General features: G+C 40.8%; 241 protein-coding genes and 4 riboswitches (2 of these 245 running past the window's edge). Of the genes, 61 read left to right on the top strand and 180 right to left on the bottom strand.

Features of this window, described 5'->3' with window-relative positions:
- A protein-coding gene (locus ACXAD1_RS14030) for a flavin monoamine oxidase family protein (protein ID WP_474911314.1) crosses the window boundary here: on the top strand, positions 1-1,117 show its 3' portion. 299 nt of this gene lie to the left of the window's left edge; the window shows 1,117 of its 1,416 coding nt (coding positions 300-1,416); its start codon lies beyond the left edge, outside the window; it ends in the stop codon at positions 1,115-1,117.
- Positions 1,118-1,493: 376 nt separating this feature from the next.
- Here ACXAD1_RS14030 and ACXAD1_RS14035 read toward each other — a convergent pair whose 3' ends face one another.
- The 5 genes from ACXAD1_RS14035 to ACXAD1_RS14055 form a co-directional block, all read right to left on the bottom strand.
- Positions 1,494-3,398 (bottom strand): endonuclease MutS2, encoded by a 1,905-nt coding sequence (locus ACXAD1_RS14035; protein ID WP_474910382.1) that lies wholly within the window; start codon positions 3,396-3,398, stop codon positions 1,494-1,496.
- A gap of 436 nt (positions 3,399-3,834) precedes the next feature.
- Positions 3,835-4,008, bottom strand: a complete 174-nt coding sequence (locus ACXAD1_RS14040) for a hypothetical protein (protein WP_370222963.1) — start codon at positions 4,006-4,008, stop codon at positions 3,835-3,837.
- Between the two features lie 223 nt (positions 4,009-4,231).
- Positions 4,232-4,498 carry a hypothetical protein gene (locus ACXAD1_RS14045; protein WP_206844724.1) on the bottom strand — a complete coding sequence of 89 codons (267 nt, stop codon included), beginning with the start codon at positions 4,496-4,498 and terminating at the stop codon, positions 4,232-4,234.
- A 50-nt stretch (positions 4,499-4,548) separates the two neighbouring features.
- Complete coding sequence (locus ACXAD1_RS14050) at positions 4,549-4,848, bottom strand: hypothetical protein (protein ID WP_370222964.1); 300 nt, start codon at positions 4,846-4,848, stop codon at positions 4,549-4,551.
- 146 nt (positions 4,849-4,994) lie between these two features.
- Positions 4,995-5,603, bottom strand: a complete 609-nt coding sequence (locus tag ACXAD1_RS14055; protein WP_370222965.1) for a GNAT family N-acetyltransferase — start codon at positions 5,601-5,603, stop codon at positions 4,995-4,997.
- Positions 5,604-5,735: 132 nt separating this feature from the next.
- On the opposite strand from ACXAD1_RS14055, the gene ACXAD1_RS14060 reads away from it, so the two are divergent.
- Positions 5,736-6,524: an HAD family hydrolase gene (locus tag ACXAD1_RS14060; RefSeq protein WP_197204514.1), complete on the top strand. Its 789-nt coding sequence runs from the start codon at positions 5,736-5,738 to the stop codon at positions 6,522-6,524.
- Between the two features lie 165 nt (positions 6,525-6,689).
- Here the strand turns inward: ACXAD1_RS14060 and ACXAD1_RS14065 are convergent, their stop codons facing one another.
- The 28 genes from ACXAD1_RS14065 to ACXAD1_RS14200 all read right to left on the bottom strand — a co-directional run bounded on the left by ACXAD1_RS14065 (position 6,690) and on the right by ACXAD1_RS14200 (position 34,269).
- The gene (locus ACXAD1_RS14065) at positions 6,690-7,376 is read right to left on the bottom strand and encodes a copper homeostasis protein CutC (RefSeq protein ID WP_370222967.1); all 687 of its coding nucleotides are present in this window, start codon (positions 7,374-7,376) and stop codon (positions 6,690-6,692) included.
- A gap of 33 nt (positions 7,377-7,409) precedes the next feature.
- Complete coding sequence (locus tag ACXAD1_RS14070; RefSeq protein ID WP_206844713.1) at positions 7,410-8,426, bottom strand: asparaginase; 1,017 nt, start codon at positions 8,424-8,426, stop codon at positions 7,410-7,412.
- A 28-nt stretch (positions 8,427-8,454) separates the two neighbouring features.
- Positions 8,455-9,609, bottom strand: coding sequence for an ROK family transcriptional regulator (locus tag ACXAD1_RS14075; protein WP_206844709.1), 1,155 nt, complete (start codon positions 9,607-9,609; stop codon positions 8,455-8,457).
- Positions 9,610-9,833: 224 nt separating this feature from the next.
- Positions 9,834-10,721: a sugar phosphate isomerase/epimerase family protein gene (locus ACXAD1_RS14080; RefSeq protein ID WP_474910383.1), complete on the bottom strand. Its 888-nt coding sequence runs from the start codon at positions 10,719-10,721 to the stop codon at positions 9,834-9,836.
- Position 10,722: 1 nt separating this feature from the next.
- Positions 10,723-11,784 (bottom strand): Gfo/Idh/MocA family protein, encoded by a 1,062-nt coding sequence (locus ACXAD1_RS14085; RefSeq protein ID WP_474910384.1) that lies wholly within the window; start codon positions 11,782-11,784, stop codon positions 10,723-10,725.
- A gap of 5 nt (positions 11,785-11,789) precedes the next feature.
- Complete coding sequence (locus ACXAD1_RS14090; protein WP_474910385.1) at positions 11,790-12,698, bottom strand: sugar phosphate isomerase/epimerase family protein; 909 nt, start codon at positions 12,696-12,698, stop codon at positions 11,790-11,792.
- A gap of 228 nt (positions 12,699-12,926) precedes the next feature.
- Positions 12,927-13,895: an ABC transporter ATP-binding protein gene (locus tag ACXAD1_RS14095; RefSeq protein WP_474911315.1), complete on the bottom strand. Its 969-nt coding sequence runs from the start codon at positions 13,893-13,895 to the stop codon at positions 12,927-12,929.
- Positions 13,888-14,877, bottom strand: coding sequence for an ABC transporter ATP-binding protein (locus ACXAD1_RS14100; RefSeq protein WP_474910386.1), 990 nt, complete (start codon positions 14,875-14,877; stop codon positions 13,888-13,890). The genes ACXAD1_RS14095 and ACXAD1_RS14100 overlap by 8 nt, the downstream gene beginning before the upstream one ends.
- Positions 14,878-14,892: 15 nt before the next feature.
- Positions 14,893-15,789 carry an ABC transporter permease gene (locus ACXAD1_RS14105; protein ID WP_048007855.1) on the bottom strand — a complete coding sequence of 299 codons (897 nt, stop codon included), beginning with the start codon at positions 15,787-15,789 and terminating at the stop codon, positions 14,893-14,895.
- A gap of 12 nt (positions 15,790-15,801) precedes the next feature.
- A complete protein-coding gene (gene gsiC, locus ACXAD1_RS14110) occupies positions 15,802-16,725 on the bottom strand; it encodes a glutathione ABC transporter permease GsiC (protein WP_048007856.1) in 924 nt (307 codons plus the stop codon).
- A gap of 74 nt (positions 16,726-16,799) precedes the next feature.
- A complete protein-coding gene (locus tag ACXAD1_RS14115) occupies positions 16,800-18,383 on the bottom strand; it encodes a glutathione ABC transporter substrate-binding protein (protein ID WP_206844698.1) in 1,584 nt (527 codons plus the stop codon).
- A gap of 372 nt (positions 18,384-18,755) precedes the next feature.
- Positions 18,756-19,613 (bottom strand): PhnE/PtxC family ABC transporter permease, encoded by an 858-nt coding sequence (locus ACXAD1_RS14120; protein WP_474910387.1) that lies wholly within the window; start codon positions 19,611-19,613, stop codon positions 18,756-18,758.
- Positions 19,613-20,398: a PhnE/PtxC family ABC transporter permease gene (locus ACXAD1_RS14125; protein WP_113881563.1), complete on the bottom strand. Its 786-nt coding sequence runs from the start codon at positions 20,396-20,398 to the stop codon at positions 19,613-19,615. The genes ACXAD1_RS14120 and ACXAD1_RS14125 overlap by 1 nt, the downstream gene beginning before the upstream one ends.
- A complete protein-coding gene (gene phnC, locus ACXAD1_RS14130; protein ID WP_474910388.1) occupies positions 20,388-21,176 on the bottom strand; it encodes a phosphonate ABC transporter ATP-binding protein in 789 nt (262 codons plus the stop codon). Before phnC ends, ACXAD1_RS14125 begins: the two co-directional genes overlap by 11 nt.
- Before the next feature lie 162 nt (positions 21,177-21,338).
- Complete coding sequence (phnD, locus tag ACXAD1_RS14135) at positions 21,339-22,373, bottom strand: phosphate/phosphite/phosphonate ABC transporter substrate-binding protein (RefSeq protein ID WP_370222976.1); 1,035 nt, start codon at positions 22,371-22,373, stop codon at positions 21,339-21,341.
- A gap of 117 nt (positions 22,374-22,490) precedes the next feature.
- Positions 22,491-23,195, bottom strand: coding sequence for a phosphonate C-P lyase system protein PhnL (locus ACXAD1_RS14140; protein WP_474910389.1), 705 nt, complete (start codon positions 23,193-23,195; stop codon positions 22,491-22,493).
- Positions 23,196-23,235: 40 nt separating this feature from the next.
- Positions 23,236-24,414, bottom strand: a complete 1,179-nt coding sequence (gene phnM, locus ACXAD1_RS14145) for a phosphonate metabolism protein PhnM (RefSeq protein WP_206844689.1) — start codon at positions 24,412-24,414, stop codon at positions 23,236-23,238.
- Between the two features lie 42 nt (positions 24,415-24,456).
- Entirely contained in the window at positions 24,457-25,302 is an 846-nt protein-coding gene (locus ACXAD1_RS14150; RefSeq protein ID WP_370222979.1) for an ATP-binding cassette domain-containing protein, read from the bottom strand.
- Positions 25,303-26,157, bottom strand: coding sequence for an alpha-D-ribose 1-methylphosphonate 5-phosphate C-P-lyase PhnJ (locus ACXAD1_RS14155; RefSeq protein WP_370222980.1), 855 nt, complete (start codon positions 26,155-26,157; stop codon positions 25,303-25,305). It abuts the gene before it with no gap.
- Complete coding sequence (locus ACXAD1_RS14160; protein ID WP_474910390.1) at positions 26,150-27,283, bottom strand: carbon-phosphorus lyase complex subunit PhnI; 1,134 nt, start codon at positions 27,281-27,283, stop codon at positions 26,150-26,152. Before ACXAD1_RS14160 ends, ACXAD1_RS14155 begins: the two co-directional genes overlap by 8 nt.
- The gene (gene phnH, locus ACXAD1_RS14165) at positions 27,271-27,891 is read right to left on the bottom strand and encodes a phosphonate C-P lyase system protein PhnH (protein WP_474910391.1); all 621 of its coding nucleotides are present in this window, start codon (positions 27,889-27,891) and stop codon (positions 27,271-27,273) included. The genes ACXAD1_RS14160 and phnH overlap by 13 nt, the downstream gene beginning before the upstream one ends.
- An 18-nt stretch (positions 27,892-27,909) precedes the next feature.
- Positions 27,910-28,332: a phosphonate C-P lyase system protein PhnG gene (gene phnG / locus ACXAD1_RS14170; protein WP_206844683.1), complete on the bottom strand. Its 423-nt coding sequence runs from the start codon at positions 28,330-28,332 to the stop codon at positions 27,910-27,912.
- Between the two features lie 123 nt (positions 28,333-28,455).
- Positions 28,456-29,157 carry a GntR family transcriptional regulator gene (locus ACXAD1_RS14175; RefSeq protein WP_206844682.1) on the bottom strand — a complete coding sequence of 234 codons (702 nt, stop codon included), beginning with the start codon at positions 29,155-29,157 and terminating at the stop codon, positions 28,456-28,458.
- Positions 29,158-29,298: 141 nt separating this feature from the next.
- Positions 29,299-29,934 (bottom strand): DapH/DapD/GlmU-related protein, encoded by a 636-nt coding sequence (locus ACXAD1_RS14180; RefSeq protein WP_474910392.1) that lies wholly within the window; start codon positions 29,932-29,934, stop codon positions 29,299-29,301.
- 32 nt (positions 29,935-29,966) lie between these two features.
- Positions 29,967-30,833 (bottom strand): PHP domain-containing protein, encoded by an 867-nt coding sequence (locus tag ACXAD1_RS14185; RefSeq protein ID WP_474910393.1) that lies wholly within the window; start codon positions 30,831-30,833, stop codon positions 29,967-29,969.
- 528 nt (positions 30,834-31,361) lie between these two features.
- Positions 31,362-31,541, bottom strand: coding sequence for a twin-arginine translocase TatA/TatE family subunit (locus tag ACXAD1_RS14190; protein WP_053435217.1), 180 nt, complete (start codon positions 31,539-31,541; stop codon positions 31,362-31,364).
- Positions 31,542-31,581: 40 nt separating this feature from the next.
- Positions 31,582-32,988 carry a metallophosphoesterase gene (locus tag ACXAD1_RS14195; protein ID WP_370222985.1) on the bottom strand — a complete coding sequence of 469 codons (1,407 nt, stop codon included), beginning with the start codon at positions 32,986-32,988 and terminating at the stop codon, positions 31,582-31,584.
- Positions 32,989-33,066: 78 nt separating this feature from the next.
- A complete protein-coding gene (locus ACXAD1_RS14200; RefSeq protein WP_474910394.1) occupies positions 33,067-34,269 on the bottom strand; it encodes a metallophosphoesterase in 1,203 nt (400 codons plus the stop codon).
- Between the two features lie 315 nt (positions 34,270-34,584).
- Here ACXAD1_RS14200 and ACXAD1_RS14205 point away from each other — a divergent pair, with 315 nt between their 5' ends.
- Entirely contained in the window at positions 34,585-35,376 is a 792-nt protein-coding gene (locus ACXAD1_RS14205; RefSeq protein ID WP_474910395.1) for a DeoR/GlpR family DNA-binding transcription regulator, read from the top strand.
- Between the two features lie 53 nt (positions 35,377-35,429).
- On the opposite strand, the gene ACXAD1_RS14210 is transcribed toward ACXAD1_RS14205, so the two are convergent.
- On the bottom strand, positions 35,430-35,654 hold the full coding sequence (locus ACXAD1_RS14210) for a hypothetical protein (RefSeq protein WP_370222989.1): 225 nt from the start codon (positions 35,652-35,654) through the stop codon (positions 35,430-35,432).
- 123 nt (positions 35,655-35,777) lie between these two features.
- On the opposite strand from ACXAD1_RS14210, the gene ACXAD1_RS14215 reads away from it, so the two are divergent.
- Entirely contained in the window at positions 35,778-35,936 is a 159-nt protein-coding gene (locus ACXAD1_RS14215) for a hypothetical protein (RefSeq protein ID WP_474910396.1), read from the top strand.
- A 49-nt stretch (positions 35,937-35,985) separates the two neighbouring features.
- Here the strand turns inward: ACXAD1_RS14215 and ACXAD1_RS14220 are convergent, their stop codons facing one another.
- Together ACXAD1_RS14220 and ACXAD1_RS14225 are read right to left on the bottom strand one after the other, a co-directional pair.
- Complete coding sequence (locus ACXAD1_RS14220; protein WP_474910397.1) at positions 35,986-36,957, bottom strand: HD domain-containing protein; 972 nt, start codon at positions 36,955-36,957, stop codon at positions 35,986-35,988.
- 83 nt (positions 36,958-37,040) lie between these two features.
- Positions 37,041-37,757: a YwaF family protein gene (locus ACXAD1_RS14225; RefSeq protein WP_370222993.1), complete on the bottom strand. Its 717-nt coding sequence runs from the start codon at positions 37,755-37,757 to the stop codon at positions 37,041-37,043.
- A gap of 373 nt (positions 37,758-38,130) precedes the next feature.
- On the opposite strand from ACXAD1_RS14225, the gene ACXAD1_RS14230 reads away from it, so the two are divergent.
- Complete coding sequence (locus ACXAD1_RS14230; RefSeq protein ID WP_370222994.1) at positions 38,131-38,415, top strand: hypothetical protein; 285 nt, start codon at positions 38,131-38,133, stop codon at positions 38,413-38,415.
- Between the two features lie 131 nt (positions 38,416-38,546).
- Here ACXAD1_RS14230 and ACXAD1_RS14235 read toward each other — a convergent pair whose 3' ends face one another.
- Complete coding sequence (locus tag ACXAD1_RS14235) at positions 38,547-39,389, bottom strand: STAS domain-containing protein (RefSeq protein WP_474910398.1); 843 nt, start codon at positions 39,387-39,389, stop codon at positions 38,547-38,549.
- Between the two features lie 438 nt (positions 39,390-39,827).
- Here ACXAD1_RS14235 and ACXAD1_RS14240 point away from each other — a divergent pair, with 438 nt between their 5' ends.
- Complete coding sequence (locus tag ACXAD1_RS14240) at positions 39,828-40,565, top strand: YqcI/YcgG family protein (RefSeq protein ID WP_474911316.1); 738 nt, start codon at positions 39,828-39,830, stop codon at positions 40,563-40,565.
- A gap of 22 nt (positions 40,566-40,587) precedes the next feature.
- On the opposite strand, the gene ACXAD1_RS14245 is transcribed toward ACXAD1_RS14240, so the two are convergent.
- From ACXAD1_RS14245 to ACXAD1_RS14255, 3 genes are all read right to left on the bottom strand, one after another.
- Positions 40,588-41,277, bottom strand: a complete 690-nt coding sequence (locus ACXAD1_RS14245; RefSeq protein WP_206844657.1) for a YetF domain-containing protein — start codon at positions 41,275-41,277, stop codon at positions 40,588-40,590.
- A gap of 74 nt (positions 41,278-41,351) precedes the next feature.
- On the bottom strand, positions 41,352-42,173 hold the full coding sequence (locus ACXAD1_RS14250) for a manganese catalase (protein WP_474910399.1): 822 nt from the start codon (positions 42,171-42,173) through the stop codon (positions 41,352-41,354).
- A gap of 132 nt (positions 42,174-42,305) precedes the next feature.
- Complete coding sequence (locus ACXAD1_RS14255; RefSeq protein ID WP_474910400.1) at positions 42,306-42,677, bottom strand: isochorismatase family protein; 372 nt, start codon at positions 42,675-42,677, stop codon at positions 42,306-42,308.
- A gap of 294 nt (positions 42,678-42,971) precedes the next feature.
- Between ACXAD1_RS14255 and ACXAD1_RS14260 the strand changes: the two genes are divergently transcribed.
- Genes ACXAD1_RS14260 through ACXAD1_RS14275 form a run of 4 tightly spaced genes read left to right on the top strand, consistent with a single transcriptional unit; the run spans position 42,972 to position 47,607 of the window.
- On the top strand, positions 42,972-45,098 hold the full coding sequence (locus ACXAD1_RS14260) for an MMPL family transporter (RefSeq protein ID WP_474910401.1): 2,127 nt from the start codon (positions 42,972-42,974) through the stop codon (positions 45,096-45,098).
- A gap of 41 nt (positions 45,099-45,139) precedes the next feature.
- Complete coding sequence (locus tag ACXAD1_RS14265) at positions 45,140-45,811, top strand: response regulator transcription factor (protein WP_474910402.1); 672 nt, start codon at positions 45,140-45,142, stop codon at positions 45,809-45,811.
- Positions 45,808-47,202, top strand: coding sequence for a sensor histidine kinase (locus ACXAD1_RS14270; RefSeq protein ID WP_474910403.1), 1,395 nt, complete (start codon positions 45,808-45,810; stop codon positions 47,200-47,202). The genes ACXAD1_RS14265 and ACXAD1_RS14270 overlap by 4 nt, the downstream gene beginning before the upstream one ends.
- A 6-nt stretch (positions 47,203-47,208) precedes the next feature.
- Complete coding sequence (locus ACXAD1_RS14275) at positions 47,209-47,607, top strand: hypothetical protein (RefSeq protein ID WP_071155637.1); 399 nt, start codon at positions 47,209-47,211, stop codon at positions 47,605-47,607.
- Positions 47,608-47,672: 65 nt separating this feature from the next.
- Here ACXAD1_RS14275 and ACXAD1_RS14280 read toward each other — a convergent pair whose 3' ends face one another.
- The 13 genes from ACXAD1_RS14280 to ACXAD1_RS14340 all read right to left on the bottom strand — a co-directional run bounded on the left by ACXAD1_RS14280 (position 47,673) and on the right by ACXAD1_RS14340 (position 56,858).
- Positions 47,673-48,035 carry a DUF5661 family protein gene (locus ACXAD1_RS14280; RefSeq protein WP_474910404.1) on the bottom strand — a complete coding sequence of 121 codons (363 nt, stop codon included), beginning with the start codon at positions 48,033-48,035 and terminating at the stop codon, positions 47,673-47,675.
- 409 nt (positions 48,036-48,444) lie between these two features.
- A complete protein-coding gene (gene arsC / locus ACXAD1_RS14285; protein ID WP_370223003.1) occupies positions 48,445-48,864 on the bottom strand; it encodes an arsenate reductase (thioredoxin) in 420 nt (139 codons plus the stop codon).
- A 16-nt stretch (positions 48,865-48,880) separates the two neighbouring features.
- Positions 48,881-50,176 carry an arsenic transporter gene (locus ACXAD1_RS14290; protein ID WP_370223004.1) on the bottom strand — a complete coding sequence of 432 codons (1,296 nt, stop codon included), beginning with the start codon at positions 50,174-50,176 and terminating at the stop codon, positions 48,881-48,883.
- A 14-nt stretch (positions 50,177-50,190) separates the two neighbouring features.
- Positions 50,191-50,535, bottom strand: a complete 345-nt coding sequence (locus tag ACXAD1_RS14295) for an ArsR/SmtB family transcription factor (protein WP_474910405.1) — start codon at positions 50,533-50,535, stop codon at positions 50,191-50,193.
- A 590-nt stretch (positions 50,536-51,125) separates the two neighbouring features.
- Positions 51,126-51,410 (bottom strand): hypothetical protein, encoded by a 285-nt coding sequence (locus ACXAD1_RS14300; protein WP_474910406.1) that lies wholly within the window; start codon positions 51,408-51,410, stop codon positions 51,126-51,128.
- A gap of 60 nt (positions 51,411-51,470) precedes the next feature.
- Positions 51,471-51,968, bottom strand: coding sequence for an arsinothricin resistance N-acetyltransferase ArsN1 family A (locus tag ACXAD1_RS14305; protein ID WP_206844627.1), 498 nt, complete (start codon positions 51,966-51,968; stop codon positions 51,471-51,473).
- Between the two features lie 13 nt (positions 51,969-51,981).
- The gene (locus ACXAD1_RS14310) at positions 51,982-53,229 is read right to left on the bottom strand and encodes an MFS transporter (protein ID WP_474910407.1); all 1,248 of its coding nucleotides are present in this window, start codon (positions 53,227-53,229) and stop codon (positions 51,982-51,984) included.
- Between the two features lie 26 nt (positions 53,230-53,255).
- A complete protein-coding gene (locus ACXAD1_RS14315) occupies positions 53,256-53,465 on the bottom strand; it encodes a hypothetical protein (RefSeq protein ID WP_206844621.1) in 210 nt (69 codons plus the stop codon).
- A 50-nt stretch (positions 53,466-53,515) separates the two neighbouring features.
- On the bottom strand, positions 53,516-54,895 hold the full coding sequence (locus ACXAD1_RS14320; RefSeq protein ID WP_474910408.1) for an FAD-dependent oxidoreductase: 1,380 nt from the start codon (positions 54,893-54,895) through the stop codon (positions 53,516-53,518).
- 73 nt (positions 54,896-54,968) lie between these two features.
- Positions 54,969-55,418, bottom strand: coding sequence for a MarR family winged helix-turn-helix transcriptional regulator (locus ACXAD1_RS14325; RefSeq protein ID WP_206844615.1), 450 nt, complete (start codon positions 55,416-55,418; stop codon positions 54,969-54,971).
- Between the two features lie 130 nt (positions 55,419-55,548).
- Positions 55,549-55,863: a DMT family transporter gene (locus ACXAD1_RS14330; protein WP_474910409.1), complete on the bottom strand. Its 315-nt coding sequence runs from the start codon at positions 55,861-55,863 to the stop codon at positions 55,549-55,551.
- A complete protein-coding gene (locus tag ACXAD1_RS14335) occupies positions 55,863-56,198 on the bottom strand; it encodes a DMT family transporter (protein WP_206844611.1) in 336 nt (111 codons plus the stop codon). The genes ACXAD1_RS14330 and ACXAD1_RS14335 overlap by 1 nt, the downstream gene beginning before the upstream one ends.
- A 75-nt stretch (positions 56,199-56,273) precedes the next feature.
- A complete protein-coding gene (locus tag ACXAD1_RS14340) occupies positions 56,274-56,858 on the bottom strand; it encodes a TetR/AcrR family transcriptional regulator (protein WP_206844607.1) in 585 nt (194 codons plus the stop codon).
- Between the two features lie 193 nt (positions 56,859-57,051).
- Between ACXAD1_RS14340 and ACXAD1_RS14345 the strand changes: the two genes are divergently transcribed.
- Positions 57,052-57,786, top strand: a complete 735-nt coding sequence (locus ACXAD1_RS14345) for an SDR family NAD(P)-dependent oxidoreductase (protein ID WP_206844604.1) — start codon at positions 57,052-57,054, stop codon at positions 57,784-57,786.
- Between the two features lie 131 nt (positions 57,787-57,917).
- On the opposite strand, the gene ACXAD1_RS14350 is transcribed toward ACXAD1_RS14345, so the two are convergent.
- Positions 57,918-58,262: an SDR family NAD(P)-dependent oxidoreductase gene (locus ACXAD1_RS14350; protein WP_244671297.1), complete on the bottom strand. Its 345-nt coding sequence runs from the start codon at positions 58,260-58,262 to the stop codon at positions 57,918-57,920.
- Positions 58,263-58,264: 2 nt separating this feature from the next.
- Here ACXAD1_RS14350 and ACXAD1_RS14355 point away from each other — a divergent pair, with 2 nt between their 5' ends.
- From ACXAD1_RS14355 to ACXAD1_RS14375, 5 genes are all read left to right on the top strand, one after another.
- Positions 58,265-58,771 (top strand): PadR family transcriptional regulator, encoded by a 507-nt coding sequence (locus ACXAD1_RS14355; RefSeq protein WP_206844600.1) that lies wholly within the window; start codon positions 58,265-58,267, stop codon positions 58,769-58,771.
- A 244-nt stretch (positions 58,772-59,015) separates the two neighbouring features.
- Positions 59,016-60,206 (top strand): CynX/NimT family MFS transporter, encoded by a 1,191-nt coding sequence (locus tag ACXAD1_RS14360; protein WP_474911317.1) that lies wholly within the window; start codon positions 59,016-59,018, stop codon positions 60,204-60,206.
- Positions 60,207-60,542: 336 nt separating this feature from the next.
- A complete protein-coding gene (locus ACXAD1_RS14365; protein ID WP_474910410.1) occupies positions 60,543-61,052 on the top strand; it encodes a COG4315 family predicted lipoprotein in 510 nt (169 codons plus the stop codon).
- 129 nt (positions 61,053-61,181) lie between these two features.
- Positions 61,182-61,766, top strand: coding sequence for an RNA polymerase sigma factor (locus ACXAD1_RS14370; RefSeq protein ID WP_206844593.1), 585 nt, complete (start codon positions 61,182-61,184; stop codon positions 61,764-61,766).
- Entirely contained in the window at positions 61,756-62,505 is a 750-nt protein-coding gene (locus ACXAD1_RS14375; protein ID WP_474910411.1) for an anti-sigma factor, read from the top strand. Before ACXAD1_RS14370 ends, ACXAD1_RS14375 begins: the two co-directional genes overlap by 11 nt.
- A 52-nt stretch (positions 62,506-62,557) precedes the next feature.
- Here ACXAD1_RS14375 and ACXAD1_RS14380 read toward each other — a convergent pair whose 3' ends face one another.
- The 3 genes from ACXAD1_RS14380 to pdxR all read right to left on the bottom strand — a co-directional run bounded on the left by ACXAD1_RS14380 (position 62,558) and on the right by pdxR (position 65,475).
- On the bottom strand, positions 62,558-62,989 hold the full coding sequence (locus tag ACXAD1_RS14380; RefSeq protein ID WP_474910412.1) for a hypothetical protein: 432 nt from the start codon (positions 62,987-62,989) through the stop codon (positions 62,558-62,560).
- Positions 62,990-63,104: 115 nt separating this feature from the next.
- Entirely contained in the window at positions 63,105-63,899 is a 795-nt protein-coding gene (locus ACXAD1_RS14385; RefSeq protein ID WP_206844588.1) for an extracellular solute-binding protein, read from the bottom strand.
- A gap of 184 nt (positions 63,900-64,083) precedes the next feature.
- The gene (gene pdxR / locus ACXAD1_RS14390) at positions 64,084-65,475 is read right to left on the bottom strand and encodes a MocR-like pyridoxine biosynthesis transcription factor PdxR (RefSeq protein WP_206844586.1); all 1,392 of its coding nucleotides are present in this window, start codon (positions 65,473-65,475) and stop codon (positions 64,084-64,086) included.
- Positions 65,476-65,576: 101 nt separating this feature from the next.
- Here pdxR and ACXAD1_RS14395 point away from each other — a divergent pair, with 101 nt between their 5' ends.
- From ACXAD1_RS14395 to ACXAD1_RS14405, 3 genes are all read left to right on the top strand, one after another.
- On the top strand, positions 65,577-66,506 hold the full coding sequence (locus tag ACXAD1_RS14395; RefSeq protein ID WP_474910413.1) for a DMT family transporter: 930 nt from the start codon (positions 65,577-65,579) through the stop codon (positions 66,504-66,506).
- 116 nt (positions 66,507-66,622) lie between these two features.
- Positions 66,623-67,666: a YeiH family protein gene (locus ACXAD1_RS14400; RefSeq protein WP_474910414.1), complete on the top strand. Its 1,044-nt coding sequence runs from the start codon at positions 66,623-66,625 to the stop codon at positions 67,664-67,666.
- Between the two features lie 59 nt (positions 67,667-67,725).
- Complete coding sequence (locus ACXAD1_RS14405; RefSeq protein WP_474910415.1) at positions 67,726-68,613, top strand: selenium metabolism-associated LysR family transcriptional regulator; 888 nt, start codon at positions 67,726-67,728, stop codon at positions 68,611-68,613.
- A 332-nt stretch (positions 68,614-68,945) separates the two neighbouring features.
- On the opposite strand, the gene ACXAD1_RS14410 is transcribed toward ACXAD1_RS14405, so the two are convergent.
- The 14 genes from ACXAD1_RS14410 to ACXAD1_RS14475 form a co-directional block, all read right to left on the bottom strand.
- A complete protein-coding gene (locus tag ACXAD1_RS14410) occupies positions 68,946-69,194 on the bottom strand; it encodes a hypothetical protein (RefSeq protein WP_474910416.1) in 249 nt (82 codons plus the stop codon).
- Between the two features lie 114 nt (positions 69,195-69,308).
- Positions 69,309-69,506 carry a hypothetical protein gene (locus ACXAD1_RS14415; protein WP_474910417.1) on the bottom strand — a complete coding sequence of 66 codons (198 nt, stop codon included), beginning with the start codon at positions 69,504-69,506 and terminating at the stop codon, positions 69,309-69,311.
- Positions 69,507-69,554: 48 nt separating this feature from the next.
- On the bottom strand, positions 69,555-69,698 hold the full coding sequence (locus ACXAD1_RS14420; protein WP_474910418.1) for a hypothetical protein: 144 nt from the start codon (positions 69,696-69,698) through the stop codon (positions 69,555-69,557).
- A 217-nt stretch (positions 69,699-69,915) separates the two neighbouring features.
- Positions 69,916-71,397, bottom strand: coding sequence for an APC family permease (locus ACXAD1_RS14425; protein ID WP_474910419.1), 1,482 nt, complete (start codon positions 71,395-71,397; stop codon positions 69,916-69,918).
- A 146-nt stretch (positions 71,398-71,543) separates the two neighbouring features.
- On the bottom strand, positions 71,544-73,208 hold the full coding sequence (locus tag ACXAD1_RS14430; protein ID WP_474910420.1) for an amidohydrolase: 1,665 nt from the start codon (positions 73,206-73,208) through the stop codon (positions 71,544-71,546).
- A 15-nt stretch (positions 73,209-73,223) separates the two neighbouring features.
- A complete protein-coding gene (locus ACXAD1_RS14435; protein ID WP_370223033.1) occupies positions 73,224-74,684 on the bottom strand; it encodes a sodium:solute symporter family protein in 1,461 nt (486 codons plus the stop codon).
- 325 nt (positions 74,685-75,009) lie between these two features.
- On the bottom strand, positions 75,010-76,779 hold the full coding sequence (xsc, locus tag ACXAD1_RS14440; protein ID WP_206843937.1) for a sulfoacetaldehyde acetyltransferase: 1,770 nt from the start codon (positions 76,777-76,779) through the stop codon (positions 75,010-75,012).
- Positions 76,780-76,844: 65 nt separating this feature from the next.
- Positions 76,845-78,206, bottom strand: coding sequence for an aspartate aminotransferase family protein (locus ACXAD1_RS14445; protein ID WP_370224476.1), 1,362 nt, complete (start codon positions 78,204-78,206; stop codon positions 76,845-76,847).
- 59 nt (positions 78,207-78,265) lie between these two features.
- Positions 78,266-79,399 (bottom strand): alanine dehydrogenase, encoded by a 1,134-nt coding sequence (gene ald / locus ACXAD1_RS14450; protein ID WP_370224475.1) that lies wholly within the window; start codon positions 79,397-79,399, stop codon positions 78,266-78,268.
- A gap of 192 nt (positions 79,400-79,591) precedes the next feature.
- Positions 79,592-80,317 carry a GntR family transcriptional regulator gene (locus ACXAD1_RS14455; RefSeq protein WP_206843930.1) on the bottom strand — a complete coding sequence of 242 codons (726 nt, stop codon included), beginning with the start codon at positions 80,315-80,317 and terminating at the stop codon, positions 79,592-79,594.
- Between the two features lie 239 nt (positions 80,318-80,556).
- Entirely contained in the window at positions 80,557-81,123 is a 567-nt protein-coding gene (locus tag ACXAD1_RS14460; protein WP_370224473.1) for a hypothetical protein, read from the bottom strand.
- Between the two features lie 38 nt (positions 81,124-81,161).
- A complete protein-coding gene (locus ACXAD1_RS14465) occupies positions 81,162-81,653 on the bottom strand; it encodes a MarR family winged helix-turn-helix transcriptional regulator (protein ID WP_370224472.1) in 492 nt (163 codons plus the stop codon).
- 98 nt (positions 81,654-81,751) lie between these two features.
- A complete protein-coding gene (locus ACXAD1_RS14470; RefSeq protein WP_206843921.1) occupies positions 81,752-81,988 on the bottom strand; it encodes a hypothetical protein in 237 nt (78 codons plus the stop codon).
- A 68-nt stretch (positions 81,989-82,056) separates the two neighbouring features.
- Positions 82,057-82,677 carry a YitT family protein gene (locus ACXAD1_RS14475; RefSeq protein ID WP_370224470.1) on the bottom strand — a complete coding sequence of 207 codons (621 nt, stop codon included), beginning with the start codon at positions 82,675-82,677 and terminating at the stop codon, positions 82,057-82,059.
- Positions 82,678-82,949: 272 nt separating this feature from the next.
- Between ACXAD1_RS14475 and ACXAD1_RS14480 the strand changes: the two genes are divergently transcribed.
- Positions 82,950-83,594 (top strand): 2OG-Fe(II) oxygenase, encoded by a 645-nt coding sequence (locus ACXAD1_RS14480; RefSeq protein WP_206843915.1) that lies wholly within the window; start codon positions 82,950-82,952, stop codon positions 83,592-83,594.
- 421 nt (positions 83,595-84,015) lie between these two features.
- Here ACXAD1_RS14480 and ACXAD1_RS14485 read toward each other — a convergent pair whose 3' ends face one another.
- Both ACXAD1_RS14485 and ACXAD1_RS14490 read right to left on the bottom strand, forming a co-directional pair.
- The gene (locus ACXAD1_RS14485; protein ID WP_474910421.1) at positions 84,016-85,494 is read right to left on the bottom strand and encodes a flavin monoamine oxidase family protein; all 1,479 of its coding nucleotides are present in this window, start codon (positions 85,492-85,494) and stop codon (positions 84,016-84,018) included.
- Positions 85,495-85,690: 196 nt separating this feature from the next.
- A complete protein-coding gene (locus ACXAD1_RS14490; RefSeq protein WP_206843912.1) occupies positions 85,691-86,452 on the bottom strand; it encodes an SDR family oxidoreductase in 762 nt (253 codons plus the stop codon).
- A gap of 182 nt (positions 86,453-86,634) precedes the next feature.
- Here ACXAD1_RS14490 and ACXAD1_RS14495 point away from each other — a divergent pair, with 182 nt between their 5' ends.
- Together ACXAD1_RS14495 and ACXAD1_RS14500 are read left to right on the top strand one after the other, a co-directional pair.
- The gene (locus ACXAD1_RS14495) at positions 86,635-87,237 is read left to right on the top strand and encodes a TetR/AcrR family transcriptional regulator (RefSeq protein ID WP_370224467.1); all 603 of its coding nucleotides are present in this window, start codon (positions 86,635-86,637) and stop codon (positions 87,235-87,237) included.
- A gap of 224 nt (positions 87,238-87,461) precedes the next feature.
- Entirely contained in the window at positions 87,462-91,151 is a 3,690-nt protein-coding gene (locus tag ACXAD1_RS14500; protein ID WP_474910422.1) for a polysaccharide deacetylase family protein, read from the top strand.
- A gap of 92 nt (positions 91,152-91,243) precedes the next feature.
- Here ACXAD1_RS14500 and ACXAD1_RS14505 read toward each other — a convergent pair whose 3' ends face one another.
- The 3 genes from ACXAD1_RS14505 to ACXAD1_RS14515 form a co-directional block, all read right to left on the bottom strand.
- Positions 91,244-91,861, bottom strand: coding sequence for a hypothetical protein (locus ACXAD1_RS14505; RefSeq protein ID WP_474910423.1), 618 nt, complete (start codon positions 91,859-91,861; stop codon positions 91,244-91,246).
- A 151-nt stretch (positions 91,862-92,012) separates the two neighbouring features.
- On the bottom strand, positions 92,013-92,540 hold the full coding sequence (locus ACXAD1_RS14510; RefSeq protein WP_474910424.1) for a DUF3189 family protein: 528 nt from the start codon (positions 92,538-92,540) through the stop codon (positions 92,013-92,015).
- A 183-nt stretch (positions 92,541-92,723) separates the two neighbouring features.
- Entirely contained in the window at positions 92,724-94,160 is a 1,437-nt protein-coding gene (locus ACXAD1_RS14515) for a glycoside hydrolase family 1 protein (protein ID WP_474910425.1), read from the bottom strand.
- A gap of 230 nt (positions 94,161-94,390) precedes the next feature.
- Here ACXAD1_RS14515 and ACXAD1_RS14520 point away from each other — a divergent pair, with 230 nt between their 5' ends.
- The 3 genes from ACXAD1_RS14520 (at position 94,391) to ACXAD1_RS14530 (ending at position 96,935) form a co-directional block, all read left to right on the top strand.
- The gene (locus tag ACXAD1_RS14520) at positions 94,391-95,116 is read left to right on the top strand and encodes a MurR/RpiR family transcriptional regulator (protein WP_474910426.1); all 726 of its coding nucleotides are present in this window, start codon (positions 94,391-94,393) and stop codon (positions 95,114-95,116) included.
- Positions 95,117-95,179: 63 nt separating this feature from the next.
- The gene (locus tag ACXAD1_RS14525) at positions 95,180-95,563 is read left to right on the top strand and encodes a VOC family protein (RefSeq protein WP_206843897.1); all 384 of its coding nucleotides are present in this window, start codon (positions 95,180-95,182) and stop codon (positions 95,561-95,563) included.
- A 136-nt stretch (positions 95,564-95,699) separates the two neighbouring features.
- Positions 95,700-96,935 (top strand): Bcr/CflA family efflux MFS transporter, encoded by a 1,236-nt coding sequence (locus tag ACXAD1_RS14530; RefSeq protein WP_206843896.1) that lies wholly within the window; start codon positions 95,700-95,702, stop codon positions 96,933-96,935.
- Between the two features lie 32 nt (positions 96,936-96,967).
- Here ACXAD1_RS14530 and ACXAD1_RS14535 read toward each other — a convergent pair whose 3' ends face one another.
- Complete coding sequence (locus tag ACXAD1_RS14535) at positions 96,968-97,309, bottom strand: avidin-fold protein (protein ID WP_370224458.1); 342 nt, start codon at positions 97,307-97,309, stop codon at positions 96,968-96,970.
- A gap of 68 nt (positions 97,310-97,377) precedes the next feature.
- On the bottom strand, positions 97,378-97,920 hold the full coding sequence (locus ACXAD1_RS14540; RefSeq protein ID WP_206843891.1) for a GNAT family N-acetyltransferase: 543 nt from the start codon (positions 97,918-97,920) through the stop codon (positions 97,378-97,380).
- 145 nt (positions 97,921-98,065) lie between these two features.
- On the opposite strand from ACXAD1_RS14540, the gene ACXAD1_RS14545 reads away from it, so the two are divergent.
- Both ACXAD1_RS14545 and ACXAD1_RS14550 read left to right on the top strand, forming a co-directional pair.
- A complete protein-coding gene (locus ACXAD1_RS14545) occupies positions 98,066-99,487 on the top strand; it encodes a vWA domain-containing protein (protein WP_474910427.1) in 1,422 nt (473 codons plus the stop codon).
- 147 nt (positions 99,488-99,634) lie between these two features.
- Positions 99,635-100,591: a 3-oxoacyl-ACP synthase III family protein gene (locus tag ACXAD1_RS14550; protein ID WP_206843886.1), complete on the top strand. Its 957-nt coding sequence runs from the start codon at positions 99,635-99,637 to the stop codon at positions 100,589-100,591.
- A gap of 48 nt (positions 100,592-100,639) precedes the next feature.
- Here ACXAD1_RS14550 and ACXAD1_RS14555 read toward each other — a convergent pair whose 3' ends face one another.
- From ACXAD1_RS14555 to ACXAD1_RS14570, 4 genes are all read right to left on the bottom strand, one after another.
- Positions 100,640-100,840: a hypothetical protein gene (locus tag ACXAD1_RS14555; RefSeq protein ID WP_474910428.1), complete on the bottom strand. Its 201-nt coding sequence runs from the start codon at positions 100,838-100,840 to the stop codon at positions 100,640-100,642.
- Between the two features lie 139 nt (positions 100,841-100,979).
- On the bottom strand, positions 100,980-101,489 hold the full coding sequence (locus ACXAD1_RS14560; RefSeq protein ID WP_206843882.1) for a hypothetical protein: 510 nt from the start codon (positions 101,487-101,489) through the stop codon (positions 100,980-100,982).
- Positions 101,486-101,959, bottom strand: coding sequence for a hypothetical protein (locus tag ACXAD1_RS14565; protein WP_474910429.1), 474 nt, complete (start codon positions 101,957-101,959; stop codon positions 101,486-101,488). Before ACXAD1_RS14565 ends, ACXAD1_RS14560 begins: the two co-directional genes overlap by 4 nt.
- Positions 101,960-102,234: 275 nt before the next feature.
- Positions 102,235-103,197: a LacI family DNA-binding transcriptional regulator gene (locus ACXAD1_RS14570; protein ID WP_474910430.1), complete on the bottom strand. Its 963-nt coding sequence runs from the start codon at positions 103,195-103,197 to the stop codon at positions 102,235-102,237.
- Positions 103,198-103,287: 90 nt separating this feature from the next.
- On the opposite strand from ACXAD1_RS14570, the gene ACXAD1_RS14575 reads away from it, so the two are divergent.
- Positions 103,288-103,464 (top strand): hypothetical protein, encoded by a 177-nt coding sequence (locus ACXAD1_RS14575; RefSeq protein WP_206843873.1) that lies wholly within the window; start codon positions 103,288-103,290, stop codon positions 103,462-103,464.
- Between the two features lie 117 nt (positions 103,465-103,581).
- The gene (locus ACXAD1_RS14580) at positions 103,582-103,824 is read left to right on the top strand and encodes a DUF2164 domain-containing protein (RefSeq protein ID WP_019382696.1); all 243 of its coding nucleotides are present in this window, start codon (positions 103,582-103,584) and stop codon (positions 103,822-103,824) included.
- 117 nt (positions 103,825-103,941) lie between these two features.
- Here ACXAD1_RS14580 and ACXAD1_RS14585 read toward each other — a convergent pair whose 3' ends face one another.
- Positions 103,942-104,070, bottom strand: coding sequence for a hypothetical protein (locus ACXAD1_RS14585; RefSeq protein WP_280516118.1), 129 nt, complete (start codon positions 104,068-104,070; stop codon positions 103,942-103,944).
- Between the two features lie 207 nt (positions 104,071-104,277).
- On the opposite strand from ACXAD1_RS14585, the gene ACXAD1_RS14590 reads away from it, so the two are divergent.
- Positions 104,278-104,766 (top strand): J domain-containing protein, encoded by a 489-nt coding sequence (locus ACXAD1_RS14590; protein WP_474910431.1) that lies wholly within the window; start codon positions 104,278-104,280, stop codon positions 104,764-104,766.
- A gap of 34 nt (positions 104,767-104,800) precedes the next feature.
- On the opposite strand, the gene ACXAD1_RS14595 is transcribed toward ACXAD1_RS14590, so the two are convergent.
- A complete protein-coding gene (locus ACXAD1_RS14595) occupies positions 104,801-104,929 on the bottom strand; it encodes a GNAT family N-acetyltransferase (protein WP_474910432.1) in 129 nt (42 codons plus the stop codon).
- A 66-nt stretch (positions 104,930-104,995) separates the two neighbouring features.
- Complete coding sequence (locus ACXAD1_RS14600; protein WP_474910433.1) at positions 104,996-106,273, bottom strand: hypothetical protein; 1,278 nt, start codon at positions 106,271-106,273, stop codon at positions 104,996-104,998.
- Between the two features lie 417 nt (positions 106,274-106,690).
- Between ACXAD1_RS14600 and ACXAD1_RS14605 the strand changes: the two genes are divergently transcribed.
- Positions 106,691-107,911, top strand: a complete 1,221-nt coding sequence (locus ACXAD1_RS14605) for an MFS transporter (RefSeq protein ID WP_206843865.1) — start codon at positions 106,691-106,693, stop codon at positions 107,909-107,911.
- A gap of 64 nt (positions 107,912-107,975) precedes the next feature.
- Here the strand turns inward: ACXAD1_RS14605 and ACXAD1_RS14610 are convergent, their stop codons facing one another.
- The 7 genes from ACXAD1_RS14610 to ACXAD1_RS14640 form a co-directional block, all read right to left on the bottom strand.
- Entirely contained in the window at positions 107,976-108,701 is a 726-nt protein-coding gene (locus ACXAD1_RS14610) for an MOSC domain-containing protein (protein ID WP_474910434.1), read from the bottom strand.
- 198 nt (positions 108,702-108,899) lie between these two features.
- Positions 108,900-109,109 carry a DUF2187 family protein gene (locus ACXAD1_RS14615; protein ID WP_206843860.1) on the bottom strand — a complete coding sequence of 70 codons (210 nt, stop codon included), beginning with the start codon at positions 109,107-109,109 and terminating at the stop codon, positions 108,900-108,902.
- 104 nt (positions 109,110-109,213) lie between these two features.
- Positions 109,214-109,498: a YrhK family protein gene (locus tag ACXAD1_RS14620; RefSeq protein ID WP_206843857.1), complete on the bottom strand. Its 285-nt coding sequence runs from the start codon at positions 109,496-109,498 to the stop codon at positions 109,214-109,216.
- Positions 109,499-109,574: 76 nt separating this feature from the next.
- The gene (locus ACXAD1_RS14625) at positions 109,575-110,303 is read right to left on the bottom strand and encodes a ZIP family metal transporter (protein ID WP_206843855.1); all 729 of its coding nucleotides are present in this window, start codon (positions 110,301-110,303) and stop codon (positions 109,575-109,577) included.
- Positions 110,304-110,420: 117 nt separating this feature from the next.
- On the bottom strand, positions 110,421-111,011 hold the full coding sequence (locus ACXAD1_RS14630) for an NADPH-dependent FMN reductase (protein ID WP_370224444.1): 591 nt from the start codon (positions 111,009-111,011) through the stop codon (positions 110,421-110,423).
- A gap of 23 nt (positions 111,012-111,034) precedes the next feature.
- Positions 111,035-111,883 (bottom strand): VOC family protein, encoded by an 849-nt coding sequence (locus ACXAD1_RS14635; protein ID WP_474910435.1) that lies wholly within the window; start codon positions 111,881-111,883, stop codon positions 111,035-111,037.
- A 17-nt stretch (positions 111,884-111,900) separates the two neighbouring features.
- A complete protein-coding gene (locus ACXAD1_RS14640) occupies positions 111,901-112,305 on the bottom strand; it encodes a DoxX family protein (protein WP_474910436.1) in 405 nt (134 codons plus the stop codon).
- Between the two features lie 146 nt (positions 112,306-112,451).
- On the opposite strand from ACXAD1_RS14640, the gene ACXAD1_RS14645 reads away from it, so the two are divergent.
- On the top strand, positions 112,452-112,757 hold the full coding sequence (locus tag ACXAD1_RS14645; protein ID WP_019382679.1) for a winged helix-turn-helix transcriptional regulator: 306 nt from the start codon (positions 112,452-112,454) through the stop codon (positions 112,755-112,757).
- A 320-nt stretch (positions 112,758-113,077) separates the two neighbouring features.
- Here ACXAD1_RS14645 and ACXAD1_RS14650 read toward each other — a convergent pair whose 3' ends face one another.
- Entirely contained in the window at positions 113,078-113,947 is an 870-nt protein-coding gene (locus ACXAD1_RS14650) for a 5'-methylthioadenosine/S-adenosylhomocysteine nucleosidase (protein WP_474910437.1), read from the bottom strand.
- A gap of 129 nt (positions 113,948-114,076) precedes the next feature.
- A riboswitch (purine riboswitch) is annotated at positions 114,077-114,180 on the bottom strand.
- Positions 114,181-114,319: 139 nt separating this feature from the next.
- Positions 114,320-115,672 carry a branched-chain amino acid transport system II carrier protein gene (brnQ, locus tag ACXAD1_RS14655; RefSeq protein ID WP_474910438.1) on the bottom strand — a complete coding sequence of 451 codons (1,353 nt, stop codon included), beginning with the start codon at positions 115,670-115,672 and terminating at the stop codon, positions 114,320-114,322.
- Positions 115,673-115,963: 291 nt separating this feature from the next.
- Here brnQ and ACXAD1_RS14660 point away from each other — a divergent pair, with 291 nt between their 5' ends.
- Complete coding sequence (locus ACXAD1_RS14660) at positions 115,964-116,623, top strand: GntR family transcriptional regulator (protein ID WP_009333678.1); 660 nt, start codon at positions 115,964-115,966, stop codon at positions 116,621-116,623.
- 44 nt (positions 116,624-116,667) lie between these two features.
- On the opposite strand, the gene clpP is transcribed toward ACXAD1_RS14660, so the two are convergent.
- The 9 genes from clpP to ACXAD1_RS14705 all read right to left on the bottom strand — a co-directional run bounded on the left by clpP (position 116,668) and on the right by ACXAD1_RS14705 (position 123,668).
- Positions 116,668-117,249, bottom strand: coding sequence for an ATP-dependent Clp endopeptidase proteolytic subunit ClpP (clpP, locus tag ACXAD1_RS14665; protein WP_035329466.1), 582 nt, complete (start codon positions 117,247-117,249; stop codon positions 116,668-116,670).
- A gap of 26 nt (positions 117,250-117,275) precedes the next feature.
- Entirely contained in the window at positions 117,276-117,950 is a 675-nt protein-coding gene (locus tag ACXAD1_RS14670; RefSeq protein ID WP_474910439.1) for a sigma-70 family RNA polymerase sigma factor, read from the bottom strand.
- Between the two features lie 185 nt (positions 117,951-118,135).
- Positions 118,136-119,335 carry a phosphoglycerate dehydrogenase gene (locus ACXAD1_RS14675; RefSeq protein ID WP_474910440.1) on the bottom strand — a complete coding sequence of 400 codons (1,200 nt, stop codon included), beginning with the start codon at positions 119,333-119,335 and terminating at the stop codon, positions 118,136-118,138.
- Between the two features lie 67 nt (positions 119,336-119,402).
- A riboswitch (ZMP/ZTP riboswitch) is annotated at positions 119,403-119,481 on the bottom strand.
- 275 nt (positions 119,482-119,756) lie between these two features.
- Positions 119,757-120,470, bottom strand: coding sequence for a polymer-forming cytoskeletal protein (locus tag ACXAD1_RS14680; RefSeq protein ID WP_206843988.1), 714 nt, complete (start codon positions 120,468-120,470; stop codon positions 119,757-119,759).
- Between the two features lie 20 nt (positions 120,471-120,490).
- A complete protein-coding gene (locus tag ACXAD1_RS14685; protein WP_474910441.1) occupies positions 120,491-121,114 on the bottom strand; it encodes a YhbD family protein in 624 nt (207 codons plus the stop codon).
- 198 nt (positions 121,115-121,312) lie between these two features.
- The gene (locus ACXAD1_RS14690; protein WP_474910442.1) at positions 121,313-122,071 is read right to left on the bottom strand and encodes a GNAT family N-acetyltransferase; all 759 of its coding nucleotides are present in this window, start codon (positions 122,069-122,071) and stop codon (positions 121,313-121,315) included.
- A gap of 26 nt (positions 122,072-122,097) precedes the next feature.
- Positions 122,098-122,655: an MEDS domain-containing protein gene (locus ACXAD1_RS14695; protein WP_474910443.1), complete on the bottom strand. Its 558-nt coding sequence runs from the start codon at positions 122,653-122,655 to the stop codon at positions 122,098-122,100.
- Positions 122,656-122,733: 78 nt separating this feature from the next.
- Positions 122,734-123,225, bottom strand: a complete 492-nt coding sequence (locus tag ACXAD1_RS14700) for a tetratricopeptide repeat protein (RefSeq protein ID WP_206843830.1) — start codon at positions 123,223-123,225, stop codon at positions 122,734-122,736.
- Between the two features lie 89 nt (positions 123,226-123,314).
- A complete protein-coding gene (locus ACXAD1_RS14705; RefSeq protein WP_474910444.1) occupies positions 123,315-123,668 on the bottom strand; it encodes a YolD-like family protein in 354 nt (117 codons plus the stop codon).
- A gap of 182 nt (positions 123,669-123,850) precedes the next feature.
- Here ACXAD1_RS14705 and ACXAD1_RS14710 point away from each other — a divergent pair, with 182 nt between their 5' ends.
- Positions 123,851-125,998, top strand: a complete 2,148-nt coding sequence (locus ACXAD1_RS14710) for an FUSC family protein (protein ID WP_474910445.1) — start codon at positions 123,851-123,853, stop codon at positions 125,996-125,998.
- A 194-nt stretch (positions 125,999-126,192) separates the two neighbouring features.
- Here ACXAD1_RS14710 and ACXAD1_RS14715 read toward each other — a convergent pair whose 3' ends face one another.
- From ACXAD1_RS14715 to ACXAD1_RS14750, 8 genes are all read right to left on the bottom strand, one after another.
- Positions 126,193-126,462, bottom strand: a complete 270-nt coding sequence (locus ACXAD1_RS14715) for a DUF1450 domain-containing protein (RefSeq protein ID WP_370224432.1) — start codon at positions 126,460-126,462, stop codon at positions 126,193-126,195.
- A 410-nt stretch (positions 126,463-126,872) separates the two neighbouring features.
- Positions 126,873-127,307 (bottom strand): MarR family winged helix-turn-helix transcriptional regulator, encoded by a 435-nt coding sequence (locus tag ACXAD1_RS14720; RefSeq protein WP_206843822.1) that lies wholly within the window; start codon positions 127,305-127,307, stop codon positions 126,873-126,875.
- A gap of 73 nt (positions 127,308-127,380) precedes the next feature.
- A complete protein-coding gene (locus ACXAD1_RS14725; protein WP_474910446.1) occupies positions 127,381-128,751 on the bottom strand; it encodes a TrkH family potassium uptake protein in 1,371 nt (456 codons plus the stop codon).
- Between the two features lie 46 nt (positions 128,752-128,797).
- Complete coding sequence (locus ACXAD1_RS14730; protein WP_206843818.1) at positions 128,798-129,454, bottom strand: potassium channel family protein; 657 nt, start codon at positions 129,452-129,454, stop codon at positions 128,798-128,800.
- A 78-nt stretch (positions 129,455-129,532) separates the two neighbouring features.
- Positions 129,533-129,683: riboswitch (cyclic di-AMP (ydaO/yuaA leader) on the bottom strand.
- 112 nt (positions 129,684-129,795) lie between these two features.
- On the bottom strand, positions 129,796-130,959 hold the full coding sequence (locus ACXAD1_RS14735) for an endonuclease (RefSeq protein WP_474910447.1): 1,164 nt from the start codon (positions 130,957-130,959) through the stop codon (positions 129,796-129,798).
- A gap of 151 nt (positions 130,960-131,110) precedes the next feature.
- The gene (locus ACXAD1_RS14740; RefSeq protein WP_474910448.1) at positions 131,111-131,644 is read right to left on the bottom strand and encodes a DinB family protein; all 534 of its coding nucleotides are present in this window, start codon (positions 131,642-131,644) and stop codon (positions 131,111-131,113) included.
- Positions 131,645-131,707: 63 nt separating this feature from the next.
- Entirely contained in the window at positions 131,708-132,727 is a 1,020-nt protein-coding gene (locus ACXAD1_RS14745) for a serine hydrolase domain-containing protein (RefSeq protein ID WP_474910449.1), read from the bottom strand.
- A gap of 115 nt (positions 132,728-132,842) precedes the next feature.
- On the bottom strand, positions 132,843-133,304 hold the full coding sequence (locus ACXAD1_RS14750; RefSeq protein ID WP_474910450.1) for a GNAT family N-acetyltransferase: 462 nt from the start codon (positions 133,302-133,304) through the stop codon (positions 132,843-132,845).
- A 119-nt stretch (positions 133,305-133,423) separates the two neighbouring features.
- Between ACXAD1_RS14750 and ACXAD1_RS14755 the strand changes: the two genes are divergently transcribed.
- The 6 genes from ACXAD1_RS14755 (at position 133,424) to ACXAD1_RS14780 (ending at position 139,062) form a co-directional block, all read left to right on the top strand.
- Positions 133,424-133,948, top strand: a complete 525-nt coding sequence (locus tag ACXAD1_RS14755) for a GNAT family N-acetyltransferase (protein WP_474910451.1) — start codon at positions 133,424-133,426, stop codon at positions 133,946-133,948.
- 249 nt (positions 133,949-134,197) lie between these two features.
- Entirely contained in the window at positions 134,198-134,383 is a 186-nt protein-coding gene (locus ACXAD1_RS14760) for a hypothetical protein (protein WP_009333656.1), read from the top strand.
- A 126-nt stretch (positions 134,384-134,509) separates the two neighbouring features.
- Positions 134,510-134,654, top strand: a riboswitch (cyclic di-AMP (ydaO/yuaA leader).
- A gap of 148 nt (positions 134,655-134,802) precedes the next feature.
- The gene (locus ACXAD1_RS14765; RefSeq protein ID WP_206843802.1) at positions 134,803-136,026 is read left to right on the top strand and encodes a dicarboxylate/amino acid:cation symporter; all 1,224 of its coding nucleotides are present in this window, start codon (positions 134,803-134,805) and stop codon (positions 136,024-136,026) included.
- Positions 136,027-136,203: 177 nt separating this feature from the next.
- Complete coding sequence (locus tag ACXAD1_RS14770; protein ID WP_206843800.1) at positions 136,204-136,575, top strand: MerR family transcriptional regulator; 372 nt, start codon at positions 136,204-136,206, stop codon at positions 136,573-136,575.
- A gap of 137 nt (positions 136,576-136,712) precedes the next feature.
- Positions 136,713-138,023 (top strand): hemolysin family protein, encoded by a 1,311-nt coding sequence (locus ACXAD1_RS14775; RefSeq protein ID WP_474910452.1) that lies wholly within the window; start codon positions 136,713-136,715, stop codon positions 138,021-138,023.
- Positions 138,024-138,456: 433 nt separating this feature from the next.
- Positions 138,457-139,062 (top strand): DedA family protein, encoded by a 606-nt coding sequence (locus ACXAD1_RS14780; protein WP_197249434.1) that lies wholly within the window; start codon positions 138,457-138,459, stop codon positions 139,060-139,062.
- Between the two features lie 52 nt (positions 139,063-139,114).
- On the opposite strand, the gene ACXAD1_RS14785 is transcribed toward ACXAD1_RS14780, so the two are convergent.
- The 15 genes from ACXAD1_RS14785 to ACXAD1_RS14855 all read right to left on the bottom strand — a co-directional run bounded on the left by ACXAD1_RS14785 (position 139,115) and on the right by ACXAD1_RS14855 (position 151,603).
- Positions 139,115-139,930, bottom strand: a complete 816-nt coding sequence (locus tag ACXAD1_RS14785) for a lipid II flippase Amj family protein (RefSeq protein WP_474910453.1) — start codon at positions 139,928-139,930, stop codon at positions 139,115-139,117.
- Positions 139,931-140,039: 109 nt separating this feature from the next.
- The gene (locus tag ACXAD1_RS14790) at positions 140,040-140,582 is read right to left on the bottom strand and encodes a DUF1572 family protein (protein ID WP_474910454.1); all 543 of its coding nucleotides are present in this window, start codon (positions 140,580-140,582) and stop codon (positions 140,040-140,042) included.
- A gap of 589 nt (positions 140,583-141,171) precedes the next feature.
- A complete protein-coding gene (locus ACXAD1_RS14795; RefSeq protein ID WP_474910455.1) occupies positions 141,172-141,405 on the bottom strand; it encodes a hypothetical protein in 234 nt (77 codons plus the stop codon).
- A gap of 211 nt (positions 141,406-141,616) precedes the next feature.
- A complete protein-coding gene (locus ACXAD1_RS14800) occupies positions 141,617-141,970 on the bottom strand; it encodes a VOC family protein (protein WP_206843788.1) in 354 nt (117 codons plus the stop codon).
- 33 nt (positions 141,971-142,003) lie between these two features.
- Positions 142,004-142,837 (bottom strand): aminoglycoside 6-adenylyltransferase, encoded by an 834-nt coding sequence (locus ACXAD1_RS14805; protein WP_474910456.1) that lies wholly within the window; start codon positions 142,835-142,837, stop codon positions 142,004-142,006.
- Between the two features lie 82 nt (positions 142,838-142,919).
- The gene (locus ACXAD1_RS14810) at positions 142,920-143,465 is read right to left on the bottom strand and encodes a general stress protein (RefSeq protein WP_474910457.1); all 546 of its coding nucleotides are present in this window, start codon (positions 143,463-143,465) and stop codon (positions 142,920-142,922) included.
- Between the two features lie 101 nt (positions 143,466-143,566).
- A complete protein-coding gene (locus ACXAD1_RS14815; protein ID WP_206843781.1) occupies positions 143,567-143,932 on the bottom strand; it encodes a DUF805 domain-containing protein in 366 nt (121 codons plus the stop codon).
- Positions 143,933-144,295: 363 nt separating this feature from the next.
- Positions 144,296-144,733: a hypothetical protein gene (locus ACXAD1_RS14820; protein ID WP_474910458.1), complete on the bottom strand. Its 438-nt coding sequence runs from the start codon at positions 144,731-144,733 to the stop codon at positions 144,296-144,298.
- 23 nt (positions 144,734-144,756) lie between these two features.
- Complete coding sequence (locus ACXAD1_RS14825) at positions 144,757-145,236, bottom strand: hypothetical protein (RefSeq protein ID WP_474910459.1); 480 nt, start codon at positions 145,234-145,236, stop codon at positions 144,757-144,759.
- A gap of 240 nt (positions 145,237-145,476) precedes the next feature.
- Positions 145,477-145,977 (bottom strand): RNA polymerase sigma factor, encoded by a 501-nt coding sequence (locus tag ACXAD1_RS14830; RefSeq protein WP_474910460.1) that lies wholly within the window; start codon positions 145,975-145,977, stop codon positions 145,477-145,479.
- A 16-nt stretch (positions 145,978-145,993) separates the two neighbouring features.
- Positions 145,994-148,213: a sensor histidine kinase gene (locus ACXAD1_RS14835; protein ID WP_474910461.1), complete on the bottom strand. Its 2,220-nt coding sequence runs from the start codon at positions 148,211-148,213 to the stop codon at positions 145,994-145,996.
- Positions 148,191-148,883 carry a response regulator transcription factor gene (locus ACXAD1_RS14840; protein ID WP_206843773.1) on the bottom strand — a complete coding sequence of 231 codons (693 nt, stop codon included), beginning with the start codon at positions 148,881-148,883 and terminating at the stop codon, positions 148,191-148,193. Before ACXAD1_RS14840 ends, ACXAD1_RS14835 begins: the two co-directional genes overlap by 23 nt.
- Before the next feature lie 240 nt (positions 148,884-149,123).
- Positions 149,124-150,245 carry a DNA polymerase III subunit beta gene (dnaN, locus tag ACXAD1_RS14845; protein WP_474910462.1) on the bottom strand — a complete coding sequence of 374 codons (1,122 nt, stop codon included), beginning with the start codon at positions 150,243-150,245 and terminating at the stop codon, positions 149,124-149,126.
- Between the two features lie 69 nt (positions 150,246-150,314).
- Complete coding sequence (locus ACXAD1_RS14850) at positions 150,315-150,770, bottom strand: NUDIX hydrolase (RefSeq protein WP_370224272.1); 456 nt, start codon at positions 150,768-150,770, stop codon at positions 150,315-150,317.
- Entirely contained in the window at positions 150,767-151,603 is an 837-nt protein-coding gene (locus ACXAD1_RS14855; RefSeq protein ID WP_474911318.1) for a pentapeptide repeat-containing protein, read from the bottom strand. Before ACXAD1_RS14855 ends, ACXAD1_RS14850 begins: the two co-directional genes overlap by 4 nt.
- 159 nt (positions 151,604-151,762) lie before the next feature.
- On the opposite strand from ACXAD1_RS14855, the gene ACXAD1_RS14860 reads away from it, so the two are divergent.
- On the top strand, positions 151,763-152,104 hold the full coding sequence (locus ACXAD1_RS14860) for a hypothetical protein (RefSeq protein WP_474910463.1): 342 nt from the start codon (positions 151,763-151,765) through the stop codon (positions 152,102-152,104).
- A 36-nt stretch (positions 152,105-152,140) separates the two neighbouring features.
- On the opposite strand, the gene ACXAD1_RS14865 is transcribed toward ACXAD1_RS14860, so the two are convergent.
- A complete protein-coding gene (locus tag ACXAD1_RS14865) occupies positions 152,141-152,929 on the bottom strand; it encodes an aminoglycoside adenylyltransferase domain-containing protein (protein ID WP_474910464.1) in 789 nt (262 codons plus the stop codon).
- Between the two features lie 225 nt (positions 152,930-153,154).
- Between ACXAD1_RS14865 and ACXAD1_RS14870 the strand changes: the two genes are divergently transcribed.
- Both ACXAD1_RS14870 and ACXAD1_RS14875 read left to right on the top strand, forming a co-directional pair.
- Positions 153,155-154,084, top strand: a complete 930-nt coding sequence (locus tag ACXAD1_RS14870; protein ID WP_474910465.1) for an ABC transporter ATP-binding protein — start codon at positions 153,155-153,157, stop codon at positions 154,082-154,084.
- Positions 154,044-155,207, top strand: a complete 1,164-nt coding sequence (locus ACXAD1_RS14875) for an ABC transporter permease (protein ID WP_370224269.1) — start codon at positions 154,044-154,046, stop codon at positions 155,205-155,207. Before ACXAD1_RS14870 ends, ACXAD1_RS14875 begins: the two co-directional genes overlap by 41 nt.
- A 119-nt stretch (positions 155,208-155,326) precedes the next feature.
- On the opposite strand, the gene ACXAD1_RS14880 is transcribed toward ACXAD1_RS14875, so the two are convergent.
- Positions 155,327-156,493 (bottom strand): TraB/GumN family protein, encoded by a 1,167-nt coding sequence (locus ACXAD1_RS14880; RefSeq protein WP_206843757.1) that lies wholly within the window; start codon positions 156,491-156,493, stop codon positions 155,327-155,329.
- Positions 156,494-156,713: 220 nt separating this feature from the next.
- Here ACXAD1_RS14880 and ACXAD1_RS14885 point away from each other — a divergent pair, with 220 nt between their 5' ends.
- On the top strand, positions 156,714-157,340 hold the full coding sequence (locus tag ACXAD1_RS14885) for a metal-dependent hydrolase (RefSeq protein ID WP_206843755.1): 627 nt from the start codon (positions 156,714-156,716) through the stop codon (positions 157,338-157,340).
- A gap of 28 nt (positions 157,341-157,368) precedes the next feature.
- On the opposite strand, the gene ACXAD1_RS14890 is transcribed toward ACXAD1_RS14885, so the two are convergent.
- From ACXAD1_RS14890 to ACXAD1_RS14925, 8 genes are all read right to left on the bottom strand, one after another.
- Positions 157,369-157,815, bottom strand: coding sequence for a GyrI-like domain-containing protein (locus ACXAD1_RS14890; protein ID WP_474910466.1), 447 nt, complete (start codon positions 157,813-157,815; stop codon positions 157,369-157,371).
- Positions 157,816-158,216: 401 nt separating this feature from the next.
- Positions 158,217-158,426, bottom strand: a complete 210-nt coding sequence (locus ACXAD1_RS14895; protein ID WP_206843749.1) for a helix-hairpin-helix domain-containing protein — start codon at positions 158,424-158,426, stop codon at positions 158,217-158,219.
- 13 nt (positions 158,427-158,439) lie between these two features.
- Positions 158,440-161,658 carry a DEAD/DEAH box helicase gene (locus tag ACXAD1_RS14900; RefSeq protein WP_474910467.1) on the bottom strand — a complete coding sequence of 1,073 codons (3,219 nt, stop codon included), beginning with the start codon at positions 161,656-161,658 and terminating at the stop codon, positions 158,440-158,442.
- A 122-nt stretch (positions 161,659-161,780) separates the two neighbouring features.
- A complete protein-coding gene (locus ACXAD1_RS14905; protein WP_206843743.1) occupies positions 161,781-162,245 on the bottom strand; it encodes a hypothetical protein in 465 nt (154 codons plus the stop codon).
- A gap of 234 nt (positions 162,246-162,479) precedes the next feature.
- The gene (locus ACXAD1_RS14910) at positions 162,480-163,100 is read right to left on the bottom strand and encodes a LysE family translocator (protein WP_206843740.1); all 621 of its coding nucleotides are present in this window, start codon (positions 163,098-163,100) and stop codon (positions 162,480-162,482) included.
- Positions 163,101-163,203: 103 nt separating this feature from the next.
- Positions 163,204-164,154, bottom strand: coding sequence for an oxygen-dependent tRNA uridine(34) hydroxylase TrhO (gene trhO, locus ACXAD1_RS14915; RefSeq protein ID WP_474910468.1), 951 nt, complete (start codon positions 164,152-164,154; stop codon positions 163,204-163,206).
- 134 nt (positions 164,155-164,288) lie between these two features.
- The gene (locus tag ACXAD1_RS14920) at positions 164,289-165,314 is read right to left on the bottom strand and encodes a DUF2332 domain-containing protein (RefSeq protein ID WP_474910469.1); all 1,026 of its coding nucleotides are present in this window, start codon (positions 165,312-165,314) and stop codon (positions 164,289-164,291) included.
- A 15-nt stretch (positions 165,315-165,329) separates the two neighbouring features.
- The gene (locus ACXAD1_RS14925; protein WP_206843732.1) at positions 165,330-165,893 is read right to left on the bottom strand and encodes a histidine phosphatase family protein; all 564 of its coding nucleotides are present in this window, start codon (positions 165,891-165,893) and stop codon (positions 165,330-165,332) included.
- Between the two features lie 68 nt (positions 165,894-165,961).
- On the opposite strand from ACXAD1_RS14925, the gene ACXAD1_RS14930 reads away from it, so the two are divergent.
- Positions 165,962-166,102 (top strand): hypothetical protein, encoded by a 141-nt coding sequence (locus tag ACXAD1_RS14930; RefSeq protein ID WP_169799759.1) that lies wholly within the window; start codon positions 165,962-165,964, stop codon positions 166,100-166,102.
- A gap of 47 nt (positions 166,103-166,149) precedes the next feature.
- On the opposite strand, the gene ACXAD1_RS14935 is transcribed toward ACXAD1_RS14930, so the two are convergent.
- The 12 genes from ACXAD1_RS14935 to ACXAD1_RS14990 all read right to left on the bottom strand — a co-directional run bounded on the left by ACXAD1_RS14935 (position 166,150) and on the right by ACXAD1_RS14990 (position 176,433).
- Entirely contained in the window at positions 166,150-166,707 is a 558-nt protein-coding gene (locus tag ACXAD1_RS14935; protein ID WP_370222194.1) for a GNAT family N-acetyltransferase, read from the bottom strand.
- The gene (locus tag ACXAD1_RS14940) at positions 166,704-167,192 is read right to left on the bottom strand and encodes an NUDIX domain-containing protein (RefSeq protein WP_206843726.1); all 489 of its coding nucleotides are present in this window, start codon (positions 167,190-167,192) and stop codon (positions 166,704-166,706) included. The genes ACXAD1_RS14935 and ACXAD1_RS14940 overlap by 4 nt, the downstream gene beginning before the upstream one ends.
- A gap of 22 nt (positions 167,193-167,214) precedes the next feature.
- Positions 167,215-167,961, bottom strand: a complete 747-nt coding sequence (locus tag ACXAD1_RS14945; RefSeq protein WP_474910470.1) for a class I SAM-dependent methyltransferase — start codon at positions 167,959-167,961, stop codon at positions 167,215-167,217.
- Between the two features lie 11 nt (positions 167,962-167,972).
- Positions 167,973-168,431, bottom strand: a complete 459-nt coding sequence (locus ACXAD1_RS14950) for a GNAT family N-acetyltransferase (RefSeq protein ID WP_474910471.1) — start codon at positions 168,429-168,431, stop codon at positions 167,973-167,975.
- Positions 168,432-168,445: 14 nt separating this feature from the next.
- Positions 168,446-169,105, bottom strand: coding sequence for a hypothetical protein (locus tag ACXAD1_RS14955; RefSeq protein WP_474910472.1), 660 nt, complete (start codon positions 169,103-169,105; stop codon positions 168,446-168,448).
- A 13-nt stretch (positions 169,106-169,118) separates the two neighbouring features.
- Positions 169,119-169,271, bottom strand: a complete 153-nt coding sequence (locus ACXAD1_RS14960; RefSeq protein WP_474910473.1) for a glycine zipper domain-containing protein — start codon at positions 169,269-169,271, stop codon at positions 169,119-169,121.
- 90 nt (positions 169,272-169,361) lie between these two features.
- On the bottom strand, positions 169,362-169,883 hold the full coding sequence (locus ACXAD1_RS14965; RefSeq protein ID WP_474910474.1) for a DinB family protein: 522 nt from the start codon (positions 169,881-169,883) through the stop codon (positions 169,362-169,364).
- Positions 169,884-169,945: 62 nt separating this feature from the next.
- Complete coding sequence (locus ACXAD1_RS14970; RefSeq protein ID WP_474910475.1) at positions 169,946-170,419, bottom strand: GyrI-like domain-containing protein; 474 nt, start codon at positions 170,417-170,419, stop codon at positions 169,946-169,948.
- A gap of 14 nt (positions 170,420-170,433) precedes the next feature.
- Positions 170,434-171,594 (bottom strand): pyridoxal-phosphate-dependent aminotransferase family protein, encoded by a 1,161-nt coding sequence (locus tag ACXAD1_RS14975; protein WP_370222184.1) that lies wholly within the window; start codon positions 171,592-171,594, stop codon positions 170,434-170,436.
- Positions 171,595-171,648: 54 nt separating this feature from the next.
- Entirely contained in the window at positions 171,649-172,644 is a 996-nt protein-coding gene (locus ACXAD1_RS14980) for a nuclease-related domain-containing protein (RefSeq protein ID WP_474910476.1), read from the bottom strand.
- Positions 172,645-172,874: 230 nt separating this feature from the next.
- Complete coding sequence (cysI, locus tag ACXAD1_RS14985; RefSeq protein WP_474910477.1) at positions 172,875-174,596, bottom strand: assimilatory sulfite reductase (NADPH) hemoprotein subunit; 1,722 nt, start codon at positions 174,594-174,596, stop codon at positions 172,875-172,877.
- 25 nt (positions 174,597-174,621) lie between these two features.
- Entirely contained in the window at positions 174,622-176,433 is a 1,812-nt protein-coding gene (locus ACXAD1_RS14990) for an assimilatory sulfite reductase (NADPH) flavoprotein subunit (RefSeq protein WP_474911319.1), read from the bottom strand.
- A 195-nt stretch (positions 176,434-176,628) separates the two neighbouring features.
- Between ACXAD1_RS14990 and ACXAD1_RS14995 the strand changes: the two genes are divergently transcribed.
- A complete protein-coding gene (locus tag ACXAD1_RS14995; RefSeq protein WP_474910478.1) occupies positions 176,629-177,528 on the top strand; it encodes a LysR family transcriptional regulator in 900 nt (299 codons plus the stop codon).
- 119 nt (positions 177,529-177,647) lie between these two features.
- Positions 177,648-177,857 (top strand): methionine aminopeptidase, encoded by a 210-nt coding sequence (locus tag ACXAD1_RS15000; RefSeq protein WP_113881403.1) that lies wholly within the window; start codon positions 177,648-177,650, stop codon positions 177,855-177,857.
- A gap of 53 nt (positions 177,858-177,910) precedes the next feature.
- On the opposite strand, the gene ACXAD1_RS15005 is transcribed toward ACXAD1_RS15000, so the two are convergent.
- Complete coding sequence (locus ACXAD1_RS15005) at positions 177,911-179,089, bottom strand: M20 family metallopeptidase (RefSeq protein WP_474910479.1); 1,179 nt, start codon at positions 179,087-179,089, stop codon at positions 177,911-177,913.
- A gap of 97 nt (positions 179,090-179,186) precedes the next feature.
- Positions 179,187-179,702: a YbaK/EbsC family protein gene (locus tag ACXAD1_RS15010; RefSeq protein ID WP_206843686.1), complete on the bottom strand. Its 516-nt coding sequence runs from the start codon at positions 179,700-179,702 to the stop codon at positions 179,187-179,189.
- Positions 179,703-179,903: 201 nt separating this feature from the next.
- Here ACXAD1_RS15010 and ACXAD1_RS15015 point away from each other — a divergent pair, with 201 nt between their 5' ends.
- Entirely contained in the window at positions 179,904-181,016 is a 1,113-nt protein-coding gene (locus ACXAD1_RS15015; protein WP_474910480.1) for an aromatic acid exporter family protein, read from the top strand.
- A 39-nt stretch (positions 181,017-181,055) separates the two neighbouring features.
- Here ACXAD1_RS15015 and ACXAD1_RS15020 read toward each other — a convergent pair whose 3' ends face one another.
- The 4 genes from ACXAD1_RS15020 to ACXAD1_RS15035 form a co-directional block, all read right to left on the bottom strand.
- Entirely contained in the window at positions 181,056-182,117 is a 1,062-nt protein-coding gene (locus tag ACXAD1_RS15020; RefSeq protein WP_474910481.1) for an SDR family NAD(P)-dependent oxidoreductase, read from the bottom strand.
- Positions 182,118-182,262: 145 nt separating this feature from the next.
- Positions 182,263-183,030, bottom strand: coding sequence for a hypothetical protein (locus tag ACXAD1_RS15025; RefSeq protein WP_474910482.1), 768 nt, complete (start codon positions 183,028-183,030; stop codon positions 182,263-182,265).
- 139 nt (positions 183,031-183,169) lie between these two features.
- Positions 183,170-184,684, bottom strand: coding sequence for a helix-turn-helix domain-containing protein (locus tag ACXAD1_RS15030; protein WP_474910483.1), 1,515 nt, complete (start codon positions 184,682-184,684; stop codon positions 183,170-183,172).
- A 138-nt stretch (positions 184,685-184,822) separates the two neighbouring features.
- A complete protein-coding gene (locus ACXAD1_RS15035; RefSeq protein ID WP_206843636.1) occupies positions 184,823-185,503 on the bottom strand; it encodes a response regulator in 681 nt (226 codons plus the stop codon).
- Between the two features lie 199 nt (positions 185,504-185,702).
- Between ACXAD1_RS15035 and ACXAD1_RS15040 the strand changes: the two genes are divergently transcribed.
- Entirely contained in the window at positions 185,703-187,751 is a 2,049-nt protein-coding gene (locus tag ACXAD1_RS15040) for a molybdopterin-dependent oxidoreductase (protein WP_474910484.1), read from the top strand.
- Positions 187,752-187,781: 30 nt separating this feature from the next.
- Here the strand turns inward: ACXAD1_RS15040 and ACXAD1_RS15045 are convergent, their stop codons facing one another.
- The gene (locus ACXAD1_RS15045; protein ID WP_474910485.1) at positions 187,782-188,315 is read right to left on the bottom strand and encodes a P-loop NTPase family protein; all 534 of its coding nucleotides are present in this window, start codon (positions 188,313-188,315) and stop codon (positions 187,782-187,784) included.
- A gap of 124 nt (positions 188,316-188,439) precedes the next feature.
- Here ACXAD1_RS15045 and ACXAD1_RS15050 point away from each other — a divergent pair, with 124 nt between their 5' ends.
- Positions 188,440-189,459: a DUF3231 family protein gene (locus ACXAD1_RS15050; protein ID WP_206843629.1), complete on the top strand. Its 1,020-nt coding sequence runs from the start codon at positions 188,440-188,442 to the stop codon at positions 189,457-189,459.
- 30 nt (positions 189,460-189,489) lie between these two features.
- On the opposite strand, the gene ACXAD1_RS15055 is transcribed toward ACXAD1_RS15050, so the two are convergent.
- Positions 189,490-189,993, bottom strand: coding sequence for an NUDIX domain-containing protein (locus ACXAD1_RS15055; protein WP_474910486.1), 504 nt, complete (start codon positions 189,991-189,993; stop codon positions 189,490-189,492).
- A 157-nt stretch (positions 189,994-190,150) separates the two neighbouring features.
- On the opposite strand from ACXAD1_RS15055, the gene ACXAD1_RS15060 reads away from it, so the two are divergent.
- The gene (locus ACXAD1_RS15060; RefSeq protein WP_206843974.1) at positions 190,151-191,011 is read left to right on the top strand and encodes a YitT family protein; all 861 of its coding nucleotides are present in this window, start codon (positions 190,151-190,153) and stop codon (positions 191,009-191,011) included.
- A 382-nt stretch (positions 191,012-191,393) separates the two neighbouring features.
- Here the strand turns inward: ACXAD1_RS15060 and ACXAD1_RS15065 are convergent, their stop codons facing one another.
- On the bottom strand, positions 191,394-192,284 hold the full coding sequence (locus tag ACXAD1_RS15065; protein WP_474910487.1) for a LysR family transcriptional regulator: 891 nt from the start codon (positions 192,282-192,284) through the stop codon (positions 191,394-191,396).
- 364 nt (positions 192,285-192,648) lie between these two features.
- Between ACXAD1_RS15065 and ACXAD1_RS15070 the strand changes: the two genes are divergently transcribed.
- A complete protein-coding gene (locus tag ACXAD1_RS15070) occupies positions 192,649-193,497 on the top strand; it encodes a sulfite exporter TauE/SafE family protein (protein ID WP_474910488.1) in 849 nt (282 codons plus the stop codon).
- A gap of 342 nt (positions 193,498-193,839) precedes the next feature.
- Here the strand turns inward: ACXAD1_RS15070 and ACXAD1_RS15075 are convergent, their stop codons facing one another.
- Positions 193,840-195,387 (bottom strand): fatty acid--CoA ligase family protein, encoded by a 1,548-nt coding sequence (locus tag ACXAD1_RS15075; RefSeq protein ID WP_474910489.1) that lies wholly within the window; start codon positions 195,385-195,387, stop codon positions 193,840-193,842.
- Between the two features lie 210 nt (positions 195,388-195,597).
- On the opposite strand from ACXAD1_RS15075, the gene ACXAD1_RS15080 reads away from it, so the two are divergent.
- The 4 genes from ACXAD1_RS15080 (at position 195,598) to ACXAD1_RS15095 (ending at position 203,420) form a co-directional block, all read left to right on the top strand.
- Positions 195,598-196,551 carry a formylglycine-generating enzyme family protein gene (locus tag ACXAD1_RS15080; protein WP_474910490.1) on the top strand — a complete coding sequence of 318 codons (954 nt, stop codon included), beginning with the start codon at positions 195,598-195,600 and terminating at the stop codon, positions 196,549-196,551.
- A 260-nt stretch (positions 196,552-196,811) separates the two neighbouring features.
- Positions 196,812-198,932: an arylsulfatase gene (locus ACXAD1_RS15085; protein ID WP_474910491.1), complete on the top strand. Its 2,121-nt coding sequence runs from the start codon at positions 196,812-196,814 to the stop codon at positions 198,930-198,932.
- A gap of 113 nt (positions 198,933-199,045) precedes the next feature.
- The gene (locus ACXAD1_RS15090; protein ID WP_474910492.1) at positions 199,046-200,314 is read left to right on the top strand and encodes an MFS transporter; all 1,269 of its coding nucleotides are present in this window, start codon (positions 199,046-199,048) and stop codon (positions 200,312-200,314) included.
- A gap of 250 nt (positions 200,315-200,564) precedes the next feature.
- Positions 200,565-203,420 carry a winged helix-turn-helix domain-containing protein gene (locus ACXAD1_RS15095; RefSeq protein WP_474910493.1) on the top strand — a complete coding sequence of 952 codons (2,856 nt, stop codon included), beginning with the start codon at positions 200,565-200,567 and terminating at the stop codon, positions 203,418-203,420.
- 201 nt (positions 203,421-203,621) lie between these two features.
- Here the strand turns inward: ACXAD1_RS15095 and ACXAD1_RS15100 are convergent, their stop codons facing one another.
- The 9 genes from ACXAD1_RS15100 to ACXAD1_RS15140 all read right to left on the bottom strand — a co-directional run bounded on the left by ACXAD1_RS15100 (position 203,622) and on the right by ACXAD1_RS15140 (position 213,324).
- Complete coding sequence (locus ACXAD1_RS15100) at positions 203,622-204,389, bottom strand: SDR family NAD(P)-dependent oxidoreductase (RefSeq protein WP_474910494.1); 768 nt, start codon at positions 204,387-204,389, stop codon at positions 203,622-203,624.
- 108 nt (positions 204,390-204,497) lie between these two features.
- Positions 204,498-204,926, bottom strand: coding sequence for an SCP2 sterol-binding domain-containing protein (locus tag ACXAD1_RS15105; protein ID WP_474910495.1), 429 nt, complete (start codon positions 204,924-204,926; stop codon positions 204,498-204,500).
- A 79-nt stretch (positions 204,927-205,005) separates the two neighbouring features.
- A complete protein-coding gene (locus ACXAD1_RS15110) occupies positions 205,006-205,473 on the bottom strand; it encodes a 2,4'-dihydroxyacetophenone dioxygenase family protein (protein ID WP_474910496.1) in 468 nt (155 codons plus the stop codon).
- 234 nt (positions 205,474-205,707) lie between these two features.
- Positions 205,708-205,941 (bottom strand): AMP-binding protein, encoded by a 234-nt coding sequence (locus ACXAD1_RS15115; protein WP_474910497.1) that lies wholly within the window; start codon positions 205,939-205,941, stop codon positions 205,708-205,710.
- Entirely contained in the window at positions 205,851-206,771 is a 921-nt protein-coding gene (locus ACXAD1_RS15120) for an AMP-binding protein (RefSeq protein ID WP_474910498.1), read from the bottom strand. Before ACXAD1_RS15120 ends, ACXAD1_RS15115 begins: the two co-directional genes overlap by 91 nt.
- A 578-nt stretch (positions 206,772-207,349) precedes the next feature.
- The gene (locus tag ACXAD1_RS15125) at positions 207,350-210,985 is read right to left on the bottom strand and encodes a S8 family serine peptidase (RefSeq protein ID WP_474910499.1); all 3,636 of its coding nucleotides are present in this window, start codon (positions 210,983-210,985) and stop codon (positions 207,350-207,352) included.
- Complete coding sequence (locus ACXAD1_RS15130; protein ID WP_474910500.1) at positions 210,978-211,583, bottom strand: protease inhibitor I9 family protein; 606 nt, start codon at positions 211,581-211,583, stop codon at positions 210,978-210,980. Before ACXAD1_RS15130 ends, ACXAD1_RS15125 begins: the two co-directional genes overlap by 8 nt.
- A 386-nt stretch (positions 211,584-211,969) precedes the next feature.
- Positions 211,970-212,827 carry an anti-sigma-V factor RsiV gene (gene rsiV / locus ACXAD1_RS15135; RefSeq protein ID WP_474910501.1) on the bottom strand — a complete coding sequence of 286 codons (858 nt, stop codon included), beginning with the start codon at positions 212,825-212,827 and terminating at the stop codon, positions 211,970-211,972.
- Positions 212,827-213,324 (bottom strand): RNA polymerase sigma factor, encoded by a 498-nt coding sequence (locus tag ACXAD1_RS15140; protein ID WP_474910502.1) that lies wholly within the window; start codon positions 213,322-213,324, stop codon positions 212,827-212,829. Before ACXAD1_RS15140 ends, rsiV begins: the two co-directional genes overlap by 1 nt.
- 364 nt (positions 213,325-213,688) lie before the next feature.
- Here ACXAD1_RS15140 and ACXAD1_RS15145 point away from each other — a divergent pair, with 364 nt between their 5' ends.
- The 4 genes from ACXAD1_RS15145 (at position 213,689) to ACXAD1_RS15160 (ending at position 219,441) form a co-directional block, all read left to right on the top strand.
- Positions 213,689-215,608 carry an acyltransferase family protein gene (locus ACXAD1_RS15145; RefSeq protein WP_474910503.1) on the top strand — a complete coding sequence of 640 codons (1,920 nt, stop codon included), beginning with the start codon at positions 213,689-213,691 and terminating at the stop codon, positions 215,606-215,608.
- Between the two features lie 156 nt (positions 215,609-215,764).
- Complete coding sequence (locus tag ACXAD1_RS15150) at positions 215,765-217,261, top strand: spore germination protein (protein WP_474910504.1); 1,497 nt, start codon at positions 215,765-215,767, stop codon at positions 217,259-217,261.
- 19 nt (positions 217,262-217,280) lie between these two features.
- Positions 217,281-218,366 carry a GerAB/ArcD/ProY family transporter gene (locus tag ACXAD1_RS15155; RefSeq protein ID WP_474910505.1) on the top strand — a complete coding sequence of 362 codons (1,086 nt, stop codon included), beginning with the start codon at positions 217,281-217,283 and terminating at the stop codon, positions 218,364-218,366.
- A 16-nt stretch (positions 218,367-218,382) separates the two neighbouring features.
- A complete protein-coding gene (locus ACXAD1_RS15160; RefSeq protein ID WP_474910506.1) occupies positions 218,383-219,441 on the top strand; it encodes a Ger(x)C family spore germination protein in 1,059 nt (352 codons plus the stop codon).
- A 212-nt stretch (positions 219,442-219,653) separates the two neighbouring features.
- Here ACXAD1_RS15160 and zupT read toward each other — a convergent pair whose 3' ends face one another.
- From zupT to ACXAD1_RS15195, 7 genes are all read right to left on the bottom strand, one after another.
- A complete protein-coding gene (gene zupT, locus ACXAD1_RS15165; RefSeq protein ID WP_009333594.1) occupies positions 219,654-220,463 on the bottom strand; it encodes a zinc transporter ZupT in 810 nt (269 codons plus the stop codon).
- A 258-nt stretch (positions 220,464-220,721) separates the two neighbouring features.
- Positions 220,722-222,074 carry a glycosyltransferase family 2 protein gene (locus ACXAD1_RS15170; protein WP_206843625.1) on the bottom strand — a complete coding sequence of 451 codons (1,353 nt, stop codon included), beginning with the start codon at positions 222,072-222,074 and terminating at the stop codon, positions 220,722-220,724.
- Between the two features lie 147 nt (positions 222,075-222,221).
- Positions 222,222-222,641, bottom strand: coding sequence for a DUF1801 domain-containing protein (locus ACXAD1_RS15175; protein ID WP_474910507.1), 420 nt, complete (start codon positions 222,639-222,641; stop codon positions 222,222-222,224).
- Between the two features lie 119 nt (positions 222,642-222,760).
- Positions 222,761-223,606: a pirin family protein gene (locus ACXAD1_RS15180; protein ID WP_474910508.1), complete on the bottom strand. Its 846-nt coding sequence runs from the start codon at positions 223,604-223,606 to the stop codon at positions 222,761-222,763.
- Positions 223,607-223,667: 61 nt separating this feature from the next.
- Positions 223,668-224,279 carry an NAD(P)H:quinone oxidoreductase gene (gene wrbA, locus ACXAD1_RS15185; protein ID WP_113881368.1) on the bottom strand — a complete coding sequence of 204 codons (612 nt, stop codon included), beginning with the start codon at positions 224,277-224,279 and terminating at the stop codon, positions 223,668-223,670.
- Between the two features lie 111 nt (positions 224,280-224,390).
- Positions 224,391-224,993 (bottom strand): alpha/beta hydrolase, encoded by a 603-nt coding sequence (locus ACXAD1_RS15190; RefSeq protein WP_474910509.1) that lies wholly within the window; start codon positions 224,991-224,993, stop codon positions 224,391-224,393.
- 159 nt (positions 224,994-225,152) lie between these two features.
- A complete protein-coding gene (locus ACXAD1_RS15195) occupies positions 225,153-225,581 on the bottom strand; it encodes a MarR family winged helix-turn-helix transcriptional regulator (protein WP_206843591.1) in 429 nt (142 codons plus the stop codon).
- Positions 225,582-225,854: 273 nt separating this feature from the next.
- On the opposite strand from ACXAD1_RS15195, the gene ACXAD1_RS15200 reads away from it, so the two are divergent.
- Complete coding sequence (locus ACXAD1_RS15200) at positions 225,855-227,054, top strand: iron-containing alcohol dehydrogenase (protein ID WP_206843590.1); 1,200 nt, start codon at positions 225,855-225,857, stop codon at positions 227,052-227,054.
- 263 nt (positions 227,055-227,317) lie between these two features.
- On the opposite strand, the gene modB is transcribed toward ACXAD1_RS15200, so the two are convergent.
- The 6 genes from modB to ACXAD1_RS15230 all read right to left on the bottom strand — a co-directional run.
- The gene (gene modB / locus ACXAD1_RS15205) at positions 227,318-227,986 is read right to left on the bottom strand and encodes a molybdate ABC transporter permease subunit (protein ID WP_206843588.1); all 669 of its coding nucleotides are present in this window, start codon (positions 227,984-227,986) and stop codon (positions 227,318-227,320) included.
- A complete protein-coding gene (locus ACXAD1_RS15210; RefSeq protein WP_370222432.1) occupies positions 227,983-228,129 on the bottom strand; it encodes a hypothetical protein in 147 nt (48 codons plus the stop codon). The genes modB and ACXAD1_RS15210 overlap by 4 nt, the downstream gene beginning before the upstream one ends.
- An 84-nt stretch (positions 228,130-228,213) precedes the next feature.
- Positions 228,214-228,741, bottom strand: a complete 528-nt coding sequence (locus ACXAD1_RS15215; RefSeq protein ID WP_206843575.1) for a GNAT family N-acetyltransferase — start codon at positions 228,739-228,741, stop codon at positions 228,214-228,216.
- 160 nt (positions 228,742-228,901) lie between these two features.
- On the bottom strand, positions 228,902-229,858 hold the full coding sequence (corA, locus tag ACXAD1_RS15220) for a magnesium/cobalt transporter CorA (RefSeq protein WP_206843572.1): 957 nt from the start codon (positions 229,856-229,858) through the stop codon (positions 228,902-228,904).
- Positions 229,859-230,038: 180 nt separating this feature from the next.
- Positions 230,039-230,482: a GNAT family N-acetyltransferase gene (locus ACXAD1_RS15225; RefSeq protein WP_370222428.1), complete on the bottom strand. Its 444-nt coding sequence runs from the start codon at positions 230,480-230,482 to the stop codon at positions 230,039-230,041.
- Between the two features lie 27 nt (positions 230,483-230,509).
- Positions 230,510-230,686 carry the end of a GNAT family N-acetyltransferase gene (locus tag ACXAD1_RS15230; protein WP_474910510.1) on the bottom strand. The gene runs 633 nt beyond the window's last position, so the window shows 177 of its 810 coding nt (coding positions 634-810); its start codon lies beyond the right edge, outside the window; the stop codon is at positions 230,510-230,512.

The raw sequence follows: 230,686 nt of genomic DNA on the forward strand, positions 1-230,686 counted from the left end.
TATGGATATACTATACGCAAATGGCATCAAAACTCGGCTTGAGGTGTATGAGCGCTATCCAGGCATATTAAATTTCCCCATTCATCCTAATGAGAGAGGAAAATCGGCTGAGGAACTTCTGCTGACAGCGTTACAGCCTTTTATTGACTTTATCAGCAAAGACCCTGCAAGAAATTGGGCCATTTTGGAAAGCCAATATAAGAAATACTCTTTTGGCTATATATTAAACCTTTATTTTTCCGCTGGCGCGATTGATATGATCGGTGTGCTGCTGGATTTGGAAGCCTTTATGGGAATGTCTTTCACTGAAGTTTTACGTGAGCTGGTCATTTTCACTGCTCCAGGAACTTACTATGAAATAACAGGCGGAATGGACAGATTGCCAAAGGCTTTCCTCCCTCAATTGAAAACTGATATTCATCTCCACCAAAAAATGACGGGAATCATTCAGGGCACAAACAGCGTGGCCATTCAATTATCCCATCAGCAAACCAAAGAGCAATCCACTATAACCGGAGACCTTGCCATTGTCACTATCCCCTTTTCAGCTATGCGGTTTGTAAATTTAGAACCCTTTCATTCATTTTCCTATTTCAAGCGGAGAGCTATCCGCGAACTTAATTATATGGCAGCAACTAAAATTGCCATTGAGTTTAAGTCCCGGTTTTGGGAAATAGCAGGCCAGCTTGGCGGCAAAACAATTACAGACCAGCCGATTCGATTTACCTATCTGCCAAGTCCTGGGATTGGCACAAGCGGCCCTGCCATCCTTATTGCCAGCTATACCTGGGCGGATGAGGCTCATACATGGGATAGTCAGCCGGAGGAAAAGCGTATTCAATATGCACTCAAAAACCTGGCGGAAATTTACGGTAATATCGTTTATAGCCAATTTGTTAGAGGAGCTTCATACAGCTGGGCACTGAATCCATATGCCTCTGGCGGATTTTCATTCTTTGAACCCGGACAGGAAACCGAATTGTTTCCCGGTATTGTTTCACCGGAGGGGCGTGTCCATTTTGCCGGAGAGCATACATCCAAAACCAGGACATGGATTCAAGGGGCAATCGAATCCGGAATACGAGCTGCCTATGAGGTGAATGATTTGCCTAAGTAAGGAATGTTCAATTACATGGTGTAATGGCGAGTGATCGCAGCTTTATCGGCGAAATTATAAAGTTTTGAGCGAATCGGCAGTTTTTACGGCGAATTTCCAAATTTATGAGCGAAATCGGCAGTTTTATCGGCGAAATTCCAAAGTTATGAGCGAAATCGGCAGTTTTATCGGCGAAATTCCAAAGTTATGAGCGAAATCGCAGTTTTATCTGCGTATTTCCAAAGTTATGAGCGAAATCGCAATTTTATCGGCGAACTTCCAAAGTTATGAGCGGAACCTCGGCATTTTAGGCGACAGATTGCCAAATTATTCTTGTCTGATAATTAGCCGGAAGAAAAGGCGATCTCTCCAAAATTGGAAGATCGCCTTCATAAAACTATTCCTGCTTTCTATTTCTAATCTCCTTCTGGACCTTTCGCAGCGCCTTTTTCGAACCTCTCTCCAAATCATGCTGCCGCTTCCGTTCATGGTAACTGGTAAATAAGGTATTCATATCATACCCTTCTGGATATAGCTCGCTTGCTTTAATGTCCAATTCAATCCGTTTACTGTTCACTTCCACTATTTCATCTTTATAGAACAGCTTGATGTTATTGAATTTATCTATTGGCTCATACACAATGGCGTAATCATCCTGGCTGATCATTTTCACACGGTCACCGATGTCATATTGATATACTTCTGCAGTCTGATTTACTTCTATCACTGGTTTCTTTACTTTGTTCTCTTTTACTGCTTCCAGATTATAATCCTTGTTTTCAATATACATTTGCGCTCGCTTCAGGACATGTTCGCGGATATTCATCTTTCTGGAAATCCAAAGCGCATTGCTCTCTCCTGATTCGCCTATTAAGAGCTTATACATCGGCTTCAATTCGGCACTGTCGAATAACATCGCAGCATTCATAAAATCATCATGCATTTCAGAATAACGTTTAATCTCACCGTAGTGAGTAGTGGCAATCGTAATGCATCCCATATGATAAAACTCTTCCAGAATGGCAATGGCTAAAGCAGCACCTTCATTCGGCTCTGTTCCGCTTCCAATCTCATCGAATAAAAGCAGCGTATTATTCGAGGAAGCACTCATGATCTCTGAAATGTTCTTCATATGGGAAGAAAACGTGCTAAGGGCATTCTCTATGCTTTGATTATCTCCAATATCAACAAACACATTGTCAAAGATGGCGATTTCACTTCCCGGTTTCGCCATAATATGAAACCCGGACATGACAGCAAGAGTGAGGATTCCGATTGTCTTTAATACGACGGTTTTCCCGCCTGCATTAGGACCTGTTATGATTAAACTTCTATAATTTTTCCCGATTTCAAAATCCAGCGGGACAATGTTTCCTTCTAATAAAGGGTGCTTGCTGCTTACTAATTTGATATACCCATAATTATTAATCTCCGGTTCAATCGCGTCCGTACTTTTGCTGTACTTCGCTTTGGCAAAAATCATGTCGTACTGGCTGATGCATTCAATATTGATGCGGATCTCATGAATGGATTCTAGAATCGCTCCGGAAAGCGTGGCTAATATTTGATATTCCTCTACCGACTCCTCCGATTTTAGCATCGCCAATTCAACATTAAGCTTTGAAACTGCATCAGGCTCAATGAAAACAGTCGAGCCTTTTGAAGATGTTTCGATAACGGTTCCGGCTACCTGATTTTTAAAAGATGCTTTAATCGGAATCGTAAAACGGTCATCCTTTTTGCTGATATATGATTCTTGAATGTATTCTTTATTTGCTCCACTGCGCAAAAACTTGTTCAATCGTTCTTCGATTTTCCCTTCTGTTTTCGCTATGTGATTTCTGATTCGTTTCAGCTCTTTGCTGGCACCGGAATCAACCATGTTTCCTTTAATCGCATATAAGATCTCTTCTTCAATATGTCTAAATTCAGTCATAGATAGCGCATACGTGTACAGGACTGGAGCAAAAAATTCTTTATCAGCCATAAACTTTTTGATTTTCCGGCAGCCTCTTAAAAAATCGGATACCGCATTTAACTCGGAGGGAGTTAATATGATGCCTTTTTCCAATTTTTCAATATGGCTTGTGATATTGGAAATGCCTGTTAATGGCAAATGCTTTTCGGCGTCCAGCAGCCTTCGGGCCTCGCTTGTTTCATTTAAGCGATTGCGGACGGCTTTCACATTTGGACTCGGCTGCAGCCGGTCGATTAACTCTTTCCCTAAACTGCTGACGCAATGCTGTTTCACTTTATTCTTCAATTCGTGGTATTGTAATTTTTCAAAAGTCATATTATTCATTTTCTCTGCCTCATTCCAAATAAAATAGCCCGCAAAAGCCTTCCCCACCGCCAATATTAATTGGGCAGAAAGCTTCCGCGGGCGTACTATTTCGAACAGGCATAAACAAACTAAACCCTGAAGCAGGCTTAGTGTCTTAAGCTAGACGAATATTTAGAAATGGAAGCAGTCTTATAGTAGGTATTCAAACAATTTATGTTTGAAAAAAAGGCATTCTTAATAAACTGGCTAAAACCAGAAAATAAACACCTTATTCAACTAATAACAATTAGTTGACACCTACTACCGACATACTTCACCACACCTTTTTGTATTATGAAATTAATGTAGCACGGAACTGCCAGTCTCGTCAAACTGCATATGGAAATATTTACGCAATCATTCAAAAAGAAAGTGCACCTTCCCCAAAAGGCGCACTTTCTTTGAATTTAATTCTTTACTCTGTTTCTTCTTCAGTTCCTTCTTCTGTTCCTTCTTCAGTGCCTTCTTCAGTTCCCGTATCTTCAGTTTCTTCTGTGTTAGTCTCTTCAGGATCCTCTTCATTGTTGCAGCCTGTAGCCACACCTGTAATCATTAAAACTGCCATCATAGCTAATAACCATTTTTTCATTTCAAATTCCTCCTTGGCTGCTATATTTGTTACAGTAGTAATCATAGAAGAATCCAAACGGAAATAGAAGGTCGTAATCCATTTTTTTACATACATTAACCTTCTTTTAAGAAAGTTAATAAAAATAAAACATAGGTTTTTCAAATAGCGGGACTAAAAGCCCTTCACAAATGGGTACCTTGAAACTCATGGTCTAAGTTATTTTCGGGTAAACTGCTGGCACTCATTCTCCCCCATCGTCGCCTCCATCATCGATGTCTCCTGTATTACTTTCATCGCCGTTCCCAGCATGATCGGCTTCATCAAAAAATCCTTTAATAGAATCCAATTTACTTTTATTTGTATCCGCACTTCCATTCGAGTGATGTGCATTTAAAAAACTCTCTAAAGTAAATACCTGAACCGCTAGTTTTTTATGTCTGGTAATAAAGTAAAGACAAGGGATTATAATCAGCAAGATAGTAAGTGTAAGAATCCAGCCATTAATCACTGCAGCAGCCTCTCCTTTTTTTCTATGACCCTATTAATTTTCAACTCCCACTAGCTCATTTTTTTGTAAGAGTCTTTTATTTTATGAAATGGAATTAACACAAATGGCTGATTTGTATGTGTGAATTGCTGGATTCCATTCTGGTTTTCATCAGGCAAAAAGGATGTTCGTCCCCATTTTTTGATTAACCACCCTTCACAGCCTGCCGGGATCATTCCCCAGTTTTCTTCTTTAATATCGTCTAAAAAAGGATAAAACCCGCCAAATACATTGTCGAGTATACCTATTACCCGGCATGGTTTACTTACCTGGATCCGATAAAGTTTCTCTTCTTTGAATACAGATGCCATAATAAATAATCTCCTTCTTAGATATATTTTGATATCTTTACTTCTATTAAGCCTCTTTTTCGCGGAAAATTACTCTAACCGTATTCCTTCTATTTTTATAAATGGTTTCCAATCGAATATACAGCATCGGTTTCTCAGCTCGTCCCTTAGCCCTGGGATTCAACTTCTTTCTCCTTCACATGCTTCATATAGACAAGATTATTGACACCACTTTTTTCACTATGCTTTTGAGGTATACGCATAAACTCTGCAAATCCCAGTTTTTCATAAAGCTTGATGGCATTTGTATTGGTATCTGCTACCTCTAGTACATATTCGCAGTATGAAGTTGAATCCATTATGGTCCTTAGCAGCTCTGCCGCCATACCCTGTCCTCTATAATTAACCGACGTTGCCACAAATTCGATAGCACCCATATTTTCAGAAATTTGAAACGGATATTGTTTTTTCTCAAATTCTTTTCTGAGAATGATATAAGCAATACTTCCCATGATTAAACCAAGATGCTTTCTAAATTCACTATATTTCAATTTCACTGAAGGTGTATTGTTTGTACAGGCGGCTATAGCCGAAATATGATTGTCAACTGCAGTTGTATAGAAGACCTCTGTATTAAACATATGGGCAAATGTCCTGTAAAGTTTAGCTTTATCCTTTGAAAAATAATTCAGCCATTGATAAAAGCCGTCTACAAAAATGACACTCATCTCATTTCTTATATTTCCTTTTGCTTCACAAGCACGAATAATATTCATAGTCGATCCCTCTATTCTTTGTGGATGTTTAAGCTTGATAAATAAAAAACACGTAATCTATACACTGAGTTTACCTGGATTTAATATTCAGAGGATATGATTGGTTTAACAACGAATGAGGAGGCAGTATAAATGAATATGCGTGCAGTATTTATTGATATGGATGGTACACTCCTGAAAGCCTCAAACTGCATTTCCCGCCGAAATATGGAAGCCATTTATCGGCTCATAGATCAGGGAGTCATGGTGTTTCTGGCCACTGGCCGTCACTATGAGGTAACTGCTCCCTACCATAAAGAAATTGGGTTACAAACTCCGATGATCTGTTTGAATGGTGCCGCTATTCACGATGCAGAGACAGGAAGAGCAACGCAAATAAAAACCGTAAGATTGAATGAAGAACGCTTTCACCATCTGACCGCAGAAAGTCCATGTAATGTTATGATCCACACAGCAGCTGGGCTATATTGTAAGGAAACAAATGAAGAAATCGATTATTGGACTCAAATTGGGCAAATTCCGCCGCAGTATATAGGAGATTTAAGACAGGCAACTTATCAGGATGTTCTTAAATATAGTGTTCGAACAGGTTCACCAAGTCCTGAAATATCCGCTTTGTTTAAAACGGAAGCAGGAGTCATCGAATGGAATGACGGGTTTGAGCTGGTTGCTCCTGATGTTTCCAAATGGGCTGCTATCAAAAGCTTACTTAACGAACTTGGGATCAGCCCAAATGAGGTCGCAGCCATTGGAGACGGACCCAATGATATAGAGATGCTTCGTAACGCCGGTACTGGTGTGGCAATGGGGAACGCTGGCGACAAGGTTAAAGCCGCAGCTGATTTTGTTACGGGACACCACGAAAATGATGGATTAGCTGAGTTTATAGAACGTTATCTTCTTAAATCTTATGCGATTTAATGTAATTTAATAGTGACTTTTCGTAATAAAAAAAGACAGGTGTAATTAGTACCTGTCATTTTTTTATTGCAATATTTTTATTTTAGTAAGGGTTACAAATACTAACCCATCACACGTAATACCACATTACTCAGCAGGCTGCATTCCGCTAAAGCCCTTTCCCCATTATGCACCGATAATTCTCTTTACCTTTAGCACCCTCTCAGGATCAATTGCATGCTCATAGCTGGATTTCACACGGACTCCTGTACCGAAATGAACTTCAGATACAGGCACCTCATCCAAAAATGCACGGATATTTTCAATTGAAAGCCCCGCGCCCGCCATGATCTTTAAATGACTATTTGCTGTAAGCTCATGCAGGCTCTTTAGTCTTTCTGCTGCATCTGCAGCACTTCTCCGGCCTCCGGATGTAAGAATTCTCGAAATTTGCGGATACTGCTTTAGACTTTCCAAAGCTGCAAATTGATCATCAGCCTCATCAAATGCCCTATGGAAAGTTATATCCAACCCACCTGCTGCATCGATTAGCCGCTTTAAATGATCGTTATGTACTTTATGGTCAGGTGTGAGAACGCCCAATACTACACCTGCTGCTCCTGATTTATTGCATATTTTAATATCCTGAATCATAATTTCAATGTCTTCTTCCGAATAGCAAAACCCGCGGCTGTGCGGACGTATCATCACATTCACGGGTATCCTTAATTCCCTGCACACTCTTTCAATGACACCATAGCCTGGTGTCAGCCCCCCCTCTGAGAGACCGGTTACCAGTTCAATTCTGCCTGCGCCGGCTTCCTGGGCAATTAGCGCATCACTTAGGGTATCTGCGATCACTTCTATTAACATGTATGTATCTCCTTTAATAGTGCTGGAATTTACTTAATTTAATGGCAATTTCTCTGACTGGAATATTTCCTTTATAGATCCCACTTCTATTCCAGCATCATTTCGAATAACGGAAGGTCTCAGGCTTCTCAGCTTTTTTATGGTGTCATGATTGCTGTAGTGTATTTGTTCAAGAATAGATGCTACAATGTTTGGCCAGACGTCCTCAGATCCATTTAATACTTTGAGCGCAAATCCAGCCCGTTCTTTTTTTAGTCCGAAGCAATACACACCCTGCGCTCCGCCTTTAGCTACAATATTCTTGTCTTCCAATAAAATCGAACAGATAAAATGCTGTGAGGCAACCATATTAAACTGGTTATTCATAATGCCTGTCATCTTAATAACTGCCTGCTGCAGCCGAGGATCTTGAATCAGATCGGGACAAGCCAGCTTCAGGTATACTTCAGACATCCTATTTAAAGGAATGGCAAAAACGGGCGCCCCGCAGCCATCAATACCAATATGAATAGCAGAGACGGGGATGCCCGATAAATGAGAAAGAATATCCATGATGTGCTTTTGCAATGGATGGTCTTCTTTCCAGTATCCCTCCACTGGAAATCCCCATTCACGGCATACTGTAATAAATCCCATGTGTTTGCCTGCGCAATTGTGATAAAGCTTCCTTTTCTGTTTCCCTTGTCTGATCATCTCTTCTCTTGGCTGTATATTTAAAGGATAAGATGGAGGGCAATAAAGTTCTTCTTCCTTTACAGGGAGTTTGGTTAACATGGATTCAAGAGCCTCAATATGATAGGGCTCTCCCCGATGGGAGGCTGTAAACAATGCAGCTTCCTGCTCTGTTAATCCGTACTTCTCAATTATATCAGTCAGAAAGACCGGCAGCGCCTGGATTGGCTTAGATGCAGAGCGAAAGTATGTGTAATGCTCTTCATCACCAACCTGATAAAAGGATTCCAATTGATCATCCACACCGCAAATAATCCCGGTATGTATATTCTCAACGATCCCTCCCCTGACTTCCTCTACTAATGCAGTAAATTTCAATTCAGTTCTCTCCTTAAAATTGGCTTTTCTACTCAAGCTCCAGCATAAGATTTTGGGCCTGTATGGCCGAACCTAGCACAACTCCATAATCACTTAATTCTGAATATACAATTCTTACTGTCTGCTTCAACGGCTCCCATATATATAACTCGCATTTTTGCTCAATGGCTTCCTTCATTTCAGGCAGTTTTTCAATCGTATTGCCGCTTAGAATAATGACTTCAGGATTATATAGACAGAGGAGATTGCTGATGGCCAAAGCAATATAAGTGGAGGCTCTATCCATAATATTTAGTGCCCAGGGCTCTCGGTCCCGATAGGATTGGAACACATCTTCTATAGAAGAAATATCCTTCACCTTCCTGCTGTCAGCAAGAATCGCTCCTTCAGAAATATAGGTTGCGAGACAGCCTATTTTGCCGCAATTGCAGACATTGCCTGTAGGGTCAATCACCGTATGCCCGATTTCTCCTGCATTATTGGTTTCCCCTCTGTAAATTTCTCCATTAAGCATGATAGAAGAACCAATTCCGGAACCAATTCCTACTAATATGGAATTCTGCGTATCCTTCGCTTTGCCTGTAAAGCTTTCAGCCACAATCTTCATTTTTAATTCATTATCAACAATGACATTAAAAGAGGTAAGCTTTTGCAGATCTTCAGCCAGGCTTGCATCTTTCCACTTTAACTGATCCGATACCTTCACAATACCGTTTTTATAATCTATATATCCTGGCAAACCGACTGCCAGGCCCATTATTTTAGCAGCAGGAATCTCGTTTTCATCCATGATCTTTCGAATGACCGCATTTATTTTTTGAAGCGTTTCCATATAACTCTCTGATTCATTTCTTTTACTCTTATGTAATGAAACCATTTCTCCAATATAATTGACAATACCAATCTTCAGCAGGGATTTGTCAATTTCAATGCCAACTGTATAAAACACATCACCGCGAACTTCCAGCAAGGTTGCTTTTCTCCCTACTCCGGATGCAACTGCTTCTGTTTCCCTCAGGTAACCCTGCAGCTGAAGCTCAGTGACAATTCGTGTTATGGAAGTCGGGCTCATCCCCGTCATTTTTGCAATATCAATTCTCGATATAGGAGATTTGGTCTTTAAAATATCCAGAACTAGATTTTTATTTTGTCTTTTCATTAAAAGCTGATCGTGCTTCTCCATTATCCTACCTTCTTTATGCCTGCAGATTTAGACTTCCAACTCTGAAGGTGCATTTAAAGAATCGTGTTGACTCTTGCCTTCATTGGAAAAACCAACATCATCCTTTAAAACTTAATCACTTTTCTGTGCAAGTCCGGTAAAGCTTCCAAGAGAGTAATCCCTTTTGGAAGCTTACATTGGAAATCCCTATCTCATTATACACTTTGTTCAAAGCATGAATCCATTTACCTAAAGTTTTTAATGAATCCTACCGCTTCTGAGATATCACTTATTGGATTTTGATTCACTTCTCTTTCAATCGTCAAGTACCCTTGATAATTAATTTCGTTCAAAGCATTGAAGTAAGCCCCGAAATCAACTTCTCCCTTACCGAGCGGCATCTCCCTAAAATACTCACCTGTGGCAACCATTTCGGCAATTTCCTCATGGTCTGTGCCGCCGCCATATCCAAGAAACCCGTATACATCACGGGGATCAGCAGGCTTTAGCCTCTTTCCATCCTTCACATGTGTGTGGACAATATAATCCTTTAAGAGCCTGACACCATCTGCCGGGTCATCTCCGGTTACCATCACCATATTCGCCGGATCGAAATTAACTGATACCCCATTCGTGCTCAGAGTATCCAAAAAGTTTTTAAGCCTGGCGGATGGTTCAGGACCTGTCTCAATGGCAAAGTAGGCATTCATGCTTTTTGCGTAAACAGCCAGTTCTTCACATGCTGTCTGCATGGCTTCATAGATGGGGCTGTCCTGCACTTCAGGAATAATGCCAATATGCGTCGTCACAATATTTGTTCCCAATTCTGCTGCAAGATCCAAAATGCGTTTGGATTTTTCGATCTTCATTGTATTTTGCTCAGCATCCTGAAACCCATGCCCCCCAAGGTCGCCGCAAAGGGCAGAAATTTCAAGACCAATGGATTCCAAATAGTTCTTAAGATGTTTCCGGGAGTTCTGATCCATATTTTCAGGAGCCATTTCTCCTTCCACCGCATATATTTGTACACCATCAGCCCCCATATCCCTGCAGACTTTAAGTCCTTCATACAAGGGCATCCGCAGGCTATCCACCATCACACCAATTTTATTTGAGAGTTTTACAGTCTCCATTTTAAGCAAATGTCACCTCGCTTTTCTTATCAGCCGCTTCATAAATGCCAGCGAGGATCTTCATCATTTCCACCCCATCTTCAACGGGCGCCAGTGGATTTGTTCCTGTTATGCAGCTTGATACAAAGGAATCGATCTGATTCTGGAAGGCATTGGCAAAATCAAAAGTTAAATGATCCATCTGCGGATGAATATTTAGGATTGTGTTATTTTCTTCACTTACAATGGCCAATTCAGGCTCAAGTTCTGCGCCTCCTTTTGTGCCATATAATTTGACTCCAATTTCATCATGCTTCGCATGAAGTGTATAGGATACATCAACAAATAAAGAGGCTCCGTTCTCAAACGTTATAAGGGCATTTGCTAAATCTTCTACTGTATTACGGTCTTTTTGATAATCTGCCGCTTTATAAAAGCGCAAATTCTCGACATTCCCTCTGTTCCCCAGCTTGCTGTACACATTCCCGGAAATCGACTTCACTTTAGGGCGGCCCATTAGGTACCAGCATACATCGATGACATGGACACCAAGGTCAATTAACGGACCTCCCCCAGACCGATCCTTGTCTGCAAACCAGCCCCCGGGATTTCCGAGACGGCGCAGGCATGATGCTTTTGCATAGTAAATGTCACCTAAAGTTCCGTTGGCAATAAATGATTTTAATACTTTTGTATTTGTAGCAAACCTCCGTACGAAACCTACCTGCAGGGTTTTCCCGCTTTTCCTTACAGCTGCTTCCACTTTTAGCGCTTCTTCCACATTCATGGCCAAAGGCTTTTCTACCAGAACGTGTTTTCCAGCGTTTAGTGCTCCAACAGAAATTTCCGCATGGCTATTATTCCAGGTGCAAATGCTTACTGCATCAACATTCGGGTCATTATACACTTCTCCTATATTCCCATATACACGGCTGATTCCATACTCCAGCGCCTTCGCTTCCGCTCTTTCCGAAGAATAATCAAAGACTCCGTGCAGTACAGCATCAGAATTGCCGGCAAAGGACTTGAAGTGCATATCAGATATCGATCCGGCTCCTATAATACAGACTCTTAAAGGCTCCACTTTCTTCACCCTTTCAAAACCGGCTTAGAATCATTCACTGCCTGCACTTCATTCCATAACCTTCTTACGTTATCCATGCCAATTTTGGAACCGGTCCTGCAATCCTCCATGCCTTCAAATTCCACTGTTAGATAACCGTCATAGCCGGATCCTTTTATCAATCTGATAATCTCACGTATATTTAGATCTCCGTGGCCAACGATGGCTCCGCGCAGATAGTTTTCATTTACAGTTCTGAACCAGACTCCATCACCCGGGTTCTCAAAATATGGGCGGACATAGAAATCTTTTAAATGGACCGTTGCTGCGTATTTTAGATTCTTTTTTACCCCAACGAGCGGATCCTCATCAATGCACAGGAAGTTGCCGACATCGAGAGTTGTTTTGAAGTTAGGACGGTTAACCGCATGAATAACACGCTGTACACGGTCGCTCGATTGGACATTGAAACCGTGGTTTTCAATGGTTGTCGTAATGCCGTATTGTGCTGCGTAATCTGCGATTTGACGGCTTCCTTCTACTAACTTATCAAAATGCTCTTCAAAGTAGTGAATCGTCATTTCTTCCGGCTTCAGCTGAAATGCTGTTACATCATGGCGCATAATCTTAATGCCCATGAGATTAACGATATCCACATGTTCCTTCAGCCTCTCCACTTCTTGTTCGAATGCTTCCTGTGTTGGCTGGACAAAATTTGCCGGCAGGGAATAGGCAGAAAGTTCAATCCCGGCTGCTTCTGCTCTCTTCTTAATTTGTTGTGCCAGCTCCGCATTATCTACAACTGAAAAACCATAAGGGACAATTTCCATATGCTCCCCGCCATTTTCGGCAATCCAGTCGATCACATCCAGAACCGTCATATTGCCATCTCTTAATTCTCTTACTAAACTGTACGTGCTAAGTCCAACCTTCATGAAAATCCTCTCCTATTTCTTATATTTTTATAGTGAATTCGCAGGAATGCTGATATACCGCCAAGTGACCGATATATTAAAAATGTGACCGATAAAATATAATTCTGACCGATATCTCCGAAAACTGACCGATATAATTAAAAGTTGACCGATAAACACGGCAAAGTGACCAATAAATTCCTGCAGAGCGAAAAACCAAGAAAAATCTCATTGAATCGGCTCGTTTGGCTAATCCATTAAATGACATGCAACAAAATGATCATCAGCCAGCCCTTTTTTCACCTCTGGTTCCACTGTTCTGCAAATATCCATACAGGCAGGACACCTCGTATGAAAGCGGCAGCCGGAAGGCGGGTTAACCGGGCTCGGCAAGTCTCCCTGCAGGACAATCCGCTCCCTTCTCAGCCTCGGATCCGGGACTGGCACAGACGATAACAGTGCTTTTGTATAAGGATGCTGCGGATTTGAGAAGATGACATCCTTTGGCCCTGATTCTACGATGGTGCCAAGATACATGACCCCGATGCTGTCGCTGATGTGTTCGACCACACTTAAATCATGAGAAATAAATAGATACGTAAGATTGAATTCAGTCTGCAAATCCTTTAGTAAGTTCAGGATTTGAGATTGAATGGAAACATCAAGAGCGGATACGGGTTCATCAGCTATTATGAGCTTAGGCTTCATAATCAGCGCCCTGGCTATGCCGATCCGCTGGCGCTGGCCGCCGCTGAATTCATGGGCATACCGGTCGGCATGATGTTCTGTCAGTCCTACGACTTCCAGCATTTCGCTGACTAATCTATGCCGTTCGGCTTTTGATAGTTTCGTATGGATCACAAGAGGTTCGGCAATAATCTCTCTTACTTTCATTCTTGGATTAAGAGATGCATAGGGATCCTGAAAGATCATCTGCACCTTTTTTCGTACCAATTTCAGCTGTGATTCTTTCTTTTGTGAAATTTCTTCGCCATCAATCCAGATTTCACCGTGGCTGGGAGTCAGCAGCCTTGAGATCAGCCGTCCTGTTGTAGACTTGCCGCACCCGCTTTCTCCAACGAGACTGTATGTCGTTCCTTGCTCGATGCCGAACGACACATCATGAACTGCCTTTAATGTTCTCTTTTTGGCAAACATGCCGCCCGGAAGCGTGAATGACTTTTTCAGCCCGTTTATTTTCAGCAGTGTCTCAGGCATATACATTCTTCCTCCCTTCTTCAATCATCCAGCAGCTGCACATTCTCCCATTCCCCAAATCAGTGGCATTCGGCTCTTCCTCCAAACAAATAGCCATGGCCTCATTGCATCTTGGCGCAAATTTGCAGCCCTTGGGCATATTACCGGGATCGGGCACATTTCCTTTAATGGATGTCAGTTTATCCTTTCTCTGTCCGATTTTTGGAACAGATCCTATCAGTCCTTTCGTATAAGGATGCTTAGGGCTTTCAAATAAATCGAAAACATTCGCTTCCTCTACTACCCGGCCTGCATACATGACTGCTACCCGGTCACACATTTCCGCCACTACACCCAGATCATGGGTAATTAATAGAACGGACATGCCTTCCTCACGCTCGAGCTGTTTCATCAATTCCAGTATCTGCGCCTGAATCGTTACATCCAGTGCAGTCGTCGGTTCATCTGCTATTAGAAGCTGAGGATTGCAGGACATGGCCATGGCAATCATAATCCTTTGCCGCATTCCTCCAGAAAGCTGATGGGGAAATTCATAAACGATTTCTTCCGCCCGGGGAATCCCCACTTTCTTTAAAATAAAAATCACATGCTCCTTCGCCTGTTTTTCGTTTAAATCAAGATGCAGCCGGATGGGCTCCAGCAGCTGTTCGCCTATTTTCATGACGGGATTTAAGGAAGTCATCGGCTCCTGAAAAATCATGGCCATTTGTTTTCCCCGGATTTTTCTCATTTCCCTCTCTGATTTATGAGTAAGATCCTCGCCTTTGAAGGAAATGTTTCCGCCCGATATTTCTCCGCTTGTGCCTTTAAATAATTTCATGATCGAAAGGGAGGTTAAGCTTTTGCCGCAGCCGGATTCCCCAACGAGCCCAAGTACCTCTCCTTTATTGATATGAAAACTGACACCCCGCAAAATTTTCAGCTTTTGCTTATCCTTTGTAAATTGCGTCTCCAGCTCGCTTATCTGCAATAGCTTCTCCATTTTCTTCAATCTCCCTTACTCATTCTTCGTTTTAGGGTCCAGGACATCCCGGAGCCCATCTCCGACAAGATTGAAAGCAAGCACGGTCAAAAAGATCGCTAATCCCGGCATCATGACAACATGGGAAGCTGTTCCTAAATAATCACGGCCAAGGCTGAGCATAGCACCCCAATCCGGTGTTTCAGGACTGGCACCGAGACCCAGAAAACTCAGGCTGGAGGCCGCTAAGATTGCCGTTCCTATTCTCATCGTAATAAACACAATTAAGCTTCCAAGTGTTTCAGGGAAAATGTGCTTGAACATAATCCTCCGGTGCGAGGCTCCCATTGATTTCGCCGCTTCGACAAAGACGGTCTCTTTCCCCTCTAATGTCGAACCCCTCACCAGTCTTGCAAAAGATGGGATGCTGAAAATGGACACGGCAATTACCACATTTGTTAATCCAGGTCCTAAAATGGCCACAATGGCGATTGCCAGCAGCAGATCCGGAAACGCAAACATGACATCACTGCCGCGCATAATAAGACGATCCAGCCAGCCGCCAAAATAACCGCTCATTAGTCCAAGAATGATTCCTCCAGCCGCTCCCAAAAAAACAGCCAGAAAACTCACACCAAGTGAAATTCTCGCACCGACGAGCAAGCGGCTGAAAATATCGCGTCCGTATTCATCCGTGCCTGCCCAATGTTCATTGCTCGGACCCTGCAGCGTCGTATTGTAATCGGGCTCATATGGATCATAGGGTGCAATATAGGGCCCAATGATGGCGATGATGATTAGCAGCAGGATAAAAATGCTTGCCCCAAATGCCATTTTTTGCTTTTTCCAATTCTTAAAGAATTCTTTAACAGGTGAGTATTTTTTCTTTGGAATCACTGGGGTATAGGCATTAACTTCTTTTATGATTTCCATGATTCCCCTCCTCTAGGAAACGTAGCGTATCTTCGGATTCAGCATACTGTACATGATATCTACTATTAAATTAACGAGAATAAATTCAATGGAAAAAAGCAATAGTTCGGCCTGGATGACTGGATAGTCCCTGAAGGCAATAGAATCAATCAGCAATCGTCCCATCCCCGGAAAACTAAAAACAGTCTCCACAACAACCGATCCGCCCAGCAGAAAGCCAAACTGCAGTCCGGCAATGGTTACGACGGGAATTAACGAGTTTCTCAATGCATGCTTTGGAATGACTACAGATTCCTTAAGACCTTTCGCTCTGCCCGTCCGGATAAAATCTGCCCTTAACGTTTCAAGCAATGATGACCGGGTAAACCTGGCAAGCATGGACATGATGCCTGCCCCTAAAGTGATAGAAGGCAATATATAGCTCTTCCAGCTCTCAGCCCCCCCTGTTGGAAACCACCCAAGCTGGACAGAAAAAATCTGAATAAGAATCAATCCAAGCCAGAATCCCGGCATGGAAATTCCCGAAACGGCTGTGACCATCCCAAGATAATCCGGCCATTTATTTTTGAATACCGCTGACAGTGTGCCTATTAACAAACCCAGCACCAATGCCCAGCCCATACTCATGAATGTTAAATAGATGGAGGGCATAAAGCGGTCTGCAAACATCTCTGATACCGGAAGGCCTGTTTTTAAGGACGTCCCCAAATCTCCTTGAAACAAATTGCTCATGTATGTAATGTATTGATCCCAAATCGGTTTATCCAGCCCCAGTTCCGCCCTGATGATATTGACCTCATCAAGAGTTGCATCCTTTCCGGCAACTAATCTGGCAGGATCTCCAGGAATTAAATGTGTGAAGAAAAAGATTAATATGGAAACAATAAATAGGATTGGGATCATTTCCAGGATTCTCTTCAAGATATATTGAAGCAAAATGAAAACCCCTTTCTTAAAAAGGAAGAGGCATCGGGTATAATAAGCCTTTGCCTCTTCTGCTTGCCTTGCTTTTACTTAAGGTTCGCGTCAGTCACATTAATTCCGCCTGTTGGAGAAATAAAGACGCCCTCGACATTGGACCTTGAACCAGCCAGGATCTCATCTACCCCCAGGAAGATCCAAGGTGCATCTTTGTAGATCGTTGATTGAATATTGCTGTAGATTTCTGCCTGCCTGTCAGGATCTGCAGTTTGATTTACCTCTGTAATCCACTTATCTACATCATCATTTTTGTAGTATGCAGTATTCGCTCCATCCGGAGGGAATGAGCTGCTGCTGAACAATGGCTTCGTAGCATTAGTGGTGTCGGAAGGATACGCAGACCAGCTGACATACCACATTTGCACCTTTGCATCTTCCGGTGTCTGAGCTCCATAAATTTCATCAGACAGCGTGCCTTCTTCCATTGACTTAATCTCAACGGTAATTCCAATTTCTTTTAATTGCTGCTGGATAAACTGCATTCCCTTCAATGTGTCGGAATTGGTGTTCCCCCAAATTTCAGCATTGAAGCCATCTTCAAATCCAGCCTCTTTCATTAATTCTTTGGCTTTCTCAATGTTGTGATCATAGGTTTCCTGTTTGGAGTAAAACTGGGTTTTGCTAGGAATAATCGAGTCCAGCGGCAAGCCGTAGCCGGAATTGACAACACTTATAAATGCCTCTTTATTCACAGCATAGTTAATGGCCTGGCGAATACGGACATCATCATACGGTTCTTTCATCGTATTGATGGATACATATCGGGCAATCGTGGAAGGAATTTTATGAATTTCAACGTCTGAATTGCTCTCCAATTCCTTTAGGTTTTGTACTGGCGCTGGATAGATCACATGTGCTTCGCCTGTTTTCAGCATAGCTACACGAGAGCCATTTTCCGGAACAGGCTTGTACGTAATCTTTTTCACACGATCAGCCTTATTCCAATAATCATCAAATCTTTCAACTGTTAAATGGTCCCCCTGAACCCATTCCACAAACTTGAATGGACCGGTGCCAACCGGTGTTTTGCCGATATCGCTGGAAGAGTCATTGATCAGCTTCGGGCTTAGGATTTTAGCGGAAACAAATCTTGTCAGCATACCTGCATATGGTTCTTTTAAAGTGACTTTAATCTGATACTCATCAATTACATCAATGCTGGTAATAAGATTAAATCCGCGGCTGTTTAAACGAAGGCTTTCATCCTTCATAATCCTTTCAAAGCTGGTTTTAACCGCCTCTGCATTAAACGGCTCCCCATCATGGAAGGTAACACCCTGACGAAGCTTGAAAGTATATTCCAGTGCATCATCACTGACACTGTATTCCTCAGCCAGCTGCGGAATGATTTGTCCCTCTTCATCCGATCCCAGTAACCCCTCCAGCATGGCAGTCTGGACTGAATTTGAATTCGTATCGCCCGTATTATGCGGGTCCATTGAAATGAAGTTTTCATTAACAGCAATGACTAACTCCTGATCCTTGCCGCTTGCTGATTTCCCTGAATTCTCCTTTTCAGAAGTTCCGCCGCTTTCTTCGCTGGAACAGCCAGCCAGTAAAATCGCAGATACAAAAGCAACAAACAGCATTTTCCACACGTTTACCCTTCTCAAATTGCTTTCCCCCTCGAACAATTTTGTCTTTTTTGCTTTTCTCAGATGTTTAATCTAAAAGAGCTTAAAATCGACAATTATTTTCACCATGTTAGTAAATATGTAAAATAATCTATGTATTTTCGCTATTTAAAGGTTATTTACATATTATTTTCTCCACTGATGAAAATAATTAAATTCATTATAGATTGATAATCTCGTAATTTCAATAGTGAATTCAGAAAATTTTATATTTTTAATTTTTAGACAGGATTTCATCTATACTTTTCAAAGATTCACAGAACATCAAATTTGTGAACAGTGAGAGTCGTCATATACAGCAAAATATAAAGACCAGGCTCATCAGGGCCTGGTCAAATAATGGCTTATTCACTATGCTGTTTTAAGCTTTCTCTTAATCTTAGCGGCAAAGATTTCAAGGATTACTGCAACGGCCAAAATAAAATAAGTAATAGCCCCGATTTCCCTCATATCCAGGTAAAAGCTGCTTGCCATGAACATGTCAAATCCAATTCCGCCGGCTCCTGCTGCTGCTCCCATGGCAACGGCTACTGCAAAGTTAATCTCAAAGCGGAGAAATGTCCAGGAGATCATATAAGTGATGGAAGATGGGATAACTGCTTGAAAGACAATTTGCCACCAATTGGCTCCGCTCGCCTGCAGCGCTTCTATCACTCCCCTATCCAATTCTTCAAAGGACTCTGAATAGGCTTTGATTAAATAGCCGATCGAATGAAAGGTCATACCAATAACTGCAGCTGTACTTCCAAGGCCGGCTGCAACCGCAAAGATCAGGACCCACAGGACGGTCGGCACGGCTCTTATAAATGCGACCATGCTTTTAATGAATATTGAAACCCTTTTCGAAGACAGATTCTCAGCCGCCAGCAATCCAAATAGGACTGCTATGATAGCGCCAAACAAGGTAGTCAGAAAGGCGAGGCCGAGTGTAACCATAACTTGATATAGGGCATGTCCAAAAGAGAAATGCTTCAAGTGCGGTTCAAGGAATATGGTTTTTAAATTGGCGAATGTGCCGAGAAGCGCATCCATAAAGTTCAGTTCCTTATAATCAAAGCTGTAAAATGCATAGACTGTTATAGCAGCGAGAATAAAGAGAGTTAATCTCGTCACAATAGCCGGTTTATTCAAAGGTTTAGCCGGCATTCTTTGACCAAGCAGATGGTCAGCTGATGCTGAGACATTACTGAGCTGTTCCTTCACCTCCATTACAAAATCACCTTCCTTACATAATTGGATGCATATTCGATCAAAAGGATAGCAGCTATGATGACAACAACGACCAAACTTGCTGTGTCATAAGCCAAACTTTTATAATATAAGTTGAATGTAAAACCGATTCCAGATCCTGTCAGCAGTCCAATCAGTGTGGCACTGCGGATATTTGTTTCAATCATGAACAAAATCCAGCTGATTAATTGCGGAATGCTTGATGGAATGACCGATTGAAAGATGATGGAAAAGTAGCCTGCGCCTGTCGCTTTTAACGCCTCCACAGAACCCCCGCTTACTTCATCAATTGTTTCGGTAAAAGCTCTGGTTAAGAATCCAAATGACCCAAAGAACAAAGCAAAATAGCCAGTTAACGCGCTTTGTCCAAATGAAAACAGCAAAATCAGTGCCCAGGCGGCAACATCAATGTTACGAAAGACAGTGGCAATTCCTCTTGTAATCGCTCCAAAAAAGGCATTTACCCTTGTAGTATTTGAACCGAAAATGGAAAATAACAGGGCGAATACAGCTGCTGCTGTCGTGGCCGCAATCGAAACCAGGAGTGTTTCCTGCAGCTTTTCAAGAATAACTGGCAGCTTTTCTAAGGATTCTGCGGTTGGATAAAAGTTTGCCATTCCCCATTGGATGGCTTTCGGGATTGAAGCAAAACCCTTTAAAGCATTGTATTCTGTAATGATCATGGCAAGGATTGTCACGGCTCCAAGAAGTAAAAGGAAGGCAAGTGTGTTTCGTTTTTTCTTAGCAAAGATATCAGCCTGCATGGATGCCTCCTATGTCAAAGATTAAATCATCCGCTTCTGATCCATATATCCGCTGAATGTCTTCAGAAGTCATTCCTTTAGCTGTACCGTTATATACTGCCTGCCCCTTGTTAATGCCGATAATTCGATCAGAATATTTGATGGCCACATCAACCTGATGAAGATTTACAACCACTGTAATGCCCATAGTTGTTGAAACCTTCTTCAAATGATCCATAATTACTTTCGCCGAATTAGGATCCAGGGATGCAATGGGTTCGTCGCACAAGAGCATCCGCGGATTTTGGATAAGCGCGCGCGCTATTCCTACCCTCTGTTTTTGCCCGCCGCTTAATTGGTCTGCACGCTTATAAATCATTTCGTTCAGGCCAAGCACTTTCAAAATCTGGATTGCCTGCTGCTTTTCCTCTTTGCTGTAAAGTCCCAAAACGCCAGCCAATGTTGATTTGGTCCCCAATTTTCCGTGCAAAGTGTTCTCGATTACCGACAATCGATTGACTAAATTATAGTGCTGAAAGATCATGCCAATTTTGGTGCGGACCTGTTTTAATTCTTCTTTCTTCAGGTCCATTACATGGAGACCCTGGAAGCGGATATCTCCGCCTGTAGCATCAATCATGCGGTTGATGCAGCGGAGAAGAGTTGATTTCCCTGCTCCTGATGGGCCGATAATGGAAACGAATTCCCCCTCCTGGACTGAGAAGCTCACATCATTTAATGCTTTCGAATCTTTGCCAAATTGCTTTGAAAGGTGATTAACTTCCAATAATGCTGACATGAGTTAACCCCTCCTATCCAATTGTTTTATCCCGCATTAACGGGCAGTCCAGACTACTTAAAGGACAATATAGTAAATAAATATTTCAACTGCCGATAAAATTCGATTGTTCAACCGGCCATCAGCGGGGAATAAAGCCCTCCCCGCCGATAGAACTTCGATTTATTTTGCAAGCTCACGGATAGGGTTGAACCATTCATCTTCAACTTCCACCAAACGCTCATTACCGGACTTTCTGCTGAATAACCCTGAAAATTCGGAGTCCTCCGGAACGAAGATTTTTTCGTTATTTGCCACTTCGTCTGAAGTCATAATTTCAAGCAGCTGTTTGTGATCTTCTTCGCTCAATGTGCCGGAATTGATTACAAATGGTGCATTCAATACAGGAGTTACTGAGATTAAGCTGAATTCTTTTCCGGCAACCGTGTTCAATGGCTCAGCAGCATCATCTTTCACTTTGTAAACAGCACCCTGTTTGTTGGCTTCACCCTCTGCAAGCTCCACATAATTGTTCACACATGTATCACAGAATGCCGCCACGTCCGCTTTGCCGGTTAATAGATTGACAGCAGAACCCTGGTGAGAGCCGCCAAATAATACTTCATTGAAGAACTTGTCCTCTCCGCCCTCAAGTAAATCCTCAGCTGTCAAACTCTTAAACTCTTCTTTTTCACTGAAATAATCAGTAATGCCTGTAGATGGAACCTTGAATCCTGAAGTTGAGCTGTTCGAAACAAAAGAGAATTTCTTTCCTTGAATATTGTCTATGGCAAATTCCCCGCCGTTTTTGTATTCATCTGCATTTTCCTTCGGAACAGCCAGCCAGCTGTAATACACAGCGTCCTCCAGAGTGCCGGACTCACCGCTTGGAACAACCAGCGGAAGAACCTTTTCATTCTTGTTATGTGCTTCTATGTATCCTTGTGCACCAAGGAACGCCATATCTGCGTTGCCGTTCGCAATCGCTTCAATTGCCACAATATAATCAGTCGTTGTTTGATGCTCTACTTTCTTGCCTGTTTTTTCTTCTATCAGTTTCCCAATTTCGTCACGTGCTTCTCCTAAATCAGCGCCTGATTCGTTCGGAAGCCAGGCAATCGTCAGCGTATCGTCCTTCTCTGAGTTCGCTGTAAACGAACAGCCTGCAAATACAGCGGTCATCACAATTGAAAGCAAAAATAGCGCCATTTTCTTCATGATTTTTCCCCTCTCTTATTTAGAAAAGTTTTTATAATACCATCGACCTAACTATAGCGAAAGAATATTAATCTACTGATAAGGCATTATGAGAAATCGTTAAGCACTGGTAAAGAATTAATGAGACAATGTAAATACACCATTCTGCATGTTGTATTCCTGATCACATAAGTTGTTCATAAATTCAAGATCATGGAAGATTCCAAGCATTGTCGTGCCTTCATTCATTAATTGCTCTATTAAGATTTTCACCTTCATTTTAGATTCATAGTCCAGGCTTGCGGTCGGTTCATCCAAAAGAAGCAGTCTTGGCTTCTTGACCATAGCCCGGGCAATGTTCAGCCTGAGTTTTTCCCCGCCAGAAAAGGTGGCAGGATAGCTGTCCCACAGCTCTTGATCCAGCTCGAAATGCGATAGGATCCGCTCTGTCTCTTTCTCAGCACGAACCTGGTCCCTTCCCATTTCAACAATAGCCTGCTCTACAAGCTGCCTGGCAGTCGTTCTTGGCATAACATTCAGAAATTGAGACACATAGCCAATTTCTTGCTTGCGCAAATAAATCATCTGTCTATTTGTTGCCTCAGCCAAATTGATAGGCCCGAACTTTTTGGAATTGTACCAAATGCTCCCTTCCTGAAGGCAGTAGGTTCCAAAAATGCATTTCAATATCGTCGATTTTCCGCTCCCGCTTTTTCCTGTAATCCCGATGAATTCCCCTTCCCTTAAGCTGATATCAATGCCGCTAACTGCATGAATATTTTTCCCGAGGTTATGAAGGGTAAATGATTTGGACAGATCTTTGATTTCCAATAGATTCTCCACCGATCCACCTGCTTTCTCTTTGTAGTATTACAGCTTGAAATCAAATTCTGTAATTTGTTTTTTGAATAAGCTTCCCATCAACGAACACGCCTGTTATGACTGGAAAATCGTCGGCCAATTTTTCAATAATCAATAGGTCAGCCTTCTTTCCTGCCTCAATCGAACCGATTTCTTCATCCATGTTAACGGCTTTGGCCGGATTAATGGTGACAAGTCTGATCATTTCTGCAAGGTCCATCCCGTAATTTCTTGCCAGTTCAAAAATGGCATGAAGCATAGCAGCCGGATAATAATCACTGCACAATATATCAATCGAATCATTTTGAATCGCTTCTGCTGCACCCAGGTTTCCGCTGTGGGAGCCTCCGAGCAGAACATTCGGTGCTCCTGCTACCGTATACATGCCAAGCTCCTTCGCTTTATAGGCTACCTCCTGAGTTATTGGAAATTCGCTTATTGTCGTGCCGAAGCTCTTCACCAGCTCGATTTTTTCAAAGCTGTCATCATCATGTGAAGCAACTGCAATCCCATGTGCATGCGCGTGCCCGGCAATGTCCTTCATATCTTCGACAGAGAGCTTTTCTTTTGTTTGGTGATTTCGGATTAAAACATCTATAGCGGCATCGCTCATACTGTTATAGCTTTTAACGGTGTTCCGGTAGATTTCCAGATGACGATATTGGCCCTGTCCTGGTGTATGATCCATAAATGAAATCAAATGCACCTTATTTTCACTGATGTAGCTTTTGAGGTTCTCGATTTCATCCACATTATCAATCTCCATCCTTGCGTGGAAACGGTGGCGCACAAGATGCTTTGTACTGTGTGTCTCATCTATCAGGTCAATGAGCTTTCTGACATTTTCCGGTTCCCGAATCGGCTTGTATGCATATTCTGTTTCTTTATAGAGGGAAAGCGAATGGAACATCGTTGTGATCCCATGGGATATAAGCTCCTTCTCTGCTTCCCTGAGACTTAAATGAAAGTTCATTAAAGACGTTGGCCTCGGTGCTGCCATATGTTCAATATAATCGGAATGGATATCGATAAATCCCGGTGAAACATACCCGCCCGCTGCATCTATCACCTCCAGGGATTCTTCAAATTTCATTTCTCCCTTTGGAGCAATTCTGCTGATCCGATCACCTTCTATCAGAAGATCATAGCCTTGCAGAATAGTATCCTCTGTAATTAGTTTTCCGTTTGTAATGACGTACAAGTGTGCTTCCCCCTAATTTGAAATGAGATTTTTTCCGTTGCCTTAAAGAAGCGAATGAACCAAGCTTTGAGTAAATGGAGCTTGAGGGTCTTCAAGTATTTGATCTGTCAGCCCCTGTTCAATGACCTGTCCCTCCAGCATGACCAAAGTTCTGTCCGCCAGCATCCGAATAACACCCAAATCATGTGAAACCAGCACAATGCTAATATTCATTTCCCGCTGCAGGCTCTTAATCAAATCCAAAACGCTAGCCTGTACGGATAGATCCAATCCCGTCGTAACCTCATCCAAAAGGAGAATCGGCGGCTGATTAGAAAGAGCCTTAGCAATCTGCACACGCTGCTGCATTCCTCCGGAAAAATTCTTTGGAGCTTCTTTTCGGCGATGGACAGGAATATTCACCTTGCTGAGCAATTCTGATCCCCTGGCTTCCATCATTCCCACATTCCTGCTGCCGGCTGCAATCAACTTTTCGGCAATATTTCCAATCGAAGAAAAGTCGATTTTCAATCCCAATAAAGGGTTTTGATAGACTTTCCCCATTAAATGGTTGCGGATATACCGTTTTTGCTGGGAAGACTCATTAAAAAGATTCTTCATCCCATTCTGATAGGAAGAAATATAAGCTTCCCCTGAGGTCGTTTCCTGGTCAAAGTACAGGCATTGCATTAAAGTGGACTTGCCGCTTCCGCTTTCCCCTACAATCCCAAGCACCTCTCCCGGGTAGACATCGAAGGACACATCCCTGCACGCATACACCGTTCCGCACACACTGCAGTAATTTTTGATCAGGGTCAAAGGCTCAGGGTTCCTGCAATGATCACAGCCAGGACCGAATTGCTTGTTTAAGTTTTTAATAGATAACACCGGAACCTCAAATTCAGTCATTTAATTCACTCCTGCCTTTTCAGCTTCGTTTAAAATTTCACAGCAATAGCTGGTATCATTGCATTGGTAAAACGTCTCTCCCGTTGCCTCATCAATCAGTTCGTCAAGGAACACTCCCTCAGACCCGCATAATCTGCAGCATTTATCATGAAAGCTTTCCCCTTCAAACGGATAATCTTCAAAATCGAGGGAAACAATCCTAGTATAGGGTGGAACTGCATATATCTTCTTTTCCCGTCCTGCTCCCAGCAAAATAAGTGCTTCGTTTTCATCCATTTTCGGATTATCAAAGCGAGGGATCGGGCTTGGTGCCATTACATAGCGGCCGTGAACCATGACCGGATGATCTGCACCTGTTGTCATGCTTCCGTATTTCATTATCTGTTCGAATAGCATAAGCCAGGCACCGCTGTATTCTTTTTCAGAATGCAGCTTTTTTGTCTCATGCTCACTCGGTTCAAAATACCGTAACGGTTCAGGAAGCGGCACCTGCAAAACAAGGATTTGGTCCGTTCTCAGCGGCACCTCAGGAATTCTGTGACGTGATTGGATAATGGTTGCCTGAGAGGTATGGTCCGTTATTTGGACACCAGTTGTATCCTTTACTAGCTTTTTGATGCTGACTGCATTGACAGATTCATCAGATCCCTGATCGATGACCTTCAATACATCCTCTTTCCCGATCAGTGAGAGTGTCAGCTGCAGGCCTCCTGTCCCCCAGCCCCTTCCAATCGGCATTTCCCTTGATGCAAATGGTACCTGATAACCCGGGATGGCAATCGCTTTTAAAGTGGCTCTTCTAATCTCCCGCTTCGAGCCTTCGTCAAAGAAAGCAAAATTATAGGCGTTATTCATATGCTTGCACCTCTTCCTGTTCTTCTGCTTTCGCTTTTGTCTTTCTCACACTGTCTAGCTTCGACTGGAAGGTTACATAATGCGGCATCTTCAAGTGTGATATAAAGCCGGTTGACTCCACAGAATCAATATGGAGGAGGACAAATTCCTCATTATGGCTGGGGAAGCTATTATCAGGATGCTCGAGGCAATTATCGAGAATGCCCATGGCGATCGCTTTCGTCTCATTCTGTCCGAAACACAATCCATATCCGATTTCAAACTCCAATTCCTTCTTGCCTTTTTCCTTTTCTGCCATGAACGGCATCAGCATTTCTGCTTCTGTTGTTTTGATATCACCAATGTAATATTCTTCTTCGTCATTGCCCTCTTCATTCGGATGGCCCACATATATTGGCAGGCTTCCTACTCTTAGCTCACCAACAGTCGGATGCAAAGCGCCATACCCTCTGATGACCGCATAGGCGAGTGAAGTAACAGCTCCAGTCTCCCCTCTTGTCAGAATTTGCAGGCGCTGGCTTCGGCTTGATGGAAACTCAAGACTATCCCTCATCACATCATCAGGCTCAGCATCATTGTTTTCGAGAGGAGGTATCAGTCCTTCTTTCCTCAAATAATCCAGCACTTTTGGCAGTACAAATTCAGGTGCATGCTGCAGCATTTCAATTGTCCTATTTTCCAAAGCATAATTTGACAGCCATTCGCTAACCGACTCTTCCGTTTCCTTCATTAGATTGAAATCCAGGAGGCGGTGGGTATAATCGGTTGTAGCGCCAAGGATCTGACCGCCCGGAATGTCCTTGAAACTGGCTGAAATCCGGCGTTCCACCTTCATCTCCCCGGTTTCAATGATTTGAGAAGAGTGCTTTCTCGGCAGGGTTGAGCGGTATGCGCGTAGCAGGAATACCGCTTCTTCCGGATTTCCTTCTGCCTGCTTAATCGCTAATGCGGCAAGCTTTTCATCATAAAGGCTGCTTTCTGACATCACCTGATCGATTAAGCCTCTCATACCGCCTTCAATCTGCCCGGTCTCAAGCACCTGCTCCTTGTGAAGCCTTTCATATTTCAAGCGTTTAATCGACTCTTCAATGGCCTGTGTCCCGCCTTTTACTGCTACATAACCCATTGTTTTTCCACCTCCCTGCTTTCTGTTATTTGAGTCGTTCTTGGCAATGATAAAAGCTGATGATTTCGGTCCACGAATACCAGGTCGACCCCTGTTGGATACTCCTTATTTTTTTCATTGCGATTTACAATCCAATTTCCAGCCAGTTCTATATTGATTCCTGTGCTTGTTTGAATACCAGGTCCACTTAATAGCAGTTTGTTCCCTTCAGTAATCATCCCTGTTTCTGCTATAATCATTGCGGATTTGTGCGGATTTATGAACGTTCCCGGATTCGCCATTTCAATGGCATGTTCCAGAGACCCTGCCCCGGCATCCTTCAGGAGAATTAAATAATCGGCCTTGTCTGCCTGAACCGCTTTTGCAAAGGTTAATTGATTTATTTCCTTTTCAAGTGCTTCAGCATCACCGCCGTATACTTTAAACGTAACCTCAGGATCAAGCAGCGTTAATGCCAGCAGTAAAATTGAGCTGGAGCAGCCTGCTGGATTCTCTCCGTCCAGCAGCGCAGCCTCCTTGCCTAGGTCTGATATCAGCCCTGGCCTTGAAGTGGAATCGACCAATTTTCTATATACAGCTTGCAGGTCATGAACAACATCTAATTTCAACCCCTGTACCTCCTTCTATTAAACATCCATCGTCTCAAAGCTGACTTTTGTTCTTAAAATTTCTTCATTCTTTGCTTTTCTTTTTTGATCTATATAGTATTTTTCAATTTCGAGTATCCCGGCCCATGGTTTGATCTCGGGAAGATCCCCGAGAAATGCCGCGTCAATCACGGCAAGATGATAAGCCAAATCCGGGTGATCTCCTTTCACAATCCCAATGCCGATCTTCCCTTCCACCTTAGCCTTGCATTCTGTGACGAGTACTTCTCCTAAATGAAACAGGCTTTTCCTGGAAGTTTCCCGAACCTTTAACATCACAAGTCCATGTTCCGGCTCCTGTAAAACAGAAACTGAATATTTTTGTTCAATCTCATTCGCTAATGATTTAGCCAACTCATGTGAACCTTCAATCAAAATTTCTGTACGCTGTTTTCTTTTCACCTTTTGGCCTCCATCTGTTTTTGTTCTGCATCTTAAATCTATCTTGTTGCCAAGCTGGCGGATGTTAAAGAAGTGTAAATTATGTAAGAGTTTTATTAACCTGATATTTGCACCAAAGCCAGTTTAAATTAAATAGGTAAAGCAATCGCTTCTATACTTGATTCTTGAGAATTCCAGTACTGTTCCCGTCTCCTTATCCACGCAGAGGGACTCCAGGAGCAAAAGCGGAATTAAACTTGAGCATTGCAGTATTTTCCGTTCAGGCTCTATTGGGAAAACCACACTCAGCTGGCTTTGGCCCGATGTAAATTCTTTATAGCCATGGGATCTATAGTAGTGAAAAATAGATTTGATCCCAGGACCATCTCTATCAATTTGGGGAAAAACAGATTTGGCTGCATAGGATGTGTGCAAGGCAATCGGGCAGCCGTCCACTATTCTTAGCCTGGAAATTTTATAGACTTCATCCTCCGGATCGACTTTTAGCGCATGAAAGACTTCAGAATCAAACTGGATTTTTTCACAGCAAATATTCTCCGACCTGAAGTCAAACCCAAGCTCATTCATCTTTTCACTAAAACTGATATCCCCTGTTAAAATCAGCGGAATCTGCTGCTTCCTATTTTGGACATAACTGCCTCTTCCCTGCTTTGAAAAAATGAACCCCAGTTCCTGCAATTGCTCATACGCTTTCCGTACAACCATTCTTGGAATCCTATATTGATCTGCAAGCTCATTCTCAGAAGGAAGCTTTTCATTCGGTTTGTACTTCCCTTCCTTTATTTGTGTAATCAGCTCATCTACCAGCATCATTTTTTCACTCATACAGTCGGCGCCCCTTTCGAAATCCAGAAACAATTTAAGTCTAATGAATGAATTTAAATGGAAAGTTACGTAATTGTAATATTTTTATGAATATAAAAAAGACCCAATCTTTTTGGTGACTGGGTCTTTGTAAGTCTGTATTTAACTTCCAAATTTCCTGATAAAAGTTTCCGTATCATTTAATTCTTCAAAATGGGCTTCAAGCTTCTCCCTTGGCCAATCCCACCACGCAATTTCAAGCAGTTTTTCAGCTGTCTTTTCAGAAAACCTTCTTTTTAATGGCTTTGCCGGCACGCCCGCTGCAATTGTATAGGGTTTAACATCCTTTGTAACGACTGCACCGGAACCGATGACTGCACCTGTGCCAATTTCGACACCCTTCATAATGATAGCACCATGCCCAATCCATACATCATGGCCTATTTTAACCCGGTTTGTACGGCGCCAATCAAAAAATTCATGATCATCCTGATCGCCGAAGCCATAGTCAACTTTCCGATAAGTCATATGGTGCTGGGTCACCCGGTCCATCGGATGCTGAACAGGATTAATGCATGCATGAGAAGCAATGGAACAGAACTTACCGATTTCAGTATAGTTGACTGTTACATCATCCATCGTATAAGTGTAGTCCCCAAATTTCGATTCGATAATTTTATTTCTTTCTCCGATTGACGTCCATTCTCCCGCATAGCTGTCAATGATGAAGCTGGAATGATGTACAGCAGGTGAAACAGAGAGCTTTTCATCCTTTTTTGGTTTAAAAATCATTGACATGGGCATATCCCACTCCTTTTTTAATGTGACCCCTATAAACGCTGGCTTTTCAATCTCTGCCGTCTCGCAGCCAGTTCATGCACTCTCTCCACCCCCGGAGACATGCTGCCCAGCACAACCGGTTTCTCACCGTAAGCACCATGAAAGTCGGAACCTCCAGTCATGGTTAATCCATATTGGATGGCCAGTTTCCTAGCCGTTTCTTCATGCTGTCCGCTGTGAAGGGGGTGCCAGACTTCTATCCCCTGCAGGCCGGCCTCAACCAGCTCAGGCACCTTTTCAAAATTTCCGTATTGGCCAGGGTGGGCAAGGACGGGCACACCGCCTGCTTCAATAATAGCCTCAACAGCAAGCCGCGCATCCACATATTCCATCGGGATAAAAGCAACTCCTGGCGATTCTCCATTTTGACCGCGGCTAAATAATTTTTTATAAAGGGATCCGTAAATGGAATCAGCATATCCAGCCTCTATAAGAGCTGCCATGATATGCTGCTTATAAACTCCAGTTCCTCCTTCAGAAAGCTCCAGACAGTGCTCCCATGTTATGCTGTATCCTGCTGAAATCAGCCTTTGAACCATTTCAAAAGAGAGATTATGCCTCCGCTCAACAATCGGCTTACACAGCGATTCAATTGCCTTATGCCCTGGTTCGATAAAATAGCCCAGAATGTGCACCCGGCGTCCCCTGTCAAAGTCAAAAGCAGAAATTTCAATACCGGGGATCACCTCCACTCCATACCTCTTTCCACGATCAATTGCTTCCTGCAGCCCTTTTGTCGTGTCGTGGTTCGTAATGGCCAAATGTGTAACCTCATTGGCAATGGCAAGATTCAATACCTCATCAATCGATAGCGGGCAATCAGAAACATTCGTATGGCAATGCAGCTCTGCTTTCATTTTCATTCCTCCTATTCATTGCCTTTTTTATTAGAATAACTTGGTGCCAAGCCAAATAGGTTAAAGGGATGTAAATTTCTGTTAAGATTATGTAATTGTCATTTTGATTTTTCAGTTTGATAGAATTGCCTTATTAAAAGCCCGGCATTAAAGCAACTGACCGATATATTGGAAAAGTGACCGATATATTGGAAAAGTGACCGATATATTGGAAAAGTGACCGATAAATTGTGAAAGTGACCGATAAATTGTGAAAGTGACCGATAAATCCTGAAAGTGACCGATAAATCCTGAAAGTGACCGATATACGTAAAAATTTACCGATATACCGTGAAAGTGACCGATATATTCAATTTCTGGCCGATATACTTCCGAAAGTGACCGATTTCCCCATTTTTACAAGACTAGATGACGTAACAAACGCCTTTTTTTACAAAGAATATAAGAAAAAACAAGAAGACAGATATTTTTCAAAAAATCTTCACGAAATAGGGCCAACTCCAAAATAGTCGGCCCATTTCTGCTGTATTATTTAGTTTTGCTGCTGTCTTCCTGGTTCTCTGACAGCAATTCTTTTGTTGAACTTTTAAATTCCCTCAAAGTCGAGCCGAATGCCCGGCCAATTTCCGGCAGCTTCGATGGCCCGAAAATGATAAGTGCGATAACTAATACTAATATTAGTCCAGGTATACCTATATTTTGCAGCATGTTCATCCCTCCTGCAGAGTATTGTTACTAAACGTCATTATCAAACGGGATTTGCGGCAGCCATTGTCTTCGTCTTCCCTAAAGCTCTCAAAGGCTTCTTACATACATTCCCATAAGCATCCAGTGCATGCACCTCAATTTGATAGGCTGTATTTGCCTGTAACCCTTCAATTGTTAACGTTAACGGGTTTGGCACAGGATCTTTATAGAATTCCGAGAAAGCAAGAAATTCCTTCACGACTTTCTCTGAATTTGCATGTCTTGCCACTACCTTGTAGTCATGAACCAGCAGGTCATCCTTGGCTTGCGTAAACATAATGGCCATGCCAGTGGCTGATGTCATTTCATGATTAATGGAAAGCATCGCATCTTTTGTAAAAAAAGGCGCCTTCTTATCCCTGTCTTCTGTGTAAGAAAATTTCCGCTTATTTGCCGGATAGCTAAGTTCAAATGGCTCTCCTGTCCAATCATTCTGATGAATATCGCGGCGTCTGATCAGCACCTTATTATTATGCACCTCGACAATTAATGCCTGATTCAGGACATCTGCACCTTCAGGCACTTCCCCTTGAATTCTGCCGGCGTCCAGCCACAAATAGGCACCGGTTGAGGTTCCAATTGAAGTAAAATCCTTCTGGTGAATGATTCTCGGGTCATCAAGAGGATAGTGCGTATGTCCTGAAAATGAGATGACTTGCGGATATTCCTTTAAAGTGTTGTAAAAAAGGTCTCTATTTTGATTAAAGCCCCATTCACTTCCATAGACAGTCCCTTTAATCGGCTGATGGTGAAAGACAAAAATTGGCTTTTTCCAATCATCTTCATGCGCAATCTTCAGCTGCTCACCCAGCCAATTAATTTGTTCCACGGAAAAAGTGCCCTCTGTTAAACCATCTTCTGTTCCCAGAATGATAAAATGGTAGCCTTTGATTACCTTGTGATAGTAAATAGATTCCATGCCTGTTTTTTCTAGGAATCGCTTTTGGGCGTCTGCTACTGATAAGCCATTCCAATAGTCATGATTCCCTATGGCAAACATGGAAACGGCACCTGGCTGTTTGTGGACATTATAAGCTGACATAAACTTATCGTATTCGGATTCATATCCATAATCTGTTAAATCTCCCACAACCAAAAAAGCATCCTGCTTCGGAATAGCCTTATTTAGCTGTTCTAAAGTTGTTATAAACTTTTCAAGTGTTTTATTGCTGCTGTTATGGATATGAATGTCACTAATAACCGGGAATACTAAATCCGGACTATTGCCTCCAGAGTTCATGATCGAAGCAGAAGAGGCAGCACTTGCTGTAATTAAATTAAGAGAGTTAGCAAGAGATAATCCAATTGTTGCACTGGCAGCTAAGGTAGTTTTCTGCAAAAAAGCACGGCGATCCATTTCTTTAATAAATATATTTCCATCTTTTTGTCCAGTCCGATTATCTTTCATGATTTATAAACTCCTTCTCCCATTTTTCCAGACTCCTCTTAACACAGTCTCTTTTTAACACCAGAGGCCTGCTTTAGCCTATTTTTTCTCCAGCGGCAGCGGATCAATACTTTGGTCGTTGGCTGTTAAATCAATACCGAAGTCTTTGGCAAAAACCATATGTGTATCGACCAAAACACCTTCATGATTTTCATCTAAATTAAATACTCTCGCTCCCCGAAGTCTGTTTCTGTCGGATCCTGAAAGACCGTAAGTGCCAAAACCGGTATTTCCGGCATATCCAAGCAGAATTCCATAGTAGTTTCCGCAATATGTATTAATATGGTCATGGCCGCAGAATACTCCTTTCACATCCCCTCTATCGAGCATAGCTGTAAACAAGCCGCTGTTTATTGGGCCGGGGCACTCATCTTCATTCCGCTCTCCATTAATTTGATGTCTTGCAGCAGCCAATTCATGCCCTGCCGGTGTTCTGCCGTCCACACTGCCCCACCACATAAAACGGTGCTCCCATAGAGGAATATGAATGAATACAAGAGAAGGCACTTTATAGCCATAATGCTTTTCTATTGCTTTTGATCTTTCATAATACCAATTGACCTGATTAAATCGCAGCCAATCCCATGTTGGATAGCCCTTGAAATCCTGCCCGGCGATCGTTTGAGGGGCATATCTGCCGCTGTCCAAAAGCCAGAGATTAAATGCTGCCTTATTTCCTTTGGATTTTTTGACTAATAGATTCATATTTCCTGTTCCCGTAAGGCCTTTTTGTCCAGGTGTGTTCATATTATGCTTATATTTCATATAAAACTTGAGCATATCACTCTCATCCATGCCGCTCTTTGGAGTTGAGTCTTCATCATGGTTTCCAAACGTAGCCGCCCAGCGGATTCCCCTTTGCTCCATTGGCTGGACGACATTATTCATAGCCTGCTTCATTTCTAATTCTGTATCACAGCCGCCTGTTATATTGTCACCATTTAAAACAACAAAATCAGGCTTCTCAGAATCCAGCACTTTTTCCATCAGCTGTATGGTCCGCCTGTCGATCCGTTCATCATCCTGAGTATCATTGAATTGTACAACTTTAAATTTCCCATTGGAATTGAAGGAAAGCTTCGGTCCTTCCAGCTTTTCACTGATCTCTTCCGCTTGAACCCTGTTTTCGAATATGTCTCCAGGTAAACCTGCCGCTGCCATGGTTAAAGCTAGTGTCCCTGCTCCTCCCGCTTTAATAAATGTCCTTCTGTCCATTCCTTTTCTTTCATTTTCTTTCTTCATCAGCCTTACCTCCATGAATTGATAAAAAATTTCCCCTACGGTTAAAATCCTAGAGTAAATCTATTAAAGCAGTATTAATATCAATAGATTGTTTAGTAAAGAAAACAAAGGCAAAAAGATAAACAAAAAATGATTTTCTATTATTCATCGGTGATTAATAGGAAGGAAGAATGAAATTCGGGACTTTCCTCTCTTTGTATTCTTTTGTTTTCATTTCTGTTTTAAAACTTTTAAATAAATTAATATTTTTGACCTCAATTTTTAAAACTTCATCCCTATAATGATCCATAACATGAAAGACGGGGGTTGCCAACAATGAAAAAAGGGTTCGCTGCGGAAAGGCACAGTAGAATTATCAGGGAATTAGAAATAAAAAATAAAGTGAGTGTAGCGGAGCTCTCCAGAAAATTAAGTGTAACGCCAGAAACGATCCGGAGTGACTTGAGACGGCTAGAGAAGAGAAACAAATTGCGGAGAATTCATGGAGGAGCGATATGCTATTTTGGCTTAGAAAAGGAGCAGCAGTTTAATAAAAGGATGGGCATAAGCCTTCCCATCAAAAAGAAAATTGGTGAAGCTGCCGCAAGCTTTATTTCCGATGGGGAAACTATCGTTTTGGATGTCGGCTCCACAACTCTTCATATTGCCGGTTCGATTGAAAATGTTGAAAATGTAACGATCGTAACCAATTCCCTGGCTGCTGCAGAAATATTAAATGCGCGTATGGAAAATAAACTGTTCAATGGCAGGGTCATTCTGATTGGCGGGACCGTGAATCCTCTGCAGCGCTCAACCTCAGGTTCACTAACTAATCAGATGCTGGAACACTTTTACTTTGACAAGGCCTTTATATCATGTGGAGGAATGAACCGCGATGGAATATGCGATTATACTATTGATGAAGCTGCCGCCTCTTCCATCATGATAAAAAGATCTAAACAGGTTTATGTGGCAGCCGATTCCTCAAAACTCAATCAGAGGGCATTTTTCCATGTCAGCCCTTTTTCGTCTATTGATTTTGTCATTACTGATGCGGATTTACCGTACGATTGGCCGGAGGAGGAAATTAAATTCAATGGGCTAAAATGGGTGAAAGTCTATACATAAAATTAAAACAGAACTCTCAGGCCACTGTTTATGCAGATTGACTGAGAGTTCTCTTAAAAGAGGCCTATGAAAGCAACTGCAAAGATTACAGTTAGAAGGATTATACTGACCAAAGACATCAATTTTGTATAACGAATGGCACCTTCCGATATCTCGGGCTCTTCCTTATACATCCACCGCTTTCCCCACAGCAGGCTTTCTTCCGGATCAACATAACTCCAGATCAGCACCCCGTATACAGGAATAAATAAGATAAACATCAATATGAAATCTGTCATCTTCTCAGCCCTCTCTATCATTTTACGTTTTAGCTGCCTTTTGGTTTCATCTCCTTCCGGATTGTTTATTTCCTTCTTAAACGGAAACATTAGTAACATACTGGAAAAAGGGAGGCAAATGATATGAGCGAAAAAACTCCACAGGATGTAAACCGCATTCAGGAAGAAGCACAAAAACAGGATCGTGAGGCGAGGAAAGCACAGGAAGTTGTTGAAGATGCCATTTCCAAAATGACCCCGCAGCGGCAGTATGAAAAAGAAAAGGAACAGAATAAACGATAAAAAGGAAAAGCCTTATGCCTGTCCGCCACCAGGGATAAGGCTTCATTTCTCATAGGATTTTTATATACACACCTTCTCTAGCTTTTTCATATGCTTTTTGTCCTCTGTTTTTAACCTCTTCTGACAGCTGTGATGCTCTGACCAGCTTGCTGTTAATCATTACGGAAGGGTCAATCAATCTCATTTTCCCTTTGAAGTGAATATCATAGTCTGACCTGTTTTCTTCTGCCCTGACCTTTTGATCAATTTTTTCAAGCAGACGCTTCACTTCCAGATCCCCTGATTCCCTCATTTTCACTAATACCTCTTCATCATTGCCAAGCAGATCATCCAGATGAAGAAGTTTTTTTTCGAGAGATCTTTTTAGGACCTTTGCAAAAAAGTCATTGGCATAAATATTTAAGGGTTCCATGAAGAAATCAATGACTTCTTTATAATAAGTTTTTACAAACCACTCAGCAGCCCCAATTTCAGATAGGTACATCCTGCCATCAACAACTGTCAGATGCTGCAGAAAATGATGCGCTTCTTCTAATGAAATATAACCATAACGGTACATATCCCTTAACGTGTAGTCCACCCGGTCTGCACAAAGTTCAGGTGCGGGCTGCTCTAATAAAGTCCATTGTGAATCACCAAAAAGGATACCTTCAAAGTCAAGATGATGCCTTTTTAAAATGGCAGGGATCTCAGATTCAAGGACAACACGCTCAAAAATATGTTCATGATAATCTTCTTCTTCATTTTCCAAAGCCCCATCTATCACATGAGAAAAGGCAGTGTGAGAAACATCATGAAGCAAACCGGCAATTTGCTCTTCCACAGAACCGCCCATTTTCCTTAATAACAGCATCACGCCCAATGAATGTTCGTACCTCGTTACATTCCATTTCTCATTGACAAGATAGCCCGCGCCGCCCTGGTGTACATCTTTCAGCCTTTGCACCGGCCTGCTGTTGATTATTTCTTCTATTACTCTTTCAAGCTTGTATTCTCCGTAAAGCTCATCTACAGCCAGCATAAATCCTCCTGCTTTGATAAATATGTACTTACAATTATATATGTTTTAAAGAAAAAGCCCTAATCCCGGCAGGATTAAGGCTTTCATTTTCCGCGGACCCTGTTTTGTTCAGCTGCCTGCATGTAATGCATGGGTAAATAAGTAATAAAAAAGACAAGCAGTGCAGCAGCTTCAAGCGTTACATAGTACCAGACACCGTTCCCGAAAAACGACAGCAGGGTTTTAGTTTCTGTCGGGCTGGCCAAATAGAAGAAATTTGTTCCAAGCAGCCTATTTAAAAAGAAGACTGGCACCGCAATTACGTTGAGCGTTAAAAAGCCAGTCAGCACTGCTTTTTTAGGCACTCTGTATCCTTCAAACAAAATAAAATATAATACGGCGAGCGGAATTGCAGAATGATGAAGAAAGTATTTGATGTAGCGGTAATGAGGAAATTGGTAAAGCATATCAGGTGTCACCATGCTTAAAATTGGAGGAATTGCACCAATAAAATACAGCAGCCAGAAAGCCTTTTTATTAGGCTTCAAAAACAGGTAAAGAGCAATGAAAGTGCTCAAAGAGCATAACTGGAGAGGCAGATCTGCCACATCCCACTGATGTGTCAGAACCAGCCATATATGATGCGTTACTTCACAAGCCAGCAGTGCACCAAACAGCGACCATTTAATAATTTTCTGATAGGCCCTTAACGCCTGCCTGTAATACACCAGCCACCAGGCGGTAAAAAAGAAAAGAATCAGTGTAACAAGGTGCATAAGCGAAAACATTTCAAATCCCTGCATACCCGTTACCGAAAACATGATGTCATCACCCCTCAATATGCATTGAAGTGCTGTTTGATTCATTGTATTCACGGCGAGGAAAATTAACACGGTTAATATGCGGAAAACCAGATTTTATGCCAGCATAAAAGGAAAATTATGTTAACATTATAGTTAAAAGGGTTAGGGGGAAAGAAATGAATTTTAAGTCTCCTCTTTTTATCATTTCATTGCCATACTTGGTTTAACATTTTTCCTCTGGTTAGCCGGATTCTTCGGAATCTGGATACATGGAATAAAGGATATATCAGATGATGAGAATATTTTTGCTCAAGCATATCCTGTTGAAGGGAATTACACTGTCAAAATAAACTTAAACAATTTGGATAAAAATGAGGGTAGGATTATCTATGTGGAAGGAAACAATAAGATTTACGTTTCAGAGGTATTTATCGACACAAAGTCAAATTATCAGGTGATTTTCCGCTCCAGTGGTAACTATAATTTCAGCAGTGCGACTCTGGTTTCCGGAATTGAACACGACAGACATAATAATGGATATACAGATACACTGCAGGCAAAAGCAACAGCATCCTGTCAGGGTAAAACAATTGATCTATTTCCCGCTGGCTCGGCCCCTTTAAAATACAAGGATGGGGATGAAATTCAGTTTCTATTTATACTCTTCAGAGATTGATTTGGAAAGTGAAGAGACTGTTGAAATTTCTCTTTCTAATCTCTATATAAATTTTTGGGCTCGAAAACCCAATCTATAAAATCAAAAAAGCAGAGTAAATTCAATATGAATTCCTCTGCTTTATTTCATGCTCACCCATGCAGTTCTTCAAAAGCCTGATACACATTGGCTTTTACCTGAATACCATTCAGCTTAATGCCCAGGGTGACTATCGTCTGAGCCACTTCCGGACGGATTCCTGTAATGATCGTTTTTACCCCAATCAGCGAGAGTGCTTCAATTACTTTAAACAGCTGATCTGCCACCATTGTATCAACAATCATCACGCCTGAAATATCTAAAATTAAATGCGACAGCTTAAGATTCGCAGATTGTTTTAACGTTTCTTCCATCAGAAGCTGCGCTCTCTCTGTATCAATGTTGCCAATTAGCGGGAGGATGCCAACTCCTTTTGAAAGCGGAACAACCGGGACAGATAACTCAAGGAAGGCCTGCTTTGCATTTTCGAGTGTTACCTGATGGTATTTGACATAAGACATGCTGAAGCAATGGATAGAATGATCCAGCAGGGGATCTATCAAATAGATAACTTTAAAAACCTCTGCTGCCGGCATCTCATGCTCCAACATGGCCTTCTCTAATGTTTTCCAGATATGTCTCCTGTAATAACCCGCATCCTTTAAAGCTTCATCCAAAGGGATTCCAAGCTTAAAGAAATATTCCCCTGTTTCCTTGCACCATTTTTCTATCTTTTCCATCGTTTTATCTTTATTCTCATGATTCAGCAATGCTTCACCGAACAATTCAATAAACTCAGCACGAATTCGAATGATCAGAGCTTCCATTTGGTCAGCCTGCATTCTCTCCAATTCCGTCATCTCCACACCGTTCATTCGATCCCTATGCAGATTTTCCGCCATAATATCTTTCTCTCTTAAAATCTGTTCCCCTAAAAGACGTATTTGATTACTCATGTTCTCCCCCTAAAGTACTTAAATTTTTATCCTTTATGTATATTTCCGCTCCATCCTAAACACATCTCTTTACCCGTGCGCGTTTTGGAATAAACCTTGAATTTAAAATTAATTTGAGAATTTTTAGCCCGCGGCCTTATCGGCGTTATTCTCTCAGATTAACTGCCATTTCTTAATTGGATACTAGTTTTTCCCTACCTTTTTCCGTCGTCATGATCCGGCATGACTACTATTTTCCCGTTACTCCATCCCTTTTCATCGCCATGCACCCGCCACGCCTGCCAAACTCCAGCCCACTCCTATTTCTCGTCGCTATCCCCCGCCAAACTCACAACGCCTCCTACCGTCACCATCTCTGTCCGCCCATTTTCCCCATGGACACTCACCTGTCTTATCCCATTTTGAATATAGTGTAGAAGTCAAAAGGGGGTGACTAACATCAATAGTCTATTTACTGCGAACTCCTCCGGCATGCACAGTTTAGAAGATTGGCAGCAGATTGCTTTTGATAGATTTCTGACAAAGATGACGGATAAAGAGAGGCCTTTCCCCTGCATACCTGCAACTATCGGGTTTGCAAAAAATCAGCTGCGATACGGATTTGCGGACGACCCAAGGGATCCGGCCTCCATTCAGCAAACCGCAGCCCTGCTGAAGGAATTCTCTGTACATTCAAGAGAATTCGGAAGCTACACTTCGCTGATCATTTTTTACAAAAAAAGGGATTATTTGAGTTTGGAGGAACATGAGCAGCTTTTTTGGGAGCAGCTTACAGGGTTATCTGAGATGGATAATGCTGAGTGGCCAAACGAAATCCCAAAAGACCCGCATGATCCACTTTGGGAATTTTGCTTTCACGGAGAAAAGTACTTTGTCTATTGTGCCACCCCTGCGCATAAAAATCGGCAGAGCCGGCATTTTGATACGATGATGCTCGCCATCACACCGAGGTGGGTTCTGCAGGAGTTTATGAAAAAGAAAACATTAGCATCCCGGCTTAAAAATCAAATCCGCAAACGGCTGCAAAAATATGATAGTATCGCCATCCACCCTGATCTGAACAGTTATGGCACCGATGACAATTTCGAATGGAAACAATATTTTCTTCGCGACGATGACACCACGATCTCAAAATGCCCTTTTCATCGTCTGCTTGAAATCACAAAGAACAAATAGGAGGACAAAGCCGCTTTGTTCTCTATTTGTTTTTTCGATCAATATAAAGAGTGCCATCCCGCTGTACCTGGGCAAAAAACACATTCTCAACTGATTGGATATTTGCTTTTTGCAGTTCTCTGTCAAGCCAGTTTTTGTCTAAATGTAATTTAGATAGATTCCCTGGATTGATCTTTCCATCAGAAATGACTTCTGTTGGTAAAGGAAATAGATCCTTTTTTGGACTCATAATATTTAGATCATTTTTCGTAACAGGCTGTTTACTTTCTTTTTTCAAAACGGACAGGTCTCCGTTTGTCTCCAGGATTGCGTAATCGACATCGGTAAGCGAAAAAATGTCCTTTTGCCTCAATAACGCCTGTAGCTCATCAAGGTCCACCCTCGATATTTTAAGTGCCCCTTCCATTATCTTGCCAGCTTTTATAACTATTAATGGCTCACCTGTTGTGACTGTCCTTCCCTGTTTCGATTTAAGGTCGATCATGTCCATTGCGATGGTGAAAAGCGTCCAAACGAACAGTGCAATTACTCCATCTTTAATGCGGGTACTCTCATTCACTGCTAGGTTTCCTGCGATAGACCCGATTCCAATAGCTGAAGCCCAGTTGAAAAAGGTCATTTGCCCAATTTCCTTCCGTCCCATCAGTCTGGCTAATAAGAAAAGTACTAAAAACGAGATAGTTACACGAAGGATCGTCTCATTAACTGGCATAGTAAAGCCACTCACCTTTCAAGTTAGACATGTTTATAAGAAAGAAGCCCCCAGTCTCCCGGGAGCAACTCGCATTATTTTACAGGAGGCGTACCATGAATATAGCCTGGTGCAGGTTCAAGTACAGGTGCTTGTCCAGTTGCTACTGGCTTAGCTTCGTATTTGAATTCCCCTAATCCATCCATGGAAGGACCGTTTGCCCACCGCCCCATCTGGCTTTCTGTACCTTCAGAACAGCTCATGAAAGTATAAGCCACATCCGATTTTTCATATTCTCTGTTAAATGTGCTTGGGACCACTAATCCTTCTTTCTCCTCCAGCTCAGCGATAGCTGCTGCCCACTGATTCTGGTGATAAGAATCACGGGCAATCAGGAATGAAAGCATATCCCTGACACCAGGGTCATCCGTCATTTCATATAACCTGACGACCTGCAGGCGTCCTTGTGATTCTGCATTCAAATTCGCTCTGAAATCTGCCAAAAGATTTCCGCTTGAAATGATATAACGGGCAGTCCATGGGAATCCCACTGCATCGTTAGGACTTGCGCCAAGACCGTTTACGATAGCGTGCTGTACGTTCATGCCGCCCATCACACTTGCAACAATCGGATCCTTTGCAGCTTCCTCCTGCTCCTCCACTGGCGCTTTATCCAGAAGCTGGGCAATCATGGTTGCGAGCATTTCTACGTGAGCTATTTCTTCTGTACCGATATCCATCAGCATATCACGGTACTTCTGCTCCTCCCTGCAGTTCCATCCCTGAAAAAGATACTGCATCATAACGGATATTTCACCAAATTGTCCGCCCAATACCTCTTGAAGCTTTTTGGCATAGACAGGATCAGGCTTGCTTGGCTTTGCTCTATATTGTAATTCCTTTACGTGAAAGAACATGTAACAGACACCTCCATATTTTTTAAAAACATACATAGTTAGTGTCTCTATACTGATCTTTTATATGCTTTTGAATATCTTTAAGTTAACTGGCATATCACTTCATCAGACGTCACAATCACTGCAAACTCATTAGCCAAGCAGCCAGCTCCAATTCTTGTACCGTCTCCGGTGGATGGACTGTCCCCTATGATCTTTGATTTCAAAAGCGGCAATCGCATCCGAAACGAAATGGGTAACAAATCCAAGATTTCCGCGCATTCTGGCTGTAGTAGACACACAATGCTGTGATGACAGGCCGGTGATGACAACAGACTTGATCCCGCTCTGTCGATGGTGGATCTCAAGCTCGGTGCCTATGAATGCACTGGTCACATTCTTTGCAAAAACCTTTTCCCCTTCTTTAGGAGCCAATAGATTTTTAATTGAAATTCCATGCTCACTTTTGTGATAAAGAGTGACTCTGGGTGGAGAGACAAATGCTTTGAATAGAAAATAGGCCAATTCCGTTTCCTCCATTCGTCAGAAGGCGGAACACATTGTTTTCTGCCTGGAAATTGTTTCGCTTCCCCCAATTAGGGGCGTCAAAGCCTTTTTGCATATCCAGAACCAATTGCGCTGATTCTGTTTTCATCCTATTTATCTCCTTATAATTAGCCATCTTTATGATTGTATTTTCCATTTAAATCGTTAGTTTCATGCATAAAAGACCTTTTTATTAAATGTAAACAAAAGTTGATCTTAAGTTTATTTTCATTTTGTAAGATAGGCATTGAAATAAGTTAAGGAGGCATTCATGTGAAAAAACTGCTGCATTCAATTACAGATTGGGTTTCGACAAAACGGGGAATGTGGATTACCATTATGGCCTGGCTTGTGCTAATGATTGGCTTAAGTGCAGGTCCGAAGCTTGGCGATTATAAAACAAATAATTTCCAGTCACTTCCTGATGAGGCGAAATCCATTATTGCCGAAAATAAAACAGAGGAATATTTTCCAAACAAACAAGGAACTCCGGGCATCCTGGTTTTCCATAATGAAAATGGCGAGGTCGATATCGAAGAAGCAAACCAGATATTAGAAGGAATCATGCTTGAGGACATCGATGGAATCAAGACGATTATTGATATCAGCAAGCTTCCGCCTCAAGCTTTGGGTTCTTTCATTTCTGAAGACAAGTCCACGATGATTGTGCCGATGGAGCTTGAGAACGGACTTGGCAATGACCAGTATGCCGAGATCAACGACCATGCTTCAGAGGTCGGAAGTAAAATTGCAGAGGATCTTGAAAGTACTGCATTTTATATCACTGGTCCAGCCGGGATTGCCGGAGATACGGTCAAGCTTTTTGAACAGGCGGACTTTGTTCTCCTGATTGCCACCGTTCTCATCATTCTTGTATTGCTTATTGCGATTTACCGTTCACCATTGCTTGCTGTCATCCCGCTTTTGGCAACGGCGATTGTCTACCAGGTTGTAAACCAGAGTATAACTTTCATGGGTGCTGGCGGGTTGGAGGTTAACAGCCAGACAACCTCGATCATGAGTATTTTGCTGTTTGCTGCTGTTATTGATTATTCATTATTTGTTTTCTCCCGTTACCGCGAGGAGCTCAACCATTACGAAAACAAATATGAAGCGATGAAGCATGCGATGCGCGCAACAGGCGAGCCTGTTTTCTTTGCGGGCGGAACCGTTCTTGCTGCCATGCTGGTTCTGTTCTTCGCGGATTTCCGGGATTACCAGAACTTTGCTCCTATTTTTGGAACAGCCATGTTTTTTATCATGCTCGCATCCGTTACGCTGGTTCCAGCTTTATTCACCCTGTTCGGGCGCAAGGCTTTTTGGCCGAAAGTTCCTCAATACGGAACGGAAGCAGAAGTTAAACATAAAGTCTGGGGGCCGCTTGCCAGATTCGTGGTGAACAAGCCTGGCCTCTCAGGCGGAATGGTCGGCATTTTTATGCTTATCACAGCGCTTAATATCTTTAACCTTGATTATGAATTTGATATGGTTAAAAAATTTCCGGATGACCTGCCATCCCGTGTCGGCTATGAAATAGTCGAATCCAGATTTGATAAAGGTGAACTTGCACCTTCTACACTTCTGGTTGTCAGTGATCAAAAATTGGATGAAACTGATTCTGCTGCGATAACTGAAAAGCTGCAGGGGTTTGATGAAATAGCTTCTGTCCGCCTGTCAGCACTCTCAGAAGACGGCAAAGCTGTCAAAATGAGTGTTGCATTATCCATTAATCCCTATTCAACTGAAGCCATAAGCTTTATGGAAAATTTGCGTGATGACACACCGGAGCTGCTGAAAGAAGCTGGTGTGGAAGCTGAATCTTACTACAGCGGCGTCACTGCGAAAATAGTGGATGAACAGGATGTCAATAACGGTGATATAATAAAAATTGTTCTGCTTGAGACGGTCCTTATTCTTGCGCTGTTATTTGCGCTCACGAAATCCATCAAGATGCCGATCTACATGATGGCAACCATTCTGCTTTCATTTGTCTCGGCTTTAGGACTGGGGATATTCCTTGTTGATGAATTATTCGGCTTTGAATCCATCAGTTCGCGTGTACCTGTCTATTCTTTCATTTTCCTTGTAGCATTGGGGATAGATTATAACATCATCCTTGTTTCACGCTTTATCGAGGAAAGGAAGACCCATAGAGTCAAAGACGCACTTGAAATTGCCATCCGGAATACCGGAGGCGTCATTTCTTCGGCTGGCCTCATTCTGGCAGCAACATTTGCCGCACTGATGACCATGCCGATAGCGGACCTATTCGTTTTTGGATTCATCGTTGCCATGGGAATATTAATTGACACCTTCCTTGTTAGGGGAATGCTGCTTCCGGCATTAATTCTGTTTTTTGAAAAAGACAAGGAGACTTCCCGGCAAAATATTTCGGAATAGAGAGAGGGTCCCTCCCTATTCCCCTGTGAGGAGGCCCTGATATGAAAATACTTGTCGTAGACGATGATGTGAATATACAGAAACTCGTCACGATCCATCTTAATCGTGAAGGCTATCAAGTGCTGCGCGCAAGCAATGCACAAGAAGCATTAGCACTCTTAGAAGAACAAACCGCAGATTTAGCGGTCGTCGATGTCATGATGCCTGGGATGAACGGATTCGAACTCACCAGGCTTCTGACAGATGACTTCGGAATCCCTGTTATACTCTTAACGGCGAAGGGTCAGCTGGGTGATAAAGAACAGGGTTTCTTATCCGGATCTGAAGATTATATTGTAAAGCCATTTGAAGTGAAGGAGCTCCTTTTCCGGGTAGCCGTGGTGTTAAGAAGAGCCGAGCGGGCGATGGAAACAGTCGTCAAAGCCGGAAACCTGTTCATTGACAGAAAAAGCTTTGAAGTGGAAATCAATCAGGAGACCATCCTTTTACCATTAAAGGAATTTGAGCTGCTCAGCTTGCTTTCGGCACGCAAAAATAAAATCACCCAGCGGGCTGCATTGATCGATCAGGCTTGGGGAGCGGATTATGAGGGCAGCGAACAGACTTTAAATACCCATATCAACCGAATTCGCGACCGTTTGAAAAAATACGGTGCAACCGTTGAAATCCAGACTGTTCGCGGAATCGGGTATAAGCTTGAGGAAATAAAATGAAAACCCTCTACCGGAAATTCATTGCAGCCACACTTGTGATCTTAGCCATAAGCATCGTGCTTTCGTTCAGTTTAACCAATTGGGTCTATATGACTTCGACAAAGGGGAAAATCGACAGGCAAAACGTTGTAATTGCAGAGGAATTCGCTAATGGCCTGGAGAATATGCATTCCTCTGGCCCTGCTTATGAAACTTACTTAAATTCCATGAGCAAGCTTGGCTACCAGCTCTATATCGTGACGGAATCGGGTGAAGGGGAATTCTTCGGACAGCCGTTCAATAAGACCGAACTGCCTGAGGAAGCTGCAAAAGTGCTGACCGATCAAGAAGTTTATCATGGTATGGATAGCTTTGCCGGCCAATTTTTGATGATGGGCCATTTTTCAAACGATCTGGAAAATACCGTCGGCGTCCCTTTTACCATGAACGACCAGAATTACGGGCTATTTCTTCGCCCGAATAACAAGCTTCTTTTCTCGGACATTCATATGATTTTCGCATGGTTCTTTGTCGCCATTGCCGTTGTCAGCATCACCGGAGTGATCTGGTTCGCCAAGCACCTCATTAAGCCAATCACAAAGCTAACCGAAGCAACCAGGGAAATCACACGGGAGAATTTCAACTTCCCATTGAATATTGCCCGCAGGGATGAAATCGGACAGCTGGCGGAAAGCTTCAGCCGCATGCAGGAACAGCTGCAGCACAATGACGAGGCACGCAAGTCATTCATCAACAATGTGTCTCATGACTTTCAGTCCCCTCTTATGAATATTCAAGGGTATGCTGAACTTCTGCAGACACACAAACTGTCTGCAGAAGAACATTTCGAATATGTCCAGATTATCGATCAGGAATCGAAGCGGCTCTCCAACCTGACTAAACAGCTTTTGCTTTTGACTTCCCTTGACCAGAAATCGTACCCAATGAAGCTCTCGGAAGTGAAATTGGATGATCAGATCAAGGAAACCATCCGCAGGCATCAATGGCGGCTGGAAGAAAAAGAAATTGAGGTTTCCTACAAGCTTGCGCCTGTCATTTTTAAGGGGGACCCAGAGCTTTTGGTGAATATCTGGGACAACCTGCTGACGAATGCGATAAAATATAACTCTCATGGCGGAAGCATTTTGATCAGCCTGTCTCAAACTGAATCAGCCATTGAAGTCGTTTTTCAAGACACAGGGATCGGAATATCCGAGGATACGATCAGCCAGATTTTCGACCGTTTTTACCGGGTCGACTCAGCAAGAAAAAAAGATGGCACAGGACTTGGACTTTCGATTGTGAAACAGATTATAGAGCTGCATAATGGGGAAATCAAGGCAGACAGCCAGGCTGGCAAAGGAACCACTTTTACCATCACATTTTTTAGGGAGAAACATCGGGAGGAATAAAAAACTATGGAACAAAAATGGAGTATCAGATTAATAAGATTTGCAGCCATCTTTGGCATTATCGGAACCTATCTTGGATCGCATATGTCCGGGCAGATGGATTATTCTTTAAGGCCCATTCATGCCCACATCCTGCTGGTAGGATGGCTTTCCGTATTTGCATGGGGAATCTTTTATAAAGTTTACCGCGTAAAATATAAAAAGCTTGTTTCCATTCACAGCATACTTGGAATGGCAGGAGCACTCGGATTGACAATTGGAATGTGGATGTACACATTAAATCCATTTAATTTAGGGGATACCTTTGTTCTGGTCTTCTTCATCGTTGGCGGAACCCTGCTTCTGCTGGCCTTTGCACTTTTTGTGGCTATTACCTTTTTGACAGAAAAAACTTCGGAACGTTAAGTTAAAAAGCAGTGCAATCCTCTTTTGGAGGCTGCATTGCTTTTTTGTTTTGCACACTATCAATCTTATTTGTTCCAATAGGCCTTAGCTTCTGATTCCAGAACTTTTAACCTCTTATAATAGTCAGGAAACTCGTTAAGATGCGCCAATGCAATTTTACCCGTAAGAAGCGGGTCATCTCCTGTAACGTTTGTTTGGCTTGACTGTTTCCCATGTTCAAGTTCTACATTTACGCCCATCCAGAATTCGTTCAAATCAAACCTGCTTTTTGTAAAATCGATTCCTAACAGTAATGCAATGGCTGCTGCTTCCTCTTTGGAAAAGCTTGCTCTTACTCTGTTGAACAGATTGTTTCGGGAATCCTGATGGTTAACATGGCTGTAACTATAGTGATGCACGTACGGATTATATGAATAATACAAAAACATTCACTCCTAAATGCCAGTTACCATAATGTATGTGAATAATCTATTTAGGAGCATGGGTTAGATCAAATAAAAAAGGGCCCTAAAGGCCCACTCCTAACAGCATCTTCCCGTATTTCCGATCATCGAAATCCCGCTTCCGTTTCCGCTTCTCTCTAAAACAAGGTCTTCGGTGTTAGGTTCAATAATAGGGTCGATTGCTACTTTGATTTCATTGATTGTGACTATGATATCATCTGCTGCCGGCTCATCCAGAGCCAGTCCTATTCTTGGCTGTCCTCAGCCATAGCCGTCAAAAAAGATGCGGACGCTGCTGGCATTTTGTTCTTCCAGCATTTTTTTTAATTCATCACGGGCATTATCAGTGATTATCAAATCTGTTCCCTCCCTTTGGATGTTTTTAGTATATTATTTACTTTCCTGTTTCGGCAAATGTCTTAATGCGGCCGCCAATTTCATCACGGACACGCTGGAAGAAAGCCCACTTTTCTTCTTCAGTTCCCTCTGCTTTCGCTGGATCATCAAATCCCCAGTGCTCGCGCTTTACATGAGGAGGAGTCATTGGGCATTTATCAGCTGCGTCTCCGCAAAGCGTTACAACCAAATCGGCATGATTTAGAATTTCAGGATCAATAATATCAGAGGTCTGATTGGAGATATCAATGCCTGCTTCTTTCATTGCTTTTACTGCGTTAGGATTCAAACCATGTGCTTCAATGCCTGCACTATAAACATTCCATTCATCACCTAAATGCTGCTTTGCCCATCCTTCAGCCATCTGGCTGCGGCAAGAGTTGCCCGTGCATAGGAAGTAGATTGTTTTTTTAGTCATGTTAAGATTCTCCTTTTTATATGATCAATAGCCAAATGTACAATCCAGCTAAAGTTATGAACAGTGTTGGAATGGTTAATACAATTCCTGTTTTAAAGTACGTTCCCCATGAGATTTTTACTCCCTTTAAGGATAATACATGAAGCCAGAGCAAGGTTGCCAGTGACCCAATCGGCGTGATTTTCGGCCCTAAATCAGATCCAATCACGTTCGCATATATAAGTGCTTCACGCATGATTCCGGTTGTATTCGTATCAGCAATGGCCAGGGCGTCAATCATAACGGTCGGCATATTGTTCATGACAGAGGAAAGGATGGCCGCAATAAATCCCATTCCGATCGTTGCCGCAAATAGTCCCTGGTCAGCTGTCATTTGAATTAAATCAGCCAATACATTTGTAAGACCCGCGTTTCTTAGTCCATAGACCACTACATACATGCCTATTGAAAAGAATACAATTGCCCATGGTGCACCCTTGATAACAGTGCGTGTATTCACTGCCTGGCTTCTTCGCGCCATTATCAGGAAGAATATCGTTATAATGCCTGCGATGAATGAAACTGGAACACCAATCCATTCACTTGCAAAATAACCTATTAATAAGATGCCTAAAACGATCCATGACAATCGGAACATTTTGCTGTCTTTAACTGCTTCCGCTGGTTCCTTCAAATGGGATAAATCATAATTCTTCGGTATGCTTTTTCTAAAGTATAAGAATAAAACCAAAATGCTGGCACCCAGTGAAAAGAAGTTCGGAACAATCATGCGGGACGCATATTCCACAAAGCCGATGCCAAAAAAGTCAGCTGAGACGATATTAACAAGGTTGCTGACGACCAATGGCAGGGACGTTGTATCCGCAATAAATCCGCTCGCAATGATAAACGGAAAAACCATTTTTTCATTAAAATTAAGGTTCCTCACCATGGCAAGGACGATTGGCGTAAGAATAAGTGCCGCTCCATCATTCGCAAAGAATGCTGCTACAACTGATCCTAAAATTGAAACGTAAATGAACATCTTCACTCCGCTGCCCTTTGCCGCTCTCGCCATATGTAAAGCAGCCCACTCGAAAAACCCAATTTCATCTAAAATAAGAGAGATTATGATGATGGCAATAAAGGTTAATGTGGCATTCCAGACAATGGATGTAACATCTATGACATCATTGAAGTCTACCACACCAGCAATTAAAGCGAGGATGGCTCCGCCGCATGCTGACCAGCCGATGGATAGCCCTCTTGGCTGCCAAATAACCAATATGAGGGTAACTAAAAAAATCACCGATGCTAGAATAATTTGAGTCAATGTGTTTCCCCCTCTTACTCACAGGGAATTCGCAATCCCTGCTCTTCCAATTCTGCTAATAAATAATCTTGGCTTGGAAGGTGATCAAGCACAGTTTGAACCAATGGGTAGTATTCACTATCCTGATTCAATGAATAAATAATCCACTGACCTCTCCGGTTTTCCCTTACCACACCTGCATCTTTTAGTTTCCTGAGATGCTGGCTAATAGCCGGCTGGCTCATTTTAAAAATCTCCACAAACTCACACACACAACAATCATGGTTAATTAAAAGCTTGACCATTGTGAGCCTCGTTTTATCGCCTAATAATTTTAAAATGGATGCTGCTTTGCCGATTTCAACTGTGGACACTATCATAATCTCATCACCTCCGCTGTGCACATATTAATATATAACGATTTGCTTATATAAGCAAATGCTTTTTTTCTTATTTACAAAAACTTTACATATAGTTTGCTTTTTTTATTTCAGCTGTATTCGTTTGGTTTGCCGGTTTTGACAAATGAACGGATGGACAGATGCAATCGGGCATTTCTTTTGATGGTCCTGTTCTTATGCCAATTCAGGCTTGTAGAGAAGAATTCAGTGAAGACTTATGTTCCTCCTTTCCTTCGGATAGAAAAAGGAACTAATCATGGGAATTCTGTCCGAATTCGGTGCTCATTCGGACAGAATATGGACTTTTCCTCGGCTTCATGTCTGAATCCCGCTCTCATTCAGACAGGGTAAGGGCTTTTCTTCGACTTCCTGTCCGAATCCAGCTCTCATTCGGACAGGGTAAGGGCTTTTCTTCGACTTCCAGTCCGAATCCGGCACTCATTCGGACTGGATAAGGTTCTTTCCTCGGCTTCCTGTCCGAATTCAGCTCTCATTCGGACAGGGTAAGGGCTTTTCTTCGGCTTCCTGTCCGAATCCAGCTCTCATTCGGACAGGGTAAGGGCTTTTCCTCAACTTCCTGTCCGAATCCAGCTCTCATTCGGACTGGATATGGACTTTTCCTCAGCTTCCTGTCCGAATCCAGCACTCATTCGGACTGGATATGGACTTTTCTTCAGCTTCCTGTCCGAATCCGGCACTCTTTCGGACTGGATATGGACTTTTCTTCGGCTTCCTGTCCGAATCCAGCACTCATTCAGACAGGGTAAGGGCTTTTCCTCGGCTTCCTGTCCGAATCCGGCTCTCATTCGGACAGGATATGGACTTTTCTTCGGCTTCCTGACCGAACTTGGCATCCCACCGAACTTTTAGAAAAACCAGCAAAAAAACGGCTAAACGAATAGCCGCACCCTTATTTAAAGCAGTTTTTCCATAGCCATCACGTCGACAAATTCTCCATCCAAAACACCCTGATTTTGGAATGTGCCAACTTCACGATACCCCATTTTCTTATAAAGGCCCTGTCCAAGGCCATTAAATGGAAAGGTAAACAAAACCAGCTTATGGAACTTATTTTCTCGTGCTTTCAATTCAAGGGAAGAAAGCAGCTTCCCGCCTGCTCCTTTGCCCCTGAATGCCCTGGAAATATAAATTGAAAGATCTGCCACTCCATCATAAGCACTGCGGCTGCTATACGGATTCAGCGAAGCCCATCCAATCACTTGGCCCTCTTCTTCAGCGGCAAGCACACAATATCGGCCTTGGTGCTGTTCAAACCATTTTGCCATATAGGAAAGATTTTTTTTCTCTGTTTCCAATGTTGCGATACGGTCTTCTATTCCCTGATTATAAATCTCCAGAATAGCTGCTAAATCTGCCTTTCTGGCTTCACGAACAACAGTCTCATTGGTCATTGCAGGTCCCCCGCTAATAAGATTCATAGATCTCTTTTTTTATAGATGTGTTTAGCCTCTTTGCAAAAACCGACCAAATTGCGGCTAAAATGAGCAGTATGAACGTACCGCCCCAATATAAAAATGTAAAACCAGCCTCTAATTGGATTAATATGTAACTAAGCGCAGGCCCTAAAGCTGCCCCCAAATCTTGAGAGATGGAGTATATTGTAAGGAAAGAAACCACGTTTGCAGTTTTTGCTGTGTCAAGGGCAATCGTGTCCAGAATGGTTGATAAAATAGTAGCTCCGGCCATAACTAAAAGAGTAACCGTTATCCACAGCCCTAATGGAAGTCTAATGGATACCATTCCAAAGACAATTCCTGCAAAGATTAAAGAAATGATAAAAATCGGCAGCCTCCCCCTCGCTCCATCAGACCAGTGCCCCGCTGTCCTTCCCAGAAAAGGTTCCCATGTCCACCTTACCGCCTGGATGATTCCTGATAATAAGGTAACACTGACAGCCACATTCCATATTGATATTCTCTCGCCGTAAAAATGTTCAATCAAGGAACTCAGTGTGGATGTCACTATTCCTTGATATAGCATGGCAATGAGAAAGCCTGAAATAATAATCGCTGCTTTATATGCGGTCTTGCCGATGAAAGGCCTTTCTTCAGCCATTCTATCTTTCTTTTCAGGAGTCTCCTCATCCTGATTTATTTTAGAATTCAGCATTAAAGGCAGCCCCAATAGGGACAATACTCCAAATGCAATGGAAACCATGCTCAAACCTATGATCGGAACAAGCAAGCCCCCAACCAGCATTCCGACCAGGCTTCCTGTTCGGTAGAGCCCGTTATATAAGCCCATAGAACTTCCACGCTTATTGTTTTCAGCATATACGGCAACAGCCGACAATCCGCCTATTCGAAAAAATGACCAGGCAATCCCCCATAATGCACGGAGGATTACCCAGGCCGCAAACCCTTCGAAAACACCATAGCCTATTGTTGTGAATCCGCCTAACAGGACGGCAATGATCAGGCCAGCCTTTAATGAAATGTGTTTATATATCCAGCCTGCAAATGGATTAAAAGGCAATCGTATGAAACGGTTTATGGAAAGGAGCACACCCACTTGCCAAATTGATTCAAGCCCAGCAGTTTCCCAATAAATAGGCAAGGCAATGTACAGCATGGAATCTCCTAAGAGACTTAAAGCTGTGACGATGGCGACTATTATAATTGGCTGTGAAGATAATTGATCTTTAATAGTCACCTTGATTCATCCTCTCCGGATATTTCTTATTCATTGGAGTGTTTAATTAAATCCCGATAAGCCAATAGAAATTGTGCATACGTTTCCTGCCCCATTTCACTTTCCCGCAATCGAAACAGCCTTTCAAAAGTTCTATCTTTAGCTTCCTCAACAGAACATTCAAAAGCATTCATGATTAAATTCATATATGCAATAAAATATTCTTTTTTTAGCGCTCCAGCATGATTGATGGTCATTGTCATCACCTTTAAATTCGTTATGAGGGAGGAAATACCCTCCCTTTTAATCAATTGCAGCAAGAAGGTGCAGTCTCATCACAGGAACTTTTCAGATTAACGCTGCAAACACCCGTTTCCGGCAAATCCAGCTCCACTTTTTCAGCAGCGGCGAAATCACCGCTTAGATAAGCTGCCACTGACCTAACCTGCTCATAGCCTGTTGCCATCAAGAAAGTTGGAGCACGGCCATAGCTTTTTGAACCCACGATATAAAATTTCTTCTCTGGCTGTCTTAACTCCTTTTCTCCATGGGGGCGAACCGTACCGCAGCTATGAATATTAGGATCAATTAATGGTGCTAATGCTTCTACGCTTTCAGTTGAAGAATCTATGGAAGTACGAAGCTCACTTATGATTGAAAAATCCGGACGGCTTCCTGTATTGACAATCATTTCATTAATTCCATCCAGGCTGCTCTGCTTGCCATTTTGACTGCCTATTAACTCAATTCCCGTTTCTGACTTTTTGACCAGCTGGATACGAAATGGAGTAATGACCTCCACTTGCCCATTATCAACCAATTGATGGATTCTGCTTCCGAGGCGGCCGCGTGCTTCAAGTGCATCTTTTTCTTCTCCTCCGTAGGCATCCTCAACCCGATTTCTTCTCATAATCCATAGAATCTCCGTTTCGGGATAGGACTCTTTTAATGCGGCTAAATCCAGTAATGCATTAATCGCTGAATGGCCTCCTCCAACAACTGCTATGCGCCTATTCCGGTAGCGCTGCAGCTCACTCCCTAATATATGGGGGATTCCATAAAATATCTTTTCCTTCAAATCCTTCTCATCAGCCAGCCAAATTCCGCTTGACGCAGCTGGATTAGGATTTCCCCACGTGCCTGCAGCATCAATTACTGCTCTCGATTCGAATGTTTTGTACTCTCCATTCTTCTCAGCATGGATGACATAAGGAAGATTTTCGCGATTTGCCGTTTTCATTTTATCGGTGTCTTTTCGGCCAATTGACAAAACTTTCGTATTAAGGTGAAGGAAAGGCTTTATTCCAGGTAGCCTGGACAGCGGCTTTAGATATTGTTCAACAAGTTCCTCTCCGGTAGGCAAACCTTCCAATTGCGGCTGCACCCAGCCATTTGCGCTTAATAACCTGCCAGCAGCTTTATCAATATTGTACCGCCATGGTGAGAATAAGCGAATATGTCCCCAGCTTTTTATATTGGCTCCCACTTGCTTCCCCGACTCAAGCAGAATAAATGACTGCCCTCTGCTTGCCAGGTGTGCTGCAGCAGCCAGCCCAACCGGTCCGGCTCCAATTATAGCCACAGGCAGCCCTTTTCCTTCATCCTTGATTAGTGATGTTTTTTCCAGCTCGTTTTTTTTAGGCGTGCAGCATCCATTAACAACAATAAAATCATTCAAATTGGTCATTCGTACTCCTCTTTTCTCCAAAATTGGATTGGTTGATTTTACTTGCAAAATACAAGTATTAAACCCAGGGGGTTTACCCCTGTAAAGGCCTGCAGCATGCATTGGACTTTGCCATCGCATTATTTAACAAATGAATTGAGCGGATGACTGTTTCTTTTTCAAACTCATTCATTTGGGAAAAAACCTCTTGTAAAAATGCATTCATCTGCTGGTCTATTGACCCTGCAATATATTTGCCTTCAACAGTCAGCGAAAGAATACTGATTCTCTTATCAGCAGGATCCGGCGTTTTCTTAACTAAGTTCAACTTTACTAAAGATTGAACCTGCCTGCTGAAAGTTGTAATATCCGTCCCTAATGTATCTGCAATCTGCTGCATGGACGGGTTATGCTGATTTTCAATCTCATAAAGAATATGGCTTTGAATGAGGGAAATATCGCATCCGCCGACACTGCAGCAATTTTTATTGAGTAAGCCAAAACGGCGCGTCATTATTTGAAACAAACTGCGAAGATTTTCCATTTTTTCACCTCTTGGTTACATTATAGTTATATTATTTGTAAGTTGCAACTATTTTTAATATTTTTTTACCAAAAAAGCAGACCAGCACATTCCCGGTCTGCATCCGATATAATTATAGCTTAATAAGTACTTAAGATGTCATCCCCAAACCAATTACTCCAATTAAGATAAACGCCAGGGATAAAAATTGTTTATATCCGAATTTTTCTTTAAACCAGAACCAATCAGCCAGCGTAATGCCAATGCTCCCCACTCCTGTCCAAATAGCATAGGCCACACCGGCCGGAATCCTTTGCATGGCCATAGATAAACAGAAGAAAGAGAAAATAAAACCAACTGCCATTACAGCGATCGGCCATGTCTTTCTCGTTCCATCCATGTATTTCATGGCGATTGTGGCGATCACTTCTTCGATCCCCGCCAGAACCAATAATCCCCAAGCCATTAAGATCCACCTCTCGCTTCCGTGTTTTCCTGTTTCGTAAAAGTCTTCATGCCCATAATTCCTGCCAATAATATCACCAGAAAGAATACTTGAGTTACCGAAAACGGCTCCCCCATTAACACACCTAAAATATAAGTGCCTGCAGTTCCAATCCCGACGAATACGGTATAAGCCGCTGCAACAGGAATTACCTTGTATGAGCGGATCAATAATATGAAACTTGCTGCTATCAGCACAGCGGTAATCGTCCAATCCAGGAATGAATCTGCATATTTTAGACCTGAAGCCCACATCACTTCAAGGATGCCGGCTGCAAATACTAACATCCATTTCATTTACTCTCAACCTCCTCTGAATGACAGTCAGTCATTTTTCCCTAAAGAAAAATTATTGGAAGCAGTCCAATAATTTTAGCCCGTGATTAATGATTTTCTCATAAATTTAAAAAGCTCTTCTTTATAAACAGTCAGGGACTCATCCTGCTCGCCGCCAATATAATATCTTTCAGCAGCATTTTCGATAAGGTTAATGATGGTCCTTGAGATCCACTTGACATTAATGTCTGCGTAAATTTCTTCTTTTTGAACTGCCTTGCTGATTTCAATCTCAAGCCATTCGTAATATGGCCGATATACCTCTTCCCACTTTTCCAGGGAATGATTGAATGCGAGTCCTGAGTATACAAGTACTATGATATCTTTATGTTCATCGGTAATCTTGAAGGTCTCATCAATAATGACATCCAAAGTACTCCAGAAGCTTTCTCCTTCCTGCACCTTACTCTTCATGCGATCGAGAATTTTGGTGAGAAGTGAATTAGCGATTGCAGGTACCAAATCACTTTTTGAAGAAAAATATAAATAGAACGTTCCCTGAGCGATGCCTGCTTTCTTAACGATCTCCGATACCGAGGATTTTTCAAGGCCTTTTTCAGAAATAACCTCTATAGAAGCGTTCAGGATTCTACTGTATTTATCATCTGGCCGATCCTGCATGAATTTACCCTCCTTACCTAGAAGTGACTGACTGTCATTCATTATACCAATCCATTTCCTTTCTATCAAGAATAATGAAAAATCCCTTAAAACTTGGTATTTTTCCAGAACTAATTACTTTGCACAAAGTATATTATCGATTATACTTGATTTGTAAACGCTGATTAAAAAGATAAATCAAGGGGGCAATTTGATGGGAAAATTCGATAATAAAATTGTATTGGTTACTGGCGGAGCATCAGGAATGGGAAAACGCATGACTGAGCTTTTAATCGAAGAAGGCGCATATGTTATTGCAGCGGATATTAATAAAGAGCTTTTAGACGTTGTCAGTCAAAATGATGCAGTAGAAGGCAAATTGCTGAATGTCATGTCAGAGGATGATTGGAAAGAGACTGTGGACGAAATTGTTGCCGAACATGGAAGAATCGATGTTCTTATTAATAATGCAGGCATTTCAAGTGAAAAAAATATAGATGATGTGACAATTGAAGATTGGGATCTCATGATGCGCATCAATGGTTTCGGGCCTTTTGCAGGAATGAAGCATGTATTGCCGCAAATGGTCAAACAGCAAAGCGGTGCCGTTGTGAATATTTCCAGCTACACAGCCATGGTTGGAATGGGAACAAACACGTACACTGCTTCAAAAGGTGCTGTCAGAGCAATCTCCAGAGCGGCAAGCACACAGTTTGGCCGATTCGGAATAAGGGTTAATGCCGTTTTCCCTGGGGTCATTAAAACGCCAATGACAGAGAACCTGTCAGAATCAAGTGAAGTGCTGCAGAGACTAATTCAGGCGACTCCGCTTCAAAGACTTGGTGAAGCTGATGACGTGGCACGTGCTGTATTGTTCCTTGCTTCAGATGATGCTTCTTATATCACAGGAGCAGAATTAGTTATTGACGGCGGTTTCTCAGCACAATAGACAAGCGGAACGAGCCCGCTTGTCTGCTTCTGGCCTCGGGGCGGATGGCGCAAAGAGCAGACGTTATCTAACTTCAAAGAGATAAGCATATCCTTAAACAAAGAAACTGTCCAAGCGGACAGTTTCTTTATTTATGTTAATTTTTGCGTTCCCCCGACAACCATAGGAGCCTGGTTCACCTGGCCCGAAATCCCGGCACCTGAAGCAGAGTTAATCACGAATCCTTTATTTTTCTTAAACTGTTCATAAGAGACTTGCATTAAATGGATAGTAGGGTAAAATCCTGTATTAAAGGATAATTCAAAGTCTTCCAGTGTTGTTTTCATAAATGATATCTGTCTGGTAACATGCGCGTTGTTGACAAGGATGTCCACTTTTCCATACGGTGAGATTGTCTCCTGTAAAAGCTCAACGGCATTTTCCTTGCGGGATATGTCTTTTTCAATCGCAGAGTAATTGTTTAAAAGGAGCTGCAATTATGTCAATGCAAATCGTAATTCTTGGTCTATTAAAAGTGAAAGAATATCATCCATATGAAATGAAAAAAGTCATTTTAGAACACAAATGGGATCACCTATTCCCCGTTACGGACGGCAATTTATATCATGCCATCCGCAAGCTCGAAAAGCATAAGTGGATCCAGGCTGAAAAGCAGGAGCAGGTGAATAACCGGCCAAACCGGACTGTCTACCAAATTACAGAAGAAGGAAAAAATCAGCTTTCAGAAGAAATCATTGAAGTGTTTAAAAAGCGGGTGCCTGAACCGCGCTCCCTTTATCCGGCCCTATTATTCATCGAATCAACCGAAGTCCCTGCAGCAGCAGAGCATATTAAATCATGGATCTCCGAACTGAAGACAGAAAGTGAAGGGAAGCATGATTACCAGGACGTCATTCCGAACCTGATCCAGGAGCATTATAGTGGATTAAATAAGTTTTATATGAATTGGCTTAATAAAATTCTGGATGCATTAGAATCAATTTAAGAAAAGAAGTAAGGGTCCTCCCTTACTTCTTTTAATTACCGGCTGCTTCCCCTCAGATTTTAATACCCTCTAATAAACTGTAAAAATATTGCCATTTTGCTTAAAACTATATACTTTAAACCTGAAAACAATTATACTATTCTGAATATTATCCTTTCGTTATGCGAAGGATTTTCGAATTACCTTTAAGGAGTGTCTATAGTTGAGAAGTTCAGCAAAGTTTGATTTAAAAACCTTTTTCCTGATGGCCGGCATTATTTTTGTGGCTTTTAATTTACGCCCTGCGATTACATCAGTTGGGCCATTGATAGGAGCAATCCGGGATGAAACGGGAATTTCCAATGGTGCAGCAGGCCTTCTGACTACCCTCCCGCTCGTTGCTTTCGCCCTTCTCTCTCCTTTTGTTCCAAAGATTGCCCAAAAGCTTGGAAGTGAATGGAGCATTCTTTTGGGTTTGATTATTTTGGGAGCCGGCATTTCGGCCCGTTCTTTGGGAATGCTTCCGCCGCTGTACATAGGAACTATTTTAATAGGTTTAGGGGTTGGTCTTTGCAATGTGCTTCTTCCTGGAATGGTCAAGGAAAAGTTTCCGCAGAAGGTTGGCCTGCTCACAGGCATCTATACATTTTCAATGGGAATTTGTGCAGGACTTGCGCCAGGATTCAGTATCCCGCTTGCAGAAAACATTGGCCTGGGATGGAGGCTTTCACTTGGTGTATGGGCCATCTTAATTCTTATCGCCATCATTGTCTGGCTTCCGCAGATCAGCTTACAAAAGAAAAAAAAGGAAGCACCTAAAGTATCTGCACCAAAGGGTTCTATCTGGTCCTCACCCATCGCCTGGCAGGTGACACTGTTTATGGGATTGCAATCAATGGTCTATTTCAGCACAACCACCTGGCTCCCCGAAATTCTTCATAGCCAGGGACGGGAAATCGCTGACGCCGGATGGATGGTAACGGTTCTCCAGTTTTCAGGACTACCTGTTAATTTTATTATTCCCGTTCTTGCCGATCGGCTGCCTAACCAAAAAGGGATTGCTCTTGGCATCGGCATTTTCACTTTTGCCGGCATATCGGGTCTCCTGATGAATGTTAATGCCATCATCTCTAACATCAGCATCGTTCTCCTCGGGATTGGTCTTGGAGCTGCAATCAGTCATTCCTTAACCCTGATCGGCCTTCGTGCTGAAAATGCCAAACAGGCTGCCAGCCTTTCAGGAATGGCTCAATCCGTGGGCTACCTGCTGGCAGCGGCAGGACCGATTCTCATCGGCTCACTGTATGATCTGTTCCACTCCTGGACGGTTCCACTGATATTCCTGATGACCATTACGGCTATCTTTACCATTTCCGGAATTGGGGCAGGGCGTAATCAATTTGTGCTGCAGGATAAGCACCATAAACAGAAAAAGACAGCTTCAACAATTGCATAAATCATAAAACAGCAGCCGGTTCACATAAGACCGGCTGCTGTTTTAATTTCTGAGTTTATTTGAGCGTACAAGTACTTTTATCCTTAACCTCGTCATTCATAACGAAATACTATGATTGTATTATTTCCCTGAATCATCAGAGCACTAAAATCAGGCATAGTCAGATTGGAAAGTTATATACAAATATAAATTGTTAAACTTATCAATGCCAGAATGCGAGTTGTTGATTCCGCCCTGTTTTGAGGAATCTTAAAAACTTTTAAATTTGTATAAAACCGTTTACACCTCCCTTACGTTACCTGTATTTGATAAGAAAAAATAACGGAGGGATTCATCATGAAAACAAAAATTTATTTTTGGACAATTCTTTTAGCTGGCATACTTTTTGCAGGATGCAGCTATCAGGAAAAACCAGAAAGTACAGGTGCAAAGGAACAAGCACAAGAAACAACAACAGCGGTTAACAACGAGTCAGAAAAAGATCTTGCAGAATCGGATACGAAACTTCAACTGCTGGAAAACAAAAAAATAGGTAAATATCTTACAGATGCTAAAGGTATTGCACTTTACTACTTTGCAAAAGATCAGCCAAATACATCAAATTGCAGTGGAGATTGCCTTAAAAACTGGCCTGCTTTCTACTCTGAAGACCTTGCTGTTCCAGAAGGATTTAATAAAGAAGACTTCGGAACGATTACTCGGCCTGACACTGGTGAGAAACAAACGACCTACAAGGGCTATCCGCTTTACTACTTCGTAAGGGACGGAGCATCTGGTGATGTAAACGGACAAGGCGTCAAAGATGTTTGGTTTATTGTTAACAGCGAAACATTATTTGCACAATAATGGATACTGCTGAAGGAACTGCCTGGTTTATCGGCAGTTCTTTTTTTCCTCCCCTATCAAATTTTCCCGACAATCTATGTTAACATCTATACTAAATAATTTCGTTTAACAAGGGAGCGATTTCCGTCAATGAATTCTAAGTCAGATGAAGAACTAATAGAATTAATTGTTCAAAATCATCGGCCAGCACTTGAAGAGCTGTATGACCGATATGTAAAACTTATTTACAGCTTCTCCATAAAAATAACCAAGGGCGATACGGAAAAAACGAAAGAAATTGTTCAGCAGGTGTTCCTTCGGCTTTGGACGACAAAAAACACCTATAATGCATCCCAAGGACAGTTTGTGAACTGGCTTCTCACCATAACTCGAAACATTTCCATAGATCTCATCCGTAAAGAACAAAAATATAAAGGGACGGTCCAATTGGAGCTTGAAGAATGGCAGCAAATGCAAGGTCTTCCAGCTGATGATGTCCAGCAGCAAGTTACAAGAAATCTGCTAAAACAGCAGATTCAAGAAGCAAAACGACATCTCTCTGAACCACAGCAGCGCCTGATCAACTTATTATATTGGGAAGGCTACTCCTTAAGTGAAATAGCAGAACTTGAACAAAAGCCGCTGGGTACGATTAAAAGCCGCCTGCATCAGGCCTTAAAAAAGCTTCGGAATAATTTCAACGGGAAAATAGGAGGTGTTCGGCATGGAGAATAAATGTGATAATTTATCTTTATATATTATAAATGAACTTACAAACCAAGATAAAAAACAGTTCGAAGACCATCTGCTAAAGTGCGCAAAATGCCAGCAGGAACTGAAATCTATACAAGAAACATGGCAAATGCTTTCTTATGATATAGAAGAAACAGAGGTACCGGAATCATTGAAGTCACAAGTGATGGATTTTGTCTTTGAAGAAAATAAATTTCTTAAACACGAAGAAAAAATAGAAGCCGAACCGATTAGCTTTAAAGAACGAATTTTATCAGTTGCCGAAAGGCATTTTTCACCCCTATCCACTGCTGTAACAGCTATTTTAATCATTTGTTTAATTGGGTTTTATTGGAATAGCCTTCAATTGAAAGATACGATTAAGTCATTAGAGAATAAAGCTGCTGATCCGGCACAAATTGTTACGACTTATTCCTTAACAGGGCAAAGCTTAGCTGCTTCTGCAACCGGCAGCGCATACCTTCTTCAGGAAGGTACGGAAACAAGTCTTGTCATTGCTTTAAACAATTTGCCTATTACAAAGAACAATGAAGTATACCAAGTATGGCTGTTACAGAACGGAAATCGGCAAAGTGCCGGCACTTTGATACCTGATCAAAACGGGAGCGGCCTTATCACCTACCGCCTTCCTTCAGAATATTCCTTTGAAGATATTGGGATTACATTGGAACCTAATCCATTCAACACTCAGCCGCAAGGGCAAAAAGTGCTGGGGACGTAATATAACAAAATAAACCTGCCCAATGAAATTTAGGGCAGGTTTAAACTCATTATTATTCAGCTAATTTCACTTTAAATGACTCTAATTTTTCCTTTGTTACGGTAACCAGTTCCTTCATTTTAGCAGAGTCAGCCTGATCTTTTTGAGATTCACTAATTAGTGGATATAAGCTTTCTTCAATACTTTCGTAGTCTTCAGGAAAATTCTCCTCCACTTTCTTCTCAATCTCATCCCAGTTTTCCTCAAGGTCTTGGCCTGTTTTTTGTATCAGTTCCGAGTTTTCCGCTTTATTTTTCAAATTAGCTTGTAATTCATCCAGAACCGCCATTACCTCATCACTGCCATTTAAAAGCTCATCATCCATTTGTCCGTCTGAGTTGTTCGCTTTTGAATTTTCATTTGTCTCATTATCTCCATTTGAACTGCAGCCAGCTGCCATTATAACGATCACTAATATTGATATATATGAAAGTATTTTTTTCACTTGAACCCTCCTCGCCCATTTCATTCCCTCTATTAGATTCTTCAAACTGGATAAGAAGTCACAGACTGTTGTTTTTCGATAAAAATATAGTCATTTTTAATTGAAGATTCGCCTCCTACTTCCATCCCCATTTTTGGAAAATCTTATGGGCTGATTCAGTTTGCAAATATTTTATAAACTTTTTTGCCTCTTTTTTATTGTGCGACGCTTTGGCAATAGCAATGGGTGTTCCTCTGTATATCTTTTCCTCATCAGGTAATTCAATTAATTCCGTTTCATCCCTCAAGCGATAATGCCAGGACTCATATGTGATCCATGCATCCAGCTTTGAATTTGTCCTCCAAAGATCAATGGCTTCAGCACTGGTTTTGACTGAAATATCAATGTTTTGATTTAAACCAGCGATCAGGCCCTTTCTTCCTGCCAGGTCTTCCCAAAGGCCAAGCTGGCCTGCACCGTTAACATCCACTATTTTAACTCCTGGCTTTGCTAAATCCTCAAGCGACTCTATTTTTTGGGGATTTCCTTTTCTCACCAGAATACCAGCAGCACGAGGATACAGCTCTGTTCGTGATTTTTCGTCTATCATTCCAGGATGGTTAAACACAAAGTTTTGCATCATATACTCTGAACCGCCATAAATGATGTCCGCATTCTCCTTTGCCTGCTGAATCCAATTGGATTCAGGTCCAGCCGTTACGTTCACCCTGATACCTGTTTCCGCTGAAAACTTTTCTGCAGCCTCCTTTATCGGGCCCAAAGGACCACCTGGACCATAAACTTGAACAGCTTCAGTCTGTGCGGCTTCAACTGAAGAATTTGCCGGCTCTACGGAATTCGAAAATGCCGTAAAACCCGCAGCACCTGCCATAACAAATAGACAAACCATCAGGAAAGAAAACTTTTTCATTCAAGAAACCCTCCATCTAATTTTTCAGGCAAAAGCCTGTTACAAATGGAAACGTACTGAATGGACAAACAGTTCGCTTTACTTGGTAAAATGAGTATTAATAACTACTTTAGAAATCATGCAAATGTTCTCCATAGTATGGGTCTGGATAAGCTGCGCATGCAATATCACCACTTATCAGGTTTTACAATTCAAACCATGCCCTGGCTAACACCCTTATTGCTTCATATATCTCTTCTTCAGATAGTAAGGCAAAACCAAGCAATACAGTGTGACCGTCATTTTCTCCAAATTGAGATACAGGATAAATTTTTATTTCTGCCTCTAAGGCTTTCCTGATCAGCTGCTGTTCATTCATTTCATTATTCGGCCGAAGTAATATGTGCAAACCTGAGTCCTGTCCGATTACTTCAGAAACTGGTGGAAAATACTTCGATATGGCAGAAATTAGGATATCTCTTTTCCTTCGATATACGACCCTCATTTTCTGGATATGCTTATCCCAGTACTCCTCCTGAAGAAATTTAATCAAGATCTCCTGATCTGTCCGTGAAACAGTTTGCGCATAAAAGAAATAATCTTCCTGATAAATCTTCAGCAAAGGTCTTGGAAGGACCATATAACTAATCCTTAGAGAGGGAAGCAGGGCTTTCGAGAAAGTACCCATATAGATTACTTTTTCATCCTTATCCAATCCCTGCAGGGCCGGGATCGGCTTGCCTGTGTAGCGGAATTCACTGTCATAATCATCTTCAATGATATAACGGCCAGGCTTTTCCTTTGCCCATTTTAAAAGCTGCATCCTTCTGGCAATAGGCATAATCATACCGCATGGAAATTGGTGCGATGGTGTGACAAAGACGATGTTTGCTCCTGACTTTTTCAGTTTAGATAAAATAAGTCCATCTTTATCGAGAGGAATGTCCCTCACATTGTCCATTCCTTTTTCAAAGATGACGAGCCTGCGGTGATATCCCGGATTTTCGACAGCAAAAATACTGCCATCCAGCAGCTGCAATAAAGTTTTCATTAAATATTGTGTTCCTGAGCCAAGAATGATTTGGCTGGGGGAACAATTTACACCCCTGGATTTATACAGATAACTCGCGATCTGGTTCCGCAATTCCAGCTCGCCTTGAGGGTGGCCAATCATTAGAACCTCGCCATTATCCTTAGTCAGGACTTGATTTGTTAATTTCCGGAACACAGAGAAAGGGAACGTCCTAATATCCACCCCGGAATGTGTAAAATGATACAGGTACTTACCCTCAGTATGCTGTTTTTCTTCAGCGAAAGGCTCTTCATTTTCTGAAGCAAAATGGTTCTGTTCAACTTCACTCACAAAATATCCTTTGCGCGCCTTCGATTCGATGTATCCTTCAGCCATAAGCTGTTCATATGCAGATTCAATTGTGTTCTCACTAACCAGAAGATATCTGGCAAATTTCCTTTTGGAAGGGAGCTTTGCCATTACCGCCAGATTGCCTGTCTTAATTTCTTTTTTAATATATTTATATAATTGCACATATAGTGCCTCACCGCTTGTAAAGTCTAGATTTGGCGTTAACTCGGACATCAGCCTGACCCCCTTAAAAATTAAAAATCTGACCCTTCTAACAACACCAGTTATTATCTATAATACATGATAATAACCAATACAGTAAGGAGACAAACAACATGAGCAATTCACGCAAGCTGGGACTGGCCATGATCATAAGCGGAGCTTCTTTATGGGGATTATCCGGTCCAATGCTGCAGTGGTTTTTTCAGGAAACCCACTTATCATCAAGCGATTATTTAGTTGTCAGATTGATTGCGGCAGGCATTTTCACGCTCATTTTCTTATCTTGCCGGAAAGTAAATGTATTTGCGATATGGAAATATCCCCGCCACTGGATACAGCTTCTTCTTTTTGCTGTTTTGGGGATGCTTGGAGGGCAATATGCTTTTATCGAAACCATTCAGGTGAGCAATGCCGTTACAGCAACCCTGTTTCAATTTGCTGGTCCGGTTCTGATCACCATTTATGTGGCAATCGAGTCCAGACGATGGCCAGCCAAGATCCATTTGCTGGCCATTGTCACCGCTCTATCAGGGATTTTTCTGCTTATTACCAACGGATCCCTGGATCAAATCCTTTTATCAGAAAAGGCTTTATGGATCGGTTTTCTAACGGCGCTTGGATTTGCCTTTTATACATTGCAGCCTGTTTCCCTCATTAAGACCTGGGGAACGATGACAATCATCGGGTGGGGAATGCTGCTCGGCGGAATCGTCCTATATTTGCTGATGCCATCATTCAGCTTTGCCACCCTGGCAGGAGCACTGCATATGGGTACATTATCTATGTTAATTAGCATTATTGTGATCAGCACCCTCTCTTTTTTGCTTTATATAGGGAGTCTGAAGTATCTTTCCCCCACAGAAACCAGTCTTTTATCCAGTATTGAGCCTCTTGTGGCAGCTTTGATATCCTTCCTGTGGCTAAAAGAAACTTTCGGGAGCTATCAAATGCTTGGCGGTGTTTTCATCATTGCAGGAGTGCTATTCCTATCAATGAAAGAAAAAGAAGAGGAAGTCATTATTTTGCAGCAAAAAGGGGCTTAATCCATACACTTTTGAATCATTAAGAAATCCAATAAACCTTATTAAACAATCGGTGAAACGGTTCTCCTTTCCTATGGTACGGTTAAGGTATCAAATGAACGAAAGGGGAACTATCTGTGGAAGCTCAAAAAATTCAAGAATATGTAATAGAAGAACCTAAAAAAAAACAAAAGGCTATCGGATTTGCAAAAGGATTATCGCTGACCCTTTTCCTTGCGGTTCTGGCTGGCCAAATTGCCAATCTTCCCTTTTTCTCCATTCTCGGAATTATGATCCTCTCCATTTTGCTGGGAGGCATTTGGGGAAATACGCTATCTGTACCTGTGGACGCTCATTCAGGTGTACAGTTCTCAAGCAAGGTATTGCTTCGGGCAGGGATTATTTTATTGGGCTTTAGGCTGAATTTGCAGGAAATTATCTCAGCAGGCTTTTCCATCATGATCATCGATGTTGTGGTCATCATTTTTACCATGAGTTTCATCCTGCTTTTGGGCAAAGCGTTCAGAATCAATAAGAAATTGTCAGCTTTACTTGCTGCCGGCACTGCTATTTGCGGAGCGGCAGCCATTATTGCGATTGCGCCTATTGTCAAAAGCAAGGAAGAGCAAACCGCTGTTGCAGTATCATGCATAGCCGTTTTAGGGACCATTGGGGCCATTTTGTATATTGTTTTATTTCCCTTGCTTCCTATCAGCGAGCAGGAATATGGTGTATTAGCCGGGGCAACACTGCATGAACTTGCCCATGTAGTGGCTGCAGGTGTTCCGGGCGGGGATGTCAGCAGTGACTCTGCCATTCTTGTAAAACTGGGAAGAGTCCTGTTATTGATACCAGTTGCCCTTATCATAAGCTTTGTTTACAGCAGAAAAAACAGCGGCAAAGGCCGGAATATAGGGAAGCTGCCAATCCCATGGTTTATTTTCGGATTTCTCCTTACCAGCCTGATCAATACTATTTTCTCCATACCCGGCAGTATCATCAGCATCTTTTTATTACTGAGCACCTACCTCCTTGCAATGGGTATGGCAGGGCTGGGGCTTAATATTAAATGGAAAGACTTTGTGAAAGTAGGCTTTAAACCAGTGGCTGTTGCCATAGCAGGCTTTCTGGGTCTTCTTGCCATAACCCCTCTGCTTCTCTTACTATATAAAGTTTTTTAAATGTCCCCTAATCAATTACAATAGATAGAGGGAAGTTACATGATTGAAGGAGGATACCTATGAACCTCGACTATTTAAAAGTATTTTATGTCACCGCCAATAATAAAAGTTTTTCCCAGACTGCCAAGGATCTTCACCTCTCTCAATCCAGTGTCAGCCTTCAAATCAAACAACTCGAAGAACAGTGGGATTGTCAGCTCTTTGAACGGACAACCAAAAAAATCTCACTGACTCCTGCAGGCGAAATCCTATATCATAAAGTCAAAAAACTGATAGCTTTAATGAATGAAACTGAAAATGAACTGGAAGAATTAAAGGGAAGTGTACATGGGGACTTAAAGGTCGGAGCCAGCTTAACGATCGGGGAGCATGTACTCCCCTTTTTATTAGCCGATTTTTCGAGTCTCTATCCGAAAGTCAGCCTGCATTTAAATGTATATAATTCCAGGCATATCGTTGAGAAGCTGTTAAATCATGAAATCAATTTAGGGTTCATTGAATCCATGCTCTCCTACCCAGCCTTAAAACAGGTTCCTTTTGCCAAAGATGAGTTGATTATCATAGCCTCTCCTGAAAATAAATTCATTAAGACGGACAATATAACCATCGAGGAGCTGCTGTCAGTTCCTATTATTATCCGGGAAAAAGGATCAGGAACAAGGCAAGTGATGGAAGATTCCTTTAGAAGATGCCATGTAGATGCCTCCAAATTGAATGTCATTATGGAACTGAAACACACCGAAGCCATTAAAACCTGCGTAGAAGCGGGTTTAGGCATTTCCATCATCTCAAAGTCTGCTGTAAAAAAAGAACTTCGGCTCGGGACTTTAAAACAATTACATATAGAAGGAATTACAATGCAGCGGGACTTCTACATGATCTATCATGAGGAAGCCCTGAAACATACCAGCAGGAAGCTGATGGAATTTATTTCATCAAGGCAGTGAGAATAAAGAAAGTACAAAAAAGCTCAAAGCCGCAGACTTGGAGTTCAGTGCTTATGAAGGTACATAATAAATGAAAAGCAGCCCCATTCATATTATGAATGGGGCCTTATCAGAATGATATTAATCGGGTTCGTATTCGGACTGCTCTCCGCCTTTTCTCTTGCATCCTGTCCGAACCAAGCTCGTATTCGGACTGATCTCCGCTTTTTCTCCTTCATCCTGTCCGAACCTGGCTCGTATTCGGACTACTTTTCCCTTTTTCTCCTTCATCCTATCCGAATCTGGCTCGTATTCGGACTGCTTTTCGCCTTCTCTCTTGCATCCTGTCCGAATCAGGCAAGCATTCGGACTGCTTTTCGCCTTTTCTGCTTCATCCTGTCCGAATCTGGCTTGTATTCGGACTGCTTTTCGCCTTCTCTCTTGCATTCTGTCCGAATCTGGCTTGTATTCGGACTGCTTTTCGCCTTTTCTGCTTCATCCTGTCCGAATCTGGCGGTATTCGGACTGCTTTTCGCCTTCTCTCTTGCATCCTGTCCGAACCTGGCTCGTATTCGGACTGCTTTTCGTCTTTTCTGCTTCATCCTGTCCGAACCTGGCTCGTATTCGGACTGCTTTTCGTCTTTTCTGCTTCATCCTGTCCGAATCTGGCTCGTATTCGGACTGCTTTTCGCCTTTTCTGCTTCATCCTGTCCGAATCAGGCACGTATTCGGACTGCTTTTCGTCTTTTCTGCTTCATCCTGTCCGAATCTGGCTCGTATTCGGACTGCTTTTCGCCTTCTCTCTTGCATCCTGTCCGAACCTGGATCGTATTCGGACTGCTTTTCGCTGTTTCTCCTTTATCCTGTCCGAACCAAGCTCGTATTCGGACTGATCTCCGCTTTTTCTCCTTCATCCTGTCCGAACCTGGCTAGTATTCGGACTGATCTCCGCTTTTTCTGCTTCATCCTGTCCGAATCAGGCACGTATTCGGACTGCTTTTCGTCTTTTCTGCTTTATCCTGTCCGAACCTGGCTCGTATTCGGACTGCTTCACCCTTTTTTTCCTTCATCCTGTCCGAACCTGGCTCGTATTCGGACTGCTTCACCCTTTTTTTCCTTCATCCTGTCCGAACCTGGCTTGTATTCGGACTGCTTTTCGCCTTTCTGCTTCCCTCTGTCCGAATAAGCTTCCTATTATGACCCAACCCTCAACCTTTTCTGACTTTGTTTTGACGAAACCTGGTTCTCTGATTATTTGATAGATAAATTATATATATTTTTTTCCCGTGTTTTTGAAACTGCTTCACAGCTCACTCTATGCTATTAAGCATCTATTTTTATACTAACCTGGCTACCAGTCTTAACATCAGTCCCATCTGTATCTGTTTTGCCTAAAATATAATAATCAAGTGTACTTTTAGGTATTTGATTGTATTCTTTCCTTTTATATAGATAGAAAGCTAATCCTAATACTGTCCAGACGATTAAGGCAATCAGTGAAGGTGCTCCAAGCGCTGATGGTGATCCAGGCACGAGCAGCAACCCAAGAAATGCAAGTCCGCTTAATGCTCCTATCAGAGCAACCAGTTTTTTGCCGGGTGAGACCATTTTTCCATCGGCTGCTTCTGTCCAGCTGAACAGTTTATAAGCTGTGTAGCAAGTATAAAAATAGGCAATGGTTACTCCTGTTGCTGACATGTCAACAATCCATAATAGGACGGGACGCCCAAACCATGGAGCAAACAGGCACAGGGCACATGTGAACAGGATCCCTACATAAGGGGTGCCATGCTTCGGGTGAAGCCTGGAAAAAGCTTTAGGAACTACTTTTGCTCTCCCCATCGCAAACAACAATCGGCTGGAAGAAACATAGAATCCATTAAGCCCTGTGAATACACCCATGCAAAGGGAGATTGCGAGCAGAAGCACTCCGAAGGCACCTAACGTATCAGAGATGACATCACCTGTCCCCCAAATCGGCTTTCCGGCAATAAGGTTTTGCCATGGCATTGCTACTGCTGTTGCAATAATCATAAAGGAATATAAGACACAAGCTACAATTAACGAATAAATGATAAGCTTGAATGCCTTTTTAGGAGGAAAATTAAATTCTTCAGCCGCCTGCGGAATATTATCAAAACCAACATATGCCCATGGAGCAATCGCGATGATTGCGATGATTCCAGTCAGTGCAGGTATCCCCGGTTTAAAAAAAGGCTGAAGATTTGACAGATCTGAAGATGGACTTAGTATCATGCTGATGGTGAGCAGGAACACACCGGCAACGAGGATAATGCAGAATATATATTGGAGACTGCCAGAAATGGAAGCACCCTTTATATTAAAATAGGCAAAGATCAGAAGTGCTGCAGTCGCAATCACTACTTCACCCAGATATACCTGCCAGCCGCCTATTTCATATAACAAACCGATATTTGTAAGCGAGGGAAGCATAAACTTTCCAAGCAAGGCCAATGCAGATGCATTCAGGGCGACAATACAAATATAGCCAAGAGTCAGAAACCATCCGCAAATAAAGGCATGTTTCCTTCCAAACCCTATATATGCATAAGCAAACTCACCGCCGGAAACAGGATATTTTTCAATTAAAACCCCGTAGCTGACGGCAATCACCATCATTAATAAAGCACCAATGGTTAACCCGATCACCGCCCCGATCGGGCCTGCTTTCCCCATCCATTCAGCCGGCAGAATAAAGGCTCCCCAGCCAATGGCAGAACCAAGCGCGATAGCCCACACCCATTGCGGCTTAAACGTTTTTTCAAGCTGTACCCTTTCTTCCATGTTTTCCCCTCCATTATTAAGGCTTCTCTCAAAATTTATTAAGGACTGCTTAATCTTGTTGAGCTAATGCCTTATCCTTATACTGGAGCAAAAAGCGTACCCCCGGCTTTTGCTTCAGTATCGAGGATTTTTTGAATAGCGGTTATCTATGAATGAGTGTAAGCTTTTTCTGTATTCTCCCACACAACCTTACCGGAAATGATGGTCGCCAATATAGGTATATCTTTTAAGTCCATTGCTGGGCAGGTAAGAGGATCGGCATCCAGGACAACAAAATCTCCTTTTTTCCCTTCTTCTATTGTGCCAGCAGAATCTTCTTCAAAGTTCAGAGCTGCACCGTAAGATGTCATCGCTTTTAAAGCATCCAGAACATCAATTTTTTGATCATCACCAAGCACATCACCTTCTAAAGTGATTCGGTTTACAGCCGCCCATATGGAAAACAGGGGCGAAATTGGGGTAATTGGACAATCAGAATGCAGTGTGAACAGCAAATTGCGGTCAACCGCATCAGCCAAAGGATTAATTCTAGCCGCCCTCTTTTCACCCAGGAATATTCTGCGGTGCCGATCTCCCCAAAAATAAACATGATTGATGAAAAACGAAGCAGCAACACCTAATCTTTGCATGGCATCAAGGTCTTTACTGCCTGCAGTCTGTACATGTTCAATCCGGTGCCTGTGGTCATCCATCGGACTTTTTGACAAAACATAATCGAAAGCCTCAAGGATAGATCCAATAGCCCGATCTCCATTTCCATGAATCGCTATTCTAAATCCTCTATTATGGAGATCCAGCATTTCTTCTGCAAAAGTGTCCTGATCGTGCAGGAGCTCACCAAATACAGATTCATCACAATGATAAGGTTCGCGGAGTGCACCGGTAAGTCCCTGGATGGATCCATCCTGAAATAATTTGGCACTATCGAGTGATGCTCTGTTTTTGGTGCGCCTTTTTAATTCAAGATCGAGCTGATCGGCGGTATAACCCGAAAAAGCACTTCCCTCTCTTAAAAGGTGATGCAGGATCATTAGCCGCATATTCAGCGGATTCTTACCTGAATTAATGGCTGCTATATGCGCATTTAATTCCTCTATTCCTCTGTCCAGGCCCACCCCGGCATCTGTACAGGTGGTGATTCCCTGAGACAGGTACACCTTTGCCGCATTTTCTATATTTTTGACTTGTTCATCGCTTGACGGAGAAGGCAGGAATGGAAAAATAAATTCCAGAGCGGGAATTTCATGTATGACACCGTCCAGCCTTCCATTATCATCACGTGTAAAGTACCCGCCATGCGGATTCGAAATGCTTTCATCGATTCCAGCCATTTCAAGAGCTTTGGAATTGGCAGCACCAAAGTGTCCGGAAATATGCCGGATAAAAACGGGATTGTTCGGTGCTGCATGATCTAAATCAGACCTGTTCGGATGCCTTTTATCCTCCAATAGGGTATCATCATATCCCCACCCCATGATCCATTCTCCAGGTTTTGCTTTACTGGCCCTTTCTCTTATTCTTTCCTTTATATCACCAATGTTTTTATTTCGCGGGGATCTGCAATCAGCATAATTCAGCATTTGCCCGAACATTAATAAATGACTATGAGTGTCTATAAAACCAGGAAGCAAAGCAGCCCCGTTTAAATCCAAGATCTCAATATCAGGGCTTTTTGGAATTTCCGAACGGTCCGGTTCGGTTTTATCCCAAATTTTTTCGATGATGCCATTACTGACAAGCAATGATTTTGCCTTCGTATTATGTTGATCAAGTGTGATGATATTTGCATTTTTTATGATAAGGATACTCATCCTTATCCCTCCTTATTAGACAGCTTTGTTTTCTGCTGAATCGGTATCGTCAATCTTTCTATTTGCTGAAGGAAGGTCTTCCCAGTAAACAGCTTTTACATTTTCTGCTGATGAATGTTTCGTCCAGAGACTAATTATGACAAGTGAACAAAAAGAAGCGATAAAGCCGGGTATTGTCTGATCTATTCCTGTATTGATAAGAGGCCAAAGAATGGTAGTGAAACAAGCCAGAAGCATGCTGGAAATGACAGCGGTGTTGGTTGTCCTTTTCCAAAACATAATGGCCAGAAACGGAAACACAAGAGTTGTTGCTGACAGTCTGAGTGCCCATTGATACATGCTGACTATATCTGTTAATGCAAAAGCAACTAACAGTGATAATACCGATATAATCACTACACTCAAGCGGGAAACAAACATCATTTGCTTTTCCGTAGCATTGGGATTTAATAGACGGTGATACAAATCCTGAGTGATATTAGAGCTTCCTTGTAAAATGAAGGAGTCTGCACCTGTCATAAGTGCTGATAGGAGTCCGATCAGAATGATGCCGCCAATATAAGGAGGAAGCATTTCCACGGTTACATAGGAGAAAATTAAATCTGGGTGTATATCGGCTGGCACAAATTGCCTTGCCATAATTCCTATACTATATGGAAGCACAGAAATACATAAAGTAATGGCATAACCTGTTAAGCCAGCTTTAATGGCAATATCCTCTGTCTTGGAAGCAAAGATTCGCTGCCATGTGGATTGCCAAACTAAGTAGAACGGAGCTACAGAAAGGGCAAATAGCAGGACATCCCCGAGTCCATTCGCACCGAGCGGAGTTAAAAAATCTCTCGGCGTGTTACTAAAAATTTGTTCCATCCCCCCGGCAAAATTCAAGGCGGCATATGCAAGCATCACAATCCCTGCAATCAGAATTACGCTTTGAATGGCATCAGTTACAATCGTTGCTACTAAACCGCCCAAAATCGTAAAACCGAGAATCAAAATAAATGACAGTACAATTCCAGTTTTCACATTCATATTAAAAGCAATGCTAAATACGGTACTCATCCCTACAATCTGCAGGGCAGTAGTGGGAACTGAGTATATAAAAGCAGATAACACTGATGGAATAATACCGGTTTTTGCTCCGAATCTTTCACTAAAAAGGTCGGCCAGTGTATACAATCTCTGTCTTCTTAATGGACGGCTAAAGAAGAAAATCAAGAGCATACTGACAAGCATGGCTGGTAATGCAAATTTAAAAAATCCCGATACCCCCATTGTGAACCCCATTCCAATCCAGCCAATAAAAACGGCAGCGCCGCAATTCGTGCTGATGATTGTACCGACAATATTCCAAAACCCCATATTCCAGCCTGCAATTAAATAACTGTCAGAGGTTTTAATTTTTGTAAAATAATAGATTCCAATTGCAAACATGAATATGAAATATGCCAAAATGTATCCAAAATACCAGCTCATCGACTGCCCCCTTTTTATTTTCTTAATATTCTGTAAATTATTGGCAGTAATATGTTGTGCTTCTTCTATTTACTTCCACTTTATCGGTCATTTTCACATAATTATCGGTCAGTTTTTGAATTTATCGGTCAACTCTGCCATTTATCGGTCAACTCTGCCATTTATCGGTCAATTTTCATTTTTATCGGCCGCTTTTCCACTATATCGGTCAGTTCGCGTCATAGCAACTTTCTAACTTCAGCACCGTAACGATATAATTCAAACTCCTAAGCTTTCTTTAAAAAAGGAGCTTAATCAAAAATCTATTAAGCTCCTTCCATTTTGCCTACCAGTTTTTATGATCTAGGTGAGCATATTTCGGCAGAAGGCGAGTCGGCATCTTTAAGGCATCTTTACGGAATGGAGGTGCCAATTGCGTGCCATCCACCTGAATATCAATAACTGTCGGTTTGCTGGATTCTATTGCACGGCGGATAGCTGGTCCTACGTCCTCAGGTTTGTCTACACTTATTCCCTGTGCCCCCATGGACCTTGCCACCTCTGCAAAGTCCGGATTCTGGATATCCGCTCCTACAAAGCGATTATTATAGAAATCTACCTGGTTTTTCTTTTCTGCACACCAGGCATTGTTATTAAAAACACATGCTACTACTGGAATATTCTCCTCTACAGCCGTACTTACTTCATGCAGGCTCATTCCCCAGGCGCCATCCCCTACGATGGCCACTACAGGACTATTCGGATTTGCAAGCTTTGCACCTAATGCCGACGGATAGGCAAAGCCTGTATTCCCAAAGGTTAAGGCTGCCACATGCTGGCGGCCGGAATTGAATTTTAAATAGGCATTTGCGGTAGAAGATACATTCCCGATATCTGTAGTGACAATTGCGTTTTCCGGAAGGACCTTTGTAAGCTCAAGCAGCGCCCTGCGCGGATTAATTGGACTTCCTTCCACCATGGCCAGATCCACAAGTTCTTTTTCCCATTGTTCTTTTTCATTTGTGACTCTCGCCATTCTCTCAGAATTGAATTGCTTATTTGGTACTTTTTCTTTCAGCCGTTTTGCGATTTCAGCAGAAGCTGCTTTGGCATCACCAATAATCCCAATTTCTACTGGATGGGTTCTGGCGATATTACGGGGATTGATATCAATTTGGACAATCTTTGCGTTTTTCGGAAAGTAATCAATGTCATAGCATGGCAATGTTCCAAAGACAGATAATCTGGTACCGATAGCGAGCACCACATCTGCATCCTTTAATGTGTTCATAGCTGCTTTTGACCCCATATACCCAATAGGCCCCACCGCTAAAGGTTCATTTGCCGGGAAAGCATCATTATGCATATAGGAAACAGCTACAGGGATCGTTAAATGATCGGCAATTTCCTTCACTGCCTCTATTCCATCTGAATCCACTACTCCCCTGCCGGAAATGATGACTGGATTTTTGGCAGATGAAAGCAATTCCACAGCCTGATCAATCTGTTCTAATGATCCGCAGCCCCTATTATCTACGCGATACTGATGCGGTTCTAGGATTACATCTTCCACTTCACCATAAAAATAGTCCCGCGGAATATCAAATAACACTGGACCTCTCTCTGCGTAAGCAATTCTAAAGGCAGTCCTCAGGCAATCCGCCACCCGTCCCGGATGTGTGACCCTAACGGTTTCCTTCGTGATCGCTTTAAAAACTGAAACCTGATCGCACTCCTGGAAACCGTCCCATCCGACGGTAGGTGTTCCTGCTGAAGGAGAAATGACGACCATAGGAGTGTGAGCCTGATTCGCTGCCGCTACCGACGTTACCATATTGGTGATTCCAGGTCCATTCTGGCCAATGACCACCCCTGCAACTCCGCTTACTCGAGTATAGGCATCTTCCATGTGGGCAGCGCTTTGCTCATGCCGAACGCCGATGAAGCGGATCCCGGCAGTTGGAAGCAAGTCTAATAGATCCATGAAGGCTGATCCCAAAATCCCGGAAATATGTGTGACACCTTCTTTAACTAATGTTTCTACAATTGCCTCACTTGGTGTCATTTTCACCTTTCTTGTTTTGATTACTGCTAGTTCTTTTTCTGCTTTTGCCATTGCGGGCACTTCCTTTCCAGTTTTAATAGGATGATAGCTCTTAATCAGATTCAAATTTTCCCTATCTAAATTTCTTTAAATGCATTTTTGACCGTCTCAACAACAAATTTTAAGTCTTCTTCTGTAGAAGAAAGCGGCGGAGCTATAATAAGGACATTATTGAAGCCAGGCACTGTATCCCCATTTCTGCCAATGATCAGGCCTTTTTCTTTACACAGTGCAATGATCTTTGTCAATAATTGGTCAGAAGCCGGCTGCTTCGTTTCCTTGTCTTCAACCAATTCAATGCCATACAAGAAACCGGTGCTTCTGACTTCGCCAACATTTTTATGAGCCTGCAAATCTTTTAAACTGCTTAAAATGCTTTCACCCAGCACCTCTACCCTGCTGACAATATTCTCCCTTTCTATGATTTCGATATTTTTCAATGCAACTGCACAGCTTGCCGGATGTCCCCCATAGGTTGAGACATGGCGGAAATGGTTATCTGTTCCCTGTTCCTTAAATTTCTCATAAATTCTGGAATGAACTGCCGTAGCACCAAGTGGCAGATAACCGCTGGTCAACCCTTTTGCCATTGTTACGATATCAGGCTGAACACCCTTTGAATGCATAAATCCAAACATCTTGCCCGTTCGCCCGAATCCGGATACTACTTCATCCATTATCAGGAGGACATCATGTTTTTTGCAGATTTGTGCCACTCTCTGCAGATATTCAGGGGACGGGATAATAACTCCCCCGCCTGAAATGAAAGGCTCCATTATGACTGCAGCAACCGTTTCGGCACCTTCCCATTGGATGACCTGGTCAATCATGTCAGCTGCGACTTTATCGCAATCCTTCACATCCTCGCCAAATGGACAGCGATAGCTGTAAGGAGGCGGCACATGCAGGAACCCCGGCATGCCAGGATCGTATTTCACTCTTCTGTTAGCCTGTGCAGTAGCACTTAAAGCACCTAAAGTAGAACCATGATAGGCACGGTAGCGCGAAATAAATTTATATTTTCCCGGATTGCCATTCTGATTATGGTATTGCCTCGCTATTTTGAATGCGGTTTCATTCGCTTCGGAACCGCTGTTTGAGAAAAAGGTTTTATAGGAATCCCCCAGCAATTCACTAATTTTTGCAGATAACTTAATGGCTGGTGCATGGCTTAATGTCAGAGGAAAATACGACAGCTGCATCATTTGCTCTGCAGCAGCCTCTGCAATTTCTTTCCGTCCATGTCCCAGGTTCAGGCACCAAAGACCGGATACACCATCCAAATATCGATTGCCATCCATATCAGTAAACCATGAGCCTTCACCTGATTTGGCAATCATCGGACTGCTTCCTTCTGTATGCCGGCTCATCGCATGCCACAAGTGTTCCTGGTCCTGATCAGTTAACTTTTTGTTATCATTAAGTTCTAGCGTAGACATATTGCTTGCCTCCTTCTATTCATTAATTCAGGTTTGTTTTTTGTCTTTCCTTATGGGAATCATGTTGCGGCTGGAATCTTGTTTATTAATTCCTGGGTGGGTGTATAAGGATAGTTATGCGCCTCTGCAACTTTCTGATGAGTGACGTTTCCATTCATGGTATTGACCCCTTTTTCAAGAAAAGGATACTTTAAAATAGATTTTTCAATTCCTGTATTAGCGAGCATTAAGGCATATGGTGCTGTAGTGTTGGAGAGGGCATAGGTGGAAGTTCTTGCTACAGCGCCCGGAATGTTTGGAACCGCATAATGCAAAACACCATGCTTTACATAAGTTGGAGAATCATGTGAGGTAATATGATCGATGGTTTCAATTGAACCGCCCTGATCAATGGCAACATCAATAATGACCGAGTTCTTTTCCATTTGCATAACCATTTCTTCGGTTACTAACTGAGGTGCTTTTGCACCGGGGATAAGGACAGCCCCTATCACTAAATCGGCCAGTTTTACTTCCTGGGCGATATTGAACGGATTTGACATGACTGTTCTCACTCTGCCTGAAAAAAGATCGTCCAGCTGGCGGAGTCTTTCTGCACTTATGTCGATGATGCATACATCTGCACCAAGGCCGACAGCCATTTTTGCGGCATTTGTCCCAACTACTCCCCCGCCAATAATCACCACTTTTCCAGGCTTCACACCAGGAACCCCGCCTAATAAGACACCTTTTCCGCCATGAATCTTTTCAAGAAATTGCGCTCCGAGCTGGACAGACATCCTTCCGGCAACTTCACTCATAGGCGTTAGAAGAGGCAATGATTTGTTATCCAGCTGAATGGTTTCATAAGCAATCGAGGTAACTTCTTTTTCGACCAAAGCCTTTGTCAATTCAGGTTCAGCTGCAAGATGCAAGTAGGTAAAGAGAATTAATCCTTTTCGGAAATATTGGTATTCGACTGGCTGAGGCTCTTTAACCTTCATAACCATATCCGCAGCCCAGGCCTCTTTTGCACTTGACACAACCGTTGCACCAGCTTTTTCGTATTCCTCGTCTGAGATGCCGCTTCCTGCACCTGAACCCTTCTCAATCCAGACCGTATGGCCTGCATTAACAAATGCAGAAACACTTGCTGGAACAACGGAAACCCGGTTTTCATTATTCTTTACTTCCTTTGGCACACCAATAATCATGTCATCACTCCATCCTGCAAAATAGAAATATTAACCATCTTGTCATGACGTCATGTCGTCCGTACCAGTTGTTGTATGACTAGCCTCAGTTGTAATTAAAACATAACCATTATTCCTTTTCAATATTTTCTAAAAATTTTATATTATCGGAATTATCAATAGATATTATTGTAAAATTGAATAACACTGCATTTAACTATAATTCTTTGATAGTTTTATTCTAAATGAATACATATCCGAACGAAAAAAAGCAGAATAATATTCTATTAAGCTGCCATTTGTGTCTGATAATAACCGCTCTATGTGAAGCACACTTAATGTAGAGGGTACACCAAGCAGGTCGGCTTCTTCCTTGGATAAATAAGTACTTGTAATGATCTGTTCAGCTTCTGAAAACTTTAAGTCTAAACTTTGCTCCAGCAGATCATACAGTGTACCCTTTTCAATATCATATCGGGCGAGATTTTCACCAATTTCAATAGGGTAATACTGACTTTCAAGGGCCAATGGCTTATCGTTTGCATAGCGAATTCGCTTTATAAAGTATGCCTCTGTAAGTCCGCTGGCTTCCACAATTTCTCTTGATGGAACAACAATGCCATTGTCCAGTAATTTTGCATCAGGCTTCATCCCCATTTTTTTAATCACTTCTGTTGTACTCGTAATATTTCCCAGCCACTCCTCAATCGGTTTCTTTGAAATAAAAGTGCCTTTTCCGTGGACTTTCTTTAGCACACCTTCGTTGACTAAATGGGAAACTGCCTCTCTCACTGTACTTCTGCTCACTTTATAGGTATCCATCAACTCCCTTTCACTTGGAATTTTCTCATTGAAAGAACGATTGTCTATGAGCTCCTGCAGCTTATTTTTTAATTGTATGTGAAGCGGAATAGGACTTTTAGAATCTAACTCTGTCATAATGGATGCCTCCTTACTATTTTTCAAATAATCAAAATGTATAATTAATTATATAGGTTACCCGAATGAATATCCATCCATTTACAGCAGATCCTGTTGCGCGTATTTAAAATTTTTTCTAATTATAGGTTGCCATTAAATGAGGATCAAGACAATCCAATGAAGCGATGGAAAGAGAACGTTTAACAATGAGCATCCCATCTGCTTAGAGATGGGATGCTCATTTTTTTCGATTTTGGTCATCCTTTGATATTCTCACTCATTCTTTTAACAAACATTGTCAAAAAATAGGCTGCATAAGCGATCGAGATATCGATCAGAAAGATATAGAAATGATTCATTCCCTTTTTAAAATGCACCATGCCTGCCCATTCCTCAAGTGTGGCAAATCCAAAGGCAAAAACGGCACTTGCTAAAATCGTGTAAATCAGAAAGCTTTTCTTGTGGTTTGTGCAGAACTGATAAATCAGCAGGAAACCGACTGGTAAAGCTGATGCTGTCATGTTCAGGGCATAGGGAAACATGGGAAATAAAAAATAGGTGTGAACAAAATAACTATATCGTTCCAAAAAGCTGTCGGCGTACGTCCAAAGAATATGCACGGTATAACCAAAGAAGAAAATCTCAAATATCCTGGTCCTGTCAATTGATAGATATACAATAACGAGCGGCAGCACCATAAGTGCCAAAACCACCCAAAACTGCCAGGTTCCAAGACCAGAGTATTCTCTCCAATAGGAAGAAATGAGTGCATTCATCTTTTCACTTTGGGAGAATATCTGCTCCCAGTATTCACTATAACTCAAAGAATTACCTCCCTAAACGCATCATCATCTTGATAGAATTATGCATAATCATAGTTTTCTACCCGTGCATCAATCAGCATTTTTCTAAATGTATCTCCTTTTTGAACCCCTAATATCTTCTGCCCATATTCAAGGAAAGACATAAGCTCGTTTTCCGATAAATGACTCATATTCAGCGGAAATTGTTCCATCTCTTTTACCTCATCCATAATCTGATCCAATAGTTCCTTTCCGCTTTTGGAAATTGCTACACATTTATAGCGGAGCTGCTCTTTATTGGCCGTGATTTCGATCAGTCCTTTTTCCTTTAACGGTTTTAAAAGCCTGGTTACAGTTGATAGATGCCAGCAGCCCAGATCACTTATTTGGGTCGGGCTTAGTTTTTGATTATGGGTGCCAAGCAGAAACAGAATATGCTGCTGAGCAGGCGTCAGCTTAAATTTCCTTTCAAGCTCTGCCCACTTCTTTTCCATACAGAAGTATAGTGCCCTTATGACAAGCAATGTCTGCTGTTTCAATAAAATGTTCATCCTTTTCCCCCTCACTTGCAGATACAATTGTATTTACAAGTATTGTTTGAGAGATGACTGATTTTATGCAAAAAAAATAGAGGTTCGCTTTCCTGCCTCTATTTTTGTCCTATTCTTTTTTTCACAGAGTTTCTGATTGACTCTATCATCTCCTCAGACAAATTTGCCGGAAGCGACGAGCCATCATGAAATACCCAGGCGTTGATCACTTCAAGGTCAGCTTTTTTAAATGTTATGCTATAAGTATTATTTTCCTGGAGAAATTCAATTGTGGCATATTCTTCTCCATCAAATTCATCATCAATAATCATGCTGGTAATTTCGTATGGATTCACAAATAATCTCCTTTAGCTTTTTTTACTATTTAGAATGCACCTGGCCCATCAAATTTATCCGAAAATGTTTAAGTCTTCATAATAATGGTATCTATGGTTTTATATGCAACAAAAAATGTAGCAAGGGAGTATGCGGCTTCTGTAATGCCGAATAAAAAAACAGAACTTCCAAAGATAATGGTATTCATTAATAGGATGCATTGCCCGATGGTTAAAGGCAAACGCTCGCTGAATAAAATAGCCAAAACTTCTGTACCATCCAGACAGGCTCCAAACCGGATAATGAGACCCACTCCCATTCCGAGCAAAAGACCTCCCAGAATTATGATCAGCAGGGGATGGTCAGTCACTTCCTCAAATGGGGCCAATATGTATGTCTCACCTGCCAGCACGGAACTGGCAAAAAGGCTTAACACCAAAAATCTTCCCCCTAAGTAGAAAAAGCCCGCCACTAAAAAGGGGAGATTCAACAGCAGGATCAAGACACCCACATCTACATGAAATACATGTGAAAGGATGATGCTCAATCCAACAATGCCTCCATCAATAACATAATTTTTCACAAGGAATAATTGCAGGGAAACAGCCACAAGTGTTGCTCCGAATATGATAATCAGCCCATTTTTAAAGGCGGAAAAATTACCCTTTCGTCTTTGGCTTAAATAGTATTGAATCCTATTTTTATACACTGGCCATCTCCTTTTGTTCAGACTGGCTTATGTATTGAAATATATTCCCGAAAAATCAATAAAATGCAGAAGCCTCCTTTCTATTTTAATAGTTTCCAGTAAAAAAAAGATAGAATTCCTTCATATCAGAGTGTAAAATAAATTCAGCCAGTTGAAAAACTGACACAGACATCCATTTGTATAGGAGGATGGAACGCACAAATAGAACTACTTTAAGCAGCCTTTAAATATATTGAATTTTCAGAAAACTAAATAAAAAGAGGTTGATGTATATGGCAATGGATGCATCTATTAAAGAACCAACGATTTTTGATCATGTTGGAAATAAGATTATTACAGAAGATCGGGAAATTCATATAATTGCCAGATTAGCAGAACCATTGATCGTGATTCTGGGAAATGTCCTGAGCGATGAAGAATGTGACCAGCTGATTCAGCAATCAAAAGAGCGCATGCAGCGTTCAAAAGTTGCCAACTCCATTGAAGCTGATGAACTGCGAACCAGCAGCAGTACTTTTTTCCATGAAGGGGAGAATGAAATTGTCTCCAGAATCGAAAAAAGAATCTCACAAATCATGAACATTCCAGTTGAGCATGGTGAAGGGCTGCAGATCCTTAATTATAAAATAGGCCAGGAATATAAAGCTCATTTTGACTTTTTCTCTTCAACCAGCAGAGCAGCAAGCAATCCGAGAATCAGCACGCTCGTCATGTACCTGAATGATGTGGAACAGGGCGGGGAAACGTATTTTCCTAAGCTTAACTTCTCCGTTTCTCCACAAAAAGGCATGGCTGTTTATTTTGAATACTTTTATAATGATCAGAACTTAAACGACCTGACACTTCATGGCGGTGCACCTGTTGTCATCGGAGATAAATGGGCTGCTACGCAATGGATGAGGAGAAAGAAATTTTAGATAGAAAAAACACTTGGGAAAATTTTTTCTCCAAGTGTCTTTTAAAATACAATCAATTGAAATTGTCCAGCCTCAGCGCCTGCCCCCTCGAGTTCACGAAACCGGGGCGGGCAAGGCGCTGAGGCTTTTCTTAGAACCACAGTCTCTTATGATAGTCATATTCAGAGGTGTCGTAACTCTCTTCCCCTTCTAGATTAGGGGCACACTTTTCACAAGGTTCTTCCTGCTGGCCATGTTCACATTGTTCCATTAAAAGTTCCACCTGAACGCATCCCCCTTCCTATCTGTTAATTTAATTATAATGAAAGCGTTTACAGCTGTCTTGTACAATTTGTTGGAAAATCTTTAAAAAGTGCCTATCCTATGGCACATTTTAACGTCAAAAAAAGACATTCCTGTCGCATTTTAGCTTTTGCCGCCCCTAATAGCTGCGGGGCAAATCGGTTACTTCAAGTGCAACCCTTATTCCTGATTGAATCGCCCCTTCAATCCATCCCGGGGCTGTGGACGTGTGTTCCCCGGCGAAATGGACTCTTCCCTCCGGAACAGGAATAAATGGGAATAACTCTGTTTCCTGGTTCGGTTTGAACATGGAGAAGGCTCCGCCAGAAAACGGATATTGTGACCAGCTATGGGAGGCGCCTGTTAAGAAATACTCGTAAACCTGATTGCCATGAACGACAGCTAAATTGTCAAGGGCATTCCGAATCCGATCTCCTTCCTTAAGGTTATCCCAGGATAAAGTATCATCTTCCCATGTATAGCTTGCCATAATGATGCCGGAACCTGCTGACCCAATTAAATGGCTCGGATAGGCAGCGAACCGAATGGGCAGATCCGTCATCAGCTTTCCTCCCTGCAAACCTTCGCGTTCCCAAAACCGCTGTTTAAACTGCAGTCCAATTTTCGTGGAGGAAACATAATGCAGTTCCCTTATGGCTTTCCATTTATTCGGGGAAAATGATTGCCGGGGAACGATTTCAACGAAGGACAGCAAAGAAAAAGGTATAGTTAAGATGGCAAGATCACCACTGACCATCAAAGGTCTTTGACTCAAGGTATGTCTGGCATGGATTGTAACCTGCTGAGGATCCTGTTCTATTTTTGTCATTTGATAACCGAAATAAAGGTCTTCTTTTAACTGGGGCAAAAAAGCATTTGGAAGCTTGTCATTCCCTCCTTCTACTTCATAAAAATGAATGTCCGGGCTAAATAAAGGAAGCAGTTCCCGCAGAATCGCAGGAAACGACAACTCCGGGAAACCTTCCAGACCAAGCAAAACTTTAATGCTTTCAAGGGCACCAGGTGATAAACTCGGTCCAACCGGGTTGTATCTGAGAAAGAAGCTTATCGGATACCGGTCAAATTCTTTTACTATAATACTCCAATTTCGAGCAGGGTTTTGATTAATAAAATCTGCTACAGGCTTAATGGCCATCGTAAGCAGATCCTCCGCCGTCTTCCCTTTTTCATGCGGAGCAACAGGGTAACGCAGGATATCAGGGTTTTGCTGATATATGGTGCGATTTATTTTAATGCCATTGGCAAAGATAAGATCCTGAGGAGTTGTGTTCCGGAATTCATTTACCTTTAAACGGAATTTTTTTATATATTCCAAAACTAAAGAGTGAGTATGAGGAATGCGCATGGCTCCCACATCCAGATACATTCCGTCCATAAAAGGCTCTCTCATTGTAAATATTCTGCCGCCAACCCTTTGTGTTGCTTCTAAAACCGTCACATCATGCCCTGCTGCCTTCAGCAGGGAAGCGGCAACAAGACCTGACATACCGGCACCGACAACGATTATTTTTTTTTGGACCTTAGAAATGCCGAGACCGTTTCTGATGATGGATAGCATTTCTTCTGTATTTAACTGTGGATCCCGATAAAAGACCATACCTATTCTCCTCCTGGGGATCTGTCAAAAAGTTATTACTTTATCATACTGCCGGACAACTTCAGATTATGATTCTTTTATGAATTTGGCAGCTATGCATGAATCAAGTCACGGCCAAAACCACTTAGCTTATTTGTCGCAAAAAAAGGCACCAAATCTTCATGATTTGATGCCTCACCCTATAAATATGATTCTGCTAGAACGCTGCTGTCCATCCGCCATCAGCAACGATCACGGATCCATTAACAAAGCTGGAATCATCAGATGCCAGGAATAATGCAACCTGTGCAATTTCCTCCGGCTTTCCGACTCTTGGCATAACACCCTGAACAGCCTTTGTACGGCTGAATCCAAATTCATTCAGGCTTTTCATTGATGAGGCAATGTTTGTTTCCACACCGCCTGGTGCAATGGCGTTACAGCGGATGCCGCTGTTTGCGTACATATAGGCAGTGTTTTTCGTAAGCCCTATCACGGCATGCTTTGATGCCCCATAAGCAGCGCCTGCATGGGCGCCATTTAATCCGCCTGTAGAAGCAGTATTGATGATTACCCCTTTCCCTTTATCTAAAAAGAGAGGGATGGCTTTTCTTATTGAACGCATGACGCCTTTTGTATTAATATCAAATATTAAATCCCATCGTTCATCCTGGATGTCTCCAACGGGTTCAAACCCGTCCATAATTCCTGCGTTATTCACCAGGATATCCAGCGCTCCAAATTCATGAACAGCTCCATCTATCATTCTTTCAATATCATCTTGTTTTGAAACATTAACCTGAACAGCTTTGGCCTTTCCGCCATTCACAGTGATTCCCTTTACCACAGCCTCGGCCCCTTCCAGGTTCAGGTCAGCGGCAATGACACTTGCACCTTCCTTTGCGTACAACTCCGCAATCGCTTTTCCCATTCCGGATGCTGCACCTGTTACAATCGCTACTTTATCCTGAAGCTTCATTTAGATTTCCTCCGTTCAGCTGAATAATTTAGTGAACACTTGTTGATTATCTCTTACATCTTTATAATATGTTAATAAGGACGCCCATTCAATCAGCAAATTATCAGCGATTTGTCTACTATTGAACACATTCATTGTATTTTGATTATTTTTTCAACCTATTTCAACTATGGAGGCCTTTTATGTCCAGTAAGCAGAATCTCCCTATAGACCGAAGAATAACAAAATCAAAACAAGCTTTAATGGATGCCCTATTATCCTTAATGCAGACGAAGGAATTCAAAAAAATAACCATAACGGATATCGTGAAGACAGCCAATCTCAACAGGGGTACATTTTATAAGCATTATGAATACAAAGAGGATATCCTCGATGAAATGGTCGATGATGTGATATCAGATCTAATCTCCTCCTATCGCGAACCATACAAGAACACAGAAACCTTCCAGTTAAAGACCCTTACCTCTTCTGCCATTAAAATTTTTGAACATGTTAGTCATAAAAAAGAATTCTATTCCTTAATGGTAAAATCAAATGCCTTATCCGGATTGCAAAGCAAATTGTGCGATGTACTGAAGGAGGTAACTTTGAAAGACCTTAAAGATGTAAAGTTTAACCCAAAAATCAATCGTGAATTGCAGGCAAGCTTCTATGTACATGCAATATTGGGAATGATTACGGAATGGATAAATTATGGATTTAAATATGATTCAAACTATATGTCCGAACAGCTGCTGGAAATCTTAAAGAGCAGACAAGAAGATGAGGTATTCAAATTAACTTGAATGAAACCAATACCTACATTAATTCATCTTAAATTGCTTAAATTACCATAATAAAACAAACACATTTTTTTCTCCCACCCCCAAAATTAAAGAATGACAGCCTAAATTTTTGTTGATGGTCATTTTTTGTCGAAATAATGATTCTCTGGATATTTGGAGCATACACTCCAAAAAGCTATTAAATTATTATACATAATTCGACTTTACTTTTGGGAGGAATGAATGTGGATCGTTTTTTCAGGTGGATTGTCAGATCTTTGTTTGCACCTGTCTCCGGAAATGCAGGAGCGATTGCAAGTACTCTTGGTTTTTTTCTGGCATTTTTACCTTTGGAAGGTTTTAGTATTCCATTATTGTTTGTTTGTTCACTGCTGATGCGCCTAAATATTATTGCCTTATTCCTGGGCACTCTGATTACTGTTTTTATACCTTACATACACAAGCTGCCTTTCATGAATTTTGGCCCATTTGCAGATTCCTGGTTCATTTCAACACTTAAAAACAATATTTTAACCTCGGAATCTATTGCATCAGGTGTCTTCGGAGGAGTGGTAGGACTAGTCTGCTATTTTTTCTTCCACTGGTTTTATAACCTGGGGCTGAAAAAAAACGAGGGAAAACAGGAATCTATATTTCTTGATCCTGCTAAAACGCGGTGGTCCTTAATTAAGCGAATGAGCACTGGCTTCATCCTATTAATTGTTGTGATATCAACATTTTTTATAGAGAGTTTAAATACAGCTCCAAAGCTTCCTGAGCTTCATCTGGATCAAAGCGCATCAAGTTCCGGTATAGATCCGATAAATAAGCCCTTTAATGAAGAGGAATTGGCACCACAGATTCAAAAGACAAATTCTGCAGCGAATATTTCAGAAAAGCCAAAGATGCCGCAAATGACACAAAAACAAGAGGTTTATGGATTCTATGTCAATTGGGACAAGAATAGTAAAACATCCTTCAGGAAAAATAAAGAGTCCATAACCACTCTAGTCCCTGAATGGATGCAGGTAACACCAGATCTAAAGCTCAAATCTTCTACTGACCGGTCCATTGTAAAAGAAGCAAATAAACATGAAATTAAGATTCTGCCATTAGTGAATAATTTTATAGACAACAAATGGGATTCAGATGTTCTCCACCGGCTATTCACTGCTCCAGGTGCTGACGATCTCTTTATAAAAGAAATGCTGTCTTATGTGATAACAAATGGCTTTGATGGTATTAATATTGACTTTGAAGCAATTAAACCAGCTGACAAGGACCATTTTACTCAGTTCATGAGTAAAGTTTATAAAGCCTTCCACAAAGAAGGCTTAATGGTGACATTGGATGTTCCGCCCAATGACGAAAGCTATGATTATACTTCTTTAGCAAAATACGCTGACCGTGTGATTGTCATGCTCTATGACCAGCATTATTCCATGAGCACACCCGGCCCTGTCGCTCAAACCGATTGGGTTAAGGACAACTTGGATCAGGCTGAAATTCCAGCCGGAAAATTGGTAGCAGGGTTGGGAACATACGGTTACGACTGGGAAGAAGGTTCAGATAAACCCGCAGCTGACATGACTTTTGGGGATATCATGAAGCTGGGCAGCGAGGAGAACCTTACTATCAATTGGAGCATGGAAGCTGGAAACCCCTACTTACGCTATAAACAAAACGGAAAAAATCATACTGTCTGGTTTTTGGATGCTGCTACTTTTTATAACCAGATGAACCTTGCGATTAATGGCGGCTCTACCGGAATAGCAATATGGCGTCTCGGTTCGGAGGATCCCTCTATCTGGAGTTTTGTTAACAAGCCTAAGGAAATCATTAATCCATCTGAAATGCTAAGTGCCTTTGAAAGTCCTGTCTCAGCACTTCATACAGGGAACGGAGAGGTATTGAAAATCGCTTCACAAACTGAAAAAGGAAAAAGGAATATAGAAATGGATTCCAATGGAATGATAAAAAAGGAATCCTATGTAAAATATCCAAAGCCTTTTGAAGTAATCCGCCATGGAAATTCCAGCAAAAAAGAAATCGTTCTTACCTTTGATGACGGCCCGGATCCGGAGTACACACCAAAAATATTGGACATTTTGAAGAGGTATGGGATAAAAGGCACCTTTTTTATTGTTGGAGAAAATGCATTGATGCATCCCCAGCTGGTTAAAAGAATTTATAATGAAGGACACGAAATCGGAAATCATACCTTTACACACCCTGATACTACATCCATCACACCATTTCGTTTACGAATGGAATTAAATGCAACACAGCGCTTAATTCAAGGCATAACCGGCCATTCTACGACTCTTTTTCGTCCTCCTTACATAGCGGATACGGAACTGGGCACAAGAAACGAGCAGCTTCCTATAATGGAAGCTCAGAAGCTGGGCTATACCATGGTCGGCCAATCCATTGACTCGGGTGATTGGCAGGGATCCTCAGCAGATGAACTTGTAAATCGAACATTGGATCAGCTATCTGAAGGCAGCGTCATTTTGCTTCATGATGCTGGCGGAGACCGCTCCAAAACAGCAGAAGCCCTTCCGGTTATTATTGAAACACTTAAAAATAAGGGCTACACTTTTACGACAACTGCTGGTTTAATTGGGAAAAGCGATACTGAAATCATGCCTTTTGCTGATCAGGATAACCCTTATTCTGTTTATGATATGGCGGTATTTAAGGTCATTAAAAGCTGGAACTCTGGACTTAGCTTTTTGTTTTACTCAGCCATCCTTTTAGGTGTTCTGCGCATCTTATTTCTTGTTTTCCTGTCCTGGAAACAGGTTAAAAGGCACGAAGAGACCCAGATTGACCCTGACTTTACTCCTTATGTCAGTGTAGTAATTGCAGCTTATAATGAAGAAAAAGTAATTTGCAAAACTGTAGATTCTATTTTATCGAGCGACTATTCAGATTTTGAGATACTGATAATCGACGATGGCTCAACGGACCATACTGCTCGTGCAGTTGAAGAAGCGTTTTCAGACAATCCCTGCGTCCGGTTAGTTAAAAAAACCAATGGCGGAAAATCCTCGGCTGTAAATCTTGGATTTAAGGAAGCTAAGGGAGAAATAGTAATTGCATTAGATGCAGATACACTCATTGCTGAAAATGCCATCTCTTTGCTTGTTAGCCATTTTAACGATAATCAAGTGGCTGCGGTTTCAGGTAATGTAAAGGTTGGCAATAAGGGGAATCTCCTGACGAATTGGCAGCATATTGAATATGTGACAGGCTTTAATCTGGAAAGGAGAGCGTTCGCAGCTCTTAATTGCATTACCGTAGTACCAGGTGCCATCGGTGCGTGGAAAAAGTCTGCGGTTGAAGAAGCTGGTTACTTTAGAGAGGATACACTTGCGGAGGATACGGATATCACTCTTGCACTATTGCGAAACGATAAAAAAATTGAGTTCGAAGAAAAGGCTTATGCCTATACAGAAGTGCCTGAAGATATTAAAAGCCTGGCAAAGCAGCGCTACAGATGGGTATATGGTACTCTCCAATGCCTTTGGAAACATCGTGCGGCATTATTTAACAAAAAACACCATTCATTAGGGTATATAGCCCTGCCTAACATGTGGCTATTTCAATATGTTTATCAAACCATTTCTCCTATTGCAGATATATTGTTCATCTTTGCCCTTTTCAGCCCAAAACCTGAAAAAGCAGCCATAGGATTTGTCCTTTTTTACTTGATGGATTTCTTTGCCGCCCTATATGCGTTCAGGCTGGAGAAAGAAAGCCCTAAGCCACTGGTCTCATTGTTCCTGCAGCGAATTTTATATAAACAGTTGATGACTTATGTAGTGGTAAAATCGATCTTCTCCGCTATCAAAGGAGTAACCGTTGGCTGGAATAAACTTAAACGAAATGGCAATGTAACTCAGGATAATTCCATTATGAATATAAAATGAATCAAAGGGCCTTTCCCAAACTGGGGAGAGGCCCTTTTACTTAACTATAGAAAAAAAAGGACCACCATTACCTGGTGATTCTTTTGATAGATTTAATGATTTTTCCCATTGTTTTCTTTGTCTTCTTTTCCTTTGCTGACCCGATTACTCACAGCTTTTTCTTTTGCGGCTTGGGAAACCTGCTGTCCATGGCTGAGTGTTTTTGCAGCAGGACTCGTTGTACTGCTTCCTCCCGTGCCAGAGACAGGTATGTTTGGATCTTTTGTGCTGGTCTCAGGTTTTGATGCTTCATTTGTTGGCTTGCTTCCCGCAGGTGCAGTGGCAGACTCCGGTGCCGAAGGTTTTTCGTTTGAGACAGATACAGCTTTTGAAACAGGATTTACAGCAGGTTTTTGATTGGAAATTTCGGTATTCGTTTGAGCAGCAACAATCATCTTATTGCTTTTCTCTTCCTTTTTTAATGATTTTTCAAAAGCAGGAGCACCTTCTGTAACCGTTTTTTGTTTCGCATTCTCTTGCACAGCCAGTATGCTTGCTTCCGCCTTTTCGTCAATTTGTCTGTTTACTTCAGATTTTTGTTGAATACCTGATAAAACAGAAGAGTGTTCCTCTGAAAAAAGTTTAGTAGCTTTCAGCATGCCATTGGCAGCAGAAAACGTTATAGCCCCTGCTAATACCATGGCAAGGGCCCCCTTAGCTGGTGATTTCATATGTTTCCCCTCTAGACTAATTATTAATTATATTTAAAGAGTACGATGGAGAATCCTTATATTATGGGGGTATAATTAGTTATTTTCATAATTCCATATTTCTTTATCTGAACATTTACCGTCATGAGAAAAAGTTTCAGATATTCTTTACTTATGCCTGGAACTCCTTATTGTCAATTTTAATTATGTCAGAATTAGAACCGGCGGCAATTTTTTTCGTTTCGTTCACCAGCTCCAGAATATTTCCGCTGCATTTCTGTGCTCCTTTAATAACCAGTGGAGTCCCTATGCTGTTCAGACCTAAGCCTTTGGATATGAATCCTCCGATGGTCAGGGCAAGAGGGACTGCAGGTGAAGTATCAGAGAGGACGATTTTATCATTAATTCCTTTATGACTATTTAATAAATGGCAAAAGTGATGCAGTGTTTCAACTGCCAGCTTAGAAGATCTTCTTCCAAGGGTGTACACCGGACTTCCTTCCTCATCCTCACCATGAAAAATAAATTTCCCTGCATCTTTCTTTGTCAATTTATTAAAATACGGCAGCTCAATTATTTCTTCTTTTTCGAGTTTGCGGCTCTGAATTATTTTCAGATGGTATGCTGCTGCCAGTGATGTCGTATGAGTTCCCCCAAAATCGTGGTAGATATAAATCACCTGCTTCATCTCCCTATTCATCAGACTTTCCTGAACACCAGGGTTATTATTAGCACCTCTGCCATATCATTTTCCTGGACTTAGTTCATATTTTACTCCATAAAGATTTTTTAATTAGTTAATGAGTAAATTTCTCATAATAACACCTGCACATTTAACTTTCTAAACAAGGAAAGGCTGCCCCCAGGCAGCCAGTTAAGTTTGCTATAGTTTTTCTCCATTTGACTCGATTACATCTTTATACCAATAAAAAGACTTCTTCTTCTTCCGTTCCATTGTTCCGCTTCCGTCATCATGCTTGTCCACATAAATATAGCCATAGCGTTTTGAAAACTCGCCTGTTGACATGCTGACCATATCGATGCAGCCCCAGCTTGTATAGCCCATTAGCTCGACGCCATCTTCTATAGCTTCACCCATTGCTTTTATATGCTCGCGAAGATAGTCAATCCGATAGTCGTCATGGATGCTGCCATCCTCTTCTTCCTTGTCATATGCACCAAGTCCGTTTTCTACGACAAATAGCGGTTTCTGATAGCGGTCATATAACTTGTTCAAGCTGATCCGCAAACCTTCAGGGTCGATTTCCCAGCCCCAGTCACTTGTTTCCAGGAAGTGATTCCTAACCCCGCCAATGATGTTCCCTTCCGATGAATCTGCATCTGACTTAACCTTCTTATCGGTGCGGGACATATAATAGCTGAAGCCAATATAATCAACAATACCGTCCTTTAACAAATCCAGATCGCCTTCCTGTATGTCCAGGCTGATATGATGTTCCTTAAAGTATCTTTTAATAAAAGCCGGATACTCCCCGCGTACCTGTACATCAGCACAAAAGTAATTGAAAAGCTGTTCTTCCTGCAGAGCATACATGACATTTTCCGGGTTGCTGTCATAGGCATACACAGGCGCAAATAGAATCATGCAGCCAATTTTTGAGTCAGGAATAATCTCATGGCATGCCTTTACCGCGATTGCGCTTGCGACCAATTGGTGGTGATAGGCCTGAAAGGTCGGCTGGTATTTATCTTCTTCACCTTGATAGGAGAAGCCAAGCCCATTAATTGGCATGACCAATCCGCTATTGATTTCATTAAAAGTCATCCAGTACTTTACTTTATCTTTATACCGGCCCAAAATCGCTTTAGCGTACCTCTCAAAAAAACTGACAACTTTGCGGTTTCTCCACCCACCATACTCTTTTACTAAATTAAGGGGCATTTCATAATGTGAAATCGTTACAACCGGCTCAATTCCATATTTCTGCAATTCGTCAAAAACACGATCATAAAAAGCAAGCCCTTCTTCATTTGGCACCGTCTCATCGCCATTCGGAAAAATGCGGGTCCAGGCTACCGACATGCGGAATGCCTTGAAGCCCATTTCTGCAAATAAGGCAATATCTTCTTTAAACCGATGATAGAAATCGATTGCTTCATGATTGGGATAATAAAATTGATCCTCATGAATTTCAAAGTCAAACCCTGGCTTCATTAAGATATTGTATCTTTCTTTTCCTCCGGGAAGAACATCCGCAATATTCAAGCCTTTATTCCCTTCCTTATAACCGCCTTCTATCTGGTTCGCTGCAGTGGCGCCGCCCCATAAAAAACCTTCAGGAAAATTGTATTTTTTCAATTCATTCCCTCCAATACCTGCTATTTTTACTATTTGTTTAAATGGAGTTTTTATGTTACCCGAAAAGGGATATAGAAGAAGCTTAAATCGAGTCAAAAGGAATGTAAATAATTAGAGTTAATTAAGTCTTATTTTACCGCATTTTGATATTTGTTACATCAAAGTAACATATTGTTTCCACGTGTGATAGAATAAGCCTAACTATTTTTACGCCGGGAGATTAATGAATCATGTTCTCAAACGAAATCATCGCATCTTTTAATAATTTAGAAACAGCCATATACCATTACATTTGTCAAAACAAAGAAAAGATTCCTTATATGCGGATTCGAGAACTCGCAGATGAAACCCATGTTTCCACTGCCACCATTTTACGATTCTGCAGGAAGCTGAATTGTGAGGGTTTCACTGAATTTAAGATAAAGTTTAAATTATATTTGCAGGAAAATAAAAAGTCCTCTATACAAGGTTCCAGGCAATCTATCGTCGAGTTCTTCGAGCGAACGCTAAGGGGTGATTTAGAGGAAAAAATCAGAGGGGCAGCAGAACTAATAAATACGGCAGATAACGTTATATTTATAGGAATCGGCAGTTCAGGGATACTGGCTGAATACGGAGCCAGATATTTCTCCAGCCTTGGCAAGTTTTCACTGTATATCAAGGATCCCCATTTTCCGATTCATTCGAGTATCCGCAGCAGCAGTGTCACAATTGCCTTATCTGTCTCAGGGGAAACTCCTTTTACAATCACCCATCTTAACCAGCTGAAGCAGGAAGGCAGTAAAATCATCAGCATCACAAACAGCCGGCTTTCAACGATTGCGAAGGTTTCTGATTTAAACATCGCCTATTATGTGACAGAGGAAACCTTTGAGCAGTCCAATATTACGACTCAAGTTCCAGTTGTGTACATTTTGGAAGCTGTCGCCAGAGAAATACATAAGCTAAACCCTTAGATTAAAGGGATTTTCCATCGGATGGAGAATATGTAAAATAAACACAATGAAAGCGGTGAGTATATGAAATCAATTGCTTCCCCGATTGCAAGCAAAGTGAACAATGTTTTTATTCATGTCAGCGACCTGAAAAAGTCGGCTGAATGGTATAGCACCCTGCTTGGAGTGCCTTTTCATAAGGATACTGTAGAATCCCCGGTATATAACATTCCTGTCACCTCTGAAACCGGTCTTACATTGGATGACCACACCTTTGATCCAGCCTTTACCTTAAATCCTTCCGGCCACGTTTTATTTAATTTCTTCGCACAGGATATTGATGAGGCATACACTTTTGTGAAAGATCAGGGAATCACCATTGTAAAGGAAATAGAGCGTATTGGAGATTTTGCTTATTTCAACTTTCAGGACTTGGACGGAAATGTATTGATGATCTGCAATTGTTAATGATTAAATCTGTGGCTATTCTGCCATAGATTTTTTTATTTACAGCATTCTCCGCTGGACATCCCCCTTTACCTGGCGTATACTAGCCATATTTATGTAAAAGATTAACAGCTTCATAGAAAGAAAGGTGTTTAACATGATTCACAATCCGACTGGAAAAGAGAGGCTTGCACTGGCTTTTCTCCTCAGCATGCTTGGAATATTGGGGCCATTCAATATTGATATGTATTTGCCAGGCTTTCCAGATATCGCTGATGATTTCAGTGCCCGAGCTTCACTTGTACAGATGAGTTTAACAGCGTGTTTGATTGGACTTGCAGCTGGACAGGTTATTGTCGGACCGCTCAGTGATTCGCATGGCAGAAGAAAACCACTGCTTATCGGGATCTCACTCTTTGCCGTATCTTCCCTTTTATGCGCCATTTCACCAAATATTGCAGCATTTATTGGAGCCCGCTTTCTGCAGGGATTAACCGCCTCTGCTGGAATTGTCTTATCCCGGGCAGTTGTCCGTGATGTGTTCAGCGGAAAAGAGCTCACCAAATTTTTTGCCCTGCTTATGGTCATTAATGCAACGGCACCGATGATAGCGCCAATGACAGGCGGTGCCCTGCTTCTGATTCCTTTCGCAAGCTGGGAAACCATATTTTATTTTCTAAGCTTTTTGGGATTATTTATTACCATTGTGATCTATTTCCGATTAAAAGAAACCCTTCCCCCAGAAAAACGGGTCCCAAGCTCCATTGGAAGTTCCGTTAAAAGCATGGGTGGCCTTTTCAGGGACCGTTCCTTCATCGGGTATGCCCTTATCGTAGGATTCATACATGGCGGAAGCTTTGCTTATGTTTCGGGGACACCTTTTGTCTATCAGGGGATTTATGGAGTATCGCCTCAGGTGTTCAGCATCCTGTTCGGCATTAATGGGTTGGCCATCATTACGGGGAGTTACCTGATTGGCCGCCTGGCAGGTGTCATTCCGGAAAGAAGCCTGCTCCGGACAGCCGTCTGCATTGCCGTCAGTGCCACTTCGTTCCTTTTGATCATGACGATCATTAAAGGGCCGCTGTTCATGCTTGTCATTCCGATTTTTATCTATATGACTTCAATGGGGATGATCATCACCAGCTCATTTACATTAGCCATGAAAAATCAGGGGCATCGTGCTGGCAGTGCAAGCGCCGTTATTGGAATGCTTCCCTTAGTGCTGGGTTCAGCTGTTTCCCCTTTGGTGAGCATTAATGAAACCACTGCCGTACCAATGGGTGCCATCTTGTTTGTAACATCATTCATCGGCTTTGTTTTCTTCTTCACCTTAACGAAAGAAAAAACAAATAGAAGCAGACAGAACCTGAAGCTGCATGCGGAGGGGTAATTCCCTCCGGCTCCCATGCCGCCTTTATAACTTTACTCTTTTACTTCCTCGATAATTGAATGACCTTCAGTCCCCTCGTCATCCTGCCATTGCCATTTTTCATATAGCCTGATGCGGCCGTCCTGCAATATTTCAGGTTTTGAATGACATTTTCCGCCGCGTATTTCATTTTTGTTATTCACATGGTTATATCTAAATTCTAAACTCCCATCTTCATTTACAATGCCAATAAGTGTCCCCTGAATAATCTCTCCCCCGCCATAATCAGCAGATATAATGTTTCCCTCCTGTTTGTACTGAAAAAAAGTCTTTGATGATACTTCACCATTCTCTGTATTTTGAACAGAAACAAAGGTACGGCCATTGTAGTTCATTAAAATATCCTCCCGGCGGATCTGGTGTTTCACTCAAACCCAATATGTATTCTTTAACTCCAGTACCTCTACAAATCCCCTTTTAATATAGAGTACATATACAGATCATCAAATTTTCCATTTGCATATTCATAATGCCTAAGCAAACCTTCTCTCGTGAATCCCTGCCTCTCAACCAGCTTCTGGGAGGAGAGATTTTTAGGCTCTATCAGGGCTTCTATCCTTTCAAGCTCAAGATGATCAAATCCGAATTTTAAAACTCTCTCAAGTGCTTCATTGGCTATCCCTTTTCCCCAATGCTCTCTGCTTAGTTCATAACCGACTTCACTTCGGAAATGTCTGGGGTTCCTGTTTAGGAAACCGCAGCTCCCTATGACCTTCCCGGAATCCTTTAGGGTAATACCCCAGCGCATTCCAGTGCGATTTTTATAAATGGATTTATACCATTCTATTTCACCCAGCACCTCTTCGACAGATTCACAGGCCGAGATTCCCATATGCTTTACAACCAGGTGATCTGACAGATATACAAACATATCTTTTGCATCTTCTTCAGTTGCTTCTCTTAAAATTAATCTTTCTGTTTCAAGGATCGGAAAAACTGTTTCCAACGGATTGCCTCCTCTGCTTTCTACCTTTCTTCAACTATACCAAATTGCTGTAAAAAAATCCTATCATATGGAAATTACTTCAAACCCAGCTTTATCCATGATAAACTCAATTATTAGTAAAACTTAAAGAAAAAGGAGAATTTATGTGAAACGTTATGCTTTATGGCTGCTGTCTGCTGTATTGATTCTTTCGGCATGCAGCAATGACAAAGAGAAAGCGGCAGCTGATTCATCAGGCAAAGAAGAACAAAAGCAAGAAGACAGGAAAGAAAAAAAGCAGGAAAGCATTTTAGGAGAGTCTGAGAATATTAATTTAGAAATCTCTGAAGAAAACCTGCTGAAATTGACCCCTGGAACATTAATGGAAGGGCTCACATACGAAAAAGACATTGAGGCCATTGAATTCAATGTGCCTGAAACCGATCCAGAACTGATAAGCAAAATGACCCCCAAACTGGAAGAGCTGACGAAAGAAGCCAAAGATACAGACTCGATTAAAAAAGGGCTTCTTTCCCTGCTGGCGAGTCCTAATTATAAAAACATCATTGAAAATTCCAATGCCTACCAGCCAGATTTTGAAGAGCCTTACCTGCCGGATCCCACTAAATCAGAGCCTGGGGAAGAAAAAAAGACTTCAGACCAGGCCATTATTCTTCTTGATGCCAGCTCAAGCATGCTGATGCAGGCAGGCGGCAAAATGAAAATGGATATCGCTAAAAGTGCCGTAAAGAGTTTCGCGCAGACAATTGGCCAAAGCAGTGAAATTTCCCTTGTTGTATATGGCCATAAAGGCTCTGAAGCGGACGCTGATAAGGAAATTTCCTGTACAGGAGTAGAGGAAGTCTACCCGATGGGGAAATATTCCAAGAAGGAGTTCCACGAAGCCGTTGATTCGTTTGAAAGCAAAGGATGGACACCGCTTGCCGGTGCCATTCAAAAGGCTGCAGAAATGAGCAGCGGTTATGATGGGTCAACAACGATCTACATTGTCAGTGACGGTGCCGAAACATGTGATGGCGACCCTGTCCTGGCCAGTAAAAACCTTGTGAAAACCAACAGCAGCAATACTGTGAATATCATTGGGTTTGATGTAGATGGAAAAGCCGAGAACCAATTAAAAGCAGTTGCCGAAGCCGGCAATGGGGAATATTTAAAAGCGGATAACCCGGATGAATTGAAAAACACGATCCAATACGAGTGGCTTCCTTCTGCAGGCGACCTGGCCTGGGCTTTTACACTGTCGCCAAGCCCATGGGAAATGATAGATGAGTATAAACTGGGAGAAGTTTATCCCCGCCAATTATTTACGATCGGCAGGCGTGAAGCACATCGAATCCTTGATGCTGTTACAGTCATGGGAGACAACGGCTGGATCACTGATGAGCAGCGATCAGAACTTCGTGATTGGGGCTATGAACGAAGCGAGCAAATGAAGGACCTCTATTTAGAACTCTATGAAAAAAACCGAAATTCAGCTGATGCACAAAGTGCTGAAATTAAGCAGAGAGTCGACGAATGGGTTGAAAAAATGAAGGCTCTAAAGAAGGAGCGCGGTGACATTTGGTAAAAGACTTACGAAATTTAGATTGCTCAGGGCGAAATGCTCTGAGCATTTTTTCAAACAAAATTACAAAACTCTTAATATTGCAAAATTTGTCCAATTATGTGATAAAATGTAATGGTAAAAATTAACTCATCCCGGGAGGTCAGTGCTTTGTTCAGTGCAGGTGTATTAGGAATCGGTGTAAACATTCCAGAAACTATTATTACTAATGAGATAATTGCCAAACGTTTCGGTATTACACAAGAAGAAATATGCAGAAAAACAGGCATACTGGAAAGACGCTACGAATCTCCAGACTCATCACTTACAGATATGTGCGAAATTGCTGGAAAACGTGCGATAGAAGACGCAGGGGTCAACCCGAAGGATATCGACATGGTCATTATTGGAACAAACACACATGACACCCACATTACAGCAGCCTTGGTTCAGGACAGGATCGGTGCTGAACAATGTGCGGGGCTGGATCTTCATTCAGGCTGTTCCAGCTTTATCACAGCCCTGGCAACCGGGGCCCAATTTGTTCAGACCGGGTTGTATAAAAACGTATTAGTCATTGCTGTCGACAAATGCTCTTCCCTCTTGAATCCGATGGATAAAAAGACGGCGCTGCTATTTTCAGATGGAGCTGCTGCTGTTGTCTTAGGTCAGGTGGAAAAAAGCAATGGTATTCTCGGCATCCATATGCAAATGGATGGAAGCGGGGGAAAATATCTTCATCTTGATGAAAACAAGCACATCAGGATGGACGGAAGAGCCGTTTTTGAATTTGCAGTAGACAGATTTCCCAAAGCGGTTCATAAAGTTTTGGAACTATCTGGCCTGAGCTTGCCGGATGTCGATTTCATCATCCCTCACCAATCCAACTTGCGGATCATTGAAGCAGGTACTGCACGCCTTGGATTTCCTATGGCAAAAGTGCATACCAAAACCATACAATATTACGGAAACTCTTCTGCACCAACGATAGCAATTGGTCTTCATGAAGAAGTGAAGGAAGGAAAAATAAAAGACGGGGATGTGGTTGTACTTGCTGGATATGGTGCAGGTCTCGGCTGGGGAGCCATTGTCATGCGCTGGGGACAAACATCAAAACAGCTAATTTAAGGCCGCCTACATGGGGCTTTTTATTATTTTACAACCATAAAGGAGGTATTAATCCTCTTTGGCAGCATAGCTGTGCATTAAAGTAAAATGCCTGGACAGCTCGCTTTCATTAATGGAAATCCTGATCGATAAGTCTTTTGTCCGCAATACATACTCTTTAATGCCAATAAATTCAGACTCAGCAATCAGGTAAAAGTGAGTTCCCTTCTTTAAGCCTTTAAAATGATTCTTTAATTTATATTTTTTCATGATTTGATCTTGGTGCTCCTATAACTTTTCAGATTAGATGAGATTGAATCTCTAAAATAGATATTATACACCTTTAAGCAGCAAATGTTCATGAAAACAGAAAAATGCGGCCATCCTGATGAGGCCGCCTAACGTTTTTCTATTCTGCTGCTGTAAGCTGTTCTTTGGATTTGAGGACCTGGATATAAACTCCTGTCAGTGTTTGAGTCAGCAGAAAGATAGGAAATGAATGGATGAGCTGATATTCTTTTTGCAGAGTAATTATTCCAGCTGCCGTTAGTACCCATTGTACAAGCACCCCAAATAATGCCCAGACCAAAACATATAGAATGAAAGTCTTTTTGCTGACCTTCAGTTTTTCATAAAAGTAAAAAAAGAAGTAGCCAAATGGAGCGAATAGTAAGTAATAAAGAACATCTGTCACTTCATAATTATTTAAATCGTTCACCTTATAAAAATCGGTTCTGCCTCCGCCTATTGTGAAATCATACAAAATCCCAATTGCTATCCCCCACAGCAGACTCAGTACTCTGATTTGCTTAGCCAGCTTATCCGGCCTTCTTATGAGGAGAAAATAGATAAGATAGGCAGCAGCATTCATGATCAAGAGATACAGCTCATTGCCACCGAAATCCTCCCATAATTTCATGATTCGTTCACCCCTCTTGTTTTAAGCTGTCCAAAATACTTCAGCATGGATTGAACCGCTAAATGAAGGAGGAATAAGTAAATAATCTCATAGCCGATATTCCACTTTTTATATTCTACAATGTCAAAGTATAGGGCAATCACCACAGCCAGGATTAGGAACAAAACTGACAGGGCGGTTTTAAATAATTTTGAACCAAAGGAATGCGCTGTTCTATATAAATTTAGTGTTATAGCAACTGTGAGCGGAATAGTTATGCTTCTATGTATTAAGAAAGCGGAATTATCTAAAATATGCTGGGAAATCTTCGCCATATTCAACTCTTCATACACAATCCACGTAAAATTGATATGTATGACCAATGCCACTAGATATACGAAGGTATTTTCAATAAATGTCAGCTTTTTATTCATTGATGTGAACAGCATTAGCACCAGCCATGCTAGAAAAACGATAAGTACAAATCCCATGTAACATCAGTCCCATACTTTTTTGCTAGTTTAACCTGAGAATTTGAAAATTATTCTGATGTTATGCCTTTGGGTAGCCCCGTTCCATGGATTTCTCAGGAGTTCGGAACCACTCTCCCGGATTTTTTCTTCCCCTGTCTGAAGGATGAGCCTTGTTCGGACTAACTTGATAAGACTTCTCTTTACCTTTCCGAATGGACACCCTCTGATCCTTTTTAAAATGCATCAAACAAATAAATAAACGGTTGGGATCAGCCGCTTCAACCATCATTCTGCTATACCGTTTGCCGTTCGATCAGCTTCACCGATATTTCCTCATGTGTGTGCTTTTTACCATCAATCGCTTTAAGAAGCAGCTGCCGTCCCATTTGAACCAGCGGTATTTCAAGTGTTGTAATGTGCATGATTTTGGCGATTGGCTGGTTATCGAAACCCATGATTGCCAGGTCATCCGGAATATGGATGCCTTTTTCCCTGCAGGAGGTTACAATTCCGGCAGCAGCAAAATCACTTGTTACCAGCAAAGCTGTCGGTGGATTATCCATGTTCGATATGCGGCGAACCACTTCTTCGCCATGCTCAAAATTGAGACACTCATAGAATATATATTCTTCGTTATGCCGTTCGTTAATTCGTATTAAAAAATCAGCATAAGCCTTTCCGCGCTGCATGCTGTTGGCACCCGTCTTTCTTCCAATGCAATACCCGATTTTCTGATGCCCTTTATTATGCAGATACTCTAAAGCACTAGAGAAACTCATGTAATGGTCGATAAAGGCAGAGGACACATTATGATTCCTCGCATCTTCACATAGAACAATGGGGCCATACCCGGTAAACTGATTGATGACATCCCATTCGCAGATTCTGGAACAAATAATTAAAGAGTCGATTTGTTTATGCTGCAGCATCTTTAGAGCTTCAATCTCCCTGTCTTCCTCGTAATTTGTTTGAAAAAGAACTAATTTATAGTTGTTTTTCATGGCCTCATTTGCAATCCCTTCTAAAAGCAGGCCGAAATAAGGATGATTGGTAAAAGGAACCACAACTCCTATAAGAAGTGTTTCCCCTTTACTCAAATGAACAGCATTGATATTCGGCTGATAATTGAATTCCTCCATCGCCTGCAGGACAGCTCCCCTTTTATCCTCACTCACATAAGGATGGTTATTCAGCACTCTGGAAACGGTTGTAACTGAAACCCCTGCCTTTTTAGCAATGTCTTTTATATTTGCCATAAAACCACCTAATTTTTTTCACTTTTTTTCTTGCTCTGAAATGCGTTTCATAATATAAGCTTTTTTTAACAACTAAAGGAGGTATCCTATATGTACATTCTAACTGGAATCTTATATCTGGTTCTATTATGCAGTTCGATTCTTGCCTTGTCATCTATCCCTATTTCACTCTATCCAAAAAAAAAGGCTGAAAACAAAGATATTTATGTGAAAGATTATTACAGACTTCTCTTTGATGTCTATAGCGATGACTCATCACATAAGTAGCTGGCGGGAGGCTTCCATTTTCCTGCTGTACATATTTCTTTTAAAAATTACAGTCTCCCTTTTGAAGAAATTTCTGTGTATAGTAACATGTATCCAAAACCGAAAGGAAGGCATGATATGTTTTTAAAAATAACAAAAGAGCAGCAGCAAAAGATGATCGAGGATATCCAGATTTTTTTCTCTGAGGAAAGAGATGAAGAAATATCTGAGTTCGGTGCAGAAAGGGTGCTGGATTTTGTTAAAGAGTCATTGGCCCCTCATTTCTATAATGCAGCGATTTCAGATGTAAAGCATGTAGTAGAGCAGCAATATGCTTCAATGGAGGATGAAATCCTGACTCTCGAGCGTCCTATAAAATAATTGTTGGTTGGTGTTTGACTTTATAGCAATCTGACGGGCATAAGACTCCCTCATCTAGACTCAAAGGAACCGAATGAGGATATACGGGAGTCCAGCTGCCCATTCAATTTCTTCAACCTATTTCTTATCATTAAATACGTCATTCACAAACATGGCAGAGTTGCCGCTCGAATCAAAAAAGATTGTCCACAGCAAAATAACCGGTAGAGCAGCGACCCATACTGCAAATTTGAACATTTTCTTCATGATTATCTCCGTCCTCCCACGTCCAGTTTTTTACATTACATCAAGATTCCACCTATTTTTCTAATATTTCCAGTTATTCGAAATAATGGCGTTACCGGTGTAAATAAACTTTAATACTATGTCATCTGCTTGTTATTTTTCTGAAAGTGTTCAGTGATATGATATTTTTGACTGATAAATAGATTTTATAGAGAGTGAGCATGAAAGATGAACATTACTGATGCTGTGGCACAATTACACAAAGCTGGAATTAAGGCGAATGACGCAGACCTTGAGCGCTGGATAGAAGAAGGAAAAATAAAAGCGGAACGAAGTCCCAGGAGGCAAATCAGCTACACAATAAAGACGAAGGATCTCACTGATTTCATCTTCCAAAAACAGGAAGAGCTTTATCAGCAAAAACTCGAAGGGATCCTTCTGCAAGTTAAAGATCTTAAGGGACAAATGGAGATCCTGAATACCCGTGTCCAAATAGAGGAATCCAAAGTTAAATCATTGAAGAAAATGATACAAGCACAAAAGATGATTGATGATGAAGAAATCAAGCCTGCAAAGCTCCTGGGCCTGAACCCTGATGAGGATTTGCAATTGATCCGAAAAGAATTCAAGAAACTTCTAAAAGCCCTCCATCCAGACCGCGGCGGAGATGAAAGGCTTTTTAAGGTGTTTACTGAGCATTATAAAAACATCTTCTAGAATTCTAAACGTTTGACATGGAATATACATACATCTAATTTCCGGATCTGAGGAATGTTTTTTCCTTTTTCATGCCCGCTTTTTCGGCAACACGGATAGAAGCAAGATTGTTCACATTTATAATAGAAACCAGCTTCTTATATTTTAAGCTCAGCTGATCCAATCTTAGGCCTGCCCACTCGTTTTGGTGGAGCGATACCTACCCACCCACTATCCCCCTTTCGCTGCACTAAAGCCCGTTTCTTTCCTTTCTAGCAGGCATTAACATTTCAAACTCAAATAAATAGTTCAGCAGCTGGTCAAATTCGTCCGTCTGGAAAACTAATTCCTTATCATTAAATACATAAACAGCAGCATCTGTGACTGCCTCTCCATTTTTTAATGTTAGTGCCTCTTGAATCTCTATGTTTTCCACCAGCTTGAAGTCTTCCTTATTTGGAGATTTAAACTGCTCAGTAAAGGCAGATGGTCCAATAGCAAGAATAGCAACCTTTTCAGCATCCTTCGCTAGCCATTTAGCAGCGGAAAAGACCGTGTCAGGAGCTTTTATCACATTGATGTTTTCGATTATTCGATAGTAAGGGATGTCCTTATTTAGCTGATTCACCTCTAAAGAGATTTTCTGTCCAACTTTAACCTCTTCCATATCTGCAGCATTAAAAACTTTATCATCCACTTGGATTACTCCCAAATCTCGATCCAGCTTTATAACGTTTCCCTTTATTGTGCTTTTTTTAGAATACGTATTATCTTTCATATATTTTATTAACTCTTCTATAGAAGCTGCGCGAAATGCTTCCTTCATATGATCAAATAATATATAACTAGGCTCTTCCTTTACTTGTAATTCAGGATAAATAGCATTTACATCCTTTAGACCTAATGAACTGCTTGTTTCGAAAAGAAAGTGAACTGGTTGAGAATAAAGTTCATCAATTACATTTTTATCAGTATCTCCAACAATCAGAAGTGAATGATACCCTTTATTTCTTGCCAGATAGTTCTTTTCCGGACTAACCTCTTTAATGTTAACAGGGATGATATATTCAGCCCGCTTGCCATCCTTCCAGTAGGCTTTTACAGAATATATTTCTTTGCGCGATTCGTTTCCTAAAAGTGTAAATCCACGATAAAGAGTTTGATAGGGCTCTACTTTAATTTCGCCATTATAATAGTTTCCTCTTGCAATGAAGATTGGCTGCTGATTTTTTGGAAATTCTATATTAAGATTCTCTCGAAAATCTGCATGCTGATATTCAATCAATTTCGTGAGATCTTTTATCTCCTTCACATTTTCTCCTGCGTTCCAAGTATAAGTGCTTAAGATCGGATCTAACTCCTGCTCCCCAAATAATACAGTGGGCATTGGCGGTTTTTCTTCCTTGTGCAACTTTTGCATATCTAAATAAAACATTGCTAAGAGGGTCGAAATAATCGATATTCCCCATATGACCTTTTTAATCAGCCTCAAACGTTTAGATGACTCCCTTTTTTCTTCCAGCTCCATATAAGCACCCCTCTCTTGATGAATCTTGGCACTTAGTAATTTGATAATAAACCTTATCCCGCCAACAAAGCTGAAAATAGCCGTCAAGATGACAGCTGGTCATTTCGTACATTCATAAACAGGAATTGAATATTACAGCGTAAGCACCTTTGCGTATTTTATAATCAAGTCCTTTTATTTGGTTCCCGAATACGTTGTTCATTCTCTTACCTTCTTTGTATCAATGGCTGCTTTCATGAGTGATCCAGCCTTGCTTTCAAAATTTCACCAATCAATTTATTCCACATTCTTATGTGATTCTCCTTTATAAAAAATGCCAGAATCAGTAAAATAAAAATCTGAAATTTCGTATTGCGAATTAAATTCAAAATCTTTAAAATAAAACAGAAAACATCTTTGAAAATCTGGGAGACTCACATGAACCGCAAAATTTTTCTGTATGTAAAAGCTTTTTCCGATTTGGGCACGTTCATGGACCTGATTGCCATAAATGTGCTCATGTATGCGGCCACCGGAAGCTCTGCCTGGCTTGCAGCGACCATGGCCATCAGGACACTTGGCGGCGTTTTATCAAGCCTTTTTTCAGGGGTCTTGGCCGATCGCTTTGACCGCCGAAAAATTATGATTTGGACGGATGTATTCCGGGCTGTCATCATTTTAAGCTTAATACCGTTTCCAAATCCAATCATGATTCTCATTGTCTGCTTCTTTATCGGATTGACATCAAGCTTTTTTGCAGTTAGCTACAGCGCCGAAATCCCTCAGATTTTTGGCGAGGATAAAGTACTGGAAACAAATGCGTTAATTTCCCGATTAACATCTGTCAGTCTGGTATTTGGTTTTATCGGGGCTGGAGTCATAACTGATTTCCTCGGATACCAGGTAACTTTAATCATTGATGCCGCAACCTACATCATTTCAGCACTCGTTTTATTAAAAATGAAATGGCAAACGTCGGAATCAGCTGTAAGAAAAAGGATCAGCAGCGGCTTTAAAGATAAACTGGCAATCATCGGCAGAGATTTGAAAGAAGTCTATTCCTTTATTTTGGTGAAGCCGATGCTGCTTCTTGTCAACATTGTCTTTCTTATTGGGGCATTCGCAGGTGCTTCGCATAATTTGGGGATTCCGCTGCTGGCCGAGAATATCGACAGCAGCAAACAAAGTTTTTACTACGGATTAATCTGGGGTGTATGGGGAATTGGATCAGTTTCAGCAACCATGATTCTGCCAAAATTAAAAAGCCTCCGGGAAAACCGCCTTTATTTTGCATGCTTTGTATCCGCCATGTTTATGTCGGCAGGTTTTATCACCTTCCTGTCCAATCATAGCCTATGGATTATTCTGCCGTTTGCCTTTTTAACTGGAATTTTTGATGCGGGTTTCACGACTCTGCATGCCACAATTCTGCAGAAGACAGACAACCATATCAGAGGCAGAATTTTTGGAGTAGGCATGCTTTTAAAATCATTCGGCTTTGCACTTGGATTTGCTGCCGCCCCTCTTGTACTGGAAGTATTCTCATTAGCTAAAATGGTTTGGCTCTTCCATGGGACATTAATATCGGCAAGCATTATCGTCCTGGTCTTTGCTGCTGGGACCCAAAAAAAAGTTAAGAGAATGAGTCAAGGTGTATAAAAAGAGCCCAGTTTATGAACTGGGCCCGCTATAACTTAGTTTATTGACGAGGAGCAAACATATATTAATTAAAAAGATAAACCGCATCCCCTGCTGAAATCTCACCAGTTTTCATGACAGAGGAATACACCCCAAAATGATTATCCCTTTCACTGATAACCTTTTTATGCAAACTGGAATCCCGCTCCCCGCTCTCTGGATCTACTGTAATAATCATACACCGTTCGCAATGCCGCTTAACTTTTATCTCAGCACTGCCAATCTTCATTGTCTTCCCAAACCATTTTTCCTCAGCAAAAGGATCTTCCTTTATCAGGGAAATGACTAAATTCGGGCGAAACCGCTGGAAGTCCATTTTCTCTTTTCCCCACATCTCTTTCATTTTTTGCAGGGACGCGTCAGTCACTAATAGAATGTTTTCCTCTTCAATTGCTCCTACAGGTACATGAACAGGACTATATTTCACAGGAGTGATTTTTCTGGAAGAATGGTCTTCCATTTCTTTTAACAATTCTTTATCATCCCAGGGGATCCGTTTGCCGTCGGGAGTAGTTATTCTTACTGGAGGAAATAGGTTCTCATTTTCCTCTCCCGTAAACTCTGCTTTATATCTGACCATTTTGGGAAACTGAGTAATCGTCAAATATTTCCCCGGCCTTGATTCATCCAGGTAGGCATGGCTGCGATCACCATAGAGTCCATAATCCATTACGTTTGTTTTTTTCACACTTTCCCCGTAAAAGCTTTTCACCGGATAGCGGACAATCTCTTTAATATGTCCTATTAGCACCTTCCATTCCACTCCCTTCAACCAAATGAAAAATCCATGACAGCGCGTTCGGCTGTCATGGATATCATTTACTGCGGCCGTTTTGTTTGCCGCTTTGTTTTTTCATCCCTGTCCGCTTGAATAATTTTTTCACGGACGTCAGCAGGTATGGACGCAGAAGTTCGTTTTTGCTCAGATCTCACCTTTAACCCTCCCTCTTTATTTTTCGACTTTATAGCGCTTATGGCTGATCACCGTTTTGATGGGCTCATCCTTTTTCGGATTAATTCCAAGCTCCACAATGACTGAGTTATCCCGTACCACGATTACTCTGCCTTTTTTCCCTTTTTCGGAACCGCTTAAGATGCTGATCGTATCGCCGACATCTGCTTTTTTACCTTTGCTTACCTTTTCTGTTTCTTCAGCCATCGCCATTCTCCTTTAAATACTTTAATTTTTTTAGCTGGTTTTCGCTATGAGGCTAGTATTGCCGTTTCATCCTTCCGCAAAACCCAATTCATTTTCAAATTAACTTACTCTTTCTTTGGTCCTGTAATCTTATTAATATGAAGGTCCTTCAATATATTTAAGCCTGCCCTGATAATCATCATAATACTTCCTGCAAGGAAAAATGATATCGAAACCGCCTGGCTGACATCTGTTAAAAACAATATGCTTCCGATAAAATATAAAACACCCAGGAGCAGATCATTAATAAATGATACTACCCTATATCGCTTTTCAATGATCATTTCGTAGTCGCCTATTTCAATATGCACATCTTCCTGCTGTTCCCTAACTATATTTCTAATCTTCATGAATAACACCTCTGTTTTGTCTTTTCCACATAAGGTGCCAAACATTCATTAATATATAGTTAATTTCTGGAAAATACTATGAAAAATGATCAAGCACCAATGAAGCCAGCAAACCGGTAGCTGCAATGAATCCGGTCATCGGCCCGCTGTCCTCAAAGGCTTCAGGCATCATCGTGGAAGCCACCATGGCAATAATTGCACCACCAGCAAAGCCTGCAATTCCTGACAGGACCTCTTTTGAAGCTCCATCCAAAAATATGTATCCAGCCATCGAAGCAATTCCCGCAATGACAAATACCGAACTCCAAAGGAGGATAATTTTCTTTTTTGAATAGCCGCTCTTTTTCATTCCCGAAGTACTGGAAAGGCCTTCCGGAAAGTTGCTGATAAAAATGGCTGTCACCAATAGAAAACTCACCTTACCTCCTTCAAGCAGGCTTGTCCCGATCATGATTGATTCTGGAATGGCATCCATAATGGTCCCGGTAAAAAGGACTATACCGCTGCTGGCTGCTGCTTTATGGCCGGACCTTTTCCGGTTCTTAGCCCCCTTGTTTGAAATCATGATATCAAAAAGGGTAAAGATAATTGCTCCAGCCAAAAATCCAATGCCTGTCGGAATTAAGCCGCCGTTATGGACTGACTCCCCAAGCAGCTCATAGGAGGCAGCACCAATCAGGACACCAGTTCCGAATGCCATAATGTAACCGATCATTTTTTTCCGGATGGGCAAAAACATCGCTGCCAATGCGCCAAAAAGGACTGCTGATCCAGAGACCCCTCCCCATAGTGCAGCATTCCACATCAAGTTCACTCCTTCCATTTTGTTTTGTTTCTCTCATTATTTCCTTTTGGCCCATCCTAAAAACCACTATTCAGAATAAGATTAAAAAAGCAGAACCTCGAGGGTTCTGCTTAGACTCTATCTAATGGTTTTTAATGCACCGCTCCAGGATATCACCTGGTCAATCATTGCGTTCACATTATTGAGATGAAGATCTTGAGGTTTAAATACTGTACCATTTTCAAAATCAGTAAATAAAGACAATGTTGGATGCACGCGTACATCAGCAATCATTAATTCACCCATGATTCCGCGCAGATGTTCAGCAGCTCTCGCACCGCCGGTTGACCCATAGCTTACAATTCCTGCAGCTTTATTGTTCCAGGGTTCACGGGCTAGATCAAGTGCATTTTTTAATGCCCCTGTAATACTGTGGTTATATTCCTGAACGATGAAAATGAATCCATCCAGACTATTAAGCTTCTCATTCCATGCAGCAATTCCTGGCGAATCCGCTTCACCTAAGAATGGCAATTTGAAATCAGCGATATCTATAATCTCATAATTGGCATCTCCGCGTTTATCGGCAATCTCTTTTACCCATGAACCGACCTGTGGGCTGACTCTCCCCTGACGTGTGCTCCCTAAGATAATCCCAATGTTTAATTTCTCGCTCATTGTTTGTTCCTCCTTAGATTTTCTTCCAAATAATTGATTAAAAAAACCCATGACTCACACCACCTGATGATAATTTAAACTCCTAAAATAATTCGATTTCCAGAAGGGTCTTCAGTAACCGCCTGATTATTTTCAACAGACACAGCCGCGCCTATCTTTTTCAAGTTTTCTACTGCCTGATCTACGGCTTCTTCATTTTCAAAAATGAGCCTGAAGGATTGTAGCCCAACACTATTCTCTGAAGGCTGCGGCGCTCCTACCCCATTCCATGTATTCAAACCAATATGGTGGTGATATTTTCCGCTGGAAATGAACAGTGCCTGTGTGCCATATCGGCAGACTGCTTCGAATCCAAGCCCCTCAGTGTAAAACGTTTCGGTATGCGCCAGTTCTGCTACATGCAAATGGATATGCCCCATGACCGTACCGCCAGGCAGGCCCTTCCAGGACTGCTGCTGCCCAATTGACAGCAGGTCAGGGAAGTCCAGAGGATCAACAGTCATATTTACCTCCCCGTTTTTCCATGTCCATTCAGAAGGGTTGCGGTCAGTGTAAATTTCTATCCCATTGCCATCCGGATCTGACAGATAAAGTGCTTCGCTGACAAGATGATCCGATGATCCAAATTGCAGCCCAATCTCGACGAAATGACGTACTATCTTAGCCAAATCAGAACGCTTTGGGAGGAGCAGGGCGAAATGATACAAACCTGTTGTTCTTCCTATTGCAGGTTCGACATTTTCCGGCTGTTCGATGGTCAGCAATGCCGTTTTTCCATCAGCAGTCAGCTGGGCAGTTCTTTCTGTTTTTGTTAACACTTTAAATCCAATTACTTCTTTATAGAATGCAAGTGACCGTTCCAGATCCTGTACTTTCAGATTGACCTGAGCTACAAAGGTAATCGGTTTTTGATGAAAGTTCATGTGAATTTTTCCTCCCACTAGTTTGCTTTTGATTGTATTAATTTGCTCCCAAGAGATAGTGGTGATTCCTTAGCTAATACAAAATAGATCGATGCTGCAAGCAGGAGTAAATCTAATTCATATCCAGCCATTTGACCGTTCCCAAGCAGGCCTGCGGACAGCTTAGCAGTAAAGATCGCTCCCAGCATAATGAAAGCAAATAGTACAGAAACCATTTTTGTGCCAATACCCAGAATCACCGCTATGCCTCCTGCCAGCTCGATTACTGCAACGGCATAAGCCATAAAACCCGGAATACCGATACTGTCGAAGAAGCCGGCAGTATTGCTTATGCCTCCCTGAAATTTTGATAATCCATGAATAAAGAAAATAAATCCTAAAATTACACGCAGAATGAAATGGCCTAATTCATTTTTGTTCATGTTTTCCTCCTTGAGTCTTATGTTAGTTACTTACTTTATGTAAGTTAGTATATTATTGATATTTATTTTCGTCAAGTAATTATTTTATATTTAGTGATTTAATTATTTTCTGTTTATGATTATAATAAAAACAAGGAGTGATACTAATGGAAAAGTCGCTAATTTGTCCAAGATTTGAAAAAGCCATAGGCATATTGAGCCAGCGCTGGACCGGATTGATCATTTATCAATTGCTTAACGGGCCGCAGCGGTTCTGCAGTATAGAATCCTCTATCGGGATAAGCGGCAAAGTTCTTTCAGACCGGTTAAAGGACCTGGAGAATGAGGGGGTCGTAAAACGCGAAGTTTACCCTGAAACTCCTGTAAGAATCGAATATTCCCTGACAGAAAAAGGCCTGGCCATGGAACCGCTGATGAAAGAAATAGAAAAATGGTCGCAGAACTGGTTATAGGCTTAATTTATATATGAATATCAAAAAAGAGTCCTCCCTTTTTGGAAGACTCTTTTTTGCGTTATCTCTTTGATCGTGGTTATTTCTTTTTTGACTGGCGAGCCAGTTCGGACTCATTCCCTTCGAAAATCTTGCTTCTTCTGTCCAAAGGTGCCTCGACTTCGGACTCAATTCCTCGGATTTATCCTACTCTGTCCGAAGGTCCCCTGACTTCAGAAGCAACTCTTCGGATTTATCCTTACGCTGTCCGAAGGTTGTCTGCGTTCGGACTCATTCTCTAGGATTCGTCCTTCTTCTGTCAGAATAGGTAAACAGCAAATTTACTTTCCTTTTACCTCTGAAATATAATGTTTTACAACTTCATATACGTAATCCTGGTTTGCGGCCGCAGTGTTGGGGTCGTATTGGCCTCCGTTTGTTTTATTATTAGAAAGAATACGAATTCCCAGGAATGGAACATTGTATGCTCCGGCAATCTGCGCTGCTGCAGCGCCTTCCATTTCTTCTACCGATGTTCCGTAGTTTTCATGAAACCAATTGATGCGGTCTACTTCGTTATTCCATAGGTCCGCTGAACCGATTGTCCCTTCGACTACTTTGCCCTTTTTGTGCTTATCTTTTACTGCATTGGCAGCAGCAAGAAGATTTTCATCTCCCTCATAATAACGAATCTTTTCGGCATCAGGGTCTTCACCGGCACTTCCCTCAGAAGCCATCAGGTCCATTGGGATCCACTTAGTTGGTTCAATCCCTTCCCCTGCTTCCAAATGACCAGTCTTCAATGATCCGATATTGACTGTTCTTTCTCCTAAAACGATATCATACACATTCAAGCCCGGATCATGGCCGCCTGAAGTCCCCTGGTTGATGATGGCAGCTGGATCATACTTTTCGATGGCGATTGCTGTGGCAGCTGCTGTATTTTCCATGCCTTTTCCGGTTTTAGCAACGATAACCGGGTACTTGTCCAGCTTGCCTTTATAAAAAACAAAATTACCTGATTTTTCTACTTTAACTTTATCTAATCGTTCAGCAAACTTTTCAGCCTCGATCGGCATTGGCCCCTGGATAAGAATTGGCTTTTGGGCTCCTTCAGCCTCGGTTTCTAATTTTCCTGCCGATGAGCATCCTGCAAGCATTCCTGCAGACAGTGCTGCAATCGCAGCAAGTGAAGCTAATTTCTTTTTCATTGCACGTTCTCCCCTTTTCTTGATGTCTGATACACCCGAAGTTTAAGCCATAGAAAAAGGCCTGTAAAAGCAGAATAATTTCTACCTTCCAGACCATAGAGTTAAAGCAGCTGCAATAAAGTTTGCGGCCTTTCCTATACTTTAACCCGTAGTCCGGTTCTTTGATTGGGAACCAGGTAGAAACACTCAGACCATATTACCGAGCATATACGAGTGATGAAATTAGTAAGATTACAATGCCAATATAACAAATAGCTTGTGAAAATTCAACTGAAATACGAACAATTAGTACATATTAACTATTAAACATTCGTAATTCATCAATATTAATCCATAAAAAAACCTCCAGTATTAAACTGGAGGCTCTAATCATTATGCTGCTTTTTTGGCTTCAGCAGAAGATGATTGGCTGTTATTCTTTATGGCAGCAGCAGCCAGACCGATCAGACCACCTGCGATAGCTGGGACAATCCAGCCTAACCCCACATCATATAAAGGAAGGATCGCACTGAATAGGTCATTGATTGGCGCAAACGCAATGCCTGCTGCATTCAAACCATCAAACAAACTTACCACAAATGTGAATAGCATGCTTCCCTGATAAACTTCTTTCTTTCCTTTAAAGAATGGATGCAGGAAAGTAAGAGCCATTAATGCAATGGCCAATGGATAGATTCCCACCAAGACAGGGACGGAAATGGCGATAAGCTGGCTAAGGCCAAAGTTGGCAAAAACCGCGCTGAATATTGATAAAATAATGACGAACATTTTGTAAGAAACTCTTGGCATCAGTTTATTAAAGTATGAAGAACAAGCGGTAATTAACCCGATGCTGGTTGTCAAACATGCACCAAAAACAATGACACTTAAAAGCAGCATACCAAATGAGCCAAAGTAATGGGAAGATGCACCAGATAGAACAGCACCCCCGTTATCCAATGCTCCAAGACCGCTGACACTTGAAGCCCCAATAAATGAAAGCGATGTATAAATGACTGCTAAAAGACCTGAAGCAATCACACCAGCCTTCGCAATGGATACCATGATATCCTTCTTAGTTACTGCGCCTTTTTCCTTCACAGCATTTACAACGATAATACCGAATACAAATGCTGCCAGAGCATCCATTGTCAGATAGCCTTCCTGAAACCCTTTAAAGAACGCACCATTCATATAGGATTCAGTCGGAGCCTGGAATGCTCCCATTGGATTAAAGAAGGCAGCGCCGATTAAAACTGCGATTACAATTAGAAGAATCGGTGTTAAATATTTTCCTACGATATCAACAATCTTTGAAGAATTCAAAGAGAAAAAAGCGGTAATTCCAAAGAAAATAATTGAAAATACGATTAAGCCAACTGATCCGCTTCCTTCTGATAGATATGGCTTAATTCCGATTTCGTATGACACTGTAGCTGTTCTCGGAATGGCAAAAAGCGGTCCAATTGATAAGTACAGGGCCACTGTGAATCCCAGTCCGAACAATGGATTGACACGGCTCGCCAGTGATTGCAGATCACTTTTTCCCGAGAAGCCCAAAGCCAGTATACCAAGAAGTGGCAAACCTACACCTGTCATGATGAAGCCAGCGTTCGCTGACCATACATTCGTTCCTGCGGATTGGCCAAGCATCGCAGGGAAAATTAAGTTTCCTGCCCCAAAAAATAAGGCAAAGAGCATAAAACCAACTGTCACAATATATGAGAATGGTATTTTGCTGGTCATTTCAATTCCTCCTATTAATCTGTCTGTCTAAATGATTCTTATTTTATTAAATTTAAATTTTCTGAAATATTATAGCGCTGTAACATTATTATTTTTGTACGCTAGTAATATATTGCATAACTCAAGATAACATATTCAAAATACTTATGCAATATATCGCACAAAACTTTTTGTCGAATCATGCGATATATTGAATTTTTCAAGATACTTCTATATACTAAATTTATAATCTATTGGAAATAACTATAATTTCACAGATAAATTGCATGAAATGAAAAGGTGGTTACAGCTATGCCGATACCCTCCAATTATTCATCACCTACCCGTGTGTCAGCCAAGGATCGCGCCTTCTCCCAAATCCAGGAGTGGATCATTGACGGCACACTCCAGCCGAAAGAAAAATTGAATGATGCCGATCTTGCCAAAGCGTTAGGCGTCAGCCGAACCCCCATCAGGGAAGCTCTTCAGCTGCTGAATGTTCAGGGGTTCGTCGAAATGTTTCCCGGAGTTGGAACGCAGGTCACTTCAGTTAATCCTGAAGATATTAGTAAAATCCTGCCCCCATTAGGCGTATTGCAGGCACTTGCTGCAGAATTGGCAGCTCCTGTTATCAGCCAGGAAACGATTAATATACTTAGGGATATTAATCATAAATTCGCTAAAGCTCTAATTGCAGGAGATACCTTCACAGCTTTGAAGCAGGATGAGAAGTTTCATAATATTATTATAGATCTTGCTCAGAATCCTTATATTTCGAATACAGCTTCCATGCTTCAGGCTCATGTCATGCGGCTTTACTACAATAAAACAATTATATTGAAAGAGCGTTCTATAGAAGAACATGAAGATATATTAAAAGCATTTGAACAAAAAGACAGAGAAAAAGCCGGACACATTGCACGTGTCAACTGGCTTAGGGCAATTGACGAGTACTACTCCGAGGAAAAATGATCAAACGGAAAAAGCAGCCTCCTTCGGCTGCTTTTTCCGTTATCCTAGCTTTTATAGATAATTTCATCGATAATCCCGTATTCCTTTGCTTCTTCAGCAGTCATGAAATAATCGCGGTCCGTGTCCCGCGCCACTTTTTCTGCAGGCTGGCCAGTTCTTTCTGCAATAATTCCATTAATATGCTCCCTCAGTTTTAAGATCCTCTTCGCCGAAATTTCGATTTCGGTTGCCTGGCCTCGAGCACCGCCCAGAGGCTGATGAATCATGATTTCACTATTCGGCAGGCTGTAGCGTTTTCCTTTTTTTCCTGCCAGGAGAAGCATAGCTCCAAATGATGCGGCCATTCCTGTGCAAATCGTTCTCACATCAGGCTTTATATATTGAATCGTGTCAAAGATGGCAAACCCTGCAGTTGTCGAACCGCCCGGACTATTAATATAAAGAGAGATATCCTTTTCAGGAGATTCAGCTGCAAGAAATAGCAGCTGGGCAATCACACTATTGGCAACCACATCATTAATTTCTTCTCCTATCATGATAATCCTGTCTTTTAACAGCCGTGAGTAAATATCATAGGAACGTTCTCCCTTGCTTGACTGCTCAATTACATATGGTATTGCTGTCACCTGTATCCCTCCAGTTCATTGCGGATCTATGCCGCCATGCAGAGAGTATTAGAAGGAGATGGAACTGGCAGTACAGGCTTCTTTGCTTGGCTTTCCAGGGATCGCAGGAAAGGTATGGTTTTTACCAGGATGGACGGATCTTCCGCAGCCACAGATTGCTGCAGCAGATGAAAAAGCTTTTCTTCTTCATCATTTGCAAAAGAATCCTCAGTCTCATCTTCAACTGGGTGCTGTAGCTGCTTCCGAGCACGGTTCAGCGAGGACTTCACTGCAAATTCAGTGGTCTGCAGGATATCCGCAATCTCTTTTGTTTTGTATCGAAACCCTTCCTTCAGCGTAAAAATAACAGCCTGCTTTAATGTCAGACGGTTAATGAGATGGCTGATTGCTTCTCCTCGATCGGTGCTGTAATTCTTCATTTCACTTTCAGGCGACTCTTCCAGCTGCTCCCGCTTTCTGTTTCGAAGAGTATCCATCCAGCAATTATAGGCAATCTTCTTCAAAAGAGCCTGATTGATATTCTCCGGAGAATAGCTTTTATAAGCGCGGATGATTGCCTCATGGGCAAGATCGTCCCCATCCCAGCTGCTCTGTGCAAGAAACCGGCTATAACGCTGCAGTGAAGGATAGATATCTGCAATACATCTTTCCTTCTGCTCTAAGAAATCCCTTGATTCAGCCTGAACTTTCCCTTGCTTCATAAACCTGTTCACTCCTTTAATACATCTCTGCTTCTATAACGGAATAAGAGAACTAAAAGATACGGGGTAATTATAATTTATTATCATTTTATTCTAAGGATAGCTGATATTATCCTGCTCATATACTTTTTTTGATTTCAATCCAAAAAAAAAGCCCCAATCCCATTGGAATTGAGGCTGCAGTTTTATATAATTCGTGACGTTACAATGCCGTCAATTTGATTGATCTGTTCAAGCAGTCCAGGGACCACTTCGCCATTGACTTTATTATCGATATCGATCATGGTATACGCATATTCACCGCGGCTGCGGTTCACCATGTCTGCGATGTTCAGCTGGTAGCTTGAAATGGCAAGCGTGATTTGGCCGACCATATTTGGGATGTTTTTATGAAAAGCAGTGACACGCCGCTTGCCTGTGTAAGGAAGAGCAGCATTTGGGAAGTTCACTGAGTTTTTAACATTGCCTGTTTCAAGGAAGTGCTTCACCTGTCGTGCTGCCATGACAGCGCAGTTTTCCTCAGATTCTTTTGTTGAAGCGCCAAGGTGCGGAATTGCCACAGCGTTTTTCATTTTCAGGACATTTTCATTTGGGAAGTCTGTAATATACTTGCCCACTTTTCCGCTCTCAAGCGCTGCTGCCATATCTGATTCATTCACAAGCTCTCCGCGTGAGAAATTCAAAATATGAACACCATTCTTCATCATGCTGAATGTATCTTCATTGAACATTTCCCTTGTATCATCGGTTAATGGAACATGTACAGTGATATAGTCGGATTCTGCAAACACCTGCTCAATGGTCATGGCACGCTGAACATTGCGGGACAAGTTCCAGGCCGTATCAACTGAAATGAATGGATCAAAGCCTATAACATCCATATCAAGTTCAAGTGCATCATTGGCCACAAGTGCCCCGATTGCTCCCAATCCAATTACACCGAGAGTTTTCCCCTTAATTTCTTTTCCGACAAATTGCTTTTTCCCTGCTTCTACAAGCTTTGGAATCTGGTCTCCTTCATCTTTCAGCGTTTTGGTCCAGGCGATGCCGGCAAAGAGATTGCGGGATGACGCCATTAAGGAAGTAAGCACCATTTCTTTTACTGCATTTGCATTGGCACCAGGAGTATTAAAAACAACAATGCCCTGCTCAGTGCATTTCTCAACCGGGATATTATTTACACCCGCGCCTGCACGGGCAATTGCTTTTAATCGATCGCCCAATTCCATTGAATGCATATTGAAGCTGCGAAGGACAATCGCATCCGGATTGCCGCTTTCATTATCGATTGTAAATTGATCCTTGTTAAACACCTCAAGACCGCTTGACGCAATCGCATTCAATGTTTTAATCGTCTTTACTCTGTCTAACGTCATGGTACTCACTGGATTCTCCCCTTTTCAACTAACTTTGTCAGATTTTAAAACAGAAAGAGGCAAGGGTAGAATCCCTTACCTCTGCCCAGGCGAACGGCTTCGACACTATGTGCTCCCTCGCGGTGATCCGCGTCTCGCCAGTTACACATAGCCTTTTCGGTTTTTTAAATCTTATCAAAGTCTTCTGAAAACTTCAACCCTTTAAAGCGCTTACATTATTAAAATTATTTTTTATTTTTTTACAGTATATTTTTCTTATTTTGTACATATGCTTTTGAAGTTAGTAATTGGAATAACATTTTCCTTTCAGCTGTATGCATATTAATTGCTGGTATTCTGTTCTAAGAAATGAAGCATTTTATCTGGAAATAAAATTGGACTATCCGAAAGTAATTATCAATAAACTGTTTCCCTTCACCTCTCTCCTTTATCAGATTCTGCGAAGTTCTGTAACTGCTGCTTCTGGGGAACATTCATACTCGCCAGAATACTCGACAAGCCCAATCTCGCAATTTTTGCCGATTTTTACATTTTTCCCTCTTACGACAAGAGCTGCTGTGCCTTCGAGTTCGATGTCATCCCCTTCAATTAAATCTGCCTCCAGCTTCAAGGGAAAGATGGATTTGATTAATTTAAATAGGGTCTCTCTATGCTGTGTCACTTTAATTATTCTGCCGCCAATCTCTTTCGCTTTACTGTCTCCAAAAAGCTTAATATCAATCGTTTCTGCATTCAGTAAACCTTCTACTGAAAAAGTCCCTTCAGCACTGAAGATTTCCGCTTCACAGTCTCCCTCAATAGATACTTTTCCATTCACATCGATTACATCGCATTTTACAGAGCCTCCAATAGAGGATTTCCCAGCGACCTCAAGCTTTTGACAGCTGACGGCTTCAGAAATGGCAGCCGAGCCATTGATAATCAGGGATTCAGCTTTAACAGCTCCGTGGATTTTTGCTGCACCACTGATCTTTCCTTTTTCGGTTTTTACGTTTCCATGGACAGTGCCCGTACCGTTACAAAGGAATCTCTCGCATTCAATATCACTGTTTACAGTTCCCTTGCCATTTAATTCAACCTTTTCAAATGAACCTCCATTAGACGATCCAACTCCATTAATAATTAAGTTCCCTAGCGTTTTCATATTCACAGCAAATTTTCCCCCTATGCCAATTTGGATTTTAATTCCTCTGCACAATGTTCTATCGATAAAGTGGCTGCCACTTTTGTTCCTTTTTCAAGCAGGACTTGTTCCCCGTTAACCGAAACCAGGCAGCTGGACATTCCAAGTTTGCGAATAAAGCAAATAACAGCTTTTGGCTGCTGCAGGATACTTTGATGATCGTTCAATAATTGAAGGAGCATTTTCCCTTCCTCTATATGGATATCTCCCGATTCAAGCAGGATGGAAAGTATATAAAGCTTCAAAATCTCATGGTAATTGAATTCTTTAAGCTCCCCCTGAGTTTCGAGAAAGATATTCATAACCGGTTCAGAAGCTATCCCTTTAGCAATCAGACTTTCCTTTGTCATCTTCAGATGTGAAGCATTCAGAGAAAACACATCTGCCAGCTCATCCAGCGAAAGGCTATCCTTCATCTTTTGTATTTTATCGACCCGCTCCAGAATTTTCTCTTTTGGGAAAAAAGTCTCCTGCCCTGTAAAGGTTGATTTTCTGACAAACCAATCCTCCGGTATCAGGCTTTTCCTTTTCCACCGATAAAGCTGCCCATAAGAAATCCCAGTTAGATCAAGGACTTCTTTTTTTGAAATTAATTCATCGCTCAATTCCAGGACTCCTTTCTAATGTTACCATTGTAACATAACACTGTTACGTTATAATGTTGTTTTATTCATTTTTTTCTGATATTTTTCGACAAATTTATGGTTTTGTACCGTGAAATCAATCCTGGAAGCTCTTCCATCAACAAAACAATGTTCTATTGACACAAAAAGACCTGGTTCTCTATAGAACCAGGCTTCACATCATTCATATATTTTTAACAGATTATACTGCTTTCCAAGATACTGATAATTTTGCCTGCGGTACATTTCCTTTGGAGTATCTTCTCCATCTGCAACAAGGATGATGGTTTTATCCTTAAACTGATCCATCACCGCTTTCTGCAGGCGGCTGCCGATGCCCTTTTTCTGAAAATCCTCATGGACCATCAATCCATCAATTTCAGCTGTTCGTTCCTTGATAATGACATCAACAGATCCGGCAGCTTTCCCTTTATAGTATGCAATATGCTGCTGAATGCATTCATCGCTGTAATTTCTAAGATGCTGAGCTTTCTTTTTCTCTGCGAAATTTCCCCCATATACCGAATCCTGCTCATACTGGAATTCCAGATAATCATTCCATGTTTCATCCGTAACATTTTTGACTATGATTTCTTCCTTTTCCTGAACATCAGGAAAATCAGCCGGATGGATGGCAAATAACTCTAAGAAACCAACCGTATAATCCTCATCTTTCTGAAAAAAAGCCAGAAGCTCTCCAGAAAGCTCCTCGTCATCGGGAAAATAAAACCTTACATGCTTTTGGCCATATTTCTGATGAAAATCTCTTAAATATTGATGTGCCTCCTCAAACTCTTGATCAGAAGGCATTCTTTTAAAAACAACAAAGTTGCTGTCATACTGAAGGAGCATGTCAGGATTATGGTTGTGAATAAATAGTTCATTTTCCAGAACGGTGTGTCCCGGTTTATAAATATCATGAAAAGTGATCTTGTCCATCGGTATCTCCTAAAATAGCAAACACTTTAGTTTTGCAAGTATTTATATTCTTTATCTGTAATTAGCACATCATGGCAGCGCATTAAATTATTCTTTAATTCCAGAGGGGTAATGCTGTTATCATAAGCACACAGGGAAATCAGACCCTGTTCAGAAATGACCTTGTCAATTTTCTTTTCATACGCTTCCACTAACGGAATATAGTCCTTCACGTTTCCCCATTCAACCAGGCCCCATGTAAAAATCTTTGTACCGCTTTCCAAATAAGGATGTATGTTTTTGAGAAAAAAATTCAACACTGTTTCAGGATTAAAATCCCCGTTCGAATAATAAAAATCAAAGTTATTCGCGAAGTGGACTCTCTTTAATTCCTCTTTGTTTAACAGCTTTCTTATCTCTTTATCAATCTGAAGGAAATTACGGTCGTTCTCCACAAATAAAACATGGCTGCCGCTTTTGGCACCTGCAGATATATAAGAGACTGCATTTTGAAGATAGCAGTCTCTTTGATCGAATTGATAAAGGATATGGCCGCCGTTTGACCTTTTAAGATTATCCATTAAATCGATTAACCATTCATTCATTAAAATTACCCCTTATAATTCAAAGATGTTTGATTTATCTATCCACCTTCATATCATGTATTTTGGAATATCCGTTTTCTAATCTTTATCAAATATTTCATCAAGTTTATCTGCATAAAAGGTAATCGCTTTTTTATATTGCAAAACTTCTGGGTCATCAGAGGTTTCGGCCACACACTTTAGGAGCAGCTCCATGGCCTGCCTATGCTGGCCTAAATTATGGAGCGTCATGGAATAAAACACCTGGATTGCACGATTAGCCGGAAACTGGGAGATCCCTTTTTCGAACACCATCTTTGACTTTTCATATTCCCCAAGTGTCCGGTATGTGCTCCCTAGACCCAAAATAGCACCTTGCAGATCTGATTCAGGAAGCCCAAGTTCGATCGCTCTTTCATAATAAGAAACAGCCTTCGATTCCTCCCCTAAAACGTCAAAACTCCAGCCGCACTGATAATGAATAACTGGGTTTAAGGGATACTGTTCAGCCAATTTTATAAGCAGAAGGTTGGAATCTTTGTATTTTCCGAGATTGCGAAGTACAATCGCTTTTTCTAAGTCCGTGCTCATATGTACCTCCGATCAGCGCTTTCTTTCTATTATATCTAAAAATTGAAAATAATGGTTGGTAAGGCTTCAACTTTTCTGCAAAAATTGAATTATGACTCTCTGCACCGTTCTTTCACTTCAACCGCAGTGATTTCGTCAAACATGACCTTCTCAAGAAACCCATCTTCCATTTCCAGATAAATTTTTCTGCTGATGCTATCCAGCCTGTTTACCCTCCCTGTGTATTCGCAGAAAAATCCACCACGCCAAACCTTTACTTTTAGAAAAAAGGCAAATTCCATTGCATAGTGAATTTTGTTTTCATAATCCTCCAATTCATATTCATCAATAAGCGGCTTGTTTTGTGCCATTTGTTCAGTTTCCAATTTTCTTAACATCGCCCGGTGTTCCGGCATGAAATGGGCTGGCAGCCATTTTATTTTCCCTCTGTCTTTTAGCGGCATAGTAAATCCCTCCATCTTCTATTATAGAACATTTGTTCTGTATTTAAACCAGTAAAGCATAAAAAACTCAAGCTGGTTCATTTGGATAATAAAAGTACGAGTGGTAAAATAATCTTTAACTCTCTAAAAAGATTGGTGAAACAATGAAGCAGCTCCCTATAAAACACCGGTGGCTCGGTCGATTGCTTGCATCCGATCCCGGGCTTATCCGATTTCAAAAAGCTGGACGGGCCACTTTAAGTTTAATGGCTTCAGTCTTTACGACTTTGCTTATCATGCAATTGGCTGGCGCTGGTGCTAAAGCCGCTCTCACTCCGGCGATCGTGTCCGGAATGGCTGGCATGCTTGGCATCATGATTGTGATGGATGACTCTAAAAAAGGTAAGATGCTCACAACTGGCCTGCTTGGAATTTCTGCCATGGCGGGGGTATCGATTGGTTCACTATTGGCGGGAAGCACGGTCTTTGTCGATATTGCAATGGTGCTGTTAATATTCTTAAGCTTTTATTTAACCCGCTTTGGCGTACGGTATTTTTCTCTATGCATGATTGCATTCATGACACTTTATTTTTCATCTATCCTAAAGTTATCAGGCAGTCAGCTTCCATCCTTTTACTTCGGCATCTGGATAGGGGTCGCGTATGCTTTCCTGTTCAATTTCATCCTGTTTCAGGACACCGCGAAAAACCTGAAAAGAAGCATTCGCTCCTTTCATTTCCAAAGCAATTTTACGTTCAACCTGTTAATTGAGGGGATGAAAGCCAAGGAAATGACTCCCCAGCAGCGGGAGGAATTGCGGAGAAACGTGCTGAAGCTCAGGGAATACGCAGTAATGGTTTCAGAGTATGTAAATGATGAAGATGTTCAAAAATTATGGCCAGGGCTGACCTCTACTCAGCTGAGGTTATATATATTTGATGCAGGTATGCTGATTGAAACACTGACAGACTCAATTCGAAGCTTAAAAAAAGCGAATGCTCTTGAAATTGATGAGCTGAGAAAACTCCTGGTTTGGGTAACCCGTTCTCTTCGCGATGCTGAAGTTCTTGCCCAGCAATATGAAGAACAAAATCTGCGTGAAGCAGAGCTTGCTGTACAGGCCCTTCGCCTGCTTATTATTGATTTGTTCAGCCGGGAAGACAAACCTGCTGGATGGCTGTTTTTGATCAGGCGAATCGAGTCCATTGCGAACCATGTAATCGAGGGCGGCATAACCATACAGCAGGCACTTCATAAAGTGAAAGACAATGAGATTAAATCATCCGATGAGGCAGCTGAAGGCGAAAATGAAGATGAACCATCTGAAGAAGATAAGGGCATCAAGCCTTCCACTAAAAAAGCTTTTCAGGCATTGACTGCTGCAATCATTTCCATCATTGCCGGCCAGATTCTTTCGCCTGACCAGCCTTACTGGGTTCTTTTAACCGCTTTTATAGTTTTGCTCGGAACCGAATCAATCGGACGCATTTATACGAAGGGTTTTCAGCGTTCGGTTGGAACAATTATTGGAGCAGTAATAGGATTTACACTTGCAAGAGTTGTCAGCGGCCATTCCGTCCTGGAAATTGCGCTGATTTTTGCAGCAGTTTTTTTCGCCTTTTATTTGTTTGAGGTCTCCTATACGTTAATGAGCATGTTTATAACGATGCTGGTTGCTTTTATGTATGACCTTTTACTGGGTGGAATTACATTTTCCCTTATCAGTTCAAGGGTTATCGATACAATCGCCGGTGCCGGCATTGCATTCGGAGTTTCCTTATTTATTTTCCCAAAGAAAACGAAGGAAAAAGTGGCGGATACCATAAATGATTACCTTCAAGAACTGAAACCGTATGTCACTGAGTATGTGCGAAGCTTCCGGGAAGATGTGAACGTTAAGGAGCTTTCAGGCAAAGGCTTCTTATTGGATCAAAAACTTAAAACCATAAACGTTGAAGCGCAATCCTTGATAAAGAAACCCGGATCCCCGCGCCATGCTGATGTTAACAGATGGATTACATTATTTTCAGCCATCAATTACTATGCAAGACACCTTGTGGCTTCCTCCTACCGAAAAGGATTTGACTATCCCGATGAGCTGGTCGATGTTTTCATAAGGATTGAAGAAAAGCTTGAACTAAATATTGAGACATTAATGGACCTGATTAAAGACAGCGGAGACGGCATGCTTGTTTATAGTCTTGAAAATGAAAGGGAACAAATTGAACGATTGGCACCGGCAAGGCAGCAATCCCAGCGAGATTTGATTCATCATCTTTATTTCGTCTGGAGAATCAACAAAGCGATTATCGAATTGGCAGAAGACCTTGGTGCAGGGAAGGAGCAATAGTGCTCCTTCTTTTTTATGCTCTTTCAGGACCAATAATAGATTAATACATTCCCAATATACCTCAAAAATGAGCGATGCACTAAATGCATCACTCTGACTTTGTTTTTGTTATTTTGAACAGCCGTAAACCATTCAAGGTTACGCCAGAAAAAATGATATTATATAAAAAAGGACTCGGATTGCTCCGATTCCTTTTATTTCATTACTTCCTCTTTCAATTTTATCAATAATTCATCCGAATTCTCCGCTGCAATCAGTTTCCCGTCTACAAGGGCATAGGGTGATTGCCTGCATTCTTTGCATCTGCTCTGACATTCGTATTCTTTATAGTTAACACTCTTCTGGCTCAGAAATTGATTAAATGCAGCAACACTCTCTTCTTTTAAAAAAGCATCCAGATTCCGCTGACAAAATTCAATCGAAGCCGTTTTTTGCTTTGAGAATAGTTTGTTGATGAGTTTCACCTGATCAAACTTCCTTCTGATTTTTCTTTAAAAGCTCTAATGGCAGTATATATTGTTTTCCATTCCCCTTCCTGCCTATATCGGGGACTTTATAATTATATCGAATCTGCTGCCCCTCTGTCGTCTCTATTGCTTCATTTCCAACAATTTTAAATAAAGTCTCATATGCAAACCTGTTAGTATTTTATTATACATTATTAATGAGGGGAACTGAATCGATTTACCTGTTAATTCAGATGGTTCAAATGTTTAATTGCACATAAACTGATTTTCTTTTGAATGCCGCTTTAAATTCTTATAGATTCCATGGCGACTGTTTTCTTACTGCTGCTCTCATTTTTGTCTTCAAGACCTTCACAAAAAAACAGGAAGAGCATTCCACTCTATCCTGCACAGCCAGAATCTTAATTTTACTTATTACCCTCTACATTTCTTCTCATTTTCATTAAAACATCGTCAACAATTCTCAGCTCTTCTTTCGTAATACCTGATGTGACGATCGAGTGAAATTCCTCTGTGATTGGATATACATGCTCGCTGAGATTTTTGCCGTTTTCTGTTAGATAGACATTCAGAGATCTGCTGTCCTCTTTATTCATGCTTTTATTGATAAATCCTTTCTTTTCAAGACTGCTCAGCATTCTGGTAATGTTGGATTTATCTTTATCCAGCCGCCTGGCGATTTCATTTTGGCTTAATCCGTCTTCTTCCCAGAGAAGCATAAGAATAAGGTTCTGCTCAGGGGCAATATTTAAATGGGCTAATTTAGTCTTAATATAGCTTGTTAAGTTCAGGTCTGTCTGATGGATCTTAATGCTTATATAGTCATTAAATCTGGTTTTCATTTAAAATCCCCTATCCTTTTTATGGTGGCATTTTATTGAAATCTGTCGTATACACCAGATAACTTTCCTTTACTTATCCAATCATGATTTTCTCTTCTGCATATTTAAAGTTAGCTTTTTCTCTTTTTCTGGCTAGTGCGAATGCAAGAGTTAACGGTCCCACCCTGCCTGCAAACATCATGAAAGCAATTAATTGTTTTCCTAATGGACTCAGCTCTGGAGTTAATCCAAGAGACATCCCAACGGTGCCGAAAGCAGAAATAACTTCAAATAAAAGCATATTCAGCGGTGCATTTTCTGTCAAAGAAAGAAGAAATAGAACCAGTGCTATTAAACCCATAGAGTACACCGTAATCGTAAACGCCCGAAAAATTAATTCCTTCGGGATTCTTCTGCCCATCAGATTGACTTCCTCATCTTCTTTGATGAGGGCTCTGACAGCAAGCAGGATCAAAGCAAAGGTAGTTACTTTAATGCCTCCTGCCGTTCCGCCTGATCCTCCGCCAATAAACATTAGAAGCATGGTAATAAGCTGAGAGCCCATGGTCAGCTCACCCGTATTAAGCGAATTAAAGCCAGCTGTTCTAGGAACGACACCATGAAAATAAGATCCTAACAGTTTTTCCTTCATTCCCAAGTCACCAATTGTCGCAGGATTATTGAATTCCAAAAGAAATATGAAAACTGTGCCTAAAATATTTAGAATCAGTGTCATCAGCAAAACCAATTTGGTATGGAGAGAAAGTTTCCGCAAGCTTTTATTGATTTTTAAATCAAGCAGCACGATATAGCCAATCCCCCCGATGATAAACAGTGAGCTTAACGTCATAATGACAGTAATGTCACCTGCATAACCGGTAACACTGCTAAAGTCGCCCATGATATCAAACCCGGCATTATTAAAAGCTGAGACAGAATGAAAAGCCCCATAATATAAAGATTGCGGAAATCCAAAATCTTCTGCCCACCGAACAGCCAAAATGATGGCGCCAATTGCTTCAACAATCAGAGTAAAAGCCACCACGAATTTTACGAGACGGACCATCCCTTCAATTGTAAGCTGATTTAATGATTCCTGTATCATCAGCCTTCCCTTTAAGCCAATATTTTTCCCAAGCATAATGGCAATGAGAACTCCAAAGGTCATAAAACCAAGTCCGCCTATTTGTATAAGAGCCATAAGAACTACCTGGCCAAAAACAGTAAAAGTTGTTTGTGTATCCACGACGACTAAACCTGTTACACATACGGCAGAGGTCGCTTCAAATAATGCATCAATAAACGATAAATGATGTCTGTCACTAGTCGAAAAAGGGAGCATGAGCAGCAGGGTGCCAATGGCTATTAGAATTAAAAAGCCAACAGACAAAGCCTGGGCAGGATTCATCCTGATCCATGTGCTGGGCCGCTCAATTCTTCTTGTCTTTCTGGTTTCTTTGTACATGGTCCATAATCTCCTTCATTTAAATGGTAAACATCATTGAAAAAGCTTATACTCCATGCCTCTCAAATCTGCCAATTCCATTATTGTGTCCCATTACAATCAGGACATCTCCCCTTAAAATGACCTCTTCAGCTGGCGGAGTAACGATTATTTCTTTCCCGCGCTGAATCCCCACGATATTACAGCCATACTTAGCCCTTATATTCAATTCAGATAGGGATTTGCTTGAGATTTTATCTGTAGCCACAATCTCAACCATACTGTAATCTTCAGACAGCTCAATATAATCAATCATTTTTTCTGAAACAATATGGTGGGCAATCCGCTTAGCCATATCCCGCTCCGGATGGATCACACGATCGACGCCAATTTTTTCGAGCACCCTGGCATGATACTCATTATGTGCCTTTGCCCATACCTTTGGAATCCCCATTTCTTTTAATAACAGGGATGTCAAAATGCTGGACTCAATATTTTCACCAAATGAAACAAATGCATGATCAATATTTTTTATTCCTGATTGCTTTATCGCAGCTTCATCGATACCATTGATTTGAACTGCATATGTCACAAACTGTGAGTATTGATTTACTTTCTCCTGGTCGACATCAATTGCGAGCACTTCCACACCCAATTCATGAAATTCCTTTACGAGACTTCCGCCAAAGCGGCCTAAACCAAATACAGCATACTGTTTTTTCATTGAAGAAATTCCCTTCTTTTTGAAAATGAACACAAAAAAACCACTCTTAATAAAAGAATGGCTAATGGTTTCCATCAACCCTTCTCTCGATTCGGCTTACGGAGTTAGCTGTCGGATTAGGGATTGAGAGTATCCCTTCTTAGCTTTAATATGCTAAGATTCACCCCAAGATAAACCAGGTTTATCAAAATTGGTTCCCCCGCTCAAAATGATTCAGCAAAAAGGTTACTATGAAATTAATAAATATAAATTACTCCCATGTAAAACTCTTGTCAATCTTTTTTTTTACATAGCATGTAAAATAAAAAGCACTTCCCTGTACGGAAAGTGCTGCCAGAAGGTTATTCCCAAATTGCTGATGCCCACTCGGGATGATCTATAAATGGATTGCGGTTATGCTGGTAATCAGAATAGATGATTTCGTTTCTTCTCCGCTCGTTATCATCTACTGGATCTTCCTTATGCCACTCAAGCAGGACAGACATTTTGCCATGATAAGGAGCAGAGCCATTATTGACCTGATTGTTCAGCTCCAGATCCACCTCTCCGCTGTCTCCTTCATAACGGACAGCCATATAAAAAAGCATTCTCGCAACATCGCCTTTTACCGTATCCCTTGGTTCCCAGGAATCTGAATCATAGTAGTTTCCCAGTGCCTCTGAATGCTGGGTGCCTCCATCGTCAAAGTCAAGATTTCCTCTCGAGCTGTTTACGGAAGCATCTGTTGGCCGCAAATGATGCAGGTCTGTTCCCGCACCCATCGCTGTACCAAAGTCCCCATGCGATTTAGCCCAAACGTGCTCCCTGTTCCAATCATTGACGCCAGAACCATTAGTGAATTTCCCCTGAGAGCGGCCAGTATACAAAAGAATGACGTTATTGGGATTGGCAGGATCTTCATCAGTTTCGCGCAGCGCTTCCCATACATTCGAATAGGAAATTTCCGTGTGGTCATCAATGATTGTATGGAGGGCTGTTTTTAAATCCTCTCCAGTTTTTCCGTTTGCATCATCATAATATCCCCCTGGTTCCGGGCCGGGATCGGCTGTTCCATCACCAGCTTGTTCGAAGGCAGTTCCATCTTTTAGCCCTGGATGAGAAAAATAGGCGGTAAGCGTTCCGGTTACCTTAATTTTTTCTCCAATCAAAGATGGATTGGATTTTAAACCAAAAGCTGATCGGAACGAGGAAGGTATTTGAACATAAAGCATCCTGTCTGTGCTGGTCTCTGATGGACTATCTGACAGAGCCAAAGCATAGTCATTTGGAAACCCGCTGGAAATAACCGTATTTGCCGCAGTCGGCTGTCCTACCACATAGCCTTGAACAGTTTTGGAAGAGTTGTTTTGAGTACTGATTCCCTGTGAAACGGAATAAGGTGATGACCAGGACCCATCCCCGGCAGCTGCCCTGGTTATTGAATTTTGAATGGGCTGCATCACGATCAGAATGACAGTAACCAAAATAAAAGATAACAGCAGGCCTTTTTTCTTACGATTCAGCATTCATTCGCCTCCACATTTTTTTGAAAGGACTTATAAATATTCAGAAAAGTCACAATCATCTCCAAGTATAAATGAACACCTTCGGACATAGCATGAGGTATTGGTCCCAAAAATTTACTATTTTACAATACTTAACATTAATGTAATTTATTTAAAGTTCTTCCTTTTTTAAAATGCCCAAATACTCAATCCAAGGACCAACATCTGTCCTGTATCTATTTGCCAATACTCTTGAAATCTGTGAAATATGCGTAAGGTCATGCACTGCCCAAGTGGAAATCAATTCCCTGACTCTAACTGGACCAAATGCCGGATGACGCCCTGTTTTTTCGAAATGAGTTTCCAGATCAGTTATACCAGTAAGTGTGGCTAAATTCTTCATTCTAAGGGTCTTAAAGGCTTCAAGCTTGTCTTCAAGTGATAGATCATCTGACACATTTAAATGAGCATACCGGTCAAATGGAGGGAATGGCTTGCTTTCCCCTTCCTGCAGAATCAATTTCAGCCGCGGAATCCAATTTTTCTCCTCACCATCAATCAAATGATCAACCACTTCGGCTGCATTCCACGTGCCATCCCCTTCATTGCCTTTAAGCCATTCCGAAGATAGCCCGCTTAGCAATGAATCCAGCGTACGGGGTGTCCGTTCAAGAATCTCCATAGCTTCTCTTAAATTAAAATTCATATAACCGCTCCTTTTTTAACAGACCCGCTCAGATACAAAACTGCGCGTCTGTATCTAACTTCTCTACAAGTCCTTTTCAATCTCTCCCATTATTTTGAAGGGACCATATGATTTATTTGATGGCACTACGAGGGTTATTCCGCTTTCAGGATAATAGGCAGAATGAAAGCTGACTCCCGGGTCATAGCCCATGAGGTGATATTTGAAGATGGATCCGTTTTTCTTGCTGATCCATAATCCGTAGCCGTAATATTCATTCTCATCTGCTTTGGCATGCGGGCTCATAAGCTTTTCAGTATACTCTTCGCTCAGGAGCTTGTTATTACACAATGCTTCCCAAAATAAGGTCATATCCTGAGCAGTAACATAGGCTCCTCCGTCAGAACCGCCTCTAATGGGCAATGAATAAATATTGGTTCTCCATGTCCCATCTTCTTCATTATCTATATAACCAATTGCTGTATTTCCAGGAAGACTGTCAAATCGGAAAAAGCCTGAATCCTGCATTCCGCATGGTTCAAAAATATGGGACTGGATATAATCCTGGAAACTCATTCCTGCCTTCTTCTCTATAATTAAACCCAAAAGTATATATCCGGCATTATTATAATGAAATCTCTCCCCCGGCTTGAACATCATTTTTTTATTCTGGAACATAGGAAGAAAATCTCTAAGATGATTTAATAGGTACATTGGCCTTTCTTTCCACAGGTCCTCAAAATCATCCATAACTGACTCATCAAAATAGTCAGGCATTCCAGATGAATGGGTTAACAGGTGATGAATGGTCATTGTCTCATCAAAGAAGGGAAAAACATCCTCCAATACATCTTTAAATCTTGTTTCAAATGATATGGATCCATTCTCGGCCAATTGACAAATAGCAACCGCCGTAAAAACCTTACACCCGGAGGCGATGCCAAACCTGGTTCCTGGATTATTGGAAGTTTCATTTGCTCTATCAGCATACCCCTCTGCTAATTCAAGGATCATATCTTCGTTTTCTTTAACAAGTACGACACCAGAAAAACCAGCATTATTAATTACAGAACTTAACCTTTTATCATAATTCCTAATTAACATGAGTATTCCCCTTTAAGGTATTATTCCATGACCTAAAACAATTGCGGGACAAGAATAACGGTCTCTAATATTTTCGTTAATAAGCATGATTCTTCCATTTGAAAGAAGCGCTTAATCATCCAGTATTAAATAAATATTTCTCAAAAGCAGTAATAGTCAGTGATTCATTTATCTCTCTTTTCTCAAGCTCTTTAAAACCATTCTTTAAATAAAAAGCGACAGCAGGTGTATTCTTAGAACCTGTTGTGACAATCATTTTTTCAATCATTGGCCTCAGTTCAATGAAGTTCAGCAGCTTTTGTGCAATACCCTTTCTAAAATGTTCAGGATGAACAATCAATCTATGAATATCTAAAACATTATTTTCCTCATTAAACGAAATCGCACCGCATAATGTTTCACCAATAAAATACCCAAAGAAAGTCTCTCCGGTTATTCGCAAGGCATCAGCCGTATCCTTCAAAGGCGGTAAATCTGGACATCCAATGATTTCAGCCTCAATTTTATACGCGGGAAGCTGTACACTTAGAACCTGCTCAGCAGCTTTTCGGTCTTTAATATTAATTTCCTTAATCATTATGGTCCCTCTTTTGAAATTAGTTTTAAAAATTAATTTCTCTATCAAAGATCATTTCCCTCTTTTTTGGACGAATGAAGGCATTCCAATATAAAATGATAACTAAGGGGGTGAATTGGATGAATTTAAAATATGAAGTGATAACAGAAGAAAAAATCAGCCTTTGCCGGGATTTATGCAATGGGCTGATGACTTTCCAGAAATCTAAGGCACATATAACACCTGAGCGTTTTGACAGTATGAATTTTGAAACAAGGATGATTCCATCCGCAAAATCTGCTATTCATAATTATATTGTGATTGTTAAGGACCATGAAGAAATTGTGGGCTATGTCTATTCCAATGTTTCTCCGAAGGAAGCCTACTCTAATGATTTCGCCACATTTTTTGATTTAAATTCAGTGGGGAAAGACAATGTTGGGTGCTTATCACAATTCTATATAAAAGATGGCTACAGGCAATATGGAATTGGATCAGTGCTTTTTAACATGTCGATGGAATGGTTAAGTCAATTTAAAGATGTTGAAGATTATTTTATCTATGTGTCAAATGGGAATACAGAGGCCCTTGAATTTTATACACGCAAAGGGTTTACTGTCAGTCACGATATTCTGGAAGGCTTTATTACAGTTTTGCGCAAATAGGAAAGGCCATTCCCCCAGGTTCTGACAACAGGATAAAACTTTCCCCATAATCAATAAAGCTGCTGAACCAATTGGATAAAGTCAGAAGCGAAAAATATCCAGCGGAAATCTGAGCTGGATTTTTTTCAGTCATATTTTTTCATCAGCAATTTTCCCAAAACCAATACCCATAATCTTAAAAAATAATGGTGGACATTGTCATAAATCTTGTTATAATTCTATAAGAAATTACTTTGAAAAGGGTGCTTTATGGGAAATACATGCAGATATGTTGTGAGTGCCACTGGGAAAAACGGCGAGACTTATTATACGCAATGCAAGGATAAAGAAGAGTTAAAAGAGTGGCTGGCGGAACATGAAGACAAGCTGAATAAGAAGGAACTGAAAGTGAAGGACAAAAAAAGACATCCTCTTTTAAGCTGGCTTAACTTCTAATCTTTTTGCTCAAAAATCTAATTGACCTTTTCTATTAAATTACTATTTAATTAATAGTAATCATAGATAAGAAAATCGTATGATTTACAACTTTTATGATTATTGTTAATATATTAAAAAATCATTAATAATTTTTCGCTTAATCTTAATTGAGCGGGGGAACCAACTGTACTTTTTTATAAAAGTACCTGGGGTGAATCCTTTTACAGGTAGGGTACTCTCAAGACCCGAACCCGACAGCTAACCTCGTAAGCGTGTTGAGAGGGAAACACTGCATAAATGCACAGTGGTTATTACCTCTGTGTTTTTTTGTTGCCTTTTTTAGTTAGGATTATGTTTTTTGGGGGTAATATAGGAAAGGCAAAATATTTTTTGTTTCCAGTTTACATTTTTTTACATTATTCATTGGAGGAACGTGTATGAAATTATCAACTAAAATTATTATTGCTCTAATCGCCGGGGGAATCACAGGTCTTTTGATTAACTTATTTGCACCTGGCATTTTCCCCGAGCTAGACAAGTTTTTATTTACTCCGCTTGGAAAAATCTTTTTAAATCTCATCAATATGCTGGTTGTTCCGATCGTCTTCTTTTCCATCACTCTTGGGACAGCAGGCCTCGGTGATCCTAAGAAGTTAGGAAGAATTGGGATTAAGACCATCTCCTACTTTCTGGTAACCACCAGCATTGCAATCGTCATCGGTCTTGCTTTGGCAGCTGTTTTCCAGCCAGGGAACGTTGGTGAATTTGACGTAACAAACGTAGAGTATGAATCTAAAGAGGCTCCTCCTGTTTCAGAGACATTATTAAATATTATTCCAACCAATCCGGTAAAAGCCTTCACGGAAGGCAACATGCTTCAGATTATCACTTTTTCAATTTTTGTCGGATTTGCACTAACCATGCTTGGCAATAAAACAAAAGGCATATTAAACCTTATTGAACAAGGCAATGACATGATGATGTACCTTGTTAACCTGGTGATGAGATTTGCCCCTTATGGAACGTTCGGACTTATCGTTTCTGCTGTAGGCAGTCAGGGTCTGAGTGCCATTAAAGCTATGGGACTTTATATGATCGTTGTTCTTCTTGCATTGTTTATACATGCGATTTTAACTTATGGAGGTTCTATTGCTTTACTTGCAAAGAAAAACCCGCTATGGTTCTTTAAAGGCTTTGCGCCGGCCATGGGTGTTGCTTTCAGTACATCAAGCAGTAATGCGACACTGCCGATTTCCATGAATACTGCTCAGAAAAATTTGAAGGTTCCTGAATCAATCAGCAGCTTTGTTCAGCCTCTCGGTGCAACCATCAACATGGATGGAACAGCCATCATGCAGGGTGTTGCAACTATTTTCATTGCTCAGGTATATAATGTTGATTTAACATTGACACAGCTTATTACGGTCGTCCTGACTGCCGTTCTTGCCAGTGTTGGTACAGCTGGTGTGCCAGGTGTCGGTTTGATTATGCTTGCCATGGTACTTAACTCTGTCAATCTTCCTGTTGAAGGGATTGCATTAATCATTGGTATTGACCGTCTGCTTGATATGACGCGAACGGCAGTCAACATTACAGGTGATGCTGCATGTGCAGTGATTGTAGCGGAAACAGAAGCAAAGAATGAGGCCGTTAAAGCCTAAAATATAAATAACACCGGTTATCCGGTGTTGTTTTTTTATGGAAATCTCTTCCTTCCTGCTTGCTTCTTTATTCAAATTCATTGATTTTCTATTAATTTTTAGTATAATTAGTTTCATAACCATCACGTAACAGTTTGGAGGAATCCTCATGGGGCTGAGAAGTTAAGAATAGGAGAATTGGCTGAAAAAGCAAAGGTTACTAAGAGAACGATTGATTACTATACTTCACTTGGCCTGCTAAAAGCAGAACGTTCCCCTTCAAATTATCGCTATTATGATTATTCCGCCATCGAACGGATTGCTTTTATCGAAAGATGTAAAGCGGATGGTTTATCGCTGGAGGAAATAAAGAAAAAAGTTATCAGCCGATTTTCTGAAGAGGTGGATGTTCTTGAACTAAGGCTTAAAATTCAGGATCTGGAGGAAGATGTCACAAAAGCACTTTCTCAGCTGAAGAAATCTGATCCCGAAAAATACGAATATGTCAAAAAAAACATTTCACATGAAAGCTTATCATTAATTCAGACCTTGCTTTTATTGCTCAACTGAATATCCTGCGCCCAAACAGTTTTTTGGGTTTTTGGAGCATTATGGATATCAATTTGGGCACAATTTAAGTAGTGAACTTTATAAGGATTATTACCATTTTAGGAGGTGTATGTCTTACTTTTAAGTAAGACTGCTCGTTGACAACCATAAATTTATTACTGATTGCACTATTAATAGCATTAACCGCATTCTTCGTAGCAACTGAGTTTGCGATTGTAAAAGTACGTGTTTCCCGAATTGATCAGCTGATTGCTGAGGGCAATAAAAGGGCTATTGCAGCTAAGAGAGTCGTTACTCACCTTGATGAGTATTTATCAGCCTGTCAGTTAGGGATTACCATTACCGCATTAGGTTTGGGGTGGCTGGGTGAGCCGACAGTTGAAAAATTATTGCACCCGGTATTTGAAAGATTTGAAATCGCCGAATCGCTAACTCATATTTTATCCTTTGGCATTGCGTTTGCTTTAGTCACCTTCCTGCATGTAGTTGTAGGTGAGCTTGCACCCAAAACCGTTGCCATTCAAAAAGCTGAGTCCGTTACAATGGCGTTCGCAACACCAATTATTTGGTTTTATCGTTTAATGTTCCCTTTCATTTGGTTCTTAAATGGATCTGCTCGGGTACTGGTTGGCATATTTGGTTTAAAACCGGCTTCTGAGCATGAAATTGCCCATTCTGAAGAAGAATTGCGAATCCTTTTATCCGAGAGTTATAAAAGCGGTGAGATCAATAAAAATGAGTTAAAGTACGTGAACAATATCTTTGAATTTGATGAAAGAATTGCCAAAGAAATAATGGTTCCGCGTACCGAGATGATTACGATTGCCTCGGATGATACACTGGCAGAAATTATGCAAACTATCCAAACAGAGAATTACACGCGATATCCAGTTGAAGATGGGGATAAAGACAATATCCGCGGGTTTATTAATGTAAAAGAATTTCTGACGGCCAGTCTTACAAACAAGATCACCCCGGAGAATCTTGAGCTTGACTCGTTTATTAACCCGGTAATCCATGTAATTGAAAGCATTCCGATTCATGACCTGCTTGTAAAAATGCAAAAAGAACGCATCCATATTGCCATTTTAATGGATGAATATGGCGGAACTTCCGGATTAGTGACTGTTGAAGACATACTCGAAGAAATTGTCGGAGAAATTCGTGATGAATTTGATGAAGATGAAGTTCCTGAAATTAGAAAGCTAAACGATAACCATTATATTCTGGATTCCAAGCTTCTTATAGACGATGTCAATAATCTGCTTGGCACAGATTTTGAGCATGAAGATGTTGATACAATTGGCGGCTGGTTCCTGACACAGCATATGGAAGCAGAGATAGGAACAGAGATTGAAGCTGATGGATTCACATTCAAGGTCCACGAAAAAGATGGTCACCAGCTTCATTATCTGGAGGTTTTTAAAAGCAAGCCCCTATTAGCCTAGGAAAAACGGCGGCTCCAATTTCGGCAGCTGCCGTTTCTTTTTGCGTCTATATAAATACTTGATTGTTTTCCTATTACCCGTTAGACTGACTTATGTACGTTTTATATCTTTGAACTTCGTGAACTGTCTAGCGCAAGCAGGATGTGGGTCATGCAGACGTTGCCACAGGACGTGGTGTTTTTAGTCTGCGTTCATTCGTGAGCAAGGCGCTTGCGCTTTTCTTATTGTCTAGCTTCAGCGCCTACCCCCTCGAGGTCACAAGCCAATCCTCTCAAAAAGGCAAAGGACGCCTTTCCGTGAGGCTCGACTTGTGCTTGAGGCCCACAGGATGTGGGTCATGCAGACGTTGCCACAGGACGTGGCGTTCTTAGTCTGCGTTCATTCGTGAGCAAGGCGCTTGCGCTTTTCTTATTAATCAACAGGATGTGTGGCTATGTCAGAAATTATCATCAGCTTTATTGATTTCTTAAAACAGTTTTCTTACTTTGGTATTTTGCTTTCATTATGCTTTGAATTTATACCGGCAGAAGTGGTTCTTCCTTTGGCAGGCTTCTGGGTCTTCCAGGGAGATTTTAATTATTATTTAGTCGTATTAGCAGGTACAGTGGGAGGAACGATTGGACCGCTGACATTATATGCATTGGGCCGATATGGCGGCCGCCCAATGGTTTTAAAGTATGGGAAATATTTCTTGGTTTCGCAAAAACAAATTGATGCTTCGGACAAGTTTTTTGAAAAATATGGCGCAGGAGTAGCTTTCTTCGCCCGTTTTATGCCAGTTGTCCGTACAGCGATCTCCATTCCATGCGGGATGGCCAAAATGAATGTGTGGAAGTTCTCTATCTATACATTCCTGGCAATGCTGCCGATTACCGCATTCTATGTTTATTTGGGATATAAACTGGGCCCTCATTATAAAGAAGCAGAGGAAATCTTTAATAGCTATGCCCTGCCTCTCGCCCTGATTATTATTGCAGGAATCATTATTGTGTTCACATACAAATATGTAAGCAAGCGCAAGAAGAGTCAAAGCATTTAAATATAAAAACAGACGGCACTGAATCGACAGTGCCGTTTTTTCTGTTTATGTTTTATACAAAAAACTTTGAAGCCCAGGCAATATAACACGCACCAGGTATAAACATGATTTGTGCAAGGACTGTTCCAATCAATCTGGAGGTAACCATCATAATGGAAATTCCTTTTAAATTCGTATACTTGGCCTTCCCATGCACCACATTATCTGACATGACAGATATTTTCGGGTCCACAAAAATGGTAAGAAGGATCGTTGCCACACCGTTTATGAGTCCAGATGCCATTATAGCAGTTCTTTCACTTTCCTGAGAAAGCAAGGAAGCATATAGAGCTGCCAATACTCCAATTGTATAAATGGCTGTTACAAACATATTGAATAAAAATAGCCGTTTCGGTATTTCACTTAGTTTAAGCCCATTTAAATAGGAAATTTTCGGAATCTTAAAATGTTTGATTGCTTTCTTTGCTGATTCCCAATTAAACCCGATTTTCAGCAGTGAAGGCACTGACCCTCCCTCATCGGCAAGACGGATTATTGCTCTAGAGAAAATGGCTATGAACGTCGGGAGCAATAGAATACCAATGATGGTACCTATTGTGGATGCCCCTATTAACACCCTGAATTGACTTTCAACATAACCGAGAAAGTCTTGTTCGGGCGCAGTATCAATAATACTGCCAAGCAAAGGCTGCTGACCCATATTTGCCATTCGTGAAACAATGACAATGGTACTGAACAAAGAAAGCCCTGATGCTATCAGTTTGACCCTTGCACCCGATAATCGGACTGCATAAGCCAGTGTTTCAATACTATGTATAAGGATAATAAATAAAGAAGTAAACACGATTTTCCCTGTAATTAGATCCAAAAAGAACACTTCTTTCGATTTTTCCTTATTATACCATTAGGCTAGTAATGTATGAAGCGCGACGAAGTAGATAAATACAGACGAAAAAATATTGCAAATATTACACTGCCTATTGTCCGGCATCATGCTTGTCGAGCATTTCCTTAAGAAATTCATCAGATTTCCCTTTTGGAATACTGAGGCTTTCCCACTCACCGTTTTTAATTAGCTTCCCGATAAAAACAATCTGTCCAACATGATAAGAATAATGCGCCATTTGCCTTTCAATTGCATCCACTACCATATGACTTTCGCCGCGAATAGTGATATTTTTAAGCAGATCCTGCTCTTTTAAACTATCTAAAGCGGAAAACAGCACCTTCCACCCTTTTTCCCAAATTAATATTAGTTCATCCTTTGAAGCCGTAGCTGTCGAGAACTCCTCATCCCTGTTTCGATAAGGCTTTTCTCCATCTGATGTCAAAAAATCGGTCCACCGTGAAACCATATTGCCGCTCATATGCCTGATAATCACCGCTGTACTATTGGACTCTTCATTGCAAGCCCAATTCAATTCCTCCTTGGAAAGCCGCTGAATGGTTATATCCGCTAACTCCTTCACAGCCTGGAACCTTTTCTTTACGATTATTAGATAATTTGCACCTAAGCTCATAGTATGGCCTCCTATTTATCTTCAGTAAATTTGGGACTAATTAGAACCAAACCTGCGAAACTTTTTTGATGCAGACACAGGATTAAATACCATTCTCCTTCGACCTTCGTCATTTCCGTCGATATTCATCTCGATTAACTACCATTTTCCCTTGACCCTTGTCTTTTTCGTCGTTATCCATCTCGATTAACTACCATTTTCCCTTGACCCTTGTCTTTTTCGTCGTTATCCATCTCGATTAACGACCATTTTCCTTTGTCCCTTTTCTTTTTCGTCGTTATTCTTCTTGATTAACGACCATTTTCCCTTGACCCTTGTCTTTTTCGTCGTTATCCATCTCGATTAACTACCATTTTCCTTTGTCCCTTTTCTTTTTCGTCGTTATTCTTCTTGATTAACGACCATTTTCCTTTGTCCCTCTTCTTTTTCGTCGTTATTCTACTTGATTAACGACCATTTTCCTTCGTCCCTCTTCTTTATCGTCGTTAATCTTCTTGATTAACGACCATTTTCCTTCGTCCCTCTTCTTTTTCGTCGTTATTCTTCTTGATTAACGACCATTTTCCTTCGTCCCTTTTCTTTTTCGTCGTTATTCTTCTTGATTAACGACCATTTTCCTTCGTCCCTCTTCTTTTTCGTCGTTATTCTTCTTGATTAACGACCATTTTCCTTCGTCCCTCTTCTTTTTCGTCGTTAACTTCTTGATTAACGACCATTTTCCTTCGTCATTTTCGTCGCTAATCTTCACAAGCATCTGGAGCATCACCATATATTTGTTATTTACCTGCTCATAGCTTGGAATAGTCTTACACAAAAATACCATTGAACTTCATCCCGCTTATGTAACTATCGATAATTTCAGCATGTTTCAAGCTGCTGTTTTTTATTTTACTGCCTTCTACGTTACATCTTTCAAATGAAATAGGAGTCTTATCCTCCCTAAGATTCGTGTCAGCAATCTTACTTCGCTTAATGTAACTTTTTCAATTAAGAGTTCTCCTTTATCATGACAGAAAGCAAGAGGGATGCCCATCTTATCCCTTTCTCTGAATAAGCCCAAACCCAAGCCCGACCGGATCCACCAGATAGGCAAGATAAAAATCAGCAAATTCCATTTTATCCCTTACCACCATTGCCCCATTTTCTTTTGCCAATGAAATGGATTCGTCAATCGATTCCACTTCTATCTGAATACGGGTTCCATGCGGGTAATCGTGTGGCCCTTTACTGATGCCCCCATTTATTGCATGATTTTTGTCATTCCCTGTCTTGACTGGCCAGTATCCCCAATTCGGTTCTTCAATCTCCCATCCGAAAACATTGGAATAAAACTCAGCTGCTTTTTCCGGATCCTGGCTGTTTAATTCAAATCCAATTACTTTTGCCATAATTTCGCCTGCTTTCTTTTATTATTTTATGGCTCAATTAACCATTTCGAGTACCTTATCCACCCAATCTTCATTTTCTTCCAGTCCAACCTTGTGACATAGACATGCATGTACTCTTTTGAATTCCGGAAAAATGCTTGTCATCACCTTCATAATTTCAGAGTGTTCCGCACTGCTGAACCATTCCTCCAACAGTTTTAGCTGCCAGGTCTCCAGTTTGCTCCTTGGTCCCTGCAATTTGGCCCAGTCTCCAAAGGTATTTGGCTGCAGTCCAGCCTCCATATGCCATGCGGTTATCATAGATAACCGGAGATTGTCCAAGCAGTGCAGAGCGTAATATATCTCCCCCCGGCTCACTCTTCTGTATATCTCATGTATATATGCAAAAAATTTATTTCTCCAGCTCTCTACTTCTTCAAGAGCAGGCTGGTAAGTTAAAACTTTTGACTTTTCCGATAATGTAAGCATTAGTCTATCCGTATCATGAACAATCTTTATATTTTGAAGCCATACAGATGGCTGGAGCTGTTGGGAACGATAATAAAATGCATCAACTTTAATAAAATTAGTATAGTGTGCAACAGTATATGATGAACGGGGATTATCTTCAAAGAATAAAACATTTCCCCATTTTTTCGCCCTTACCTTTTTATTAAGCCTATATTCCTCAAATACCTTATCATGCACGACAATCCGCAGATCAATGTCTGAAAATAAATCCGCACTGTTCTCTCCTATTGAACCGCCATAAAAAACAGACAATACATTTTGATCATGGATCAAATCTTTTTCAATGGAATGCATTATTCTTTCTCTATGTCGTGGAAGTTCAGAGTCTCTTCCTTTGTATTTAGCATATAATCCCATTCATTCCTGGCCAACTCCCTTATACATTATTCCGTCAATACTTTACCAATTCTGTGATTCTACCAACTCCTGTTCAGTATGCTCACCGTAAATTCCTGCTTTCTGCTTTAATATTTTTCAGCCTTATAAAATCCTTGCTCAAGCATGCTTGTTTAAAACGCTTTGTCTGCTTGAGGCTGTTAATGTCAGAGCGATTATCATAAGATAGCTGAATATGAAAATAGTTAATATACTCCAGAATGGCAAAGATATAGATAAAGGCGGCAATGGTTATTCCCTGAGGGATTGATGGTTGCCACATATAAAAATCTGCAATGAAAGCAGCCGGAATTATTAATATCGTAGCAATGTTCCATTTTTTAATGGCCCATAAATGCTCAACCAACCTGATCGGGGCAGCTGATGTATTTTCCTTTTTTAGGCGCTTCCATTTTACAAACCAATAAATGGAGCCTTGAAGGAGTAAGAACTCCAGCAGCAGAAATGATGACCAGAAAGAAAATAGTGAATATAAATGGAGATCAGGATATGTATAATTCACCAGATAACTGATAAAAACAAACATTATGAGGCTCGTCGTTTCTCCGGTATAAAGATATGAAAGTCTCTTCAATACTCTATTCCTCACCTAAATTCCTCACTTCCGGGTAAAGATACCACTTAAAAGTAATACGAATTTTCTCAAAAATAGTTTCAAAAAAAAATTCCAGCCGAGGCGGCTGGAATTTTTTATATTGCTTTTTTAGGATTAGGTCCGTATTTATTTGATCCAGGTTCGCTGTCCATTAGAGTAAAGATGAGGATAATAATCCCTCCGATTAAAGGAATCAAAGATATTAAAATCCACCAGCCGCTTTTCCCTGTGTCATGCAGTCTTCTGACAGTTACAGAAAGACTCGGAATTATCATAATCACAGAGAACAGAGTTGTAAGAATTCCAATGTCCTCTGTAATCTCCAATCCCAGCGCCATCTCAATAACCGTTAAAATGATTGAAATGACAAATGTAAACAGAATAAACATCCAATAATCTTTTCGTCTGGATCTCCCGCTGAAATTAAATGATTCTTTAAGCACCTTAATAAATGCATTCATGCTGTTTCACCTCCGCTGTACACATCCATCTATTATATCAATAATAAAAACCATTTTTCAGCAGGGAAAAATATGGTTTTAGAACGAAAATTGAGATGTCTCCCAAAATGCAAGAAAAGACTCCTGCCTCTGATAATCGAAGCAGTGGTCTTTTGTTCATTTTTTTCTCATATTACCAGATAAGGACTGGCACAGAATAATTTTTTTCGGCGTATTTCTATAGTGGTGATGAACTTGAAAATACTAAAAACAATCCGGAATGTGATAAAGCACGAGGCCAAGAGTTTCTTCGGAAACAGAATGGCCAGGCATAAAGATAGGCTCCCAAACAGATAAATGAGCTTCCTGCACAAACAGGAAGCTTTAATTTGACCTAATAAAATGCAAATGCCAGCGCACAAATAAAAAAGCTGCAAAATAATAGGGGGCAGAATACCACCATTTCCAGGAATAGTAATTTAAAAAGTTCAGCTTGACGGTAACCATTTCGAAAAGAAGTGAAAAAATGACCCAGACTGCTGTATAAAAGAAAAAAGAACGCTTGCTTTCTGGCATGAAATTTAAAAAGATAATCCCAAATGATGCTCCAAGAGTCAGTTCAATGATGTGGACTCCCAGCTGCACTCCCCCGCCATTTAGCTCATAAAGCCGAAAATATAAACTTAGTATTACATCCGTACTTAAGTTAATTAAGGCAATAACAACCCAGCTGACATAAATTTCTTTTCTCGTTAAACGCCTTGGCATGTACCTGATTACCAGCAGATTTATAGCCAAAGAAAGATAAGGAAACCAATACATACAATAAACCGCCTTTTAATGTTTCAATACTTTTTATGTAAGAAACTTTTCTGCTCTAATAAAAGCATAAATTTATAAAATAAAACGAGAGACAGCAGAAGAAATGGATCAACCATAATCGAATACCATATCTTCCATGTGCCATAGTTAAAGAAACCCCATGGTTCGGGAAGCAGAGCCGCCATTTCATAAAGGATAATTCCCGCAACAAAGAAAAGCAGATACACCATTTTTTTAAGAACGCCTTTTGAAAAAGGGAATCCATTCAAAAAAATGATGTTCACCGGCGGAATTAAAAATAACCTCGGCAGCAAACCTACCCATTCAACACCTGGAGAAAAGTACCAATAATGATGATGTTTAAATTCAACAATTAAATCAAATAACATCTGAAAAGCAATCGTAAAAGTCCAGATTTGCAAAACTTGGCTGGGAGTCATTTTTTTATTTATTTTGAAGGCAGCCATATTAAAGGCGATTATTGAAGCTATAAGTAAGATCATATCTATTCCTTATATCTCTTTCTCGAAAGTTTTTATTATTATTTCCTAATTCGGCCGTCTGCTATGCAAAAGCATATAAGACAAATAACCGTGAAGAAAACAAGAGTTTGAAAAAGTCATAATGCCATCCGAACCAATATCGATAAGAAGTACGGGTCCATTGGAACTGAGTGCAGGATGGGTAAATATAAAAGAGAGCAAGCGGCCGATCTTATTGGCCAATTGCTCTCTTTTTCGTTATTATGCGCCCATTTGCACCATCATTTTCAGCTGCTTTCGAGCCCTGAAGATCCTGGTTTTTACAGTTGATGGATTTAAATTAAGCATAGCCGCTATTTCCCTTTCCTTTAATCCCCGGTCAATTTTCAGCAAAAGAATATCTCTATAGCTGCCTGTCAGCTGCTTTACGGCTCCAGTGATTTCTTCAGCAGCAATGCCGGATTCAACTTCCTGCTCGACATTCTGTTTCGCAGCTACACCGAGGCATTCCAGCATGTCCTGCTCCATCGGCACAGCAGCCTTTCGCCTTTCTCTTCTAATAACGTCCAGGACGGTCCTTCGGGCAATGACAGACAGCCATGCGCCCGCTTTTTCTTCATCGATAATCGTTTCCGCTTTCTTCATGGCTTTAATAAACGTTTCCTGAACGATATCCTCCGCAAGATAAGCGTCTCTTGTCATCGAGAAACATATATGATAAAGGCGTTTATAATGACACGTATACAGCTCGGTAATATCCATAATTCATCCTCTTCCCTTACTCCTCTATATTCAGTGAAATGCTCACCTTGAACAAGTCACCATCTGTATCTATTTCAAGATTTCCATCATGAAGATCAATAATCGATTTGGCGATGGCGAGGCCAAGACCTGAACCATCTGTATGCCTTGATTTATCTCCTCGTTTAAAACGCTCGAACAGTTCTTCACTTTGATCGTCTAATTCATATTTAGAAACATTTTTAAACGTTATAACTGCCTGGCCTTTCACTTTCGTTATCGCTATATAAACCCGTGAGTTTTCCAATGAGTATTTCAGTATATTGCCAATTAAATTATCAAAGACTCGCCAGAGCTTTTGACCATCTACAAATGCGATTGCCGGATGATCAGGCTTGGTTACTCTGAAATGAAGGTTAGATTCATTAATCGCGTTATTATGCTCCGCGAGAGCCTGCTGCAGCAGCTGGACGAGGTCCACTCTTTCTTTCCTAAGCTCGATATTGCCGCTTGCCATTTTTGAGACCTCGAATAAATCATCAATTAATACTTTTAATCGTTTTGACTTTCTGTCAATGATTTCAAGGTAGGCTGAGCGATCTTCTTGTGAAACCTCACCTGACTTCAGAAGCTCTGTATACGTAATAATTGAAGTCAATGGTGTTCTTAAATCATGGCTGACATTTGTAATCAGCTCCGTTTTCAGCCTTTCGCTTTTGGCCTGCTCGCTAAGGGATGTTTTTACGCCCTGCTTCAATACATTCATATTTCCTGCGAGTGAAGCGAGAACACCTTTTCCTTTAACCGGCAGATCCTGTCCCATGTGACCCGTTGCCAATTCATTTGCGGTGTCGACAATTCGGTTGAAATAGCCTACGCGCCTGATTAGTGCCATAAATAGCGGAATACCAGCAAGCGCTAAGACCATTACATAAAACAGGGCAAATAGCGGGTGGAAGAACATGACAATGGAACCCATACCCATTCCAAAGATAATGATTATAACAACAAACAGCTGAGTTCCTGTACTCCGGTTTAAAAAGGCTTCCTGCAGGCTGGATTTCAAACCGCAAGCCGCTCTATAAACCAGACTCTTTCTCAAAATTGCCTTTGCTTTTTCCCAGTCTTTAAATTCATCAGCAATATATTTCAGCTGCACAATTGTCAGACCGCAAAGAACCGATGCTCCCAGAAGCACAATAATCAATTCAATAATACGCGGCAGGATATTGTAGGAGTCTATTAGAAAATCATTTATCAGAAAGAGCGCCAAAATGCTGCCCATTACTGCAAATCCCAGAAAGATTATTCTTAAATCGATTGGAAGCTTATTATATAAAGGCTCCCACCTTTTAATTTCAGCTGAGAGGGCCTTTGACTTTCTTCCAGCAATCAATGCAGCGATAACGGCCAAAACAGCTGAGCCGCCATAAACGAATAATACAATCTGCTTTTGTTTGAATTGATTATTTTGGTCAATGAACATATTTGAATCAGGAAGATTTTTATCCAGGCCTATTTGACCCTTAAAGTAGCCTGATTGCGATTCTGTCAGCGACTGTTCATACTCCTCATATCCCCCCATGATAAAATGAAGGAAATAATTTTTGTCCATGGTGTAGTCGGTATGATATACCATCTCTTTTTTCATTACTTCATCCGGAGACTCATTTTTGGACAAAGTTAAATTGGTGTACACTTCACCAGTAGCAGTGTCCTCAAAATAATAGGTAAATGAATCCTCATAAAAATCGTACTGATCCCGCAATTGTTCTTTTTCCTTGAAAAACTCTTCTATTTTTTCTTCTTTTTCTTTCATTACCTTAGGCCGTACGTGTTCATCACTCTCAAAGTTCTTCGTAATATCTTCGATTCTTTTGTTCATCTGATCGGTCAAAGCCTTGGCAAATTCATTATTTTCAGTGTCCTTTGCCTCTTGGATTCTATATTCATATTGGTTTCTAATATTATCTATTTGTTCAGGCAGAGTACCATAACGATAGCGATGTTCATTAATGTCCTCTTCCGTCACCTCAATCGCTTTCTTGGCTTCTTCCAGTGTGATGTTATTCAGTTCAAACATTTCCAGGTATCCGGCATACTGATCCAAGTCGCTTCTGAACTGATTTGTATGATAATAGTCAGGGTTCGCATATTCCCTTCCGTTTATCAGAACAGATAAAACGCCGCTCGCTCCGAAAGCAAATAAAACCGTTATCATTGCAATGATGAATTTATTTTTCCATCTTGTATCCAATTCCCCATACCACCTTTAAAAATCTTGGATTCTTCGGATCGATTTCAATTTTTTCCCGGATTTTCCGAATATGGACTGCAACCGTATTTTCTGCGTTATAGTACGGCTCGTTCCATACCCGTTCATAAATTTCATTAATGGAAAATACGCGCCCGGCATTTGTCATTAAAAGTTCCACAATTTTATATTCGATCGGAGTCATTTTCACTGGCTCGCCATTAACACTCACTTCTTTTGCTTCCTTATCCAGCATTAGACCGTTCAGATCGATCACCTTTTTAACTCCTTCAAACGTTCCGAATGTCACATATCTTCTCAGCTGCGATTTCACACGGGCAACCAATTCCATGGGATTGAAAGGCTTGGTCACATAATCATCAGCTCCAACCTGCAGCCCCAGGATTTTATCTGTATCCTCTGTTTTGGCGCTCAGAATAATAATCGGGATGTTTTTCTTTTCGCGAATTTTATATGTAGCAGAAATGCCGTCGAGCTTTGGCATCATGACATCCAAAATGATCAGATGCACCTGGTTCTCATTCAATATCTCCAGAGCTTCGATTCCGTCTTTCGCCTTCAAGACGGTAATGCCTTCATTTTTAAGATAAATTTCAATGGCATCTCTTATCTCTTTTTCATCATCTACGACAAGTACATAATAGTTATCCATAATTCCCCTGCTTTCAAGGTGCTCTTTTCATATTTTTATACTAAACGCAAAATCTTAACATTAATGTAATAGAAATCTTAAGAATTTCTTAAGATTGAATCTGCATTTCTTAATTTTGACATCCCCTCCATTTTATAATGGATGGAAATGGAAATATAGACTTGAAATTGTAAGCCATAAAAAAGCACCATCCGCCAGCTGACCTTGCTGGTGAATGGTGCAAAAGATTAATTACAGCTGTTAATACGAACGGACGGGCGAAACAAGCTGAATATACGACCCGTCTCTGAAAGGCTTGACTATAACAGGCTTCATTGAACCGCTGAAGCATAAAAGAACATACTCTTCCTGTATAGCTTTTAGGGCATCCATCAAAAAGTTTCCATCAAGCGATATGGATAGTTCCCGCTCGCCAATGATTTCTAATAGAGCCTGTGTTTCTTCAATTTTTCCAATGGCAGAGGAAACAGAAGAAATTTTCAATGTTTCTTCCTTTATCTCCAAGAGGACATTGTTATTCTTCCACTCGAGGGCAAACAGGCAGGCGCGGTCAATTCCCTTTAATAGTTTCTTTGCATCCAGTTTTATAACTGTTTTCGCTTCATTAGGGATCAGTCCTGTTACATCAGGATACTTGCCTTCAATAAGCCGTGAGCAGAGCATGATTGAATTTGTTTTGAAAACTAAATAGCTCTCAGATGAGAAGATTTGTATTTCACTTTCGTCCTGATGAGCCAATAGCTTTAAAAGTTCCTTAAGGCTGGAGCCGGGAACAATGAAAGACCCTTGAGAAGCAGAAACGATTCCTGTCTCCAGAAATGCTAATCGATGTGAGTCAGTTGCCGCACACGAAAAGTGATTTTCTTTAATAATCATATGCACGCCTGTGAGCACCGGCCTTGTATCATTCTTGGAAACTGCAAACACGGTCTGCTTTATCATTCCCGATAATTTAGCAGCGGAAATTTCGATCCCGTGCGAATTTTCAATTTCAGGAAGTTTTGGATACTGTTCAGCTGGAAAACCATTAATATATGTGATAATTTCATCTGATATGATTGTCACCTTATGCTTTTCAATGACTTTGATATGTATATCACCAGGCAGCTTTTTAATTAGCTCTGTCAGGATTCTGGATGTTACTACAACACTCCCGGTCTTTACTATTTCCAGCCCTTCTGCAGCAGCAGGAATGACTTTTTCAATCACAATATCAGAGTTGCTTCCGGTGAGTCTTAAAAGGTTCTCACTTGCAGTCAGCTTAATCCCGGTTAAAATAGGAAAAGATGTCTTGGCAGAAATTGCACTGCTTACTTCTCCAACAGCTTTATTAAAATAATCATTCTTAATTTTAAACTCCATTCATACCCCACCTAATTTTTTCGATAGGGTATTCTTTCGACAAAATTCCTGAAAATCCCTTTTCACTTATCAGCTTAACTTTGTTTGAAACAGTTCTAATGGATAAAGTTTATCAGCTTTTACAGCATCATGGATTTGCCTTATGACTTTGGCATCGCGAAGCTCCTCGTCTTTCAAGCTATTAAGGTTTGACAGGTTCACCCACGTGCTATCGGCAATTTCCTCTTCCTGAAGATGTAAAAAGCCCCCTCTAATTTGAGCGATAAAATGAAATAAGATGACCTGATGGTTCGTACTGCTGATAAAGTTATAGATTCCAGTGGTATGGGTCAGGTTTACATCCAGGCCCGTTTCTTCTTTAACTTCTCTGCAGGCAGCCGCAAGGATATCTTCCCCTTTTTCAACATGGCCAGACGGGAAATTCCATTTATTCTTTACTGTGGCTTTATTCTCTTTTATCATCAGCATTTTGCCTTCTTGTATAATTGATGTGCTGACAACCAGCACGATTTCGTTCTGTGTCATTCGGTTTCTCTTCTTTCCCTTTTATTCACCCAATGCTGCGGTCTCTGTATACCCTTTGGCAGCTTCGTATACATATCCCCTTTTGCTGAATTAACCTGAGCCTGTGTTAGAAAAATACTTCCCATTAGATTGGCTCCGCTTAAATTTGCGTCCCTAAAGTCTGCACCAATAAGATCCGTATATCTTAAGTCAGCTTTGCGAAGGTCAGCTGCAATAAATAAGAATCCTCTTAAATTCGCTCCGCAAAACACCTCACCGCTTAATTTGGCTCCGATAAAATCTCTTCTGCCGCTATATTTTTTCGCGGATTTTTGATTCAAACCAGAGTTCTTCCTGGCAAACTCACTGGCTTTTAGAAGCAGCTTATTGACTTCTTCCCTATGTGCCTGGACATCAACAGCCATAATTAAACCCGGTTCCATATTAGTTAAATCCTCTGTTTTGTCCAAAATTTCTCTGACTTCACCATGAATAGGCTTAGCGGCTTCCAAATGTAGAACTTCTGTTAAGTAGAAAAGCATTTCATGAAGCTGATGCATAATTGGAAACACATCAAACATCTCTTTCTCAAGTCCGGGATAGATGCGCCAGTCTCTATTCTTAAAAGTGTGTTGTGATACTTTTTGGCCTGCTCCAAAGCATTCAAATGAGGTGCATCCTCTGAAGCCTTTTTCCCTGAGGTCTGCATGTATTTGACAGCGAAAATCAGCCTGCAGATTGGGGCAGGGCTTACCTGCTTCCTTATCAAAAGCAAAGTCAGCAGATTTTGCATATGGCAGGGCCACACAGCAAAGCCCGAAACAATTTTCACAATCGGGTATTAAAGCACTCATTTGTTTAGGCAAAACACGCACATCCTATCGTTCAAAGTTCAGGAAAGATTTCAGCAATATTTTTTCATTTGCTGCTGTTCTTGACTTTCCTGCCGTTAATGTTTATTCTTTCTGCAAATGGAAATTATTCTTAATATCTCATTATTAAGGAGTGACTTCATGTCAAGGAATAAATATAAAGAAAAGGCAATGAGTGCCGTAAGCAAGCTAAAATCCAATCTTAAAGGGAAGCTTTATGAAATGGCAGACATTCCTTCCGTTACTGTTAAGCAGCTCTCAGATTTCATCCTTCAGCATCCCGACACACAAATAACAAAGAAAGAACTCCTTGGAAATACTTACACTTTTTATCATCTAAATGCGAATGATGACTTTCTGTATATGGAAACAATTAATGAACGGATTCTTCAATTGGATGGATCCTCACACGGAAAAAGATTTGTCTCTTATCGATCCTATCGGGATAGCCATAACTTGAACACACCAATGAGGATGACATAGCGGCCTCACTCAAGTGAGCTTCATATCAAGGGAAGCTCACCTGTTTTTGATTGCTGCTGATTGGCTGATAAGATATTTTGACAGCTTAATAGTCTCTTCAATTCGATCACGCTTTCTTGCATAATGTCTATTTTCCTCACCTCTGCGAATATTGATGGCATCCACTATGATTGGGTGCCATTTTTCCGGCAAATGCTTTAATGAGTACTCCCCGGCCCCTTGCTTAGAGATAATATCCTTCTCTCTCAATGTGTAAAACTGGCGCAATAGGCCGAGCACCGTCCATTCAACTTCTTTATCAATCTCAGAGTCGTCTATTTGTGTAAGTTCATCAATCGATTTCTCGAATGTCCGGATTCGATTTGCCCAATATGTATTCATGTTCTCGTAAGTGTATGAAACCAAATCATTGTCATTTATCTCTATAGCAGGAATAGCCCCATAAATGGCAATTCCCTTCCTTTTTAAAAGCCACCAGGTGACCGGATTCAGGAAGTGTCCATAATTCATTGTCCTGTTATTATAAAAGAAACATTCACCAAGCGTTCCCAGGTCATTTTGAGTTAAATAAACCCCATCCATCTCAGGAAACTGATATTTGTCTGCTATTACCCTATGAATCTCCTCAGCCTTTTTCATTTCTGTTTCAGTTAAACCGCTTTGTGTAACCGCAATAAAATCAATATCGCTTGATCCTTCCACAAAAGCATCCAGTGCAAGCGATCCGTGCAAATATAAGCCTGCAAGCTGATTGGGCATATATTCATTTACTAAATGTATGTACTCATTTAATAAATCTTCAACCACTTTTGGAAGTTCTCTCATTTTCACTTCTCCCCTAATTTCTGATTGAAAAAGCCTTTCACATATCATTTTAAAACACAGCAATCATCTTTTCTATATCGGTTCGTCCCATATTATGGAACAAGGATCGATATATTAAGTTTACTAAAAAAGTGAATTTTTTCAAAATTAGTAACGTATTAAATAGAAGGTTAGGAATTTTGCAGGATAGAGACATCCAACTTGTCATGAAAGCGGGGAAAATGAATGACTGTGTTAAAGGTAAGGAATCTACAAAAATCCTTTGGCCAAATAAAGGCTGTCCAGGATATAAGTTTCTCGGTTAATGCCGGGGAAGTCTTCACGATTATCGGTCCAAACGGAGCTGGCAAAACGACTACACTGGAAATGATCGAGGGCCTTGTTTCACCCGATAATGGTGAAATACAGTTTGGCGGGCTCGATTGGAAAAAGCATGCAGTGTCAATAAAGAAGAAAATTGGCGTCCAGCCTCAGTCGAGTGCCATGTTTGATTTATTAACACCCGAAGAAAACCTGAACCTTTTTGCTTCCTTTTACGACGATGCCCGACCAACGGAAGAAATACTGGAAATAGTCAATCTTACTGAGCACCGCAAAAATCATGTAAAAAAACTTTCAGGCGGCCAGAGGCAAAGACTTGCCATTGGACTGGCGCTGATTAGTGACCCTGAAATTATATTTCTGGATGAACCGACTACCGGCCTTGATCCACAGGCCAGAAGAAACATTTGGGATATCATTCTTCATCTTAAAGAACTAGGCAAAACGACCATCCTTACCACTCATTACATGGAAGAAGCAGAGAAATTAAGTGATCGTGTATGCATCGTGGACCAGGGGAACGTGATTACACTTGACTCCCCTTCCGCACTCATAGAGAAACTTACAGATGAACGGGAAATAAGATTGAGTTTTCTAGATGGCGAAGGTGCCGCAGAGGATGCTGATATATTCTCGAAGGATCTGGAATCCGTATCCAGAACGGAACGGGAAGGGGCAACTCTGAAAATATGGGCAGTAAAGCCTGAAGAAACCCTTTTGGACTTATTTAGGTTTACAAAAGAAAAATCATACGGGGTGGAACAGGTCTCCATAAGGGAAATGAGCCTGGAAGATGTGTTTATTGCGTTTACCGGCAAAGAATGGAGGGATTAAGATTAATAGATTCAATCAATTTAAGATGATGTTTTTGGCACAGCTGAAATTAACTCTTCGAGAAAAACAGGCATGGTTCTGGGGCATCTTTTTCCCGGTTATTTTAATGGTTATATTTATGGTCATCTTCAGCGGAAATTCGGATGAAGAGTTTAAAACCGAAGTGGCTGTGGTGGATTCAAACCCGAATCCTGCTTCAGAGATGATGCTTACACAAATCAGCGGACTTCCCGTTTTTGAAGTCAAATCAGGTAAGCCTGTCACAAGGGATAAAGCGGAGGAATGGGTAAAAGATCAGGAAGTGGCTGCCGCCATCATCCTGCCGGAGTCAGCAGAAGCTTCCTCTGTTTTCCTTGTAATAAATAAAGAAAATGAACAGGGTGCAGCAGCCCAGGCCATTTCCGGCATACTGGATAAGTTTGTCCAGCAGGCCAATTTAATGGCTGCAGGTGCTTCTCCGAAATATGATCTGCAATATGAATCGATCACATCAGGCACCAATGAACTGGATTATACAGATTTCCTTTTAACCGGGATGATTGCATTATCCATTGCCCAGGGCGGCATGTTTGGGATGGTGGATCTGGTGGAAATGCGCAGAAAAGGGTTAATCAAAAGGCTGCGAATGACACCGGCAAATATGGGCATCTTCGGTTTAAGCGATATGGTAATGAGGCTTTTGTTCAGTATTGTTCAGATTATCCTGCTTTCCTTAATAGGAGTCTTCGTATTTGGCGCCAATCTTTATATAAATCCTCTTACCTTGATTATCGTATTCCTGATAGGAGCTTTATCCTTTAATGCACTTGGCTACTTCTTCTCATCTTTCAGCAAAACAACAGAAGCTTATATGGGAGTAGCCAATATCTGCAGCTTTCTCATGATGTTTTTAAGCGGAGTGTTCTTCCCAATTGAAACGATGCCTGAATGGATCCAGCCAATATCAAGCATCCTGCCGCTGACCTATTTTGCTGAAGGCTTACGGGAAAGCATGGTGTATGAAACCGGCATTGCTACAGCAGCACTTTGGGCAGGAATAGGCGTGATGGTGATCTGGGGAGCAATCACCTTCCTTTTGGGATCGCTGCTTTATAAAAGAAAGGCGATTGCAGCAGATAGATAATGAAAAAGCGCCAGCTGCCAAAATCGGCAAGCTGGCTCAGTATTTTTTTGGAGGTATAAAAAATTCATTAATATTGATAAAGAATGAGATCATCTTGATTTCATCCCAGAAAAGCTTTCTTACAAATTTTCAAAAAACACTCTGATTACATCAGCTCCCCCAATAAAGGTACCCAATGAGCTTCCCAAATTGGATAGAACAACAATTAATAAAATCCGGCTTACTTTGTTTCTCCAGAATCCTTTAACACTGAATACATCTTCAGTTAAGGTTTCAAAATCCCTTACATTCGGACGCCGCATATAAGCCTGAGTCAGTCCGGCAAACCAGCCTGCTGCAAGAAGGGGATTCAATGATGTAATTGGCGCTGCAACAAAAGCAGTTAAAATTGTCAGCGGATGTCCCATTGCAATGGCAGCCCCCAGTGCTGACAAGGAACCATTCCAGATAATCCAGCTGATAGTCTGTGCAAGACCCGCAGAAGGGTTTGCGAAGAATGTATAGGCGATTATGGCTAAAATAAACACCGGAATACTCCAGCCAATGATCTTTGGAACATTGGATTTTGGAGGACGCTCAGTCAATTTGGCCATGTCCTGTTCTTTTTTGATTTCCTCTTTGATCCCCGGTACATGGGCTGCCCCAAGCACCGCTACTATTTTTTCTCCTGGTGCATCTTTAATTTTTTGAGCCAGGTATTGATCACGCTCGTCAATGAGCGGTTTCTTTAATCGCGGAAAACTATCTGTAAATTCATTTAGAATCGCATTTATCGTATCCTGATTTTTCATTTTCTCAAGTTCTTCTTCAGTTATGGTATCTTTGCTGAAAATACTTGCTATTACTTGACTTAGAAGCAGGGATTTTCCTTTTAATCCGAGGTTGCCCCAAATCCTGGCAAAGGTAATCTGGATATTCCGGTCCGCCAGAACAAGCTTTGCCCCGGCAGCCTTGGCTGATTCAATTCCCTGGATCATTTCCTGGCCGGCTTTAATGCCGAATTGGTCAGCCATGCGGTTTTGAAAGGATGAAATCGCCAGATTCATTAAAAGCAGTGATGCTTTCTTCTCCTTAATGACCTGAATGATATCCATTTCCTTCCACTTGCTGCCTTCTGTAATCGACTGATATCTCTGTTCATCCAATTCCACGCAAACAGAGTCAGGCTGTTCAGCCTCAATGACTTCCTTCACCTGTTCTGCACTGTGCTTTGAAACATGTGCTGTTCCTACCAGTATGTATTCCTTGCCGTTTAAATGAATCCTCGTTATGTTTTCCTCTGACATAAATACCTTCCTTAGATACAAATTCTAATATGTATGCTTATAGCTCAATGTATTGATTATACCATGAACTGTTTTAAGTATGCCCAGGATAATTAACTGCAGAGGGAATTTAGTCCTGAAATAAAAAATAATCTATTAACCTCTAAACAGAACAAATGTTTTGATATAATATAAGAATGCATGAAAAAAATGCAAATATCTCATAAAGGTGGAAATTATTTTGAATGGCACCGCCCATGCAGCAATAGGAGCAGCAGCAGGATACGTGGTTGCGAACACTGTTCATGCCAGCCCATCCACAACTCTATTATTAGTAGGACTGGGGAGCGTTTCTGGATTAATCCCGGACCTCGACATTGATGGAAAACTTCGTGACCGGCTAACACTATCACATGAAGTCGTTCGGACTGTTGCCCAAATCATAGGAATTTTAATGATCATATATAGCTTCTATGAAGGCTCGCCGAAAGAGAAATGGCTGGGAATCGCTATAGGAATCAGCATGACCGCCATTTCTGCGAAAATCAGGCAAAAGCATATGCTGACCATTACGGGAATTGGCGTCCTGGCGGGAGGCATCTCTTTGCAGGAACTTTGGCTGATATTATTTGGGATTTATATATTGATAGCTTCCTTCGTTTCCCACCGCAGTTATACACATTCTATCCTGGGTGTTATTTTTTTCGGATTCATCTCTGCAAAATTTGAAGCATCGCTTGGCATAGAGGGTGTATTTTATACATGCCTCGCCGGTTATATAAGCCATTTGTTAGCCGATATTAAATTGCTTCCATTTAATAAAAGGGGAATAAAGCTTTTTCTCCCGGTTTCGTCGAAAGAGATCTAAGAAAGGCAGCCGCTCAGAGTTTGAGCGGTTAGTTTTTAATTGGAATATATACTTCTACATCCTCATCCTCATTTTCAATAGGATAATAAACTTCCAAAATATAATGATCAAAGGACTCACTCTGATAACCCTGCTCATTAATCCAGTTAGTTAGCCGCGCATACAAATCGCCCATCTTAGCTGCCTTCCCTCTAATGGATGCATACTTATGCTGCACCTCCAAATACTCCATCCCATCTGGTAATGTATCAGCTTTTTCACGAACTAAGTAACCGGTAAAAAATATTCCTTCTAAGTGGGCTCCCCCTTTCTTAGGTTCATAAATGGACACTTCAATTCCGCTGCTATGCTGTACAAGGTGTCCCTGCTTCAAGAAGTTCTGAGCTGCTTCAGGCACCAGATGGGCATATTCCTTAAAAAGACCCTTGCTCCTTATGACCGTTGCTTTAAACTCCTGCGAAACAACTTTACACATTATGAATCCCTCCAAATTATTAATACTAAGGATTTCTCTAACTTTTGGAAAATTCCTCCTTTAGTCTGATAGATTAAAAAGGAATCTTTCTAATAGATTGTTGTTTTTGCCCATGAATTCAGCCCGTTGATTTCAGCACGGGGCACTTGCTTTCCGCGGGGCGTGCGGTGAGCCTCCTCGTCGCTTTGCGCCTGCGGGGTCTCACCTATCCCGCTGCTCCCGCAGGACACTGAATAAACTTCCTCGAACCAACAACGCACGAAGGAAATGCGTCAGCATTTTCGAGGATCAAGTGCCCACAGCGAAGATCAACTCAGCAAATTAAACTAAGTAATTAAAAAGCACCAAAATATACGAAAATAGCATAAAAAAGACGCGTCTCAAGAGTCGCGTCTTCCGTTCTAAACTTTAAATGTCAAACCTCTGTCTGCCATTGCCTTGCGAAGTTTTGCCATGGCATTTGGTCCCATTCCGTGAAGTTCCAGCAATTCTGCTTCAGAGGCACCGGCTAGCTGTTCCAGTGAAAAATAGCCGGCTCCCTCAAGTGCACGCACTGCTGGCTTTGCCAGCTTTTCAGGGAAGCTGCTCCCCTTCAGATTATTTTCAGGCATGGTATTTCTCCTTTTAGATCATTAATATTTCGCGTATATCTTCTTCCGTCAGTCTTCCGGGTGCACTTTCATTCGAATCGATGATTTCTTCAATTAAGTTTTTCTTTTTATCCTGAAGTTCATTCATCTTCTCTTCGATGGTGCCTCTCGACAATAATTTTATTACCTGGACAGTATTTTTCTGTCCTATGCGATGAGCCCGATCGGCTGCCTGTTCCTCAACGGCGGGGTTCCACCACAAATCATATAAGATGACTGTATCTGCACCAGTCAAATTTAGACCCGTACCGCCTGCCTTCAATGAAATCAGGAAAAAGTCGCGCTCTCCCTCATTAAATCGGCGGCAGATTTCCACCCTTTCCGCGGAAGGTGTCTGTCCATCCAGGTAGAAAAACGGCAGATCCAGAAGGGCAAGTTCCCTGCCAATAAGATCAAGCATTTTAGTGAACTGCGAAAAAATAAGCACTCTTCTTCCAGACAATCTGGATTCTTCGATAATTCTTTTGAGCTGTTCAAATTTTGCTGAACTCCCTTTATATCCATCCACAAATAAAGCAGGGTGGCAGCAAATTTGACGGAGCCGTGTCAAACCAGCAAGAATTCTTATGCGGTTTTTTCTGAGTGTATCTTTATTTAAATGCTTTAAGGTATCTTCTCTCAGTTTTGCCAGGTAAGCTGCATAAAGCTTCTTCTGATCCGGCAGCAATTCAGCAGAATCAATAAGCTCCATCTTTTCAGGCAGCTCTGAAAGAACATCTTCTTTCAGCCTCCTGAGCATGAAGGGACGAACCCTTCTGGCAATCGTCTTCCTTGTTAAATTTCCGTAATCCTTTAAGCCGCCAAACAATTCAGGGAAGACGACATGAAAAATAGACCACAGTTCCTCCGCAGAATTTTCAACGGGTGTGCCTGTTAAAGCAAAGCGATACTTGGCGTTAATTTTCTTTACTGCTCTCGCTGTTTGGGTTACCGGATTTTTAAATGCCTGTGCTTCGTCGAAAAAAACCGTGTAAAAATCCTGCATTTCATACCATTTAATATCTTTAAGCACCAAGGGGTAGGAAGTAATCACCACATCAATGCCGGATAAATCCGTTTGAAGCTCAGCCCGTTCATTTTGAGTTCCATCGATGACAATTGCCTGGATGTCCGGTGTGAACTTCGTCAGTTCGCTTAACCAGTTATATGTTAAGGATGAAGGGCACACAATAAGTGCAGGACCGGTATAGTCCCGAATTTCCTTAAGGTCAGACTGAATAAAAGCAATGCTTTGCAGCGTCTTCCCCAGTCCCATATCATCAGCCAAAATGCCGCCAAATCCATAATGCGCCATTGTCTTTAACCATTTAAAGCCGTTTTTCTGGTATTCCCTCAAAATAGGATTCAGGATTTCCGGCACAGGAATCTGGAGGCATGATGGATTCTGAAGCTCTTCTAAAAACTCCCTGAAGGATTCCTCATGGCGGAACATCTCCTGATCACTAGCTGCCTCCAGCATTCTAAGACCAGATACAATCGGCATGTTCAAACCGCTCTCCAGATCCTCAGCCTGTTGGGGCACAGCTTTCAGAAAACGCTGGATTTCCTCAAATTCTTTTGTTTCCAAAGAAAGGAGCGCGCCATTTTTCAGGCGATAGAATTTCCGTTTCTCCTCAAGTGCAAATAATACATCCCGTATCTCCTGATCAGCTATGCCGGTCAATTCAAACTTGAATTCCAGCCAATTCGTCCGCTCTTTTTTCATTTTTATCCGTATCTGCGGTTTGGCATTCTCCCTGAAAATACGATTTCTGACAGACGTAGTGGCATATATTTGCACCAGTTTTTGCAGTTTAGGGACAACATGATAAAGGAATTCATATTCCAGCTCTTCATTTTGCAGAAAATAGCCGCCATCCGTCTTTGCAAAGGAGCTTTCCTCCATAAGCTGAAGGATCTCATCCTCTAATTCCACATCTCTAATAATCCGCGTGCCGCCTTTCGGCTCTCTACTTTCAAGCGGATTGATCACGATATTTTCATAGTGAAATTCAATTCCTGCCAGAAGCCGGTTCCGCAGGCGATCTAAGTATAGCTTGGCAACCAAAGGTGTTTTCATAAATTTTTGTGACATGTCTTCAGAAATATGGACATCCCCCAGCTTTCTCAGTCCAGGGACCACTTTTTCCAGAAACAGTTCCATTTGTTCAGCAGCAACCGGAATCTGTCTTCTCCCGGCTGACTCCAGCATTTGTGTTAAATCATATAAACGCTGGCAATCTTCTTTATTGAGCGTGATTAATTTGCCGCCAGATAGAACAGCATAATACGAATCCAGGATCAGCATTCGATCCAGGCCAAAAACATTTAAATAACATTTCTCTTCTTTTTCGCTAAGCTCAAACCTTAAAGGCAGCCGTTCCATTGAAAAAGCCATCCTTGCAAATGTTTTTCCCATTATCTCAAGCCTTACTTTCTCAGCGAGCGCCAAAACAGGCTTCAAACGTTCCCACGATGATGGAGGGATTAAGAGCATATGCTTGGTCGCAGTATAATCGAAATCATCCATTAAAGCCTTTATATAAATGGATTCATCGTGTATAAGCTGTATCAGCTGCTGAAGGACTGCATCAGCCTCTGGCGGGAAACAATGCAAAGCGGGGTTATAGGTAAAAGACAATGATAATGGGCTTGGCTTCCCCTCTTTTACAGAGTGAAGAAATTGCCGGATATCAAGGACAGCGAGTTGACCGATGGTACATTTTACTGCTAGCAAATAATGCCCCTTCCCCAAATGAACAGGCACACATGTGAATTCTGGATGGAGCACCTGCCTGTTTTCAAAATGAAGCTGGTGTCCGCTTGACCTTCTTGGCTGTTCACTGAAAAGTGTCATGAGACCATCAGTTAAGACGTGTTCGGGAGAAACCCTAAAAGTGACTGCTGAATCCTTTATCATAGGCGATCTGTGCTGCTGCATATCATAAATTGCCAGCAGAACAGCCGCTGCATGCTGGCATTCTTTATCAAACGAAGCCAGCTTTGGACAGCTGCACAATATCTTAAAACTGTTTCCGGATGTTTTCTCGACCGAAACGAAAAAATCTTCACCAGCAGATACTGTTGCTTCACAAATCTCCTCATCGTAATTATTTATTGTTACCCTCTTATTACGGAAAAAAGCGTCCCCTCTTTTGAAGGAGACAGTACCGCACATTTCTTTTATTAATTTGTGAGTCAATTTAATATCCACAAACGTTCTCCTTCCGGGAATATGTATTACTAAATTGTATCACAGTCATCTGCCATAAATCATTTCATCTAACACAAAAAAGGGAGAGCAAATCCCCCTTTTAGAACATCATTTATACACTGTTATTTAAGTTCCCCTTCCAGCCTTGTAATCAGCTTATAGAATTTGAGTATCAATATTAGCAGCAATGGATCGACTAATGCTGCATGCCATATTCTCCACCAGCCATAATTAAAATATCCCCAGGGCTCGGGCAATAAAGCGATGACTTCATACAGCAGAATGGCAACTACCCAAAAAATAATATAAGAAAATCGTTTAATAAGATCTCCTCTGAAAGGATACCAATTCAGAAACATCATATTTACTGGGGGAACCAGTACAATATGTGCCAGCAGTCCTCCCCAATTTGGCTCTTTGTCAAAGTACCAGTATCCCCAATATTTAAACTCAATCATGACATCAAATATCAGCTGAGCTGAAATTGTGAATGTCCATATATGTAAAATTTGATTCTTAGTCAGACGTTTTTTTGTTGTAAATGCAATGAAATTAAAAAGAATGGCAGCTATTATCAGTCCAATCATGAGCAGAATCCTTTTTATTTGTTAATGTCTCATAGCTGGCTATTATTATGCATGATTTGGTAACATTATTCATATACCAATTCTTATTAGAAGGAGATCTCGATGGAGTGCTCATTACTTTCGAAGTATCTTCCGGCCATTGAAAAGCTGCCAAAAGGCGGGCCGCTGACAAAGGATCAATTAATCCAATAAAAAAACTGCTTTAACCTATTTTAGAGGTTAAGCAGTCCCTTTTTAAGGCTGTTTCTCAAGTGCCAATTTAATGCCAAAGCCCATTAAAACCACACCAGAAACTCCTTGAATTGCATTATTAACAGAAGGTTTTTTCAGCCAGGCCCTAAAGAAGTCGATCAGATATACATAGAAAAAGAACCAGATGATTGTAATAAGACTATATATTAAGCCCATCGCAAGAAATTGCGCAAAGTGATTCCCTTCCGTACTTAAAAATTGGGGAAAGAATGTTAAAAAGAACACAGCTACTTTTGGGTTGGACACACAAGTAAAAAATCCTTGCAGAAAATGCGATTTGTTCTTCTTATGCTTTCTATCCGTATCAGCTGGTTCTTGCTTATTCGATAGAGACTTTAACGAAACGATGCCCAAATAAATAAGATATAGCGCACCAGCATACTTAATAAAAGAAAAAATGTAAGCAGACTTTACAATTAATGCCGATAAGCCAAATACCACAGCCATTGTATGGACCATCAGCCCAGCGACAGATCCGAACATCGTTTTAATGCCGCTTTTTTTCCCGCTAGAAATCGTGTTTTGTATTAAGATTCCAGTATCAGGTCCCGGCAAAATGACAAGCAGAAACGACATAAACAGAAATAACAGTAAATTCTCCATATCCCACCCACCTCATAAAAAATTTTAAGAATATTATATCAGTTTTTATGAAATTTCCAATAAAAAAAGCAGTTTTCCTAAAGGAAAATCTGCTCCAAATTTCTTACGCTCTTACTTTTTCTAATCTTTCTTCCACTTCTGACTCGGAAAGACCGTGTTCAGCTACATAACGGTTCCTAGGATGCGTTCGGCATTCTTCAGAACAGCTGCGCATATATTTATGCTCATTTTCTTCAGAGCATAGGATTTTCTTATTGCATGCAGGATTTGCACAGTTGACATAGCGTTCACAAGGCTCACCTGTGAAGTAGTCCTTGCCTACAATTACATGCTCCTTTTGGTTAACAGGAACGCCAATGCGGTCATCGAATACATAAAGCTGGCCGTCCCATAGCTGTCCCTGTACTTCCGGATCTTTTCCATAAGTGACAATTCCTCCGTGAAGCTGTGCTACATCTTCAAATCCTTCCTTTACAAGCCAGCCGGAGAACTTTTCACAGCGGATGCCGCCTGTGCAATACGTAATGATCTTTTTATCGCCAAGCAATTCTTTATTCTCACGCACCCAATCCGGCAGATCGCGGAAATTTTTGATATCCGGCCTGATCGCCCCTCTAAAGTGGCCAAGATCATATTCATAATCATTTCGTGCATCTAATACAATTGTGTTTTCATCCTGAAGTCTTTCGAAGAACTCCTTTGGCTCCAGGTATTTGCCTGTAACCTCGTTCGGGTTCACATCATCTTCAAGGCGAAGAGTTACAAGCTCGGGACGTGCACGAACTTTCATCTTAGGAAATGCATGTCCATCTGCTTCATCTATTTTGAAAACCATCTCCGCAAAGCGCGGATCCTGCTTCATTGCTTCCATATACCGGTCTGTCTGTTCCACTGGTCCGGAAACAGTCCCGTTTATGCCTTCACTCGCAACAAGAATACGCCCCTTAAGGCCCAGCTCATCGCAAAAAGCTTTATGCTCCTTTGCGAACTCCTCAGGGTCCTCAATAGGAACATACATGTAGTAAAGTAGAACTCTGTATGGTTTTTGACTCATTTGTATTTCCACCTATCACTTAATATTTGCAAGATATATCTGTTAATAGGTTAAAACAATATATACTTACCTAGATAAGTATAACAGATGATGTCAAGTTTCAAAATTTCAGCGGTACGAAATAATGATGCAGCTTAAATCAATTCCCATGTGAACCACTTTCCATGTCCCTCTGTTTGGCCGACTAATTTCTTGTGCTCCTTGGAATCCAGATAATAATCAAGATGCAGATTCCGGTCCTTGATATTGTTATAAAGATGAAAGATATCCCTGCTTTGTCCGCTTGCTTTTATTTTTGCAAGCAGGTTCTCTTTTACTTCTTGGGGCATTTGATTCGCCACATGGGTGTGGAAAACACAAATTGAATGTTCTTCAGGTATTCCTTCAATCAAAATTGGCAAAAGCTCAACTCCATCTCCTTCAATCAGGCTGATTGGATTTGCTTTAACACATTGGGCTGCTTTTTCGAATAAAGTTCTTCTTTCATGGTGTTCTGGCCAGATAAGTGATTTCAGCCATAGAAAATCTTCCCCATTATTCAGGTCATTTATATGCAGATCAACTCCAGTTCTTGAAGCTACCGGCGGCATTTCTGGCGGTAAAATCGGAACATGGCCTCCTTTTATTTCAGAGGTTAAATGAACGTTCGTGCTTGGATTCCCAAATGTTTTTCCTGTTCCATAAGAGTATCTGTATTTATCCCAAAGAAGCTGCAGGCCTGCGCTTGTCCCAATTTCAATCAAGGCCAGGGGCTTTTTGGTTTGCTGAAAGATCCAGGCAAACACCGGGTACAAGTAAGCACAGCGCCTGACTTCGTTCGTCTGGACTAATTTTGATTTTACTATTTCTTCAATTTCCCGTGAATTTATCCTGCAGAAATCTTTAAAGCATTTGAAAGATTCCAGAGCGTTCCTTGGATTCTCCACTAAACTTGGATAGAATTCCTTAAGATCATGCTCTTTCCCGCTTAAAAGCAGATAATGAATGGCCCCAAGAAATAAATTCGGCACAGGCTGGCCTTCTCTCGCTTCAGATGCCAAACACAGCAATTCTTCATCCTCTGCAATCTTATAAGACAAGAACTCATAAAGCCCGCTCGATCCGTGACATTCATATTGTCCAAATGTTTTAAATCTGGATGCCAGATTAGGTTTTACCATTCTCCTTCCCCTCCTTTATAAGATGTAGGTATCTGCATTCCAGTGCTTTGAACCTGTTTTTCTCTTCCCAGCCCATCCGGCTTTTTGAAGCTCCCTTGCAATTAAAAGGTTGAAAAAACCGTGACCTATGAGAACGGCAAAGTGATGTTCTTTTGCAATAGAGGTTAATGTTAATGATGCTTGCTTTGCCCGCAGCTTTGCATCCCTGTATGATTCACAGCCCTGTGAATCGCCGCATAACCATAGTAATCTTAATAAAACAGCCCAGGTATTTGGCCTTAATCTCATACCAGGAAATTTACCGGCAGGTATGGGGAAATCAGCTTCCCTGAATAATGGATCTGCTTGTATTTTCGCAGATGGATTTATGCTTCTGGCCGACTCGATTGACCTATTTAAATCACTTGTGAGTAAAAAAGGTGCTGAAATCACTTTTTCTATTACGTCAGCAGGACAAGTCTCACCCTCAAGAATGCCTAAGTGATTGTACCTTTCAACCCATTTTTTAAATTCACGCCTATTCATGCGGTGATTATCCATTTGCGATGACCTGCCATGTCTGATAAGTGTTATTTCCATTTAAAAACCCCAAAATTTATATATTTTTTTCCTTTATGGATAATTTAATTAACATGGAGGTGAATACCATGCGGGAACAAGAATATCCAAACGTAAAACTCGGCGGCAAAAAGGTACACGAAAAAGGAAACGGCGGAGACCAGGTGCGCGGACATGAACAGGAAAACAAAAACGGCACATTTAATACAAATCCTAAATCTGACCTTTAACCAAAATAATGGGACACCCCCATATTGAATGGCGGGTGTCTTTGAATTTATTTATGCCTAGTTTTTCTCATGATGTAATGGAAAAACGGTTCTCCATCAATCTCTATTTCGCCAGCAAGCTTGAATCCGCACTTTCGCAGAACTTTATTGGAACTGGCATTGCTTGTTAATGCAACAGCATTCAGTATTTCAAGAGCCGTCTTTTCAAAAAGAAATCCTATTAGCCCTTTTGCAGCAAGGGTAGAATAGCCTTTATTCCGCCAGTGCTTTGAGATGGCATAGCCAATTTCCCTGTTCGGTTCCGGCAATTCATCCTTTATTCCTGTATTGCAAAAGCCTATAAACTCTCCAGTTTCCTTTAGAATGATTCCCAAATTCAAAAATCCGGCATCTGTCAGGTCTGGCATTGAGGACTTAAATTTTTCATTCGCCGGAATTTCATAATTCTCCATCCAGTTCACCCGCTGTTCCAGTGTAGCCTGCGCACCTGGAATAAACTCATAAACTTCCGGCTGGGAAGTAATTTCATAGAGTGGCTGGACATCCTCCATCCGGTATTCCCGGAGGACTACTTCACCACAGTCAATCATGATTTCTTCCTTCATTTTTTTATCTCCAATGAGTATACTTCCAGTGTGTGTTCTTCGATAAAATCTATGTTTCTTCTATTTTTTACATATTCTAAGATTTGAGCTTTCATATTAGGATACAACACTATATTGGCCAGCTCTGAAAGCGGCACCCACCTAACTCCTGTCTGGTTAGGATCGGGATCTGAAGGCATTTTAGGCAGTGAGCCCTCTCTTAACTGGCATTCAAACATTAAGCCCAGAGAATGTATCTGCCCATACCTGAATTCATTTAAGTGAGGGGCGTATTCATAAACGAATGCCAATGGGCCGACCATCACATCCACAGATGCCTCTTCTTTTGCTTCCCTTTTCACTGTATCAATAACAGATTCATTAGGTTCAGCCCCTCCTGCAGGCAAATTGTAATGAAGGCCTCTTTCATCCTGAAACTCAATCAGCAGAATCGAATTATTTTCGATAATAACTGCACCTGCTCTGACTCTAATATGATAAGTCATTCGGTCTCATCCGCCTTTTCTTCTATAGCTTGCTGCATTTAATAATAAAAGCAGCGGGTATAGCTTTGGTTTTTTCATAGGAATACCAGCGGTTGGTATGCCGCTGAACATCTTCCTCAGTAAGACTGACGTCTTCAATTACCCTGTCAATCGCAAACCCGTTTTCTATTAATAAATTAATATATGTACTTAGTTTATATTGCTGCATAATGGCAGGCTGGTTCCAGGCTATATGCTGATAGGAGCCTTCCTCATGATAGGATTTATCCATAATTAATGCACCATTTTCAGCCTTAATTCGGTTATACATCGGATGTTCCCAGCTGAAAATAAACATCCCCCCTGATTTAAGGTAGGAATGAACATTTTTTAGCGTCTTGTCTAAATTCGTGGTCCATCCAATCGCATAGATGGAAAAAACGACATCGAAATATTCAGCAGGGATTCCCGGATTTTGTTCCATCGGGGATTCAAACAGATTTACCTGCGAAGAAGAATTTTCCAGAAGTTCCTTTGCAGATTCGATCTGCCTGGAAGACAAGTCCAATCCCCATAATTCACCTGCTCCTCGCTCGTCCAAATACTTTAGGGAATGCCCGCTGCCGCAGCCAATCTCCAGCATCTTTAAGCTGCGCACATCTCCGAACAATTGAAGGTCATCTTCAGTTGGCGCTAATGGTCCATATTCAGGCAGCGGATTGCGCCCATAAAACCTTTTAGCCGCTTCATCCCAGCTTTTCTTATTTAATTCCAGTGTTTCATTAATCATAAATAACTCCTTTATACCGAAAAATAGTAAACCTCTTCCTCTCCCCAAATCTCTCCGGTCGGGATAAATCCGAAATTTTTATACAGATTTCTTGCGTGGCAATTATCTTTATGAACCGTTAAGCGGATTTCCTCGCATTTTGGAAATTTCGTTTTTATCCAGCAGATCATATCGCCTAATGCTGCCCGGCCATATCCCCTGCCCTGATAATTCTGGTCAATAAAAAAACCGTTAATCCAATACATATTAATCGTGTCCGGTTCATAAGCATACATGATAAAACCGACCATTTTTTCATTGTCATATATTGAGAATGGGATATATTCTACTGCATCCCCATCTGGCTTAATATATACCTTTGCTAGTGAAACAGCCGCTGATGGAACGAAATCACGCTGCGATTCTTTTACTTTCATCTTAATGACTTCTTCCCAATTGTCTCTTGTGACGGGTTTTAACTCAATGTTCATTAGCTCTACCCCTCTTACAATTTCCTGTTTTTCTTACCAGACTGAATAAAGAGGCTTACATAAGCTGATTCTCCATTTTCAACGTGGTTTTTGATTTTTGACACATCGATCTCTTTCTCAATCCGGACAACCTTAGCTTCGTTTGGGAGCAATTTAACGTTACTAGGATTACCGCTGTTCATCAGTGAAAGCATCTTTACATCCTCTTCAAATAAATATCTGTCATAGAAGCCGATAGTAAAAGACACTTCCTCATTGCTGTAATTTTCAAATGGCAGTTCACAAGTTCCCTGCAAAGTATCTTTACCAATCATTACAAACTTACATTGACTTTCATCTTTTATATAGGAAACGGCATTGATGCCATTTGCCAGCGTTTTTTGATAAGCCTCTGCCAGAGAAGGAGGAAGAAGGGAAACGATGATGATAACGGCAAAGAAAGATCTCAAATGGTATTTTTCAAGTGAACGATGAAGCAATACCATACCCAGGATAAGTAATATGAGAATAAATACTCCTGCAAAATGAAAGCCATCTGCTGATTTGATTGGAATATTTAAAATCGTTAATGCTGTATCACCTAGTGGATTTTCATGCGGAAAAGGAAAGTTTAGAGCCATGGAACTAACGATTAAGACAATTGATGTCAGAAAGAGCTTTTTATTTTTAATCAAGGCAGATCCTCCTTTACTTCTTTTCTGAGGATCCAAACGATGCCCCAAAAGCAACTCCCATGGCAATGCCCAAAGCCCAATTTTCAAAAAGCATTCCAAAAACTAATCCCAGAGACAGACCAAATGCCATTCCGCTTCCTGAAAAACTCCAATTCATTTTTCTCATCCATTAAACCGCCTTTAAATGTTTTACCTTATATACGAACTAATGGAACTTTAGTTTCATATTTTTGGAAAAAGGCAGTTGGTTATCTTATTACCTCTGAGCAGCCAGCTGTCTTTTTATCACCCGGATTTGCCCGCGATGGCTGATTTCATCCTCCATAACGTGATACCAGAACCAAAAGTTATTAAAGGGCACTCCGTTGCTCCACTTACCTTCTTCGTATAGCCAGCTATCCTGTTTGGATGCTAAAAGTTTTAACGTTTTCTCTCTAATTGCTGACAGTTCCTCCAAGTAAAATTCAAGAGGATGGTTATTAATTTCATTCCTCGCCTTCTCTCCCAGTTCATACGCTGCAGCCCATTTTGAAAGTTCTTTGTCGTTAAGATCTCTATTTTCAAAAGTAATAATTTGGTGAACATATTCAACAAAAGCGATATGCTTCAGAAGTGATCCTATTGAATTACTGTTTTCATCAGGAAGAAAATCCAGCTCTTTCTGTGTCAACCCAGCAACATCTTTGAGAGTCACAGACCTGGCATGTTCAAGCATTGATACAAGATTTCCTATTTTTTCATCGTAGCCTTTCATATGCTTAATTCGATAATCTATCACTTTTAAATTCTCCATTCTTCTTTTTTCAGGGAAAAGACTGCCGGGTAGGCAGTCTTTTAACATTATGCTATCGTATCCAGCAGCTCTATATCTAAATCCTCTATAATTTCCCAGCTGTGATGGATTTCTATGTGCCACTTATTTTTTAGCCGTTTGTATCCCTTTTCTTCAATCCACTTGTGTAATTCCCTATAGGAATTTTTAATCTCATTATTAGGTCCTTTGTGCCGGATAGAGGCATATTTTTGCGGTGGAATTTCTAATGAGAACATACCATCAGGAATGCTAATAAATTCCTTCACCTCAATGCCAATCCAATATCCGTCTTCTTCAGGACAGTCTTCCTCCACTTTGAAGGCACCAACAAGCCGATCTGAATGTACAGCTCCCTTAATTTCTGTAAGGCGTTCCAATAATAGATTAATAGCACGCGGAATTTCATCTGAATACTGATCCGGCGGGCATAAGACGCGGATCCCTATTAGTCTCAATTCTCCGAGTTCTGTCTCAGCAGCCTGCAAAGTCAAATCAGACATCTTTTCCCTCCTTATTAAGCAACAGGCAATGCCAGTTCTCTAAACCTATCAGCAGCTTTTTGAATATCTGCCTCAAAGCCCATTTCATTCATGGTTTCACCGATCAGCACAATGGCTTTTTCAAGCATGTCTTCAGTCGTATTCCCCATATGGCCTATTCGGAACGCTCTTCCTGCAAGATGAGCCAGTGCTCCGGCAACAATGACACCTTTTTTCGCAAGGGATGCACGGAATTCAGCATCATCCATTCCTTCAGGATAAAGGATACAGCTGAGAGTTGCTGCAGCGGCATTTTCGTCGGCAATTGCCTTCATACCATACTCAGCAAGTGCTGCCCGAACAGCTTTGCCGTATGCTTCATGGCGCTTGTATCGATGTTCCATTCCTTCAGCCAGGACCAGTTTCATGCCCTCATCATAGGCATAAATCAGATTCACTGGAGGTGTGGCAAAGTATTTTTGCGGATCATGCATAATGGGAATCCAATTATAGATATCGCAATAATAGGCAGGGACCCGTTCCATTTGTTCGCGGGCAGCAAGCGCCGTCTGGTTAAATGCTACAATTGCCAGTCCTGGGGGGACACCGATCGCCTTCTGTGAGCCTGTCAAAACGACATCAATCTTCCCTTCGCCATATGACTTGCTCATATCCTCCTCCATTGCTGCTGTTGCACAGACCCCATCCAAAATGACAAGAGCCCCGTGCTTTTTAATGATAGGCACTAATGTATCCAAGTCAGCCGCAACACCAGTAGAAGTATCAGCGTGAGTAATGGTCACAGCTTTATAGGAATGAGAGGCAAGCTTTTCTTCAATAATTGCGGGGTCAACCTGCCTTCCCCAGTCAGACTGAATGATATCTGCCTGGATTCCGAACGCCTTTGCTAAGTGCTGAAAACGATCACCAAAGAAGCCCTGGCTTATAATTAAAAGCCTTTCTCCAGCTGCCACCGTGTTGACCAGAGCCATTTCCATTGCAATCGTCCCGGAGCCGGAGATCACAAACACTTCTCCATCCGTCTTCAGCATCTCCCTCGTTTTCTCTATCGCACTCTTATAAACAGCGGCAAACCTTGGATCCGTATGTCCCCTTGTCTCCTGTGACATTGCCTCATAAATCGAATCCACAACAGGTGTAGGTCCCGGAATCAAAAGCATTTCCTCGTTTGGCATGAAAATTCCTCCTTTGGCAGGTGTGTTGATATCTAAATGTTTCGACATTTACTATTAAATACCTCTTTTAATTACTGTTGTTTCTTCGGGGAGTATGAGTGTATATGTTCTATTTTTATAAGCGCCAGTTTCAGGTAGATTGAGGGATTGGAGGAGTCGGGTTGCGGTATAGGAAGAAGAGATTTGGAGAAAGTTTCTGAGCTCCCTGTTCGTGATGGCAGCCCCCAGCAGAAGGCTGTAGTCATGCAATGCTTTCATATGTGCTTCCTTGCTGGTAATCTTGCATCTGGGACATCTCCAGGTGCGACTTACTCTTTCGAGAGGCAGAAAGCTGCAGGCAGGGCAGAATACACCCGTAAGTATTTCAGATTGATTGATCTGGAATCTTGATAGTATTGAGCTTTCCAGCTCTGTATTTTGCTTTTTTAATAAGCGAATGATCTTTTTAAGGAGTTTCTCACTGATTTCTCTATTTATGGACTTTTCTATTTGCTCAATTTTTATAGGAAGAGTATTTCGGTGTATAATTTTATGGCTGAGGTCAATATGAGGAGGAAAAACTTTAATTCCTGTATGCGGATTACTTATGACTACAAAAGAATAGACCGGTAAACCTTCTTTGCTGACATTGGCATTAAACCACCTTCTAAGTTGTGATGCCTGTCTATTAACCTGAATTAAAGGGCAGGGAAAAACTTGCTCTTTTCCATTCTTTATACGAATTAATTGATTATATACTGTATCAAAATGCAAGATACCTGTTATATTTTTCACTTCAAGTATTAAAGCAAACTTTTTTGTAAGTATAAGAGTATCAATTTGGAAAAAGCGATCACTATCTGGCAGGCGGAGATCATGAAGGATAATATATTCCTTACTATCTAGAAAATCAAGAGGAAAATCCAATGAAGCTTCTCCTTTATAACCTGCAAGTCTTTTATTCAGTTCTTCGTTAATGATAGGGATTTTTGGGTGATGAGCTGGAAGCCTGCGGAGGAGAGCTTCTGTTTTAAGGATTAAAAGAGGGATTTTTCGTTCTTTGAGGATCATTTTTTCACTCCATTCTTGTTTAATACTTAAAAATTCTGCATTGCTCCTTCAAATCCTCTAAGAAAAACTCAGAAGGGAATGTTTATGTGCGGATAGCCAAAATTTATGTGCGGATAGACTTTTTTGTGTGCGCATAGGCAGAAAATATGTGCGGATAGAAATATTTACGTGCGCTCGGCTCCTGCACACAAAGAAAAAAAGACAGGGCCCCCGCCCCGTCTTTCTCAACCTCAATCATGAAAATTAGTCCCGTCCGTTGTCGCTTCAATAATCCCCGCCCGGACTACGAAGTCGCCAAAATGTTCGCCATCCTCACGTTCACGGGCGTAGCGCGGCAGGATGACGCGCAGCTCGCTCAGGATTTCTTCTTCGCCAATGTTTTCGCGGTACATTTTACTGAGGCGGCTGCCGTCGAATGCTGCCCCGAGATACATATTGTACTTGCCGACCGCCTTGCCGATAAAGCCGATTTCGCCGAGTGCGTGACGCGCGCAGCCGTTCGGGCAGCCGGTCATGCGGATAGTGATTTCTTCGTTCCGCAAGCCTGCTTTATCGGCGATTTCATCAATTTTATCGACCAATCCAGGAAGATAGCGCTCTGCCTCTGCCATTGCCAGACCGCATGTCGGCAGGGCGACACAGGCCATGGATCCGCGGCGCAATGCACTATAGCGGCTTCCATCTGTTAAGCCATATTCATTAATCAGCGCCTCGATCTTTGCCTTATCTTTTGTTGGCACACTTCCGATAATCAGGTTCTGATTGGGAGTCAGCCTGAAATCACCTTTATGAACTTTGGCGATCTCCCGCAATGCTGTTTTTAGTTTATATCCGTCGAAGTCCGCCACACGCCCGCCTTCTATGAACATCGTAAAATGCCATTTACCGCGTACCCCCTTTACCCAGCCGTAGCGGTCTCCATTGGAATCAAACTTGAATCCGCGAGCTTCATCCAGTTTCCAGCCCAGACGATTCTCCAGCTCTACAATAACTGTTTCCAGACCAAGGCGGTCAACCGTATATTTAAAACGGGCATTTTTCCGGACTGAGCGGTTGCCGTAATCGCGCTGGATTGTAATTACCTTCTCAGCCACTTCGTAAATCTTATCAGGTGTCACAAAGCCGATTACTTTTGAAAGCTGCGGATAGGTCGCCTTATCTCCATGAGAGAAGCCCATTCCGCCACCGATTGCCACGTTAAAACCTGCCAGTTTGCCGTTTTCCACAATGGCAATGAAGCCGAGATCCTGTGAAAAGACATCAATATCATTGGAAGGCGGCACAGCTATCCCAATCTTAAATTTGCGGGGCAAATAAAGCGGACCATACATCGGCTCAACTTCTTCATCCACTTCAGGAGAGCCGGCTACCTTTTCTTCATCAAGCCATATTTCATGATAGGCACGTGTACGAGGAAGAAGATCGTTACTAAGCATCTTTGCCAGCTCATACACTTCCGAATGAATCTCCGATTGATCGGGATTTGAAATACACATTACATTACGGTTCACATCGCCGCATGCCGCTATTGTATCGAGCATGGTCGAATGGATTGCATGGATTGTCTTTTTCATATTCCATTTAAGGATTCCATGCATCTGGAAGGTCTGGCGTGTTGTCAGTTTTAAGGTGCCGTTGCCATATTTTTCGGCTAAATCATCCACGACAAGCCATTGTTCTGGTGTTGCGACGCCTCCAGGAAGACGAAGCCGGAGCATAAACTGGTAGGCAGGCTCAAGCTTCTGCCTCTGGCGTTCATTCCGCAGATCCCGGTCATCCTGCAGATAGCTCCCGTGGTGCTTCATTAATCTATTATCATCATCGGGAATTCCGGCGCTGATCCTGTCCTGCATAACTTCCGCCAGCGTTCCGCGCAAATAGTTGCTTCGATCCTTAATTCCCTCAACATCACTCGGAGGGCCATCCGGTGCTTTTAAGTTTGGGTTTACCATGCTGTAAAACTCCTTTCCTTCCAAATCAATATACGTCGCGCTGGTAGCGTTTATTTTTCTGCATGCCGGCAAGATATTCTGAAGCCTGATCGCGGCTCATACCGCCTTCTTTTTCAATAATATCTATGAGTGTATTATGGACATCATGAGCCATGTTTTTCTCATCACCGCAGATATAGACGGCTGCGCCTTCCTGAAGCCATTGGAATAATTCCTTGCTATTTTCCTGCATTCTATGCTGAACGTATACCTTCTCATCATCATCACGGGAAAAAGCGACATCCAGCTTCGACAAGACTCCATCCTTGAGCCATTTTTGCCATTCAGTCTGATACAGAAAATCAGTCACAAAATGCTGGTCGCCAAAGAATAGCCATGATTTCCCATCAACGCCTTTTTCTTCACGCTCCTGCATAAATGAGCGGAATGGTGCAATTCCGGTTCCAGGACCAACCATAATGATTGGTGTGTCCGGATTTTCAGGCAGTTTAAAGTTTTCATTGTGCTGAATAAATACTGGCACTGTATCGCCAGGCTGGAGACGTTCCGCACATAAAATGGAGCAAACACCTTTTCGTTCACGGCCATGGGCATCATAGCGGACAGCACCGATTGTTAAATGAACTTCATCGGGATTCGCCTCAAAGCTGCTGGAAATGGAATAAAGACGTGCAGGCATCTTACGCAGTATAGAAACAAACTCCTGTGCCGAACTGTTCCATGGTTTAAAGTCACGGACTAAATCAATTAAGTCCCGCCCGTCCATATAGGATTTCAGTTGATTGCTGTCTGACACAAGCTGGTGCAGATCTTCATTTCCAGAAAGCTTTGCAGCTTTTTCAACAAGCGGTTTGGTCAGGACAGTAATCTCAAAGTGAGCGGTAAGCGCTTCTTTTAACGTTACTGTTTCCTCCTTGACTCTGACTGTTTCCTCGGGATCCCAGCTCATCTCAGCTAAAAGCAGATCAACCAATTCAGGATCGTTTTCAGGGTATACCCCAAGGCTGTCACCAGGCTTATAAGTCAGCCCGGAACCTTCCAGTGAAATCTCAAGATGGCGGGTTTCTTTATTGGAGCCGCGTCCATTGAGATTCAGATTTTCGAGAACTTCTGCCCGGAAAGGATTGGACCGGGAATAGACTGATTCGGCAGGTGCTGAAGATAAAGCTGAAACGGAAGCTGCAGAAGAAGGACTGCTGCTTTCTCCTTCGCTCAATCCGGCTAAAACCGCTTCCGCCCACTCTGCTGCTGGCTCCTCGAAATCAAGATCACAATCTACTCTCGGCGTTATTCTTGTTCCGCCAAGCTCCTCGAGGCGTTTATCAAAATCTTTTCCCGTTTGGCAGAAGAATTCATATGAGCTGTCGCCAAGAGCCAAAACTGAGTATCGGAAGTCTTCCAGTTTTGGCGCCCTTTTTCCGTGAACAAATTCATGGAATGTCAAAGCGTTGTCCGGCGGATCTCCCTCACCATGAGTACTTACGACAATTAACAAATTTTTAACCTTTTTAAGATTATTGGGCTTAAAGTCACTCATTGCTGAAACCGTTACTTGAAAGCCTCTCTCCTCAAGTGTTTTTCCAGCTTTTTTGGCCAGATTCTGCGCATTACCGGTTTGTGATCCAAATAAGATGGTTACTTCTTTTGGAATGGCCGGTACCGCTGCAGGTGCGGGACGTTCTTCCACTGCCGGGGCAGCCTGCAATGATGAAGACTGTATCGCGGCAAGATACCCGCTCAGCCAGAGGGATTGTGTCTCTGTCAGAGTCGGAAGCAGACGATTAAGGAGCTCTGCCTGCTCCTGATTAAACGGACTGTTCATTACCTGAAGTTGCAACATATTCCACCTCGCAAACCAGCGCAAAAGGCTGGTTTTATAGTATTTCTTTAAATTTCCTCTTTTCCTATAAAAAAAGTCGGTTTTATACGCAAAAAATATATATCTATTACTTTACCGAATGATATTTCATTAGTAAAATAAATATTAATTATCGCAGCTATTAATATTACTAATTATAGAAAGGGTGATATTTTGTATTATGATGCGTTAAAAACATTCGTCACATTGGCTGAAGTGAAAAACTTTACGAAGACGGCCGAGCTCCTTCTTATGTCACAGCCCAGTGTCAGCCTGCATATTAAAAATCTGGAAAAGGAATTTCAGACCAAATTATTTCAACGCTCTCCAAAATACTTGAAAATTACGCCCAGCGGTGAAATATTATATGACCGGGCCAAGCAGATGATTACCATTTACGAGCAAACCAGGCAGGAAATTTTAGAACAGCAAAACACCATTAAAGGTGATCTGAAAATTGCGGCCAGTTTCACTATAGGGGAATACATCCTGCCTCCCCTGCTGCTTGATCTGCAAAATCAGTATCCTGAGCTGAATCTTCAGGTGACGATTGCCAACACAGAGGAAGTTGTTCAGTCAACCCGTTCCCATCATGTGGATATTGGGCTTATTGAGGGCCAGACAAATGAAAGAGAGCTTATCGTGACTCCCTTTTTAGAGGATGAATTATTTATAGTGACTTCCAACCAGCATCCTTTGGTGCAAAAAGAAATAGCAACCATTGCTGACCTGCAAGATCAGGCATGGATCATGAGAGAAAACGGGTCAGGAACCCGTGAGTATTTTAATCATGTTGTAAGATCAAATGCTCTTAAGGTGAAATCACTCTTAACGATCAGCAGCAACCAGGGGATAAAAGAAACACTCATCAATGGGCTGGGAATAAGCATTCTTTCTGGAAGCGTCGTCGAAAGGGATGTTAAACAAAATAACCTGTCTATAATCAAAGTGAAAAATCAGGAATTCAAACGCACTCTTTCCTATGTTCTTTCCCCCATCATGCAGGAAAAAAAGAATGTCAGCATTTTTATCGAAGCACTCGGCGAAAAATGGAAGCACCCTAAGGAAAAATAGCCATTTTTGAACAAGCTTTTTTCACACTAGTCCCACTTTATTCATATACTATAGCAGCGAAGTGTATAAAATCTGCCCATTTTATTCAAAATAAGGAAAAAATGGCTGAGGTGAAAAAGATGGGATTATTGAATGCCTTTAATGAATGGCGCGAAAGCAGATATCAAAATCATGTCAATCGCATGAAGGAAGAAAATAAGTGTCCTGACTGTTACGGCAGAGGTTTTTCACTCTATCCAGGGAATGAATTCGCTTATCATGCAAACCAATTCGACTGCCAGGGCTGCAATGGAACCGGACTGTATTCAGAATGGAATAGTTTATCATAATAGAATGGCCATGATCCCTCATGCTTCTTATGGATCATGGCCTTATTTTGTATTTAAGCTAATGTCTTGTTTGACTCGAATTCCTCTTTAATCTGTTTTAAAAGCTCCTGGTTGGTTAACACTTCATACCCCGTAAGTGCCATTGCCTTAGCTCCAAGTATCATGGCTTCTCTAGCCTGCTCACTCATAGCAGCTTCGCGGAATTCATGTGTGTGGCATGCATACGCCTCGTTGCAGATTTTAATATAAGGATGAATGGAAGGTGCCGCCTGGCTGACATTCCCCATGTCAAGAGAACCTGACCCGTCCTTCTGTTCCAGAATTTCCTCCTCATTCACACCAAGGGAAATCAGTTCTTTATTGAATGCTTCTGATAAAGGACTGTTCGTAACCATATCATCATAAGAGAATTCATAAAATGACCACTTCATTTCGGCACCTGTCTGCAGAGCTGCCCCTTCTGCACATTTCTTGACCTTTTCTACAAGTTCATTCACATACTCACGTTTGGCTGCACGAACATAAAATTGGGCAACCGCATAGTCCGGAACCACGTTTGCAGCTTTGCCCCCCTCCGTGATAATGCCATGGATTCTGGCATCAGGTTTGATATGCTGGCGCAGAGCATTTATGCTGCTGAACGTTTGCAGGACAGCATCCAATGCATTAATTCCCAAATGCGGGCTGGCAGCTGCATGCGCTGATTTTCCAAAAAATTCAAACTGTATGGCATCCATTGCCAGTGATGTCCCGCTCTTCACATAATTGTCAAGGGGATGAACCATGATCGCTGCATCCAAAACATCAAAAATACCAGCTTCGGCCATGGTCACCTTACCGCCTTTCGTCTCCTCTGCAGGCGTGCCGAAGACAACAACCTTTCCTCCAGTTTCATAAATCACTTTACTTAGTCCTATTCCTGCAGCAATCCCCATCGTTCCGATCAGATTATGACCGCATGCATGCCCTACTTCGGGCAGTGCATCGTATTCAGACATAAACCCAATCACAGGACCTTCTTTTCCGCTATCATAAGCTGCCATAAATGCAGTCGGTAAACCGCAGGTGCCGATTTCTACAGAAAAACCATGCTTTTCAAGCTCCTCTGTCAATACTTTGCATGCCTTGTACTCTTCATGTCCCAGTTCGGGATTGTTACCGATATAAGTGCTTATTCTATAAAAGTCATCTTGAAGTTCATCAATTTGTTTAATAATCAGATTCTTTCCCATGAATTATCTGCTCTCCTAATCCGCCAATCTATATATTTATTCATTAATAATTATAATAATACAACACTATTTTGATTTCGGCACGAAAAAATAACTTCTATTTCGTTATCTTTTCCAGTGGCCGCTCAATGATCAGCTCATCTTCCCAGTCCTTGCAAACATCCACCCAGGCTTTTGCATCTGAATATGTATTAATTTCAGCAGGTGTCAGCTCAATGGCGGAATTGCTGCTTCCGCATGCAGGGAAAAGGGTCTCGAATCTTTTCATAGATTCATCCAGATATACATCCAGGTCATTCTTCAATCCAAATGGACATACTCCTCCTACGGCATGGCCGGTCTGTTCGAGTACTTCCTCCGCTGAAAGCATCCGGGCTTTGAAACCGAACGTTTTCCGGAACTTTTTGTTATCAATTTTGGCATCGCCTGCTGCCACCACAAGAATTGCTTCATCCCCATCGCCCCTGAAGGATAGAGTCTTGGCAATTTGTGCAGGGCAGACACCGATTGTTTCTGCAGCCTGTTCCACTGTTGCGCTTAAAGAATCAAACTCCATAACATCTTGTTCCCGATCCCACTTTTTAAAATGGGCTTTCACGCTTTCAATTGACATTCAAACTCACCCTTCCTCAAAGTCCGAAAAATCTTATATATATATTCAATATTTTTACTTTACAGTTGTCTATTTTAACATACTATCAGATCATGTCACCGGGATATTTTCTTTTTATCAGAAAATTCACATTTGCTCTTATTGGTTTCTTGCACTAATATTAATTTATATTGAAACCACAGATTTAAAGAAGGATTATGTATGAAACAGACTATTCCATATAAATTTATTGGGGGAAGAATAGCCAAAACCGGACTGGCTGTTTTTATAACAGCTTTTATTTGCCATATGCTGGATTGGCCAGCCATGTTTGCTGTGATTACGGCCATCGTTACGATTGAGCCCACTGTTGCGGACTCCATTCGGAAAGCATATGTCAGGTTTCCGGCGGCAGCCATTGGTGCGGGATTTGCTGTATTATTTACGTTCATTTTCGGTGACAGCCCGTACAGTTATGCTTCCGTATCGCTTGCGACAATCATCGTCTGCCATAAGTTGAAGCTTCATGATGGAATGCTTGTGGCTACATTGACGGGTGTCGCAATGATTTCAACGGTACAGGACCATTATCTGTCCTCTTTTCTCATTCGATTGGGGACTACCACTACCGGAATTGTCGTTTCCACAGCAGTTAACTTTTTTGTCATGCCTCCCAATTACTCAAAATCAATCATAAAAAACATACATGCCCTTTACAGACGATCCGGTGACATTTTACATAAAAGAGGCCTTGAAATTTTTTATTCACAGGGATCTGATGGCACTGTCCGTTCAGAATTTCAAAGACTTATTAAAGATATCGATAAAACGGAAACTTTATGCCATTATCAAAAGGCTGAATATAGGTATCACCGATTTAGCCGTGAGGATATGCGCGACTTTCATTATGAATATAAAAAACTGACTGTTTTAAGGCAGATTACCTATCACGTGGGAAACTTGATCTTTCTGCCGGCTGGCCTGCCGGAGCTGGAGGAGGACAGGAAAAAGACTGGCGCTGCTGTTCTTGAGGATATAAAAGACAGCCTGTATGACCCGGGATTTTTTATTACAGAAAGCCATCATAAAAAAATCAGCGAAGTAACACAGTGGTTTATTGAGCAAAAACAGCTGAACCCTGCGGGCGGTTTAAAACCCCGCACACACCACCATGTCCAGCCTGAAACAGCCATTCTATATGAGATTCTCTCCATCCATGACTTAATTGAGGAATTAAAACAAATCCAGGCTATGGAAATTAAGCACCGGAAGCTTTTAAAAGCTCCACTTGAAGCAGATGCCCATAAAATGAGGGGAACAGGCATGAATGAATAAATGAAGACCGGGAATTCAAATCCCCGGTCTTTTCTTTCGTCAGGAAGATATACTCGCTTTATCGAGCAAATATCCTGCTATTATTCTTGTTAAAACATCTCGGTCCATTTGCAGCATGGGAACCCCTGCATCTGCCAGCAGCTTTTCAGTATTGTCTGATGGAAAATCAATGGTCCGCTGGAAATAACTGTGGAAAATGCTCATTGAATCATGAAAAGCCTTTTCCTCGTTCGTCATTTCTGCAGATGATCCAGGGACACACATTTCCAATTGCGGAAAATCCAGGACCTCTTTTACTATTTCGTACACATCTGACTGCAGAGGCGGATTTGGATTTGTAATGTTGAAAATCCCGCCATTTTCTGCATAAATCAAGGCGGCATTCAGTGTATCTATTACATAATTCACTGGCACAAAATTCTGGGCAACGTCAGGATCAAGATAGATTCTGCAGCTTTGGCCGTCTTGTCTTCGGATGGCCCGCTTTTTTAAGATCTTGATGCCTTTTAGAAATCCATATAAGCCGAAGTTTGTATCAGCTTCACCTGTTCTGGAATCACCGATGATAATACCGGGACGGAGAATTACAATATCCAGTTTATCCCGGAATGTAAACGCGAGGTGTTCTGCCTCGCACTTGGAAGCTTCATAGGGATTTACAAAACGCCTGTCCTCAGAGTAAAGAGCCTCCGCCCCCAAAACCTCTGTTCCAACCGTATAGGCGGTACTGATATATAAAACTTTTGGACAATTTATTTCCAAAGCAAAATTCAGAACATTTGCTGTTCCTCCGACATTTACTTTAAAAGTCTTATCCCGATCCTTTTCATCAAAAGATAGAAGTGCTGCACTATGGTATAAAGCATCCATCTTTCCTTTTAATGAATTCACCAGTTCTCTATTTAATCCAAGATGCTCTTCTGTAACATCGCCTTCCAATATATGAATCTGTCTGGAAAAATCGCTTCCATCGCCTTGCATGAAGGCATCCAGCCGCTTTCTGCTCCTGACTAATAAATAAAGTTCATGCCCCTGTTCCAAAAGCTTTAATGAAAGCTTTTTCCCTAAAAAACCGTTTGCACCTGTAATAAGTATATTCAAAGAAGAATCGCAACCTTTCTATCTAACATCCCTGTAAAAACTTTAGCGGGAAATTCATTTAAAAGCAATGGAAATACATTCACCTTAAACCGGTTCTGGATGTTCATAAACAGCAGAAGCGCCTGGTTTTCCCCAGGCGCCCTTTTTAGGATAAGTATTTTTGTTTTCTCTCATTCTTTTCATCCCTGTCGCAGAGTCCCTGAAAAGGACAGGCTGGACACTCATTCATATTGTACAAATCCGAAAACAGCTTTGTGTCTTCGAGAAGCGTCTTCAGCATCTGAAGATAGTTTAATCCCGCTTCCAGGCTAGCTTTATTTGGAGTGAATACATGCTTCTCACCATCCATTAATGTCACGATTTCAATTCTGGCCGGCCTTATTCCAAATACCTTTTCTGAAAAAACCACTGTTAAATGACAATAAAGTTCAAGCATTTGCTCGTCAGCATCCACCAGGAATTTCTTCACTATAAAAGAATCCTGCTGCCATTCAGCGACATCAAAAGTTAAAGAAAGATCTGCATTCAGCTCTTTAAGATTCATTTTAAACTTTTCATACAAAAACAGCGGCTGAGCTATTTCAGATTCACTGCTTAAGTTTCTCATTAATCCATCTGTTACGGCAGCTGCAGCCATATAATATTGGAGCTGGGAATCAAACATGCGCAACTCCAGCCTTCCCCAATATTGATCGATAAGCATCAGCACATTTGCAGGGGTCCGATGGCTTTGCGGCAGCTGAAAATAGGATGAAACGACCTTATTGATAATATGCTGAATGGCCTGACGCCAGCCGAGAGGATGTTTTTTCTTTTCAATATGTGTGTAATAAAATTTATAGGGACACCGGATAAAGTCGGTTAAGTTCTGGTCAGTCATTGTGCGGACGGATACTTGAGGGTTTTTGATCAACTCCTCGCCTCCTTAAAATCAAAACTGTGTATGTAATAAAACGATTATCATCTAATTTTATTTTAATTGATAATGATTATCAAATTCAACAGGTTTTAAAAAATAAATAAAAAAACACCTCCAGCTTGAAGGCGTCTCCTTATTTGTATGTCTCATCCTGCTTTTCATAGGGATAGATCATCTCTTCGTCAAGGTCCATTTGTTTTAAAAAATGATCATGAATGAATTGCCTGATTTCCATAAGCTCTGATCCTGTCGGAAATGCAGAAACATTTATGGCCGGCAGATCCCCTTTAAGCTTGGAAGAATGATCAAAATCGGTTGATATGACCAGATCAAACTCTTCATATTCTGATATTAAATCGATGCTTGATGAATCAAGCGTTGATATAGAAAGCTGTTTTCCAAAATGATATTTTAGCACTTCCCTAATATAATCTTTTTCATAATATGTCCGGCATACAAGCGCAGCTTGTATTACATGCCTATTCCTCTTTCGCAGAATAGCAGCCTGGAGAAGAGTAAAGATTTCAAGAACATCCAGCTTTTTAAAAATAAGGGGGACTTTCGAGAATGTTTTGACTCCCAGGTCCTCTATTGTTTTGAAAAGTGGATTAGTCTCATAATATGGAAGATATTGCATCATTGAGCTATGGAGTGTTTCGGTATTTAATTCTTTTTCAAGATAAATTCTCTTGAATGTCTGGTAAATGTGAAATAGAAAGATATCATCATCTGTTAAATTGAAGCCAGCAATATTCGAAAGGTCTTCTAAGTAGACAGAAAAAGGATGTTCCCTTTCGCCTATCCTTCTCCTGCGGAGATAACGCAGATGCTCCGATCTATTCGTCGGCCTTTCCTCACTCATTAAATAAATGGCAAAGAAAAGTATTTCCTGGAGCTGTGTTTCCCTGGAAGGAATATTGGCTTTAGGCATAAAATGCACTATTTCCTTAGCAGATAGAAAAAATTTACTTTCCTTATATGCATCCACCAAAGTTTTTGGAAATGAAACAAAATAGCCCATAGACATACGCAGGTTTGAAATATATAAGATCATTTTGAGGCGTTGAACGGCTCCTGTCCGGAGAGTCATCGAATAGCTCGAGGTCTGCTCCAGCAACGCCGACTGAAAATCCCCGGAATACAGCCAATCCTTCTCAGCTTCCGGTTTAAAGCTCATTAAATCTAAGTATTGCATGATAAAACGCCTGATATTTCTTTCATCACCGATTACTTTGAAAGGACTCGAAGTTAAAGTGAGCTGTGATTCCTGAAGAACCTCCTGAAGCTTTTCAATGTGGCGGTATGCGGTCGAACGGCTTATATGCACCTCATTGGATATCAGAGAAATATCTATTCCATCGCTTAATAAAATCAGCTTTAACGTATGGAAATAAGTATTCTTATCGCGAATTTCTCTTAAAATGCTCTCCAGAGTCCCGCTTTCAGGTTTTCTTAGCCTAACGCCAAAAGCCTCATGCCTTTCCAGCTTCCAATCCTCCGGCAGTATAGTGTCCAGGAATTCCAGATCACGCCATATCGTGCTTTTTGAAAAACCTGTTCGTTCTGCCAGCTGAGCTAAACTGATCCATGTATTTTCACTGAGCAAATGAAAGATTAAATCTGAATAGCGTTTATAAAACCGATTCATTTTATCACCTAACTTTCAAGCTCTTCAAAGTTATCTTTTCTATTACCGTCTCTGCTTACTCATCCATTATTGCTGCTCAACGAGAAAAAAGACATGCTCAGGAGAACATGCCTTAATTTTGAAATTACATCATTGGCTCTAACTGATTCTGACCCAGCCCTTTTTGATGGCAAGAAGGACAGCCTGTGTCCGATCATGAACTTTTATCTTTCTCAAAATGCTGCTTACATGATTTTTAACCGTTTTATCGCTAATGAAAAGTGCTTTACTGATGCCAGTATTGCTATTCCCATCAGCCAGCAGCTGCAGCACCTCGCATTCGCGGCGAGTCAATATATGCAGAGGGCGCTGATAGTTCTGACTTGAAGCATGATTGCTGCGTGAATTCATTTCTGTAAGTCTTTTGTATTCCTTAATAATATTTTGCGTAACCTTGGGATCCAGATAACTGCCGCCGCTTGCAACGATCCTGATGGCTTCGATTAACCCTTTTGCACCAATATCCTTAAGCAGGTATCCGGCTGCACCATTCTGAAGCACCCTCGTGACATAATTTTCATCATCGTAAAAAGATAAAATAATGATCTTGCTTTTTGATTTGTTTTCATTCAGCTTATCCGTTGCTTTGATGCCATTCATATTAGGCATATCGATATCCATAATCATAACGTCAGGCTTATAATTCTTATCTATAATGAGAGCATCACGGCCATCTGCCCCTTCAGCAACTATTTCAAGGTCCTCTTCCATTTCCAGTATCCGTTTGACCCCTTCTCTGAAGAGCTTATGATCATCTACAATCGCAATTTTTAGCGCCATTTCCCTGTTCACCTGCTCGGATGTATTCTGAACCAATCGTATCTATCAAACCTATTTTACATAAGTTTTTTCAAAGCATAGTTTCAAATATGAGGTTTGGTGTTTCATTATAGAAATTTGCTGGATGCCTTCAGACGGCCATCAAATAAACTGAATTTTATGTTATGATCGAAATACAATGAGGAAGGAGTATGTGGACATGAACTCTTACAGCAAATCCTTAAATGGTGTTTTCCCATCCGTGTGCTCCTTGGATTGCCCCGATCAATGCGGCCTTCTCGTTCATAAAAAAGAAGGAAAAATCGTAAAAATTGAAGGAGATCCCAGTCATCCCGTAACACAGGGAAATATTTGCAATAAGGTCCGCAACATGCCATCAAGGATCTATGATAAAAATCGGCTCAAATATCCAATGAAGCGAGCTGGCACCAAAGGTGATGGCCACTTTGTACGGATTGGGTGGAAAGAGGCGATAGAAACGATCACCTCCAGGTGGAAGGACCTAATTGTCAAGAATGGCCCTGAAAGCATCCTGCCATATAGTTTCTACGGAAATATGGGCAGATTAAACGCAGAAGGAATGGACCGTCGTTTCTTCCATAAACTCGGAGCGACACGCCTTGACAGGACGATTTGTCAATCTGCCGGTACTGCTGGATATACATATACAATGGGCGGGAGCTTTGGAATAGATCCGGAGGATACCATCCATTCAAAGCTCATTATTCTATGGGGCATTAATGCAGTCAGCACGAACATGCATCAAATGGTTCTCGCACAAAAAGCAAGAAAAAGCGGTGCGAAAATCGTCGTGATTGACGTCCATAAAAACCAGACTGGCAAAATGGCCGACTGGTTTATACCTATCACTCCCGGCACTGATGCTGCTCTGGCCCTTGGCATGATGCATGTCTTGTTTGCCGAAAATTTGGCGGATGAGAACTTTCTGAAAAAGTACACGGTTGGCCACCAGGAACTTCGTGAACATGTGAAGGATTATGATCCTGAAACAGTAGCAGGCATAACAGGTGTGCCGAAAAATGATATTTATAAATTAGCCCGTATGTATGGAAAGGCTTCCCCTGCTTTTATCCGAATCGGCAACGGGCCACAGCATCACGACAATGGCGGAATGTGCATCCGCACCATTTCATGTCTGCCTGCCATTACAGGCCACTGGCTCTTAAAAGGCGGCGGTGCCATTAAGGGAAACTCCGGCTTTCTCGCTTTTAATACTGGAGCTCTTCAAAGGCCTGACCTCCTGCACAAAAAGGATACACGCATCATTAATATGAATAGGATTGGTTCGGCACTGCTTGAACAGGAAAAACCGATTAAATCTATGTACGTCTATGGAACCAACCCTGCTGTTGTTGCACCAGAAGGGAATAAAGTACGTCAAGGGCTGCTGAGGGAGGATCTGTTCCTTGTTGTCCATGATCTGTTCTTAACCGAAACGGCCAAGTATGCTGATATTGTACTGCCGTCGGCTTCTTCTTTTGAGAATACGGATATCTATTCCTCCTATTGGCACCATTACATGCAAATTCAGGAGCCAGTCATTGAACCGTACGGCGAGTCAAAATCTAATGTCGAAGTGTTTCGGCTTCTTGCAGAAGGAATGGGCTTTCATGATGCTGTATTTAAAGAAACGGAAGAAGAAATGATGGATGCCGCATTAGATTTTCCAGCAAACCCCTTTATTGGGGAAATCAATGCTGACTCCCTTAAGAAAAACAAGTTTATCAAAGCGAGGGTAAAACCGCTTTTTCCTGGCAGGCTGCAAACGCCCAGCGGAAAAATAGAATTATACTCGCAGAGAATGAAAGATGATGGATTTCCTCCTCTGCCGGTATACATACCGCTGAAGGAAGAAAATAAATTCCCTTTTCTGTTTGTGCCTGCACCGAACCATAACTTTTTGAATTCAACTTTTTCAAATAATACAAAGCATGCAGCGATGGAGAAGGAACCGCGTCTTCACATAAATACAAGAGATGCTATAATTGCTGAAATAAAAAATGGTGAACTGATTCGAATTTGGAATGAACGGGGGGAATGCGAACTCAAAGCGGCAGTTGGAAACCTTGTCCTTCCTGGTACTGTTGTTTCACAGGGAATATGGGCAGACGCTCCAGGAACAAAACATCAGGTCAATTCGCTGACTCCGGACCGGCTTTCCGATATGGGCGGCGGTGCCGTCTTCTTTTCAGGCCGGGTAAATATTTCGAAAATCAGTAAAGTATAACCCCTGCAAAAATGCAGGGGTTTTTGTATTCTATGAAGCATTGTTTGTCTTAACATCAAAATCTTCTATGTATGAATCAATATCCGATTTATTTTTCAGTACTATAACTTTTTTTCCTTCTGCTGCAAATCTGTCAAGCCGTTCAGCCATGTTCTTTTTGCGGGATCCGTAAGTTGTCAGAATGAACTCTATAAATTTCCAGTCCATTTTCTCTTTGCACCCGGCTGCCATATCAGGCCGTGTTTTACCAAGATTGGTCAGCCACCTCTTCAATACCCTGTACAGGCAGACATACAGGGGAAGTTCAATATATATGACTGTATCACACGCAGCTGCTCTGATTTCAAAAGTATTGCTGTAATTGCCTTCAATAATCCACTGCTGTTTTTTCACAAGTTCACGCTGTGCATCCGAAAATTCCTGAAGTCCGCTTTCCACCCAGCCGGGCTTCCAGAATACAGCATCCAGATGATGTACCTCAATGCCTGTTTTCTCACCCAATTTTCTGGCAAATGTTGATTTTCCTGCGCCTGCTGAAATCCCAATCACCATAATTCTTTTCAAATAATCAGACTCCTTTCCAAAGCTGATCTTGATTCTTAATCCAGTCTTTACAAATAAGAATAAGAACCACATTAAAGGAAAAAATATCAATCATAGTTATTAATCGTAAGATGGAGGCAATCCAATGCAGAAGAATAAGACACGGCTCACAGCAGCTGAAATTGCATCTTTATGGACTTCCTATATGAATGACAGCATGGCTAAGTGCATTTTAGGGTTTATGCTTAAAGATCTGAAGGACAAAGAAATTAAAGGAGCAGTCCAATACGCATATGATTTGACCGTCACCCATTTAAAAAAACTTGCCAGGTTCTTTCAGCAGAGTGAGCTGCCGGTGCCAAATGGTTTTTCTGATAACGATGTCATGATGTCTGCCCCATGGCTCTTTTCTGATATTTTCTGTTTAACGTATATAAACCATATGGCTCGGACAGGTCTTATTTCTTATGGCGGCTTTCTCTCTATGAGTTCACGGGAAGACATATGTGACTACTTTACAAATGGGCTTCATGAAACTTCCGTTCTATATAATAAGTCAACCCGGATTGCCCTTACCAAAGGCCTGCTGGCAAGGCACCCTTCTATTGAAACACCCCCTATGACTGAATATATAGACAGTAAGAGTTATTTAAGCGGGCTGAATCCTTTGTCCAATAAAAGACCATTAAATGCTATAGAAATATCACATCTATATATGAATGTCATGACCAATGCCATGGGGGTAAACTTAAGCCTCAGTTTTGCTCAGACCTCACCAGTAAAAGAGGTTTCAGATTTTATGCTCAGAGGTGCGGAAATAGCTAATAAACATATTAAAATCTTTACAGATATTCTGCTGCAAAATGATATTCCAACCCCACGTCTGCCTGATGTCAGTGTCAGCAATTCGGTTACACAGACTTTTTCAGATAAGCTGATAATGTTCCATATGAGTTTAATCAGTGCAGCGGGAACCGGAAATTATGCGACGGCAGCAGCTGCCAGCCAGCGCAGCGATCTGGCCATGAATTATGAACGCTTGTCCATTGAAATTGCCAAATATGCCAAAACGGGAGCAGACATTATGATTAAAAATCATTGGATGGAAAAGCCGCCCGGCACAAAAGACCGAAAAAAGTTGGCTCAGAATAAAAACGGATCATGATGGAAAAAGGAGCAGGCCTGCTCTTTTTCCTTATGGTTCACCAAATAATCTTTTCATTGCTGCCTTCAAAGCCTGAGCAAGTGTTTCATGCCATCCCTTGGAAAAATCAGCTATTTGCAGAGGATCGACCAGCATCCTTTCTGATGACTCGTACCGGGCTTCAAAGTCGAGCATCCTTTCTATATTCATATGATAAAATACTTGATAGCCTATTTTGGGATATACACTTCTTTCATTCCACAGCAGATTCTCGGTATGGTCCACAATAATATATCCCAATTGCGTGCACTGCCCTTCCACATAACCTTCTTCCTTAGCTTCTCTCTTAAAACAATGTTCTGGGCTTTCACCTTTTTCAATGTGTCCTCCGGGAATATCCCACCCACGGTCCTGCAAATTCACTAATAAAACCTTTCCTTCTAAAAAGCAAAACCCATGGGCGCTGGTTATAAATTCTCTATCTGGAGGAAATGCTGCCTCCTTCCAGGTTAATTTTATCCTTGCTCCGCCCCAATCCACATAAACAGCAGTCATATATTTACCTCGCTTTTTTTAATCCGATTAATTACATTCAACATTTAGGTATTTATTTCCTTTTTTTTGCAGTAAAGTGGTTCCTGCTTAAAGATTTTTCTAAACAAGTGCTATAATATGAAAGTATTTAATAAAGAAGGGCTTGATCATATTGGCAATGACAAAGAAAAAAAGGGTATTAAAAGAGATTAGACAGCTCATCATGATCACGATAGGTGCGGTGATTGCAGCGGCAGGACTTGAGTTTTTCCTCGTTCCCAATAATATTCTAGATGGCGGGGTTATCGGTCTTTCCATTATCGCTGCTGAACTGACCGGGATGACCATGAGTATATTCCTGATTGTTCTAAATCTGCCATTTCTCTATATTGGCTTCCGTAAAATAGGAATGAAATTTACGATACATACGTTATATGGTGTTATAGTTTTATCTGCCAGTACCGCTTACCTGCACCATTTTGAGCCGGTAACCAATGATTTATTTTTAGCCACAGTCATTGGCGCTGTCATTCTCGGTACAGGGGTCGGCCTTGTGATCAGAACTGGCGGTGCTTTGGATGGATCAGAAATTATCGCCATCCTGGTCAGCAAGAAGCGACCGGTGTCTGTAGGCCAATTTATCATGATTGTCAACGTATTTATATTTATTCTTGCGGCCTTCCTCGTTTTCAGCTGGGAAACAGCCATGTACTCCATTATCACCTATTATATTGCTTATAAAATGATTGATATCGTTGTGGAAGGTATGGAAGAGCTGAAGTCGGTTACGATCATTTCTGATCTGCCTGAAGAAATCTCTGCCGAGCTCCTGAAGCAATTGGGGCGGGGAATGACCTATATTCAGGGCCAGGGTGTTTTTACCGGAGAACCGAAAAAAATCATTTATACCATCGTAACACGGATTGAATTATCTACGCTCCGTTCGATTGTGGAAGATATCGACCCGAATGCATTAGTGGCTATAGAAAATATTGCCGATGTCAGCGGCAGCAACTTTGACAAGGGTACAGGGCATTAAATATGAAATGAGAAAAGCAGCCTCCTAATCAATTGTTCTGACCCAATAAAATTAGACATTAAAGGTTAAACAGATTCCAAGACCTAAGTTCGGTACTTCAATGGACTTAGGTCTTTTGATTTTGCTTTTATTCGTTTATGAGTGTAAATCCCCTTCAAAATGTTGTTCTTACGACAACGGTAAAGGCGGGTATGCTTTGCTTCGAATAAGTCTGTATCTTTCAATTTTATTATGAAGCGGCTTATTCGTAGCAAAGCACTCTCTGCATCGAAACTTTTTTCAGCTCCCTTTTGGTCGTCTAACGCGTAAAATGCTTTTCTTTTGCGTCTAGCAATCGTTTCTTTGCGATTCGCAAATATGGCAGGGAACCCTTTTTAAGAGTCTATAAGATTCTGCTTTGTAAGAATTGTTCAAAATAAATTTCTGCAGACTTTTTATAACGCCGCTTCTTCTGAACAATCCATAGTGCTCTCTTTATGTTGAGGTCTTTTATTTTAACTTCCCTGAGAACATTGTATTTTAATTCCTTTAAGACCGTTATTCTGGGGAGGATACTAATCCCTAATTCAGCTTCCACTGCGCTTTTTATGGATTGAATACTGCCAAGTTCCATCGCATGATCCATTTGTTCCAGCATCATGTATTCCCTCAGTGCATGTTCAACTAATTCCCTAGTCCCAGAGTTTTTTTCCCTCCATATAATCTTTTCTTCTTTCAGTTCATCTACTTCGATAAACTCCTTCCTTTGCCACCGGTGATGATGAGAAGTAACTAGGATAAGGTCATCTTCTGCAAATTTTTGCACTTTATATTTTGGGTCTTTTACAACACTCTCAACAAGTGCTATATCTATCACATTTTCCTCTAATTTCGATAGTATATATGGCGTATTACCGACCCACAATCGAAAATTCATTTCTTGATGATGCTTTTTAAATGCTCCCAACATCCCAGGTAGTAAATAATCACCAATGGCAGGGCTTGCTCCCACCTGGATCTCATTATCATGCTCCCCTAGTATCTCCTTAATGGCTTGAAAAGAAGTATTATCAGCTTCTATGATATCTTTTGCGTAAGAGTAAAGAACTTCACCTGCCTTTGACAATGTCATTTTCCCATTCATTCGGTCAAATAATAAGGTTCCATACCTGTTTTCTAATTGTCGAATTTGCTTTGTAACAGCAGGCTGTGATACAAAGCTTAAACGGGCTGCTTTACTGATACTTCCCTCGTCCACTACCCGGCAGAACATTCTTAAACTCTCTATATTCATCTGATCCACCTAATTCTTTTCTTTAATTTTTGAATTTCCAATTGGCATTTTTCATGCATTGATTACACTGAGATTTTCTAGGTTCCCTGCAGCTCAATTGAATTAGTGCTGCACACGACTATCCAGTAACGTATGAAATAGGACTTTTGAAAAGATGTGAATCTCGAATATCAACTTTGAGGTCCATTAGCAGGACATTGCGGACAGTTAACTTTTGGCCATCTTCTTTAAGATATACAAAAATTCAACTTGAAAGGGCTATACCCTTTCGTTATACCCTATTAATTATATTCATTTTACACCGGTCATCCTGTCTGGGAAAATGTAGCTGAGTAGTATTCCGAGAGGAGGAAATAGGGATAGAATGACAGAATTATTACTGCTTTTAATAGGGATTATTGCAGGTGGTTACGGTACCATCGTCGGTGCAGGGGGCGGTTTTATCTTTGTCCCTGCTTTATTGCTTATCCTAGATATGAACCCCGTGTTGGCAGCAGGTGCTGGTTTGGTCATTGTACTCATAAATTCGCTTTCTGGAGTCATCGGGTATTCCAGACAAGGATTGATTCAATACAGAACTGGGCTTATTATAGGTATCAGCGCTATTCCAGGTTCTTTATTAGGTGTTTGGTTACTGCAAGCTTATTCCTCCCAATACTTCTATGTTGTGTTTGCCACTATGCTGGTCACACTCGGTATCTTTTTGCTAACAAAAAACTCTCCTTTTGAAGGAAAAGCAAAGAATCAACTGGCCGCTGCGGAAAAGGACCCCTGCGCTTCAAGTGAAAGTGTAAAGCCTGACACGACCGAATTCGTCACTCATAAAGGAGAAATGATACCTTTTAAGAAAGGCCACGTTTCAATAAACATATGGTTAATTTTACTCGGATTTATCATTGGAGTTCTTTCAAGTTATCTAGGAATTGGGGGAGGCTGGCTACTGGTTCCAATTTTCATTTACATATTTAAGCTGCCCGCTCACCATGCAACTGCAACATCGATCTTTTCTTTATGCCTATACTCTTCGGGAGGTGTTGCTTCTCAGTTGTTTTATAACAGCTTTGACTGGCTAACTATACTATTCGGCGGGATCGGGGTAATCATCGGGTCACAACTTGGGGTCATCCTTGCCCAACATATGAATGGAAAGGTTATTATGCAAATGCTCTCAATATTATTAGTTATAATCGGGGTTCGAATGTTTTTTAGCTGAGGCAGTACCCGTTCCATCCGATTTAAGCCCTAGAAAATGGTGATGAAACCTAAGAGGGCTCTTTTTGTTTTAAACCTCAAATCTCTTCATTAAGGAAGACTGCCCCGTTTGTCGAATATGAAAAAAAGAGCTGAAGATCCTCAATGGATATTCAACTCTTGCATCCACTAGCTTCACTTCATAAGATTTTCCAAAGAAAATATACTCCGAACAAATGAGACAAAAGCTAATATTAAGTTCTTAAACCCAATACTAAAACAAAGACCGCTTTCTGCAACTAATCACCTCAACACCATCAGTGGGGGTTATTATATCTCCTTTAAACTTAAAGTTAAGCAACTGTTACGTCTGCTGCATATCCTTCGATTTCAATGATTGTCTCAATGCACGCTTAAGAATTTTTCCAGTCGTATTCTTGGGCAGTTCATCTAAAAACTCTATTCCAGATGGTACTTTATATTTGGCTAAATGCTCCCTGCAAAAACCTTTCAGCTCTTCTTCTGAAAGAGATGGATCTTTACGGACAACATACGCTTTTAATGCCTCGCCATAATCTTCATCTGGCACTCCAATTACTGCTGCTTCAACTACGGAAGAGTGACTGTATAATACCTCTTCAACCTCTCGGGGATAAACGTTATATCCCCCAACTATTACAAGATCTTTCTTACGATCGACAATGTAAAAATAGCCATCATCATCCATTTTTGCCAGGTCTCCTGTGTATAACCAGCCATCCTGAATCGCAGAAGCTGTTTCTTCGGGCATTTTGTAATACCCTTTCATGACATTCGGACCTCGAACAATCAACTCCCCTATCTCCCCAGCGGCGATGGCTTCTCCATGCTCATTTACTACTTTATTTTCTACATTAATTATGCTTGTCCCGACTGAACCTGGCTTTCTTAGACGGTCCAGCGGATTGAAGCATGTCACTGGAGAAGCCTCAGATAAACCATAGCCTTCTGAAATTTGCACATTATATCTTTTTTCAAAGTTCTCCAATAAGGTAATAGGCATCGATGCCCCCCCAGAAACACAAAGACGAAGACTTTGCAAATCTGAAGGATCAGCCTCTGGATAATGAAGTAAGAAATTGTACATTGTCGGAACTCCGGCAAATACTGTTGCTTTATAGTTACGGGAAATACGGAACACTTCTGAAGGAATAAACTTCGGTATAATTAAAATTGTCGCACCGCAAATAATCGGAGCATTTATGGCTACAGTTAAACAGAACACGTGGAACATCGGAAGTACGGCAATGATATGATCATTTTTGGAGATTTCTAAAAAAGATAGAAGGTCTCTTGCGTTGCTATATAAATTATAATGTGTGAGCATTGCACCTTTTGGCTTTCCTGTCGTTCCGGATGTATATAAAATAACTGCGGTTTGATCTTTATGAATAATAGGCAACGGCAATTCGAGATCACCTGACATTAAAACCTCTTTAAATTTTTTGATTTTATTATTCTTCACAGCTGCTCCCCCTTGAGAAGCTGCACATACAATAATTTGTTCAACGGCTGGTACAGTATTCATGACATGCTCCATAACAGGAAGAAGCGTATCCAATGTAATTACGGCTTTCACATCACCATTTTTAATAATATAGGTAATTTCGTCGGGAGTATAAATAGGATTGATAGGTATAACCGTTGCACCTGCCCTCAATGCCCCATGCAATCCAATAATAAATTCTGGAGAATTCCCAACTAATAAAGCAACATGATCCCCTTGCTTCACACCGATCTTATGTAAGCCAGATGCAAACTTCGTAACAGCATCAAGAAACTGCTGATATGTGGTTTCTTTCTCCTCATAAATAAAGGCAGTCCTGTCACCGTGTGACTTTGCTGTTTCAATTAAAGAATGTACAAGGTTCATAGTTTAACTTCCTTTCAAAAATGTTATTTAAAAAAATATCTGTTTTTCTCCTTAACAATAAGAGCGGAGTATTACTGAAATCTTACAAGGTACAGATAATTCAGAACAAATTAATATTTTAATAGAAACAAAGTACCTTGTTGTATGAATTTAGTAAGGTCCTTCAGGTAATATTTTCTCTAACTTATTTAATAGAGGTGAAAAATAGGAATGAAACTAATACAAGATAGCGGATGCTGCACCCCAAGCATAAAAAAAACAAAGATGTCTCCAAAAGAAAGCAGCAACGATTTAATTAGGAATAATAAAGTCATTAAAGATATGATCTATCTTCCTGGAGGAGAATTTTTGATGGGCACAAATGACCAGGGATACCCAGCAGATGGTGAAGGACCGGTACGCAAAGTACATGTTAATCCTTTTTATATTGATGCATATACCGTAACTAATGCTCAATTTGATGTTTTTGTAAGAGAAACTGGCTATAAAACTGATGCAGAATTGTACGGATGGTCTTTTGTCTTCCTCTCATTTGCTTCTGATGAAACACGTAATAAGGTAACACAGGTTGTGCAGCAGACGCCCTGGTGGCTAGTTGTTGAAGGAGCTAATTGGAGAAACCCTGAAGGACCTGATTCTGCAATTGGAAATCGGCGGGATCACCCAGTTGTTCATGTATCTTGGAACGATGCAGAGGCTTTTTGTAAATGGGCAGGTAAAAGGCTGCCGACTGAAGCAGAGTGGGAGTACGCCGCTAGAGGAGGACTGGTCCAAAAAAATTTCCCATGGGGAGATGAATTGTACCCGGATGGAAAATGCTTATCAAATATTTGGCAAGGCCAATTCCCAAGCCATAATTCAGCATTGGATGGGTATAAAGGAACAGCTCCAGCACGATCATTTCCACCAAATCGATACGGGTTATACAACACATCAGGAAATGTTTGGGAATGGTGCTCCGATTGGTTTAGTCCAGCTTTCCATATAAATGGACCTAGAAATAATCCCAATGGTCCCCCCTTTGGTACTGCAAAGGTTATAAAAGGCGGTTCTTATTTATGTCATGAAACTTACTGCAACCGTTATAGATTAGCTGCACGCAGCTCCAATACACCGGACAGTTCAACTGGAAATATGGGATTTCGCTGTGCTGGAGATATATGATAGTGCTATATTCGCAGTGCAAAGATCTTGTCTAAACCAAATTTAAAATTGGAAAGCCTAATTAACTGAATCTCTGAATTGAATTAGAAAAAATGGTCAATTGCTATGTCATAAAGCACTTGGCCATTTTTGTTTTACAGATTGCTAATAATAATTTTTAAAAAATGCAGATAAATCAGAATTCTGTAAGAAATATGTAAGATGTTGTTCTTATGATGAAGACTCAAAAGAAAAATTACATTCATAAGGAGACGAAGCAAATGAAAACCAATATTGTTTATATTGTTCTTGATGACATGGGATATTCTGACTTAGGCTGCTACGGTTCAGAAGTAATGACACCTAATATTGACAAGCTGGCACAAAATGGTTTGAGATATAATAACTTTCATGTAACCCCTCTCTGTTCACCTACAAGAGCAAGTCTGTTAACAGGAAGGAATCATCATTCTGTGGGGATGGGACTACTGTCGAATTTCGACCTTGGCCCAGATGTTCCAAGTACGCGCGGAAAGATTACTCCTTCAGCTGGGACCATAGCTGAAATTCTTAAAGAGAATGATTATAGTAATTATGCAGTGGGAAAGTGGCATTTAACTCCCATGTATGAGGAAACACCTGCTGGCCCCTTTAATAATTGGCCGTTAGGAAAAGGCTTTGACAGGTACTACGGATTTTTAGATGGGATGACCGACCAATATGTGCCAACGCTGGTCTATGATAATCATTGTGTGGAGCCTGTGAAAAAACCAGATTACCACCTCTCTGAGGACCTTGTGAACCAAGGGATTAATTTTATTGCAGATCATTCATCCATACATCCAGAGAAACCATTCTTCCTTTACCTTGCTTTTGGCGCACAGCATTCTCCTCATCAAGTACCAAAAAGGTATATTGAGCAATACAAAGGAGCCTATTCAAAAGGGTGGGATCAAATTCGCGAGAATAGACTGGCACGGCAAAAAGAGCTTGGAATTGCTCCACTTGACGCAGAACTTTGTGAACGAAATCCTGGTGTTAAAGCATGGGACAGTCTTTCCTCAGATGAAAAGCGTTTATATGAACGATTCCAAGAAACTTATGCAGGCTTTTTAACGCATACAGACGAACAAATTGGGAGATTCATTAGCTACCTGGAATCTATTGATCAATTAGACAATACATTGATTGTGTTCCTTTCAGATAATGGTGCAAGTCAAGAGGGAGAATTCGATGGAATTATAGAACAAAGCTCCTACTTTAACGGTATTCCAACCTCTATTGAAAGTCTGTTGCCTCATATAGATGAAATTGGAGGAAAAAATACACAGCCGAATTATCCACGCGGCTGGGCACAGGTAAGCAATACGCCATTTAAGTTTTATAAGCAAACAACTTTTGACGGGGGAATTCATGTTCCGCTTATCTATCATTACCCAAATCGAATAAAGGAGAAGGGAACGATTAAGAAACAGTTTCACCATGTCATTGACATTACTCCGACAGTATTGGATTTGGCGGGAGTTACGCCACCTGAAACGATTAAAGGAGTCAAACAAATGCCATTGCATGGAGTTAGCATGCAGTATACATTCGATCATTCAGATGCAGACACTAAACGACAGTCCCAATATTTCTTAATGGCCGGGCAGCGTGCCATTTGGCATGATGGCTGGAAGGCAATCTCTTTTCATACGAAAGGGACGCCTTTTGAAGAGGACATTTGGAGTCTGTATAACACGAACGTAGATTTTGCACAAAATCATGACGTAGCATCAACAAACCCGGAGAAATTACATGAATTACAGGAACTATGGGTAGAGGAAGCGGAGAAATATAATGCTCTTCCACTAATCGATAAAACCATTGAGTTGTTTGCCTATGTTTCACCTGATGATAAGGTGCGATCCCGCAACGAGATTACCTACTATCCAGGCATGAGCCACAATCTTGCCGCACCGCCTATTTATGATCGCTCCTATGCAATCACTATACCAATCAATCGGCCTGCCGATGGGACCGATGGAGTTTTGATCGCACATGGAAACCAGTACAGCGGCTACACACTTTATATTCAAAATAGCCGATTAATTTATGAATATAATTTTGTCGGTACCCTTTATAAGATCGAGTCCAGTATGAAAGTCCCTGTAGGTGTATCCACTGTGCAATTCGAGTTTTTAAAAACGGGTCTATTGAAAGGAAAAGGTACTCTGCTCATAAATGGTGAAAATGCAGGTGAAGTTGAAATGCCAAATACCTTACCATTTTTAATCTCCATTGAGGGTATAGATGTTGGTCGAGATGCTTATATACCTGTCAGCAAGAACTATGCTGGTAAAGACGATTTCGCATTTTCAGGTAAAATCCAAAAAGTTGAGTTTATATTGCAAAATGATTAATCCTTGAACCTCTCCCGACTGAAGTCACGAGTGTTCTCGGCTATCAATAAAGCATAAACCTAATTTATTGAATGATTATATCCTTTAATTTTAGAGCCATGGGAGTGGTCTTAATGAATCGCTGGGTTTTAGTATTACTTTTATTATTTGCAACGATCATCAATTTTGCTGATAAAAATGGCACAAGTGTGGCATCAATCCATATCATAAAAGATTTCAATCTCTCATATGTTCAATATGGCTTACTTGGGAGCATCTTTTTTTGGTTTTTTGCCATTTCAGGAATTATAGGCGGGGCATGGTCAGATACTTTAGGGACAAAAAAAATGCTTGGAATTCTCCTCCTGGCATGGACGATCTTGCAGTTTAGTACTTATTTCATTATGAGTTTCCCACTTCTTCTGATGTATCGATTATTATTGGGTATTTTTGAAGGGCCCTTTGGTCCCGTTGCAATTAGTCACCTAAGCCGATCATTTCCCCCAGCTTCCAGAGCGATGGCTATTTCAATATGTAATGCAGGCGGCATCATTGGAGCACTAGTTATGACCCCTGTTTTAGTGCATCTTAATCAGTCATTTGGCTGGAGAATTACTTTTGTGTTATTAGGAGGAGCTAGTCTTCTATTATTCCTCATGTGGACAGCAAGCAAGGATAGCTCGATAACACACACAGATGCAACAGATACAGCACCTAGGAAATTCAATTGGTCAGAATTTAAGCCAATCTTGTTTTCTCCAACATCAGCAGTTACGTTATTTGCTCTATTTTCAAGCTTCTGGATGGTTGTCTGGATCATGGTATGGCTGCCTGCCTATTTAATTGAAGCGGTTCATCTTTCTGAAGCAAAAATGGGGTTTGCTGTCCTAATAATTGGACTCATTAACATGATTGTGACAGTCAGTGCGTCCTCTTGGTCTGATAGAATGTTTAAAAAAACGAACAATTTACGTACATCACGCGTATTATTTTCAGCATTGCTTCAAATAATAAGTGCCTTGTTATTGGTCATTGTTACTTTTACTCAAAATCATTTACTGGTGGTCACTATAATAGGAGCAGCAATGGGATTATCGACTACCCTGCTAAATGTCGGCCCTGTCATCATGATGAGTTTATTACCTGAAAGGAGTGGATTAATGGTTAGCCTTGGAACGTCCTTTCAAAATATTTCTGGAATAGTTGGACCCATCATTTGCGGTTATCTTATTCAATCTGCAGGAAATAAGCTTATAGGTTTTAACTATACCATACTATGTACGGCATTCATTCTAATTGTTGGCGGAGCATTGTTCTCCCTTTTCGCCAAACCAGACCACCCAATTTCAAAAAGCACTAAAAACTTGGGATTAACTGATATAAAAGAGATGAAGCAATCTTAATATACATGCGGAAGAAGTATCGTCCTATTAAAAGTCACTCAATTCAAGGAGTGATTTTTATTTTTTTTAGAATCTTCCATTAAACTTTAAATGGATTGTTATTTAAAACCAGAACTCACTAAGACTCAGCTATCCTTGATAAAATATCTGAAAAATTTTATAATTTAATTATACTTTTCACGTTTGATTCTTTTATTCTACTTAATTTTGTACTGTTATAAAGCAATGAAAGAAAGGAATAAATACATCTATGGTAAAAGTCTTAGAGCAAAAATTGTTCGTACCCACCTTTTCCTCATACTTTTTTAGAAAGCGCTTACATTATTTTCTGGATAAACACCGGCATGCAGCATTAATCTCTATAACCAGCGATGCAGGATATGGAAAAACGGCTCTAGTTTCAGGCTATCTTCAAGAATCAAAGACCGAGGCTATTTGGTATCGGCTGGATGAAACCGATCAGACACCAGCCATTTTTCTCAGTTATTTAAAAACGGCTATTACACGAATCATTCCAAATGGACCTATTCACTCCCCTATTGAAATTCAACCTGGAGAAATTGAAAATGAAGTTCAATACTTGCTTTCTATTTTATCAAATTGGCAAAAGTCATTAATTATTGTATTAGATAACTACCATAAGATAGATAATCCGGACATACAAAAAATTCTAAATCAATTGCTTCAATATTCTTCAACATGCATTACGTATATTTTAATTGGACAATCCCAACCAAAAGCCATCCCAGTTCATATAAAACTTCTGAGAAACTACGCAGAGATTTCCAGGGAACAGTTGTCTTTTACTAAACAAGAAACGGAAGAGTTTTTAAGTTACATATGCAGACAATCAATAGAGAATCACCAAATGACTGCCATTCACGAGAAAACACAAGGCTGGGTTGCAGGTATCCAGCTTATTCTTCACTCCATCAAGGATTGGGAGGAGACTGAGCATTCAGATTTTCTATCCCATTATTCAAGTAAATCAGATATACCAAAATATTTCATGTCCGAAGTGATGGATTCCCTTTCTGATGAAATGAGGATGTTTCTTTTAAAAACCTCGTTGTTATCTGAATTGGATGAAACTGTAATAAATAAGTATCTTACTATTTCAAATGCTGAGGAAATACTTGAAGCTTTAATGAAAAGCAATATTTTTATTTCAAAAGATGAACATGGAATCATTCGATATCACCCCATGTTTAGATCATTCCTTTATGCAGAGTTTCTTAAAAATCTTACCCTCTTAGAAAAAGAAATCGAACACTACCATCTGCAGCTTGCTGAAATATATCAAGAAACGTGTCAGTTTTTTTCTTCCTTTGTTCATTTTGTTACAGGGAAGGACTACTATAAAGCAACACAATTAATAAGAAGCATGGAAAAAAGATATAATCCTGATAATTTTTTCATTCTTATTAGTAACTGGCTAGATAATTTGAGCACTCAAGACTCTATACCTTTTGATAGCGTGTTTCTTTTTCGCTGCATTCCTTTATATATATTGGATCAGCTGATCTTACCGATTGAGGAACGGATTAACGAACTTAAAGACAAAGGAAATGCTTTGCACTTAAGCTATCTTCAATACTTTCTGGCTACCATATACAGACATAAAGGAAATTTCGCAAAATCAAAAAATCTTTTTCACACCTCTCTGAATCATTGCTTGGAAATGAACATATACGGTTTGACAGTATTGAATTATTTAGGATTATCAGAAATCCTTTTATGCTCAGGGGAAATGAAAGAATCTGAAAGGCATGCAAAGTCTGGCATTTATTATGCTGAAAAACATCAAATTTCTCATTGCCAAATTTATGCTCTTTGGATGCTTGCCGAAATACATCTTCATAAAAATGAAGCTGCACAAGCTGAGTCATTTCTGGATCAAATGAGAAAATTGCTGGAACTGACAAAAGAAGATGATGCAAGAAGTGTTTATCTCTATTATTCATTAAGCAGATTATTTTGTTTAAAAAAGGACTATTTACAAGCCGTTAAGTTTGCAGAATTGGGCGTAAGTCAAGCTAACAGGTTTGGGAACGATCTTGATACCGGCGGAACTTATATGCAATTGGGGCAAAGCTATTTGCATATACAAGAATGGGAAAAGGCAGAGAATTGTTTTGCAAAGGCAACCTCTTTTCTTGAATATTTTTCTTACTACCGCTGCTTAACGATGAGTTTTCAAGTAAAACTTTTTGAGGTGCAGAGAGAAAATGTATATGCAAAAGAGAAAAGGAATGAATTGCTAAAAATCTGCCAAGAAAAAAAGTTTAACTCTATTATCGACCGTATGAACGATCATTTTATCTCTACTATCGAGGTGAATGAAAAAGTATCACACCCAAAATTATCAATAAAGGTTCTAGGTGATTTTAAAATTACTTATGAAGGCAATCCTATTTTCATAAAACGAAAATCAAGTTTGCAGCTGCTGCTGCTTTTTATTGCAAACCGTGAAAAAAAATTACAAAAGGACTTCCTTCTCGATAGTATTTTTCAAGATACAGCCATCGATACTATTCATAATCACTTCTATGTAGCGTTGTCCACATTGCGAAAGGCACTGGAGCCCCAATTGAAAACTGGCAGAAAATCTCGATATATAAGCCAATCTGAAAACCATTATTTATTTAATTGCGAACACCTCTATTTAGATGTAAATGAGTTTAAATCCTTACTTTGTCTGGATATAAATTCATCACCCAAAGAAAATCAGATTGTAAATCTTTTAAAAGCTGAAAAATTATATAAAGGCCACTTTTTTGAAGAATACCCTTATGAACATTTTCTTGAAAGTGAACGTGAAAAACTTCGCTCTGATTATATCAATTTATTAAAGACACTTGCGCATTACTATTGGGATTCTGATGAAAATGAAAAAGGAATCGAATACTTTGAGAAAATATTGGATCTTGATCCCTACCAAGAACAAATTTATATTGATTTTATTAAAAAGCTGCTTGAATCGAACTTTTTACTGCAGGCTAAAAAAGTAGCAAGCAGGAACATTAAATTTGTTGAGAATGAACTTGGCATAGATGTCAGATCTAAATTGAATTCTATTTTTTCACCCTATAATTTTAGTGTTTAAGATACGAGTTGGGGTTTTCCTATGATCCTGAACAGGAAAGTACCCGCTTTACAAGCAATTTGGAGCGCATTGAAATCCTATTATTTCAATGCGCTTATCCATATGTTTTACCAGGTGATATTAATAAAGGAATATTTTTTGTACATAAAAAAATAGGTAAGCAGCAAGTGCTTACCCAAAGATAACAAAGAAATAATAGATTTAGTTAGCTAAAGCTGCTAATCCTGTCCAAACACCTAATGAAGTTCCAGAAGTAACTCCTCCATCAATCGCAATCGATTGGCCTGTAATAAATGAAGCATCATCTGAACATAAAAAGTGGACAAGTGCTGCCACTTCCTCTGGTTTTCCAGTACGCCCAAGAGGTGTTATATAGTTATTGATGGCCCTCTGTTCTGGTGCAGCATTATTTTGAACCATCGGTGTATCAATTGTGCCTGGACAAATACAGTTTACCCGAATATTTCGCAGGCTTAACTCCAAAGCAGCCGTTTTAGAAACACCTACCACCGCATGTTTTGAAGCAACATAAGGACCATATGTTGGGACCCCCTGTAAGCCTGCTGCTGATGCTGAGTTTACGATTACCCCTCCTTCTTTTATAAGCGTTGCCCCATGTTTTAAACCAAACATGACACCAAGAGTATTTACTCGGAAGGATTGTTCATAATCTTCAGTTTGAGCATCTGCCAGCATCCCCAGGCCTATTCCAATGCCTGCATTATTAAACAGGATATCAATATGACCATATATTTCAATCGTTTTCTCTAAAAGAAATTGTACTTCCTCTTCCTTAGAAACATCCGTTTTTATAAATAGGCCGTCAATTTCTTCGGCAAGCAATGATTCATCTGTAATATCAGCTACGACAACAGTGGCACCTGCATGGTGAAAACGTTTGACAGTAGCAAGTCCAATTCCTGAACCTCCACCTGTAATAATAGCGACTTTGCCTTCAAGTGAAAACATCGATTATATTCTCCTCAACTATTTTGTATAAAGCAATGTATTTAAGGATTTTTCTTGTTTAGATTTAGCTATTTAAGTTAGTTTTGAATTTAACCTTGCAACAGCCTATTATTCAATACCTTCGGGAAACCGGGATACAACCCTTGTAGCTGCTTCTACCATATATTTTGATGCATTCGTATATCTCGCCAGTTTCATCATATTGCCTCGTTCTAATTTTGTTTTTCTAGTCATAAGTGCAGCGATGGAATCTAATTTACGGTCTAAGATTTTCTTCCAAATTTCTGCATCTCCACTAATCATATATGGCACTGAATCAACATCAGCCGGCTGAGCTGTTCTGGCCTCTCTGCATACTCCATGCCACAGGTCTACATAAACCAATCGATCTTTATCCAGCCCGATTGCAGGATCTGCATTCATCTTCATAACGAGTGGCCATTCCCAATTAGCACCATACCTTCGAAACATTTCACTGTTATTAATTTCCTCTTGCCACTTTTCCGCCCATTCTTGGCTAAAAACTGGTAAACCCAAATAGATTCCCCCTTTTTCCTTGAACATGCTTGATTCTAAATGTTTGTTCATAGTAGAATATTTCTATTCAGTTAATCTATTAAAACTTAGTAACATCAATATATTCAACACCATGCACGTCGCAATACTCTTTATACATATCAAGAACTGATGTCCAATTCAGCATTAACAGAGGATTTCCTTCTGGATCCTGAAATTCTAATGCGCCATCTATTATAGTTAAAGTTATGACTTCCTCTTCACTATGCATAATTGGCTGGTGAACTGATCCTGCTGGCTCATAAATGACATCTCCAGTTTTTGCAACCCATTCTTCTCCCGCATAATTCCAAGCCCCTTGGACTGTATATACAGTTACAGTTCCATGATGATAATGCGGAGGGATTACAGCTCCTTTTGAAGCTTTTAATAAAGTGATAAATTGGCCACTAATCGGATTTACCTTAAGTACTTTAATTTCTGTACCCTCAATCCACGGTATCCAAGGAAATGCTTCCGGGTTCATGTAACACGTTTCTAAAATTTGACTTGATACAATTTTTGACATTTAAATCCCTCTTTCTATTTTAGAATTAAATCATACTTCGTCGTTATCATACCTATTCAATCTTACAAATCTCTTACAAATTACAGAACATTATATTTTTTCTGATAATTTTATATATAACATCATCTAATTTGATTCCTTCTAAAGGCACGGTACATTTAATAAAAATAGTATCCACTGACTGGTGCAACTAGCCACTAAGGTGAGCATAAATCTATGAGACACCGGTATTAATCAAATGAGTGGCATAAAATAGCCTTCTGTATCCATTCTTGCTATATCCCCAGTAAATATTGGTGTATGTATTCTAGGTCGGTGCAGTGGATTTAAACAATTTACTGGTGATGCTTCCGATAAACCATATCCCTCAGATATTTTCACATTGAACTTTTCCTCGAATTTTTCCAACAATGAAACTGGCATTGAAGCTCCTCCTGATACACAAAGGCGCATATTCGTAAATTCCATTGGATTTCCTTTTTCGTTTGAAATAAAAAATTATACATAGTTGGTTCACCAGCAAATACTGTAGCTTCATACTGATTTGAAACTTGAAATACCTCTTGCGGATTAAACTTAGTCAATATAAGAATGGTAGACCCACTTACTAGCGAGGCATTTATGACAACGGTCAAACAAAAAACATGAAACATTGGCAGACACGCTATCACTTTATCATTCTTTGAATATTTCAAGAATGAAACTACATCACGTGCATTACTATATAAATTATAATGGGTGTGCATGGCTCCCTCTGGCTTCCCGGTGGTGCCAGAAGTGTAAAGAATAGCTGCTGTATCATTGTCATTAATAGAAATATCCGGGGGCTCATTCAATCCGGCATCCAATACATCAAGAAACGTTTTCATTTTCAATTCAAATGAGTTGACAAATAGTCGTTCTTCAGATGTTTGGCACACTATGATGTTATTTATATAGGACAAGTTTGGTTCTATTTTCTGCAATAATGGAACGAGAGAATCGAGACAAATAATCGCTTTAACATCCCCACTTTGAATGATATGAGTTATCTCATCTGGAGTGAATTTTGGGTTTATTGGTATGACAGTTGCTCCTGCTTTTAATACTCCGTACAATCCGATCATGAATTCTGGAGAATTCCCTAAAATTAATGCTACATTGTCTCCTTTTTTCACACCCATTTGATTTAATCCACTAGCAAACTCTGTAACAAACTCAAAATATTCCTTATATGACGTTTTTTCTCCCTGAAACACGTAAGCAGTATGATCTTCATATAATCTTACTGTTTCTTTCAACGCACTTAGTAAATTCATATAAAATCCTCCTAAAAATGATTGTCTTCTCAACCATATTTCAAAAGCTGAGCTTGACTAATCTTTATTGTATTCGGGGGTTATTACAGATTCCTTACTAAAGAGGTTACAAAGCAAGTTATCAGACGAAGTAACATGGGTTGAACCGAAAACCATAAACGTAAAGCATTAAAAAAATTGCCTGCCACCGCTCGGTGGCAGGCTTTAAAAATATGTAGTGAAATTTTCTCGAGATAATGATCCTTCTACATCCTTTTAGCAATTCACTTAACAGCACTGAAAAGGTGGTGTGAAACTCACCGATGGTACATTATCAATGTTGTTACTTTTATTCATTCCTAGGGTCTTCACTTCGTATCCTGGGAAGACTCTCGAATTTAACTACCGTTTTAAAATAATAGGATAGGAGCGAAAATACTTTTATAAATAGCAACATTGGATTTACTAAGATGAACCTTTGTTCACTCAAAAAATAACAAACCCCACTGAATCAAAGATTAGAGTGGGGTTTATCTAGGGTTAGAAATGTCTCGGAGTATGTCATCTTCATTTCTCTCTCTTTACCTAGTTAAATGTTTCTAGTTTAATAATTCACTTATACCTAACTCTTCAAGAATATCTTCAAGCGTTTTACCACCTTGTTTCTCTTTTGGCACTGGTGCATTTTCAAACATTTCATTTACACTTAAATAATTTTGGACAATGAATTTCATATCTCCTGTATCTATATTTCCATCCTGATTAATATCTGCTTTTAATGGTCTTTTTCCTGGCTTATTAATATGATTTTTTAAGAAGAATGCATCTTTAATATCAATGACCTGGTCACCATTGACATCACCAGCTAATTGTAATCCGGGATACATTCTTTCTTTCACACCCAATACTTCACCATCTATCACTTCACCTGCAGTTACTGTAGTGTGTGATTCAAAGTGACCCGGCACTTTCACAACTACTTTATAGGTCTCTTCTGAAGCTGGAATCCCGTGAATTTCAAATTCTGATTTAGACGATTCTATAAGCTCTCCTTCATATTTAGCTCCATCTGGTGAAACTGCAGTAATTTCAACACCTTTATCATGTAAATCTTTATCTACCCACCCTTCCTCATGAAGGAATGCTTCAGGTCCTAAATATCCCCATATAACAGAATGCTTAGGAACTATTTCCAGCTTTTCTGTAGTAAAGCCTGGTACTTGTACAGCTTCATTTTCTTCTGCCTTTTGATATTTAGCTTCGGTAATGTTAAAAGATTGAATGTAATCATAAAATTCGTCATTTATCACTTTGAATGTAACGTCTAGTATAGGCATATCTCCGTCTATCCCATCCAAGTCATCTCCTTCTATGGTTGCTCGAATGGGAACGGTATTCTCCCAGAGGTCCTGGACGATTTCCCCTACTTCTACTTTTGTACTCCAATTCTTTTCCTCTGCATTTTTCAATAATTTTGGATTAATTTTGGCATCGACAAACTCGTAATAGGAATTTTGGTAACTGAGCTTAAATTCTCCTCCTATTAACTCTTTAACATTGTTCATCGTTAATGTAACAGTTACTTCATCACCCAAGTACAGTTCATGTTTATCAAGTTTGGCAGCCGCATAAGTTTCGCCTTTCCCAATGAAGTAGTACTGATGCATCCCCCCTCCTTGATCTCCAGCTGTTGCAGCATCATAGCCATAGAACATAAAGTCAACATATTGGCCGTTTGCTACTTCTTCCGGAGTAACACCGAACTTGAAGCTTCCGTCCGATTCAGGTGTGAAATAATGGGTTGGCCAACCAAAGCCTTTACTATCATAGCCAACGACAGTATTTAAACTTTGGTCAAGTGGACTAAATTGGCCATCAATATTATTCTTTATTTCTTTTAATCCTTTTTCTTTCATTAAATCAATGTTTGAGTCGTAAATTTTTCCTTTAAACCAATTAATACCTTCTTCATCATTTTCATTATACTCAATTTCATAAACACCAGGCTCTTGTTCCATCGTTATTTCCGGGATTTGATTATCAATAAATACATAATCTGATGGATTAAACATTTCTCCGTCTTCATTGACACCCATGATTTCAATTTCATATGCACCATCAGGGGCTACAGCCATGTGTTCACTGATCGGATTTTCTTCATCGCCAGTAAATGGATAGTATGCGCCACCCCAAAAGACAAATGGAACTAAAAAGTCCATTCCCAGTTGTTCGTTTAAAAATTCTGGATTAATGTATCCAAGGTATCCTAAATATTCACCTGTATCCCCATCTTTTACAACTAAATCCATGGTTTCCATCGGACTTCTTAACCCTACATATAAAAATGTTGCTGGAGTATTCATATGTGCATGGTATTGACTTCCATCCGACGCAAATGCAGGCCGGTCAACTGTATAGTTAATTCCTCTATCAGCTACAATAATGGAGAAAGGAATTTGATAGTTTTCATGATTGTTATTTGCATTTGTAAAATGAATATATCCTTCATATGTTCCTGACTGCGCTGCTGAAGGCACTTCTATACTTGCGCTAAATTCAACCTTGCTGTTTGCTTCAACAGATACTGAGTCTTTTACATTCATTGCAACACCGTTTGTTTCTGCATTCTTTGCCCCTGAAAGATCAGAAGACAATAATTCTACACTTACATTAAAATCTTTCTTTTGATTACTGTCATTTTGTAATTCTACTTTTCTGCTATCTGCTGTTGATGAATCTTTTTGTTTGTAATGATATCCATAAGCAATCGCTCCTGTAATATCATCAATGACAATTTCATTAAGAGAATCATCTAAAGATTGAGTTTCATCCATTACTTGAAACTTCACATCTGAATGAACAGCATTACCTGGATCGACTCTGCCGGCACCCACTTCAAAAACGCTGTAATCCTCACTTAAATCATCCGCAGTATTCATTAATGCCGTTTTAACATCAAATGGTGAATAGTCAGGGTTATTTTGGAGTATTAGCGCAGCAACACCAGCAGCATATGGTGTGGCCATGGAAGTACCAGACATTCTTTTATATGCGTATTGATAATTAGAAGAGTCTTCCTTATCGTTAATATAAGAAGGAACTGTCGAAAAGATATCAACACCTGGTGCTGTAATTTCAGGCTTAATATCATACGATTTTGAAGCTGGCCCGCGAGAGCTGAAGTCAGCTAATTTATCTCCTTCTGTTTTAACTTCACTGATTTCGTTAAATGTAAGCTTTGTCCCTTCTGTTAATTGATCTTTTAGGCTCTCACCGTCTTCTTTTGACATAGTGAAAGCAGGAATATTGTCAATTCCTTCACCTAAATAGGCTGAAATCCCTCCATCAACATTATTCCAAATAATCACTGCACTTGCTCCAGCATTTTTAGCGTTCGCAATTTTTTCATTAAATGGAATTGTACCTCGTTGAATCAAAGCTAATTTACCCGTAAAATCTTTTCCATCAAAATCCTCAGCATAACCTAAACCTGCATTAACGATCTCTAGTGGTGAATCGATTAATTCTGTTAAATCATTATCAAAATGCTTTGCTAACAACTGTAAATGATAGGAGTCATCCCCCACTTGTCCGATTGCAGCAGGAATATTAATAGAAACATCACTAGCTCCCACCGTTATGGCTAATGCTGCTGTTCCAGGAGAACCCAGGGTATAGGCATCCGGACCAGAATTTCCTGCAGCTACAAGAGCTACTGTCCCTGCTATCATCGCATTATTTATAGCGATGGATGTTGGGTAGAGTGGATCATTCACACTCGCTCCCAGTGATAGGTTCATGATATCCATACCATCTTCAACCGCTTTATCAATTCCAGCTAGAACCGAGCTAGTACTCCCAGAACCATATGGCCCTAATACACGATACGCATATAAATCGACTCCATTCGCAACACCTGTCACGGCATGTTCTGAATCGGCTTCACCTTGTCCTGCGATAATCCCTGATACATGTGTTCCATGTGATGTCCAATATGTAGCCCCATTCCAAGTTTCTGGCCAAGCAGTATGATCTAAACCCTGCCACTCATCATGTGTTGCTTCCATTGGGTCATCATCAAAATCTACAAAGTCATAACCGCCTTTGTATGCATTTTTCAAATCTGGATGGTTATAATCAATGCCTGTATCCAGGACACCTACTTTTAATCCTTTCCCATTTATTCCTTCGTCATGAAGTCCATCAACCCCTAAGAAAGGAATACTATCAATCATCGAGGGGGAAACGGTTGTCTCTTTTTCTTCTACAGGAAGATCCAGCTCCGAGCTCTTGATCTAGCCAAACAGCTTTAACTTCTCCTAATTTAATGAGCTCCATTACTTCTTTTGCTGGTAATGTCATCGAAACACCGTTAAACGCATTTTTATATTCTTTGTTAATCTTATTTTTTTTAGCTGATTTTGATTTGTTAATTTTAGCTTTAAAATCTTTATGGGATTTATCTACTTTTTCCTTAGCCTCTTTAAGACCTAAAGCTTTAGATGATTTACCTTTGACTTTCTCTTTTGCCACTTGCACTTCTGCAGGATCTACTTGAAATTGAACGATTATTTCCAGCTCTTCGTCATTATTTAGATTTACATCAGAAGGGATACGTAATTTCGCTGCCTCTTCAGAATATAAGTTATTAAGTTGTGCTCTTTGCTCTTCTGTTAAATTCTTCAAAAGACCTTCAACATCAGAAATTCTTGTATGATCATTTGATGCTTTTTTCGAGTATTCTAACCCCGTTGCAAACGAACTTATTGGAGTCGCAAATAAACAATAAACCAATACTAATGATGTGATTATTTTTAATGCATAAGACTTCAAGCCTCTATTCCCCCTTTAGAATTTTGCAATCGTTTGTTTTTTATTTTCTTTCTTTTTTGATAGTAGGAGATCTCTGCTAGACTTATAAACTTAAATTATATACTTTTCATAGACAGCTCCTTTCGCTACCCTCTGTTCATGAATCCAAGGGTATATATCGGGGGTCATGTAAATCGTTTCTAAAGGACTTGATACCGATTTTCACATAAACATCCCTCTTTTCATTTTAGAAAGTAAACATACTTCGCAAGTATCATACTTTTTCAAACTTACAGAGTTCTTACAAAGTGGGAATATTATATTTTTTCAAAAAATTTATAGCTTATAAAATGCATTGGGAAAACAAAAAATCAGGGGATCACCCCTGATTTTTTGTTTTAATTATGCTATTTGATATATTCTTTACTGGCTAATACATCGGCAATCACATCAGTCGGAATGGTAAATTCACAAACGCCCATATACCCTGGCGCGACTTCGTATTTATTAAATACGATAACAAGCTTTCCTTCATTGTTAATATAAAAGCTTTGGTCTTTAGCTATGGTTTTAAAGCCCAGTGCATCATCCAGCCAATAAAACTTGTCGGGGTCTCTTTCCATTTGACTCTTCATCTGTTCCTTTATATTTACGTTTATTAGGTTTATATAACTTTCATCCTTAAATATACTCGGCAAAGTTATCAAAAGTTCATGTTTCTTGTCGATCGTATCATAGGTATATTCTGAGTATGAATTCACCGTGCTTACAACATATCTGCCCACCGAAAGAATTTGATCATTGTCGGTTTTTACATCATATCCGCTTTCTACACCCAGATGACCCCCGCCATTCTTCTTTACTTCCTCTATTTCCGCCATAAAATCATTGTACAGTTTTTTACTTTCTTCCAGGTATTTTTTGTTCAAGGTGGATTCTAATGTTTTATCTTCCATATTCGTAATGGAAGGCACTTTTATTTCTAATTTAGCTGATTCCTCATCTACTTTAAATTCTGTAAAAGTCAATACCTTAACGAGCGAGCTAACAATAGGCACTCCTGATAAGGCATTTGCAAGGCTTGGGCTCGCATTAATCCCTGTGATAAATATCAGTACTGCTGCTCCGGCCCCAACAAGACGATTCATTATGTTCACATTTTTTTTCTTTTTTTGCTTGAGGGCTTTTTTTACGATAAAATCCAATTCGTCTGGAATAGGGATATTTTTATATTCTTCCTTTAAAGCTTCCAATCTCTTATCCATTAGATTAATTCCTCCTCAGCAATGATAATACGTAATAATTTTAATCCCCTGTAGAGCCGTGTTTTCACTGTATTAATATTTTCATCTATAATTTCAGCGATTTCCTCTAGTTTTAAATCTTCAAAAAAGCGCAGTATAATAACGGTTTTGTATTGAATGGGTAATTCCTCCAATGCATTGGAAAGATCAAAGTCATTGTATGCATCTACTGTTCCATGACTTAAAAATTCAATCGTTTGATCATCCACAAGGGTGAATTTTTTTTGTTTTCTTAAAAAATCGATCGACGTACGAACGACAATTGTATAAAACCAGCTTTTGATCGATCCAGCTTTTTGGATCGTTTCGATTGAGATAAGTGCTTTTTTTATTGATTCCTGGACGATATCCAAGGCATCCTCTTGATTTTTCACATAACTGAACGCCAAACGATAAAAATCCTCTTTGTGATCATTTATACAGGTGACGAATAGGTCATTCACATCTTTTTTCTTCATTAGTTCAAATTGCCCCTTTTTGCAAAATACGTTTTTTATAAGTTGTTCGAATTTTAGACGGAGAAACGTCATTAGAAAGTTTCATTGGCCTTTTCCAGAACTCGGTCCACCTTAAGAACATTATCATCCTGGGTAAAAAAGTTAGACCAACCTATTCTATCTCTCTTTAAACAACCTGTGTTGAAAAATATAATTAAGTTTGTTTTCAAAAAAATAAGGAATGCAGTGATTCTTTCTTTATTTTTTATGAAACAAAATGATTGGATGGTCACGTCTATTCATGGGAATGATTTTTGTTCCTGTCCCCAAATGATAAATAACATGACTACTTGGGGAGCAGTACAGTTTATTGGAGGAATAGTTTATGTCAGGCAAGGAACAAAATCACCGTTATATCCATGGATTGGATGGACTAAGAGCTTTAGCAGTACTATTTGTCATTGCTTACCATTTTAATTTCAGTTGGGCTAGAGGAGGGTTCCTCGGAGTAGATATCTTTTTTGTCTTATCAGGATACTTAATTACGTCGATAATGATCCCGTCACAAGGACAGAGATTTACCATTAATTTGCGTACCTTTTGGATTGGAAGGATGCGGCGTCTAATTCCAGCTGCCTATGTCATGATTTTGATTACTATCGTATGGGTGACGTTATTTAACAGAGATCTTCTACATACCGTAAGAGGAGATGCTATCTCTTCTATTTTTTATACAAGCAACTGGTGGTTTATTTTTCATGAAGTTTCCTATTTTGATAGTTTTGGCTCCCCTTCACCACTAAAGAATTTATGGTCATTAGCAATAGAGGAACAATTTTATATCATTTGGCCGATTGTTTTGACAATTGGTTTATACATATTTAAAAAGCAAGGCAAGTTGGCGATTTTTGTCTTTGGCAGTGCAATCTGTTCTGCCATGTTAATGGGGTTGCTCTATGAATCCGGGAAAGATCCCAGTCGTGTCTACTATGGGACTGATACCCGTTCATTTGAACTGCTTATTGGCTGCTGGCTGGCTCTTGTCTGGCCAATGAAGAGACTAACGTCCAAAAAACTTTCTGCCAAGCTTCATCATACACTGAATATAACAAGCATCATTTCATTGGTCATCTTCATTTTTTGCTTATTGTTTGTAGATGAATATCAGGTGTTTTTGTATAGAGGAGGCATGTTGCTATTTTGTATGAATGCTGCGATCCTGATCGCCTGTATTTGTCATCCGGCAAGCCTTCTAGGAAAAATACTCGCCTGGAAGCCTCTACGCTGGATAGGTACAAGATCTTACGGACTCTACCTTTGGCATTACCCGGTGATCGTGTTGAGCACTCCGGTTTATGAAATAGGAAATCCTGCATACTGGCGTGTCGCTTTGCAACTAACCTTTATTTTCATCATTGCGGAACTATCTTATCGTTTTATTGAAAAGCCGATTCAAAAACATGGGTTCAGATCATTTTTTCAGCGGCATTTTGTCATCAATAGGATAAAGTGGGGCAGCTTTTCTTTTGTCAGAAAAACACTAGCGGGGCTCAGCCCTTTAGTCCTTCTGGTTTTTATTACAGGGGTCACGGGTCTAGTAAGTGGTGAAGAACAAAATGATGCAATAGCGTCGTATCCAGATGAAGTAAAAATAATTGGCGGAGAGTCTCCGGGCATCAGCAATCCCAATACGAATCAGGAAAGCACTGCATCTGAGATAAATTCTTCCGATCAAGTTCTTGGCGAAGAATTAAAACCAGGAACCGAACGGAACAAAGAAACACCACAACAGGAGAAAAAGAATACAAATGATGAACCTCAAAATCTACCGGATACTGGAATACTGGCCATTGGAGATTCAGTTATGATAGATATGGCTACTAGCTTGCAAAAAATATATCCTGACATCACGATTGATGCAAAAATTGGAAGACAAGTTTCACAAGCTATCAAATTGGCCCAAGGTTATGAAGATTTCAATCATCCGGATAAAACAGTCATCATCCAACTGGGGACAAATGGATATTTTACCAATCATCAAATGGAATCATTACTTAGTACTTTCTCGCAGGCTCATATTTATTTAGTCAATACACGTGTTCCGCGCTCATGGGAGGGCAAAGTAAATCAAGCTTTATATAAAAAAGCTCAAGAGTATGAGAATGTTACATTGATTGATTGGCATTCTGAAGCTATTGACCACCCTGAATATTTTGCAGCAGACGGTGTCCATTTATTGCCAAAAGGAATTGAAACTTTAACAGATCTTATCAACCAATCCATCTTTCCTATAGCTTTAGAATAATAATATTTATTATTAAGTCATGTGCATACACTTAAGATCTCGCACCTGATAAAAAGTGGTTTTAGTCCTATTATCCCTTTCGGCAACATGCAAAAAATTGCATAAATTCTCCTGCTTTACACATAATAATAAAAATTTATGGCAGAGGTTTTTTAAATGAAGTTAAAAAACGGCGGGAATAATAGCGGCTTTGGCTCATTCAATACAAACAAGCAAAAATGGGTTGAAAATTTTTCCAACTCAAATGACTTTGTCCATTATCATACCTCTACAACAGAAGAAGATCCATTTTGGATTTCTTATTTTCGCACGCTTATTTCATCTGACACCTTGCATAAAGATGTTCTTCCATACTTACAGGAGCAGTTTTCATTAAAAGAGTTAAAGAGCATCATTCCAGTTCAGGAAATGATTCTTACCAGGGATTCAGATGAAATTATCCAAAACATCATGAATGGATATATGGCTATTCAAATACATCCTCATGATGATAATTGTTTATTAGTAAATATTGCAAACAGTAAATTCCGAGATGTAGGAATGCCAACAATGGAAGCATCTGCACTTGGCCCTCAAGTTGGATTTATTGAGGAGTTAGATACTAATATTAATCTCATTCGAAAAAGGTTGCCTATATCAGAGCTTATTGTCAAAGAAATGACTGTCGGAAAATTATCAAAAACAAGAGTTGCAGTATTATATGTGAAAGGAACTGCTGATCAGGAAAATATTAATACTGTAATTCAAAGGATCAAAGATATTCAATATGATCATATTCAGGATAGTTCGTATATCTCATCCATGATAGAGGACAATTCAAATTCTCTTTTTCCACAGTCGATTGCTACGGAGAGAGTGGACCGGGTGGCAGCTGGTCTTTCTGAAGGAAAAATTATCATTGCAGCTGATGGATCACCAAATCTGATTATTCTGCCAGTAACTTTTATGGAAGCCTTTATTGCCATGGAGGATTATAGCTACTCCTGGATTATTAGCAATTTTTTTCGGATTTTACGTTTTTTTGCCGTGTGGATCTCATCTTTTGTCACTCCGATGTACGTGGCAATCATGACTTATCATTACGAATTAATACCAGAACGTTTACTGGAGCCGCTTGTAGGGTCAAGAGCAACTGTCCCTTTTCCTCCATTTCTTGAGGCACTGTTCTTAGAACTAATGATTGAAATGGTAAAGGAGGCAGGAATTCGTTTACCCCTAAAGATTGGACAATCACTTGGTGTTGTAGGCGGTATTGTAATTGGGCAGGCAGTGGTGGAAGCAGGCTTAACCAGTAACGTATTGTTAATTATCGTGGGACTTGGAACTTTGGCTTCTTATACATCCCCTGTATATAAGTTCAGCAACACCATTCGATTTATTAAGTTTCCCGTTATTTTTCTTGCTGCATGGCTGGGTTTAATTGGTGTATATATATACTTCATATTCACAATGATCCATTTGCTAAGACTGACGTCACTTGGACGTCCTTATATAAGCTTTTATCCAATACGAAAAACTTCAGTTCAGGATCTATGGGTAAGACTTCCTTTTTCCAAGCAAAAATATAATCCAATAAATTTAAGGCCACAAAAAAAGAAAAAATTTACAGACAGCAAAAAGAATCTTGAGCCAGTGAATGATTTTTATGAATAATTTTATGGGGTGATTTCTTTTGAAAGTAAGTATAAGGCACCAAGTCTCCCCTTATTTAGTCTTCTTCATTATTTACAATTCCCAGGTAGGTGTTGGAATTTTAAGTTTTCAAAGGACGATTGCTGAGAAAGCAGGATATGATGCATGGATGGGTGTCCTGGCCGCAGGCTGCCTGGTCCAGGTCTTTATTTGGGTTATGTATAAATTGTTAGGAAAAGCAAATGGGGATATTATTGATGTGCACACTGCTGCTTTCGGCAATCTTCTAGGGAAATTCTTAAGTTTTTTCATTATCTTCTACTACGCTTTAGCAAGTCTATCTGTCATGCTTGAATTCATAGAAATTATCCAAGTGTGGATGTTCCCGACTGTACCATCATGGGTTATTTCAGCCTTCATTTTATTGCTCGTTTATTATTGCATTTCAGGAGGATTCCGCGTAGTTGTCGGCCTGTCTTTTTTATCTTTTATTTTTCCGCAAATATTGATATTGGTTCTCTATATATTCCCATTAAAAATTGCCCAGTTTTCTAATTTGCTGCCCATTATGAATCACTCCTTTATGGACATGCTTGACTCTGTTAAAAGCTCGATGTACACCATAGCCGGTACAGAGGCATTATTAATGTTCTACCCATTTATCCGAAATCCCGATGAATCCAGAAAGTTTGCTCATCTCGGTGTACTTTTTACAACACTTCTTTATACCACTTCTTCTATCGTATCTTTCACCTTTTATAGTGAAGAGCAGTTAAAAACAACTATTTGGCCTGAGCTTTCTCTTACGAAAACCATTAAATTCTCTTATTTGGAGCGATTCGAATACTTGTATATCTCCATGTATTTAGTTATTGTGACGGCATTAATCTCACTTTTGTTATGGTGTTCAAGCAGAGGATTAAAGAAAATTTTTAACATGAAGCAGAAGTATGCTTTATTGTCTCTTAGCTTAGGAAGTGTATTGATTTGTCAATTAGCTAACGAGCAATTTGGGGTTATGCTTGATAAATATATTACACAGATGAATTTATACGCTTTTTACGTCTATATCCCTATGCTCCTGCTTTATTTTACTTTGTTTAAAAGGGGGAACCAAAGTGGTTAAGTGTGGAGCTATTTCGATGATGTTAATATTTCTGCTAACTGGCTGTGCCTTACTCCCCACCTCTATTGTTAACGAGATTGGCTTGATACAAGGCGTCGGCTATGATTGGGCGGACGAAGGAATAATAGGGACACTAGTATATCCAATAATAAAAAAAGAACAATCGACAAATACCGAAGTCAAATCAGCATTCGGGCAATCCAGCAAAGAAATACGGACTAAGTTAAATAATGAAACACAGCTACGTTTAGTAAGCGGACAACTCCGGCTGGCTCTTTACGGAAAGGAACTGGCAGAAAAAGGGATAAATGATTTTGTAGATACGTTAAACCGGGATCCATCTATCGGAAGCATCGTTCAATTGGCAATTGTGGATGGTGAATCTAAAGAGCTGTTAAATTTGAATAAATATAAAGATGAGAATATATCCATTTACATACAAGAAATGCTTGATCAAAACATGGAATCAGGCCAGCTGCCCAAAACCAATTTACGAACTTTTTTATTTCAATTATTTCAAATAGGCCAGGATCCATATTTACCATTAATAAAAAATATAAATGGCAGCATCAGGATCAATGGAATGGCGTTTTTTAAATATGATAAGTATATTACATCTATCCCATCGGAAGACATTTATATTTTCAAAGCATTAACTGAAAAAAACAGAAGTAATGGTCTGGAAGCATTTAAGCTTGAAAATGGTGATAAGGTGGTCCTTGAGACGATTTATTCAAATCCTCAGTATAAAGTCAAAATTGTGCGGGGCAAACCGGAGTTTACTGTTACCCTTAAAATGAGAACTAAACTTCAAGAATTTTCTTCTTCAAAGAAACAAAGGCAATCTTTTGATAAAAAGAAATATCAAAAAGAGATAGAGCAGCAGCTTGAAGAAGAAGCTGTCAAAATCATTACGCATCTCAAGGAACAGCAAGTTGATCCATTAGGATTAGGAGCAAAATATAAGGAACATTATCGTTCATTTGATAAAAAGGAATGGGAAACGTATTATCCTGATGTTAAAGTTTCTATTAAAGCAAATGTTGAAATAGAGCAAACTGGAACTATCGATTAATCAAGGGATTGTCTATTCACCTTAGATGACGCTTAAGCAGAGATTATATTATATGCCAACGGGAGACAAAAAAGATTTGGTTGTGGTCTAAGGCACAAATTCGATTGAGTTTTTCATTGAGAGAGGGATAAGCAAAATAATGTTCTGCCCCGTTAGTGTTAGACACCAAATAACATTTAAGGGGCAGAACAGGTAGGATCCGCTTTTCATTGTTATAAAAACAGCAGCAAGCTGAGCGCCATGACGGCCATCCCTGCCACAAGACCATAAATAGAGGTATGGGCTTCATCATACTTCTTGGCAGCCGGCAATAATTCATCAAGAGAAATGAACACCATTATCCCGGCAACTGCGGCAAAAATGACACCAAACATGACATCGTTTAAATATGGCATTAAAATCAAGTATGCCACAAATGCGCCGATTGGCTCTGACAGCCCTGATAAAAATGAGAGCTTAAAAGCCTTCTTCTTGCTCCCAGTGGCATAATAGACAGGAACTGAGACAGCAATCCCCTCTGGAATATTATGGATTGCGATAGCCGCAGCAATGGCGATTCCCAGCGACGGGTCCTGGAGTGCCGATGTAAAAGTAGCAATTCCTTCCGGGAAGTTATGAATCGCAATTGCCAACGCTGCAAAGGTCCCCATTTTCAAGAGTGCCGGATCTTCGACGACCTTGCCTGCATCATTCATTTCTTCAACTGTTCTCACTTCATGCGGGTTATCCTTTTTAGGAATAAACCGATCAATTAGTGCAATAAGGACTATCCCCCCAAAAAAACCTCCAACAGTTGCCCAGTTGCCGTTTACTTGACCTAATGCTCCTACAAGTGCATCTTTTGCTTTTACAAAGATTTCAATCATAGAGACATAAATCATTACACCTGCGGAAAACCCAAGTGCCAATGATAAAAACTTCGTATTCGTTCTAGAAGTAAAAAAAGCCATTAAACTGCCAATACCTGTCGCTAAGCCGGCAAACAATGTGAGACCTAATGCAAATAATACTTCCTGCGACATTTCACTCTCTCCTTTTTCACTGTTGCCAAAAAGTTTCTCCAGGGCAACTTTTGCCTTAAAAAAATATATATCCAAGATTACTAAAAGTATATGCGCCTATCTTAAAAAGTTTACTTTGGTAAACATTTTATCTCCAACGCAAACCAAAAGCAATAAAAATAACTCTGCAATTCATTTTTCTTCAATATTATAAGAATGATGGAGAAAAATGTGCATTAAAAATAGCAAAAAACCTCCGCCATTTACCACAGCGAAGGATCAATCCCAGACACGCTTTAATTTGAAAAATTCCTGAAAGTACCCCCATACCGATATGGGCGACATAATCATCTGATAGAAAAGGATAAATGTAAAAAACCCTATTACATTTTTTCTAACCTTCAGATTCAGATTATTAAAAACATAATGCTTTTGATACATATATAAAATACCGTAACTTAAAATGGTAAGCGGCAAGACAAACAATGTCATCGGGCCAACTATCCAGAAATAACCGAAGAATGCCAGAATCAATCCAGGGATCCAGAAGAAAGTATACACCATGTCCAGATATGGCATAACCAGATTAACGCCTGTTAAGTATTTTGTGTAAATTTGGGGCTGATTCCATGGTTTAATTTCATTCAAGCCCTCAATCATTCCCCTTGCCCACCTGGACCTTTGCTTTGCAAAGTGTGCTAGATTGGAAGGAACATCCGTAAATGCTGCAGCCAGCGGCTCAAAATACACTTTCCATTCCTTCTGAAGAAGTCTCCATGTCAATACAATATCTTCGCCAATTGCATCGGGCCAGCCATTTACCTGGCGGACAGAATCTGTTTTGTACAAACTGAATGCCCCCTGAGCAACCAGCGTTCCCTGATATAACCCCTGCAGCCTTTTTATTGAGGCAATACCCAGGTAATAGTCCCACTCCTGTATTTTAGTCAATATGTTTTCTCGGCTATTGCGCACAAGCATGGAGCCCGCTACGGCACACACTTCTTCAGGACTGCTTTCCATGCGTGCTACTAAAAAGCGGACAGCTGAAGGATGAAGCAGGGTATCGGCATCAAGCGTGATAACATACTCTGTTGTCACATGCTGCAGCCCTTTGTTTAATGCATGGAATTTTCCCGGCTTGGATTCCTTCAAAACTTTGATTTCAAGGTTAAGCTCTTTTGAAGCCCTTACTAATTCGCAATAGGTATTGTCTGAAGAACGATTGTCTATAACAATAGCTTTAATTTTGCCTTTATAATCCTGGCTTGCCACATAGCTTAACGTTTGAAAGATTGTATTCTCTTCATTAAAGGCAGCTACCAGCAAAGTCACTTCCTTATCGGGATCCGGATTTTTAAAGGAAGGCTGCCTGTCCAAAAGCAGGCTCATCACCAGAAAAGCATTCATATAGCCAGGCACATAGGCAATGCCTCCAATAATAAGAATACTGATCGGGAGCGTGACAATTTCCGATAAGTCCTTCAGCCAGGGCAGCGATAGATATATAGAAAAAGTCAGCCACACTGCTGAAACGAGGTGGCTGAGTACAAACTTTTTATTAATGGAGACATATAATTTTTTACTTCCGCGCCTTGCCACCGGCTTGATGGGTGTTAGACTTGGCTGCATAAGCTCACCTTCAAAATAATATAGTTAATTAAAAAATATATTATTCTGAAGGTGATGTAACCTGGTAAATAATACTACAATCCCCCTCCGGGTGGATTTGCACTAAGTCTTTCTTCCGCATAGGTTCGAGATAAGCTGGACTTCCTATTACTCCGGGTAGGTCTCCCTTAAAAAATCAATTGATTGAATAATTAATTCCTTTAGAACTTCTACATCGATATCTGAAATCTTATTTATGTAAACGCAAGCTTTTCCGGTTGTATGTTTTCCAAACCTTTCAAGCATTTCAGCTCTTTTTTTATCCCCGGGTGCAAAGTATAGGCTTATTTTTGCCTTTCTCGGCGAAAAGCCAACAAGTGGTGCATCCCCTTCATGACCAGTTGCATATTTATAATGATACGAGCCAAAACCTATGATGCTTGGTCCCCACATTTTTGCCTGATAACCGGTCGTTTCTGTAAAGATATCCAGAAGCTTATATGCATCCTCCCTCTTTTTAGGGCTCTCAACTTTTTCTATAAATTCAATTACACTGTTATCGTTCTCTTTTGTTTTTACTTCGTACATAATAGTCAGCTCCTTATTTGGATTTGATTTGTACTTCTCTAAAAACAGGTAATTTCCTTCTGAAAGCATACCTCAACAGCAATAAAGAGCAACCATATGATTGCTCCTCACCCATATTTTTATTTTAGAAAGGTTCCTTCCATATATTCCTTATAAGCGGTTCGTATTTCTTCTACCGTGTTCATAACAAACGGTCCACGTGCAACAACCTGTTCTTTGACTGGCTCGCCTGCATAAAGTAAAAAGCGCATAGGCTCTTCGGCTTTAACAGAAATTTCGCTTTCAGCGTTCCCGCCATCTCCCAATTCAAGGACTTGGCCTTTTGCTGCATGAGCTTTATTTTCTCCAAAAACACCGCTTCCTTCTAAAATATAGATGAAGCCCTTGTAACTGCCAGGCAGGTCAATCGAGGCTGCCGCGCCTTTTTTCATCCTTGCTTCAACCATCGTTACAGGCACATGATTTAGGGCAGGAGATACAACCCCTTTCGAGGATCCGGAGAAGACTTTAAAAACAGCACCCTCTTCCTCTCTGACTGGAACTTCACTGCCTTTAAGATTTTGATATCGTGGCGCTGTCATTTTCTTTTCGCTGGGAAGATTGATCCACAGCTGCAGAGAATGGGCAGTTATTCCTTCTGATGGCACTTCGTTATGAACGACACCGCTGCCCGCTGTCATCCATTGAACATCTCCAGGACCTAACACGCCTCCCTCACCGGAATGACTATCGAAATGCTCAATAGCCCCTTCAATGACATACGTTACAGTTTCTATACCGCGATGGGGATGAACGTCAAACGCGCCCTTTTGAAATTTATCCTCCATCATCAGAAGGAATGGGTCAAACCTATCCCAATTCCCTGGTTCTATCACAGGGCCTGCTGTATGAATAGGGCTATGCTCCTGCAGTTTTACTTTTCTGACTGAAGCGATTTCCCGCTTAGTTATCTCCTCATTTCCCATACGCCATTTCTCCCCTTTACATGTAGAGGGAGCAATTGGAAAACAATTGCTCCCTCTATGATTACTGATTCCCCTTTTTAATCCATCCGGCAACTGTGACAGTTCTTTTCGCCTGATGCTTAACAGCTTCTTTCACATCTTCAATCATTTTTCCATCCTGGTCAACCGTTACGCTTGTTCCATATGGATTGCCCCCTGCTCCGAAGAGAACGGGATCTGTATAACCAGGAGCAGCCACAATCGCACCCCAATGGTACATCGTGGTATAAAGCGAAAGAATAGTTGCTTCCTGGCCGCCATGCGGATTTTGGGCTGAAGTCATTGCACTTACAGCCTTATTCGCAAGCTTTCCTTTCGCCCAAAGTCCTCCCGTTGTATCAAGAAACTGCTTCATTTGGGAAGGCATATTTCCAAAACGGGTCGGCACGCTGAAGATAATGGCATCTGCCCATTCAAGATCATCCGGCTTAATTTCAGGCACATCCTTTGTCGCCTCGACAGTTGCTTTCCATACAGGATTACCTTCAATTGCTGATTGCGGCGCCAGCTCTGGAACCTTAAAAACTTTAACTTCCGCACCAGCTTCTTTGCCGCCTTCCTCCGCCCATTTAGACAATTGATAGTTTGTTCCGCCCATGCTGTAAAAAATGACTGCCAATTTTACATTTTCCATATTAATCGTCTCCTTTTTAGCTGAATTTCCAAATAACCTTGATAGGATACCCATGTCAGCACCGCCTATTCACTCATTATCTTCCCTTTTATTTCATTAGATTAACTATTTTTATATTTTTTTATACCAGCGGGCTGCAGCCTGAACCTCACCCATGGTTAATTGGTGTCCAAAACTTTCCCAGTGAAGTTCGACTTTCGCTCCTGCACCTTCCAATAAAGACTGTAAATCAGTGGATTCTTCTGCTGGACAAATCGGGTCATTGGTTCCTGCTGCGATAAATACTGATGTGCCGCTAAGGTCAGGCAATTCAGCACCACGCCTTGGAACCATTGGATGATGCAGAATCGCTGCTCTTAAGGCGTTTTCATGATGGAATAATAAGCTTCCTGCAATATTAGCTCCATTTGAATAGCCAATTGCCACAATATTTTCACGCTCAAAGTCGTATTTCTGTGCGGCTTCATCTAAAAAGCCGTTTAATTCTTTAGTGCGAAAAATCAGATCTTCTTCATCAAAAATACCTTCTGCCAGCCTGCGGAAAAATCTCGGCATACCGTTTTCCAGCACATTTCCGCGCACACTTAAAACAGAGGCCTCCGGATCAATATGCCCTGCAAGCGGAAGCAGGTCAGTTTCTGTACCTCCTGTTCCGTGAAGCAGCAATAATACAGGTTTAGAAGGATCTTTTCCTTGTTGAAAAATATGTTTCATAGTATCTTCCCCCTTCGTTTTAATCCGGTTCCCTAACTACAATAGGAATTAATTTCCGCTCGATGGCGATTTCTCATATCCTATTTAATGTAACCTAAAATTAGCCATTACAACTCATTTTAATCCAAGTATTTTCCTTTCAAGATATGAAATCGCAATTTAAATCTCTGTTCGTCTTTTCACTTTTTCAAGTAATTTTATTAAATGATCCAGCTCAGACGAATCCAATTCTTCAAAATAAGAGTTCACCCACTGCTGGTGTTTCGGCATAATCTCTTCCAGTAACTTATTCCCTTTATCAGTTAAACCAATATGAATCGCCCGGCGGTCATTCGGACATGCGATTCGTTTGGCATATCCCTTTTCCACAAGCTTATCAATTACATAGGTCATTGAGCCGCTCGTAATTAATATCCTCTTTCCAATTTCGTGTATCGTTTGCATATCTTTATGGTATAGAGCTTCCAGCACTGAAAACTCGGTCATGCTAAGGCTATAATTGGTGATACTGTCCTTTATGCATTCATGAATGGATTTGGATGTCTGCATGAGAATCAGGAATGCCGGGTTAGGGCACAACCTTTTCATATTATCACCTGCCTCAATACCTCGAATTGATTTATCTTGATTTCGAGATAATTATAAAATACATTTATGATTATGTCAATATTCCGGATTGACAGACTCTTTCTTTATTACACAGTGAAAACAAGAAAAGCTCAGAGTATGCTGAATTCATTTGTTTTAACGGATTTTAAACACTGAACATTTTATTCATTCAGCATATTGACTTCATCTTTAACATAAAGGTATATATGATTTATAATATTAGAATTTTCCGATAAATTTAGGGGTGAGGGAATGTATAATGCATACTGCCGAATAGTTCAAAAAACTTTCAAGCTGGCATCGCCATTTCTGCCATGGCGGGAACCGGAATTATTAGAAGGTTCCAATAGCCTGGACAAACTTCCTGATGTGATTAGGAAGAAAGACATCAGCAGAATTCTGATTGTAACTGACAGCGGCATCAGTGCTCTTGGCCTAATGGATGGTTTGCTGTTAAATTTACAGAAAAAGAATATTGAATTTTATATATATGATAAAACCATTCCAAATCCTACAATTACTAATATAGAAGAAGCACTGGAGGTATATAAAAAGAATGATTGCCAGGGGATAATTGCTTTTGGCGGGGGTTCTCCGATGGATTGCGCCAAAGGAGTTGGTGCAAGAGCTGTGAGGCCGGAGAAAAGCATATCACAATTGAAAGGTCAATTTAAGGTTAGAAAAAAGCTCCCTCCAATCTTTGCAGTCCCAACCACAGCAGGAACTGGAAGTGAAGCCACTGTTGCAGCGGTCATTACCGACAGCCAATCACATGAAAAATATGCGATCATTGATTTGAACTTAATCCCGCATTATGCTGTTCTTGACCCCTTGATTACATTAAAAATGCCTCCTTCTATAACAGCAGCAACCGGTATGGATGCACTAACCCATGCCGTCGAAGCCTACATTGGCAGAAGCAATACAGCAGAGACTAAAAAATTCAGCATTGATGCAGTCAGGCTAATTTATGATAATCTTTATGAAGCATACCAGAATGGTGAAAACCTGACGGCAAGAGCCAACATGCAGAAAGCTGCTTATCTCGCAGGACTGGCTTTCACCAGGGCCTATGTTGGCAATGTTCATGCTATTGCCCATACGCTCGGAGGCTTTTATTCGGTCCCTCACGGTTTGGCAAATGCCGTCATCCTTCCATATGTACTGGAGCATTATGGTGAGGCAGTATGGGATCCTTTAGCTGAGCTGGCAGTGGCCGCACGTATTGGCAATGCGTCAGATTCGGCTGAAGAAAATGCCAAAAATTTTATTCTTAGCATAAAATCCCTAAACAGCAGAATGGGGATTCCGTCAAAAGTCAGCGGAATTCAAGACAGTGACATTCCAATCATGGCTGAACGTGCCTTAAAGGAAGCCAATCCCCTTTATCCTGTTCCGAAAATCTTCAGCAGAGATGAAATGTTAAGGCTGTACCAGCTGATAAAAGATTAAAAAGGGATATATTTGTACGTTACTTCGTCTAAACATCATTTTGTAGGGCCGTGCGATTCATGGTTGATTAATAAGAACGAATGGCTCTCCTTAAATTTAGATAGTGCCCTTCATGATGAATCTGCTTGAGTGAATGGCGCTTATAAATGAGAATAGTGCCTTTCGGATTGAATAATCAAGAACGAGTGGTGCTTACCGACTTGAATCATGCCAATGGTTCAAACAAATAAAAAGCGGATTGCACATGACTGCATTCCGCCTAACTAAAACCGTTTCTTTATAAAATTCATGAACACAAGCATGGAAGTTGATATCAGTAATATAATTGAAACCCACATCCAAGCCAGTTCCATATCTCCTGAATCCATAGCAACGTAGATCGCGGTAGGAAGTGTTTGTGTCTTTCCGGGTATATTGCCTGCAAACATTAAGGTGGCACCAAATTCTCCTATTGCCCTTGCAAAGCTTAGTATTGCTCCTGTCATGATGGCTTTAGAAGCCAGCGGCATCGTTACATACAGAAAAACCTTTAAATCTGATGCACCATCGACTCTTGAGGCGTCTTCAATCTCATTGTCAATGGATTCGAAACCTGCCCTGGCTGATTGATACATTAGAGGAAAGGCTACAACCGTCGCTGCAATAACAGCAGCCCACCACGTGAAAATGACTGGCCCGTTAAACAGCCATTCAAACCCTCTGCCGACAAAGGATTGCTTTCCGAAAACCACAATCAGCAGAAATCCTACAACAGATGGCGGAAGGACCAATGGCAAAAGCAGCAAAGTATCTATAATTGCCTGGCCTCTAAATGTCCGATTTGCCATCAGTTTTGCAGCAAAAACCCCTATCACTAAAACAGCGAGAAGCGAAATAGAGGCAATTTCCAGTGAGAGTTTAACCGGTGACCAAAAGTATTCGGATTGAATCATTTCAGCAGGCAGGAAAAACCGTATTGCTCCATTTTAGACATACCTTGTTCAAATTGCATAAATCCGTAGAAAAGCTGTGCCGCTTCCCGGTTTTTACTCTCATTTAAAACTCCCAGCGGTCCCATCGGATAGAAAATAACCATATAAACTCCTTTGTAAATAGAAATACATCTGTTAAATATAATATACCTTATCATTATAAATGAAAAATTAAGAGCAGCCTTCTATTAACTTGAAGTTTTTGTGTCATAAGTCAGGTTTAGATTTTTATAGTAAATCACTGTTGCCTCCAGATCGCCTTTTTCAGACTGTGCGAAGCCTGGTATGATGCCTGCTTTAACATATCCTGCTGATTGATAAAGGATATTGGAAACATCACCTTCTCTTGTATCAAGCACAAGCAGGCTTCGGCCCTCCTGTTTCGCTTTATCTTCTGCCGCTTTTAATAGCATGCGTCCCAGACCCTTTCTGCGGATGGAGGGATCAGTCATTAATTTTGCAATCTCCGCACGATGGCTTCCATTTTCTTTCTGGCATAAATGGAGCTGGATTGTTCCGGCAGCTTTCCCATCCATTACAGCTATAAATAAAACCACATCATCGCTTTTTAACAAATTCCCCCAGTACTCCTCTGCCTCAACATGATCAAGCGGGGGCAGAAACCCTATTGACGCCCCATCATTTACCACCTCAATTAATAGTTTGGACAGCTCATTTTTATGTCCTTCAATGGATTTTACCTCGAAAATATCCATTCCCGTTCACCCGTTTCTTTGTTTTATCAGACAATTCCGCTTATAGCGAATCCAATACATTAACATTCCATATAAGTAAAAAGTTCTCCTCCCTGCCTCAAAACAAAACTCCAATAAAAAAGCTCTGCCAAAAAATTCAGGCAAAGCTTTCATTATCCACTTATCGAAACCAGCCCTTTTTCTTAAACCACCAAAACATGCCTAAGGCAATAATAAACATTAAAAACAGCGTTTCAAAGTATCCATATTTCCATGTTAATTCCGGCATGTTTTCAAAATTCATACCGTAAATGCCCGCTATGAAGGTTAATGGCATGAATATGGTAGTTATAACCGTAAGGACTCTCATCACCCTGTTTGTCTGATGGGAGTTGATTGATAAATAACTGTCACGGATATCGGTCGTCAATTCCCTGTTTCCATCAATCATTTCAGTCAATTTCAATAAGTGGTCATGAATATCTGCAAAGTATTCGTATCTTTCCTTTACGCCTTTAAGCCTATGGGAATTAATTACACGGTATATTAAATCCCGCATCGGAATGACTGTATACCTTATCTGCAATAAATGATGACGGATATCAAATAATTTCTCCAATAATTCTTCCATTGTTTCATCATTTGGATTATCTTCAATGAGACTCAAACGATCTTCAAGCTGATAAACGATGGGAAAGTAATTATCCACTATTTTATCAATGATATGATACATGACCAGATAGGGGTCCCATTTGTTGATTTTCTTACTCAGGCTTAGCCTTTCCCAAACATCATTCATTTCTTTGGAAAGTTCATGGTGGTACGATACAATGTAATTTGAACCGATGAAAAAGTTGATTTCCTGCTTATCTTCGTTAATATGATTTAAGCTATGTGTGACAAAAAAGCTATAGTCTTCATAATAATCCATTTTGGGGCGCTGGAGTTTGACAACACAATCCTCTATTGCCAGGGGATGAAAGTGAAAGGTCTTGTCTAGTTCAGCTGTTTCCTCCTCGGTTGGCTGATCAAAATCAACCCAAAACCACTTATAGCCTTCCCACTCTGCTTTCAGCCTCTCAAGTGTTATATTTTTCTCCAGTTCATTTTTCTTATTAACAGCTTGTATTCTAATCATGATTGTCACCTGGTCTTTCCAATCTGTAAACGTATTTTTTCCACTTTTGATAATGATATCCTAATAAGGACTCTTCCAATGGTATATTTATTATTTACCTCTTTAACTTGCTCTGTTAAACAGGAAAATGCTTTGCTACATTTACTATTACCATGCGATCATTTCATCTTTTTTTTATATTTAATGAAGAGTCTTCACAAATCCAGTACTCATTGCCTGATAGCCTAAACTTAAGTAAAAATGATGAGCGGCTTCGCGCTCAGTCCTGTTTCCGCTATTTAGGACGATTCCGGCAGCCCCCAATTGTTCTGCAAAATTTTCCACAGCCATCATCAACTGCTTGCCTGCGCCAATCCCTCTGTAATTTTTATCAGTTACTAAAGAAATAACCCTGATATGAATGCCGTCAGTATTGTATAAAAGACCGGTGTGGAATCCAACCATGCCAATAACCTTATCTTTTAGACATGCCACTAATGTACAGTAATCAGGATGTGAGCCGATGTTTTTAAGCCTTGTTTCCATTTGCTCCTGCGATACAGGATAACCCAAGTCCTCCATTAAACGGGCAAGGCGTGGAATATCCTTGATAGCGGCTTTCCTGGTATGTATTTTATGCTCCATTTTTCACCTTCCTGCCTTCATGCGGTTTTATTCCCTTATCCAAATTGCTTTTGTATATCCAATTTTCAAACCTGCTTTTTCCATATTATTCTGGCTTGCCGAACCAAACCTCGCCTGACCTGTCACCAGTTCAGCATTATTTGTTATCGCTTGGTATATTCGGGCTTGAATAAGCGCGCTGTGGACTCCCATGTTTCTAAAAGA

This window comes from Cytobacillus sp. ABV4_503 (assembly GCF_056158445.1).

Excerpts from the sequence above, each read along its gene's own strand:
- ACXAD1_RS14035 (WP_474910382.1), bottom strand. The coding sequence starts at position 3,398 with ATGAATAATATGACTTTTGAAAAATTACAATACCACGAATTGAAGAAT.
- ACXAD1_RS14040 (WP_370222963.1), bottom strand. The coding sequence starts at position 4,008 with ATGAAAAAATGGTTATTAGCTATGATGGCAGTTTTAATGATTACAGGT.
- ACXAD1_RS14050 (WP_370222964.1), bottom strand. The coding sequence starts at position 4,848 with ATGGCATCTGTATTCAAAGAAGAGAAACTTTATCGGATCCAGGTAAGT.
- ACXAD1_RS14055 (WP_370222965.1), bottom strand. The coding sequence starts at position 5,603 with ATGAATATTATTCGTGCTTGTGAAGCAAAAGGAAATATAAGAAATGAG.
- ACXAD1_RS14060 (WP_197204514.1), top strand. The coding sequence starts at position 5,736 with ATGAATATGCGTGCAGTATTTATTGATATGGATGGTACACTCCTGAAA.
- ACXAD1_RS14065 (WP_370222967.1), bottom strand. The coding sequence starts at position 7,376 with ATGTTAATAGAAGTGATCGCAGATACCCTAAGTGATGCGCTAATTGCC.
- ACXAD1_RS14075 (WP_206844709.1), bottom strand. The coding sequence starts at position 9,609 with ATGGAGAAGCACGATCAGCTTTTAATGAAAAGACAAAATAAAAATCTA.
- ACXAD1_RS14080 (WP_474910383.1), bottom strand. The coding sequence starts at position 10,721 with ATGGAGACTGTAAAACTCTCAAATAAAATTGGTGTGATGGTGGATAGC.
- ACXAD1_RS14090 (WP_474910385.1), bottom strand. The coding sequence starts at position 12,698 with ATGAAGGTTGGACTTAGCACGTACAGTTTAGTAAGAGAATTAAGAGAT.
- ACXAD1_RS14095 (WP_474911315.1), bottom strand. The coding sequence starts at position 13,895 with ATGCCTGAGACACTGCTGAAAATAAACGGGCTGAAAAAGTCATTCACG.
- ACXAD1_RS14100 (WP_474910386.1), bottom strand. The coding sequence starts at position 14,877 with ATGGAGAAGCTATTGCAGATAAGCGAGCTGGAGACGCAATTTACAAAG.
- ACXAD1_RS14105 (WP_048007855.1), bottom strand. The coding sequence starts at position 15,789 with ATGGAAATCATAAAAGAAGTTAATGCCTATACCCCAGTGATTCCAAAG.
- ACXAD1_RS14120 (WP_474910387.1), bottom strand. The coding sequence starts at position 19,613 with ATGGAGGTGAAGGAACAGCTCAGTAATGTCTCAGCATCAGCTGACCAT.
- ACXAD1_RS14125 (WP_113881563.1), bottom strand. The coding sequence starts at position 20,398 with ATGCAGGCTGATATCTTTGCTAAGAAAAAACGAAACACACTTGCCTTC.
- phnC (WP_474910388.1), bottom strand. The coding sequence starts at position 21,176 with ATGTCAGCATTATTGGAAGTTAATCACCTTTCAAAGCAATTTGGCAAA.
- phnD (WP_370222976.1), bottom strand. The coding sequence starts at position 22,373 with ATGAAGAAAATGGCGCTATTTTTGCTTTCAATTGTGATGACCGCTGTA.
- ACXAD1_RS14150 (WP_370222979.1), bottom strand. The coding sequence starts at position 25,302 with ATGACTGAATTTGAGGTTCCGGTGTTATCTATTAAAAACTTAAACAAG.
- ACXAD1_RS14155 (WP_370222980.1), bottom strand. The coding sequence starts at position 26,157 with ATGAATAACGCCTATAATTTTGCTTTCTTTGACGAAGGCTCGAAGCGG.
- ACXAD1_RS14160 (WP_474910390.1), bottom strand. The coding sequence starts at position 27,283 with ATGGGTTATGTAGCAGTAAAAGGCGGGACACAGGCCATTGAAGAGTCG.
- ACXAD1_RS14175 (WP_206844682.1), bottom strand. The coding sequence starts at position 29,157 with ATGAGTGAAAAAATGATGCTGGTAGATGAGCTGATTACACAAATAAAG.
- ACXAD1_RS14180 (WP_474910392.1), bottom strand. The coding sequence starts at position 29,934 with ATGTCAATGATTTTTAAACCAAAAAAGGATGAAAAGCTCTCTGTTTCA.
- ACXAD1_RS14185 (WP_474910393.1), bottom strand. The coding sequence starts at position 30,833 with ATGAAAGCAGAGCTGCATTGCCATACGAATGTTTCTGATTGCCCGCTA.
- ACXAD1_RS14190 (WP_053435217.1), bottom strand. The coding sequence starts at position 31,541 with ATGCTGCAAAATATAGGTATACCTGGACTAATATTAGTATTAGTTATC.
- ACXAD1_RS14195 (WP_370222985.1), bottom strand. The coding sequence starts at position 32,988 with ATGAAAGATAATCGGACTGGACAAAAAGATGGAAATATATTTATTAAA.
- ACXAD1_RS14200 (WP_474910394.1), bottom strand. The coding sequence starts at position 34,269 with ATGAAGAAAGAAAATGAAAGAAAAGGAATGGACAGAAGGACATTTATT.
- ACXAD1_RS14205 (WP_474910395.1), top strand. The coding sequence starts at position 34,585 with ATGAAAAAAGGGTTCGCTGCGGAAAGGCACAGTAGAATTATCAGGGAA.
- ACXAD1_RS14210 (WP_370222989.1), bottom strand. The coding sequence starts at position 35,654 with ATGACAGATTTCATATTGATGTTTATCTTATTTATTCCTGTATACGGG.
- ACXAD1_RS14215 (WP_474910396.1), top strand. The coding sequence starts at position 35,778 with ATGAGCGAAAAAACTCCACAGGATGTAAACCGCATTCAGGAAGAAGCA.
- ACXAD1_RS14220 (WP_474910397.1), bottom strand. The coding sequence starts at position 36,957 with ATGCTGGCTGTAGATGAGCTTTACGGAGAATACAAGCTTGAAAGAGTA.
- ACXAD1_RS14225 (WP_370222993.1), bottom strand. The coding sequence starts at position 37,757 with ATGTTTTCGGTAACGGGTATGCAGGGATTTGAAATGTTTTCGCTTATG.
- ACXAD1_RS14235 (WP_474910398.1), bottom strand. The coding sequence starts at position 39,389 with ATGAGTAATCAAATACGTCTTTTAGGGGAACAGATTTTAAGAGAGAAA.
- ACXAD1_RS14245 (WP_206844657.1), bottom strand. The coding sequence starts at position 41,277 with ATGCCAGTTAATGAGACGATCCTTCGTGTAACTATCTCGTTTTTAGTA.
- ACXAD1_RS14250 (WP_474910399.1), bottom strand. The coding sequence starts at position 42,173 with ATGTTCTTTCACGTAAAGGAATTACAATATAGAGCAAAGCCAAGCAAG.
- ACXAD1_RS14265 (WP_474910402.1), top strand. The coding sequence starts at position 45,140 with ATGAAAATACTTGTCGTAGACGATGATGTGAATATACAGAAACTCGTC.
- ACXAD1_RS14270 (WP_474910403.1), top strand. The coding sequence starts at position 45,808 with ATGAAAACCCTCTACCGGAAATTCATTGCAGCCACACTTGTGATCTTA.
- ACXAD1_RS14275 (WP_071155637.1), top strand. The coding sequence starts at position 47,209 with ATGGAACAAAAATGGAGTATCAGATTAATAAGATTTGCAGCCATCTTT.
- ACXAD1_RS14280 (WP_474910404.1), bottom strand. The coding sequence starts at position 48,035 with ATGTTTTTGTATTATTCATATAATCCGTACGTGCATCACTATAGTTAC.
- arsC (WP_370223003.1), bottom strand. The coding sequence starts at position 48,864 with ATGACTAAAAAAACAATCTACTTCCTATGCACGGGCAACTCTTGCCGC.
- ACXAD1_RS14295 (WP_474910405.1), bottom strand. The coding sequence starts at position 50,535 with ATGATAGTGTCCACAGTTGAAATCGGCAAAGCAGCATCCATTTTAAAA.
- ACXAD1_RS14300 (WP_474910406.1), bottom strand. The coding sequence starts at position 51,410 with ATGCCAAGTTCGGTCAGGAAGCCGAAGAAAAGTCCATATCCTGTCCGA.
- ACXAD1_RS14305 (WP_206844627.1), bottom strand. The coding sequence starts at position 51,968 with ATGACCAATGAGACTGTTGTTCGTGAAGCCAGAAAGGCAGATTTAGCA.
- ACXAD1_RS14315 (WP_206844621.1), bottom strand. The coding sequence starts at position 53,465 with ATGACCATCAATCATGCTGGAGCGCTAAAAAAAGAATATTTTATTGCA.
- ACXAD1_RS14320 (WP_474910408.1), bottom strand. The coding sequence starts at position 54,895 with ATGACCAATTTGAATGATTTTATTGTTGTTAATGGATGCTGCACGCCT.
- ACXAD1_RS14325 (WP_206844615.1), bottom strand. The coding sequence starts at position 55,418 with ATGGAAAATCTTCGCAGTTTGTTTCAAATAATGACGCGCCGTTTTGGC.
- ACXAD1_RS14330 (WP_474910409.1), bottom strand. The coding sequence starts at position 55,863 with ATGGCTTGGGGATTATTGGTTCTGGCGGGGATCGAAGAAGTGATCGCC.
- ACXAD1_RS14335 (WP_206844611.1), bottom strand. The coding sequence starts at position 56,198 with ATGAAATGGATGTTAGTATTTGCAGCCGGCATCCTTGAAGTGATGTGG.
- ACXAD1_RS14340 (WP_206844607.1), bottom strand. The coding sequence starts at position 56,858 with ATGCAGGATCGGCCAGATGATAAATACAGTAGAATCCTGAACGCTTCT.
- ACXAD1_RS14345 (WP_206844604.1), top strand. The coding sequence starts at position 57,052 with ATGGGAAAATTCGATAATAAAATTGTATTGGTTACTGGCGGAGCATCA.
- ACXAD1_RS14355 (WP_206844600.1), top strand. The coding sequence starts at position 58,265 with ATGTCAATGCAAATCGTAATTCTTGGTCTATTAAAAGTGAAAGAATAT.
- ACXAD1_RS14360 (WP_474911317.1), top strand. The coding sequence starts at position 59,016 with ATGGCCGGCATTATTTTTGTGGCTTTTAATTTACGCCCTGCGATTACA.
- ACXAD1_RS14365 (WP_474910410.1), top strand. The coding sequence starts at position 60,543 with ATGAAAACAAAAATTTATTTTTGGACAATTCTTTTAGCTGGCATACTT.
- ACXAD1_RS14370 (WP_206844593.1), top strand. The coding sequence starts at position 61,182 with ATGAATTCTAAGTCAGATGAAGAACTAATAGAATTAATTGTTCAAAAT.
- ACXAD1_RS14375 (WP_474910411.1), top strand. The coding sequence starts at position 61,756 with ATGGAGAATAAATGTGATAATTTATCTTTATATATTATAAATGAACTT.
- ACXAD1_RS14385 (WP_206844588.1), bottom strand. The coding sequence starts at position 63,899 with ATGAAAAAGTTTTCTTTCCTGATGGTTTGTCTATTTGTTATGGCAGGT.
- pdxR (WP_206844586.1), bottom strand. The coding sequence starts at position 65,475 with ATGTCCGAGTTAACGCCAAATCTAGACTTTACAAGCGGTGAGGCACTA.
- ACXAD1_RS14395 (WP_474910413.1), top strand. The coding sequence starts at position 65,577 with ATGAGCAATTCACGCAAGCTGGGACTGGCCATGATCATAAGCGGAGCT.
- ACXAD1_RS14405 (WP_474910415.1), top strand. The coding sequence starts at position 67,726 with ATGAACCTCGACTATTTAAAAGTATTTTATGTCACCGCCAATAATAAA.
- ACXAD1_RS14410 (WP_474910416.1), bottom strand. The coding sequence starts at position 69,194 with ATGAAGCAGAAAAGACGAAAAGCAGTCCGAATACGAGCCAGGTTCGGA.
- ACXAD1_RS14415 (WP_474910417.1), bottom strand. The coding sequence starts at position 69,506 with ATGAAGGAGAAAAAGCGGAGATCAGTCCGAATACGAGCTTGGTTCGGA.
- ACXAD1_RS14425 (WP_474910419.1), bottom strand. The coding sequence starts at position 71,397 with ATGGAAGAAAGGGTACAGCTTGAAAAAACGTTTAAGCCGCAATGGGTG.
- ACXAD1_RS14430 (WP_474910420.1), bottom strand. The coding sequence starts at position 73,208 with ATGAGTATCCTTATCATAAAAAATGCAAATATCATCACACTTGATCAA.
- ACXAD1_RS14435 (WP_370223033.1), bottom strand. The coding sequence starts at position 74,684 with ATGAGCTGGTATTTTGGATACATTTTGGCATATTTCATATTCATGTTT.
- xsc (WP_206843937.1), bottom strand. The coding sequence starts at position 76,779 with ATGGCAAAAGCAGAAAAAGAACTAGCAGTAATCAAAACAAGAAAGGTG.
- ACXAD1_RS14445 (WP_370224476.1), bottom strand. The coding sequence starts at position 78,206 with ATGTCTACGCTAGAACTTAATGATAACAAAAAGTTAACTGATCAGGAC.
- ald (WP_370224475.1), bottom strand. The coding sequence starts at position 79,399 with ATGATTATTGGTGTGCCAAAGGAAGTAAAGAATAATGAAAACCGGGTT.
- ACXAD1_RS14455 (WP_206843930.1), bottom strand. The coding sequence starts at position 80,317 with ATGACAGAGTTAGATTCTAAAAGTCCTATTCCGCTTCACATACAATTA.
- ACXAD1_RS14465 (WP_370224472.1), bottom strand. The coding sequence starts at position 81,653 with ATGAACATTTTATTGAAACAGCAGACATTGCTTGTCATAAGGGCACTA.
- ACXAD1_RS14480 (WP_206843915.1), top strand. The coding sequence starts at position 82,950 with ATGGCAATGGATGCATCTATTAAAGAACCAACGATTTTTGATCATGTT.
- ACXAD1_RS14485 (WP_474910421.1), bottom strand. The coding sequence starts at position 85,494 with ATGGTCTTTTATCGGGATCCACAGTTAAATACAGAAGAAATGCTATCC.
- ACXAD1_RS14490 (WP_206843912.1), bottom strand. The coding sequence starts at position 86,452 with ATGAAGCTTCAGGATAAAGTAGCGATTGTAACAGGTGCAGCATCCGGA.
- ACXAD1_RS14495 (WP_370224467.1), top strand. The coding sequence starts at position 86,635 with ATGTCCAGTAAGCAGAATCTCCCTATAGACCGAAGAATAACAAAATCA.
- ACXAD1_RS14505 (WP_474910423.1), bottom strand. The coding sequence starts at position 91,861 with ATGAAATCACCAGCTAAGGGGGCCCTTGCCATGGTATTAGCAGGGGCT.
- ACXAD1_RS14510 (WP_474910424.1), bottom strand. The coding sequence starts at position 92,540 with ATGAATAGGGAGATGAAGCAGGTGATTTATATCTACCACGATTTTGGG.
- ACXAD1_RS14520 (WP_474910426.1), top strand. The coding sequence starts at position 94,391 with ATGTTCTCAAACGAAATCATCGCATCTTTTAATAATTTAGAAACAGCC.
- ACXAD1_RS14525 (WP_206843897.1), top strand. The coding sequence starts at position 95,180 with ATGAAATCAATTGCTTCCCCGATTGCAAGCAAAGTGAACAATGTTTTT.
- ACXAD1_RS14530 (WP_206843896.1), top strand. The coding sequence starts at position 95,700 with ATGATTCACAATCCGACTGGAAAAGAGAGGCTTGCACTGGCTTTTCTC.
- ACXAD1_RS14535 (WP_370224458.1), bottom strand. The coding sequence starts at position 97,309 with ATGAACTACAATGGCCGTACCTTTGTTTCTGTTCAAAATACAGAGAAT.
- ACXAD1_RS14555 (WP_474910428.1), bottom strand. The coding sequence starts at position 100,840 with ATGAAAAAATATAAATTAAAGAATCATTTTAAAGGCTTAAAGAAGGGA.
- ACXAD1_RS14560 (WP_206843882.1), bottom strand. The coding sequence starts at position 101,489 with ATGAAATTATGGGAGGATTTCGGTGGCAATGAGCTGTATCTCTTGATC.
- ACXAD1_RS14565 (WP_474910429.1), bottom strand. The coding sequence starts at position 101,959 with ATGGGATTTGTACTTATCGTTTTTCTAGCATGGCTGGTGCTAATGCTG.
- ACXAD1_RS14570 (WP_474910430.1), bottom strand. The coding sequence starts at position 103,197 with ATGGCAAATATAAAAGACATTGCTAAAAAGGCAGGGGTTTCAGTTACA.
- ACXAD1_RS14575 (WP_206843873.1), top strand. The coding sequence starts at position 103,288 with ATGTACATTCTAACTGGAATCTTATATCTGGTTCTATTATGCAGTTCG.
- ACXAD1_RS14580 (WP_019382696.1), top strand. The coding sequence starts at position 103,582 with ATGTTTTTAAAAATAACAAAAGAGCAGCAGCAAAAGATGATCGAGGAT.
- ACXAD1_RS14585 (WP_280516118.1), bottom strand. The coding sequence starts at position 104,070 with ATGAAGAAAATGTTCAAATTTGCAGTATGGGTCGCTGCTCTACCGGTT.
- ACXAD1_RS14590 (WP_474910431.1), top strand. The coding sequence starts at position 104,278 with ATGAACATTACTGATGCTGTGGCACAATTACACAAAGCTGGAATTAAG.
- ACXAD1_RS14600 (WP_474910433.1), bottom strand. The coding sequence starts at position 106,273 with ATGGAGCTGGAAGAAAAAAGGGAGTCATCTAAACGTTTGAGGCTGATT.
- ACXAD1_RS14605 (WP_206843865.1), top strand. The coding sequence starts at position 106,691 with ATGAACCGCAAAATTTTTCTGTATGTAAAAGCTTTTTCCGATTTGGGC.
- ACXAD1_RS14615 (WP_206843860.1), bottom strand. The coding sequence starts at position 109,109 with ATGGCTGAAGAAACAGAAAAGGTAAGCAAAGGTAAAAAAGCAGATGTC.
- ACXAD1_RS14620 (WP_206843857.1), bottom strand. The coding sequence starts at position 109,498 with ATGAAGATTAGAAATATAGTTAGGGAACAGCAGGAAGATGTGCATATT.
- ACXAD1_RS14625 (WP_206843855.1), bottom strand. The coding sequence starts at position 110,303 with ATGTGGAATGCTGCACTATGGGGAGGGGTCTCTGGATCAGCAGTCCTT.
- ACXAD1_RS14630 (WP_370224444.1), bottom strand. The coding sequence starts at position 111,011 with ATGGGTTTTTTTAATCAATTATTTGGAAGAAAATCTAAGGAGGAACAA.
- ACXAD1_RS14635 (WP_474910435.1), bottom strand. The coding sequence starts at position 111,883 with ATGAACTTTCATCAAAAACCGATTACCTTTGTAGCTCAGGTCAATCTG.
- ACXAD1_RS14640 (WP_474910436.1), bottom strand. The coding sequence starts at position 112,305 with ATGAACAAAAATGAATTAGGCCATTTCATTCTGCGTGTAATTTTAGGA.
- ACXAD1_RS14645 (WP_019382679.1), top strand. The coding sequence starts at position 112,452 with ATGGAAAAGTCGCTAATTTGTCCAAGATTTGAAAAAGCCATAGGCATA.
- ACXAD1_RS14650 (WP_474910437.1), bottom strand. The coding sequence starts at position 113,947 with ATGAAAAAGAAATTAGCTTCACTTGCTGCGATTGCAGCACTGTCTGCA.
- brnQ (WP_474910438.1), bottom strand. The coding sequence starts at position 115,672 with ATGACCAGCAAAATACCATTCTCATATATTGTGACAGTTGGTTTTATG.
- ACXAD1_RS14660 (WP_009333678.1), top strand. The coding sequence starts at position 115,964 with ATGCCGATACCCTCCAATTATTCATCACCTACCCGTGTGTCAGCCAAG.
- ACXAD1_RS14670 (WP_474910439.1), bottom strand. The coding sequence starts at position 117,950 with ATGAAGCAAGGGAAAGTTCAGGCTGAATCAAGGGATTTCTTAGAGCAG.
- ACXAD1_RS14680 (WP_206843988.1), bottom strand. The coding sequence starts at position 120,470 with ATGAAAACGCTAGGGAACTTAATTATTAATGGAGTTGGATCGTCTAAT.
- ACXAD1_RS14690 (WP_474910442.1), bottom strand. The coding sequence starts at position 122,071 with ATGGACAAGATCACTTTTCATGATATTTATAAACCGGGACACACCGTT.
- ACXAD1_RS14695 (WP_474910443.1), bottom strand. The coding sequence starts at position 122,655 with ATGAATGAATGGTTAATCGATTTAATGGATAATCTTAAAAGGTCAAAC.
- ACXAD1_RS14700 (WP_206843830.1), bottom strand. The coding sequence starts at position 123,225 with ATGAGCACGGACTTAGAAAAAGCGATTGTACTTCGCAATCTCGGAAAA.
- ACXAD1_RS14705 (WP_474910444.1), bottom strand. The coding sequence starts at position 123,668 with ATGCCGCTAAAAGACAGAGGGAAAATAAAATGGCTGCCAGCCCATTTC.
- ACXAD1_RS14720 (WP_206843822.1), bottom strand. The coding sequence starts at position 127,307 with ATGAAAACCAGATTTAATGACTATATAAGCATTAAGATCCATCAGACA.
- ACXAD1_RS14725 (WP_474910446.1), bottom strand. The coding sequence starts at position 128,751 with ATGTACAAAGAAACCAGAAAGACAAGAAGAATTGAGCGGCCCAGCACA.
- ACXAD1_RS14730 (WP_206843818.1), bottom strand. The coding sequence starts at position 129,454 with ATGAAAAAACAGTATGCTGTATTTGGTTTAGGCCGCTTTGGCGGAAGT.
- ACXAD1_RS14735 (WP_474910447.1), bottom strand. The coding sequence starts at position 130,959 with ATGCTGAATCGTAAGAAAAAAGGCCTGCTGTTATCTTTTATTTTGGTT.
- ACXAD1_RS14740 (WP_474910448.1), bottom strand. The coding sequence starts at position 131,644 with ATGAATTTTAATTTAAGAGAAGCTATGGAGATTCTTGAACGGACACCC.
- ACXAD1_RS14745 (WP_474910449.1), bottom strand. The coding sequence starts at position 132,727 with ATGTTAATTAGGAATTATGATAAAAGGTTAAGTTCTGTAATTAATAAT.
- ACXAD1_RS14750 (WP_474910450.1), bottom strand. The coding sequence starts at position 133,304 with ATGATTAAGGAAATTAATATTAAAGACCGAAAAGCTGCTGAGCAGGTT.
- ACXAD1_RS14755 (WP_474910451.1), top strand. The coding sequence starts at position 133,424 with ATGAATTTAAAATATGAAGTGATAACAGAAGAAAAAATCAGCCTTTGC.
- ACXAD1_RS14760 (WP_009333656.1), top strand. The coding sequence starts at position 134,198 with ATGGGAAATACATGCAGATATGTTGTGAGTGCCACTGGGAAAAACGGC.
- ACXAD1_RS14765 (WP_206843802.1), top strand. The coding sequence starts at position 134,803 with ATGAAATTATCAACTAAAATTATTATTGCTCTAATCGCCGGGGGAATC.
- ACXAD1_RS14780 (WP_197249434.1), top strand. The coding sequence starts at position 138,457 with ATGTCAGAAATTATCATCAGCTTTATTGATTTCTTAAAACAGTTTTCT.
- ACXAD1_RS14790 (WP_474910454.1), bottom strand. The coding sequence starts at position 140,582 with ATGAGCTTAGGTGCAAATTATCTAATAATCGTAAAGAAAAGGTTCCAG.
- ACXAD1_RS14795 (WP_474910455.1), bottom strand. The coding sequence starts at position 141,405 with ATGGTATTTTTGTGTAAGACTATTCCAAGCTATGAGCAGGTAAATAAC.
- ACXAD1_RS14800 (WP_206843788.1), bottom strand. The coding sequence starts at position 141,970 with ATGGCAAAAGTAATTGGATTTGAATTAAACAGCCAGGATCCGGAAAAA.
- ACXAD1_RS14805 (WP_474910456.1), bottom strand. The coding sequence starts at position 142,837 with ATGGGATTATATGCTAAATACAAAGGAAGAGACTCTGAACTTCCACGA.
- ACXAD1_RS14815 (WP_206843781.1), bottom strand. The coding sequence starts at position 143,932 with ATGAATGCATTTATTAAGGTGCTTAAAGAATCATTTAATTTCAGCGGG.
- ACXAD1_RS14820 (WP_474910458.1), bottom strand. The coding sequence starts at position 144,733 with ATGTATTGGTTTCCTTATCTTTCTTTGGCTATAAATCTGCTGGTAATC.
- ACXAD1_RS14825 (WP_474910459.1), bottom strand. The coding sequence starts at position 145,236 with ATGATCTTACTTATAGCTTCAATAATCGCCTTTAATATGGCTGCCTTC.
- ACXAD1_RS14830 (WP_474910460.1), bottom strand. The coding sequence starts at position 145,977 with ATGGATATTACCGAGCTGTATACGTGTCATTATAAACGCCTTTATCAT.
- ACXAD1_RS14840 (WP_206843773.1), bottom strand. The coding sequence starts at position 148,883 with ATGGATAACTATTATGTACTTGTCGTAGATGATGAAAAAGAGATAAGA.
- dnaN (WP_474910462.1), bottom strand. The coding sequence starts at position 150,245 with ATGGAGTTTAAAATTAAGAATGATTATTTTAATAAAGCTGTTGGAGAA.
- ACXAD1_RS14850 (WP_370224272.1), bottom strand. The coding sequence starts at position 150,770 with ATGACACAGAACGAAATCGTGCTGGTTGTCAGCACATCAATTATACAA.
- ACXAD1_RS14855 (WP_474911318.1), bottom strand. The coding sequence starts at position 151,603 with ATGAGTGCTTTAATACCCGATTGTGAAAATTGTTTCGGGCTTTGCTGT.
- ACXAD1_RS14860 (WP_474910463.1), top strand. The coding sequence starts at position 151,763 with ATGTCAAGGAATAAATATAAAGAAAAGGCAATGAGTGCCGTAAGCAAG.
- ACXAD1_RS14865 (WP_474910464.1), bottom strand. The coding sequence starts at position 152,929 with ATGAGAGAACTTCCAAAAGTGGTTGAAGATTTATTAAATGAGTACATA.
- ACXAD1_RS14870 (WP_474910465.1), top strand. The coding sequence starts at position 153,155 with ATGACTGTGTTAAAGGTAAGGAATCTACAAAAATCCTTTGGCCAAATA.
- ACXAD1_RS14875 (WP_370224269.1), top strand. The coding sequence starts at position 154,044 with ATGTGTTTATTGCGTTTACCGGCAAAGAATGGAGGGATTAAGATTAAT.
- ACXAD1_RS14880 (WP_206843757.1), bottom strand. The coding sequence starts at position 156,493 with ATGTCAGAGGAAAACATAACGAGGATTCATTTAAACGGCAAGGAATAC.
- ACXAD1_RS14890 (WP_474910466.1), bottom strand. The coding sequence starts at position 157,815 with ATGTGTAAAGTTGTTTCGCAGGAGTTTAAAGCAACGGTCATAAGGAGC.
- ACXAD1_RS14895 (WP_206843749.1), bottom strand. The coding sequence starts at position 158,426 with ATGCCTGAAAATAATCTGAAGGGGAGCAGCTTCCCTGAAAAGCTGGCA.
- ACXAD1_RS14905 (WP_206843743.1), bottom strand. The coding sequence starts at position 162,245 with ATGATTGGACTGATAATAGCTGCCATTCTTTTTAATTTCATTGCATTT.
- ACXAD1_RS14910 (WP_206843740.1), bottom strand. The coding sequence starts at position 163,100 with ATGGAGAATTTACTGTTATTTCTGTTTATGTCGTTTCTGCTTGTCATT.
- trhO (WP_474910468.1), bottom strand. The coding sequence starts at position 164,154 with ATGAGTCAAAAACCATACAGAGTTCTACTTTACTACATGTATGTTCCT.
- ACXAD1_RS14920 (WP_474910469.1), bottom strand. The coding sequence starts at position 165,314 with ATGGTAAAACCTAATCTGGCATCCAGATTTAAAACATTTGGACAATAT.
- ACXAD1_RS14925 (WP_206843732.1), bottom strand. The coding sequence starts at position 165,893 with ATGGAAATAACACTTATCAGACATGGCAGGTCATCGCAAATGGATAAT.
- ACXAD1_RS14930 (WP_169799759.1), top strand. The coding sequence starts at position 165,962 with ATGCGGGAACAAGAATATCCAAACGTAAAACTCGGCGGCAAAAAGGTA.
- ACXAD1_RS14935 (WP_370222194.1), bottom strand. The coding sequence starts at position 166,707 with ATGAAGGAAGAAATCATGATTGACTGTGGTGAAGTAGTCCTCCGGGAA.
- ACXAD1_RS14940 (WP_206843726.1), bottom strand. The coding sequence starts at position 167,192 with ATGACTTATCATATTAGAGTCAGAGCAGGTGCAGTTATTATCGAAAAT.
- ACXAD1_RS14945 (WP_474910470.1), bottom strand. The coding sequence starts at position 167,961 with ATGATTAATGAAACACTGGAATTAAATAAGAAAAGCTGGGATGAAGCG.
- ACXAD1_RS14950 (WP_474910471.1), bottom strand. The coding sequence starts at position 168,431 with ATGAACATTGAGTTAAAACCCGTCACAAGAGACAATTGGGAAGAAGTC.
- ACXAD1_RS14960 (WP_474910473.1), bottom strand. The coding sequence starts at position 169,271 with ATGAGAAAAATGAATTGGAGTTTTTCAGGAAGCGGAATGGCATTTGGT.
- ACXAD1_RS14970 (WP_474910475.1), bottom strand. The coding sequence starts at position 170,419 with ATGTCTGATTTGACTTTGCAGGCTGCTGAGACAGAACTCGGAGAATTG.
- ACXAD1_RS14975 (WP_370222184.1), bottom strand. The coding sequence starts at position 171,594 with ATGCCAAACGAGGAAATGCTTTTGATTCCGGGACCTACACCTGTTGTG.
- ACXAD1_RS14980 (WP_474910476.1), bottom strand. The coding sequence starts at position 172,644 with ATGATCCTCAAAGAACGAAAAATCCCTCTTTTAATCCTTAAAACAGAA.
- cysI (WP_474910477.1), bottom strand. The coding sequence starts at position 174,596 with ATGGTAAACCCAAACTTAAAAGCACCGGATGGCCCTCCGAGTGATGTT.
- ACXAD1_RS15000 (WP_113881403.1), top strand. The coding sequence starts at position 177,648 with ATGGGATTATTGAATGCCTTTAATGAATGGCGCGAAAGCAGATATCAA.
- ACXAD1_RS15005 (WP_474910479.1), bottom strand. The coding sequence starts at position 179,089 with ATGGGAAAGAATCTGATTATTAAACAAATTGATGAACTTCAAGATGAC.
- ACXAD1_RS15010 (WP_206843686.1), bottom strand. The coding sequence starts at position 179,702 with ATGTCAATTGAAAGCGTGAAAGCCCATTTTAAAAAGTGGGATCGGGAA.
- ACXAD1_RS15015 (WP_474910480.1), top strand. The coding sequence starts at position 179,904 with ATGAAACAGACTATTCCATATAAATTTATTGGGGGAAGAATAGCCAAA.
- ACXAD1_RS15030 (WP_474910483.1), bottom strand. The coding sequence starts at position 184,684 with ATGAATCGGTTTTATAAACGCTATTCAGATTTAATCTTTCATTTGCTC.
- ACXAD1_RS15035 (WP_206843636.1), bottom strand. The coding sequence starts at position 185,503 with ATGGCGCTAAAAATTGCGATTGTAGATGATCATAAGCTCTTCAGAGAA.
- ACXAD1_RS15040 (WP_474910484.1), top strand. The coding sequence starts at position 185,703 with ATGAACTCTTACAGCAAATCCTTAAATGGTGTTTTCCCATCCGTGTGC.
- ACXAD1_RS15050 (WP_206843629.1), top strand. The coding sequence starts at position 188,440 with ATGCAGAAGAATAAGACACGGCTCACAGCAGCTGAAATTGCATCTTTA.
- ACXAD1_RS15055 (WP_474910486.1), bottom strand. The coding sequence starts at position 189,993 with ATGACTGCTGTTTATGTGGATTGGGGCGGAGCAAGGATAAAATTAACC.
- ACXAD1_RS15060 (WP_206843974.1), top strand. The coding sequence starts at position 190,151 with ATGACAAAGAAAAAAAGGGTATTAAAAGAGATTAGACAGCTCATCATG.
- ACXAD1_RS15065 (WP_474910487.1), bottom strand. The coding sequence starts at position 192,284 with ATGAATATAGAGAGTTTAAGAATGTTCTGCCGGGTAGTGGACGAGGGA.
- ACXAD1_RS15070 (WP_474910488.1), top strand. The coding sequence starts at position 192,649 with ATGACAGAATTATTACTGCTTTTAATAGGGATTATTGCAGGTGGTTAC.
- ACXAD1_RS15075 (WP_474910489.1), bottom strand. The coding sequence starts at position 195,387 with ATGAACCTTGTACATTCTTTAATTGAAACAGCAAAGTCACACGGTGAC.
- ACXAD1_RS15080 (WP_474910490.1), top strand. The coding sequence starts at position 195,598 with ATGAAACTAATACAAGATAGCGGATGCTGCACCCCAAGCATAAAAAAA.
- ACXAD1_RS15085 (WP_474910491.1), top strand. The coding sequence starts at position 196,812 with ATGAAAACCAATATTGTTTATATTGTTCTTGATGACATGGGATATTCT.
- ACXAD1_RS15090 (WP_474910492.1), top strand. The coding sequence starts at position 199,046 with ATGAATCGCTGGGTTTTAGTATTACTTTTATTATTTGCAACGATCATC.
- ACXAD1_RS15095 (WP_474910493.1), top strand. The coding sequence starts at position 200,565 with ATGGTAAAAGTCTTAGAGCAAAAATTGTTCGTACCCACCTTTTCCTCA.
- ACXAD1_RS15100 (WP_474910494.1), bottom strand. The coding sequence starts at position 204,389 with ATGTTTTCACTTGAAGGCAAAGTCGCTATTATTACAGGTGGAGGTTCA.
- ACXAD1_RS15110 (WP_474910496.1), bottom strand. The coding sequence starts at position 205,473 with ATGTCAAAAATTGTATCAAGTCAAATTTTAGAAACGTGTTACATGAAC.
- ACXAD1_RS15115 (WP_474910497.1), bottom strand. The coding sequence starts at position 205,941 with ATGGAATTTACGAATATGCGCCTTTGTGTATCAGGAGGAGCTTCAATG.
- ACXAD1_RS15120 (WP_474910498.1), bottom strand. The coding sequence starts at position 206,771 with ATGAATTTACTAAGTGCGTTGAAAGAAACAGTAAGATTATATGAAGAT.
- ACXAD1_RS15125 (WP_474910499.1), bottom strand. The coding sequence starts at position 210,985 with ATGATTGATAGTATTCCTTTCTTAGGGGTTGATGGACTTCATGACGAA.
- rsiV (WP_474910501.1), bottom strand. The coding sequence starts at position 212,827 with ATGGATAAGAGATTGGAAGCTTTAAAGGAAGAATATAAAAATATCCCT.
- ACXAD1_RS15140 (WP_474910502.1), bottom strand. The coding sequence starts at position 213,324 with ATGAAGAAAAAAGATGTGAATGACCTATTCGTCACCTGTATAAATGAT.
- ACXAD1_RS15145 (WP_474910503.1), top strand. The coding sequence starts at position 213,689 with ATGTCAGGCAAGGAACAAAATCACCGTTATATCCATGGATTGGATGGA.
- ACXAD1_RS15150 (WP_474910504.1), top strand. The coding sequence starts at position 215,765 with ATGAAGTTAAAAAACGGCGGGAATAATAGCGGCTTTGGCTCATTCAAT.
- ACXAD1_RS15160 (WP_474910506.1), top strand. The coding sequence starts at position 218,383 with ATGATGTTAATATTTCTGCTAACTGGCTGTGCCTTACTCCCCACCTCT.
- zupT (WP_009333594.1), bottom strand. The coding sequence starts at position 220,463 with ATGTCGCAGGAAGTATTATTTGCATTAGGTCTCACATTGTTTGCCGGC.
- ACXAD1_RS15170 (WP_206843625.1), bottom strand. The coding sequence starts at position 222,074 with ATGCAGCCAAGTCTAACACCCATCAAGCCGGTGGCAAGGCGCGGAAGT.
- ACXAD1_RS15175 (WP_474910507.1), bottom strand. The coding sequence starts at position 222,641 with ATGTACGAAGTAAAAACAAAAGAGAACGATAACAGTGTAATTGAATTT.
- ACXAD1_RS15180 (WP_474910508.1), bottom strand. The coding sequence starts at position 223,606 with ATGGGAAATGAGGAGATAACTAAGCGGGAAATCGCTTCAGTCAGAAAA.
- wrbA (WP_113881368.1), bottom strand. The coding sequence starts at position 224,279 with ATGGAAAATGTAAAATTGGCAGTCATTTTTTACAGCATGGGCGGAACA.
- ACXAD1_RS15190 (WP_474910509.1), bottom strand. The coding sequence starts at position 224,993 with ATGAAACATATTTTTCAACAAGGAAAAGATCCTTCTAAACCTGTATTA.
- ACXAD1_RS15195 (WP_206843591.1), bottom strand. The coding sequence starts at position 225,581 with ATGAAAAGGTTGTGCCCTAACCCGGCATTCCTGATTCTCATGCAGACA.
- ACXAD1_RS15200 (WP_206843590.1), top strand. The coding sequence starts at position 225,855 with ATGTATAATGCATACTGCCGAATAGTTCAAAAAACTTTCAAGCTGGCA.
- modB (WP_206843588.1), bottom strand. The coding sequence starts at position 227,986 with ATGATTCAATCCGAATACTTTTGGTCACCGGTTAAACTCTCACTGGAA.
- ACXAD1_RS15210 (WP_370222432.1), bottom strand. The coding sequence starts at position 228,129 with ATGGTTATTTTCTATCCGATGGGACCGCTGGGAGTTTTAAATGAGAGT.
- ACXAD1_RS15215 (WP_206843575.1), bottom strand. The coding sequence starts at position 228,741 with ATGGATATTTTCGAGGTAAAATCCATTGAAGGACATAAAAATGAGCTG.
- corA (WP_206843572.1), bottom strand. The coding sequence starts at position 229,858 with ATGATTAGAATACAAGCTGTTAATAAGAAAAATGAACTGGAGAAAAAT.
- ACXAD1_RS15225 (WP_370222428.1), bottom strand. The coding sequence starts at position 230,482 with ATGGAGCATAAAATACATACCAGGAAAGCCGCTATCAAGGATATTCCA.